Origin of the sequence: Gordonia lacunae (assembly GCF_002149015.1) — a bacterium.
GTDB classification, from domain to species: domain Bacteria; phylum Actinomycetota; class Actinomycetes; order Mycobacteriales; family Mycobacteriaceae; genus Gordonia; species Gordonia lacunae.
Map to the genome: position 1 here is coordinate 1 of NZ_NGFO01000011.1, position 162,431 is coordinate 162,431.

Below are 162,431 nucleotides of genomic sequence, written 5' to 3' on the forward strand. Positions count from 1 at the left end.
GAGCAGGCACGTCCGGTGCCCGGCACGCCGCGGCCGCGCGCGACGCCGGTCCGCATCCCGCCGGGACAGACGCCGGCCCCGCCGCCGGCCGCACCGCGCCCGGCGCCGCCGGACACCGACGTCACGATGGCTCGTCCGCCCGCCCCGGAGCCGCCGGTCCGCAGGTCCCGGGACGACGGATATCGAGACGACGGATATCGCGCGGCGCCGGTCAGGGACCGAATGCGTTCCACCCCCGCCGGTTACGATCCCGCGGGGTACGAGCGGGAGCACCACTCGGGTGAGTCGTACGACGACGCGCCATACGACCCACCCGCCGACACCGCACGTCCGGTCCGCGACCCCGCTCCGGCCGCCCCGGCACCCGGCCGGGGTGTCGAGGAGGCCGACGACGACTGGTGGGCCGGGGTCGACGACACCGAGTCCGATCAGCACACGCGTCGTGCCCCACGCCGGACGCGCAGCCGCGGCAAACGTCGCGCGGTACTGGCCCTCGCGATCGTCTTCATGCTCGCGCTCATCACCGGTGTCGGCTACTACGGGGTGCGCGCCACCGGCCTGCTCGAGTCGCGCAAGGACTACACCAACGCCGCCGGTGCCGGTGACGTGGTCGTCGACATCCCGGACAACTCCACACTCGCCGATTTCGGCCGCATCCTGGTCGACGCCGACGTGGTCGGCAGCGTGCGCGCCTTCGTCGATGCCGCTGGCGGACAGCCGATGTCGGGCGGACTGTACAAGATGCGCACCCAGATCCCGGCGACCACCGCCGTCGAGATGCTGACCGACGACGGAGCCGAGCACCGGGTCGGGCGGGTGGTCATCCCGCCGGGGCTGCAGCTCGACTCGAAGACCGGTATCGACGGCAAGGTCACCCCGGGCATCTTCCAGCTCATCGAGAACGCGACGTCGGTCTCGATCAACGGGCAGCAGGAGGGGGTGACCGTCGCCGACCTCGAGAAGGCCGCGGCCGACGCCACGCCGGAGGAGCTCGGCGTACCCGAGTGGGCCCGTCAGAACGTCGCCGCGATGACGGGCGACCACCGTCGGATCGAAGGACTGATCGCGCCCACCACCTGGGAGCGCGTGGAACCCGAACACACCGCCACGCAGATCCTGCGGGAGATGATCTCCAAGAGCGGGGCGATGTTCGAGCAGTGGGGACTGCTGGACCGCAACAACTCCGGGCTCCAGCCGTACGAGACCCTGATCGCGGCGTCGATCGTGGAGCGCGAGGTCCGTCACGTCGAGGATGCGCCGAAGGTGGCGCGGGTCATCCGCAACCGCCTCGACCGCGACCAGTTGCTGCAGATGGACTCGACGCAGAACTACACCGCCGACATCACGAACATCGACGTCCACGGCGAGGCCTACAAGAACGACAACGAGTGGAACACCTACCGCTACAAGGGGTTGCCGCCGACGCCGATCGCGGCGGTCGGCGTACCGGCCCTCGAGGCGATGCTCGACCCGGCCCCGGGCGGCTGGCTGTACTTCGTCACGGTCGACACCGCCGGGACGACGCTGTTCGCCAACACCTTCGAAGACCACAAGCGCAATCGCGAGGTCGCCTGCCGTAACAAGCTGGTGGCCACGGGATGTAGTCAGTGACCAGTGGGCCCGCTGTGAACACCGTGCCTGCCGACGTCCGCTCCCCGCACGGCGCTCACCGTCGGGCCGCGGTCCTGGGTTCGCCGATCACGCACTCGCGCTCGCCGCGCGTCCACCTGGCCGCGTACCGGGCGCTGGGCCTCACCGACTGGCGATACGACCGGATCGAGTGCACCGCCGATCGCCTGCCTCGGATCGTGGCCGGCGCCGATGCCGACTTCATCGGCTTCTCGGTCACCATGCCCAACAAGAGGGCGGCCCTCGATTTCGCGACCGAGCGCACCGAGCGCGCCGAGTTGGTCGGGTCGGCCAACACCCTCGTGCGGGTGCCGTCCGGATGGCGCGCCGACTGCACCGACATCGACGGCATGGCGGGTGCGCTCACCGATCTCGCGGTCGGCGCCGACATCGCGTCCGGGGCCACGCCCCTCGCCGTGGTCGTCGGGGCGGGCGGGACGGCGCTACCGACGATCATGGCGCTCGCCGGCGCGGGCGTCACCGACATCGTGGTCGTCGCCCGTGACGCCGGACGCGCCGCGCCCGTCCTCGAGCTCTGCGAACGGCTCGGGCTGAGCGGCGACATCCTGCCCTTCGAATCCGCCGAGGCCCTGGACCGCCGGTGCCGGGACTCCGCCGTGGTCGTGTCGACCGTGCCCGCCGAGGCGGCCGGGGGACTGGCATCGACACTGGCGCGAGCACGCAAGGTCGTGGATGTGATCTACGACCCCTGGCCGACGCCTCTCGCGACGGCGGTCGATGCGGCGGGCGGAACCGTCGTCGGTGGTCTCGTCATGCTGGTCAACCAGGCGTTCCGGCAGGTCGAACTCTTCACCGGGCTCCCCGCACCGCGCGAGGTGATGATCGAGGCCCTCACCGCCGGCTGACGGCCATGGCGTTCGGGGCCCGTCCACAGGACGCCCGTCTTGTGGAGAGCTGTGCGGTGACACGTCGATGCCGCGACATGCTCGGCGGATGGGCGAGTGCGCAATCCTGGTGTGGCTGTCGGTCGTCGCGGTGACCGACGCCGAGACCCGTCGGATCCCGAATGCGCTCGTCTGGCCGGGGGTCTGCGGTGCGATGGGCGCGTGCGTGGTCCACCCGGCGGCGGCGGTGGCCGTGCTGACGGCCGCGATCCCGTATGTGCTGGCGTTCGGGAAGCGGTGGTGCGGCGGCGGGGACGTCAAGCTCGCCGCGGCGTGCGGTGCGCTCGCCCTGCGCTGGGACGCCGCGCTTCTCGTCGTGGCGCTCGCCTCGCTCGTCGCGGTGGGAGTGGTGGTCGCCGACCGCGTGGCTCGCCGGGAGCAGCCCGGCGCCGCCTCGCATCCGCACGGGCCGGCGCTCGTCGGCGCGACGATCGTCGTCGCCGGTCTGCTGTGACGCGTGCTACCCGTGATTCGGCGGCGCCGCCGTCGGCCGGGGCACGGCCGCATGGAACAATCGACCACTGTGTTGCGCTGGATAACTGCCGGAGAATCCCACGGTCCCGCCCTGGTCGCCATCGTCGAGGGCATGGTGGCCGGTGTCGAGGTCACCTCGTCCGACATCGGAGAGCAACTGGCTCGCCGCCGGCTCGGCTACGGCCGCGGAGCGCGGATGAAGTTCGAGGCCGACAAGGTCACCGTGCTCGGCGGGGTCCGCCACGGCCAGACCATGGGCGGTCCGGTCGCCATCGAGATCGGCAACACCGAGTGGCCCAAATGGGAGACGGTGATGGCCGCCGACCCGGTGGACGAGGCCGAGCTCGAGGGCAGCGCCCGCAACGCACCGCTGACCCGTCCCCGGCCCGGCCACGCCGACTACTCCGGCATGCTCAAGTACGGCTTCGACGACGCCCGCCCGGTGCTCGAACGTGCCAGCGCGCGAGAGACCGCGGCCCGCGTCGCGGCGGGCACGGTGGCCCGCAACTTCCTCCGTCAGGTGCTCGGCATCGACGTGGTCTCCCACGTCATCTCGATCGGCGCGAGCGATCCCTATGTGGGCCCGCCGCCGCGCATCTCCGACCTCGAGGCCATCGACGCCAGCCCGGTCCGCGCCTTCGACGCCGACGCCGAGAAGTCGATGATCGCCGAGATCGAGGCGGCGAAGAAGGACGGCGACACCCTCGGCGGTGTCGTCGAGATCGTCGCGACCGGGGTGCCGGTCGGTCTCGGCTCGCACGTGAGCGGTGAGACCCGCCTGGATGCGAAGCTCGCGGCCGCGCTCATGGGCATCCAGGCCATCAAGGGCGTCGAGGTGGGGGACGGCTTCACCACCGCCCGCCGGCGCGGCAGCGAAGCCCACGACGAGATGGTGCCCGGTGCCGACGGCGTCCTGCGCTCGACCAACCGCGCGGGCGGGCTCGAGGGCGGCATGACCAACGGCGAGGACCTGCGCGTGCGCATCGCCATGAAGCCGATCTCGACCGTGCCTCGCGCACTGTCGACGATCGACATGTCGACGGGGGAGACGGCCAGCGCGATCCACCAGCGTTCCGACGTCTGCGCCGTGCCCGCGGCGGGAGTGGTCGCGGAGGCGATGGTCGCACTCGTCGTGGCCCAGGCCGCCCTCGAGAAGTTCGGCGGCGACTCGGTCGGCGAGACCGCCGCGAACCTCGCCGCCTACCAGGCCGCCGTCGACGCGCGTCCGCCTCGGGCATGACCCAGCCCCCGACGCCACCGACCCCGACGCGTGCGACGACGGGGCGGCGTCCGGCGGCCGTGCTGATCGGTTTCATGGGGGCGGGTAAGTCCACGGTCGGTCGCGTGCTCGCCGATCGGCTCGGCGTCGACTTCATCGACACCGATGTCGAGCTCGTCCGCCGCACCGGACGCAGCATCCCGGAGATCTTCGAATCCGATGGTGTCGAGGCGTTCCGGACGATCGAGGAGAACGTCGTCACCGACGTCCTGGACAACCACGGTGGGGTGGTGTCGCTCGGCGGCGGGGCGGTGACGACCCCCGGCGTCCGGGAAGCCCTGGCCGACCAGCGCGTCGTGTACCTCCGGGTCACGCCCGAGCGCGGATACGAGCGGGTGTCCGGAACCGACCGTCCGCTACTGGCGACCGCGGATCCCGCCGCCCGATATGCCGAACTGCTGGCCGGGCGGACGGCCGTCTACGAGGCGGTGTCCACCTTCGACGTCGATGCTGATGCCGATCCCGACACGGTTGCCGACGCCGTCGTCGTCCGACTCGCCCGCGAACTGATGTGAGGAAGCCGAGAATGTCTGAATCCGAACCCATCGCCATCCGGGTCAACGCCGGCGCGCCCTACGACGTGACCATCGGCCGGGGACTCCTCGGCGAGGTGGCCGCCGCGGCCCAGGGCGCCGACCGCATCGCGATCCTGTATCAACCGCCGCTGGCCAAGACTGCCGAGCAGGTGCGAGAGTATCTGGCGGGCAAGGGATTCGACGCCCATCGCGTGGAGATCCCGGACGCGGAGGCCGGTAAGGACCTGTCGGTCGCGTCCTTCTGCTGGGAGGTCTTCGGCCGGATCGGTCTCAAGCGCAACGACAAGGTCATCAGCCTCGGCGGTGGCGCCGCCACCGATCTCGCCGGCTTCGTCGCGGCCACCTGGATGCGCGGGATCGGGGTCATCCACATCCCGACGACGCTGCTGGCGATGGTCGACGCCGCCGTCGGGGGCAAGACCGGCATCAACACCGAGGCGGGGAAGAACCTCGTCGGGTCGTTCCACGAGCCCGACGCCGTGCTCATCGACACCGGCACCTTGGAGACCGTCCCGCGCAACGAGATCGTCGCCGGACTCGCCGAGGTCATCAAGACCGGGTTCATCGCCGATCCCACGATCCTCGACATCATCGAGGCCGATCCCGACGCCGCCCTCGATCCGACGTCGCCGGTGCTTCCCGATCTCATCCGGCGCTCGGTCCAGGTCAAGGCGGATGTGGTGTCGGCCGATCTGAAGGAGTCGTCGCTCCGCGAGATCCTCAACTACGGCCATACCCTGGGACATGCGATCGAGCGTCGGGAGCGCTACCGGTGGCGTCACGGCGCGGCCGTGTCGGTCGGGCTGGTGTTCGCCGCCGAGCTCTCGCGCCTGGCCGGGCGCCTCGACGACGCGACCGCGGATCGGCACAAGTCCATTTTGGATCTCGTGGGGCTCCCGACGACCTACGACCCCGACGCGTTCGCCGATCTCCTACAGGGCATGGCGGGGGACAAGAAGAACCGTTCCGGCGTCCTGCGTTTCGTCGTGCTCGACGGACTCGCCAAGCCCGGACGCCTCGAGGGGCCCGACCCCGGTCTCATCGCGGCGGCCTACTCGGCGGTGGCCGGTGGCCCGGCGGCGAAGAGCACGTCGGTGCTGCTCTGAGGCGAAGGCCTGTACCGAATCACTGCTCCCTGATCCGAAAGAGCCACACATCCATTGGTCCCTCAGGTGTGAGGAGCGATAGCGACGAGCCACGAAGGGCCTGTTGAGGCGCCTTGCGAGCCCCTTCGTGGCTCGCTTCGCTCGCACCTCAGGGAGCACAGATTCGGCCACTCGCACGCGCGGCTCTTTCCTGGGGCTCAGCGAATACGCTGGGTCGGCGCATCCGCGTCGGAGGGGGTGCCGTCCCCGTGGTGCGAACGGTCCTCGTGGACCGACCAGTCGTCGTCGGCAGCACCCTTGTTCTGGTCGCGCCGGACGAGGAAACGGCCGATCGCCGCACCGACGAAGGCCGGGACGAAGACGAGCAGCGCGGTGAACGACGCACCGGCGATGAGTTCGACGAACAGGCTGGCCTGGCCGATCCCGGCGAGGACGACGGTGCCGAGGATCCACGAGATCAGTCCGGCGAGGACACCGGCCAGGACGCCGGCCTGCAGCCAGCGCACGGTGAGGTCCTCGTAGTCGTCCGGGTCCGGGTTCGCGCGGGCGTCGCGGATACCGTCGTAGCCGCCCCACACCAGGGCGATGAGGACGACGACCGCGATCGCGATGGTGCGCCAGACGGTGGAGTTCAGCGGCGCCTGGACCACTGCGAATCCGAGCAGCACCCGGGCGAGGACGTGAACGGCGGTCATCGTCAGACCGCGCACCAACCACGAAGACATGCGCGTCATCTTACGCACGGCGGTGGTGACAGCGGACACACCTGGTCGAAGTGGTCGGGTTCGCACGGTTCGGGCGCCCGCCGTAGCGTGGCGGGGGTGCCGATCAACCACGACACGGCCGGCCGTCGCGCCCGGCTGCGTACCGAACTGCGAACCGCGGACGACCCGGTCTCGTTCCTCGTCGTCTCCGATCTCGTCAACGTCCGCTATCTGACCGGTTTCACCGGTTCCAACGCCGCGGTGCTGATCGATGTGGACGACCCGGCGGGTGACCGGATCGCCACCGACGGCCGGTATCTCACCCAGGTCGCCGAGCAGGTGCCCGACGTCGAGCCGATCATCGAACGCGCGGCGGCACGTGCCCTCGTCGACCACGCCCGGGCCACCGGGGCCGGTCGCGTCGGCTTCGAAGCCGACACCGAGACCGTGGCCGGACACCGAGCGCTGTCCGCTGCCCTGGGGGACTCCGGGATCGAACTCGTCAGCACGACCGGTCTCGTGCAGAACCTGCGCGCGGTCAAGGAACCGGGGGAGATCGAGCTGCTCCGGGCGGCGTGCGCGATCGGGGATGCGGCCCTGGCGCAGATCATCGCCGGCGGCGTCCTGCGGGCCGGGACGACCGAACGCGAGGTCGCGCGTGCCCTCGAGTGGGAGATGTATCGCCTCGGCGCCGACGGGATCGCGTTCGAGACCATCGTGGCGGCCGGCGCCCACTCGGCGATTCCTCATCACCGGCCGACGCACACCGCACTGGCCGACGGCGACCTCGTCAAGATCGACTTCGGCTCGGTCGTCGGCGGGTACCACTCGGACATGACGAGGACCTTCGTCCTGCGGCGTGCCGCGTCGTGGCAGCGTGACCTCTACGAGCTCGTCGCGACCGCGCAGGCCGCGGGCCGGGCGGCGCTGACACCCGGCGCCGACCTCCGGGCGGTCGACGCGGCGGCGCGGGACGTCATCGACCACGCCGGTCACGGGGAGCACTACGTGCACGGTCTCGGCCACGGGGTGGGGTTGCAGATCCACGAAGCGCCGGGAATCGGCAAACTGGCGGCGGGTACACTGCCATGCGGTGCTGCGGTCACCGTGGAGCCCGGTGTCTACCTGCCCGGATGGGGCGGGGTCCGGATCGAGGACACCCTGGTGGTCACCGACGGCGACCCCGACCTGCTGACCGCCACCGACAAGACATTCACCGTCATCTGACTGCAAGGGAACGAATACCACATGGCATCCACCGCCGATTTCAAGAACGGCCTCGTGCTGCGCATGGACGACCAGCTCTGGCAGATCCAGGAGTTCCAGCACGTCAAGCCGGGCAAGGGGCCCGCGTTCGTGCGCACCAAGATCAAGAACGTGCTGAGCGGCAAGACCGTCGACAAGACCTTCAACGCCGGTGTCAAGGTCGAGACCGCCACCGTCGACCGTCGCGACATGACCTTCCTCTACAACGACGGCACCGACTACGTGTTCATGGACGCGCAGGACTACGAGCAGTTCTCCCTGCCGCCGGCCACCGTCGGCGACGGCGCGCGTTTCCTGCTCGAGAACATGACCGTGCAGGTGTCGCTGAACGAGGGCAACCCGCTGTTCGTCGAGCTGCCGGTCACCGTCGAGCTGATCGTGGCCCAGACCGATCCCGGACTCCAGGGCGATCGTTCCACCGGCGGCACCAAGCCGGCCACGCTGGAGACCGGAGCCGAGATCCAGGTGCCGCTGTTCATCAACACCGGCGACAAGCTCAAGGTCGACTCGCGTGACGGCAGCTATCTCGGCCGCGTCAACTCCTGACCTGTGAAGCAACCCGGAACCCGACACAAGGCGCGGCGCCGCGCGGTGGACCTGCTCTTCGAGGCCGAGGCCAAGGGAGTGAGTCCCGCGCAGCTCGTCACCGAACGTCGTGAGTACGTCCGTTCGGACGAGAGCGTCGGCTCGATCCACGACTACACCGCGACCGTGATCCAGGGACTCGCCGAGGACCAGTCTCAGGTCGACGCGGTCATCTCGTCCTACCTGCGGGACTGGACCCTGGAACGACTCCCGGCGGTCGACCGCGCGATCATGCGGCTGGCGACCTGGGAGCTGTTCAACTCGCTCGACGTCGACACGATCGTGGTCGTCGACGAAGCGGTCGAACTCGCCAAGGAACTCTCCACCGACGACTCGCCGGCCTTCGTCAACGGGGTGCTGGCCAAGATCGCCGAACTCGCTCCGCAGGTGAGAGCGGCCGCGGCCACCGAGCCCGCACCGGGACGGCCGGAGCAGAACTGATCCGCACCGGGTGTGGCGTACGTCGCGGGAATTCGTCCGCGTCGCCGCCCGGTGTAGAGTGTCGCGAGACAGACATCCTTTAACGATCCGTCCTGCGAGGCGGAGAAGGAGGTCGGCCTTGGCCAGCCCCGCTCCCAGGGTGCTGCTCGATGCCGCTGACGTGTCGCGCACGATTGCTCGTGTCGCACACCAGGTGATCGAGAAGACTGCTCTGGACTCGCCCGACGCACCCCGCGTCGTTCTTATCGGAATTCCCACTCGCGGAACATCTCTCGCCACCCGGCTGGGTGGCAAGATCGGTGAGTTCGCGGGCGTCGACGTACCGGTGGGTTACCTCGACATCACGCTGTACCGCGACGATCTGCGCGGTAAGCCGCATCGTCCGCTGGAGCGGACGATGGTCCCGGCCGGCGGCGTCGACAACGCCATCGTGATCCTCGTCGACGATGTCCTCTACTCCGGGCGGACGGTCCGCGCCGCGCTCGACGCCCTGCGTGATCTCGGCCGTCCCGCGGCCGTGCAGCTCGCGGTCCTCGTCGACCGCGGCCACCGCGAACTCCCGTTGCGCGCAGACTATGTCGGCAAGAACATCCCCACGGCCCGCGACGAGCAGGTCTCGGTTCATCTCGTCGAGCATGACGGCATCGACGAGGTCGTCCTCGCGTCGGCGTCGAGTTCGGCTGCGGCGGAGAGTGATTCGTGATGCGGCATCTGCTGTCGACGCAAGGCCTCAGCCGCGACGATGCCACCGCCCTCCTCGACGACGCCGAGCGTTTCGAACAGGCCCTCACCGGACGCGAGGTGCGCAAGCTGCCGACACTGCGCGGGCGCACGGTGATGACCGTGTTCTACGAGAACTCGACCCGCACCCGGGTCTCCTTCGAGGTCGCGGGGAAGTGGATGAGCGCCGACGTCATCAACGTCAGCGCCTCGAGTTCCTCTGCGGGCAAAGGGGAGTCGCTGCGCGACACCGCCAAGACCCTGCACGCGGCGGGCGCCGACGCGCTGATCGTCCGGCACCCTGCCTCGGGTGCGCCGGCCCAGATCGCCGACTGGACGACGACGCCCGACGGCGACGGCCCCGCGGTGATCAACGCCGGTGACGGGACCCACGAGCATCCCACGCAGGCACTCCTCGATGCGCTCACGCTGCGTCAGCGGCTCGGGTCGCTCGAGGGCAGGCGCATCGCGATCGTCGGCGACATCATCCATTCCCGCGTCGCGCGGTCGAACGCACATCTGTTGTCGACACTCGGTGCCGAGGTCGTGCTCGTCGCGCCCCCGACCCTGCTGCCGGTGGGCGTCGACCAGTGGCCGGTCAGCGTGTCCGGCAGTCTCGACGCCGAACTCCCCGCGGTCGACGCCGTGATGATGCTCCGCGTCCAGGCCGAGCGAATGAACGGTGGGTTCTTCCCGAGCGCCCGGGAATACTCGGTCCGGTTCGGGCTCAACGACCGGCGTCTGGGGTTGCTGCACGACGACGCGGTGGTCCTGCATCCCGGACCGATGCTGCGCGGCATGGAGATCGGCTACTCGGTGGCCGATTCGCCGAAGGCGACCGTGCTCGAACAGGTCCGCAACGGCGTGCACGTGCGGATGGCGGTCCTGTTCCGGCTGCTCGTCGGTTCCGATTCCGCGGGAGCCCACCTATGACCCACCACCACCGATGAACCCCCACCACACCGCCTCAGGAGTTCCGACAGTGAGCGCCACCACCGGATCCGTACCGCCGACCGGATCCGTTCTCATCAGAGCCGTCCGCCCATACGGCGAGGGAGACCCGATCGACGTTCTCGTCGTCGACGGCGTGATCACCGAGATCGGTTCCGCGGTCACCGCTTCCGAGGGCACCGAGGTCATCGACGGCAAGGGTGGCGTGCTGCTGCCCGGGTTCGTCGACCTCCACACCCACCTGCGGGAGCCCGGTCGCGAGGACACCGAGACGATCCGCTCGGGCTCGGCGGCCGCGGCGCTCGGCGGTTACACCGCCGTCTTCGCGATGGCCAACACCAGCCCGGTGGCCGACAACTCCACCGTCACCGACAACGTGTGGCGGTCCGGACGCGAGGTCGGGCTCGTCGACGTGTACCCCGTCGGCGCCGTGACCGTCGGTCTCGCGGGCAAGCAACTCGCCGAGATGGGCATGATGGCCGCCGGCGCCGCCGGAGTGCGGATGTTCAGCGACGACGGCAAGTGCGTCGACGATCCGCTCCTGATGCGCCGCGCGCTGGAGTATGCGACCGGGCTCGGCGTCCTGATCGCCCAACACGCGGAGGAGCCGCGGCTGACCATCGGTGCCGTGGCCAACGAGGGGCCGACGGCCTCGCGTCTCGGTCTGGCGGGCTGGCCGCGCGCCGCCGAGGAGTCCATCGTCATCCGCGACGCCCTGCTCGCGCGCGATGCCGGGGCGCGTATCCACATCTGCCACGCATCCACGGAGGGCACCGTCGAACTGCTGCGGTGGGCCAAGGACCAGGGCATCGCGATCACCGCCGAGGTGACGCCGCACCATCTGCTCCTCGACGACTCCCGGCTGGAGACGTACGACCCGGTGAACAAGGTGAATCCGCCCCTGCGCGAGGTCCGCGACAAGGAGGCGCTGCGGCAGGCGCTGGCCGAGGGGATCGTCGACTGTGTGGCCACCGACCACGCCCCGCACGCCGCCCAGGAAAAGTGCTGCGAGTTCGCCCAGGCCAAGCCGGGGATGCTCGGCTTGCAGACCGCGCTGCCGATCATCGTGGAGACCCTGGTGAAGCCCGGGCTGCTCGACTGGCGCGGCGTCGCGCGCGTCATGAGCGAGCGGCCCGCGCAGATCGTCGAACTCACCGATCAGGGCCGCCCGATCGAGGTGGGCGAGCCGGCCAACCTGGCCGTCGTCGATCCGGACACGTCGTGGGTGGTGCACGGTCCCGACCTGGCGAGCCTGTCGGCCAACACCCCGTTCGAGACGATGACCATGCCCGCCACCGTCACCGCAACCGTGCTGCGCGGCGTGGTCACCGCCCGCGATGGGCAGGTGACCCGATGACCACGAGGCCCAGGCGCGGACTGATCCCGGTGGTCCTCGCGGTGCTGGTGGTCGCCTCGGTGATCGCCTCGTTTCTCGGATACGGCAAAATCGTCTTCAACGCGTGGTTCATCGGCGTCGTCGCACTTCTGGCCATCGGGGTGATCTCGGTGTTCTACCTGCTGGCGACGGGGAACCGGAAGAAGACCGCGGCGCAGACGGACGTCATCGGTGACCTGCCGACGATCCCCGCCGACCCGGGTGCGGTGCTCAGAGGTCCAGATACCGGCCTCTACCTCGGCAGCACCATCGCGCCGAGCTGGCAGAACCGGGTGACCGTCGGGGACATCGGTGACCGCGCATCGTCGGTGCTGACCGAATTCGAGACGGGCATCCTCATCGCGCGCCAGGGCGCGAGTGACATCTGGATTCCGCGCGAGTCGGTCACCGTGGTCCGGACCGAGCGCGGTATCGCCGGCAAGGTGATGACCGCCGACGGCGTCCTCGCGATCCGCTGGGTCCTGCCCAGCGGCACCGAGATCGACTCCGGGCTGCGCGCCGACGACAAATCGATCTACCCCGGCTGGGTGAACGCCTTCGCCGGGCCGCATGACAGTGGACATGGGCCACAGGAACAAGGGGCACAGGAATGAACACAGCGGTCTTGGTGCTGGAGAACGGTCAGGTGTTCACCGGCCGGAGCTACGGCGCAGTCGGCGAGACCCTTGGCGAGGCGGTGTTCTGCACCGCGATGACCGGCTATCAAGAAACCCTGACCGACCCGAGTTACCACCGCCAGATCGTGGTGGCCACCGCGCCGCAGATCGGCAACACCGGCTGGAACACCGAGGACGGCGAGAGCACCGGTAGCGCCGGCAGCACCGGCGTCGACGGTGATTCGGGCAAGATCTGGGTGGCGGGCTACGCCGTGCGGAACCCCACCCGACGCGTCTCCAACTGGCGCGCGACGACCTCCCTCGAGGAGGAGCTGGACCGTCAGGGCATCGTCGGGATCGGTGGCATCGACACCCGCACCGTGGTCCGCATCCTGCGCGATCACGGGTCGATGAAGGCCGGTATCTTCTCCGGTCCGGCCCTGGCCGGCACCGACGAACTCGTCGCCCGCGTCCGCAACCAGCCGGACATGAAGGGCGCCCGGCTGGCCGACGAGGTCACCACCGACCGCGGCTACGTCGTCGAACCGCTCGACCAGCACCGCTTCACGGTGGCCGCGATCGATCTGGGAATCAAGACGAACACGCCGCGGATGTTCGCCGAACGGGGTGTCCGCACCCACGTCGTGCCGGCGACCGTCGCGCTCGACGCCATCGCCGACCTCAAGCCCGACGGGGTCTTCCTCTCGAACGGTCCCGGCGACCCGGCCACCGCCGACGACATCGTCGAACTGACCCGCGGGGTCCTCGGCCGGGACATCCCGTTGTTCGGCATCTGCTTCGGCAACCAGATCCTCGGCCGCGCGCTGGGCCGCTCGACCTACAAGATGAAGTTCGGGCACCGGGGCATCAACATCCCGGTCGTCGACCACGCCACCGGCAAGGTCTCGATCACCTCGCAGAACCATGGCTTCGCGCTCGAAGGCGAGGCGGGGGAGGAGTTCGACTCCGACTTCGGCCGCGCGCGGGTCAGCCACGTGTGCGCCAACGACGGCACGGTCGAGGGCGTCGAGCTGCTCTCCGGCCGCGCCTACTCCGTGCAGTACCACCCGGAGGCGGCCGCCGGCCCGCACGATGCCGCGTATCTGTTCGACAAGTTCGTCACCCTGCTCGAGGGCGACCGTGAGCAAGGAGCGAGTGCCTGATGCCGCGCCGCGAAGACATCAACCACGTCCTGGTCATCGGGTCCGGGCCGATCGTCATCGGTCAGGCCTGTGAGTTCGACTACTCCGGCACCCAGGCGTGCCGAGTGCTCAAGGCCGAGGGCCTGCGGGTCAGCCTGGTGAACTCCAACCCGGCCACGATCATGACCGACCCGGAGTTCGCCGACGCCACCTACATCGAGCCGATCACGGCCGAGTACGTGGAGAAGGTCATCGAGGCCGAGCGCGACGCCGGACACCCGATCGACGCCGTCCTCGCGACCCTCGGCGGTCAGACGGCCCTGAACACCGCCGTCGCCCTGCATGACCGCGGCTCGCTGGAGAAGTACGGCATCGAGCTGATCGGCGCCGACTTCGACGCCATCCAGCGCGGCGAGGACCGGCAGATGTTCAAGGACATCGTCGAGAAGGTCGGCGGGGAGAGCGCGCGGTCGCGCGTCTGTCACACGATGGACGAGGTCCGCGACACCGTCGCCGAACTCGGGTTCCCGGTCGTCGTGCGCCCGTCGTTCACCATGGGCGGCCTGGGCTCGGGGATGGCCTACGACGACGAGGATCTCGACCGGATCGCCGGCGGCGGTCTCGCCGCCTCGCCGACGGCGAACGTCCTCATCGAGCAGTCGATCCTCGGGTGGAAGGAATACGAGCTCGAGCTCATGCGCGACAACCGCGACAACGTGGTGGTCGTCTGCTCGATCGAGAACCTCGACCCGGTCGGCGTCCACACCGGCGATTCGGTGACCGTCGCCCCGGCGATGACGTTGACCGACCGCGAGTACCAGATCATGCGCGATCTCTCGATCGACATCCTGCGCGAGGTCGGTGTGGACACCGGTGGCTGCAACATCCAGTTCGCCCAGGACCCGCGCGACGGCCGCCTCGTCGTCATCGAGATGAACCCGCGGGTGTCGCGGTCGTCGGCGCTGGCGTCGAAGGCCACCGGTTTCCCGATCGCCAAGATCGCCGCGAAGCTCGCCATCGGGTACAGCCTCGACGAGATCGTCAACGACATCACCAAGGAGACCCCGGCCTGCTTCGAGCCGACGCTCGACTACGTCGTGGTCAAGGCCCCGCGGTTCGCGTTCGAGAAGTTCCCCGGTGCCGACGACACCCTCACCACCACGATGAAGTCGGTCGGCGAGGCCATGAGCCTCGGTCGCAGCTTCGCCGAGGCCCTCGGCAAGGTCATGCGGTCGCTGGAGACGAAGGCCGGCGGTTTCTGGGCCGAGCCTAACCGGCCCGATCCGTCCACCGTCGACCTCGCCGCGCTGCTCGAGGACGTCAAGACACCGCGGGACGGCCGGCTGTACAAGCTGATGCTCGCCTTCGAGGCCGGCGCGACGATCGAGGACCTCTACGAGGCCACCGCCATCGATCCGTGGTTCCTCGCCGAGATCGGCGGGATCGCCGCGCTCGGCGCGGAGATCCGCGATGCCGACACCCTGGACGAGACGCTGCTGCGCGAAGCCAAGTCCACCGGCTTCTCCGACCGTCAGATCGCCGCTCTGCGTTCGGACTTCGCCGACGAAGCGGCTGTCCGCGCCCACCGGATCGGGCTCGGTGTGCGGCCGGTCTACAAGACCGTGGACACCTGCGCGGCCGAGTTCGAGGCGAAGACGCCGTACCACTACTCGAGCTACGAACTCGACCCCGGCGCGACCAGCGAGATCGCCCCGCAGCCCGACCGGCCCAAGGTGCTGATCCTCGGCTCGGGTCCCAACCGCATCGGGCAGGGCATCGAGTTCGACTACTCGTGTGTGCACGCAGCGCTCACGCTGTCCGACGCCGGATACGAGACCGTCATGGTCAACTGCAATCCGGAGACGGTGTCCACCGACTACGACACCGCCGACCGTCTCTACTTCGAGCCGCTGACCTTCGAGGACGTGCTCGAGGTCTACCACGCCGAATCGCAGTCGGGCACCGTCGAAGGTGTCATCGTGCAGCTCGGCGGCCAGACGCCACTCGGTCTCGCACATCGTCTGGAGGAGGCGGGCGTGCCGATCGTCGGCACCAGCCCGGCCGCCATCGACCTCGCCGAGGATCGTGGCGAGTTCGGGAAGGTGCTGACCGAGGCAGGGCTCCCGGCCCCGGCGTTCGGTACCGCGACGAGCTTCGACGAGGCAAGGGAGACCGCGGGGCGGATCGGCTACCCGGTGCTCGTCCGGCCGTCGTATGTCCTCGGCGGCCGCGGCATGGAGATCGTCTACGACGAGAAGTCCCTGGAGGACTACATCTCTCGCGCGACCGAGCTGACCCCGGATCACCCGGTGCTGGTCGACCGGTTCCTCGAGGACGCGGTGGAGATCGACGTCGACGCCCTGTGCGACGGTGACGAGGTCTACATCGGCGGCGTGATGGAGCACATCGAGGAGGCCGGTATCCACTCCGGCGACTCGGCGTGTGCGCTGCCGCCGGTGACCCTCGGGCGCGCCGACCTCGAGATGGTGCGGACCTCGACCGAGGCGCTGGCCAAGGGCATCGGCGTGAAGGGGTTGCTGAACGTCCAGTACGCGCTGAAGGACGACATCCTCTACGTGCTCGAGGCCAACCCGCGTGCGAGCCGGACGGTCCCGTTCGTCTCGAAGGCGACCGCGGTGCCCCTGGCGAAGGCGTGCGCGCGGGTCATGCTCGGCGCGTCGATCGCCGACCTGCGGGAGCAGGGCATCCTGCCCGCCACCGGCGACGGCGGAGAGGCGCCCGCGACGGCTCCGGTCTCGGTGAAAGAAGCGGTCCTGCCGTTCAACCGCTTCCGGCGTCACGACGGCAGCGGGGTCGACAACCTGCTGAGCCCCGAGATGAAGTCGACCGGTGAGGTGATGGGGATCGACGCGGACTTCGGCCGCGCGTTCGCCAAGTCGCAGACCGCCGCCTACGGCTCCCTGCCGACCGGCGGCGCGATCTTCGTGTCGGTGGCGAACAAGGACAAGCGCGCGCTGATCTTCCCGGTCAAGCACCTCGCCGACCTCGGATTCGACATCCTGGCGACCGAGGGGACCGCGGACGTGTTGCGCCGCAACGGGATCAAGTGCGAGACGGTGCGCAAGCACTTCGAGGCGGCCGAGGGGCAGCGCACGATCGTCGACATCATCCGCGCCGGCGAGGTGACGATGGTCATCAACACCCCGTACGGCAATTCGGGTCCGCGCGTCGACGGCTACGAGATCCGCAGCGCCGCGGTGTCGGTGAACATCCCGTGCATCACCACGGTGCAGGGGGCCTCAGCCGCCGTGCAGGGCATCGAAGCCGCGATGACCGGCGACATCGGGGTGCGGTCACTGCAGAACCGCCACGCCGACCTGGCCGGCCGGTCGTGACCGACGCGTCCGGGTTCGGTGGCCGCTACACACGGGCGGTCGCCGAGCGCGGGCGTCTGTGCGCGGGGATCGATCCACACGCGGCGCTGCTCGAGGAGTGGGGCCTGTCGGTGGACATCGACGGACTGTCGGTGTTCGCCGACGCCTGCGTCGAGGCGCTGGGTCCGGTGGCGGCCGTCATCAAGCCCCAGATCGCGTTCTTCGAGCCGTTCGGGGCCGCGGGTTTCGCCGTCCTCGAACGCGTCGTCGCCGGCTGCCGTGACGCCGGGGCACTCGTCATCGCCGACGCCAAACGCGGGGACATCGGATCGACGATGGCCGCCTACGCGCAGGCCTGGCTGTCCGAGTCCTCGCCGCTGTGCGCCGACTCGGTGACCGCATCGCCCTACCTGGGATACGAATCCCTGCGCCCGGCACTCGATCTCGCGCGTCACGGCGAGCGGGGGGTCTTCGTGCTGGCGCGGACGTCGAATCCGGAGGGCGGCGACATCCAGCGGGCGCGGGCGGGGGAGCGGACGGTCGCACAGTCGATCGTCGACGCCGCTGCGGCCGAGAACGCCGACGGTACGGCGACGGTCGGTCTGGTCGTCGGGGCCACGCGCGAGCACGGCCTGGATCTGGCCGATCTGCGCGGCCCGATCCTGGCGCCCGGCCTGGGCGCCCAGGGCGCCACTCCCGCGGACCTGCCGATCGTGTTCGACGGGGCCGATCCAGCCTGGGTGCTGCCCGCCAGTTCCCGCGGCGTGCTCCGCGCGGGGCCGGACCCGGCCGCTCTGCGAGACGCATTCGTGCGTACCCGCGACGAGGTCGAGGCCGCGCTGGGCTGAGCCGCCGGTGGCGACTCCGCGCGCGTCACCCCACATGCCGACGACCGGGGTCTGCGCGACACGCGCGACGCCCCACCTCAATCGCAGAAATTCAGGTCACACCACTCGTGTCACACGCGTATCACCGCGTCCGGGGTCCGGACGCGGGTATTTCGCGTTGCTATCGAACCGCTGGTCGCGCGATGCTTCGCTGACCTGCGGAGATGGCGTAAAACACGTAGTCAGGGCGGTGGCGCGAACAGTGAATCGGTGCTGCGCCCGTGTGAACGCGCCGAGGGCCCTACAACATGAGAAAACACCGCGAAAACGGGGGGTCGCACTCGCAAATGCCTGCTCACGTCGGTACGGTCGCATTCGCCGCCAACATTTGATGGCGTCGGCCGGGTGCAGACCCGGCCGGCAGGCCGGCGATGGCGATCCAGCCGCGGTCGCACGGCAACAGCGCCTCGGACGCCCTCTGGGCGACCGATGCAGTCCCACTCGAGAACGAAAGACGGAGGAACCCCGTGGCCCTTCCCCAGTTGACCGATGAGCAGCGCGCCGCTGCGTTGGAGAAGGCAGCTGCCGCTCGTCGTGTCCGCGCGGAGCTCAAGGAGCGCCTCAAGCGCGGTGGCACCGATCTCCAGCAGGTGCTCAAGGATGCCGAGAACGACGAGATCCTGGGCAAGATGAAGGTCTCGGCCCTGCTCGAGGCCCTGCCCAAGGTCGGCAAGGTCAAGGCGCAGGAGATCATGACCGAGCTCGAGATCGCCCCGACCCGCCGCCTGCGCGGTCTCGGCGACCGTCAGCGCAAGGCTCTGCTCGAGAAGTTCAGCTCCTGAGCGTGAGCAACCGAACCGAATACGGCAGCGAGACGAACCCGTGGACCGGACGGTGAACAACCGCCCGGACCACGAGGGAACCGGACGCACGAGGGGTCGACTGATCGTTTTGGTCGGCCCCTCGGCCGTCGGCAAGTCCACCGTGGTCGCGAAGGTCTGCGCCGCGGTACCCGACGTCTACTTCAGCGTGTCGGCGACGACGCGCGACCCGCGGCCCGGCGAAGTCGACGGCCGCGACTACCACTTCGTCTCCGCCGGCGACTTCGACAAGATGATCGCCGCCGACGAGCTCCTGGAGTGGGCCGAGATCCACGGCGGCCTGCAGCGCTCGGGCACACCGATCGCACCGGTCCTGGCCGCACTGGAAGCCGGTAAGCCGGTTCTGGTCGAGGTCGACCTGGTCGGCGCACGCAATGTGGTCGCCCGGCTCCCCGAGGCGGTCACCGTCTTCCTCGCACCGCCCAGCTGGGACGAACTCGTCTCCCGACTGACCGGCCGGGCCACCGAGACCCCCGAGGCCATCGAGCGCCGGCTGGCCACCGCGCGCACCGAGATGGCCGCTCAGGACGAGTTCGACCACGTCATCGTGAACAGCGAAGTCGACCGCGCAGCCGATCAGTTGGTATCCTTGCTGGTCGGACCTGAACAGCCGGCCGCATCCGCGACCTGACCGGCCCTTTCCGACACCCAGACCTCGACGCAGGAGTTCGTGTGAGCACCCCGACCAATTTCGACATCACCGACATCGCCGACGCACCGGCCTACGACACGCCGTTGGGCATCACGAATCCGCCGATCGACGATCTGCTCGACCGCGCGTCGTCGAAGTACGCGCTCGTGATCTACGCGGCCAAGCGCGCTCGCCAGATCAACGACTACTACAACCAGCTCGGCGACGGCATCCTCGAGTACGTCGGCCCGCTGGTCGAGCCCGGCCTCCAGGAGAAGCCGCTCTCGATCGCCATGCGCGAGATCCACTCCGACCTGCTCGAGCACACCGAGGGCGAATAGCCCCGGCCCCCTGATGACGACAGCGACCGGAACCCGGCGGCGCGTCCTGATCGGCGTCGGCGGCGGGATCGCGGCCTACAAGGTCTGCTCGGTGATCCGGCACTTCACCGAGGCCGGCCACGACGTCCGTGTCGTGCCCACGCCGGCGGCGCTCGAGTTCGTCGGCAAGGCGACCTTCGAGGCGCTCAGCGGTAACCCGGTCTCCACGACCGTGTTCGACGACGTGGACGAGGTCGCCCACGTCCGTCTCGGACAGGGCGCCGATCTGGTGGTCATCGCCCCGGCCACCGCCGACCTCATGGCCCGCGCCGCCCAGGGACGCGCCGACGACCTGCTGACCGCCTCGCTGCTGACCGTCCGCTGTCCGGTGTTGTTCGTCCCGGCCATGCACACCGAGATGTGGGAGCACCCCGCGACCCAGGCCAACGTGGCGACGCTCCGGTCGCACGGCTCGATCGTGATGACCCCGGCGTCGGGGCGCCTCACGGGTACCGACTCCGGTCGCGGCCGGCTCCCGGATCCCCAAGAGATCGCACTGGTCGGCGAGCTGCTCCTCGACCGGTCCGATGCGCTGCCGTACGACCTCGCCGGCGTCCGCGTGCTGATCAGTGCCGGCGGCACCCGGGAGCCGCTCGACCCGGTCCGCTACCTCGGCAATCACAGCTCGGGCAAGCAGGGTTTCGCGCTGGCCCGCGCCGCGGCCCAGCGCGGCGCGAGCGTCACCGTCGTCGCCGGGTCCACCGCCGACCCGGGTGACCCGGCCGGTGTCTCGATCGTGCGGATCTCGACCGCCGAGCAACTCGCCGACGAGATGACCAAGCGCGCCGCCGACGCCGATGTCGTCATCATGGCCGCCGCGGTCGCCGACTTCCGCCCGGTCGCCGTCGCCGAGTCCAAGATCAAGAAGGGCGAGGAGGGGCCGGCGCCGATCCGGCTGACCACCAACCCCGACATCCTGCGCGGTCTCGTCACCGCCCGTGACGAGGGCCGGATCCCGCACGAGACCGTGATCGTCGGCTTCGCCGCCGAGACCGGCGACGAGACCGGCGGCGTCCTCGACCACGGTCGCGCGAAACTGGCCCGCAAGGGCTGTGACCTGCTCGTCGTCAACGCGGTCGGCGACGGCAAGGCCTTCGGGACCGAGGACAACACCGGCTGGTTGCTCGCCGCCAACGGCGATGAGACCGCATTGCCCTTCGGGTCGAAAACACTCATGTCGAGCCGGATACTTGACGAAGTGCGCCAACTGGTGCCTGATGGTCGGGGAGCTCGACCGACCGATTAGGTTGGATGTATTCACCCGGCCAGTCGGACCTGGCCGACACTGCCAGCGGCGCGTCGACCATCGACGCGCGTAGATCTCGAGAGGATCTGATGACCACCTCGTCACGCCTGTTCACGAGCGAATCCGTCACCGAGGGACACCCCGACAAGATCTGTGACGCGATCAGCGACTCGATTCTCGACGCCATCCTCACCGACGATCCGAAGGCGCGCGTCGCGGTCGAGACCCTCGTGACCACCGGACAGGTGCACGTCGCCGGCGAGGTCACCACGACCGCCTACGCCGACATCCCCAAGATCGTGCGCGACAAGGTCCTGGAGATCGGCTACGACTCCTCGACCAAGGGCTTCGACGGCGCATCGTGCGGCGTGAACGTCGCCATCGGTGCGCAGTCCCCGGACATCGCCGGTGGCGTCTTCAACTCGCACGAGAGCCGCAGCGGCATCTCGGAGGACGAGATCGACAGCCAGGGCGCCGGAGACCAGGGCCTGATGTTCGGCTACGCCACCAACGAGACCCCCGAACTCATGCCGGTTCCGATCGCGCTGGCCCATCGCCTGTCTCGCCGCCTCACCGAGGTGCGCAAGAACGGCACACTGCCGTACCTGCGCCCCGACGGCAAGACGCAGGTCACCATCGAATACGACGGCGACGCGCCGGTCCGTCTGGACACCGTGGTCCTGTCGACGCAGCACGCGGCCGACATCGACCTCGACAACCTCCTCGCCCCGGACATCAAGAAGCAGGTCGTCGACGCGGTGCTCGCCGAGATCGACCTGCCGACCCTCGACACCACCGACTACCGCCTCCTGGTCAACCCGACGGGCAAGTTCGTCCTGGGCGGCCCGATGGGTGACGCCGGCCTGACCGGTCGCAAGATCATCGTCGACACCTACGGCGGCATGGCCCGCCACGGTGGTGGCGCATTCTCCGGCAAGGACCCGTCGAAGGTCGACCGCAGCGCGGCCTATGCGATGCGCTGGGTCGCCAAGAACGCGGTGGCCGCGGGACTGGCCAACCGCATCGAGGTCCAGGTCGCCTATGCGATCGGCAAGGCCGCCCCGGTCGGTCTGTTCGTCGAGACCTTCGGCACCGAGAAGGTCGATCCGGCCGTCATCGAGCGCGTCATCAAGGAGAACTTCGACCTGCGTCCCCTCGCGATCATCCGCGACCTGGACCTGTTGCGCCCGATCTACGCGCCGACCGCCGCCTACGGCCACTTCGGCCGCACCGACGTCGACCTGCCGTGGGAGCGGACCGACCGCGCGGAGAAGCTGCGGGCCGCCGCGGGTCTGTAGACCCTCTGCGGAAGTACTCTCGCTGACACCCAAAGGAGCACGGGTCCCGGCCGCTGAGCTGCCGGTGGCCCGTGTTCTGCCTGTTCTGGGACTCGCGCACCTCGACCGGCCCTTCGACTACCTGATCGACGTCGACCAGGACGAGGCCGCGCAGCCCGGTGTGCGCGTCCGCGTGCGATTCTCCGGCCGGCTCGTCGACGGCTACCTTCTCGACCGCATCGAGAAGAGCGATCACCCCGGCAAGCTGGGCTGGCTCGACCGGGTCGTGTCCGCGGAACCGGTCCTGACCCCGCAGCTGGCAGCGCTGTGTCGCGCGGTGGCCGACCGGTACGCGGGCACCATGGGTGACGTCGTGCGTCTGGCGATCCCGCCGCGGCACGCGCGCACGGAGAAGGAGACGACACCGGAGCCGGCTGCCGTCGTCGAGACCCCCGAGCTCACCGACTGGCACCGGTATCCGCTCGCCGACTCCTACATCGAGAATCTCGTCGACGGTCATCCGCGCGCTGTCTGGCAGGCCCTGCCGGGGGAGGAGTGGCCGCGTCGTCTCGCCGAACTCGCCGCGGCAACGCTCGCGGCCGGGCGCGGGTGCATCCTCATCGTCCCCGATCAGCGGGATCTCGACCGCGTGTGGGCCGAGTGTGAGCCGCTGATCGGCGATCGTGGTGTCGCGCTCTCGGCCGGCCTCGGGCCCACCGCGCGCTACCGCCGATGGCTGGCCGTGCGGCGCGGCGCCGCGCAACTGGTGATCGGGACCCGCAGTGCGGTGTTCGCACCGGTCGCCGATCTCGGCCTCGTCGTCGTGTGGGATGACGGCGACGACAGCATGTCGGACCCGCGGGCCCCGTATCCGCACCCCCGCGAGGTGGCGGTGCTGCGCTCGCACCACGAGCGATGCGGACTACTGCTCAGTGGTTTCGCCCGCACCGCCGAGGCACAGGCGCTGGTCGCGTCGGGCTGGGCACACGATCTCGTCGCCGATCGCTCGACCGTCCGTGCCCGGAGCCCGCGCGTCCAGGCGATCTCCGACGACGACCGCCAGATCGCACGCGACCCCATGGCGAGGTCGGCGCGCATCCCCGAAGTCGCCTTCGACGCGGCACGCTCGGCGTTCGCCGCCGATCGTCCGGTCGTGTTCAGCGTCCCGCGCCGGGGATATGTGCCATCGCTGGCGTGCACGCGCTGCCGGGAACACGCCCGCTGTCGCGCCTGTCACGGCCCTCTCCAGCTCGACGCCGACCAACGGCTGAGCTGTCGATGGTGTGGGCGTCCCGAACGGTCCTTCCGCTGCGCGGAGTGCGGCAACACCTCGGTACGTGCGACGGTCACCGGTGCGCGCCGGACCGCCGAAGAACTGGGACGCGCGTTCGCCGGTGTGCCGGTGCTGACCAGCGGGGGCGACACGATCCTCGACGAGATCGAACCCGGCGCGCGGCTCGTGGTCGCGACACCGGGCGCCGAGCCGGTCGCGCCGGGCGGGTACGGCGCGGCGATCGTCGTCGACACCTGGGCACAGCTGGACCGTGCGGACCTGCGTGCCGAGGAGCATGCGGTCCGGCGCTGGATGGGACTGGCCGCGATGGTCACGCCGCACGGTGAGGGCGGTCGCGTGGTGATCGTCGCCGACTCCTCGCTGGCACCCGTGCAAGCGCTGATTCGGTGGGACCCGGTGGGATTCGCAACGATCCAGCTGCGGCAGCGGGTGGAACTCGGCTTTCCGCCTGCGGTCACGATGGCCTCGGTCGACGGGCCGACCGGGGTGATCACGGACTTCGTCGAGCATCTCGACCTGCCGACCGACGCCGACGTTCTCGGGCCGGTGCCGCTCCCCCCGGGGGTGCGCCCGCCCGCGGGGAGCGCCGAGTGGGAGGCCGCCACCCCCGAGGACATGGACCGGGACGAGATGGATCGCATCCTGGTGCGGTTGCCGCGCAAGCACGGACGGCTCCTCGCCGAAGCGCTCGTCGCGGGTCAGGTGCGCCGCAACACGCATCGACAGACCGGGCCGATCCGGGTGCAGATCGACCCGCCTACGATCGGATGAATGCGCATCGTTTTCGCCGGGACCCCCGAGGTCGCCGTGCCGTCGTTGCAGGCCCTCATCGACTCGCCGTCGCATGAGGTGGTCGGGGTCATCACCCGCCCCGACGCGGTGTCCGGTCGCGGCCGCAAGGTGATGCGGTCTCCCGTCGGTCTGCTCGCCGACGAGCACTCGCTCGAGGTGATCACCCCGCGTCGGTTGTCCGAGCCGGAGGTCGACGACGTGCTCCGGCGCTGGGCTCCCGACTGCGGTGCCGTCGTGGCCTACGGCGGCCTCGTGCCTCCCGGACTACTGGACCTCCCGCAGCACGGGTGGATCAATCTGCACTTCTCGGTCCTGCCCGCCTGGCGGGGTGCGGCTCCGGTCCAGGCCGCCATCGCGGCCGGCGACGAGGTGACGGGCGCCAGCACGTTCCGGCTCGAGAAGGGCCTCGACACCGGCCCGGTCTTCGGTGTGCTGACCGAGACCATCCGGCCCACCGACACCAGCGGCGACATCCTGGCACGGCTGGCCGACGCCGGCTCGGGGTTGTTGCTGTCCACCCTCGACGGCCTCGCGGCGGGCGAGCTCGCCCCCGAACCACAGCCGACGACGGGTGTGAGCCACGCACCCAAGATCGACGTCGACGACGCGAAGGTCCGCTGGGACCTGCCGGCGCACATCATCGATCGCCTGATCCGCGCATACACCCCCGCGCCCGGACCGTGGACGAGTCTCGACGAGGCGCGGATCAAGGTCGGGCCGGTGTCGGTCGTCGCGTCGACCGACGATCCCGGCCTGCCCGAGGCGGTCGCCGGTGGTGCCCTCGCGCCCGGTGTGCTCGCGGTCACCAAGAAGGCGGTGTTCGTCGGAACAGGTTCGCAGCCGGTCACACTCGGCACCGTGCAGCCACCGGGGAAGAAGCCCATGCCCGCGGCCGACTGGGCGCGCGGTGCGCGTCTGACCGACGGGACGGTCCTGGGATGAGCGGCAAACTCCGGCAGAAGGATCTGGATCCCGCGCGCGTTGCTGCCCGCGACACCCTTCGCGCGGTACGTGAACGCGACGCCTACGCCAACCTGGTTCTGCCGAAGATGCTGCGGGACAGGAAGATCGACGGACGCGACGCCGCCTTCGCCACCGAACTGGCCTACGGTGCCGCGCGGGCGCAGGGTCTGCTGGACGCCGTGATCTCCTCCGCCGCGAAACGGCCCGTCGCCGACATCGACGGCACGGTTCTCGACGTCCTGCGTCTGGGCACCTATCAGCTGCTGCGGACGAGGGTCGGCGCCCACGCGGCGGTGTCCACGTCGGTCGATCTGGTCCGATCCGAGAACGGGATGGGGCCCGCCGGTTTCGTGAACGCGGTGCTGCGCAAGGTGTCGCAGAAGGACGAGGACATGTGGGTGGAAGAGCTCGCCCCGTCGCCCGCGGACGATCTCGTCGGCTACCTCGCCTTCCAGTACGCGCATCCGCGATGGATCGCGGAGGTGTTCCGCGATGCGCTCGGCGGCTCGGCGGGACAACTGCAGGCGGCGCTGGCCGCCGATGACGAGCGACCACCGGTGCATCTCGTGGCGCGTCCGGGGCTCATCACCGCCGAGGAACTCGCTCTCACCAGCGAGGGCGAGGTCGGCGACTACTCGCCGTACTGCGTGTACCTGCCGGGTGGCGATCCCGGCGACGTCGCCGCGATCCGCGAGGGATACGCGGGTGTCCAGGACGAGGGCAGCCAGCTGATCGCCCGTGCGGTGACCGTGGCGGAGGTCGCCGACGACGCCGGGCGGTGGCTCGACATGTGCGCCGGTCCTGGCGGGAAGGCCGCACTCATCGGTTCGCTCGCCGAGATCGACGGTGCCCGACTCGATGCGGTCGAGGTGTCCGAGCATCGTGCCGGCCTGATCCGCAAGGTCGTGGCCGACCTGCCGGTGACCATCCATGTCGCCGACGCCCGGTCCAGTGGACTCGACGCCGGTTACGACCGGATCCTGCTCGACGCCCCGTGCTCGGGCCTGGGCTCGCTGCGCCGGCGACCCGAATCCCGGTGGCGCCGGACCACTGCCGACGTCGACGAACTCGTCGTCCTCCAGAAGCAGTTGCTCACCGAGGCGCTGCGCCTGGTGAAACCCGGTGGTGTCGTGGTCTATTCGACGTGTTCGCCGCACCCGGCCGAGACGACTGCGGTGGTGGCCGATGTGGTGGCGTCGATCGACGGTGTGCGTCAGCTCGATGCGCGCCCGCTCGTGACGGTGGGCAAGCTCGGCCCGGATCTGTTGGGCGACGGCCCTCACGTACAGCTCTGGCCACACGTCCACGGCACTGACGCCATGTTCCTGGCGGCGTTGACGCGGGACTGACGACCACGACCGAGCCCGGTCCGGTCGGTCAACGTGTGCACAAGGCAGAGACTTCGGAGTCGTCCTGGGGTAGTCTGCGATCGCGTTTTCGCAACTGGCAGAGAGCCTGCGTGCGCTCGGACGGGGGAAATGGTGGGCGAACGGTTTGCTGTGGACGAGGTCGGCACGATCTACGAGGTCGGAGCCACGCTCGCGCAATGTGGTTCCGAGATCGGAAGTCTCTGGGCGACTGAAAGGCCCTGGTTTCTGCAGTGCGCGGCCCAGTCGTAAAAGCCATTCTCGACGTGTCCGCGCCAGAAACCAAGCTTGAGATGTGGGGCTCCCTCCTGGGCAGGCAGCGCCAATGCGGAGCTGTCAGCTCTCGACAACCAAGTCTTCAAGACCATGTCGACGGAGGCCCAATACGTCCAGATGTCGGAGGGCCATCTTCGTGCACATCCCGATCTCGTTGACGACCCGAATTTTCGACGTATGTTTCCCGGCCGAGGGGAGGCGTTCTTTGAAGCGCTACGCGCCGGCGATACGTTGCCGCCGAACTCGGTGGACATCGGCAAGGTCCCAGAATTCATGTTGAATCTCCCGGGCGTCGAGATCGATAACTACAGCACCCTGTACGACCCGCAATTCGACCGAGCCAGGACCGCGACCGAGCATCGGGAGGGCTGGTGACTGTGGTCGTTTCGCCACGCGCAGCCAGAACCGGCGTCGGGTTGTTCCTGGTCCTGGCAGTCCTTGCCACGTCAACCGGGTGTGGCGAGAACGATCCGCCTCTCTCGGAGTCGTCGTCGGTGGCACCGTCGGCGGATCATCTGCCGCCGCGGTACGACGTCGCCTTCCGTTGGGCGCCGACCGATGTCGTCGACCTGCATGATCCGACGGGCACCTTCGTGCGGGCCTTCGTCGAATCGTTTGAGTTGGCGTTCGCCGGTCGATCTCCGGAGTGGGGCTATCCGGGGTTCAGGGAGGCTGCACCAGGGGACATCGACTCCCTCGTTGCTGGTCGGCTCGTGTCCCCGAGCTACTCGACAGACCTGGCCGGCACCTATTTTTTCCGTCCTCTCAGGCGCGAGGACGACGGGTTGTTCACGACCATGGTGCTGTGCCGAAGCGATGTTCAATCCGTGCGTAAGAATCCCGAGGACCCTTCTCGCGAATGGCTGAACACGAGTTACCCGGAGTGGACCTTCCCCGCTGTCATCCGGTTCGAACGCACGCCTGGCGCACTTCCGGCGGTCGACCGGGGTGGGACAGCCAGAGGTGCCAACCGAGACGTGTTCGGCGCGTGGCGCGTTGTCGATTACATTCGCCAATCCGTCGGCGGCAGGCGCTACATCAACGATGAGGCGGAGTGCGACCGAATCGGGAGGAACGCTGAAATTCCGCGACAGCCGAACGATTTCGCGCCGCGACCATGGCCGGCTATGGAGCCGTCACCCGGTTGGCAGATATTTCCATCGGCCTAGGGCTGACCATCGTGGCGTCGTCAAACAAGACGAAGTCCGCGACGGCAATTGTCATTGTGGGGCTTTGTGTTCCACCAGGTCGGCGAGTGCGGCGGTGACCGACCCCCAGCCGTCGTAGAAGCCGAGCTCGTCGTGGTGGTTCCGGTCGGCCGGGCTCCCATGGCGTACCACGACGCTGTACTCGGTTCCGTCCGCGTGCTCGGCGAGGGTGATCTCGGCCGTCATCGGGACCGGCGCGGGGTCGGCGGGCCGCCACGAACTGTCGACGGCATTGGTGAACACCAAGCGCTCGTAGGCTTCCGCAACCAGGAAGACGGCGTCCATGTGCGGGACGAAAGTGGTTCCGTCCTCGCTCATCCGGGTCACGAGCGCGCCACCCGGTGTGGCTTCGAGGCGGTCGACGCGGGTGACCGTCGGAGCCGGCGTCCACCATTGTGCGAATTGCTCCGGCCGGGTCCACGCATCCCAGATACGTTCTCGCGGAGCGCGGATCACCCGGCGCAGGATCAGGTCGAGTTCGGGGTCGATCATGGTGTCTCCTCGGTGTCGGTGTCGGTGACGAAGTGTTCAAGACGGTCGGTGCGCTCGGTCCAGGCAGTGCGCTGATGGTCCAGCCAGGTGGACAATCGACGCAGCCGCCGTCGGTCGAGCGTGCACATCCGCGTCCGGCCGACTTTCCTTGTCAGAACCAAACCGCTGTCTTCCAAGACGCGTAGGTGCTTCATGAACGACGGCAGGGTGATGGGGAAGGGGTCGGCGAGTTCGCCGACACTGGCCGGGCCACGCCCCAGGCGTTCGACGACGGCGCGACGCGTCGGGTCGGACAGGGCGCCGAAGATCTCGTCCAAAGGAGTAGAACTATGTGCCATGTGGCTAAGTGTTACAGACTCCATCACTGAACTCAATGGCTAAGTGAAAAGTTGGTGCTGAGGTTGTGGAAAGTAGCGTCGCATGTGCGGTTTTCCGCGTATGATCGAATGCATGTACGAGACGGTGCCGGATACAACAGAACGCTTGGCTACCGATCACCTCCGGTCGATCGTGAGTGGTCTGTCGGCCATGCCCGCAGGTGTCGACGAGTCGGAGTCGGTGGATCGGCTCACTCTTCTCGAGGAGATCAAGTCGGCGTGCACGGCGGCCCAGGTGCGTGAGACCGCCAATCTCGATGACCTGCGCGCGGCGCACGAGGCCGCGCAGAACGTCCCTCACCAGCGACGCGGGCGTGGCCTGGCTGCCGAAGTGGGTCTGGCGCGTAAGGTGTCGCCTCGCAAGGGAAGTCAGTGCCTCGGGTTCGCCCGCGCCCTGGCGTACGAGATGCCGCACACTCTGGCGGCACTCACCGCGGGAGTCCTCACCGAGTGGCGGGCAACGATCCTGGTGCGCGAGACCGCCTATCTGATACGTGAATCGCGCGAAGAGATCGACCGCCGCATCTGTGGTGATCCCGCGGTGCTGGTGGGTATGTCCGATCGCGAGATCGAGGCGCTCGCCAAACGACACGCTTACGAGTTGGAACCAGAAGCGGTGGTGGCTCGGAAGGCGAAGGCCGAGAAGGATCGTCGCGTCACCGTTCGGCCCGCGCCGGATCTGATGACGCAACTGTCGGCGCTGCTGCCGATGGCGGAAGGGATCGCGGTGTACGCCGCGCTCAAGAAGCACGCCGACTCGGTGTCCGCGTCCGATGGCCGCTCTCATGAGCAAGTCATGGCCGACACCCTCGTCGAGCGTGTCACCGGCCGCTCGGTTGCGGAGCCGACGCCGATCGCGGTGAATGTCGTTCTGTCCGAACAGAGCTTGTTGGGCCTGGCGGATACGGCCGCGGACGTGTCGGGGTACGGTCCGGTCCCGGCGACCGTCGCGAGACTCCTGATAGCCGATTCGGTAGACCCCGAGGGTGAGACCGCGTCGACACTGCGCCGCCTGTACGCCCGACCATCCGACGGGGCCCTGGTCGCGATGGAATCTCGATCGCGGGCTTTCCCGCCCGCACTTGCCCGTTACATACGTCTACGAGACCAGCGGTGCCGGACCCCCTATTGCGGTGCGCCGGTCGCGGAGATCGACCACGCGGCACCGCACCGACGCAGGGGGCCGACCAGCGCGGTCAACGCAGACGGGACCTGCGTGCTCCACAACCGCGCCAAGGAAGCGCCCGGCTGGTTCTACAACGTGAAGATGGTGGGCGGGGTACGCGTGATCGACGTGATCACCCCGACCAAGGCCCGACATCGGAGCGTTGCCCCGCCCGCGATCGGGCATCAGCCGGCAACATGGAGCGGCGTCGAAACGCGCCTGATCCAGATACTCGCTGCCTCCTGATTGTGGATGGCGGACGGACGGCAGCGTGATGTCGTACTAGGTTGTTCGTGGTGGCGGTGTGCCACGTCGTGGACTGATGCAGACTCGGGGGGTTTGTATGGCTGAACGGTTTGGTGTCGAGGAACTGGGTGTCATCACCGGCGTCGGCGATGCGCTGGCTCGATGCTCGTCGGAGACGCGAGCCCTGTGGACCGGGAAGTCCGCCTTCGGCGACGCTTCGGGTGCGATGCCGGCCTCGGCGATCGGTGCGGCGTGCTCAGGTAAGGACGACACTGTTCGCACGTTGTTGGGCCGGGCGGCAGCGAGGATGGACCAGGTGTCGCAGACCTGCTATCAAGCGGCGGGCGACGTCGCCGACACCGAAGAGTCACTGGCCAGTGGCTTCCGTGCGATCAGCGAGTTCTGATGTCGCGTCCGTCGCGTTCCGTCGTCAACGGGTGGGACCTGATGTCCCTGGACGCTGCGGCGAACGCACTCGACGCCGGGGTGGATGGTCTTCGGAAACAAACGCAGGCGATGGCGGATGCGCCGATGAGGGCCGGCGACTCGAAGGGGTGGGTCGGCGCATCGCAACTCGGATGTGAAGCCCGCGCCGGCTCAGATCGAGTCGAGATCAACAAACTGGGCGCCGATCTCACCCACGCTGCCAACGTCCTGCGAAACACTTCGTCAGCGATCAGCCCGAATCGCACCACGGCGCTGCTTCGCGCGCTCGGCCTCGAACGCGACAGGTTCAGCGTTGCCGACGACTGGACGGTGCGCGACACCCGCGACTATGCGGCCGAACTGGCGGACGTGGAGGTCGGAAGCGCAACGGAGCGTTCGATTCTCGACGCTCGGGCCGCGCGCGCCGAGGAGGCGAGGACGGCGACACTCTCGCTCCAATCCCTGGCCGATCAGATGGGCGAGGACGACCGTAACGGGGCGCGAGTTCTCTCGGCGGCCTTCGGCGATGCCGAAGGAAACGCGCCCCTGGCGTCGAGCTACTCACCGGGCCAGGCGAGTATCGACGTCCAGGCCATCATGAGTGGAACCGCCACGAAAGAGCAGAAAGACCGGTTCTTCCGCGCCACCGGCCTCACCCCGGAACAATCCGCGGCGTTGGCGCGCGGCGACCACGCCGTCATTCCCAAGGAGCAGTTCGACTATTTGAAGGCGATCTACACGCCGAGTTGGGGTGGCGGTCCCGACGGGCAGCCGTTGTCCCTCGGCGCCTTGGAGTCGTTCGGCGACAAGTACACCGGCGCCGAGCGAGAAAGTCTGAAACAGAGTCTCGCCGACGGTGTGTACATGCTCGGCAACCGCCACCTGCGGACCGAGCAGACCGACTCGAACGTGTTCGCCGAGATCTGGGGGACGAATGCTCCGTTCGTCACCGGCGGATTGAACCAACTCCCGGCGCCCCTACGTGACGTGTTGAGCAGTCCCGCCGCAAGCAAAGGGCACGTGACAGTTCCGGATTCGGGCCCACACTCCGGTGGCCACAGGTCGGTTACCGATCTGAAGACCTTCGATGACCTCAAGACAGTGATGGACATCCTCGAGCACCGTTCCGTCGACTCCCCGGGTGGAATGTACGGCTCGGAGTCCGTTCAGCTGGGAAGCGACGTCGACCGAGCGTTGATGGTTCGAGCCGGTGAGCTGGCAGCGTTCTCTGGCGGTGAGCTCGTGTCGAATCCGGGATTCTTCGACCACAACGACGTGTCCAAGAACGAACTCGAAGGTCTCATGATCCGGATGCTCGACGTTGCAGGCAGTGATCACATCGCGGTACACGATGCGGTGATGTCTGCGACCGGTGGCCAGGTGAGCAATTCGATGCCCTCATCGTTCGACCTCACAGGCACCGAACGGTCCTTCAAGGACGCTGAAGTCCTCAAACACCTGTTGACGTTCGACTGGACCGACAAGGCGGGGCACGAGAACGACGGCATCAACAGACTCTTCAACTGGATGCCCGGTGCGGCCTACGCACCCGACGGCAGTCTTCCTGAAGCTGTGCTCGAAAGCCAGCGTGCGGGCAGTATCTCGACCGCGCTGGCGCAGTACTTCGGCGACAACAAAGATGCGCTCATCGACATCGGAGAGAGGAAGCCGGCGCTGGGCGAACTCAATCCCGAGCTGACGCGCACGTTGGCCTCCGCGATCGGCTCGCACACCGCTGTTCTGGCGGGCGCCGATCCCGAACTCTTTCACACGCATGGTGTGTCGAAAGTTGACGTGAACGACCTGAAAGCAACCTTCGAGATCCTCAATTCTGATGCGACCGCGGGAAGAACAGTCAACTCCCTGACCGCCCTGCAGATCGACGTCATGCAGCAGGAGTTCGGCAAGAACCCGCACGACTACGGGCTCGGCGAAGTCACCGGACGGTTGGAAGGAGCCATGATCGGCGGATTGGACGCGCACATCGAGGAAACGAAGATCGACGGCAGGCACCTGGCAGCCCACGACGCGGCGGTCGCGGGCGCCATGTTCGACAGTGCGAAGACGCTTCTCACCGCCGTTCCGGGCCTCGATCCCGCTGTCAAGCTGCTCATCGACACCGCGGCGCCACAGGTGAAGCTGGATCTGTCCGGGCTACCGACCGACCCGGACACGATCAAGGCCGACCCGGAAATTCAGCAGCTGCGCAAAGACATGTTCGACGACGATGTCAATCCCAACGCAAAATACGTGCAGATTCTCGCAGGATACTTCGAGGCCCACCCGGAACTGGCGGATGATCCCGGCTTTCGGGATCTGTTCTCGGGTGACAGCAACGCAGATTTCGACGAAATGAAGCGGACCGGTGTAATGGCTAGCGTCACTAGCGAGAGCCGGGCCGGAACGTTCATTCAGCAGAAACTCGCTTCGGATATCAACTCTTTCGCACTACGGCACAACGAGAACCTAGAAGATGTGTACAAAAGGTAGGCGCATCGCAGGAATTGCTGCCAAAAAAGTCCGTGGCCTGCACTTGACGGTGCTGCTTCTCATGGTCCTTTCAGTAGCTGGTTGTTCCAGCACTTCGTCACACAATGAGCAGCCGACGAACAGTTCTGCCGTCGCTCCGGCAGGAAAGCGCTTGCCGCCTGATCTGGACATGTCCTTCCGCTGGATTCCTACGAACGTTCTCGGCCTCGAGACCCCGGAAGGGTCGTTTGTCCGGGCGTACACGGAGTCATTCGAACTTGCCTTTGAGGGGCAGTCGATGGAATGGGGATATCCCGGCTTCGCGGCGGCATCGCCCCCAGGCACCGACGAGCGAATCCGCTTGGTGGCGAGCGACAGTCAAACAAGCAGGGTGGTAAACACGCTGTTTCTGCGGCCTCTGCGTCGCGAAGACTCCGATGACCGGAGTCGGTTGATTGTGTGCCGCAGCGAGCTATTGTCCATTGAGCAACGGTCCGATGGCGGGGGCGTCACGTGGCGCAATATCGGGAATCGCTGGGCTTATCCAATCACGATCGAGTTCGTCCGCACGGGCGAGAGGTTGCCGCCTGCTGATCAGCACGGCCCTCAGACCACACCCTTCACGTCGATGTTCGGCAGCTGGCAGGTCTCGTTCTTCGATCGCTTGGGAATGGGTCCAGAGAATCGAGCCGACCATATCGCGTGCAACGCCTTGCCGCCGAACCCCGACCTTCCGAGAGTCGGGGTCGAGACGGGACCGGAGCCGTGGCCGGTACTACCGCCGTCTCCCGGCTGGCCGGCGAACGGTCTCTGAGACTGCCGAGGGCTTTCGTCCGTGGACAGGGCCGCGCCCTACACTTGTCGACCATGTGCACCGCCGGTACCGCGCCCATGATCGCTCCCTCCATCCTCTCCGCGGACTTCGCGAACCTCGCGGCCGAGGCTGCTGCCGTGGCGCGGCCGGGCGAGACCCGCGCCGACTGGCTGCACGTCGATGTCATGGACGCACACTTCGTGCCGAACCTGACCCTGGGACTCCCGATCGTCGAGAGCCTGCTGAAAGCCACCGACATCCCGCTCGACTGCCACCTGATGATCGAGAACCCCGAGCGCTGGGCGCCGCCGTATGCCGAGGCCGGTGCACACAACGTCACCTTCCACGCCGAGGCCACGGAGAATCCGATCGGCGTCGCCCGTGACATCCGCACCGCGGGGGCGAAGGCGGGACTCTCGATCAAACCGGGGACCGCGCTGGAGCCGTACCTGGAGATCCTGCGTGACTTCGACACCCTGTTGATCATGAGCGTGGAGCCGGGCTTCGGGGGGCAGAAGTTCATCCCGGAGGTCCTCGAGAAGGCCCGCGCCATCCGGAAATTCATCGACTCCGAGGATCTGCGGCTCCTCGTCGAGATCGACGGCGGCATCAACGCCGACACCATCGAAGAGGCCGCCGAAGCCGGGATCGACTGCTTCGTCGCCGGTTCGGCCGTGTACGGTGCGGACGACCCCGGACAGGCCGTCGCCGCGCTCCGCGAGTCGGCCGCCACCGCCCGGGCTCAGAACCAGGGCTGACCGATGGACATCGCCGCCGCCATGGATCGCGCGATCAGCGCATCCCGGGAGGCGATGGGGATCAGCTCACCCAACCCGCCCGTCGGCGCGGTCATCCTCGCCGCCGACGGCACCGTCGCCGGCATCGGCGCGACCCGGCCACCCGGCGGGCCGCACGCCGAGGTGATGGCCCTGCGAGCCGCGGGCGAGGCCGCGCGCGGCGGCACCGCGATCGTCACCCTCGAACCCTGCAACCACACCGGCCGCACCGGCCCGTGCGCACAGGCCCTCGTCGAGGCGGGCGTCGCCGAGGTCCACTACGCGGTGAGCGATCCCAACCCGGTCGCCGCCGGCGGAGCCGACACGCTCCGGGCCGCCGGGGTGCGCGTCACCGGGGGAGTCGCGGCCCACGACGCCGAGAACGGCCCGCTCCGCCCGTGGCTCACCCGGCAGCGTCTCGGCCGACCCCACGTCACCGCGAAGATCGCATCGGGGATCGACGGCCGGATCGCCGCGCCCGACGGCACCAGCCAGTGGATCACCGGCCCGCGAGCCCGCGACCACGCGCACTCACAGCGCGCCCGGATCGACGCCATCGTCATCGGCACCGGTACCGCGCTGGCCGACAACCCGACCCTCACCGCGCGCACGGCCGACGGCACATTGTACCCGCATCAACCGGCCCGCGTCGTTCTCGGCCATCGCGATCTCCCCGCCGACGCCCGCCTCCGGGAGCCCGTTGGTGGCCCGCTGATCCAGGTCGACTCCCACGACCCCGCCGACGTCCTCGCGGCACTGCCCGACGCGCTGTGGGTGCTGGTCGAAGGCGGACCGTCCATCCTGGGGGCGTTCTTCGCGGCCGGACTCGTCGACGAGGTGGACGCCTACGTCGCCCCGCTGGTGCTGGGCGCCGGTCGCAGTTCGGTCGAGATCCCCGGGGTGACCACCCTCGACGGCGGCCTGCGGTTCAGCACGAGATCGGTGACCCGGCTCGGCGAGGACATCCTCGTCACGCTGGCACGACCGTCGACCACCTCGCGCGACAACTGAGGGCACGACATGTCGGCGACGCTTTTCACTCACCGGAATCGCAATGCGACTGACTTCCCGGACCGTGCTAGCGTCGATGTCACCAGTTCTCGGGGCGGGGTGAAATTCCCCACCGGCGGTGATGAGGGTGCGGTGGATCCGCATCGTCCAGCCCGCGAGCGCCTGCCACCAGGCAGGGACAGCAGATTCGGTGCGAATCCGAAGCCGACGGTCACAGTCCGGATGCGAGAGAACAGGCGACACAAGGCCGCCCTGTCTGCTCCGAGCGAGCAGGAGGAGTGCGTGTTCACCGGAATCGTGGAAGAACTCGGCGTCATCGCCGACCGCGAGGATCTCTCCGACGCCGCCCGATTCACCGTGCGCGGCCCAGTGGTCACCGCCGACGCCGGCCACGGCGACTCGATCGCCGTCAACGGCGTGTGTCTGACCGTCGTCGACCTCCGTCCCGGTGAGTTCACCGTCGACGTGATGGGCGAGACGCTGCGCCGCAGTTCGCTGTCCGACCTCGCCGCCGGGAGCACCGTCAACCTCGAGCGCGCCATGCCCGCGAACGGTCGATTCGGCGGCCACATCGTCCAGGGACATGTCGACGGCACCGGCACGATCGCCGCGGTCAGCCCGTCGGAGAACTGGACGGTCGTACGGATCGCCGTACCCGCCACGCTCACGCGCTACCTCGTCGAGAAGGGATCGATCACCGTCGACGGTGTGTCACTCACCGTGTCGGCGGTCGGCGGATCGGGCGACGACTCCTGGTTCGAGATCTCCCTGATCCCGACGACCCTCAACGAGACCAACCTCGGCGCCGCCCGACCCGGCACCGTGGTGAACCTCGAGGTCGACGTCATCGCCAAATACGTCGAGCGCCTTCATCTGGGTTCGGACACGACTGGTACTCCTGATGTTGCGGGGGCGAAATGAGCACAACGAGTGAGGTTCTGATGAGCGAGTCGCCACAAGACGGTGAAGACGTGACCGCAGCCGAGGGGACCGGCGTCGCGTTCGACACGATCGAACGCGCCATCGCCGACATCGCGGCGGGCAAGGCCGTCGTCGTGGTCGACGACGAGGATCGCGAGAACGAGGGCGACCTGATCTTCGCGGCGGAGAAGGCGACCCCCGAACTGGTGGCCTTCATGGTGCGCTACACCTCCGGCTACCTGTGTGTCCCGCTCGACGGCGACGCGTGCGACCGACTCGGTCTGCCGCCGATGTACTCGATGAACCAGGACAAGCACGGCACGGCCTACACCGTGACCGTCGACGCCCGCGAGGGCATCGGTACCGGCATCAGTGCCGCCGACCGCGCCACGACGATGCGCCTGCTGGCCGATCCCGACGCCGCCGCGGCCGATTTCACCCGCCCCGGCCACGTGGTCCCGCTGCGGGCGAAGGAGGGCGGCGTGCTGCGCCGCCCGGGACACACCGAGGCAGCGGTCGACCTCGCCCGCCTCGCCGATCTGGCGCCGGCCGGGGTGATCTGCGAGATCGTCAGCCAGAAGGATGTCGGTTCGATGGCGCAGACCGACGAGCTGCGCGTGTTCGCCGACGAACACGACCTCGCGCTGATCTCGATCGCCGACCTCATCGCCTGGCGGCGTCGCCACGAAAAGCATGTGGTGCGCGTCGCCGACGCCCGAATCCCCACCCGCCACGGTGATTTCCGCGCGGTCGGGTACTCCAGCGTCTACGACGACGTCGAACATGTCGCGCTCGTGAAGGGCGACATCACCGGCGGCGACGCCGACGGACACGACGTTCTGGTGCGCGTGCACTCGGAGTGCCTGACAGGCGACGTCTTCGGTTCGCTGCGCTGCGACTGCGGGCCGCAACTCGATGCGGCGATGGAGATGGTGGCCGACGAGGGCCGGGGCATCATCCTGTACATGCGGGGCCACGAGGGCCGCGGGATCGGGCTGCTGCACAAGCTGCAGGCCTACCAGCTGCAGGACGCCGGGTCCGACACCGTCGACGCCAACCTCGAGCTCGGCCTGCCCGCCGATTCACGCGACTACGGGCTCGGCGCTCAGATCCTCGTCGACCTCGGCGTGCGGTCCATGCGGCTGCTGACCAACAACCCGGCGAAGCGCGTCGGACTCGACGGATACGGCCTGCACATCGTCGACCGCGTCCCGATGCCGGTGCGCGCGAACGCCGAGAACCTGCGCTACCTGCGAACCAAGCGGGATCGGATGGGCCATGACCTGGTCGGCCTCGACGATCACGCACAGCCCACCGACGGCGCATCCGAAGGAGCACCTGCATGAGCGGACACGGAGAGCCGACCCTCGAACTCGCCGATGCCGGGACCCTGCGTCTCGCCATCGTCTCGTCGCAGTGGCACGAGACCGTCTGTGGCGCACTGCTCGACGGAGCCATCCGGGCTGCACGGGACAACGGCGTGACCGAGCCGACGATCGTGCAGGTCGCGGGCGCCATCGAACTGCCCGTCATCGTGCAGGCGCTGGCCCGCACCCATGACGCGGTGGTCGCCCTCGGCGTCGTGATCAAGGGCGAGACACCGCATTTCGAGTACGTGTGTGACGCGGTCACCGCGGGCCTCACGCGGGTGTCGCTGGACGAGTCGACGCCGGTCGGCAACGGTGTGCTCACCGTGCTCACCGAGGACCAGGCGATCGCGCGTGCCGGTCTGCCGGGTTCGACGGAGGACAAGGGCGCGCAGGCAACCGTCGCCGCGCTCGCGTCGGCGCTGACCCTGCGCGCGCTGCAACGCGGCGAGACCCTCCCGGTGGCCGTCGGAGGAGCATCGGCGTGACTTCTGCGGACACCCCGCCGGCCGTGACCGACGCGGCCGGATGGGATCTGGTCTACCGGCCCCGCAACCTGCCCCGCTGGGCGATCGCGGCGGCCGTGGTGGTGCTCGCGATCCACATCACGTTCGGTCTGCTGCTGACGATCGACGACGTCGGTGTCCGCAACCTCGGCGGCTCCGACCAGGTCGCGATCATCCTCATCGGCGTGCTGATCTCGGCGGCCATCCTGCTGTTCACCCGGCCGCGGCTGCGCGTCGGCGCCGCCGGTGTCGAGGTCCGCAACCTGGTGACGGTGCGACTCTTCGAGTGGGATCGTGTTCTCGGTCTCACGTACCCGGAGAAGGGCTTCGGGGCGTGGCTGCTGTTCCCCGCGGACGAACACATCACCGTCCTGGCTGTTCAGGCCGGTGACGGTCAGCGCGCCATCGACGCGATGGGCCGGTTCCGCGAGCTGGAGGAGCGCTACCGCGGGACTGTCCGGCCCGGCCACTAGCCTGGAACACGTGGCCGACCCGACTACCTACCGTCCCGCGCCGGGGTCCATCCCGACCGATCCCGGGGTGTACAAATTCCGCGACGAGCATCGTCGTGTCATCTACGTGGGCAAGGCCAAGAACCTCCGGTCGAGGCTGACGTCGTACTTCGCCGACATCACCTCGCTGCACCCGCGCACCCGCCAGATGGTGACGACGGCCGCGTCGGTCGAATGGACCGTCGTCGGCACCGAGGTGGAGGCGCTCCAGCTCGAATACAACTGGATCAAGGAGTTCGACCCGCGCTTCAACGTCCGCTACCGGGACGACAAGAGCTACCCGATGCTCGCGGTCACGCTGAACGAGGAGTACCCGCGCTTGTTCGTGTACCGGGGCCCGCGCCGGCGCGGCGTGCGGTACTTCGGCCCGTACGCCCATGCCTGGGCGATCCGCGAGACGGTCGACCTGCTCACCCGGGTCTTCCCGGCCCGGACCTGCTCGGCGGGTGTGTTCAAACGGCACCGGCAGATCGACCGGCCGTGCCTGCTCGGTTACATCGACAAGTGCTCGGCACCGTGTGTGGGGCGGGTGGATGCCGAGGAGCACCGCGAGATCGTCGAGGACTTCTGCGACTTCCTCGCCGGCCGCACGGACCTGATGATCCGCAAGATGGAGCGGGACATGACCGTCGCCGCCGAGGACCTCGACTTCGAGCGCGCCGCACGGTTGCGCGACGACATCGGTGCGATGCGCCGCGCGATGGAGAAGCAGGCCGTCGTGCTCGGCGACGGCACCACCGCCGACGTCATCGCGCTCGCCGGTGACCAGCTCGAGGTGTCGGTGCAGGTCTTCCACGTCCGCGACGGGCGGGTACGCGGTCAGCGCGGATGGGTCGTCGAGCGCAGCGACAACGGCACCGACGGCGACGTCGTGGGGGAGTTCGTCACCCAGTTCTACGGCGCCCAGGTCGATTTCGACGCCACGGTCGACGTCGGTACCGACCGCGCACACGGGGAGTCCATCCCGCGCGAGGTGCTCGTCCCGGAGTTGCCGTCCGACGCCGAGGAACTCGAGGAATGGCTGTCCGGACTCCGGGGCAGCCGCGTCCGGCTGCGGGTGCCGCAGCGCGGCGACAAGAAAGCGCTGTTCGAGACCGTCGCCCGGAACGCGGGCGAAGCCCTTGCGCAGCACAAGCTCCGGCGCGCGGGCGACCTCACGACCCGGTCGGCGGCGCTCACCGAGCTGCAGGAGTCGCTGCTGCTCGACCAGGCACCGCTGCGCATCGAGTGTGTCGACATCTCGCATGTCCAGGGCACCGACGTGGTCGCTTCGCTCGTCGTCTTCGAAGACGGTCTGCCGCGCAAGTCCGACTATCGGCACTACTCGATCCGGCACGCCGCCGGCGAGGGGCACTCCGATGATGTCGCATCCATCGCTGAGGTCACGCGCCGCCGGTTCCTCCGGCACCGCACCGACTCCGACGCGCCGCCGCCGGTGTCCGGCGAGATCAGCGCCGCCGCCGACACGCCGGCACAGCCCCGGAAATTCGCCTACCCGCCGAACCTCTACGTCGTCGACGGTGGTGCGCCGCAGGTGCACGCCGCGGCCGCGGTGCTCGACGAACTCGGCATCACCGACGTCTCGGTGATCGGACTCGCCAAACGCCTCGAGGAGGTGTGGGTGCCCGGCGACGACGACCCGATGATCCTGCCGCGCAACAGCCAGGCCCTGTTCCTGCTGCAGCGCGTCCGTGACGAGGCGCATCGCTTCGCCATCACGTTCCACCGCAGCAAGCGCAGCAAGCGCATGACCGAGTCGGTGCTCGACGGCGTCCCCGGTCTGGGCCGGACGCGCCGGACCGCGCTGGTGACCCACTTCGGATCGGTCGCGCGGCTGCGTGAGGCATCCTTGGACGAGATATCCCAGGTGCCCGGAATCGGTCTCACCACGGCGCGCGCGGTCAAGTCCGCGCTCTCCGACGAGGCCCCGGTGCCCGAACAGACCCCGACCCCGGCCCCGGCGGGAGCCGAGAAGGAGATGACGGTGGCGACCGGTGACGCGGGACGAGGTGGCGATGAGTGACCACACCGACGTGGAGGGCACGGTGACCGCGGCGCAGATCGGGACCGATTTCACCGTGCTGTTCGTGACGGGGATGTCCGGTGCGGGACGATCCACCGCGGCGAACGTGCTGGAGGACGACGGCTGGTACGTCGCCGACAACGTGCCCCCGTCCCTTATCTCGACGATGGTCGGGATGGTCCGGGCGGACGATCCCTCGATCACCCGGCTCGCGATGGTGCTGCGCGCCTCCGACGACAACCTCGCCCACCAGCTCGAGCAACTGCGGGACAGCCTGGAACAGTCCGGGATCCGCACCCGGCTGCTGTACCTCGACGCCAGCGACCAGGTGCTGGTCCGCCGCTTCGAACAGGTACGCCGGCGGCACCCGTTGCAGGGCAAGGAGACCCTCGTCGAGGGCATTGCCCGCGAGCGCGCGATCCTGGCCCCGATCAAGAACGTCGCCGACCTGGTGGTGGAGACCTCCGCGCTGACCGCGGCCAAACTCCGCGCGATCGTCGAGGGCGTCGCGCCCGGCGACACCGAACCCCGGCTGTCGATCGTGGTGCAGTCGTTCGGGTTCAAGTACGGGCTGCCCATCGACTCCGATCTCGTCGCCGACGTCCGGTTCCTGCCCAACCCGCACTGGATCGACGAGTTGCGCGATCACAACGGCCGGGAGGCGCCGGTCCGCGACTACGTCCTCGGCCAGCCGGACGCGGACGGATTTCTCGACCTCTACACTGGCCTGGTCTCGATCGTCGGCCGCGGTTACCTGCGAGAAGGCAAGCGCTACATGACGATCAGCGTCGGCTGCACCGGCGGCAAGCACCGCAGTGTGGCCATCGCCGAGGAACTGTCGGCTCGTCTGCGCCGCGCCGTCGACGACGCCGGGACCGCGTCCTACGACGTCCGGGTCATGCACCGCGACCTGGGGCGCGAATGAGTGCCCGGGAGCCGCGGATCGTCGCCCTCGGCGGCGGCCACGGCCTCTACGCGACACTGACCGCGATGCGCTACCTCAGCGCCGACATCACCGCGGTGGTCACCGTCGCCGACGACGGGGGTTCGTCCGGGCGCCTGCGCGCCGAACTCGGACTCATCCCGCCCGGCGACCTGCGAATGGCGCTCGCCGCATTGATGAGTACGCCGCCGGGACTGGAGGACTCCTCGGCCGCCGACCCGGCCGCTCGTCGCCGCCACGAACTGTGGGCCGAGGTCCTCCAGCACCGATTCGGTGGCCGTGGGGCCCTGGCCGGGCATCCCATCGGCAATCTGCTCCTCGCCGGACTCACCGAGGTGCTCGGCGACACCGTCGGAGCACTCGCCGAGTTGCGGACCATCTTCGGCATCGAGGGTCACGTGCTTCCGATGTCGACCGTGCCGCTCGACATCGAGGCCGACGTCTCGGGACTCGAGGCCGACCCACGGATCAGTCGCGAGATCCGCGGGCAGGTGGCGGTGGCCACCACCCCCGGCAAGGTGCGTCGCGTCCGCCTGCTGCCCGACGACCCGCCGGCCTGCGAATCGGCGCTCGCGGCAATCGAATCGGCCGACCTCGTGATGCTGGGGCCGGGCTCGTGGTTCTCCAGCGTGATTCCGCACGTGCTGGTGCCCGAGCAGCTGAAGGCCTTGCAGCGCAGTCCCGCCCGCAAGGTGCTCGTGGTCAATCTGGCACCCGAGCCGGGGGAGACCCCGGGGTTCTCCGTCGAGCGTCACCTGCACGTGCTGCACGCGCATGCGAACACCCTCCGGGTCGATCATGTCCTCGTCGACGCGTCCTCGGTTCCGGCCGGACGAGAACGCGATCACCTCGAACGCGCGGCCGGATTGTTCGGTGCGGAACTGAATGTCGGGGACGTCGCGGTGCCCGGCCGACAGGTCCATGACCCGGCGAAAGTCGCCGCCGTGGTGAACGAACTGTGCGAAGGTGAACTGACCCGTTACTCTGGCCGAGCGGACGCCTGACCCAGGCGAAGTCTCCGCGATTCTTCGAGGGACGTGTGGTCTGTTGACAGGAGGACAGGTACCGGTGGCGATGACGGCGGCGGTGAAGGACGAACTCAGTCGCCTGTCGGTGACTCAGGTGAGTTGCCGGAGAGCCGAGGTGTCGGCGCTGCTGCGTTTCGCCGGCGGCCTGCACATCGTCGCGGGCCGCGTGGTGGTCGAGGCCGAGGTCGACATGGGCAACGTGGCGCGCCGGCTGCGGCGCGAGATCCACGACCTGTACGGCTATGCCTCCGACGTCCACGTCCTGCGTGGCGGCGGACTACGCAAGTCGGCGCGCTACATCGTGCGGATCACCAAGGACGGCGAGGGCCTGGCGCGGCAGACCGGACTCCTCGACCTGCGCGGCCGGCCCGTGCGCGGCCTGCCCGCACAGGTCGTCGGCGGCAGTGTGGCCGACGCCGAGGCCGCCTGGCGCGGAGCATTTCTCGCACACGGATCGCTCACCGAACCCGGCCGGTCGTCGGCCCTGGAGGTCAGTTGCCCCGGACCGGAGGCGGCACTCGCCCTGGTCGGTGCGGCGCGGCGGCTCGGTGTCACGGCCAAGGCGCGTGAGGTCCGCGGCGCCGACCGGGTCGTCATCCGCGACGGCGAGGCCATCGGGGCGCTCCTCACCCGCATGGGTGCCCACGACACGCGGCTCGTCTGGGAGGAACGCCGGATGCGACGGGAGGTCCGTGCGACCGCCAACCGCCTGGCCAACTTCGACGACGCCAACCTGCGTCGCTCGGCGCGTGCGGCAGTCGCGGCCGCGGCCCGCGTGGAACGCGCCCTCGACATCCTCGGCGACGAGGTGCCCGACCATCTCATCGCCGCCGGGCAGCTCCGCATCACGCACCGGCAGGCGTCGCTGGAGGAGCTCGGCCAGCTCGCCGACCCGCCGATGACCAAGGACGCCGTCGCCGGTCGAATCCGGCGGCTGCTGTCGATGGCCGACAAGAAGGCGCGCCAGGACGGCATCCCCGACACGGAGTCCGCGGTCACCTCCGAGCTGCTCGACGAGGCCTGAGACACGCGCCGGCGGTCCACCGGCGCGCGTGACCCGGACCTGCGGTGTGCCGAGCACAGGGTCGCCTACTAGGCTGGTGTCGACGTGCGCGGAGGCGTGACCACTCAGGTGTGCTTTCGCTGACCGCTCACGCGCGGCCAGACAGGGCTTGACCACCAGGCCCGACCATGAATACCGCTAAGGAGCACAACTGTGACTGTTCGGGTAGGCGTCAACGGATTCGGCCGGATCGGCCGCAACTTCTTCCGTGCCGTCGAAGCGCAAAAAGCTTTGGGCACCACCGACATCGAGATCGTCGCGGTCAACGACCTGACCGACAACGCGACCCTCGCGCACCTGCTGAAGTTCGACTCCATCCTCGGTCGCCTCTCCGACGACGTCACCCTCGAGGGCGACGACACCATCGTCGTCGGTGAGCAGAAGATCAAGGCCCTGGAGGTCAAGGAGGGCCCGGCCGCGATCCCGTGGGGCGATCTGGGCGTCGACGTGGTCGTCGAATCGACCGGCATCTTCACCGCTCGCGCCAAGGCTCAGGGACACCTCGACGCCGGCGCCAAGAAGGTCATCATCTCCGCCCCGGCGTCGGATGAGGACATCACCATCGTGATGGGCGTCAACGACGACAAGTACGACGGCAGCCAGAACATCATCTCCAACGCCTCGTGCACCACCAACTGCCTCGGCCCGCTGGCGAAGGTCCTCAACGACGAGTTCGGCATCGTCAAGGGCCTGATGACCACCATCCACGCCTACACCCAGGACCAGAACCTCCAGGACGGCCCGCACAAGGACCTGCGTCGCGCACGCGCCGCGGCCATCAACATCGTGCCGACCTCGACCGGCGCCGCCAAGGCCATCGGCCTGGTGCTCCCGGAGCTGAAGGGCAAGCTCGACGGTTACGCGCTGCGCGTCCCGATCCCCACCGGTTCGGTCACCGACCTCACCGCGCAGCTGTCGAAGACCGCCACGGCCGACGAGATCAACGCGGCGCTCAAGGCGGCGGCCGACGGTCCGCTCAAGGGCATCCTCAAGTACTACGATGCGCCGATCGTCTCGTCCGACATCGTCACCGACCCGCACAGCTCGCTGTTCGACGCCGGCCTGACCAAGGTGATCGACGACCAGGCCAAGGTCGTGTCCTGGTACGACAACGAGTGGGGCTACTCCAACCGCCTCGTCGACCTCATCGGTCTCGTCGGCAAGTCGCTCTGACCCGCCCCCCAACGACTTTAGGAGTCAACGCCTCATGGGTGTTCCCACTCTGAAAGACCTTCTGGAGGAAGGTGTTTCGGGCAGGGGTGTGCTGGTCCGGTCGGATTTCAACGTCCCGCTCGACGGGTCGACGATCACCGATCCGGGTCGCATCCTCGCGTCCCTGCCGACGCTCAACGCACTCATCGACGCCGGTGCCAAGGTGATCATCACCGCGCACCTGGGTCGTCCGAAGGGTGAGCCGGATCCGGCGTTCTCGCTGGCGCCGGTCGCCGCCCGTCTCGGCGAGGAACTCGGCCGCAACGTGCAGCTGGCCGGTGACGTCGTCGGAACCGACGCGCTCGCCCGTGCGGAGGGTCTCACCGACGGCGACGTCCTGCTCCTGGAGAACATCCGCTTCGATCCGCGGGAGACCTCCAAGGACGACGCCGACCGCGAGAAGCTCGCCAAGGCGCTCGTCGAGCTCGTCGGCGACGACGGCGCGTTCGTCTCCGACGGTTTCGGGGTGGTGCACCGCAAGCAGGCCTCGGTCTACGACGTCGCCAAGCTGCTCCCGCACTACGCGGGGGAGCTGGTGGCCGCGGAGGTCGACGTCCTGTCGAAGCTCACCGACGAGGTGACCCGTCCCTACGCGGTCGTCCTCGGCGGGTCGAAGGTCTCGGACAAGCTGGGCGTGATCGAGGCATTGGCACCCAAGGTCGACACGCTGGTCATCGGCGGCGGGATGGCATTCACCTTCCTTGCTGCACAGGGACATTCGGTCGGAACGTCGCTCCTGCAGGAAGATCAGATCGATGTCTGCAAGAGCCTGCTGGAGCGGTTCGGCGACGTGATCCACCTACCCGTCGACGTCGTGGTGGCCGACAAGTTCGCCGCCGACGCCGAGTCGGACACGGTGGCCTCCGACGCCATTCCCGACGGCTGGATGGGCCTGGACATCGGACCGGAGTCGGTGAAGCGATTCGCCGCGGTCCTCTCGGGTGCCAAGACGATCTTCTGGAACGGCCCGTCGGGGGTGTTCGAGTTCGAGAAGTTCTCGGCGGGCACCCGCGGTGTCGCCGAGGCCATCGCGGGCGCGACCGGCAACGGCGCGTTCACCGTGGTCGGCGGCGGCGACTCGGCGGCCGCGGTGCGCACCCTGGGTCTGCCCGACTCCGATTTCTCGCACATCTCCACCGGAGGTGGCGCATCGCTGGAGTACCTCGAGGGCAAGGAACTCCCCGGACTGAAGGTTCTGGAGAGCTGATCCATGGCAACTCGTAAACCGCTCATCGCGGGCAACTGGAAGATGAACCTCAACCACCTCGAGGCCATCGCGCTGGTTCAGAAGATCGCGTTCGCCCTCCCGGCGAAGTACTTCGAGAAGGTCGACGTGACGGTGATCCCACCGTTCACCGACATCCGCAGCGTGCAGACCGTCGTCGACGGGGACAAGCTCCTGCTCACCTACGGTGCGCAGGACCTGTCGCAGCACGACTCGGGTGCCTACACCGGCGAGATCAGCGGAGCGTTCCTCGCGAAGCTGGGCTGCACGTTCGTCGTCGTCGGACACTCGGAGCGTCGCACGCTGCACGGTGAGACCGACGAGATCGTGCTCGCCAAGACCAAGGCCGCCCTCAAGCACGAGCTCACCCCGATCGTGTGCATCGGCGAGGGGCTCGAGGTCCGCGAGGCAGGCGAGCACGTGGCCTACAACGTCGCGCAGCTCAAGGGTTCGCTCGCCGGTCTGTCCGCGGCGGAGATCGCCAAGACCGTCATCGCCTACGAGCCGGTCTGGGCGATCGGCACCGGCCGCGTGGCCGGCGCGGACGACGCGCAGGAGGTCTGCAAGGCCATTCGCGAGGCGTTGGTGGAGATCGCCGACGCCGAGACCGCGGCGTCGGTGCGCATCCTCTACGGCGGATCGGTCAACGCCAAGAACGTCGGCGACCTCGTCGGACGTCCGGACGTCGACGGCGCGCTGGTCGGCGGCGCATCATTGAAGTCCGACGAGTTCGCGACGCTGTCGGCGATCGCCGCGGGTGGCCCCTTGCCCTGACGGGTCATACCCACGCGTACACTGTGGCAGGTTGGCCTCGAGTCGATTCACTTCGTCGATCGGGCCGGCCTGCCACAGCTGTATGTAGGGGCTTTACGGAAGGGCGTTGCGACTCGTGACTGTGCAAGGTGCACTCGACATCGGATTGATCGTGACCAGCGTGTTGCTGATCGTGCTCATCCTGCTGCACCGCGGCAAGGGTGGCGGTCTGTCGTCGCTGTTCGGCGGCGGTGTCCAGTCCAGCCTGTCGGGCTCGAGCGTCGTCGAACGCAACCTCGACCGGTTGACCATCTTCGTCGGACTCATCTGGGTGATCTTCATCGTCGGCGTGGGCGTCGACATCAAACTGTCCGGATAGCATCTCGGGATGCCGCGCCCGGGCGATGCCGGGATACTTGACGGCATGAGTGAAACCGTCCCCGCACGGGGAGTCCCGGACTGGCGCCCATCCATCTCCATCGTCGACCACATCGTCGTCGACGACGAGGGCCGGGCACTCACCGAACCGCTGCGCGAGGACATCCGCCTCCTCGGCGGAATCCTCGGCGACGTCGTCCGCGAACATTCCGGAAGCGACGTCTTCGATCTCGTCGAAGCCGCCCGTGTGGCCGCGTTCCGCGTGCGTCGCAACGAGATCGACCGGACCGAACTCGCCGACATGTTCGTCGACCTGGACATCTCCACCGCGGTCCCGGTCATCCGCGCGTTCAGTCACTTCGCGCTGTTGGCCAATCTGGCCGAGGACATCCACCGCGAGCGGCGTCGAGCCATTCACGTCCGGGCCGGTGACCCGCCCCAGGACAGCAGTCTCGCCGCCACCTACCGCAAGCTCGCCGAGGCGGGTCTCGGCGACGACGAGGTCGGCCGGACCCTGTCCGACGCCGCGGTGATCCCGGTCATCACCGCACACCCCACCGAGACCCGGCGCCGCACCGTCTTCGAGGCCCAGAACCGCATCACCGAGCTGATGCGGTTCCGCGGCCGGACCGAGCTGACGCCCGACGAGGACGCGGCGGTCACCGAGTCCATCCGGCGTCAGATCCTGACGCTGTGGCAGACCGCCCTCATCCGCCTCGAACGTCTCACCATCCAGGACGAGATCCGTTCGGGTCTGCGGTATTACGACGCGTCGTTCTTCGAGGTCGTGCCGGCCATCAACACCGCGGTGCGGGCCGCTCTGCGCTCGACATACCCCGATGCCGGGCTGGCCGACGATCCGATGATCCGGATGGGGTCGTGGATCGGCGGCGACCGCGACGGCAATCCGTTCGTGAACTCCGAGGTGGTGACCCTGGCCACCACCCTCGCGGCGCAGGCCGCCGTCGGACACCACCTGACCGAACTCGAGAGTCTCGCACAGGAACTCAGCATGTCAGCGCGGCTGATCGACGCCAGTGCAACGCTGTTCGACCTCGCCGGCGCCGGCGCCGACGATCCGGGCGCCGACGAACCCTTCCGACTCGCCCTGCGCGTCATCCGATCCCGTTTGCTGGCGACCGCGCGGGACATGTTCGACGGCGACTTCCTCACCTCGAGCGAGGAGAATCTGATCGACGGACGACAACCGTACGGCGACGCGGCCGAACTCCTCGCCGACCTCGATGTGATCGACGGCGCGCTCCGCGCCAACAACGACGACCCGATCGCCGACGATCGGCTGCTCGCACTGCGGGAAGCGGTGCGCACGTTCGGCTTCCACCTGTCCGGACTGGACATGCGGCAGAACTCCGACACACACGAGGAAGTGGTCGCCGAACTGCTCGCGTGGGCGGGGGTGCATCCGGACTATGCCTCCCTCGAGGAATCCGCGCGGATCGAGATCCTGTCGGCCGAGCTCAGCGCGCGTCGTCCCTTGACCAGCCCCGACGCCGAACTCAGCGAGCTCGCGACCAAGGAGCTCGGAATCGTCCGGGCAGCCGCGAGAGCGGTCGCGACCTTCGGGCCGGCGGCCGTGCCCAACTACATCATCAGCATGTGCACCTCGGTGAGTGACATGCTCGAGGCGCTGATCCTCCTCAAGGAGGCCGGCCTCTACGATCCGAACGGCGGATCGCCGCGCTGTACGGTCCGCGTGGTCCCGCTGTTCGAGACCATCGAGGATCTCCAGCAGGGCGCGCAGACACTGCTGGCGATCCTGGATGTCCCGTTCTACCGGGCAATGGTCGAGTCCCAGAACGGGATCCAGGAGATCATGCTCGGCTACTCCGACTCCAACAAGGACGGCGGCTACATGGCCGCCAACTGGGCGCTCTACCGCGCCGAACTCGATCTCGTCGACGCGGCGTCGGAGTCGGGGATCCGGTTGCGGCTGTTCCACGGGCGCGGAGGCACCGTCGGACGCGGCGGCGGACCCAGCTACGACGCCATCCTGGCGCAACCGCCCGGCGCGGTCCAGGGCTCGCTGCGTATCACTGAGCAGGGCGAGATCATCGCCGCGAAGTACGCCGAGCCGGTGGCGGCGCGACGCAACCTCGAGACCTTGCTCGCCGCGACCATCGAGTCCTCGCTCCTGGACACCGAGGGCCTCGGCGACGAATCCGACTCGGCCTACGAGATCATGGACGACATCGCGGCAAAGGCCCGCGCCGCGTACAGCCGCCTGGTGCACGAGACCCCGGGGTTCGTCGAGTACTTCACGACGTCGACGCCGCTGTCGGAGATCGGGGCGCTGAACATCGGCAGTCGTCCGGCGTCGCGCAAGCAGACCGAGAAGATCTCCGATCTGCGTGCGATCCCGTGGGTCCTCTCGTGGACGCAGTCGCGCGTGATGCTGCCCGGCTGGTACGGCACGGGGTCGGCGTTCGAGGAGTGGGTCGCCGACGACCCGGACCGTCTGGAGACCCTGCGCCGCTACTACGCGAAGTGGCCGTTCTTCCGGACCGTCATGTCGAACATGGCCCAGGTGCTGGCGAAGTCGGACATGGGTCTCGCGCACCGGTATGCGCAGCTCGTTCCCGACGAGGAGTTGCGCGACAAGGTGTTCGGCATGATCGTCGACGAACACGAACGCACGATCGCGATGTGCGCGAAGATCACCGGCACCGACGACCTGCTCCACGACAACGCCGCGCTGAAGCGGTCGGTCTACAACCGGTTCCCGTACCTCGAACCGCTGAACCTGCTGCAGGTCGAGTTGCTCCGCCGTTTCCGGGCAGGGGAGGACACCCCGATCGTGCGCCGCGGGATCCAGCTCACGATGAACGGCCTCGCGACCGCGCTGCGCAATTCGGGTTAGCCGAGATCAGGTCAGGCCGGCGGCGGCCGCATCATCGAGGAACCAGATCGTCTCCTCGGTGCCGCGGGCGCCGGCGGCGGGCCAGTCGGCCGGATCCGCACCCCGGTGGGCCGCGCTGACGGCCTCGGCCTTGTCGGCCCCGGCGACCAGGAACCACACCTGCCGCGAGCGGTTCACCACGGCCAGGGTCAGCGTGATCCGACGCGCCGGCGGCTTCGGCGAATCCTCGACGGCCACCACCGACTTCGTGGTCTCGGCGGTGGCCGCGGTGTGCGGGAACAGCGAATTGACGTGCCCCTCACCGCCCATGCCGAGGAGGTGGAGGTCGAACTCCGGAGCCACACCGTCGCTCGACCGGCCGGCGAGGATCGCGGCGTAGTCGGCGGCGGCCGCCTCGATGTCGTCACCGAGCGGGCCGTCCGACGGGGCCATCGGGAACACCCGCGACGGGTCGACGGGCACCTTGTCGAGCAGCGCCTCGCGCGCCTGACCGGAGTTGCGTTCCGGATCGTCGGCGGGGACGAAGCGGTCGTCGCCCCAGTAGATGTCGACCCTGGACCAGTCGATGGTGCCGCTGTCGGCGGCGAGTGCCGTGAGAATCCCGATTCCGTTGCTGCCGCCGGTCAGCACGACGCTGGCGACGCCACGTTCGGCCTGCGCACGGGTGACGAGATCCACGAAACGGGTGGCGGCGGTCTCGATCAGTTCGTGCTTGGAATCGAAGACGAGGGTCTCGGTGGTCATCGGGCGGCAACTCCTTCGGCGTCGTCTGCGAACTCGACCTCGGGCACTCCCTTGAGCGCTTCGACATACACCTCGTCGGTGTCGAGTCGTCGTAATTCCTCGGCGATACACGCGGGCAGTTCGCGTCTGCCCATCGCCACCCGTCCGTCGGGTTTGCCCGGCATCGAGAGCACCGCGTTGTTCTCCTCGTCCACCGCGAGGATGGTCGGGCCGTCGTCACGGAGGAGCCGGATCTCGAAACTGCCGCGGCGTCGTCGTGTCGGAACCTGCAGGGTCGACCGCAGCCAGCCGGCGAGCAGATCCACCGACGGCGAGTTCTGCGCACCCGTCACCTGGACCTCGGTGACCGGGGTGTGGGGCGGGCGGTCGAACGCGGAGGCCAAGATCGCGCGCCAGTGCGTGACGTGGGTCCAGGCGAGGTCGGTGTCGCCGGGGGAGTAGGTCTCGAGCCGCTGCGCGAGAACCGCGACCGAGTCGTCGGCCTTGCCGGCATCGACGATGCGCCGGTGACCGAGCTTGCCGAGCGGATCGGCGGCCGGACGCTCCGGCCCTTTACCCGGCCACCAGGTGACGACCGGGGTGTCGGGGAGGAGGAAAGGGGTCACGACACTGTCCGGGTGGTCGGCGAGTTCGCCCTGCAGCGACAGCACCACCACCTCGGAGGCGCCGGCATCACCACCCACGCGGATCTGCGCGTCGAGTCGCGAGTCGCCCTCGCGCACACCGCGATACACGACGATCACGCGGCTGGGGTGTTCGCGGCTGGCGCCGACCGCCGCCTCGATCGCACCCTCCATCGGCTCACCGAGCTCGACGCACACGACCAGCGTGAGGACGCGCCCCAGGCTCAGCGCACCTCCGGCCGCGCGCACCTCGATGATCTTCTTCGCGACCTTGCCGGTCGACGTGTTCGGCAGTTCGACGATCATCGGGTGGCCTCCTGAACGGACCGGTCGGTGAGGGCGTGCGGACTTCTCGTCACGGCCGGCGCCACGCGCGACCGGTGCGGGCCATCATCTCCTCGGCCGAACGCGGACCCCACGTCCCGGACTCGTAGGTGTCGGGCGACCCCGACGCGGCCCAGTGCTCGAGTACCGGATCGAGGATGCGCCATGACAACTCGACCTCCTCGTTGACGGGGAACAGCGACGGTTCACCCAGCAGGACATCGAGGATGAGCCGCTCGTAGGCCTCCGGCGACGCCTCGGTGAAAGCGGTGCCGTAGCTGAAGTCCATGTTGACGTCCCGGACCTCCATACTCGACCCGGGGACCTTCGAACCGAAGCGCAGGGTGATGCCCTCGTCCGGCTGGACCCGGATGACCAGCGCGTTCTGGCTGAGCTCCTCGGTCATGGTCTGATCGAACGGCAGGTGCGGAGCGCGTTTGAAGACGAGCGCGATCTCGGTGACCCGGCGCCCCAGCCGCTTGCCGGTGCGGAGATAGAACGGCACGCCCGCCCAGCGGCGGGAGTCGACCTCGAGGGCGATGGCGGCGAAGGTCTCGGTCGTCGAGTCCTTCGCGAAGCCCTCTTCCTCCTTGAGGCCGGGAACCTTCTCGCTGCCCTGCCAACCGGGTCCGTACTGGCCGCGCGCGGTGTTCTCGTCGACCGGCAGGACGTTGCGCGTCGCGGCGAGGACCTTGATCTTCTCGGCCTGTAACTGCTTGGGCTCGAAGGAGATCGGCTCTTCCATCGCGACCAGGGCCATGAGCTGCAGCAGATGGTTCTGGATGACGTCGCGGGCCGCGCCGATGCCGTCGTAGTAACCCGCCCGGCCGCCGAGACCGATGTCCTCGGCCATGGTGATCTGGACGTGGTCGACGTAATGCGAACTCCACAGCGGGTCGAACAGCTGGTTGGCGAACCGCAGGGCCAGGATGTTCTGGACCGTCTCCTTGCCCAGATAGTGATCGATGCGGAACACCGATGACTCCGGGAAGACGTTGTTGACGATCGAATTGAGCTCGCGCGCGGACTCGAGGTCGTGACCGAACGGCTTCTCGATCACCACCCGCCGCCAGCTGTCCCCGGTCGGGGCGGCGAGCCCGCTGCGTTCGAGCTGCTCGCAGACCTCGGGGAACGCCTTGGGCGGGATCGACAGGTAGAACGCATGATTGCCGTCGGTACCGCGTTCGACGTCGAGCGACTTGAGCGTGTCCCGCAACGTGTCGAAGGCGGCGTCGTCGTCGAAGGCGCCCTGTACGAACCGGAATCCCTCGGCCAGGCGTTCCCACACCTCTTCGCGGAATCCGGTTCGTGCGTGTTCCCGGACGGCGTCGTGGACGACGGCGCTGAAGTCCTCGTCGGTCCACTCGCGCCGGGCGAACCCGACGAGGGCGAACGACGGCGGCAGGAGGCCGCGGTTGGCGAGGTCGTAGACCGCCGGCATCAACTTCTTGCGTGCCAGGTCACCGGTGACCCCGAAGATGACCAGGCTGCACGGTCCCGCGATGCGCGGCAGCCGCTTGTCCTGTGGGTCCCGGAGCGGATTGGTCCACGTACCAGGGTCGGTCCGAGTACCGGATCCGCCTGAACCCTCGCCTCCGGCCACCTGCGCGTCAGCCCTTGTTCGCCGCGGACAGTTGTTCGGCGGTCGCGCTCAGCAGATCGTTCCACGCGTCCTCGAACTTGCTGACACCCTCGTTCTCGAGGACCAGGAAGACGTCGGTCAGATCGACGCCCACCGCGGCGATCTTGTCGAAGATCTCCTGCGACTCCGCGGCGCGACCGATGATGGACTCGGTGTTCACCCAGCCGTGGTCGGCGAAGGCGTCCATCGTCTTGCCGGGCATCGTGTTGACCGTGTTCGGTGCGATGAGTTCGCTCACGTACAGGGTGTCCGGGTAGTCCGGGTTCTTCACACCGGTCGACGCCCACAGGGCGCGCTGTGGCCGGGCGCCCTTGGCGAGCAGGTCGGGGAAGCGGGATTCGACCTCGAAGACCTGCTGGTACGCCGAGTACGCGAGGCGCGCGTTGGCCAGTGCCGCCTTGCCCTTCAGGTCGACGGCTTCCGGGGTTCCGATGGCGTCGAGTCGCTTGTCGATCTCGGTGTCCACCCGCGACACGAAGAACGACGCGACCGAGTGGATGCGCGAGAGGTCGTGCCCGGCCTGTGCCGCGGCGTCGAGGCCGTCGAGATAGGCCTCGATGACTTTCTCGTAGCGCTCGACCGAGAAGATCAGCGTGACGTTCACGCTGATGCCCTCGGCGATGACCTTGCTGATCGCGGGGAGCCCGGCCTCGGTGGCGGGGATCTTGATCAGCAGGTTCGGCCGGTCGACGATCTTCCACAGCTCGACGGCCTGCGCGACCGTCGCATCGGTGTCGTGGGCCAGGCGCGGGTCGACCTCGATCGACACGCGTCCGTCGACGCCGTCGGTCGACTCGAAGGTCGGGGCGAGGACGTCACAGGCGTTGCGCACGTCGTCGGTGGTGACCGTCCGGATGGTGGCGTCGACATCGGCGCCTCGTGCGGCCAACTCGTTGACCTGGTCGTCGTAGGCGTTGCCCGTCGACAGCGCGGCCTGGAAGATCGACGGGTTGGTGGTCACCCCGACGACCGACTTGGTTGCGATGAGATCCGCGAGATCGCCTGAGCTGATCAGGTCCCGGGACAGGTCGTCCAGCCACACCGACACTCCGGCGGCGGACAGTTCGGCGAGCTTCTCGTTCTGGGTCACGATTCTCTCCTCTGGGTTGTGGGCGCTCAGCCGGCGACGGCGCGCTCGGCGGCCGCGGTCACGGCCTCGGCGGTGATGCCGAACTTGGTGAACAGCACCTTGTAGTCGGCGGAGGCCCCGAAGTGCTCGATCGAGACGATCTCGCCACCGGCACCGACGATGCGGTACCACGGCATGGCGATGCCGGCTTCGACGGCGACGCGCGGAACCGACGGCGGCAGCACGTGGTCGCGGTACCCCTGCGGTTGCTCGTCGAACCACTCGACACAGGGCATCGAGACGACGCGCGCCTTGATTCCCTTCTCCGCCAGCGCCTTCTGTGCGTCGACGGCGAGGTACACCTCGGAGCCGGTGCCGATGAGCACGACGTGGGGGTCACCCTCGGAGTCGCTCAGGACGTATCCGCCGTTCGCGACGCCCTGCGCCGAGGTGCCCTCGAGGATCGGGATGTTCTGACGGGTGAGCGCCAGGCCGACCGGGTGATTGCGACGGGTGAGCAGGTGCTGCCACGCGTAGGCGGTCTCGTTGGCGTCGGCCGGACGCACGACGTCGAGGTTCGGGATCGCGCGCAGCGCGGCCAGGTGCTCGATCGGCTGATGGGTCGGGCCGTCCTCGCCCAGACCGATCGAGTCGTGGGTCCAGACGTAGATCGGGTCGATCTCCATCAGTGCCGCGAGGCGAACCGCGGGACGCATGTAGTCGGCGAACTGGAGGAAGGTGCCGCCGTAGGCGCGGGTCGGGCCGTGCAGGGCGATGCCCGACAGGATCGATCCCATCGCGTGCTCACGCACGCCGAAGTGCAGGGTGCGGCCGTACGGATTCGCCGACCACTTCTTGGTGCTGATCGACGTCGGTCCGAACGACGGCTCACCGTCCATCGTGGTGTTGTTCGAGCCGGCCAGGTCGGCCGAACCGCCCCACAGCTCGGGCAGCACGGGCGCGAGTGCGCCGAGGACCTTGCCCGACGCGCTGCGGGTCGCGACGTCCTTGTCGCCCACGTTCCAGCTGGGCAGCACGTCGGTCCAGCCCTCGGGAAGTTCGTGGGCGGTCAGCCGGTCGAACAGCTTCTTCGCGTCGGGGTTCTTCTCCGCCCAGGCGTCGAACGACGACGTCCACGCGGTGCGCTCCTCGGCTCCGCGGTCGACGAGCTTGCGGGTGTGGCCGATCACCTCATCGGTGACCTCGAAGTTCTTGTCCGGGTCGAACCCGAGGACCTTCTTCGTCGCCGCGACCTCGTCTTCGCCGAGAGCCGCGCCGTGGGCCATGCCGGTGTTCATCATGTTCGGCGCGGGGTAGCCGATGATCGTGCGCAGGCAGATGATCGACGGCCGGTCGATGACCTGCTGGGCCGCCTTGATCGCCGCCTCGATCGCGACGATGTCCTCGCCGCCCGCCACGGTCTGCACGTGCCACCCGTAGGCCTCGTAGCGCTTGGCGACATCCTCCGACAGCGCGATGTCGGTGTCGTCCTCGATCGAGATCTGGTTCTGGTCGTAGAAGACGATCAGGTTGCCGAGCTGCTGGGTGCCGGCCAGCGAGCTGGCCTCCGACGTCACGCCCTCTTCGATGTCACCGTCCGAGGCGACGACGTAGATGTAGTGGTCGAACGGGCTCTGTCCGGGCGCCGCGTCGGGGTCGAACAGGCCACGTTCGCGACGGGCGGCCATCGCCATACCGACCGACGAGGCCAGACCCTGACCCAGCGGTCCGGTGGTGATCTCGACGCCGCGCGTGTGGCGGAACTCGGGGTGGCCGGGCGTGAGGGAGTCCCAGGTCCGCAGTGCCTCGAGATCGGAGAGCTCGAGTCCGAAGCCACCGAGATAGAGCTGGATGTAGAGCGTGAGGCTCGAATGCCCGCAGGAGAGCACGAAGCGATCGCGGCCGGCCCAGTCGGTATCGGTCGGGTCGTGGCGCATCACGCGCTGGAACAGGGTGTAGGCGAGCGGCGCGAGGCTCATCGCGGTGCCGGGATGACCGCTTCCGCACTTCTGCACTGCGTCGGCCGCCAGGATCCGGGCCGTGTCGACGGCCCGGGTGTCGAGGTCGGTCCAGTCGTCCGGGTGACGGGGGGTGGTCAATGCGCGGATCTCGTCTGTGTCGGCCACGATGCTGATTGTCTCCTGTGCCTGCTCGGTGCGATTCGTACTCGGTCCGTCTTGTACAAGTGGCGATCGGTACTGGGGGCTATCCGTATTCGGGCAACCGACGATCGTCGGCGCGTACGAGTCCAGAGTAATCGGCGCCGGGCGCGCGCTGCGCGGCGACCGATGGTTACCGGCGAGTTCGGGTGTCGTCGCCGGTCGTGGGCCCGCCCGCATCGTCGCCCCGCCTCGATTCACGGTTCGCAAAGGCAAACGTCTACCATGCTCTGTAGTAGCCCGCGGGCGTCTGTGCGGGCGGACGAGGAGTGTTCGTGAGGATAGGGGAGCGTGTGAGCGGGGACAGTTCCGCCGCATCTCACTCGACCGACACCGCATCGAATCCGCAGGTATCGACCGATCCGGTCGCGCCGGCCGATCAGTCGTGGGCCGGGCGCGTGCGTGCGACGGTTCTCGCCTACATCGCACTGACCAAGCCGCGTGTCATCGAGTTGCTTCTCGTCGCGACGATTCCGGTCATGCTGCAAGCCGACCGCGGCCACGTCGACATCGCGGTCATCGCATTCACCCTGATCGGCGGCTGGCTCGGAGCCGGGAGCGCCAACACGCTCAACATGGTGGCCGACGCCGACATCGACAAGAAGATGAAGCGCACCGCCCGGCGTCCGCTGGCGCGCCGTGCCGTCGCGACCCGCAGCGCCCTCATCTTCGGTCTCCTGCTGTGGGCGGCGTCGTTCGCAGTGCTGTACTTCGCCGCCAATCTGCTCTCGGCGCTGCTCGTCTCGGCGACGATCCTCTTCTACGTCGGCGTCTACACGCTCATCCTCAAGCGACGTACCTGGCAGAACGTGGTCTGGGGCGGTGCTGCCGGTTGTATGCCGACCCTCGTCGGCTGGGCCGCGGTCACCGGCTCGTTGAGCTGGCAGCCGATCGTGCTCTTCGCCGTCATCTTCTTCTGGACGCCACCGCACACCTGGGCGCTCGCGATGCGCTACAAGGAGGACTACAAGGCGGCCGGCGTGCCGATGCTCCCGGTCATCGCGACCGAGGAACGCGTCACCCGGCAGATGCTGATCTACACGTGGCTCACCGTGGTCAGCTCGCTCCTGCTCATCCCGGCGACCAGCTGGATCTACACCGTGATCGCGCTGGCTGCCGGTGGCTGGTTCCTCGAGCGCGTGCACAAGCTCTACCGCGACACCAAGCGTGGTGCCGAAGTCGCCCCGCTGAAGGTGTTCCTGCAGTCCAACGAGTATCTCGCCATCGTGTTCTGCGGACTCGCGATCGACGCGGTCGTCGGACTGCAGACCATCTCGTCGTACTTCTGAGACCGGCTCACACCCCGGCCGGCAGCAGCACCGTGGTGCCAGTCGTCACCCGAGCCTCCAGGTCGGCGTGCGCGGCTGCCGCATCCGCCAGTCGGTAACGCTGACCGACGCGCACCTCCACGTCGCCGTCGACGATCGCCTCGAAGTACTCCCCGGCTCGCCAGTCGAGTTCCTCGGCGGTGTCGGTGAAGTGGGCCAGCGTCGGCCGGGTGACCGACAGTGATCCCGCCGGGTTGAGCCGCTGGAGATCGAACGGCGGCACCGGACCGCTCGCTGCCCCGAAGAGCACGACCATCCCGCGGATGGCCGTCGACGCCAGGGACTGCTCGAAGGTGTCGGCGCCGACACCGTCGTAGACCACCGGCACGCCGCGCCCGTCGGTCAGGTCACGGACCCGGGAGCTGAGGTCCTCGCCGTAGCGCAGGACATGGTCGGCGCCCGCCGACCGGGAGAGCTCCTCCTTCTCGTCGGACGACACCGTCGTGATGACCGTCAGTCCGCGACGCTTGGCGAGCTGGGTGAGGATCAGTCCGACACCGCCGCCACCGGCGTGGACGAGGATCGGATCGCCGGCCTGTGGATGGGCACTCCCGTCGAGGAGGTAGTGCGCGGTGAGTCCGCGCAACAACGACGAGCCGGCGACCGCGTCGTCGATCGCGTCGGGTACCCGAACGGCCTTCGACGCCGGGACCGCGACGAGTTCGGCGTACGAACCGGGCGCCGCACACCACGCCACGCGCTGCCCCTCCTGCAGCGAGGTCACCTCCGAGCCGGTCGCGACGATGACGCCGGCGCCCTCGGTGCCGGGAACGTAGGGCGGCGTCGAGGGATACAGGCCGCGGCGCAGATACGTGTCGATGAAGTTCACGCCCACCGCGGAGGTCCGGACGATCACCTCGTCCGGAGCGGGAATCGGATCGTCGACGCTGCCGAAGGTCAGGACGTCGGGGCCGCCGTGGCGGGTCACCTGGATAGCTCGCACGACACCGTTCTACACGCCGACATCGCCCCGGTATGCTGACCCCCATGACGAACACCACCGCCGACGAGAACTCGAGCACGCAGCAGAAGGTCGAGGCACCCACCGAGGTCGTCGCCTCGGTACGCAAGTTCGTCGCACGCGAAGGTGGCAGCGCGAAGGTCGTCCTCCAGGCGATCGGCGACGCCGGTGTGCGGATCACGCTGGTCGGCGATGCGAACGGCATCCTCGGTGACCGGGTCGTACCCGATCTGGTGACCGCGCAGGCCGTGGTCGATGCAGTCGACGGTCTCGAGATCGCCGAGTGGGATCGCGACCTCACCTCGGAGACGACGGTGTCGACCTCGCACTACCGCAAGATGGCGGGGTGGGTCGCGCGACAGAAGCGTTTCCCGCGGGCGCGCAACCGCGCCATCCTCTGAGGCCTCGGCCGGATCAGGCAGACTCGCGCAGCGGGTCTGCCTTTTTCGTGGCCGTCTCCGCCGGGTCCGGGTTCTTCGCGACTGAGTTCTGGGCGACCAGGAGCTGCCAGGTGGCCCCGATCAGCAGGACCGCGCTGCCGAACATGTGCGCGATGACGAGCGCGATGGGCAGGTCGGTGGCGAACTGGACGAACCCGATCAGCCCCTGCAGCAGCAACAGCAGCATGAACACCACTGCCGACCGCTGCTGCGGCCGCGCGAAGACGCGGGCGTAGACGAGCGCCGCGATCGAGAGACCGACCAGGGCGAAGACCGCGTCGGCATGCAGCTGCGTCGCGTTGTCGGGGTCCAGACCGTTGCGCGGGGCGTCGGCATCACCGGCATGCGGCCCGGAACCGGTCACCACCGTGCCGAGGTAGATCGCCATCCAGGTGACCAGGTAGACGAGCCAGGCAAGGTAGATGCCCAGCCGGCGGGTCGCGGTCGGCGGGGCATCCGAGTCGGCCGCCTCGGGCGCGTTTGGCGCCGGATAGGGACGCATCCGGAAGACGAGCACCGCGGCCGCGGACACCAGGGCCATGGACAGCAGGAAGTGCAGCGCGACGACCCACGGGTTGAGCTGCGTGAGCACGGTGATACCGCCGATGACCCCCTGGAACGGGATGCCGAGCGCGATCAGGGTGACCAGCCACTTGTCGCGACGGGCGGATCCGGCGAAGCGGAGGACCGCGATCCAGGTCGCGATGGCGATGACGATCAGCACCCAGGTGAGCATGCGGTTGCCGAATTCGATGGCACCGTGCACGCCCAGTTCGCCATGCGGCACAAAGGATTCGTCGGTGCACCGCGGCCAGGTCGGGCATCCGAGTCCCGACCCGGTGACGCGGACGGCACCGCCGGTGGCGACGATGCCCACGTTCGAGATGAGCAGGGCGATCGCCCAGCGGTGCACGAATCGTGCCGTCGGCCGGCCGAAGCCGGGGACGAATCGCCACGGACCGGTCAGCGGGCGCGGGGCGTCGTCGGTGGACGAGGGTCGCGCACCGGACCGGGACCCGGCCGGTGCGTTCGAAGTATCGGATGTCATCGGAATCGGAACCACCTCACCGCCAAGGTGCCGGCCACCGCGGCCCACACCAGCAAGACACCCACCCCGAAGGCGTCGAACGAACCCTTGGAGGCCATCTCGAGAGCCTCACTCAGGGCCCCCGACGGGATGCACCGCGCGATCCAGTGCACGGCGTCGGGGACGTTGGAATCGACGACGACCAGACTGCCGAGGCCGATGAACGCGAACCACAGCAGATTCGCCAGCGCGAGGACGACTTCCGCCTTGAGCGTGCCGCCGAGCAGCAGGCCGAGCGCCGCGAAGCACGCGGTCCCGACCACCAGGACCACCGCGCCGATGAGCAGGCCGACGGGACTCGGGCGCCAGCCGAACGCGGCACCGATCGCGCCGAGGATCACCGACTGCAACGCGACCACCACGAGCACGGCGATCGATTTGCCGACGATGATCCCCCAGCGCGGGATCGGGGTGGCGCCGAGCCGTTTGAGTGCCCCGTAGCGACGGTCGAAGCCCACGGCGATCGCCTGTCCGGTGAACGCCGTCGACATCACCGCGACGGTCAGGATCGCCGGGACGAACAGCGCCGCCCGCTCTGCCGGGCCGGCGCCGAAGCCGGTGTCGATCGGCAGCAGGCACAAGCCGACGAGCAGCGTGATCGGGATGAACATCGTGAGGAGCAGTTGCTCGCCGTTGCGGAGCAGGAGCTTCAGTTCGAGCGTCGACTGGGCCGCGATCATCGCCGGCAGGGACGCCGGGCGCGGTGCTGGGCGGAACAGGCCGTCGGGGAACGTGCCGGAACGCTGCGCGTCGGTGGGAACGGAGGAGGTCACGGTCGTAGGGCCCGTCCGGTCAGGTCGAGGAAGACGTCTTCGAGGCTGCGGGTCTCGACCCGGAGATCGGTGGCGAGGACGTTGATCTTCGCGCACCACGCGGTCACGGTGGCCAGCACCTGCGGCGTCATCGGGCCGATCACCAGGTACGAACCCGGGGTGGCCTCGGTGCAGTGGTAATCCTCCGGCAGCGCCAGGACCAGCATCGACAGGTCGAGACCGCGCGGTGCGGTGAAACGCAGTTCGTTCTCCGCGCCCGTGCTGGTCAGGTCGGCGGGTGTGCCGTCGGCGACGACCCGCCCGTGGTCGATGATCGCGACGTGGTCGGCGAGTTCCTCGGCCTCGTCCATCAGGTGCGTGGTCAGCAGCACCGATGCGCCGTCGGCCCGCAGACGGTCGATGAGCTCCCAGACGACGAGCCGGGCGTGGGCGTCGAGCCCCGCGGTCGGTTCGTCGAGGAAGACCAGCTCGGGCCGGTTGACGACCGCACAGGCCAGCGCGAGCCGCTGCTGCTGGCCGCCGGACAGACGGCGGTAGGACGTCCGGCGCACCTCGGTCAGGCCGAGTGCCTCCAGGAGGAAGTCGGGATCGATGGGGTCGGCCGCGTACGCCGCGACCAGGCGCAGCATCTCCTCGGCGCGTGCGCCCGGGTAGGCGCCGCCGCCCTGCAGCATGACGCCGATGCGGCGCCGGAGCGCGTCGTTGTCGGCGACGGGGTCGAGGCCCAGGACGCGGACGGTGCCGGCGTCGGGCGTGGTGAATCCTTCGCAGATCTCGACGGTGGTCGTCTTGCCCGCTCCGTTGGGCCCGAGCAGGGCCAGGATCTCGCCGCGCCGCAGTGTGAGGTCGAGCCGGTCAACGGCGGTGCGGTCGCCGAAGCGCTTGACCAGACCGCTGATCTCGACCGCGGGACCGGTGGAACCGGGCCGATCCGCGGCGGCCTCGCCGGGGGCGGACCCGGGATCGCGGAGCCGACGATCGTTCACTCGATCGTCGTCGCTGATCTGCCGAGAGGTCGTGCTTCGCACACAGGTCAGACTAGGCGCTCGGAGCCCAGGGACGAAAAGCGGTGACCCGGCCCACCGCGCATGCGCTCATCGTCGTGCCGACGCCGGGTCGGCCGGGGTCTCGTGGTCGTCCGGAGCGGGTCCACGACGACGCCGGCGGCCGGGCGCGCGGTCCTCGAAGAACAGCGCGGTGAGAACCGCGACCATGATCACGCCGGCCAGAAGTCCTTGTGCCAGTACCACTCCGCTGGTGTTGGAACTGGTGGGCATCACCACGATGGCGATGATCGCCGACGCGGCGATGGTGGAGATCCGGAACCAGGCGCCGGTCGCCCACGCTGCCAGGGGGATCACAGCCCACAGGAGGTACCAGGCCTGGACGAACGGGAAGAACAGCACGACTGTGGCCATCGACACACCGAGGGCGCCGAGGGGATGGAGCCGGCCGCCGAGGGTGGCCAGCATCCACCGGACGATGAACAGTGCGGCGACGAGTTGTCCGATGGGGCGGGCCACCTCGAGGATCGCCTGGGTGTGCTCACCGAGCCCCAGGGTCACGCCGATCCGTCCGGTGGTCACCGACAGGAGGGTCGGCATCGACATCCAGGAGCGGACGATCTCACCCGTCGACAACGTGCCGGTCCAGCCGAAACCGAGCCCGGTGCCGAGCGAGATGCCCATCATCACGACGCCGAGGACCACCACGTAGAAGGCCGCGGACGCGCTCAGCATGTAGACCGACGAGCGCGACCGGTCCCACCACTCGCGGATGGGCGCGTGCCGGAGGGCGGGCAGGGTGGCACCCCAGCGCATCGCCAGGGCGATGCCGACGAAGCCCAGCGCGAGCATCGACGTGACCTTGATCATGGCCGACGCCGCGAGAACCGCGCCCCCGGCGATGAGGAGCCAGCCCGCCCGGGTGGGGACGAGGGTGCCGGGTCTGCGGAGGCGGTCGGCGCCGTAGATCGCGCGGAAACTCAGCTCGAGGCCGACGAGCATCAGCCCGAGCATCAGGGCCTCGTTGTGGATGCCGCCGACCAGATGCAGGATGACCAGCGGATTCATCGCGCCGAGCCATAGCGCGGCCACCGATGACACCCCGCAGCGTCGGGCGAGTCGGGGCAGTGCCCAGACGATGAGCGCCACACCGATCAACGCGACGATGCGGTGCAGGAAGATCGCGGCGGTGATGTTGTCGCCGGTGATCTTGGTGATGCCCTCGCCGATCCAGAGGAAGAACGGGCCGTAGGGCGCCGGGGTGTCCCGCCACAGGTTGGGGACCGAGCGGGTCAGGATGTGGTCGACGCCGAGTCCGCGGACCGGACTCACCGAGTACGGGTCCATCCCGCGGAACGCGATCGCACTCTGGGCCAGGTAGGAGTAGATGTCCTTGCTGAGCAGCGGGGGAGCCACGACGATCGGTGCGATCCACAGCATGAGGGTCCGGTCGGCCTGGCGGCGGCTCATCCGGCGCTCGGGGCTCCGGCCGTGCCGCACCTCGACGCTGAACCGGCCGACCGCGAACCGGCCGAGCAGCAGCCACGCGACGACGAGGGTGATCGCACCGCCGATCGACAGTGCGAGCGCGGTACCGAACATGCGCGACGGCAGCGACAGGACCCGCATCCCGGCGACCGGGTTCTGCAGCACCGGCACCGCCCCGGTGCCGAGGGCACCGATGAGGATCAGGACCGAACCGGTGGCGCCGAACAGCTTGATGCGGCGCAGCCTGCGGGTCTCCTCGGCGTTGAGCGGTCCGACCTCGCGCTCGTCGTCGTGCAGGCGGGCGACGGTCTTGCCGTAGTCGCCGCGATCGGTGTCCGCGGGAGCGGTGTCGGCGGGGCGCTGTTTGCGCAGCCCGAGATAGGTCAGCACGGCGAGCAGCCGGGTCCACACGAGTCCGAAGTAGTCCGGCACGCGGCGCGGAGCTGTGGTTTCGGGCACACGACGACTGTAATCGCCGGACGTGGTGGCCTCACGACCCCCTGCGATAAGGGCACCCTTGCTGGCAGCTGGGAAGCAATTACGTCACACTCGTGTTGTGAAAACCATGCGGAACGATGTTGTGCTGTCTTCGGACAGCGTCGGCGCCGTGCCCTCCGCTGGTACGGGAGCCGCGGGGACCGGTGCGGGGACGGCCGGTGGTGCCGACGCGCACCACGACGGTCAGACACGCGAGGCCGTGGTCACCCTGCTCGTCGAGGACGGCCCGCTCACCGCGGGCGACATCGGCGAGCGTCTCGGGATCTCGGCGGCCGGTGTCCGCCGCCATCTGGACGCCCTCGAGGGCGCGGGGGACATCGAGGTCGCCTCACCCGGTTTCGGCCAGCGCGGTCGCGGCCGCCCGGCCAAATACTTCCAGCTGACCGCCTCCGGGCGGGGCAAGATGCGGCACGCGTACGACGACCTGGCCGGCGCTGCGATGCGCAAGCTCCGCGATCTCGGCGGGTCCGACGCGGTCGCCGAATTCGCCCGCGAACGCGTCGAACGCATCGTGGCCGACGTCCGCCCCAGCACCGATCCGGTGACGGTCGCCGACACCGTCGAGGAGATCGCCGACGCGCTGACCAGCGCCGGGTACTCGACCAACACCCGTCAGGTCGGGACCGGCCTGCAGATCTGCCAGCACCACTGCCCGGTGGCACATGTCGCCACCGAGTTCCCGGAGCTGTGTGAGGCGGAGACCGCGGTCTTCACCGAACTCCTCGGCACGCACGTGCAGCGTCTGGCGACCATCGCCAACGGTGACTGCGCCTGCACCACCCACGTGCCGATCCACCCGCCGCCGGGCGGGACGCACGAGGACAGACCCGACCCGCCCGGGGCCGGCGCGGATCCCGATACCCAGCCCGTATCGCGCCGCGCGACCCCGATCCCGACACCGACCGCCACGACAACCCGAAAGGCCACGCGATGACTGTCACCGATCCGGCCACCCCGACCCCAGCGGCGCCCCTCACCCAAGAGGAGACGATCGCCGCCCTCGGCAAGTACGGCTACGGCTGGGCCGACTCCGACGTCGCGGGCGCGAGCGCCAAGCGCGGGCTGTCCCCGGCGGTCGTCGCCGACATCTCGGCGAAGAAGAGCGAGCCCGAGTGGATGCTCGAGCAGCGCCTCAAGGCACTCAAGATCTTCGACAAGAAGCCGATGCCGGGCTGGGGCGCGGGGCTCGAGGGCATCGACTTCGACAACATCAAGTACTTCGTGCGCTCCAGCGAGAAGCAGGCCGCCACGTGGGACGATCTGCCCGAGGACATCAAGAACACCTACGACAAGCTCGGCATCCCCGAGGCGGAGAAGCAGCGCCTGGTCTCCGGCGTCGCAGCGCAGTACGAGTCCGAGGTCGTCTACCACTCGATCCGTGAGGACCTCGAGAAGCAGGGCGTGATCTTCCTCGACACCGACACCGCGCTCAAGGAGCACCCGGAGATCTTCCAGCAGTACTTCGGGACCGTCATCCCCGCCGGTGACAACAAGTTCTCCGCGCTCAACACCGCGGTGTGGTCGGGCGGTTCGTTCATCTACGTGCCGCCGGGCGTCCACGTCGACATCCCGCTGCAGGCCTACTTCCGGATCAACACCGAGAACATGGGCCAGTTCGAGCGCACTCTGATCATCGTCGACGAGGGTGCCTACGTGCATTACGTCGAGGGCTGTACCGCGCCGATCTACAAGACGGACTCGCTGCACTCCGCCGTCGTCGAGATCATCGTCAAGAAGGGCGGCCGCTGCCGCTACACGACCATCCAGAACTGGTCGAACAACGTCTACAACCTGGTGACCAAGCGCGCGAAGGCCGAAGCCGGCGCGACCATGGAGTGGATCGACGGCAACATCGGTTCCAAGGTCACGATGAAGTACCCGGCCGTCTGGCTGACCGGCGAGCACGCCAAGGGTGAGGTCCTCTCGGTCGCGTTCGCGGGCGAGGGCCAGCATCAGGACACCGGCTCGAAGATGGTCCACCTGGCGCCGAACACCTCGAGCAACATCGTCTCCAAGTCGGTGGCGCGGGGCGGTGGACGCGCGTCCTACCGCGGTCTGATCAAGATCAACAACGGCGCACACGGCAGCCGGTCGACGGTCAAATGTGATGCGCTGCTGGTGGACACCATCTCCCGCAGTGACACCTACCCCTACGTCGACATCCGCGAGGACGACGTGACGATGGGCCACGAGGCGACCGTCTCGAAGGTCAGCGACGATCAGCTCTTCTACCTGATGAGCCGTGGTCTGACCGAGGACGAGGCGATGGCCATGGTGGTCCGCGGCTTCGTCGAGCCGATCGCCAAGGAACTCCCGATGGAATACGCGCTCGAGCTCAACCGCCTGATCGAGCTCCAGATGGAAGGAGCTGTCGGCTGATGGCCGATCCCACACTGCCCGTGTCCACGCCTGGTTCCCAGGCGCCTGTCGTCAACAAGGGTGAGCTGTTCACCTCGTTCGACGTCAACGCCTTCGAGGTGCCGAGTCCTCGTGAAGAGGCGTGGCGGTTCACCCCGTTCCGTCGTCTCCGCGGATTGCACGACGGAACCGCGCAGCGGACCGGCGAGTCGTCGACGATTGTCACCGGGGCGGCCGACGGTGTGACCGTCGAGACCGTCGGGCGTGACGACAAGCGCCTCGGTGAGGGCGGCGTGCCATTCGACCGTGTTGCCGCTCAGGCATATTCGTCGTTCACGCAGGCGACCGTGGTGACCGTGGGCCGCGAGGTCGAACTCGCCGACCCGGTCACCGTCACGGTCACCGGCCCCGGCGAGGGCGAGACCGCGTTCGGCCACACCCAGATCCGGCTGGAGGCGTTCGCCCGTGCGGTCGTCGTGCTCGACCAGAAGGGCAGCGGAACGTTCGCGGAGAACGTCGAGTTCGTCGTCGGCGACAGCGCGGCCCTGACCGTCGTGAACATCCACGACTGGGAGGACGACGCGGTCCATGTCGCGACGCACCATGTGCGCGCGGGCCGCGACTCGGTGGTCCGGCACTTCGCGATCAGCTTCGGCGGCAACCTGGTTCGCCTGTCGCCGATCGTCCACTACGACGCACCCGGCGGTGACGTCGAGCTGTGGGGTCTGTACTTCGCCGACGCCGGCCAGCACCTCGAGCAGCGCCTCCTCGTCGATCACAGCCAGCCGCACTGCCGTTCGAACGTCGTCTACAAGGGTGCGCTGCAGGGCGACGTCTCGGGTGATCGGACCCGAGAGGCCCACACCGTGTGGATCGGTGACGTGCTGATCCGCGCCGAGGCCGAGGGCACCGACACCTTCGAACTGAACCGCAACCTGGTGCTCACCGACAACGCGCGCGCCGACTCGGTGCCCAACCTCGAGATCGAGACCGGCGAGATCGTCGGCGCCGGGCACGCCAGTGCCACCGGACGTTTCGACGACGAGCAGCTGTTCTACCTGCAGGCCCGCGGTATCCCGGAGGATCAGGCCCGCCGTCTGGTCATCCGCGGCTTCTTCGGCGAGGTGATCGCCAAGATCGGTGTGCCCGAGCTGCGCGAGCGGCTCTCGGCCGCGGTCGAGCAAGAACTCGAACTGGCCGGCGCCTGACCGCCGTTCGCCCGCCGAACACCAGCCACACGAACGTCCCCAGCCCGGAGAAAGAATCCTGAGACTATGACCACACTGGAAATCCGCGATCTGCACGTCGACGTCGCGCAGACCGACACCGACGCCGAGCCCATCCACATCCTCAAGGGTGTCAACCTGACCGTGAAGTCGGGGGAGACCCACGCGATCATGGGCCCCAACGGTTCCGGCAAGTCGACGCTGTCCTATGCCATCGCCGGCCACCCCAAGTACGAGGTGACCTCCGGCTCCATCACCCTCGACGGTGAGGACGTGCTGGAGATGAGCGTCGACGAGCGTGCCCGCGCCGGACTGTTCCTGGCCATGCAGTACCCCGTCGAGGTGCCCGGCGTCTCGATGTCGAACTTCCTGCGGACCGCCGCCACCGCCGTGCGCGGTGAGGCGCCGAAGCTGCGCCACTGGGTCAAGGAGACCAAGGAGGCGATGACCTCGCTCGACATCGATCCGTCGTTCTCGGAGCGCAGCGTCAACGAGGGCTTCTCCGGCGGCGAGAAGAAGCGTCACGAGATCCTGCAGCTCGACCTGCTCAAGCCGCGCATCGCGATCCTCGACGAGACCGACTCCGGGCTGGACGTCGACGCCCTGCGCGTGGTCAGCGAGGGCGTGAACCGCTACAAGGACCGCGACAACGGCGGAATCCTGCTGATCACGCACTACACGCGCATCCTCCGCTACATCAAGCCGGACTTCGTGCACGTCTTCGTCAACGGACGGGTCGTCGAATCCGCCGGTCCCGAGCTCGCCGACGAGCTCGAGGAGAAGGGCTACGAGCGCTTCACCACGGCGGCCAAGGCCGGCTGAGCCACCCGACCGGTCCGAGTCCCTCAGTACAGGAGGTGTACCAGGTGACACTCTCGACAGAGGCAACGTCCGAGGCTCCCGCGGCACTGGACGTCGCCGCGTTGCGGGCCGACTTCCCGATCCTGTCGCGGACGGTGCGCGACGGGAAACCGTTGGTGTACCTGGATTCCGGCGCGACATCACAGCGTCCGGTCCAGGTGCTCGACGCCGAGCGGTATTTCCTCACGCATCACAACGCCGCGGTGCACCGCGGTGCGCATCAGCTCGCCGAGGAGGCGACCGACGCCTATGAGGACGCGCGCGAGGTCATCGCGGCGTTCGTGGGCGCCTCCGCCGACGAACTGGTGTTCACCAAGAACGCGACCGAGGCGCTCAACCTCGTGACCTACACCCTCGGCGACCCGCGGTCGGCAGATGTCCTCGGCGGGTCGGCGCTCGGCCCCGACGACACCGTCGTGATCACCGAGCTGGAGCACCACGCGAACCTCGTGCCGTGGCAGGAGCTGTGCCGCCGCACGGGCGCGACCCTGCGCTGGTACGGCGTGACCGACGACGGGCGGATCGACCTGGACTCGCTGACCCTCGACGAGTCGGTCAAGGTCGTCGCCTTCACGCACCAGTCGAATGTGACCGGCGCGGTCGCCGATGTGCCCGAACTCGTCGCGCGCGCCCGCGCGGTGGGGGCGCTCGTCGTGCTCGATGCGTGCCAGTCGGTTCCCCACATGGCCGTCGACTTCGGTGCTCTCGGCGTCGATTTCGCGGCCTTCTCAGGCCACAAGATGTTCGGGCCCAGCGGCGTCGGCGCCCTCTACGGCCGGTCGGATCTGCTGAATGCGTTGCCGCCGTTCATCACCGGCGGATCCATGATCGAGACCGTGACGATGGAGGCGTCGACCTACGCCCCGCCGCCCCAGCGATTCGAAGCCGGCGTCCCGATGACCTCGCAGGTGGTCGGGCTCGGTGCCGCGGTGCGGTATCTCACCGATCTCGGCATGGATGCCGTTGCGGCGCACGAGCACGCGCTCACCGTGCGGGCGCTGGACCAGCTGAGTGGCATCGACGGCGTGCGCATCATCGGCCCGTCGACCGCGGAGGATCGCGGTGGGGCCGTCGCGTTCCTCGTCGACGGCATCCACGCGCACGATCTCGGTCAGATCCTCGACGACGAGGGCGTCGCCATCCGGGTGGGTCACCACTGCACATGGCCGCTGCATCGCCGCTTCGGTGTCGCGGCGACCGCACGCGCATCGTTCGCCGCGTACAACACGTTCGCGGAGGTCGACGCGCTCGCCGCCGCCATCGTGAAGGCGCAGAAGTTCTTCGGGACGGTCTGAGCCATGCGGATGGAACAGATGTATCAGGAAGTGATCCTCGATCACTACAAACACCCGCATGGCCGCGGACTCCGTGAGCCGTTCGGCGCCGAAGTCCATCACGTCAATCCGACCTGTGGCGACGAAGTGACGCTGCGCGTGGCGGTGTCCGACGACGGCTCCAGCATCGACGACGTGTCCTACGACGGGCAGGGATGCTCGATCTCGCAGGCCTCGACATCGGTGCTGCACGATCTGATCGTCGGCCTGTCGGTCGGGGAAGCGCTGGCCACGGTCGAGTCGTTCAACTCGATGATGACCTCGCGCGGCAAGGACGCCGGGGACGAGGACGTCATCGGCGACGGGATCGCGTTCGCCGGGGTGAGTAAGTACCCGGCGCGCGTCAAATGCGCACTTCTGGGCTGGATGGCGTTCAAGGACGCACTCGCGCAGACGATGGACAGTCACGAGACACGAGCGGAGACAGCATGAGTGACGACACAGTGACCACCACCCCGACCGACACCGGCGTGACGGGGACACCTCCGGCACCCGCGACCTCGCTGCCTGCCATCGAGGATGTCGAAGAGGCCATGCGCGACGTCGTGGATCCCGAACTGGGCATCAACGTCGTCGATCTCGGCCTGGTCTACGGCATCGAGGTGACCGATGACGCGGTCGCCAAGATCGACATGACCCTCACTTCGGCGGCCTGTCCGCTGACCGACGTGATCGAGGACCAGTCCCGTGGGGCACTGGTCAGCAGCGGACTGTGCACCGAACTGGAGATCAACTGGGTCTGGCTGCCGCCGTGGGGCCCCGACAAGATCACCGACGACGGTCGCGAGCAGTTGCGCGCCCTCGGCTTCACCGTCTAGTAGACGCCTCTGGCATCCCGAGCGCCGGCTCCGGTCACGATCGATGACCGGGTCGGCGCTCGTCGGTTCCACGACACCTTCCGTGCGAGGAGTTGATCGCATGAGACGCTTCGAATCACGAGTCGAGCGGATGATCCGTGAGGCGACCGAACGCGGTGAGTTCGACGATCTGCCAGGTGCGGGCAAGCCGCTCGATCTCACCGACAGCGACGATCCCGACTGGTGGGTGAAACGCAAGATCCGCGACGAGAACCTGGATTCGTCCGCGTTGCTCCCCGCGCCGCTGCAGCTGCGTCGAGAGGCGCAGGACTTCCCGGGGTCGCTGGTCGACATCGCCGACGAGAACGCGGTCCGCGACATCCTCGTCGACTTCAATCGCCGTGTGCGCGAAGCCCATCTGGCGTCACGCCAGATCGCGCTGCCGCACAGTGTCGTCGCGCACACCGTCGACGTCGACGACATGATCCGGCGGTGGCGGGTGCTGCGGCGCTGATCAGTCGGCGTCGCCGGCCCACGCCGGCGTCGACATGGCGCCACGCGCCACGACGGCTCGGGTGCGCATGTCCACTGCCTTGATGACCCGCGTCATCGCGCCCATCGTGCCGGCGAGGTCGTCGCGCCCACTGAGGTAACTGCGTTGAGCGGCGATGGGCATCGCGAAGAACGCCTCGAAGAAGGCAATGGTCTGGGCCGGACCGAGTCGCAGCAGTGCGCTGAGCCCGCGTAGACGCAGATTGTGCACCGCTCGGGTGGACGACGGCCACAGATCGACGGCGGGGTCGCGACCCGCGGCCAGAGCGCCGACCACCGCGTCGGTGCACATGAGCGACGTCGCGACGCTGTAACCGGTCGTCGGGTTCTTGAAGCCGCCCGCGGCGCCGAATCGGAAGGTGGCATCGCGCCACGGTTGTGGCGACGAACCGGTCAGCGGGAAGTCCACGTGCTCGACCCGCCGGACGTCGGCGGGCATGCCGCCCAGGCGTGCGGCGAGTCGACGTTCGAGTTCGTCGAGGCCCAGCGCGGGATACCCGGCCAGGCAGGTCTCCTCGAGCAGGTACTCGCCGCCGCCGAGGGGAACGACGTACAGGAACGACGGCAGCGACCGGGGGTCGTCGGCGCCACCCCGCCAATCCATCAGCAGCGCTTCGTGGCCGGCCAGGATCGGTTCGGCGGTACGCGCATCGACGACGATCCCGAACGCGGTCTGCCGGGGCGCGTCATGGGGGAGCGCGCCCCGAGCGTCGACGACCGCGTCGCCGGTCAGGACCGTGCCGTCGTCGAGATGTACACGCGCGCCGTCGATCTCGATGACACGCGCGGCAACGGTCGCAACCCCGTCGAGTGACAGTGACCGTTGGAGGCCTGGAGTGTCGAAGACGGTGTAACCGCGGGCGACCTCCGCCAGATCCCGGCCCGCCACGCCGACCCCCTCGGTGCGGGCGGCGATCGCGGACGGTTCGATCCAGTGGGGCAGCTCGTCGGACCAGCAGGCGAACGTGGACCGCCAGACCCGATCGGGCGACGGGTCGACCAGCGTGACGGACACGCCGGCACGCACCAGTCGGTGCACGAGGGCGCGGCCGGCCGGTCCGGCCCCCGCGACGATGACTCCGGAACTCACACCCCGTCCTTCGTCGCGGGCGGCGATCCGGACGGGGGCGCGTCGTCGGGCAGGCGGATCACGAACCGCCCGTGGCCAGCATGCCACCGTCGACGGCGAGGGTCTCGCCGGTGATCCACGCCGACTCGTCGCTGGCCAGGAAGGCGACCGCACGGGCCACGTCTTCGGGTTCGCCGATCCGTTTCATCGGATACGAGGCCGCCGCGCGAGCCTCGTTGTTGCCCTCGGTGAACACCGATGCGAACTTGGTGCGGACGATCGAGGGGGCGATCGCATTGACCCGGATGTTCGGTCCGAGTTCCCAGGCGAGTTCGGCGGTGAGACGGATCAGCGCCGCCTTGGACGTGCCGTAGGCCGCGATGACGCCGGTCGACCGCAGGCCCGCGACGGACGAGATGTTGACGACCGACCCGCCGGTGTCCTTCATGCCCGCCCGATACGCCTCCTGGACGAATCCCAGCGCGGCGACCACGTTGGTGTCGAACGTCTTGCGGTAGGCGGACAGATCGGCATCCATCAGCGGGCCGGCCAGCGGTGCGATGCCGGTGTTGTTGACGAGGATGTGGATGCCGCCGCCCTGGGCGACGGCCGCGGCCACCGCGGCTGCCCGGTCGTCGGCGTCACCGGTGTTGCCCGCGCACGCCGAGACCGTCGCGCCGGGCACCGACTCCCGAATGCGGCCGGCGGCCTCCTCGAGCGGCTCGGCTTTGCGGCTCGTGATGACGACCGACGCACCACGTCGGGCGAGCTCGGTCGCGATCGCCTCACCGATGCCGCGACTGGCACCGGTGACGAGTGCGGAGCGGCCGGTCAGGTCGGAGGTCTGCGGGAAGTTCTGCGAAATCGTTGTGGAGTGCGTCACGTCCCACACCGTATCGGGCCACCATGTCACCGCGGGCGGACTCGCGCACGCGGTGCGCCGGCCTGTGGGTGGACAAACCAGTGGCGCGGCACCGGTAGAATCGATCGTCGTGATCACCGCGACCGACCTCGAGGTACGAGCGGGTGCTCGGACCCTGTTGTCGGCGCCCGGCGACGCCCTCCGCATCCAGCCCGGCGACCGGATCGGCCTCGTCGGCCGCAACGGTGCCGGCAAGACCACCACGCTGCGCATCCTGGCCGGCGAGACCGAACCGTATGCGGGGTCCATCCGCCGGTCCGGCGAGCTCGGCTACCTCCCGCAGGACCCCAAAGAGGGCGACCTGGACGTCCTGGCCAAGGATCGGGTGCTCTCCGCCCGCGGTCTCGACCAGATCCTGCGCGACATGGAGAAGCAGCAGGCGCAGATGGCCGAGGCCGCCGACGACAAGCTCCGGGACAAGGCGGTGGCGCGCTACGGCCGCCTCGAAGAGCGATTCGCCTCGCTCGGCGGTTACGTCGCGGAGTCCGAGGCGGCGCGGATCTGCAACAGCCTGGGGCTGCCGGATCGAGTGCTGGAGCAGCCGCTGCGGACACTCTCCGGCGGTCAGCGACGCCGCATCGAACTCGCGCGGATCCTGTTCGCGGCCTCCGACGGCTCGGGGAAGTCCGACACGACCCTGCTGCTCGACGAGCCGACCAACCACCTCGACGCCGATTCGATCGCCTGGCTCCGCAGCTTCCTGCAGAACCACGACGGCGGTCTCGTCGTGATCAGTCACGACGTGGATCTGCTGGCCGACGTGGTGAACCGGGTGTGGTTCCTCGACGCGGTGCGCGGTGAGGCGGACATCTACAACATGAGCTGGAAGCGGTACCTGGATGCCCGGGCGACCGACGAGCAGCGTCGTCGTCGGGAACGTGCCAATGCCGAGAAGAAGGCCTCCGCACTGCGCGCGCAGGCCGCGAAGCTGGGCGCCAAGGCCACCAAGGCGACGGCCGCGCAGAACATGCTCAAGCGCGCCGAGCGGATGATCGACGCCCTCGACGACGAGCGGGTGGCCGACCGTACCGCGCGGATTCGGTTCCCCGAACCCGCCACCTGCGGCAAGACCCCGCTCATGACCTCTGGTCTCTCGAAGAGCTATGGCTCGCTGGAGATCTTCACCGGCGTCGACCTGGCGATCGACAAGGGCAGCCGGGTCGTCGTCTTGGGTCTCAACGGCGCGGGCAAGACGACGCTGCTGAGAATGCTTGCCGGAGTGGAGAAGCCGGACACCGGGCAGATAGAGCCCGGCTTCGGTCTGAAGATCGGTTACTTCGCGCAGGAACACGACACCCTGGACGATCAGGCCTCGGTGTGGGAGAACATCCGGCACGCCGCGCCCGACGCCGGAGAACAGGACCTCCGGGGTCTGTTGGGCGCGTTCATGTTCAGCGGTGCACAGCTCGATCAGCCGGCCGGCACGCTGTCCGGTGGTGAGAAGACCCGTCTCACGCTGGCGGGGCTGGTGTCGTCGGCCGCGAACGTGCTGCTCCTCGACGAGCCGACCAACAACCTCGACCCGATCTCGCGCGAGCAGGTCCTCGACGCGCTGCGCAGCTACACCGGCGCCGTCGTCCTGGTGACCCACGATCCGGGCGCCGCGGCCGCGCTCGACCCGCAGCGCGTGATCCTGCTGCCCGACGGCACCGAGGACCACTGGAGCGAGGAGTATCAGGAGCTCATCGAGCTCGCCTGACCGCCTCGACGACCCGGTCGGTACCGGCCCGGTCGGGCACCGTCAACCGGTGGCCGTGTCCGTCGAACTCCCGGCCGACGACCCCGGCGGCACGCAACCGCCGACCGAACTCGATGCCGTCGGCGCCCGGTAGGTACAGGAAGTTCGCCTCGCTCGGCAGTGCCGGATGCCCGGCCCGTCGGAGGGCGTCGGCCAGTCGCGCGCGTTCGCGGCGCATCGCCGTCACCCGTCCGGCCAGTTCGTCGGCGGCGCAGAGTGCGAGTGCGGCAGCGTGTTCGGCAGCCGTGGTGATCGAGAAGGGAATCTCGAGGCGCCGGGCGCCGCGGATCGAGGTCGCCGACCCGAACGCGTACCCGACGCGCAGCCCAGCGAGGCCGTGGGCCTTGGAGAAGGTCCGGACGACGACGAGATTCGGGTGCTCGTCGAGCAGCACACGGACGTCGGGCGCGTCCCGGCAGTATTCGACGTACGCCTGGTCGAGGACGACCGGAGTGGACGGGTCGACGGTCGCCAGCAACCCCCGGATCTCGTCGTCGGTGACGACCGATCCGGTCGGGTTGTGGGGACTGCAGATGATGACCGCCGCGGTGTCCGGGCCGGCGGCTGCGACGAGCGCGGCCAGGTCGGGCCGGCCGTCGTCGAGCAGCGGCGTCGTGTCGAGCACCAGGCCGATCATGTCGGCGAGCAGTGCGAAACCCTCGAAAGTCGGCGCCGGGGTGACGATCCGAGGGGCGAAGTGGCCCGTGGTCCGGGATCGCGTCGCCGAGTCGTGCAGGATCGCCGCGAGAACGGCGGTCGCACCGGCACCGATGGTGATGTGGTCGGCCTCGGACCCGGTGTGCGCGGCGATCGTCGTGCGCAGATGGTCGGGGCGAAACGACGGGTAGTGGTGCGCAGCGCCCGCATGACGGCGCAGCGTGGACACCACCGCGGGCAGGGGTGGGTACGCCGACTCGTTCCGATCGCACCGCACGGTGTCCGTCGAGCGCGAGGTCGAGTACTCGGCGCGTGCACTCGCCGGACCCGGCAGGAGGACGGTCACGAACGGCCGTTCCACCGGATCGCCCCGGCGGCCGCGAAGTCGCCGGCATGGGCGAACGCCGACATCATCACGACGTCCCCGGGACCGACGCGTCCGTCGTCGATGGCCGCGTCCAGTGTCATCGGGATCCCGACCGCGAACAGGTTCCCGCACTCGTCGAAGGTGTCGGGATGCCGCGACTCGGGCAACTCCATGGCCTCCCGCCAGTTGCGCAGGAAGATGCGGTTGGGCTGATTGGTGACGAGGAGGTCCAGGTCCGCCGGTCGGATGCCGATCCGATGGGCCAGCGCCGCGGCCACCTCGGGAACCATCCGGTTCCCCCGCGCCAGGACCTTCGCGATCTTCGCCTCGGTGAAGCCGACGTGGATCTGGCCCGGACCCGCCTCCCAGTACTTGCGCTCCGGTCGTGCGACGGCGGTCATGTCCGCCGAGAACTCGCCGAAGGACCGGGTCTCGGTGCCCAGCACCGGGTTACCCGCATCGCCGAGCGTCAGGGTCGCGACCGCCGCCCCGTCGCCGGGGATCGCGGCCTGGGCCTTCACCCGAACCTGCTCCTGGGTGAAGATCTGTCCGGCGCTGTTCTGCGCCAGGCCGATCAGGGCCTTGCGACCGCCGCCGGCGCGCAGGAGTGCGCCGGCGATCTCGATCAGATGGACGAACGCGGCGCATCCGCCGTTGTGCACGTCGAGCACCGTCCGCGGCGCGAGTCCGAGGCGATGGGCGACCTCGCCCACGCACCCGCGAACCGGGACCTCCGGTAGTTGGCTGTGCGTGAGGACGACGTCCACGTCGTCGAGATAGGTGTCGCCGTGCCGATCGAGCAGACGGCGCGCGGCGGCGACGATCATGTCCGCGGAGGTCTCGCCGTCCGCCGCATGGTGCCGAAAGGCGGGTGCCCGGAACATGACGTTGTCGGCGAGTTCGTCGTCCTCGGCGTACTGCGCGAAGAACTCCGCAGGGACCCGCGCGGCCGGCCGGTAGGTGGCGAGATCGGCGAGGGAGATGGACGGGGCGGGGACGGCGGTCATGAGCGCATCCATTCGGGGGTCAGCGGAAGGCCGGCGCGGTGGCGGTGTTCGGCGATGGCCGTGAGGTTGTCGAGTTCGATCTGATGTCCGGCGCCGAACATGTCCCACAGGTCACCCACCCACTCCTCCCGTCCGGCCGGCGCGGTGTCGGGGTACGGGTTCTCGTCGTAGAACGGGTGATGGCAGTTGTTCCACAGCACGACCGAACCGGGGCGGTCGAGCACGAGCCGCGCGTCGACGACGCGCATCAGGTAGATCATCCAGAGGTGCTTGCCCTGATCCCATGCGCAGTGGTAGTCGACGGTCATCGCGTCGGGATTGGCCACGGTCCGGACATAGATCTTGGTGTCCTCGTTCAGGCGATCGTGTCCGACCCACAGGCCCGGTTCGTCGGTCGCCGTGAAATCCCTTGTGCTGTAGGTCCATTCCTCGAGCGAACGCGTGTCGGCAAGCCACTCGAACAGCTCGCGCGGCGGTGCGTCGACGTAACCCTGGACCGGGCAGAAGTCGCCGAACACCTGATGATGGGGATACACCGAGCGAACCTTGTCGACGACGAGCGCGGTGTTGGCGGAACGGGGGTGGGTCTCCACCCGGACCACGCCGTCGAGCGTGGCCGCGGCGTCCCCGAGGTCGGACAGGGCCGGGGAGTGCGTGGTCATGGGGTACCTCTCGCGATCAGTGGGGCGAACGGGGGTGTTTCGTCGGGATCGACATCCACGACGATGCAATTCGGTCCGGGACGTGACAACAGCTCGACGCACGCCGAACGCAGGGTCGGAAGGTCGGGGGCGGAACGTACCGCCAGACCGGCGAACATCGCGTCGAGCCCGCCTGCGATGTCGGTGTGTCGGAACCGGTTGACGCTCGGTGCGTCGGGGAAGAAACGCGCTTCCCGTGTCACGCACATGCCGTGCGCGTCGTTGTTCACGACGATCAGGGTGATCGGTGCGTCGTGTTCGATCGCGGTGTGGATCTCCATGCCGTGCATGAGAAACGAGCCGTCGCCGGCGATGACGACGACCCGGTCGTCCCCCGCGATCGCGGACCCGATCCCCGCCGCGATGGCCCATCCCATCCCGCCCATGCCCAAAGCGACGACGAACCGGCCGTCGCCGAACGGCAGGTGGTGGATCGCGGCCGCACCCGTGTTCCCCGCATCGGCGAACACGGCGCAGCGCTCGGGGAGGGCGTCGCCGATGGTGACCATGACGTCGGGCATCCCGACGGCCGTGGTCGACGGGACGACGGGCAGATGGTCGATCGGATGGACCCGCGGAACACGGCGGCGGGGGACCCGGTCGGCGAGCGAGGAGCGGAGCGCATCGATCGTGTCGGCCAGGTGCGGGGCTCGGATGTGCTCGGCGGCAGCGGGTGTGCGCGGCGGCGCGCTGCCGAGATGGATGATCGGGATCGTCGCGAGCGCGTCGTCGAGGCCCGCGCGGTCCGTCATCGACATCCGGCAGCCGATCACCAGGAGCACCTGTGCATCCCGCACGGCGCGGTGCGCCGACGGATGCCCCATCACCCCGGTGACCCCGGAACACCAGGAGCGACCGATGTCGCGCCCACCCGGGGAGACCACGACGGCGGCGCCGAGAAGGTGCGCGAGATCGTCCACCGCATCCGACATCTCGAGACGGGACGCCTCGTCGCCCGCCCAGATGCACACGGTCCCGCCGTCGCGCGTGACCTTTGCGAGCCGGTCGGCGAGTCCGTCGACCACGGTCGCGGGTACCGTGTCGACGTCTGCCGGGCGGTCTGCGATCGCATCCGCGCCCGGGCCGGGCGAGCACTGGACGTCCTTCGGCAGGATCACCGCGGCCGGCAGACCGCGCGCCGTGGTGGCGAACGCGACGTCGAGAACCCGATCGAGACCAGACGGCTCGTCGACGAGCCCGCAGAAGCCGGTCACACCGGACAACACCGCGCGCAGATCCACGGTGTCGGGCGGGTCGAGCATGTCCTGGAAACCGCCGCGTCCCACCGTGGGTGACGGCGCCGAGCCGATCAGGGCGATCACCGGCACGCGGCTGTCGTAGGCCTCGCCCAGCGCCGGTACGACGTTGAGTGCCCCGCCGCCCGACGTCGTCAGGACCGCGGTCGGTTCACCGGTGAGCCGCAGGTGTCCGTCGGCCATCGCGCCGGCGCCGAACTCGTGCTTGGCCACGACCGGGCGCAGCCGCGGATGCCTCCGGGCCGCGTCGAAGATGTCCTCGATGTTGGCGCCGTGGACGCCGAAGGCGGTGCGGACACCGGCGTCGACGAGTCGTGCGACGACCCGGTCGGCCACCATCCGGTGGCCGACCGGCGAGGATACGTTCCCCACGCGTGTGTTCAAAACCTGTACTCCCAGCCCCGAACATCATGCGGCACCGGTCGATTCGCGGTGCCCGAACACCGGACAAACTCAGCAAGAGTTAGCTTAGCGTAAGCTAAGGTTCGGCGGCAGGGGGTGTGAGTGTGACGTCAGGTCGCCGGCCAATACCTCTTGCGCAGGTCGCCTTTCACGAGCTTTCCGGTGGGGGTGCGCGGTAGGTCGTCGACGAAGTCGATCGATCGGGGCACCTTGTACGCCGCGATGTTGTCGGTGGTGAACGCGATCAACTCCTCGGCGAGCTGATCGGTGGGCTCGTAGCCGTCCGCGAGCTGGACACACGCCTTCGCCACCTCGCCGAGATCGGCGTCGGGGACGCCGATCACCGCGACATCGAACACCGCGGGGTGGTTGATGAGGACGTTCTCGGCTTCCTGTGGATAGATGTTGACGCCGCCGGAGATGATCATGAACGCCTTGCGGTCGGTCAGGTACAGATATCCCTCGTCGTCGACGTACCCGACATCACCTGTGGTGGACCAGTTCTCGTGCTCGGGATGCTGGGCCTTGCGGGTTTTGTCGGGGTCGTTGTGATACTGGAAGGCCACGTCCTCGCGTTCGAAGAACACCTGCCCGACCTCGCCGGTCGGGAGTTCCTTGCCGTCCTCGTCGCAGATGTGGACGACGCCGAGCAACGGCTTGCCCACCGATCCGGGATGATCCAGCGCCTCCTGGGGGCCGATGAAGGTCGCACCGGCGGCCTCGGTCGACGCGTAGTACTCGTGGATGACGGGGCCCCACCATTCGATCATCGCGCGCTTGACCTCGATCGGGCACGGTGCGGCCGCGTGCACGGCGACCTTCAGGCTGCTGACGTCGTACTTCGTCCGGATCTCCGCGGGGAGCTTGAGCATCCGGATGAACATGGTGGGGACCCACTGACTGTGGGTCACGTGGTACTTCTCGATGGCGGCGAGAGCCGCTTCGGGATCGAATCGGTCCATCATCACGACGGTCCCGCCGACCGAATTGGTCATCCCGCAATAGCGCAGTGGCGCTGCGTGATACAGCGGTGCGGGGGAGAGGTAGATCGAGGTGTCGTCGTAGCCGTACATCGGTGCGAAGATCGCCGTGTAGGCGTCGGGGACCTCGTCGACCTGTCCCTCCGGTATCGGTGTCTTGATGCCCTTCGGGCGTCCGGTGGTCCCGGACGAGTAGAGCATGTCCGTGCCGCGCGGCTGGTCGGTGCGGGGTTCGGCCGAGGCATTGGCCAGAACCTTGTCGTAGCTCTCGAAGCCGTCGAGGTCGCCACCCCAGACGATGCGTCGTCCCGGGCCCACCAGTGCCTCGATCTCGTCGGACGCGGCCACCGCATCGACGACCGATGCGCCGGCGAACAGGACCTGGGCGTTGCAGTCGGCGAGGATGTAGTTGGTCTCCGCCGCGGTGAGGTGGTGGTTGACGGCGGTCACGTACAGACCGCTGCGCAGGGCCGCCCAGTACACCTCGAAGACTCCGAAGTCGTTGGCCGAGACCACCGCGATGTTGTCGCCGCGCCGGAGGCCGAGGGACTCGAGATAGTTGGCGATCCGGGTCGAGTTCTCGTCCAGCTGACGGTAGGTCAGTTCCGCACCGGTCGCGGCACGGATCACGGCCGGCTTGTCGGGAGTGGATTTCGCGAAGACTCCAGGGAACAAGGGTGGCGCTCCTCGTGACGAAGGGATGGTCACCCTGAACGAACATTATCTAACGCTCGTTCAGGGTGGTGCGAGTCACATTACCCTAGCGCCGTGTCCGATTCCGCAGTCCCTCAGTGCGTGGCGAGAAACCTGTCCATGGTTCGCTCCGCGAGGGCGGTGATCGTCAGCGCGGGATTCACCAGACCCACGGCGCCCGGGACGAAGGAGCCGTCGACGACCCACAGGTTGTCGTAGCCACGCACGCCGCCGTCCATGTCGGCCGCCGCGCCCATCACCACGCCGCCGAGCCCGTGATAGGTGCTCGCGGAACCGAAGCCGAGCGCCCGTGACGAGACGTGGGTGCCGTTCGCGCCGAACCCGAATCGACCCTCGGTGCGTTCGTGGAACCGCCTGATGAATGCGTTGCTGCGACGGTCGAGATCGTTGCGGTCGGCCGGGTGGGGGTAGTTCAACTGCGCCCGACGGGTGCGGTGGTCGTAGTCGATCGTGCCGCGCTCGTCGGTGTGGGCCTGCACGAGGTGGGTGGTCGCAGCCTTGCCGAGCGGCGCGGGCAGCGGGGTGGCCTGGTAGACCATCGAGACCGGACCGCCGGGCAGGTTGTCCTCGTAGATCCGGGCATAACCCGGGCCGCCCTGGACGGCGCCGAAGTCCTCGCGCGGGTTGGCCCGGATGGTGAGGAAGTCGCCGTTCACGCCGAAGCCGTCACCGATGCGCGGCGACAGTCGCGGGAGGCGGCCCTGTGCCCGCGCCTCGACGAGCAATCGGGTGGTGTGGAAGGAGCCCGCGGCCAAGAAGAGGTGATCGGCCTCGGCGGTCACGGTGCGCACCGAGCGTCCCTGTTGGTCGAGAACCCGTGCGGTGACGACGAATCCGGCGCGCCGAGACCGCGGCCGGATGTCGAAGACCTCGTGCATCGGCTTGACGGAGACGTTGCCGGTCCGTTCGGCGGCGAGGAGGTAGCTGCGGTCGAGTGACTTCTTGGCGCCGCTGTTGACGCCGTAGCTGAGTTCGCCCGCGGTGACCGACGGGGTCGCCCGGCCGGCCAGTTCGTCGCGCACGATGTCCCAGTCGATGGCGAAGTCGAAGAAGTGCGGCGCGGCGTCGTAGCGCTCGATGACCTTCAGCCACGACCGGGCGCCGATGTACTTGGGGTGCGCGAGGATGTCCGCGGGCAGCGGCGAGACACCGAGGCCGGCTTTGGCGCGTGGGAAGTAGGTCTGGGCGAGCTGGGCGTAGTCGGCGGCCGCGGGAAAGATGTGGTCGAAATCCTGGCGGCGGGGGACGGGGGTGAAGGACCCGAACACGAGCGACCCGCCGCCGACGCCCGCGCCGTACACGGCCTCGACGCCGTTGCCCATCACGTGGTCGAGGACGCCGGGGTACGGCTCGACCGGGAGTCCACTCGCCGCACTCGCGCCGGCCGGGCTGCCGAACCACGCCGCGCGCTTGTCCGGGTTGGTGGTCGTGGCGAAGGTGTTGCCGTCCGGCCGGATCGGCCATCGGCGGCCACGCTCGAACACCGTCGTCCGGTAGCCGGCCCCGCCGAGCCGGCGGGCGGCCACCGCGCCGCCGAAGCCGGTACCGATGACGATCGCGGTCCGCCCCGGCGCCGCCTGTGCCGGGGTGACGGTGGCGCCGAGCGCGGCGAGGGCTCCGGCGCCGGCCGCGGAGCGCATGAGGGTCCGGCGAGAGACGGCAGGACCGGAAATGTCGTAGTTCACCTGGGCACCTTAGCGTGCGCTAAGTAAGGTTAGGAACTCCTTAACATCGGTAGCGATGTGGGATGGATCACCGCTCGACGCGCTGTTCTCGCCGGCTGGGCTGCGTCGTGGACCGCTCGGCGGGCGCGACCGGACGATAGGCTCCGGGCGTGACGGCTTCGCTGGTGATCGAGGTGGATCGCGACAGTGTGGCGATGGGCGATGACGTCTCTTCCCACGCGCATTCGCTCGCGGTGGAGCCGGGTACGGCGCTGAGTGTCGTCCTCGCGTCGGCGGCGCCGGAGATCCGTGCTCGGGGGTGGTCCTGGGTGGCCGACGTCGACGGACGGGTCGCCGCGGTCTGGTCGGTCGACCAGGGCGTACGGCTGCTCGTCGAGGACTCGCCGGTGTCGGCTGCCGACGGGCCGCGCCGGATTCACTTCCGGTACTTCCTGCAGATCGATCCCGCCTGGCTGTACCAGCGTCTGGCCGAGGGAGCCGTGGCGGACCGGCAGGCGCTCGAACGCGACTACCGCCCGATCGGTGACCGGCGACGCGACGAGGAGGAGCGTCGCCGGGAGCGGGACTCGCCGGCGCGGTATCTGTCCGCCGAGTGCACCGAGGCGTTGCGCGGGTTCGGCGCGGAGTTCGATCTCCACAACGATCGGATGGCACGTTTCGCGCTGCTCGGATCGTCGATGCGGGTGCAGCGCGCCGACACCATGACGATGACCTTCGACGTCACGAACCGGGTGGTGTCGTCGATACGGCCCGTCGCGGTCGCCGAGTGCTGGCTGGTCGCTGTCACGGGCCGCCGGATGCGGCAGGCACGTGGATGGGCCCCGGTCCCGGACAACCCACGGATACCGGTGCCGGAGCTGCGGCCGATGGGCTCGGGGGTGGCCGGGACCGCCCGCTGGACGACGCGAGGCATGAGAGGCGATCCCGTCGTCCAGCTGACGGGCGATGAGGCGGTCCTGGCCTACCGGTTGTCGGCGAACCGCTCGATCGGTGAGATCGTCACCATCCTGAGCGCGCGGTGAGCATCACTCGTGAGCGCGCACCGACTCCTCGACGAGGTCGAGCACCGCGTGCAGGTCGTCGGTGGGCTGGCCGGTGGCCAATCGGGTGATCAGGCCGTCGAGGACGAGGTCGAGATAGTTCAGCAGCACGTCCGTCGGCACGTCGTCGCGCAGGCGTCCCGCCTGGCGGCCACGTTCCAGCCGACTCAGGGTCGCCTGCTCGACCTCGGCCGAGTATGACACCCACTCCGCCCGGAAGCTGTTGTCCGTCCGCAACTTTCGGGCGATCTCCAGCCGTGTGCCGAGCCAGTCGAAGTCCTGCGGCCGGGTGAGCATGTCACGCATGACCTGCACCAGGCCCTGCTCGGCCGCCACATCGGCCATGCGTTCGGCGTCCTCGCGTGCGAGCGCGAGGAACAGTGCTTCCTTGTCCCGGTAGTGGTGGAAGATCGCGCCCCGGGACAAGCCGGTGGACTCTTCGATCCGTTTGACGGTCGCGCCGTCGTATCCGTACTCCGCGAAGCAATGCCGCGCGCCGTCGAGAATCTCCCGACGACGCGCGGCAAGCCGGTCATCACTGACCTTGGGCACGTCGAGTGCCTCCTGTCAGCTCTTGATCATGTTGCGCAGCACGTACTGCAGGATGCCTCCGTTGCGGTAGTAGTCGGCCTCACCCGGGGTGTCGATGCGCACCTTCGCGTCGAACTCGACCGTCGAGCCGTCCTCCTTGGTGGCGGTGACGTGCACCGTCGACGGCGTGGTGCCGTTGTTCAGCTCCTCGATACCGGTGATGTCGAAGGTCTCCGTGCCGTCGAGGCCCAGCGACTTGTGCGACTCGCCCTCGGGGAACTGCAGCGGGATGACGCCCATGCCGATCAGGTTCGAGCGGTGGATGCGCTCGAAGCTCTCGGTGATGACGGCCTTCACGCCGAGCAGGCTGGTGCCCTTGGCCGCCCAGTCGCGCGACGAGCCGGTGCCGTACTCCTTGCCGCCCAGCACGACGAGCGGCGTGTTCTGCGCAGCGTAGTTCTGCGCGGCGTCGTAGATGAACGACTGCGGCGCACCCTCCTGGGTGAAGTCGCGGGTGTAACCGCCGGTCACGCCGTCGAGCAGCTGGTTCTGCAGACGGATGTTGCCGAAGGTCGACCGGATCATCACCTCGTGGTTGCCGCGGCGGGCGCCCAGTGAGTTGTAGTCCTTACGGGCCACACCGTTCGCATCGAGGTACTGCGCGGCGGGGGTGCCGGGCTTGATCGTCGACGCGGGGGAGATGTGGTCGGTGGTCACCGAGTCGCCGAGCTTCGCGAGCACGCGTGCGCCCTTGATGTCGGAGACCGGCGACGGCTCACGCTGCATGCCCTCGAAGTACGGAGGCTTGCGCACGTAGGTGGACTCGTCGTCCCACTCGAAGGTCTTGCCCGACGGGGTCGGCAGGTTCTGCCAGCGCTCGTCGCCCTTGAACACGTCGGCGTAGTCCGAGGCGTACTGCTCCGGCGAGATCGACGAGGCGATGGTCGCCTCGATCTCCTCGTTGGTCGGCCAGATGTCCTTGAGGAACACGTCGTTGCCGTCGGTGTCCTGGCCCAGCGGGTCGGTCTCGAAGTCGAAGTCCATGGTGCCGGCCAGCGCGTAGGCGATGACCAGCGGCGGCGACGCGAGGTAGTTCATCTTCACGTCGGGGTTGATGCGGCCTTCGAAGTTGCGGTTGCCCGACAGCACCGCGGTGGCGGTGAGGTCGTTGTCGTTGATCGCCTTCGAGATCTCCTCCGGCAGCGGGCCGGAGTTGCCGATGCACGTGGTGCAACCGTAGCCGACGAGGTAGAAGCCGAGCTTCTCCAGGTACGGCCAGAGACCGGACTTGTCGTAGTAGCCGGTGACGACCTGCGACCCCGGTGCCATCGAGGTCTTGACCCACGGCTTGGAGGTCAGACCCTTCTCGACGGCCTTCTTGGCGAGCAGGGCCGCACCGAGCATGACCGACGGGTTGGAGGTGTTGGTGCAGCTGGTGATCGAGGCGATGGTGACGATGCCGTGGTCGAGGATCATCGATCCCCGCTCCTCGGAATCGACCCGAACCGGCTTGGTCGGCCGGCCCTCGGCACCGTTGGCGGCCGAGTGCAGCGGCTCGGCGTCGTCGTCGGCGAAGGACAGCGTCGCGGGATCGGACGCCGGGAAGGTCTCCTCGACCGCCTCGTCCAGCTTGGTCTGCGGCGCGGAGTTGCCGTTCTCGACGTAGTTGTGGATGTCCTTGCGGAACGCGTTCTTGGCGTCCCAGAGCTCGATGCGGTCCTGCGGGCGCTTCGGGCCGGCGATCGACGGGACGACGTCGGCCAGGTCGAGCTCGAGGTACTCCGAGTACACGGCCTCTTCGGCGTCCTTCTCCAGCCACATGCCCTGTTCCTTGGCATAGGCCTCGACCAGCGCGAGGGTCTCTTCGCTGCGGCCGGTGAGCCGGAGGTAGTTGACCGTCTCGCCGTCGATCGGGAACATCGCGCAGGTCGAGCCGAACTCGGGACTCATGTTGCCGATGGTGGCGCGGTTGGCCAGCGGGACCTCGGCCACGCCGTTGCCGTAGAACTCGACGAACTTGCCGACCACACCGTGCTTGCGCAGCATCTCGGTGATCGTGAGGACCACGTCGGTGGCGGTCACGCCGGGCTTGGCCGAGCCGGTGAGTTTGAAGCCGACGACGCGGGGGATGAGCATCGAGACGGGCTGGCCGAGCATCGCGGCCTCGGCCTCGATGCCGCCGACGCCCCAGCCCAGGACGCCGAGGCCGTTCTCCATCGTGGTGTGCGAGTCGGTGCCGATGCAGGTGTCGGGGTAGGCGACGCCGTCACGGACCATCACCGAGCGGGCGAGGTGCTCGATGTTGACCTGGTGGACGATGCCGGTGCCCGGCGGCACGACGCGGAAGTCGTCGAAGGCGCCCTGGCCCCAGCGGAGGAACTTGTAGCGCTCCTCGTTGCGCTGGTACTCGATCTCGACGTTGCGCTCGAACGCCTGGGCGTTGCCGAAGGCCTCGATGATCACGGAGTGGTCGATGACCATCTCGGCGGGTGCGAGGGGATTGACCTTGTCCGGATCGCCGCCGAGTTCCTTGACGGCGTCACGCATGGTCGTGAGGTCGACGATGCAGGGCACGCCGGTGAAGTCCTGCATGATCACGCGGGCGGGCGTGAACTGGATCTCGACGCTCGGCTCGGCGTTCGGGTCCCAGTTGGCGAGGGCCTCGATGTGCTCCTTGGTGATGTTCGCGCCGTCCTCGGTGCGGAGGAGGTTCTCGGCCAGGACCTTCAGAGCGTAGGGGAGCTTGCCGGTGCCCTCGACGGCGTTCAGACGGTAGATCTCGTAGCTGTTGTCACCGACGTCCAGCGTTCCGCGGGCGCCGAAGGAATTGATACTCACGTCTAAATCCACTCTCCTCGTGTGCCGGCGGGCTGCGCCGGCGATTACTCGATGATCCACTTGCGGTCGGGCGGGGCCGGTCGGACGGGCGTCGCTCCCCGTTCCGACGGTCGTGCGCCGTCTGACGTTCTGCACCGACGGGCTGCGCCGGCGCCATCGGATGTCCGTGAGGGTCACCCGCGACAACATCGTCCAGTCTAACAGTACGAGCGTACTGTTACCAAGCTCGTGCCCGGGACGCGCCGGGCGGACGTGCCGACACCGGAATACCCAGACGACTCCATTGTGTCGTACGGTGCAGGGCGGGGTTCGGCGAGTGGACACTCGACGCCGACGCGATACCGGCCGTCCACGTCGGCGCCACCCCGGTGATCTCGAGAGGCAGGGGTGGCGGATGGGTCCGCAGGCGACGACGTTGGTGCTGGCAGCTCCTGCGGAGAACAACGAACTCACCGGACTCGTCGGGGTCGACATGGGTGAGCTGTCCCGCGACATCGCCGACGACGCCGTCGCCGGCGCGACGCCCGAGCAGCTGCCCCGCATGCTCGAAGTCGTCGAGTACGCCAAGGCCAAGGGCCACGACGTGAGCTTCGTGGTCATCGATCAGGTACAGCCGCGCTTCACGCTCTATCGCGACATCGCCAACCAGTTGCAGGATCAGGTCGGCGGCACCGTCATCGTGCTGGGCCCGAACTCGGTCGGCAGCTCGTCTCCGGATTTCAGCCGCGTGGTGCAGGAGCAGGCCACCGACGGCCTCACACTCACCGACCCGGCGGGTGCGGCGCGGCAGATGATCGACACGATGACCGGTCCCAACGTGGACTGGACGATCGTCGGTGTCCTGCTGGTCCTCGTCGTCGCGATCGGAGCCGTGCTCGCCAGACTGCGTCAGATCCGTTCCCGGAGGAACCTGGCCGCCGGGCCGCTGGGCCCCGTGCAGGCCGTCGACACGACGTCGGATGAACCGTCGTCGCGACACCGCGAGCCGTCCGCGTCCGGTCGGTAGTCCGGACGCTCGGGCACCGCTCGACCCGGCAGCGGGGCCGCCCGACTCCGGGGCCCTGACACCCTTTCCGTTCACGCACGCGGACCACCGTCGGCGTGTCGTACGGTCTGTTGCCAATTCGAGACCTTGACGACTGTTCGATCTTTCGCCAGTTCACGGCATTTTCCCAGGTAATCACGCGTTTGTAATTCACGATCGCGGTTTTCTCGTGTGGTTGATGTGACGTACGGTTCTGATGTCACGTGTGATGCCTGTGTCCTCTGCAGGGTCCGAAGTGACGCAAGTGCAGTGCGTGATCGCCGCGGTTCTCGACGACCCGGACGATCGCCGGCCGGGGATCGCCAGATCCCCGCACGAATCGCGAGGAGTTCCAGGTGAGGCGAGGAAGAACTGGTGCGTCGTGGCCGGCGCGCGTCTCGGCAGCCCTGGCTGTCGTACTCATCTGTGCGCTCGGCGCGGGTCACGCCGATGCGGCACCCAAGAAGACGCCCGAGTCGCCCATCTCCGGGTTGATCAATCGCATCGCGACGGTCAATCAGGACATCGCCGACCTGGACCAGGCGCTCGCGGCCCGCCAGGAGAACGTGAACCGGTCGATCGCCGACTTCCAGAACTCGCTCGCGCAGCGGCGCCTCGCCACGGTGGCCGCGCGCGGAGCCCGGACCGAACTCGATCGCTCCAGCAAGGCCGTCGTCGACGCGCAGAAGGAGTTCGACCGGTTCGCGCGCCTGGCCTATCAGCAGGGTCCCGAGCAGGGCTCGATGTCGAACTACGTGTCGTCGGAGGACCCGCAGGCCGTGCTCGACCGCATGAAGCTGATCGACCAGGTCGGCAAGAAGCAGCAGGAGATGATCCGGCGGCTGCAGGTCGCACGTAACCAGAAGGCCAACCGTCTCGCCGCGGTGGAGGCCACCCGCCGGCAGGCGTCGTTCGCGGCCAAGAGTGCCGAGCAGCGCAAGATCGATGCGATGGCCGCGGTCACCGAGGCGAAGACCGCCATCGCGACCCAGCAGAAGCGCAAGGCCACCCTGATCGGTGAGCGCGACCGGGTACAGAAGCGTCTCAACACGATTCGCGGCTACGTCCCGAAGAAGACGGTCGAGGGGCCGTCGGCGAGCGATCTGCTGTCCAACCTGTTCCCGACCGCCCCGTCGGCCGAGGGTGCCCTGAAGGCGCTGCCCGCCACACCGGTCACCGACAACCAGGCGCTCGCAGTCGCGGCCGAGGCCGCCGCACGCCTCGCGGTCGATGTCGGCCAGTCGATCCTCGCGGGTCTCGTCGGTCAGCAGCAACTGCCGCAGTCGGAGTTGCTCAACGAGCTCGGCATCGGGGGTGCGGATCTCACCGGCAGCAGCGGTGGCGACACCCTCAGCGCGCGGCTCGGTTCCGGGAGCCTCGGGACCCTGTTCGGGAGTTCCTCCGGCGGTGGCGGCGGAGGCGGCATGGTCCGTCCCGGTCTGCGCGGCCCGCAGGCCGTGGAGATCGCGGTCAACCGCGCCCTCTCCCAGCTCAACGTGCCCTACGCCTGGGGCGGCGGTGACGCGAACGGCCCCACGCAGGGCATCCGCGACGGCGGCGTCGCCGACAGCTATGGCGACTACAACAAGATCGGCTTCGACTGCTCGGGTCTGATGATCTACGCGTTCGCCGGCGTGGGTATCGAGTTGCCGCACTACACCGGCTACCAATACACCTCGGGACCGCAGTTCCCGCTGTCGCAGATGCGCCGCGGCGACATGATCTTCTACGGCCCCAACGCGAGCGCGCACGTCGCGCTCTACCTCGGGGACAACAAGATGGTCGAGGCGCCGCAGTCGGGAGACGTCGTCAAGGTGTCGCCCCTGCGCACCGACGGCGCGATGCCGAACGTGGTGCGTCTGCTCTGACGGCCGGCGGTCGGGCGGCGGTCGTGAACGACCGACACCCGCCGAGTCTTCTTGGCACCTTTTCAGTTCGCACGGCTAGGCTGGCACAGACACGCGGGGTCGACGCCTGCGCGGTGCGGGATCGTGGCCGCGCCCAGGGCTGACGCATCGCCGCTCGACCGGACAGCAGTTCAGAGGAACAGGAGCACGGGTTGACCGAATCGCACTCCCTCGGCAAGGCGGCCACGGGGGATCCCGCGGCGGCAGGAGCGGACTCCTCGGTGCTGAGCGACGCCGACGTCGCGCTGCTCGAGCGGGCCATCTACGAGGTCAAGCGCGTCATCGTCGGCCAGGATCAGCTCGTCGAGCGCATTCTCGTCGGTCTTCTCGCTCGCGGCCACATCCTGCTCGAGGGTGTGCCCGGTGTCGCGAAGACACTCGCGGTCGAGACGTTCGCCCGCGTCGTCGGCGGATCCTTCTCCCGCGTGCAGTTCACCCCCGACCTGGTGCCCACCGACCTGATCGGTACTCGTATCTACCGCCAGGGCCGCGAGGAGTTCGACACCGAACTCGGCCCGGTCGTCGCGAACTTCCTGCTGGCCGACGAGATCAACCGCGCACCCGCGAAAGTGCAGTCCGCCCTGCTCGAGGTGATGGCCGAGCGTCACGTCTCGATCGGCGGCAAGACCTACTCGATGCCGGACCCGTTCCTGGTGATGGCGACACAGAACCCCATCGAGAACGAGGGCGTCTACCCGCTGCCCGAGGCGCAGCGGGACCGCTTCCTGTTCAAGGTCCTCGTCGACTACCCGTCGGTGGAGGAGGAGCGCGAGATCGTCTACCGGATGGGCAACGTCCCGCCGACCGCGTCTCAGGTCCTCGACCCGGCCGCGATGCTGCGCCTACAGCGGACCGCGGCGAACGTCTTCGTCCACCACGCCCTCGTCGACTACGTCGTCCGCGTCATCAACGCCACCCGCCGCCCGGCCGAGCTCGGCCTCACCGACGTCGCCTCCTGGCTGTCCTACGGTGCCTCCCCACGCGCGACACTGGGCATCGTGGCCGCCGCCCGGGCGCTGGCGCTGGTCCGCGGTCGCGACTACGTGATCCCGCAGGACGTCGTCGAGATCATGCCCGACGTGCTCCGGCACCGTCTGGTGCTGTCGTACGACGCACTGGCCGACGAGATCGACGCCGACCAGGTCATCGCCCGGGTCCTGCAGACCGTCGGACTACCGCAGGTCGGCGCGCAGCCGATACCGCAGGGGCAGTACCCGACCGGGCAGCCGCAGGCGCCCAATGGCGGCCACGGACCGAATGGCTATGCGGGACAACAGGTCTCACAGTCTGCCGGCCCGGGCGACCCGAATTCGGCACCGGCGAACCGGAATTCACCTCAGTATGGCGGCTAATCGGGACCTTCCGCGCCTGGGCGCCGGTCTGCTCGACGAGCCGCAACTGACCGCGGCCCTGAAGATGCTCGAGCTCACCGTGCGGCGCAAGCTCGACGGCGTGCTGCAGGGTGAGCACCTGGGGCTGATCCCCGGACCGGGTTCGGAACCGGGCGAGGCGCGGGCCTACCAGCCGGGCGATGACGTCCGGCGGATGGAATGGTCGGTCACCGCCCGCACCACCCAGCCGCACGTCCGGCAGATGATCGCCGACCGTGAACTCGAGACCTGGCTCGTGGTCGACGCCTCGGCCAGTCTCGACTTCGGCACCGTCGACTGCACCAAACGGGACCTGGCGGTTGCTGCGGCCGCGGCTCTGGTCCACCTCACTTCCGGCGGCGGCAACCGGCACGGTGCCCTGGTGGTGACCGGCGACGACCTGGTGCGGGTGCCGGCTCGGGCCGGACGCGCGCACGCCCAGAACCTGCTGAAGGCCATCGCCACCACCCGGCGCAGTTCCCCCGGGGTGCGCGGTGATCTGAAGGCGGGTATCGAGGCACTCCGCCGGCCCCAGCGCCGGCGCGGGCTCGCTGTGGTCATCAGCGACTTCCTCGGGCCCATCGACTGGGAACGCTCGCTGCGCGCGATCGGCGCCCATCACGAACTGCTCGCGGTCGAGGTTCTCGACCCCCGCGACCTCGACCTGCCGGCGATCGGCGAGGTCACCCTGGCTGATGCGGAATCCGGCGAGATCCACGACGTGACGATCACCGACGAACTGCGACGCGACTTCGCGTCCGCGGCCGCGGCGCACCAGCAGCGGGTCCACCGCACTCTGCGGAGCTGTGGTGGGGCCGTCCTGACCCTGCGCACCGACCGGGAGTGGATCACCGACACCGTCAAGTTCGTCGCACAACGCCGCCGCGGCCTCGCGGCGGGGGTGGGGTAGATCGATGCTGTCCAGTCCCTGGTGGTTGCTGCTGCTCCTGGTCGTGGTGCTGCTCGGCGTCGCCTACGTGTACATGTTGCGGCGCCGCCGGCAACGCGCGCTGACCTTCGCCAACCTCGACCTGCTGAAGTCGGTCGCCCCGGCCGACCGCGGCCGCTTGCGTCACCTGCCGATCGCGCTCCTGATCATCTCGCTGATCCTCCTGACGGTCGCACTCTCCGGTCCGCAGGCGGATCGGAAGGTGCCGCGCAACAAGGCGACGGTGGTTCTGGTGATGGACGTGTCGCGGTCGATGAACGCCACCGACGTGTCGCCCTCCCGGATCCGCGCGGCCCAGGAGGCGGCCAAGAAGTTCGCCGACGAGCTGACCGAGGGGATCAACCTCGGTCTGATCTCCTTCGCCGGGACTGCGGCGAGCCTGGTGTCACCGACACCCGACCACAACGCGACGAAGGTCGCCGTGGACAAACTGCGGCTCGACGACAAGACGGCGACCGGCGAGGGCATCTTCGCCGCGCTCCAACAGATCAGCACACTGAACGCGGTCCTCGGCGGCACCGAAGGCGCGCCGCCCGCGCGCATCGTCTTGCTCTCCGACGGCAAGGAGACCGTGCCGGACGATCCCGACGACCCGCGCGGTGCGTTCACCGCTGCTCGCAAGGCCAAGGAGGAGAAGATCCCGGTCTCCACCATCTCCTTCGGCACCCGGACGGGCACCGTCGAACTCGAGGGCGACCGCGTGCCGGTCCCGGTCGACGACGACTCGCTGCGCAAGATCGCCAACCTGTCGGGTGGCGACTTCTTCACCGCGGCCAGCCTCGACGAACTGAACAAGGTCTACGAGCAGCTCCAGGACGAGATCGGTTACGAGACCCGCCGCGGGGACAATTCGAAGCCGTGGCTGATCGCGGGTACGTTGTTTGCGCTGGTGTCGGCGTTCGCCGCCCTGGCCATCAATCGTCGGCTGCCCTGACGCGGACGTGTCCGGGGTGTGCCGCCGGCCGACCGCGTGTCACCCCCGCAACGAGAACGGATAGGTTGAACACCCATGACGGCAGCTAGCAACGAAGCGCAGAATCCCTCCCGCTCGGTCCTGGTCACCGGCGGCAACCGCGGAATCGGTCTGGCCGTGGCACAGCGCCTCGCGGCCGACGGCCACCGGGTGGCGGTGACCCACCGTGGTTCCGGTGCCCCGGACGGACTGTTCGGCGTCAAGTGCGATGTCACCGACTCGGAGTCGGTCGACCGCGCGTTCGCCGAGGTCGAGGAGCACCAGGGTCCCGTCGAGATCCTCGTCGCCAACGCGGGTATCACCGACAACATGCTCCTCATGCGACTGTCCGAGGAATCCTTCGAGAAGGTCGTCGACGCGAACCTCACCGGCGCGTTCCGGTGCGCCAAGCGCGCGACCAAGGGGATGCAGCGCGCCAAGTGGGGCCGCATGATCTTCCTCGGTTCGGTGGTCGCGATGTCCGGTATCCCCGGGCAGGTGAACTACGCGGCCTCGAAGGCCGGCCTCATCGGAATGGCGCGCTCGATCGCGCGTGAGATCGGCTCCCGGAACATCACCGCCAACGTCGTGGCGCCCGGATTCATCGAGACGGACATGACCGCGTCGATGGAGGACCGCTACATCGAGATGGCCAAGCAGGCGATCCCGCTCGGCCGTACCGGGAAGCCCGAGGACGTCGCCGCGGCCATCAGTTTCCTCGCCTCCGACGAGGGCGGATACATCTCCGGTGCGGTCCTGCCCGTCGACGGCGGCATGGGCATGGGTCACTGACCCTCATCCGATCAGCGGGCCAGCACCCGCGGTCACACGGCACGTCAATCAACGTCGATCCCAGGAGCACATCTACGTGAGCGGAATCCTGGACGGGAAGACCGTCCTCATCACGGGCATCATCACCGATGCGTCGATCGCCTTCCACGCCGCCGCCATGGCGCAGGAGCAGGGCGCGACCGTCATCATCACCGGCATCCCCGAGCGGCTTCGGCTGATCGACCGGATCGCCAGGCGGTTGCCGAAGGAGGTGCCGCCGGCCATCGGTCTCGACGTCACCAACGAGGACGACCTCGACGCACTGGCCGGGAAGATCACCGAGCTGGCGCCGCAGGGCATCGACGGCGTCATGCATTCGATCGCCTTCGCACCCCGGACCCTGATGGGCCCGGAGGCCAAGCCGTTCCTGGAGGGACCGGGTCCCGATGCCGCGAAGGCCTTCGAGATCTCGGCGTGGAGCTATGCCTCGCTCGCTCGCGCTGTGCTCCCCGCCATGAACGAGGGCGGCTCGATCGTCGGCATGGACTTCGATCCCCGCACCGCGATGCCGTATTACAACTGGATGGGTGTGGCGAAGGCCGCCCTGGAGTCGGTGAACCGGTACGTGGCGCGCGAGGTGGGCAACGCCAAGAACGTGCGGTCGAACCTCGTGGCCGCCGGTCCCATCAAGACCCTGGCCGCCAAGGCCATCGCCGGGACCGCGACCGACGACGCCAAGCAGCTCACCATGCTCAACGAGTACTGGGACGGCGCGTCGCCGATCGGCTGGGACGTCGACGACCCCACCGTCGTCGCCAAGTCGGTCTGCGCGTTGCTCAGCGACTGGCTGCCGGCCACCACCGGTTCCATCGTCTATGTCGACGGCGGCGCCAGCCACAACACCTGGTTCCCGGAGGGCATGACCACCGGCTCATGAGCTCGCCAGCACCGGGGGACACCACCACACCCGTCGACCCCGCGCCCCTCGTCTCCGCTCCCTTCGATGCCGTCCTGTTCCTGTCGTTCGGCGGGCCGGACGGACCCGACGACGTGATGCCGTTCCTGGAGAACGTCACCCGTGGACGCGGGATCCCACGCGAGCGGCTCGAGTCGGTGGCCGAGCACTACCTCCACTTCGGTGGCGTCTCGCCGATCAACCGGCTCAACCTGGAGATGATCGACGCGCTCCGCGACGAGCTCGGGCGGCGCGGGATGGACCTCCCGGTCTACTTCGGGAACCGCAACTGGCACCCGATGGTCGAGGACACGCTGGCCGAGATGTACACGGCGGGACACCGGCGGATCCTCGTGTTCCCGACGTCGGCGTGGGGTGGCTACTCGGGCTGCCGGCAGTACCACGAGGACATCGACCGGGCACTGACAGCGCTGGCCGGACGCGAGCCGGGCAGCGGCCGGTCCGACGGTGCCGTGGTGCTGCGCAAGCTGCCGCAGTACTGGTCGCATCCGGCGTTCGTCGCGGCCGGAGCCGACGCGGTGCGCCGCGCGATGGACACGCTCGGGCCGGGTGACGAGACCCCGCGGCTGGTGTTCACCGCCCACTCGGTACCGAGCTCGGCCGACGCCGCGTCGGGGCCGGCGACCGACGGCGGGGGGTTGTACTCGCGCCAGGTGATGGCCGCGTCCCGCGCGGTCGCCGACGAGCTCGGCGTCACCGACTTCGATCAGGTCTGGCAGTCGCGGTCGGGTCCGCCGCAGATCCCATGGCTGGAGCCGGACATCTGTGATCATCTGGAAAGCCTTGCTGCCGAGGGGGTCCGGCGCGTGGTGGTGTACCCCGTGGGGTTCATCTCCGATCATCTGGAGGTGATCTGGGATCTCGACAACGAGGCCGCCGAGGTCGCCGAACGGCTCGGCATGGACTACGCGCGCGCCGACACCGTGGGTCCCGACCCGCGCTTCATCTCGATGATCGGCGACTTCGTGGAGGCCTACGCGGGGGGCAACGGCGACCTTGCCGCCATGGGGTGCGGCGACAACGGCCGCACGTGTCGGGACCGGTGCTGCGTGCCCGCGGCACGGCCCAGGAAATAGATCGCCGAATCGTTCCCGCGGCCCACGTCGGCCGATCGGTAAAGTGTTTTGCGAACATAACGATTCGGTATAGGAATGCATCAAAATGTGATCTGGACCTCAACCGAAATGCAACTCTCTTGGTACGCGTACCTGAATCAGGGTGCGAATGTGAGAGAGGAATCCCCATGGCAGAAGGACCTATCAGACTCGAAATCGACGTCCTCGGACCGATTCTCGAAACACTTGCCACCGGCTCCGCTGACGGCAGCAGCGAGTCCGGCACCTAGAACCGTTCACCTGTGGTGGGCGGCGTCGTCGACGCCGCCCACCACGGTGTGACCAGCCCTTTTGGACGTGTGACCAAGTGCTCACCGCAGAGCGGACCCTCACCAGAGCCGACCTCCGGCCCGCCACCGCACTCCTGGCCCGGGCGCTCGAGGAAATCCCGCTGTACCGGTGGGTATTGGGTGAGCACATCACCGACCCGACGCTGTGTGAATGGCTGGCCGAGATATTGGTGCGGCCCTACCTCGACTCCGGATATGTGATCGGATCCCACCAGAACGAACATCTCGCGGGAATTCTGATCTGGCATCCGCACGATGTCGACCTGTCGCCCGAGGGTGAGCCGCCGCTCGTTCCGGCCGATTTCGTCCGGGCCGCGACCATTCCCGGACTCCGTGAGCGACTGATCAGATTCCTCACCAGCCCGCAGCTGCCGTCCCCGGCACCAGACGCCGTCGACGTCCGCATCGCCGCGGTGCTCCCCGAAGCGCGCGGTGCCGATGCACTCACCGGCATGATGCGCGAAGTGGAACGGTTCTGTGTCTCCGCCGTCCGCCCGTACTACGCCTGGACCGGTTCCGAACGGCTGCGGGACTGGTTCGTCCACGAATGGGGGGCAGCCCCGTTCGCGACGGAGCGGCGGGACGGTCTCGATCTGTACGGCGTCGTGTCCGAACGTCCACCACGGCTTCGGGTCTGACGTCCCGGGGCGTGGCGGTGTGGACTCAGCGGCGCAGGAGTTCGACGATCGTCTGGTTGACCGCGGCGGCGCGGGCCGTCCGGGTCAGCACCTGCAGTCCCCGGAGGGTCGCGTCGCCGGAATCCCACTGCCCGGCACTGTCGCCGATCTCGACACCGCGCGCGCCCGCGAGGTCGACGATGGCCTCCACTTGCGCCGCGGTGTCGATGAGGCGGGTCGACCGGGCGTCCAGGATGTGCGGCGGCAGGGCGACCCGATGCCGTGAGGTGAGCGCGACAAGTTGCGTGCGGAGATCGGTCGGGTCCGCCGACCGTCGTCCGCCGAGCCCGCCGATGATCGTCGTCGCGTCCCGGACTGCTTGGCGCAGATCATATTCCAGGTCACCCGCGCTGGGTCCCGCGGACACGAGGTGCCCGAGGTCGAGCGCGGTGTCGTAGCGGTACGCCGACCACGTGCACGTGATGAAGGGTGGCTCGCCGCCGTCCGCGGCGGATGCCGAGACGGTGAAGGCCGGCACGAGCGCGAGGGTGCCCGTATCGGTCGCATCGTCGACGAGCAGGACCTCGCCCGCGCCGAGAGCGGCCGATGTCGCCGCGTGGGGCGGGAGTCCCTGCGGGTCGCCGGTCGAGGGCAGCCGGACCACGAGCCGCCGCGCGGGTCGCAGGAGCGCCAGGAGGTCGAGTACCCCGCTCATCGAACCTGTTGCGGACGAGACCCGTTCGGTCGCGGGACCGGGGGCCGCCGGCCACTGCACGACGTGGCGATCGGCCGATTCCGCGAGTGCCTCGATCACGTCGTCGGGCGAGCAACGGCCGGTCAGCCAGGCGGCCGACCACGCGCCCAGTGCACACGTCGGCCACGCGACGGTCGAGGAGAGGAGGCGGCTGCGATTCATCAAGATGCCAGGGTACCGCCGCGGCCGACGGCCGGGTCGGGCGTGGCAACCGGGTGCGCGGAGCCGCGGGGCATACGGTGTGTGCGCCGCCCCGACCTGTCCATCGCGGCGGCGAGATGACCGACGAGAAGGTGGTGTGCGATGGATGACCGCTACGGGCGCGACGTGCTCTCTCAGCCCCGCCGGGCGAAGCCGCGTCCCGCGGAGGTCGCGGCGGAGCGGGATCTGGTCGTCGAGGACGCCGCGACCGGATTCTGCGGCGCCGTCGTCGGACTCGAGAAGAGCTACTCCGGTGACCTCGTGCGTCTCGAGGATCGCCGGGGCCAGACCCGGGTGTTCCTGATGCACCCCGGCGCGTTCCTGATCGACGGCCGCCCGGTGACGCTGGTGCGGCCGCGCACCAGGGGCCCGCAGAAGCCGGCCATGACCGCGTCGGGTTCGCGAGCCGCGCCCCGCGCCCGCGCGCGCACTGCCCGCGCGAGCCGGATCTTCGTCGAGGGTGTGCACGACGCAACGCTTCTCGAACGTGTGTGGGGTGACGACCTCCGTGCAGAGGGCGTCGTCGTGGTCAGCCTCGACGGTCTCGACAACCTCGACGCGGCGCTCGACGAATTCGAGCCCGCGCCTCACCGGCGAGCCGGTGTCCTGGTCGACCATCTGGTCGCCGGGTCCAAAGAGGCACATCTGACCGCCGAGGTCGGGGAGCACGTCCTCGTGTGCGGGCACCCCTACATCGACGTCTGGGAGGCCGTGAAGCCCGCGTCGGTGAACATCCCTGCGTGGCCGCGGATTCCGCGGGGCACCGATTGGAAGACGGGGGTGTGCGCCGAACTCGGCTGGGGGGAGCCGCGCGACGGTTGGCGCCGGGTGCTGAGCGGCGTGAGCAGTTTCCGCGACCTCGAGGTCGATCTCCTGCGTTCGGTGGAAGAACTCATCGACTTCGTGACCGCGGCCGAAGAGGCCCGGTGACCCGTCCGGCCGGACACCGTCAGGGGCCCCTCCGCGTCGCGAGCGCCGAAGGCGGGTCGGACATCTCTGGCAGACTGGACGCATGAGCGCCCTGCTGTGGTTGGCGGCCGCGATCGTCCTGACGGTCGCGGAGATGTTCGGGGGCGAACTGGTCTTGCTCATGCTGGCCGGCGGTGCGCTCGCCGCGGCGGGCGTCGACTTCGTCTTCGAGCCACCGCTGTGGGTGGACGGCGTCGTCTTCGCACTCGTCTCGGTGCTGCTCCTCGTCGCGGTGCGTCCGATCGCCCGCCGGCACATGCTCAACCGCCCCGCGGTGCTGATGAACACCGAGGCCCTCGAGGGCCGGCCCGCGGTGGTGACCGAGCAGGTCGACGCCACCGACGGACGGGTCAAGATCGACGGCGACGTGTGGTCGGCCCGCGCGATGGACCCGTCTCAGGTGCTCGAACCGGGAACCCACGTGACCGTCGTCGAGATCGACGGCGCGACCGCGGTGGTGTGGCGCGCCTGATCCGCAGCGGCAGTGCGGACACGTAGGAACGACAACGCAGGAAGGTGACCATGGAGTACGAGATCTTCGGCCTGACCGTCCTCGTCTTGCTCGTGTTGCTCGTGGTGGTGATGCTGGTCAAGTCGGTGGCACTCATCCCGCAGGCGGAGGCGGCGGTGATCGAACGACTGGGCCGCTACACGCGAACCGTGTCCGGGCAACTCACGCTGCTGTTGCCGTTCATCGACCGTATCCGCGCTCGCGTCGATGTCCGTGAGCGGGTGGTCTCGTTCCCGCCGCAGCCGGTCATCACCGAGGACAATCTGACCCTGTCCATCGACACCGTCGTCTACTTCCAGGTCACCAACCCCCGGGCCGCCGTGTACGAGATCGACGACTACATCGCCGGTGTCGAACAGCTGACCATCACGACACTGCGCAACGTGGTCGGCGGGATGACGCTCGAGGAGACCCTGACTTCTCGCGATTCCATCAACGGTCAGCTGCGCGGCGTGCTCGACGAGGCGACCGGCCGCTGGGGACTCCGTGTCGCCCGCGTCGAGCTGAAATCGATCATGCCGCCGCCGTCGATCCAGGAGTCGATGGAGAAGCAGATGAAGGCCGACCGCGAGAAGCGGGCGACGATCCTCTCCGCCGAAGGCCAGCGCGAGTCGGCGATCAAGACCGCCGAGGGCAACAAACAGTCGCAGATCCTCGCCGCCGAGGGCGCCAAGCAGGCCGCGATCCTCGCGGCCGAGGCCGACCGGCAGTCACGCATCCTGCGGGCGCAGGGCGAGCGCGCCGCGTCGTACCTCAACGCACAGGGTGAGGCGAAGGCGATCGAGAAGACCTTCGCCGCGATCAAGGCGGCCAAACCGACCCCGGAGCTCCTGGCCTACCAGTATCTGCAGCAGCTGCCCGAGATGGCGAAGGGCGAGGGCAGCAAGGTGTGGGTCGTGCCCTCCGACTTCGGTTCGGCCCTCCAGGGATTCGCGAAGTCCTTCGGTGTCCAGGGGGACGACGGCGTGTTCCGGTACGAGCCCAGCGACTCGCCGCCCTCACCGATCGACGACTCGGAGACCGAGGACTGGTTCTCGATGGCCTCGGATCCGAAGGTCGCCCAGGCGGTCGCCGAGGCCGAGGCGGTCGCCCGTACCCCGGTCGCCCCCGAGATCACCGCGCGCGCGGGACGGGCCTCGCGGCATGTACCGCCGGTCGGGACCGAGCCGGCCGAACTCGCCGATGGCGGTTGGTCCGAACCCGCGGATCCGGGCACGGCCGAGCCCACGACCTAGAGGCTCGGTTCAATTGGGCGCCGAAGACGTCGAGCTAGTTCTTGTGTATACGCTGTGTCTGCCTACCGTCTCCGCGGCGAATACAGCGACCGGCAGATTTTGTAGACTCTGTTCGGCATTTCAACACGTGGTGTTTATCGGCGATTGCGGCCTGCAGAGGCGGAAAGGCAATCGCCAACTAAATCTAGCGTGTCGGATTCTAGGTCCCAGCCTGCGGCTCGGAGCCGCTGGCTCATAGCTTGGGGCGTGATGCCGAGGCTCCCCGCCGCTTCGACCTGAGAGAATCCTTGGCGGATTAGGGTTACGGCCTCTACTCCGGCTGCACTCCGAGTGGCGATAATGTTCGTAATCAAGCGGGCCGCCGTCTGCGCGTGGTGACACCAACGGATGTCAGGTCCGTGGACGCAGAGCGGAATTCTTTGACGCTTCGCGGCCTCGACTGCAGTTCGTGCCGATGCAAAAGCTGGCCCACGGCATGCTCTGGTGGAAGAAGGGAGGGGCAATTCTACCGGTCCGACACCAATTCCCACGCTCCAGTGGCCATCGGAACAGATTTCGACCGCCAAACTTGCGAGCGCCATCGGATCATCGAGAACCGCTTGAAATTCGTCTCCTGCAGTGCGTTCGAATGGCCTAACCGTCGGTACGCTGCTATCTAGGGTGCTAATGAGTTCGTCCACCCGGTCAGGGGCGGATCGGCTGTTTTTTTGATCGGCGGTAATTACGAAATATTGTTCTTTGGAATTAGTGCTGCTCATTATGGTTTTTTGGCGTCCGTAAAGTGGTCGGCGAGCATGAATATCAAGCATGGGATGCCAATCAAAACTAATCCGACCACGAATAGGTTAATTGACCATTGTACCCGCTTGTGCTTTCTCCAGCAGATGTCACTCATTTCTTTCAGTTGATTAACAAGAGGTATTAGTATATCGGAACTAAGTAAATGGCCCCGGATTTCAGCACGGGTTTGGGCGGTGAGATGGCCAAAAAAGATGAAATGTCCCTCTATCTGCGAAGACGTTCGGTGCGACTTCAAGCGTGGCCGTATTGCAAGAACACACAAATACATCGCGCAAGCGATCGATGCAATACCCAGCGTGAAAAGAGCGAACTGAGAATGGTTGAGTGAGTTTCTGAAAGTCGTCTGTGCAAGAATGGCGACCACTGCGGTGAGCGCTGCAGTTTCGAGAGTTAGTACGAAAGAAGCCTTCTGGTCGACCTTCCCGGTCCAATCCAATAGCGCTGCGTGGATGCGCCACGCTCTCTGCTCGGCCTCGTCTGCGTTGGACAATATTCACCTCGGTGCTCTGAAGGCGGTCGACTATCGGTTGATTATGCGCGACACGGGTAGGCGTGAGTCCAGGACCAGGCCCGCGATACCGATCGCGAACAAGCCGCCGGTGACCGCCAATTGAAGCGGATGTGTGTCGCCGGTCAGCGAATCGCCCAGCATCACCACGGCCGCCGTGCCCGGGGCCATGCCGAGGATGCTGGCCACCGCGTACGGCACCAGACGCACCGACGACAGGGCAGAGCAGTAGTTCGCCACCGAGAACGGGCAGGCCGCGATGAAGCGGAGCGACCCGACCGCCAGCCAGCCGCGGCGCTCGAGCCGGTAGTCGACGGCCCGGACCACCGGCGTCTTCAGATACGGCTGCACGCGATCCCGTCCGACTCGGCGGACCAGGGCGAAGGCGGCCACCGCCGCGATCGAGGAGGCGATCATCGCCCCCGCGAAGCCGACGAGCGGCCCGAAGAAGATGCCAGACATGACGGTGAACGTCGAACGCGGGATGGGGGCGATGGTGACGACGGCATAGGCGAGGAAGAACAACCACACGAAGGCCGGTCCCAGATCGGCGCCCCAGTCGCGCACGCTCGCGATCGAGGGCAGCGGCACGAAGTAGGAGCCGGCCAGCACGGCGGCGAGAAGCGCGACGGCGACCAGTGCCCGGCGCAGGACCCGGCGATCGAATCCCCGGCGAGCGGACGTCGAGGTCCGGCCGTCCCCGGCCGCTCCCGCGTCCGCGGTATCGGCGGCGTCGGTCCCGATCGAGTCGGCGACGTCCTCGCTGACAGTGGAAGGATCGGGCACTCGGACACTCTACTCTGGACCGCGCGGCGGTCAGCCTGCTCGAGTGGGCCACGTCACGCCCACCTCGACGCCGGGCCGAGCGAGCGATCGGCTAGTGTCGTCTACGCGCTCATCACAGTGCATTCACGGAGGTGTGCTTCCCCACATGCCACAGCAAACTGACCAGCCCAAACCCGACCCAGAACTCGATCAGGCCTACCAGGCGTGGTCCACGGCCGCCGCGGCCGTTCTGGCGAAGTCGCGACGTGTCGACGTCGACGAGCTGCCCGACACACCCGAGGCGCTGCTCTCGACCGACACCGCCGACGGGCTGACCATCCGGCCGCTCTACACGCGACGCGACGAGCTCGCGGAACCCGGTGTTCCCGGTCGCTTCCCGTTCGTCCGCGGCGCCGACCCCGCTCGTGACGTCACCACCGGGTGGCGCGTCACGGAACGGTTCGGCGACGACGCGACTGCGGCGGAGGACCTCAACGAGCTCATCCTCGAGGCGATGGCCAACGGGACGAGCGGACTCTGGCTCTCGGTGAGCAGGCCCGGTGACGGGCTCGGGGTCGCCGACCTCGCGACCGCGTTGCGCGGCGTCTACCTCGATCTGGTGCCGGTGACCCTCGACGCGGGCACCGAGGGGATCGCGGCGGCCCGCGAACTGCTCGCCCTCAAGGAACAGGCCCAGGCCGCTCCGGTCGCCGCCGCCCCGACGGCGGCCACCGTCCACTCCTTCGGTCTGTCGCCGTTGACGGCCACCTTCTCCGGCCGCCCGACCGTCGATCCGGACGAGGCGACCGCGCTCGCCGCCTCCGGGCTGCCCGTCGGCGTGCGTACGTTCCGCGTCGACGGAAGCGACTTCGCCACCGCGGGTGCCGACAACGGCCTCGAACTGGCCCTCACGGTGGCCGCCGCGGTCGCCCACCTCCGGGACCTCACCGCTGCCGGCCTCTCGGCCGAGGCGGCGCTCGGTCAGATCACCTTCGGCGTCTCGGCCGACGACGACCAGTTCGCCACGATCGCGAAGTTCCGTGCGCTGCGCAAGATCTGGGCCCGGGTGGCCGAGGTGGTCGGCGCACCCGAGGCCGGCGGCGCGCTCACCCACGGAGTGACCGACCTCTCGATGTACTCCCAACGCGACCCGTGGGTGAACATGCTCCGCAGCACCATCGCGGCGTTCGGAGCCGGTGTCGGCGGGGCCGATCAGCTCACCGTCCTGGGCTACGACGCGACCATCCCGGCGGACAAGCGCACCTCGAGCGCCGCCTTCTCCCGTCGTATCGCCCGCAACACCCAGCTGCTGCTGCTCGAGGAGTCCAACATCGGACGCGTCCTCGATCCGGCCGGCGGCTCGTGGTTCGTGGAGTCCCTCACCGACGACCTCGCGACCAACGCCTGGGCGGCGTTCACCGAGGTCGAGGCCGCCGGCGGGTACCGTGTCGCGCTCGACACCGGATGGATCGCCGAGAAGGTCGACGCCTCGCTCGCACGCCGCGACACCGAGGTCGCACACCGTCGCATCTCGGTCACCGGCGTCAACGAGTTCCCCAACATCGACGAGCGTGCGCTGTCGGAGACGACGGGGGCACCGGCCTCGGCGGTCACCGATGTCGTCACCGGAACGCCGCGCCTCGCGCGGATCGGGCGCGCCTTCGAGGAGCTGCGGGATCGGTCCGACGTCGTGCTCGCCGAGCACGGGGCCAGGCCCTCGATCCTGCTGATCCCGCTGGGCAGCGTCGCCGAACACAACGGCCGCACCACCTTTGTCGCGAACTTCCTGGGAGCCGGCGGCATCACCGTCGTCAACCCGGGCCCGCTGACCGCCGACAAGATCGGCGACGCGGTGGTCGGCGCGGGCACCCCGATCGCGGTCCTCTGCGGCACCAAGGCCCGGTACGCCGAGGAGGGGCCCGCCGCACTCGCGGCCGCACGCGCGGCCGGGCTGTCGAAGGTCCTGCTCGCCGGACCGGACAAGGAATGGCCTGCGGGAGACGATCGTCCCGACGGTTCACTGCGGGTCGGCATCGATGCGGTGAGCACCCTCGGCGACCTTCTCGACCAGCTGGCCTCGACATCCCCGAAGACGGCGGGAGCAACGGCATGACCCAGACCGAACCCGATGTGACACAGTCGATCCCGAGCTTCGCCGGAATCGGTCTGGCATCGGACGACACCGGCACGTCGACCGCAGGCGGGGGACCGTCCGGTACCGCGGCCGCGGTCACCGACGAACTGGCCTCGGCGCACGGCTACTCGGTGGACCAGGTCACCTGGAACACCCCGGAGCAGATCGACGTCACGCCGGTCTACACCCGCGCCGAGCGCGACGCCGTCCTCGCCGACGCCGAGCATCCGTACCCGCTCGACTCGGTTCCCGGTGCCGCGCCGTTCATCCGGGGCCCGTACCCGACGATGTACGTCAACCAGCCGTGGACCATCCGCCAGTACGCCGGTTTCTCGACCGCCGCCGAGTCCAACGCCTTCTACCGCCGTAATCTCGCGGCCGGCCAGAAGGGACTGTCGGTCGCGTTCGACCTCGCGACCCACCGTGGCTACGACTCCGACCACCCGCGCGTCGCCGGCGACGTCGGCATGGCCGGTGTGGCGATCGACTCGATCCTCGACATGCGTCAGCTCTTCGACGGCATCGATCTCGGCAGCGTGTCGGTGTCGATGACGATGAACGGCGCCGTGCTGCCGATCCTCGCGCTGTACGTCGTGGCCGCCGAGGAGCAGGGCGTGCCGCCGGAGAAGCTGGCCGGGACCATCCAGAACGACATCCTCAAAGAGTTCATGGTCCGCAACACCTACATCTATCCGCCGAAGCCGTCGATGCGGATCATCTCGAACATCTTCGAGTACACCAGCCAGAAGATGCCGAAGTTCAACTCGATCTCGATCTCGGGCTACCACATCCAGGAGGCCGGTGCGACGGCCGATCTGGAACTGGCCTACACCCTCGCCGACGGCGTCGAATACATCCGCGCGGGGCTCGAGGCCGGCCTGGACATCGACAAGTTCGCCCCGCGACTGTCGTTCTTCTGGGGCATCGGCATGAACTTCTTCATGGAGGTCGCCAAGCTGCGCGCGGCGCGTCTCCTGTGGAGTGAACTGGTCGCCGACTTCGCGCCGAAGAACGCGAAATCGCTGTCGCTGCGGACACATTCGCAGACCTCGGGCTGGTCGCTGACCGCCCAGGACGTGTTCAACAACGTGGCCCGCACCTGCGTCGAGGCGATGGCCGCGACCCAGGGGCATACCCAGTCGCTGCACACCAACGCCCTGGACGAGGCGATCGCGCTGCCGACGGACTTCTCCGCGCGGATCGCGCGCAACACCCAGCTGCTCCTGCAGCAGGAGTCGGGCACCACGCGGCCGATCGACCCGTGGGCCGGTTCGAACTACGTCGAGTGGCTGACGCATCAGCTGGCGCAGAAGGCGCGCAAGCACATCCGCGAGGTCGAAGAGGCCGGCGGCATGACGCAGGCGATCAACGAGGGTCTGCCGAAGCTGCGGATCGAGGAGGCCGCGGCCCGCACCCAGGCGCGCATCGACTCGGGCCAGCAGCCGCTGGTCGGTGTGAACAAGTACCAGGTCGCCGACGACGAGGAGATCGAGGTCCTCAAGGTCGAGAACTCCAAGGTGCGCGCCGAGCAGCTGGAGAAGCTGGACCGGCTTCGCGCGGAGCGCGACTCGGCGGCGGTCGAGGCGGCTCTCGCCGATCTCACCCGCGCCGCCGCGTCGTCGGAAGGCGGCCTGGAGAACAACCTGATGGCGTTGGCCATCGAGGCCGCGCGTCATCAGGCGACGGTCGGCGAGATCTCCGAGGCGCTCGAGAAGGTCTACGGTCGGCATCAGGCGGAGATCAAGACGATCAGCGGGGTGTATCGACATGAGGCGGGCGAGGTGAGCAACATCGACGCGGCGATCGAGGCCGTGCGCCAGTTCGCCGAGGCGGAAGGTCGACAGCCGCGTGTACTGGTCGCGAAGATGGGCCAGGACGGTCACGACCGCGGCCAGAAGGTGATCGCGACCGCCTTCGCCGACCTCGGCTTCGACGTCGACGTGGGCCCGCTGTTCGCCACGCCGGAGGAGGTGGCCGCCCAGGCCGCCGACAACGACGTGCACGTGGTGGGTGTGTCGTCGCTGGCCGCCGGGCATCTGACGCTGGTCCCCGCCCTGCGGGAGGCGCTGAAGGAGGTCGGCCGCGAGGACATCATGGTGGTCGTCGGCGGTGTGATCCCGCCCGGTGACTTCGCCGAGCTGTACGAGGCCGGTGCCGCCGCGATCTTCCCGCCGGGATCGGTCATCGCCGACTCGGCCGTGGAGCTGATCGGCAAGCTCGCCGACACCCTCGGCCTGGAGCTGCCCGGGGCGACCGCGAACTGATGGCGGTCCAACCTCGACGTCCCGTCGACGTCGACGCGCTGGCCGAGGCCGTGCTGGCCGATCGCCGCGCCGACCTGGCGCGCGCGATCACCCTCGTCGAGTCCAGGCGCGCCGACCATCGGGCGGCCGCCCAGGAGTTGCTGTTGAAGCTGACGCCGCACGCGGGCAACTCGTTCCGCGTCGGCATCACCGGCGTCCCAGGGGTCGGCAAGTCGACGACCATCGAGGCACTCGGCATGCATCTGCTGGAGCTCGGTCACAAGGTTGCGGTGCTCGCCGTCGACCCCAGTTCGACGCGCACGCGGGGTTCGATCCTCGGCGACAAGACCCGGATGGGCCGGTTGTCGACGGCGGCGAACGCCTACATCCGGCCGTCGCCGACGTCGGGCACGCTCGGTGGCGTGGCCAAGGCCACCCGCGAGAGCATCGTGCTGGTCGAGGCCGCGGGCTTCGACGTCGTGCTGGTGGAGACCGTGGGCGTCGGCCAGTCCGAGGTGACGGTCGCCAACATGGTCGACACGTTCACGTTCCTCACCCTGGCCCGCACCGGGGATTCGTTGCAGGGCATAAAGAAGGGTGTGCTCGAGCTCGCCGATGTGGTCGTGGTGAACAAGGCCGACGGCAAGCATCTCAACGAGGCGAAGGGCGCGGCGCGCGAACTCACCAACGCTCTGAAACTCCTCTACCCGCACGACGCGCTGTGGATGCCACCGGTGCTCACCATGAGCGCGATCGAGAACACCGGGGTGGACGAGTTCTGGAAGACCGTCGTGCGACACAACGAGACCCTCACCGAGGCAGGCGAGTTCACGGCCCGACGCAATCAGCAGCAGATCGACTGGACCTGGGCGATGGTGAACGACATCGTGCTGTCCCGGCTCGGTGATTCGCCCGCGGTCCGCGGTGTCCGCGGCGAGGTCGAGCAACAGTTGCGCGACGGGTCTTTGACCCCCGCACTCGCGGCGCAACGGATCGTGGACGCGTTCGACGAGCGCTGAGTGACCCACCTCTGCTCCCGTGAGGTGCAGGAGCGGCACCTCAGGGAGCGGGGGCTCGCTTCGCTCGCGCCTCAGGGAGCAGAGGTGGCCGCGGTCAGGCCAGCAGCGGTGCCAGCGTCTCGCCGAGCAGCGAGACCCGGCCCGGTACATGGCCGTTGGCGGGTGCGTTCACCGTGACACCATCGATGCCGGCCGCGAGCAGTTCGGCGTACCGGGCGGCCACCTCGTCGGGGTCGCCGACGATCGTCGAACCGCGACGCGCTTCGGCCGCCGGCGTGCGCTCCAGATACGCCTCCAGTTCGGCAGTCGCCTCGGCGGAGGTGGGAGCCACGCACGCCGATGTCTGCACGGTCACGGTGATCTCCGAACGGTCCCGGCCGAGTCGCTCGCAGTGTTCGGCGAGGGCGTCGAGTTTGCGGGGGATGTCGGCCGGCGTGCACAGCAGGTTCGATTCGTCGGCGTACTGCGCGACCATCCGCAACGTCTTGCGTTCGCCGCCCCCGCCGATCATCACCGGGATCTTCGACAGCGGCGCAGGCACGTTGAGGGCGTCGACGACCCGATAGCGCTTGCCGTCGAGGCTCGGTGCCTCACCGGCCAGCATGCCGAGGATGATCTGCAGCGCCTCCTCGAGGCGCTCGAACCGGTCGGTGAACGTCCCGAACTCGTAGCCGAGTGAATCATGTTCCAGCTCATACCATCCCGCGCCGATGCCGAGCTGGGCGCGACCGCCGGACACCACGTCGAGGGCCGTGACCGTCTTCGCGAGCAGGGTCGGATTGCGATAGGTGTTGCCGGTGACCAGCGACGACAGGCGGACCTTCGAGGTGTGCTGCGCGAGTGCCGCGAGCAGGGTGTAGCACTCGATCATCGGATCGTCGGGCTCACCGAGCATGGGCAGCTGATAGAAGTGGTCCATCACGAAGACGGTGTCGAAACCGGAGTTCTCGGCTTCTTGCGCCTGCGCGACCACGGTGGGGAACAATTTGTCGGCGGCGACGCCGGGGTAGGTGAAGTTCGGGATCTGGTAACCGAGTCGAGTCACCCGTTCAGAGTAGTCCCGCGGACTCCTCCGGCGCGGTGCCGACGACGTCGGGTGTGCGGGTGCGGGCGAACGTGCCGATCGTCTCGATGAGTTCGTCGAAGACGGCCTCGACGTCGACGGCGGTCGCGATGCGGGCGTTCGGCCCGGGAGAGGTCATCCAGCGTTCGTCGGCCACGGTCATGCCCCGGGTCAGGGTCCCGGCGAGCTCGACGTCGACATGCGCCGCGCGCGTCTGCACCGTGTCGGGGGCCAGCGCGACCAGCGCGGCGAACGGATCGTGGAGGTGGGCGATGTAGCCCTCGTCGTGGTCGTCGTGGAACTCGAAATAGAACCGCAGCGCGTCGACGAGATGCCGGATGATCTCGTTGTCGGCGACGGAGCGGAGTCCGCGGTCGTCGGTCGGGTCCGGGCACTCGACGGGTGCGCTGCCGGCCGCGGCGGCGAGCCGGACCACGTGGTCGGGGGTGAGGACGACCGATTCGGTGAGGTCGAGTGCGCAGACGATGGGTTCGGGTGCGCCCGCGGTGCCGAAGGCGGCGAACACCTCGGCGGCGGCCTCCGGATCGACGGCGACGTTCCACTCGGAGGTGGGTGTCGTGTTTCCGTGCGTGTGGAAGGCACCGCCCATGATGACGAGTCGGCGCAGGCGCGGCGGCAGGCCCGGGTCACGGCGGATCGCGGTCGCCAGGGACGTGAGCGGGCCGGTCACCAGGCCGACGAGTTCACCGTCGTGTGCCTGCGACGCCTCGATCCAGGCGTCGGCGGCATCGAGATGGCTCGGCGTCGTGGTCGGGGCAGGCAGCTCGGCGTGTCCGACCCCCAGCGGTCCGTGTGTGTCCTCGGTGGTCATCAGTGCGGCGACGAGGGGAGTGGCCGAGCCGGTGTGGACCGGAACCTCGGGGCGTCCGCACAGCTCCAGCCACGACAGATTGTTGGACGTGACGACGTCGACGGGCACATTCCCGGCGGTCGAGGCGACGCCGACGAGGTCGACGTCGGCGCGTGCGAGCAGGTAGATCAACGCGAGCGAGTCGTCGATGCCGGTGTCGCAGTCGAAGAACAGGCGTTGGGTCACCACACAATTGTGCCGGGTCCGGCGCGAACGCCGCCGCGCCACCCCGCTGGACCCCTACGCTCGCCGCAGCCGGGACGAACCGACGTCGGCCCGATGAGCCCCGGAGGAACCGATGGCCTCGACACGACTCATGTTGGCCGCACTCGGCGCCGGTGCCGTACTCCTGGTGAGCGCGTGCGGCACGAACTCGTCGGATCCGGATGGCGCCGCGAGCAGCGACATGGCCGTGTCGAGTGGTGCCCCACCGGAACCCGTCGTCACCCCGGTGGTCGGTTCGGTGATGTTCGCCCCGACGCCGTTCGCCGGTTCCGACAGGAACGATCACCTGGTCTATGAGATCTCACTGACCAATTTCATGCGGGTGCCGGTGACGATCACCGGCGTGGAGGTTCTCGACGCCACCCCGAACGGCGGACCGCTCCTCTCGCTCGACGAGAACGCGGTCCGTGGCCGGCTCAAACCCACCGGCGCCCCGTCGGTGCCGTCGGCCCCGGGCGCACCTGAGGGGTACTCGGCTGTGCTGGCGGCGGGCCAGAACGGCGTCTTGTTCCTCCACGTGGTCGTCCCGGGTAACCCACCCGAGCAGCTGATCCATGAGATCTCGGTGCGCGCCGATCAGGCGCCGCCCGGCATGCGGGAGGTCGACGAACGCATCGCGCCCGTGACGGTGAGCGATTCGACCGTCCCGGTTCTGGGACCGCCGCTCGCCGGCGAGTACTACATCGCCGCGGACGCGTGCTGCGACGCTGTCCGGCACACCCGCGCGGTCCTCCCGCTGAACGGATCGCCGGTCCTCGCCCAGCGGTACGCGGTGGACTGGGAGCAGGCGGCCGCGGACGGACGGATCTTCGTCGGCGACGAGAAGAACCCGGCGAGCTACCGGATCTTCGGCGACGACGTCCTCGCCGTCGCTGACGGCACGGTCGTCGTCAGCCGCAACGACCTGCCCGAGCAGACCCCGGGCGAGTATCCGGACGGACTGCCGATCGACGACGCCGACGGCAACAACCTCGTGCTCGACATCGGCAACGGTTTCTACGTGAACTACGCGCACATGCAGCCTGGTTCGGTGCGCTTCGGAGCGGGCGACCGCGTGCGGCGCGGTGACGTCCTCGGGAAGGTCGGCAACAGCGGGAACTCGGTGGCGCCGCACCTGCACGTTCATGTCATGAACGGCCCGGAGTTCCTCGGTTCCGAGGGGGTCCCGAGTGTGACCGACAGATTCGCGATCACCGGGCGCGTGGCCGACACCGCGGCCTTCGACGCCTCCGAGGGAACCGGGGTGCCCCTCCGACTCACCCCCGGCGTGACCGAGAGCACACACGAGGATCAGATGATCCTCGATCAGAACATCGTCACGTTCACCGCAGGCTGACAACGGTTTTCGACCGCCGCACATCCGGTCGCCCATGACGACCGGACCCCTCGGCGGCTGGACATCGAGGTCATGATCCGTACGGTCGGACCCATGTCGATTCAGGACTCTGCCTTCGAATGGACGGAAACGAATCGCGAATGGCTGATCGAGAATCCAGCTCGCATCGTCGCTTATGTGGTCGTCGCGTTGATCGTCCGTTTCGTGATCCACCGCTCCATCGACCGCGCCACCCGGCCACGACCCGCGGGCGGGGAGCCGGGCCGGGGTACGGCCCTCATGCGCGGGTTGCGGTCGAAATCGCCCTCGCCCGAGCGCAGCGCGCAGATCGCCGCCCGGCGCGCCCAGCGTGCCGCGACGATCGGTTCGGTCCTCAAGTCCACGGTGTCGATCGTCCTGCTCGTCTGGGTGGTCCTGAGCGTGTTGAGCGTGCTCGGCGTCAACATCGCGCCGTTCATCGCCTCGGCCGGGATCGTCGGCCTCGCCATCGGTTTCGGAGCGCAGAATCTGGTGCGGGACTTCGTGACCGGCGTGTTCATGCTGCTCGAGGACCAGTACGGCGTGGGTGACATCGTCGACCTCGGCGAGGCGGTCGGCGAGGTCGAGTCGGTGGGACTCCGGGTGACGACGCTGCGCGACATCGACGGCACCCTCTGGTATGTCCGCAACGGTGAGATCGCCCGTGTGGGCAACATGAGCCAGGAGTTCGCGGTCGCGCGCGTCGACGTCCCGGTGGCTCCCGGTGCCGACATCGACAAGGCGCAGCAGGTGGCCGACGAGGCGGCGCGCACCGCGATCGAGGAGGACTCGACCGACATCCTCGGCCAGATCGAGATGCTCGGTGTGCAGGAGGTGTCGTCGGATCAGGTCGTCCTGCGACTGACCGTGAAGACCAAGCCCAACGGCCAGTGGGCGGTGCAGCGACGCCTGCGCCGCGCCATCCTGCGGGCCTTCGTGGAGAACTCGATCGACCTGCCGTACTCGCGGGCCTGGGCGGCGCTGGCGGATTCCGTCGCGCCCTGACAGGCGACCGCTACGACAGCAGGCCCAACGAGAAGAACCCCGGCGCGAAGCCGGGGTTCTTCTCGATGTTCTGGTGGTGTCCGAGGGGGGACTTGAACCCCCACGTCCGTTAATAGGACACTAGCACCTCAAGCTAGCGCGTCTGCCATTCCGCCACTCGGACATGCATGCCGCGGTGAGTGTTTCCGGCGATCTCTCGCCGTCGTCTCGCTGCAGCGGGATAACCCTAACCGAGGTTGCCCGTGTATCCCAAATCCCGTAGGAGTGAGGGGTGTCTTCACAGTCTGCGACCGACGAAGTGGTCGATCTGGTCAGCCAATTGATCCGTTTCGACACCTCCAACACGGGCGAGCCCGAGACCACCAAGGGTGAGGAGGAGTGCGCCCGCTGGGTGGCCCAGCAGCTCGAGGAGGTGGGCTACACGACGCAGTACGTCGAGTCCGGGCGACCCGGGCGCGGCAACGTGTTCGCCCGCCTCGCCGGGCCGCCCGACTCCGATCGCGGCGCACTGCTCATCCACGCCCACCTCGACGTCGTGCCCGCCGAGCCGGCCGACTGGAGCGTGCATCCGTTCTCCGGGGCGATCAAGGACGGTTACATCTGGGGCCGCGGCGCGGTCGACATGAAGGACATGGCCGGGATGGCCCTGGCACTCGCGCGTCAGTTCAAACGGGACGGCACCGTCCCGCCCCGCGAGTTGGTCTTCGCCTTCCTCGCCGACGAGGAGGCCGGCGGGTCGTGGGGTTCCCACTGGCTCGTCGAGAACCGGCCCGAGCTGTTCGAGGGCATCACCGAGGCGGTCGGCGAGGTCGGCGGCTTCTCGCTCACCGTCGACCGGCCCGATGGCACGCAGAAGCGGCTCTATCTGGTCGAGACGGCCGAGAAGGGCCTCGCGTGGATGCGGCTGACCGCCGAGGCCCGGGCCGGACATGGCTCGTTCCTGCACGACGAGAACGCCGTCACCGAGGTCGCCGAAGCGGTCGCCCGGATCGGGCGACACACATTCCCCCTGGTGATGACGGAATCGGTGAGCCAGTTCCTGGCCGAGGTCAGCGCGGAGACGGGTCTCGACCTGAGCCCCGACGCCCCCGATCTGGAGACGTCGCTGTTCAAACTGGGCAATCTCGCGCGGATCATCGGCGCGACACTGCGCGACACCGCCAACCCCACGATGCTCAAGGCGGGGTACAAGGCCAATGTCATCCCGCAGAAGGCCGAGGCGGTCGTCGACTGCCGCGTCCTGCCCGGGCGCCAGGCCGCCTTCGAGAAGGAGATCGACGAACTCATCGGGCCCAACGTGCGGCGCGAGTGGATCACCCATCTCGACTCCTACGAGACCACCTTCGACGGCGACCTGGTCGAGGCGATGAACGCGGCCATCCTCGAACACGATCCGCAGGGAAAGACGGTGCCGTACATGCTCTCCGGCGGCACCGACGCCAAGGCATTCGCGAAACTCGGGATCCGGTGCTTCGGGTTCGCGCCGCTGCAGCTGCCACCCGAACTCGACTTCGCGGCACTGTTCCACGGCGTCGACGAGCGGGTCCCCGTCGACTCGGTTCTGTTCGGCACCAAGGTCTTCGAACACTTCCTGCGACACAGCTGAACCCTCACCTACAGTGGGCGGCACGGCCTTCCTGCCGACCGGGACCACCCGGTCGGGGCATGCCCGGCCCTTGTGCGACACGCGAAACATGAGAAAGGTGAACACATGTCGTCATTCGACCCGTACTCCCCGCTACCGAGCCTGCCCGGGTTCACCCTGACCTCGGAGAGTCTCGCCGACGGGGCCGCGCTGGCCAACGGGCAGGTGAGCGGGATCATGGGCGCGGGTGGCGAAGACCTCTCACCGCAGCTGAGCTGGTCCGGATTCCCCGCCGAGACCAAGAGTTTCGCCGTCACCGTCTACGATCCCGACGCTCCCACCGCCGCCGGGTTCTGGCACTGGGCGGTCGCCGACATCCCCGTCTCGGTCACGAGCCTGCCCGAAGGCGCAGGTGACGAGGAGGGCTCCGGCCTGCCCGAGGGGGCGGTCACGCTCACCAACGACGCCTCGCTGCGCCGCTACATCGGTGCGGCGCCGCCGCCCGGACACGGCCCGCACCGGTACTTCGTCGTCGTGCACGCCGTCGACACCGAGTCCCTGGGACTGCCGGAGAACGCGACGCCCGCGTACCTGGGCTTCAACCTGTTCTCTCACGCGATCGCGCGCGCGACCCTCATCGGCACCTACGAACAGCCCGGCGAGAACATCTGAGTTCGTCCACCCGATCGGTGTCGGGCGATCGGTGACGGTCAGGGCTGGTTGCGAGCCGCGCACGCCACCGCGTCGGAGATCGAGGCGAAGCCTCCGGCGCGCACCCGTTGCGCGAGGCCGGCGTGGAGCTCATCGAGCCACACCGGTCCGCCGTAGATGAAGCCGGTGTAGACCTGCAGCAGGTCGGCGCCGGCACAGATGCGTTCCCAGGCCTGGTCGACGGTCTCGATGCCACCGACGCTGACGAGCGCGATCCGTCCGCCGACCCGGTTGTAGAGGCGACGAAGCACGGTCAGCGACCGGGCGGCGACCGGTGGCCCGGAGAGGCCACCCGCACCGATCTCCCGGACCTCGTCGGCCGAGGTGTGCAGACCGTCGCGGCCGATCGTGGTGTTGGTGGCGACGATCCCGGCCAGGCCGAGTTCGACGGCCAGGTCCGCGACGGCGTCGATGTCGTCGTCGACGAGATCGGGCGCGATCTTGACCAGCACCGGCACATGCACCGCCTCGAGCACCGCGGCCAAGATGGGTCGGAGCGAATCCACCGCCTGCAGGTCGCGCAGCCCCGGGGTGTTGGGCGAGCTCACGTTGACGACGACGAAATCCGACAGCGGTCCCAGCAATTCCGCCGAGCGCCGGTAGTCGTCGATCGCGTCATCGACCGGAACGACCTTGGTCTTGCCGATGTTGGCGCCGATGGGCACCGACACCGGGCCCCGTCGGACGCCGGTCAGGTGCTGTGCGGCAACCTCCGCGCCCGGGTTGTTGAAGCCCATCCGATTGATGAGCGCGCGGTCGGCGGGAAGCCGGAACAGACGCGGCGTCGGATTGCCGGGTTGCCCCTGACCGGTGATCGTCCCGATCTCGGCGAAACCGAAACCGATCTGACCCCAGGTGTTCACCGCACCCGCCGTCTTGTCGAACCCGGCCGCCAGACCGATCGGGGCGGGGAAGTCGACACCGAAGACCCGCGTGCGCAGGACGGGATCGTGCCGCCCGAGCAGCTTGGCGGTCAGGAACGCCAGCGGCGGAAACCGCCCGACGACACGCAGGACCGAGAAGACGATGTGGTGGATTCGCTCGGGATCCACGCGGAACATGATCGACCGCAGCAGGGGATAGCACCACCGGTTGAGTACGGGGAGTACTCGGGTGGCACCGCGGGACATCAGCATGCGCGTGCGCTCCGGGGGTCGTGGCCGTTGTGGTCAGGGGACTGCTCGTCGGCCGGGTCGCGGCCGTGGGGTCCGCGGGACCCTCGCGGCGGCCGGCGCCGCTTCAGCAGTACCTTTCGGGTGCCGTCGGAGTACAGCCGCACCCGCGACAGTTCCCATCCGCCGAACTCGGCTTCGAGAGCCAGCCGCATCGACGCGGTCACACGGGTCACGTCGGGTGGCAGACGGAGCAGCACGCACTCGACATCCTCCGTGGTGACCTCCCACCCGTCCGGATAGCGGGAACCGAGCCGTGCCGAGGTACGCGCGGATCGCGCGTTCGAACGGTCAGCAGTCATTCGGCCCGCCCAGCCGGGACGACCTGGAGTCCGCCGTCACGCGCGGACAGCACGTAGACGGTGCCCGACGAGTCGACGGCGATCCGGTCGGGCTGCATGACCGACGCGAACCGCTGGACCTCGGTGGGTTCACCGTCTGCCAGGTCATATGCCACCACCTCGTTGTTGCCGGTCGTCGACACCCAGAGCCGGTCCCGGGTGTCGTCGTAGTCTACGGCGTACGGTCCGTCCGCCACCGGATAGCGAAAGCGCATCACCAGCGGCGATCCGAAGAACCCGAGGATCTCGCCGTCGCGGGTGTTGGCGACGAGGACCCGTCCGAACTCGTCGACGGTGGAGTTGGTGGCCCCGTTGCCGGCACGCAGCGCCGGCCCCAGGTCGCCGGACTCCGGGTCGACCGGGGTCACCGACGACTGTGCGCGGTCCAGGACGACGACCTGGCCGGCGAGCCCCTCCGCGGATTCCGGTGCCGCGGTCAGCGAGTCCACCCGCACGAAGCGATCGAGATCGTGCTTCTTCGCGAAGTCCTTGTCGTACACGAGAACTCGTCCGTCCGCCGTACCGGCGACGAGAAAGCCTGACGCGGTCCGCGTCACCGCGGTCGGCTGGTCGGATTCGAGATCGCCGGTCTGGACCCGACCGTCGGCGTCGACGACGACGAGAACACCGGGGCCCGCACCGACGTATCCGCCGTCGTCACCCGCCGCGAGAGCGGTGAGACCCGGGACGGCGATGGTCCGGGGCGGCGCGGTCACCGCCCGGGTGTCGTATCGGAGGATCTGGTTGCCGTCGGCCGCGAGGACGGCAACGCTCTCGCCCGACGCCGCCAGCGCCCGCGCCCCGGCCGGAGCGGGGACGACGGTCCCGGCCGGGGCAGCCGCCGAACTCGCCGGCGCCTCCGGCGCGGTCGCCGGCGTCACGGTCGGTACGTCGGGCGTGCCGTCGTCGGAGCCGCACGCGGTGATCATGCCCACACCGATCACCAGAGCCGCGGCTGCGGCGACCGGGCCCCGCACCCGCGACATGCCCGTGCGGGACTGGTGAGGGGTGCGGGATGGTCGCGGCGAGGACATGTCCCCATCTTGCGTGACCGTGTCCGCGCGTCACTCAGGCGGGTCGACGGCGAGTGCCGTGTCGGGTCGGGCGCCGCGGGCCCAAGTAGCATCGGGCGCCGTGACCGACACCATGACGTGGACCCAGTCGATCGTCCTCGGGGCGTTACAGGGCCTCACCGAGTTCCTGCCGATCTCGTCCTCGGGGCATCTCCGCATCGCCTCCGAGCTGATGTTCGGGGAGGACGCCGGCGCCTCCTTCACCGCGGTCACCCAGCTCGGTACCGAGGCTGCCGTCCTGGTCTTCTTCGCCCGGGACATCGTGCGCATCATCACCGCCTGGTTCCGCGGGCTGCGGCATGCCGACGAGCGAAACGTCGACTACCGGATCGGGTGGTATGTGATCTTCGCGACGATCCCGATCGGTCTGATCGGATACCTCTTCAAGGACGAGATCCGCACCACCGGGCGCAATCTGTGGCTCGTCGCGATCATGCTCATCGTGTTCGCCGGGGTGTTCTGGCTCGCCGAGCGGTACGGGCAGAAACAGCGGAACCTCGAGCAACTCACCCTGCGCGACGGCCTCGTGATGGGTGGCGCCCAGTGCCTCGCCCTGATCCCGGGGGTCTCGCGCTCCGGGGCCACGGCGAGCGCGGGCCTGTTCCTGGGGCTCGAACGTGAAGCCGCCTTCCGCTTCTCGTTCCTGCTGGCCATCCCCGCGGTCACCGCTTCCGGTCTGTTCAGCCTCCCGGACGCGTTCAACCCGAGCGGTGAGGGCATGGAGGCGTCCGGGTCGCAGCTGCTCGTCGCGACGCTGATCGCGTTCGTCGTCGGTTATGCCGCGATCGCCTGGCTGCTGAGATTCGTCAGCGCGCACTCGATGAACTGGTTCGGCGCCTACCGGGTCGTGCTCGGCGTGACCCTGATCGTGTTGCTGTCGACGGGCGCGATCTCGGCGACCTGACGTCACGTCCGCCGCGCCGGACTCCGCGCGCCGTGCGGCCCCGCAGGGCCGGTGCCTATGGTTGTGGGATGACCGTGATCCTTCTCCGGCACGGCCGTTCGACGGCGAACACCTCGGGGGTGCTCGCCGGTCGCAGCGCCGGCGTCCATCTCGACGACCGCGGGCGCGCCCAGGCCGATGATCTCGTTCGACGCCTCGGCGACCACCTCGGCTCCATCCGGGCGGTGGCACGTTCGCCGCTCGACCGCTGCGCCGAGACGGTCGCGCCGCTGCTGGCCGCGCTGGACGCCGACGGGCAGGCCCCGCCCGAGATCGTCGTCGACGACCTCGCAGAGGTCGACTACGGCGGCTGGACCGGGCGGTCGATCTCCGAACTGCTCAAGGAACCGCTGTGGAAGGTCGTGCAGCAACAGCCCTCGGCCGCGGTGTTCCCCGACGGCGAGGGGCTGGCCGACGTGCAGGCGCGCGCGGTGCGCGCGATCCGGGAACTGGACCGGATCCACGGCGGGCCCGACGGTTCCGGGGTGTGGATCGCCTGCTCGCACGGCGACGTCATCAAGGCGGTCATCGCCGACGCCATGGGCACCCACCTCGACGCCTTCCAGCGCATCGTCGTCGAACCGGCGTCGATCAGCGTGATCCGGTACGCCTCGTCGCGGCCGTACGTGCACACCGTGAACGCCACCGCGACGCTGTCCATCCCGAAGCCCCCGCCGCCGGCGCCGGACGGGCAGCGCCCGGCCGACGATGCGGTCGTGGGCGGCGACACCGGGGCGGATGTCACGCCGTCGGCGAACGGTGCCGCGACGATCCCCGCGACATCGGGATAATGAACCAGACGACGAAGGAGGTGTGATGTCTCGAGCCATCCACGTGTTCCGGAGCCCGGACCGCTTCGTGGCGGGCACGATCGGGCAGCCCGGCGACCGTACGTTCTACCTCCAGGCGGTCCACGAGGCCCGCATCATCAGCGTGATGCTGGAAAAGCAGCAGGTCCAGATCCTGGCGGATCGGATCGGTGCGCTGCTGGACGAGATCCACCGCCGCTTCGGAACCCCGATCCCGCCGGAGACCGACCGGGTCGGCGATCTGAGCCCGCTGGTGATGCCGGTCGACGCCGAGTTCCGGGTCGGGACGATGGGCCTGGGCTGGGACGCGGAGTCCGAGGCCGTGGTGGTCGAGTTGCTCGCCATCACCGAGGGGGAGTTCGACGAGAGCGTCGTCCTCGACGACACCGACGAGGGCCCGGATGCGGTGCGTGTCTTCCTGACCACCGCGGCCGCCCGCGAGTTCGCCGCCCGGTCGTCGAAGGTGATCTCGGCGGGACGGCAGCCGTGCCCGCTGTGCAGCGAACCGCTCGATCCCGAGGGTCACCTGTGTATCCGGACCAACGGCTACAAGCGGGACGCGGAGTTGAGCAAGTCCCTCGACTTCATCGATCCCGACGTCTTCAACAGCCTTGCCGCACAGAATGACCCGGGTCTGGTGGCCGACGAGGACCCGTTCGGCCAGGCCGGGGACGCACCGCAGCCCGGTGACCCGGACGACCCCGACGAGCCCGGTGACACCGGCCCCTCCGCGCGTGACTGACGAGCCCGCGGTCGACCACGTCCTCCGCGCAGGCGAACTCACGATCCTCGGCCGGATCCCGTCGGCCAGCAACGCGACCCTCGTGTGCGACGCGGTGCTCGACGACCAGGCATCGGTGCGCTGTGTCTACAAGCCGGTCCGCGGCGAGGTCCCGCTGTGGGACTTTCCCGACGGCACCCTCGCCGGACGGGAGGTGGCGTCGTATCTGATCTCCGAGGCGCTGGGCTGGGACACGATCCCGACGACGGTGCACCGCGACGGGCCACTCGGGCCGGGGATGGTGCAGCGCTGGGTCGAGACACCCGACAACACCGACCATCCGATCCCGGAGACCGAGCCGCGGATCGACCTCGTCGACCTCTGCCCGGTCGGAGCCGTGCCCGCCGGGTACCTCGCGGTGCTCCAGGCCTACGACCCGTACGGCGACCCGGTCGTCCTGGTGCACGCCGACGACCCGCGGCTGCAGCGGATGTCGGTGCTCGACGTGATCCTCAACAACGCCGACCGCAAGGGCGGACACGTGCTCGAGGGCCTGGACGGTGTCGTCTACGGGATCGACCACGGCATCTGTCTGCACGGCGAGGACAAACTGCGGACCGTGCTGTGGGGCTGGGCCGGGGAGCCGGTGCCCGGGCACCTCGTCGCCGACGTCGCCGAGCTCGCCGAGCGGCTCGAGACCGACGGGTCGGCGCTGCGTACGCAGCTCGCCGAGCACATCACCGCCGACGAGATCGAGTCGCTGGCGATCCGGGCGATCGTGGTCGCCGAGAGCGCGACCATGCCGCACCCGCCGGGTCATCGCCCGATACCGTGGCCGCCGTTCTGAGCGAGCGCGGCGCACTCGGCACGAGGGGAGCGGGCAGCTCGCCCCCGAACGCGATACACCCCCAGCGGGCAATACAGTGGACGCATGCAGTCGTGGCCCGATCTCGAACTCCCCGCCGTTCCGGGTAGTGGACCCGCCCTCCGTCTCTACGACACCGCCGATCGCGCGGTCCGTCCCGTCGCACCCGGCGCCACCGCGACCATGTACGTCTGCGGCATCACCCCGTACGACGCCACCCACCTGGGGCACGCGGCCACCTATGTGACCTTCGATCAGGTCAATCGGGTGCTGCGCGACCAGGGCCACGAGGTCCACTACGTGCAGAACGTGACCGACGTCGACGACCCGCTGTTCGAGCGGGCGGATCGCGACGGCGTCGACTGGCGCGACCTCGGGGCCCGGGAGACGCAGCTGTTCCGCGATGACATGACCGCCCTGCGGGTCCTGCCGCCGCGCGACTACATCGGCGCGGTCGAATCGGTCAACGAGGTCGTCGAGGTCGTCGACAAGCTGCTGGCCTCCGGTGCCGCCTACACCGTCGACGACGCCGAGTTCCCGGATGTGTACTTCCGCACCGACGCCACCGACCAGTTCGGGTATGAGTCGGGGTACGACCGCGAGACCATGTCGCGGTTCTTCGCCGAACGCGGCGGCGACCCCGACCGTCCCGGCAAGCGCGATCCGCTCGACGCGCTGCTCTGGCGTGCCGAGCGGCCCGGCGAGCCGTCGTGGGAGTCACCGTTCGGTCCGGGCCGGCCGGGCTGGCACATCGAGTGTTCGGCGATCGCGCTGAACCGCCTCGGGATCGAGTTCGACATCCAGGGCGGCGGCAACGATCTCATCTACCCGCACCACGAATATTCGGCCGCGCACGGCGAGGCCCTCACCGGTTCGCGACGGTTCGCCCGGCACTACGTGCACACCGGGATGGTCGGCCTCGACGGCGAGAAGATGTCCAAGAGCCGCGGCAACCTGGTGTTCGTCTCGGTGCTGCGTCGAGACGGCGTGGACCCGGCGGCGATCCGCCTCGCCCTGCTCGCCGACCACTATCGCGGTGACCGGATGTGGACCGCGGAGGTCCTCGACACCGCCGTCGAACGCCTCGCCCGGTGGCGTGCGGCGCTCGGCGCAAGTATCGGTCCCGACGCCGAGCCGGTCATCGCCCGCATCCGCCAGCACCTGGCCGACGATCTCGACACCCCCAAAGCGCTTGCCGCAGTCGATGGTTGGTGCGCAGACGTGCGCAACGGCATCGGTTCGTCGACGACGGCGCCGGCCGAGCTCGCGGCCGCGGTCGACGCCCTGCTGGGCATTCCGCTCGTTCCCGGCGCCTGAGTGGTGTCGTCCCGACACCGAGATGTCGGCTCGCCGGCGTCTGGGTAGAGTGCTGACGTGGCGCGCGTGCAAGAGATCCGACCCAAGACCGACGCCGGGGTGTACACCGTCGTCACCCGGACGTCGACCTACCTGCTGGATTTCACCGAGATGACGCTTCTCCGGGCCCCCGGGGTCGGTGGCACCGACGACGAGGACTGGACGGTCAGCCGGCTCCGGCGTGACTCCGAGGACATCCCGCTGCTCGGCGTGAAGTCGTGTCGCCTGGGTGAATCCGCGCAGTTCTGGGTGCGGGCAGCCGACGACCCGGAGGTCCGCACGTGGCGGATCACCACCCCCGTGGTGTCGATCGAGAAGATCGGCTGACGTCCGACCGTTCGGGTCAGGACCCGAACGGCCCTTGACCGCGGCGCTTGAGGTAGCGCTCGAACTCGGCGGCGAGGGCGTCGCCGTCGATCTTCGCCATCACCTCGTCCGGATCGACCTCGGCGTCGCCGCGCTCCTCGAGCCCGCGCACGTAATCGGCGATCTCCTCGTCGTCCTCGGTCATCTCGGTGACCGCGCGTTCCCATTCCTCGGCCTGCTCGGGGAGCGTGCCGAGCGGCACCTCGATGTCGAGGACCTCTTCGACCCGGGTCAGCAGCGCCACCGTCGCCTTGGGGTTCGGCGGCGTCGACACATAGTGGGGGACCGCCGCCCAGAACGACACGGCCGGCAGGCCCGCCTGGACGAAGAGGTCCTGGAGGACGCCGGTGATGCCGGTCGGGCCCTCGTAGCGGCTCTCGGCGAGGTTGTACCGGGCCGCGGACTCGCTGCTGTAGGCCGCGCCGGTCACCGGCACCGGGCGGGTGTGCGGGGTGTCGGCGAGCAACGCCCCCAGCATCACCGTGGTCTCGACCCCGAGCTCCTGCGCGAGGTCGACGATCTCGGCGCAGAACGCGCGCCACCGCATGTTGGGTTCGATGCCGCGGACCAGCACGATGTCGCGGTCGGCGCCGCGCGGACTGCAGTACGAGATGGACGTCGTCGGCCAGTCGATCCGGCGCGTGACGCCGTCGATCTGATTCACGGTGGGGCGATTGACCTGGAAGTCGTAGTATTCATCGGAGTCGATGTCGGCGAGGGGTCGGGCGTCCCATTCGAGTGCCAGGTGCTCGACAGCGCTGCTGGCGGCGTCCCCGGCGTCGTTCCACCCCTCGAAGGCCGCGAGCAGAATGGGTCTGCGCAGCTGGGGAAGGTTCGACGTCTGCTCAGCGTTCACCGATCCAGCCTACGACCGAACACGCAGAGAGGGCGAACTACGCTGTCAACCATGTCCCCTGACTTCTCCGGAACCGATCCTCGCGATTTCGACACGACATTCCTGTCGTCGATGTCGCGCCGGGTGCTGATCGGCGACGGGGCGATGGGCACCATGCTGCAGGCCGCGGATCTGACGCTCGACGACTTCCGTGGTCTCGAGGGTTGCAACGAGATCCTCAACGACACCCGGCCCGACGTCCTCGAGAGCATCCACCGTGCCTACTTCGAGGCCGGCGCCGATGCCGTCGAGACCAACACCTTCGGGTGCAACCTCTCGAATCTCGGCGACTACGACATCGCCGACCGCATCCGGGAGCTGTCGTACAAGGGCACGGCCATCGCGCGCGGCGTCGCCGACGAGATGGGTCCCTCGGCCGACGGCACCGCCCGGTTCGTACTCGGATCGATCGGGCCGGGCACCAAGCTGCCCAGCCTCGGCCACACCACGTATGCGGCCATTCGCGACGCGTACCTCGAGTGCGTGATCGGCATGCTCGAGGGCGGCGCCGACGCGGTCCTGATCGAGACCTCCCAGGACCTCCTGCAGGTCAAATCGGCAGTGGTCGCCGCGCACCGGGCGATGGAGCGGGTGGGTCGCAAGATCCCGATCATCTCGCACGTCACGGTCGAGACGACCGGCACGATGCTCCTCGGGTCGGAGATCGGCGCCGCGCTGACGGCACTGGAACCCCTCGGGATCGACCTCATCGGCCTCAACTGCGCCACCGGTCCGGCGGAGATGAGCGAACATCTGCGGTACCTGTCCAAGCACGCCCGTATCCCGGTGTCGGTGATGCCGAACGCCGGTCTGCCGGTCCTGGGCGCCAACGGCGCCGAGTACCCGCTGACGCCCGAGGAACTGGCGCAGGCGATGGCGCAGTTCGTCGGCGAGTTCGGACTGGAGTTCGTCGGCGGCTGCTGCGGGACGACCCCCGAGCACATCCGGCAGGTCGCGGCGGCGGTCGCCGAGGTGACCCCGGCGACCCGTACCCCGGAGCACGAGTCGGAGACGTCGTCGCTCTACTCCGCGGTGCCCTTCGACCAGGACGCCAGCTTCCTGGTCATCGGTGAACGCACGAACACCAACGGCTCCAAGGCCTTCCGCGAGGCGATGATCGCCGAGGACTACCAGAAGTGCCTCGACATCGCGAAGGACCAGACCCGCGACGGCGCCCACATGCTCGACCTCAACGTCGACTACGTCGGGCGCGACGGTGCCGCCGACATGACCGCTCTCGCCAGTCGTTTCGCGACCTCGTCGACGCTGCCGATCATGCTCGACTCCACCGAGCCGGAGGTCATCCGCGCCGGTCTGGAATCGCTGGGCGGGCGCTGCGCGGTCAACTCGGTGAACTACGAGGACGGCGACGGACCGGACTCCCGGTTCACCAAGATCATGCAGCTCGTCGTCGAACACGGCGCGGCGGTCGTCGCGCTCACCATCGACGAAGAGGGGCAGGCGCGGACCGCCGACTGGAAGGTCCGGGTGGCCGAGCGGCTGATCGCCGACATCACCGGCAACTGGGGTCTCGCCGAAGAGGACATCATCCTCGACACGCTGACCTTCCCGATCTCGACGGGACAGGAGGAGGTCCGGCGCGACGGCATCGAGACCATCGAGGCGATCCGCCGGCTGCACGAGGCTCACCCCGACGTGCATTTCACGCTGGGCATCTCGAACATCTCGTTCGGGCTCAATCCCGCTGCGCGACAGGTGCTGAACTCGGTCTTCCTGCACGAGTGCGTGCAGGCCGGCCTCGACACGGCCATCGTGCACGCGTCGAAGATCCTGCCGATGGCCCGGATCCCGGAGGAGCACCGCGAGGTCGCCCTCGATCTCGTCTACGACCGGCGACGCGAGGGTTACGACCCGCTGCAGAAGCTGATGGAGCTATTCGAGGGTGTCTCCGCCGCCTCGGCGCGCGAGTCGCGGGCCCAGGAACTGGCGAAGCTGCCGCTGTTCGAGCGGCTGGAGCGCCGGATCGTCGACGGCGAGCGCAACGGGCTCACCGACGATCTCGACGAGGCGATGACCCAGGTGCCACCGCTGTCGATCATCAACGACACACTGCTGTCGGGGATGAAGACCGTCGGCGAGCTCTTCGGTTCGGGTCAGATGCAGCTGCCGTTCGTGCTGCAGTCCGCCGAGGTGATGAAAACCGCGGTGGCGCATCTCGAGCCGCACATGGAGGCCACCGGCGAGGACGGCAAGGGCCGCATCGTGCTCGCCACCGTCAAGGGCGACGTGCACGACATCGGCAAGAACCTGGTCGACATCATCCTGTCCAACAACGGTTACGAGGTCGTCAACATCGGCATCAAACAGCCGATCGCGACCATCCTCGACGTCGCCGCGGACAAGCGGGCCGACGTCATCGGCATGTCCGGACTGCTGGTGAAGTCGACCGTGGTGATGAAGGAGAACCTCGAGGAGATCAACTCCCGCGGTCTCGCCGACGAGTACCCGGTGCTGCTGGGCGGCGCCGCGCTCACCCGCTCCTACGTCGAGAACGATCTCTCCGAGACCTACGAGGGCGACGTGCACTATGCGCGTGACGCTTTCGAGGGTCTGCGCCTGATGGACGACATCATGGCGACGAAGCGCGGCGGGGGACCCGATCCGGACAGCGCCGAGGCGAAGGCGGCGGCGGAGAAGGCCGCCGAACGCAAGGCCCGGCACGACCGATCGAAGCGCATCGCTGCCAAACGCAAGGCCGCCGAGGAGCCCGTGGCGGTGCCGGCCCGCTCGGATGTGGCCGCCGACAACGAGATCCCGACGCCGCCGTTCTGGGGGTCGCGGATCGTCAAGGGCGTCCCGATCGCGGACTACATGCAACTCCTCGACGAGCGCGCGCTGTTCCTGGGCCAGTGGGGTCTTCGCGGCGCCCGCGGTGGTGACGGGCCGTCGTACGAGGAGCTCGTCGAGACCGAGGGCCGGCCGCGCCTGCGCTACTGGATCGATCGCCTGTCGACCGAGAACATCCTGCAGCACGCGGCCGTCGTCTACGGGTACTACCCGGCGGTCAGCGACGGCGACACCGTCCACGTGCTCACCGAGCCGGAACCGGATGCGCCGGTGCGGTTCAGCTTCACGTTCCCGCGTCAGCAGCGGTCGCGGTTCCTGTGCATCGCGGACTTCATCCGGTCGCGCGACGACGCGAAGGCCGCGGGCAAGGTCGACGTGCTGCCGTTCCAACTCGTCACCATGGGTCAGCCGATCGCCGACTTCGCCAACAAGCTGTTCGCCGAGGACGCCTACCGCGACTATCTCGAGGTGCACGGCATCGGGGTCCAGCTGACCGAGGCGCTCGCCGAATACTGGCACCAGCGCGTGCGCAGCGAGCTGACGTTCGGCGACCGCACGATGGACAGCGAGGACCCGGCGAACGCGCAGGGCTTCTTCGACCTCGAATACCGCGGCGCCCGTTTCTCGTTCGGCTACGGAGCCTGCCCCGACCTCGAGGACCGGGCCAAGATGATCGAGCTGCTCGAGCCCGGTCGGATCGGCGTCGAACTGTCCGAGGAGTTGCAGCTGCATCCCGAGCAGTCGACCGATGCGTTCGTGCTGCACCATCCGGAGGCGAAGTACTTCAACACCTGAGGTACGTCCGCAGCCGATCGAGGGACGGGGGACAGGCGATGACGGTTCTGGAGCGGACCGAGGGGCCGGTGCGGATCATCGGGATCGACCGGCCGGATCGGCGCAATGCCGTCGACCGGGCGACGGCCGACGCGCTGGCGGATGCCTTCCGCCGGTTCGACGCCGACGACTCGGTGTCCGTCGCGGTTCTCTACGGCGAGGGCGGGACGTTCTGTGCCGGGGCCGATCTCAAGGCGATCTCGGACGGTGTGCCGAACCGGGTGGCGCCCGACGGCGACGGGCCGATGGGCCCGACGCGGATGACGTTATCGAAACCGGTGATCGCGGCGATCTCCGGGCACGCCGTGGCCGGCGGACTGGAGCTGGCGCTGTGGGCGGACCTCCGTGTCGCCGACGACGATGCCGTCTTCGGGGTGTTCTGTCGCCGGTGGGGCGTCCCGCTGATCGACGGCGGTACCGTCCGTCTGCCGCGCTTGATCGGTGAGAGCCGGGCCATGGATCTCGTGCTGACCGGCCGGGCGGTGCCGGCCGCGGAGGCGCTGTCGATCGGGCTCGCCAACCGCGTCGTACCGTCGGGGACGTCACTGCCGGCCGCGATCACGCTGGCCACCGAGATCGCCGGGTTCCCGCAGACCTGCATGCGTGAGGACCGGCTGTCGGTCCTCGAACAGGACGGCCTGGACACCGATGCGGCGATCGGCAACGAGTTGCGGCACGGCATGGTCTCCCTGGCGACCGACACACTCGCCGGCGCAACCCGATTCGCCGGGGGAGCGGGCCGGCACGGTGAGGGCGTCGGCAGCTAGACGTCCAGCACCTCGGTCAGCTGCGGCACGATCTGCTTCTTGCGTGACACGATCCCCTTGCCGAAGGTGTGACCGTCGGCGACGGTGACCCCCAGTGCCCGCTCGACGGCCGCCACGGGTTCGCCGACCACCAGAAGGTCCGAGTCGCAGGCGATCACGTCGGTGATCAGCAGCAGGTAGAGGTCGTAGCCTGCGGCATCCTTCTCGGCGGTCATCGCGGCGAGGAATTCGTCGCGGCGGTCGAGAACCTCGGCGGAGTCGACCGTGGTGAGCTGCGAGACCCGCACCGTCTTCGGTCCCATCGCGAAGCTCTTGGAGTCCCGGCCGATGATCGCCGACGCCGGTTCGTCACCGAGGGCGGTGCCCGCGCGGAGCAGTGCGTCGCCGTACTCGTCGACGTCGACGCCGGCGATGGCGGCGAGTTCCGCGGCGGCCGCGCGGTCGGCGTCGGTGCAGGTGGGCGAGTTGAACAGCAGGGTGTCGGAGATGATCGCCGAGAGCATGATGCCCGCCTCGGGACGCGGGATGTCGACCCCGTTCTCCGCGTACATCCGGGTGAGGATCGTGCACGTGCACCCGACGGGCTCGATGCGGACGTAGAGGGGCGCCGCCGTCTCGAAGTTGGCGATCCGATGGTGGTCGATGACCTTCAGCACGGTGACGTCGGTGATGTCGGCGGCGCTCTGCTGCCGTTCGTTGTGGTCGACGAGCATCACGTCCGACGGCGCGGCGGTCTCGATCACGCGGGGCGCGTCGAGGCCGAAATGCTCGAGCGCGAAAGCGGTTTCGAGACTCGGCCGGCCCAGGGCGACGGCCTCGACATCACTGCCCAGCGCGGCTTCGAGGGAGGCGAGACCGATCGCGGCCCCGATGGCATCGGTGTCGGGGTTGCGGTGTCCGAACACCAGGATCTTCGACATGGCGACTCCGCTTTCGCTCGACGTTGCTGAATCCCAGCCTACGGTGACCGTGCGTCGTGAACCCCCGGAACCCGGCTCCATCCCCAGGAGATTGCCGAGGGATAGTTGTAGTTATACAATTGTTGTATGTCTACAACTGACGGTGGGATCGGCGCCCACTCGCAGACCGCGACCGAAGTGTGGTTCACGATGAACAGTCTCGTTCGCGACCAGGCCAAACAATCGCGCGACCGCATCAGCGAGGTCATCGACATCCCCTTCAGCCGGTTCCGGGCACTCCGCCGCGTCGCGGTACGGCCGATGACCCAGCGGGACCTCGCGGAACGGATGGGCGTGGACGCGTCGGCGATGAGCGGCATTGTCAACGATCTCGTCGCCCGCGGGCTCGTGACCAGGGAGGCCGACGCCGACGACGGCCGAGTCAAACGCGTCACCATCACCGACGTCGGACGTCGTGTGGTGGACGAGGTGACCGCGGACCCGGCCACGGCGCCCGGCATGTTCGCCGCGCTCGACGAGGAGCAGCTCCGGCAGCTCGCGGGCCTGCTCGGCCTCCTCCGTGAGGCGGCCGAGTCGTGAAGGCTGCACGCGCAGCATTGCGCGCTCGCTCGGCCGACGGCGTCCTCACGCGTAGGGATCGGCTCGTCATCCTCGCCACCTGCTGTCTGAGTCTCTTCATCGTCGGTCTCGACGTCTCGGCGGTGAATGTCGCACTGCCGTCGATCAGCTCGGACCTGGGTGCCTCGCCCGCGCAGCTGCAATGGGTCCTCGACTCGTACGCGCTCGTGATCGCCAGCCTCCTGATCTTCGGTGGATCACTCGGAGACCGTCTGGGTCGCAAGAGGGTCTTCCAGGTGGGTCTGGTGACCTTCGGTGTCGCCTCCGTGCTGTGTTCGCTGGCACCCACACCCGAGGCGCTCATCGGGGCGCGCATGCTGCAAGCCGTCGGCGGGGCGATGCTCAACCCGGTCGCATTGTCGATCGTCACCAACGTCTTCGTCGATCCACGAGAACGCGCCCAGGCAATCGGATTGTGGGGCACCGCATTCGGCATGAGCCTGGCATTCGGGCCGGTTGTCGGTGGCGCTCTCGTGTCCGGAATCGGATGGGAGGCGATCTTCTGGCTCAATGTCCCGGTCTGCGTGCTCGCGGTGGCCCTGACGAGGCGTTTCGTCCCCGAGTCCAAGGCCGACCGAGCCCGTCGGGCGGACCCGGTCGGACAGGTCCTGATCCTGACCTTCCTCGCCACCCTCACCTTCGCCATCATCGAGGGGCGTCCCCTGGGCTGGACGTCCCCGGTCGTGGTCGGGTGTTTCGTCGTCGCCGTCAGTGCGCTCGTCGCGCTGATCGCCTACGAGAGTCGCCGCACGGAACCACTTCTCGACCCGCGGTTCTTCCGGAGTGCGCCGTTCTCGAGCTCGGTGGCGTGTGCGGTCATCGCTTTCGCCGCCACCGGTGGCTTCCTGTTCCTCAACACGTTGTACCTGCAGGAGGTTCGCGGTATGTCGCCGCTGAGCGCAGGACTCATGATGTTGCCGATGGCGGCGGCGTCGGTGGTCTGCGCACCGATCGCCGGTCGGCTCGTCGGCGGCCGGGGAGCCCGGACGCCGATGGTGATCGGGGGAGTGGCGATGGTGGCGGGCGCACTGATGCTCACCGGCCTGGGGAACGACACCGCTCTCGTCTACGTCGGTGCGTCGTACCTGGTCTTCGGTCTGGGTTTCGGGTTCCTCAACGCACCGATCACCAACGGTGCGGTGTCGGGGATGCCGCGCACACAGGCGGGGCTGGCGTCGGCGATGGCCTCGACCGGTCGTCAGGTCGGCACTGCCCTCGGGGTCGCGGTGTTCGGCGCGGTGGCGTTCGCCGGGATCGACGGGTCGGTTGCCGATGGCCTCGCCGCAGCCGCCCGCCCGGTGTGGCTGATCATGGCTCTGTGCGGTGTCGCAGTCCTCGTTCTCGCCGTCGTCTCGACCGGTGCGTGGGCTCGTGGCACCGCAGCCCGCACCCGGGAACGGATCGAGTCCACGTCGGGGGTCTGGGCGCCCTGATCATCACCGTCGGACGGCATCGGACCCGATGGGCGCCGGCGTGATGGTCGTGTGCGAGTCCCACCAGTCCGCGATTCGGTGCGCGACGGTGTCGGGCGTGCGGACCCAACCGATGTGGGTGGTGCTCCCGCCCGGCGGACAGTGCGCGTCGTCGTAGCGCCAGTGAGTGATCGCCTCCGGTGCGAACGCGGCGTCGAACGCCGAGGCCGCACGGTCGGTGACGAGCTCGTCGTCGTGCAGCCGGATCGACAACGCCGGCACCACGATTCGGGAGTCGAGCGCGAACGGCGCCCGCCCGGTCAGCACCATGCGTGCCCACTCCCGCATCAGCGTGCGCGGCGTGGGGCCGCCGAAGCCGCCTCGTGGCCACCGGCCGGCGATCCCCGCGACCGGGGCGACCGACGCGGCCAGTGCGGCGAGCGGGACGCCGCGCAGGCCGTAGTGGCGGAAGTGGGGGACCGACGCGCCGATCGCCACGATTCCGTCGGGGGCGTGCTCCGCCGGCACGGCCACCATCGCGGCCAACTGCGCACCCAGGCTGTGACCGACCACGAGGACCCTGGTCTCGGTGTCGTCCGCCCGGGCCGCGGCCACGGCGTCGGCCAGGTCGGCCGCCTCGTCGGCGTAGGACCAGTCGGAACGTCGAGACGGTGGCTCACTGCCCTCCTCGATCCCGCGGCGCGGGACGATCTCGACGTCGAATCCGCTTGTCGTCAGCGCCTCGGTCAGGCGACGGTACACACGCGCCGGCACCCCCATCGCCGGCGCGACGAGCACGGTCGTGTGCGGCGCGGACACGGGGTCGCTCTCGATACGGGTCATGTCCCCAACCTCGCGCACCCGGTGCCGCCGGCACCACTACCTACCAGGTAGTCGTTTCAGGATGCGGTCGAATGGATACGAACCAGCGATGATCGACGCCGACGCGAAGGGAGCGACACATGTCGGACGTGAGTGATTTCTCGGAGACCTGCCGACGCGTGGCCGACGCCGCGATGGAGGCCGGTGTACGGATTGCGGTCGCGGAGTCGCTGACCGGAGGGAATCTGGCGACGGAGCTGAGCAAGGCGCCGAATGCGGGCACATGGTTCCGGGGTGGCGTCGTCGCGTACCACAAGGACGTGAAGTACAGCCTGCTCGAGGTTCCCGAGGGACCGGTGGTGAGTGAGACGGCGGCGCGCGCGATGGTGGCGACGACCGCGCGCCTCTTCGACGCCGATCTGGTCGTCGCGGTGACCGGCGAAGCCGGGCCCGAACCGGATGAGGCGGCGCCGGGCACGGTGTGGTTCGGACTGGATCACCGAGGACGGGTCAGCGCGTCCCGGGAGGTGTTCGACGGCGAACCCGAGGAAGTCCTCGCCCAGACCATCGGACACTCGCTGGAGCTGATCGAGTCCTGTCTGAAGGCCTGATGTCCCGGACTTCCGGCAACCGTTACCCGTGAGGTAGTCGTGGCGGCCCCCATCCGGGACCTAGCATGGCCCTCATGACGGTCGAGGTGGGAAGCATGCTGCGGCAGTGGCGCTCTCGTCGCTCGCTGAGTCAGCTGGACCTCGCCTACGAGGTCGGTGTCTCACCACGCCACCTCAGCTTCGTCGAGACCGGCCGGTCCCGGCCGAGTCCGGCACTCCTCGAGGCCCTGTCCGAGCGCCTGGATGTGCCACTGCGCGAACGCAACTCACTTCTCCTCGCGGCAGGGCACGCGCCTCGATACAGCGAGGAACCGCTCGACGCGGAGACCATGTCGCGCGTGCGGTCGTCCGTGCAGCGGTTGCTCGACGCCCACAACCCGAACATGGGCGTGGCGCTCGACCGGACCTGGAACGTCGTCCTGGCCAACGACACCGCGCTCACGCTGCTGGAGATGCTGCCCCGCGAACTGCAATCGGTCCCGGTCAACCTGTTCCGGGTCTCGCTGCATCCGGACGGCTTCGCACAACGGACGCACAACTTCGACGACTGGGCGACCTACCTCCTCGACCTGCTCCGGCGGATGGCGCGGATCACCGGCGACCCGCGCCTCGCCGATCTCGAACGGGAGGTGTCGGCGTATCCGTCCGTCGCCGCCCTCGACGGTCGCCTCGCGCGTGACCGGGTCGGGCCACCGGATCCGGCGGCGTTGCTGGTGCCGTTCCAGCTCGAACTCGGCGAGCAGGTGCTGTCCTTCTTCAGCACACTCACCACGTTCGGTTCGCCGCGCGACGTCACTCTCGACGAACTGACCATCGAGCTGTTCTACCCCGCCGACGAGCCCACCGAGCAGTGGGTTGCGATGATGCAGGGGTGACCGACACCGCCCGTCCGAGCCGTCCGGCCCCCGCCGCCACCTCCTTCACCACGACCGCGCCCTCGGGTGTGCGCCTGCCCGCAGCGGTGCTGTGGGACATGGACGGCACGCTGCTCGACTCCGAACCGATCTGGGACGTCGCGATGGCCGAGCTGGCCGTGCGGCACGGCATCGTGATGTCACCGGAACTCCGCGAATCCACCCTCGGGAACTCGCTGCCCGACGCGCTGGCGAAGGTCCACGACGCGGCCGGTCTGTCCGCCGCGGATCGCGATCCCGAGGCCGACGGACGCTGGACCCTCGACCGGGTCGCCGAACTGTTCGCCGACGACCTGCCGTGGCGTCCCGGAGCGTCCGCAGCGCTGGACCTGGTGGCCGCGGCCGGGATCCCGATGGTGCTGGTGACGAACACGGTGCGGGAGCTCACCGAGGTGGCCCTGGAGACCATCGGGCGGGAACGCTTCACCACGACGGTCTGCGGCGACGAGGTCGCGGTGGGCAAACCCGCGCCCGACCCCTACCTACGAGCCGCGGAGCTCCTCGGTGTCCCGACCGCGGAGTGCCTGGCGGTCGAGGACTCGCCGACCGGTGCCCAGGCGGCGTCGGCGGCCGGATGTCCGACGCTCGTCGTCGAGTCCGCGGCGCCGGTCGAACCGGGTCGGTTGCGCGTCTTCCGGACCTCTCTCGTCGGGCTGGACCTCGATTGTGTCGCCGACGCGTGGACCGGCGGTCTCGCGCGCATCACGACATGCAAAAATGAGGAATCGTGAAGACTTTCGAGGATCTGTTCGCCGAACTCAGCGACAAGGCGCAGAGCCGTCCCGAGGGTTCGGGTACCGTCGCCGCCCTCGACTCGGGTGTACACACCCTGGGCAAGAAGATCATCGAAGAGGCCGGTGAGGTCTGGCTCGCCGCCGAACACGAATCCGACGAGTCGCTCGGCGAGGAGATCTCGCAGCTCGTCTACTGGCTGCAGGTGATGATGATCAAGCGCGGACTGACGCTGCAGGACGTGTACCGACATCTGTGACCGGCTGACCCGGTCCGGACACACCTTCCGCACGACACACCGTTCAGCTCCATCACCGCGCCCGCGGGCGCAACCCCACGAAAAGGACATCGAGATGCTGCGAGTGGCCGTACCCAACAAGGGTGCGCTCTCCGAATCCGCGTCGGCCATCCTCTCCGAGGCCGGCTACCGTCGCCGGACCGACGCCAAGGACCTCACGGTCCTGGACAACAACAACGACGTCGAGTTCTTCTTTCTCCGCCCCAAGGACATCGCGATCTACGTCGCGTCCGGCCGCCTGGACCTGGGCATCACCGGGCGCGACCTCGCCCGGGACTCCGGGGCCGAGGTCTCCGAGCAGCTGGCGATGGGCTTCGGCTCGTCGACCTTCCGCTATGCGGCGCCCGCCGACCAGCAGTGGAGCGTGGCCGATCTCGCGGGCAAGCGCATCGCCACGTCCTACCCGAACCTCGTGCGTGAGGACCTGGCCGGGCACGGCATCACCGCCGACATCATCCGCCTCGACGGTGCGGTCGAGATCTCGATCCAGCTCGGTGTCGCCGACGCGATCGCCGACGTGGTCGGCTCCGGCCGCACGCTGCGTCAGCACGACCTGGTGGCCTTCGGAGAGTCGTTGTGTGATTCCGAGGCCGTCCTGATCTCCCGCCGCGACGCCGATCTCACCAAGGCCGAACGGCAGTTCATCGCCCGTGTTCAGGGCGTGGTGTTCGGACAGCAGTACGTGATGATCGACTACGACTGCCCCCGTTCCCTTCTCGATCGAGCATCGCTGCTCACCCCGGGTCTCGAGTCGCCGACCGTGGCACCCATGGCCGACCCGGACTGGGTCGCCGTCCGCGCGATGGTTCCCCGCAAGGACCACCAGAACCTCATGGACGAGTTGTCCGAGCTGGGCGCGAAGGCGATCCTGGCGACCGACATCCGCTCCTGCCGGTTCTAGCCGCTTTGCGGACCCGCGGGCGACGAGCCTTCCCGCTCCCTGAGGTGCGAGGAGCGCAAGCGACGAATCTTCCCGCTCCCTGAGGTGCGAGGAGCGCAAGCGACAGCCTTCCCGCTCCCTGAGGTGCGAGGAGCGCAAGCGACGAGCCTCGAAGGGTTCCCGACGCCTCTCACGAGGACCCTTCGTGACGGCCTCCGCAAGCTCCGGCCTCCTCAGGGAGCGGGGGCTCGGACCGGCCTCCGCAAGCTCCGGCCTCCTCAGGGAGCGGGGGCTCGGACCGGCCTCCGCAAGCTCCGGCCTCCTCAGGGAGCGGGGGCTCGGACCGGCTTCCGCAAGCTCCGGCCTGGGGTAGCGTGCGACGCTCGCGCCACACGAAGCAGACGGCGTGGCCTATCGCACCGCGCTGAGCATCACCGTCTGGGCCGACCGGCCGATGTGCCCGGACGCGTCGTAGAGGTCGGCGAAGGTGCTGCCGAATCCGTCCGGGCCGGTGATCATGTGGGCGTCGATGCCGACCCACGGTCCGCTCGGGACGCGCGTCAGGTGCACGGTGGTGTCGGTGTTCATCCAGGTCCACCGATTCGGCCGAAGCCGGGTTCCCAGCCCGTTGGCGACGTCGATGACGGTGAACATCGACTCGAGGTCCGCGATCTTCTCGTCGGCGACGAGCGGGATCGCCGGCCGTAGCCACACCGCGGGAGTCGTCCCGTTGCGTCCCTCGACCCGGATCGACTCGACGGTCCCGATGAACCCCAGCGTGCCCCAGTCGACCGCCTCGCCGCTGTCGTCGGAGAAACCGATCAACGCCTTCGACTCGTCCGGTTCGGGGGTCAGGGGAGCGGGACCGTCGGCGATCTCGGCGGTGTCGGCGACGCGCAGACGCCAACCCACCGATCGTGCGGCGGCGCGGAACGTCCCGTCGGCCTGCTGAACCTGCAGTTCGGTCTCCACGAGGCTGATCTGGCGGCCGGGTCGTACGACCCGGGCGGACACCCGGTTGACGCCCAACCCGACCGGGCCGAGGATCTCGGTGGTCACCCTCGTGAAGTGCTGGGCCGGGTCGGGCTCGCACCGCAGCAGCGACCGCATCAGGAGGGCCGACGGGGGACCGCCGTGCTGCATGGTCGGCGACCACACGCTCAGCGTGGCGTCGGTCGGGCGGAAGTACTCGAAGTCGTGCTCGGAGTCAGACCTCGCAGCATCCGACGGGGCGTCGATGGGATCGTAGTACGAGTTCTCCACCCGGCCACTCTATGACCATCGACATAGTCGTCCGGTGCGGGGGCACGCCGACGGGCTGCCGGCGTGGGATCAGGCCGCGAATCCCGGCGGCGGGCCCGGGTACGGCGGGACCTCACCGCCGAACTCGGGACAGCGGGCGTGGTGCTCGCAGAACTTGCACAGCCAGGACTTCTTCGGTCGGAAATCGCCGGACGTCACGGCCGCGCGGATCGCCTGCCAGATCGCGCGCAGGGTGCGCTCGAAGCGGAGCAGTTCGTCGTGGTCCGGGCGATAGATCAGCTGCTGCCCGTCGGAGAGGTACATCAGTTGCAGGCGGGCCGGCACCACCCCGCGGGTGCGCAGGATCGCGAGCGCATAGAACTTCATCTGGAACAGCGCCTTGGCCTCGTAGGCCTCGCCCGGGGATCGTCCGGTCTTGTAGTCGACGACCCGGATCTCGCCGGTCGGCGCGACGTCGATGCGATCGATGAAGCCGCGCATCAGCATGTCGTCGGCGTCGATCTCGACGTGTTCCTCCACCGCGTCGGCGTCGAACGCGGTGGGGTTCTCCATCGTGTAGTAGGTGGCGATCAGCTTGTACGCGTCGGCGAGGAAGGCCTCCTGCCCGCCCTCGCCGATCACCTTCGCCAGGTCCGGGTCGCCCTCGCACAGTGCGGCCCAGGCTCCCTCGACCAGGAGCTCGGCGGAGTCCTGGGTGCGGAGTTCGGCCGGGAGGTCGAACAGGTTCTCCAGCGCCGCGTGCACCACGGTGCCCCGGGTCTGCGCGGCCGTGGGTGTCTCCGGGAACCGGTCGATCGCGCGGTACCGATAGAGCAGGGGGCACTGCTTGAAGTCCGCGGCGCGGGACGGGGACAGCGCCAGCGGCCGTCCGACGATGCCGCGCCCGCCGGTGCCCTGGGAATCCGGGCCGGGCACCCCGGCTGGGGTCGTGCTGGTCGAGGTGTCCCCGACACCGGTCATCGTGCTCACCCTTCGCAGGGTAGGCGCCGGCCCCGACAGGCCGGCGCCCCGACACTCGGGTCGCACGGGACCGCGTCTCCGACCGCGCGACGGGTGACACGAGGCGGGTCGGACCCACCTGGTCGGGTAACGTCCACACGGCCCACGAACCGCTGCGCGCAGGCGCGCGGGTTCGGATCGTTCACGAGAGGAAGCACCAGTGCCCACCACCGGACCGTTCGCCATCGGCGACCGGGTTCAGCTGACCGATGCCAAGGGGCGCAAGTTCACGGTGCTGCTCGACGAGGGAAAGCAGTTCCACACCCACCGCGGGGCGATCTCCCACGACGATCTGATCGGCTCGCCCGAAGGCAGCATCGTCTCCGCGACCAGCGGGACCCAGTATCTCGCGTTGCGGCCGCTGCTGGTCGACTACGTGCTGTCGATGCCGCGCGGAGCCCAGGTCATCTACCCCAAGGACGCGGCGCAGATCGTGCTCGAGGGCGACATCTTCCCGGGTGCGCGGGTGCTCGAGGCCGGTGCCGGGTCGGGTGCGCTGACGTGTTCGCTGCTGCGGGCGGTCGGTGCCGACGGCGAGGTCGTCTCCTACGAGATCCGGGATGACCACGCCGAGTACGCGACCCGCAACGTCGAGACCTTTTTCGGCGGACGCCCGGACAACTGGCACCTGACGGTCGACGACCTGGCCAACGTGGATCCCGACGAACGGTTCGACCGGGTCATCCTGGACATGCTCGCGCCGTGGGAACCCCTCGACGTGGTCCGCACGGTGTTGAAACCAGGCGGGGTCTTGACGGTGTACGTGGCAACCGTCACCCAGCTGTCCCGGGTGATGGAGGCCCTGCGCGAACAGGAGTGCTGGACCGAGCCCCGGGCCTGGGAGACCCTGCTGCGCGAGTGGAGTGCGGTGGGCCTCGCGGTGCGGCCCGAACACAAAATGCAAGGCCACACCGCCTTTCTGATCACCGCCCGGCGGCTCGCCGACGGGACCACCACATTGCGCCCGCAGCGTCGACCCAGCAAGGGCTGACCCCGTCCGAGGTCGCGGTGAAACATCGCGAATACGTTGCGAAGACGCACATTTAACACACCGTCAACACCGGCGATTGCGCGGCAGACGGCGATTCCGCGTCGCGGCCGGTAGCGTAGGGATACGGCGCGAGCATTCCGATCGAGGGATCGGGTGATTGCCGGCGAGAGGAGTCAGCAATGACCGGATCTGACCGCCACGACGCACTGGGGGACCGCGGGGTTCCCGAGAGCGCCAGTGCATCCGACGAGGGCTTCGTACCCGCCTACACTCCGCCCCCGCCGCGGAGCGGCTCCGAGTCGCCGCTGTCGCGGAGCGGCTCGGACTCGTCTGCGCGCGGCGCGGCCGGCCGGCCGGCCGGGGACCTCCAGGAGCGAGTGGACAGTCTCACCGCACGCAACGCGAAGCTGCTCGACACTCTCAAGGAAGCCCGACAGCAACTCATCGCCCTGCGCGAAGAGGTCGACCGGCTCGGTCAGCCGCCGAGCGGCTACGGCGTACTGCTGGACGTGCATCCAGACGCCACCGTCGACGTGTTCACCTCCGGCCGCAAGATGCGGCTCACCTGTTCGCCGAACATCGACACCGAGACGCTGACCAAGGGCCAGACCCTGCGCCTGAACGAGGCGCTGACCATCGTCGAGGCCTGCGAGTTCGACACCGTCGGCGAGATCAGCACGCTGCGCGAGGTGCTCGGCGACGGCAAGCGCGCCCTGGTCGTCGGTCACGCCGACGAGGAGCGGGTGGTCTGGCTGGCCGAGCCGCTGCTGGGCGAGGTCGACGGAGAGGACGGCCTGCGCCGCAAGCTGCGTCCCGGTGACTCGCTGCTCATCGACACCAAGGCCGGTTTCGCCTTCGAGCGCGTGCCCAAGGCCGAGGTCGAGGATCTCGTCCTCGAAGAGGTCCCCGACGTCGGATACGAGGACATCGGTGGTCTGGGTCGCCAGATCGAGCAGATCCGCGACGCCGTCGAACTGCCGTTCCTGCACAAGGACCTGTTCCGCGACTACCAGCTGCGTCCGCCGAAGGGTGTGCTGCTCTACGGTCCGCCCGGATGTGGCAAGACGCTCATCGCCAAGGCCGTGGCCAACTCCCTGGCGAAGAAGATCGCGCAGGTGCGCGGCGACGACGCCAAGGAGGCGAAGTCGTACTTCCTCAACATCAAGGGCCCCGAACTGCTCAACAAGTTCGTCGGTGAGACCGAACGCCACATCCGGCTGATCTTCCAGCGGGCGCGTGAGAAGGCCTCGGAGGGCACTCCGGTCATCGTCTTCTTCGACGAGATGGACTCGATCTTCCGCACGCGCGGGTCGGGTGTCTCCTCCGATGTGGAGACGACCGTCGTCCCGCAGCTGCTCAGCGAGATCGACGGCGTCGAGGGTCTCGAGAACGTCATCGTGATCGGTGCGTCGAACCGCGAAGACATGATCGACCCTGCCATTCTGCGTCCGGGCCGTCTCGACGTGAAGATCAAGATCGAGCGTCCCGACGCCGAGTCGGCGATCGACATCTTCTCCAAGTACCTCACCGAGGAGCTGCCCATCCACGCCGACGACATCGGCGAGTTCGGCGGTGATCGCACGGCCTGCGTCAACGCGATGATCGAGAAGGTCGTCGAACGGATGTACGCCGAGAGCGAGGACAACCGGTTCCTCGAGGTGACGTACGCCAACGGCGACAAAGAGATCATGTACTTCAAGGACTTCAACTCCGGCGCGATGATCCAGAACGTCGTCGACCGGGCCAAGAAGTACGCGATCAAGTCGCAACTCGACACGGGTGCCCCGGGTCTGCGCGTCCAGCATCTCTTCGACTCCATCCTCGACGAGTTCGCGGAGAACGAGGACCTGCCCAACACGACCAACCCCGACGACTGGGCCCGGATCTCGGGCAAGAAGGGCGAGCGGATCGTCTACATCCGCACGCTGGTCACCGGCAAGAGTGCGGGCGCGAGCCGGGCCATCGACACCGAGACGAACACGGGTCAGTACCTGTAGCGACAGTCGACTCCACCGAGCAGACAGCCGACTCCCACGGGGTCGGCTGTCTGCTCGACAGAACGGCGTGAACAGCGTCTTCAGGCACTAGAGTTGTCGGCGATGAACAGCACATCGATGGCGCGTGGACGGGTGATCGTCGACGGTGGGGCACCGCACCCACTGGGCGGGTCCCGCCGTGTCACCCTGGGCCGTGAACCCGACAACGACATCGTGATCAACCACCCGATGGTGTCTCGTCGGCATCTCGCTATCGAGTGGCGTGGGGTGGCCTGGTGCCTGGTCGACATCGGCAGCACGAACGGCTTCTTCGTCAACGGTCAGCGGATGGCCGAGTTCATGGTGCCGGGCTCGATGCAGGTGCGCCTCGGTGACCTGAACACCGGCCCGGTCGTCGATCTCGTGGTCGACTCGCCCGTGCCCGGGGGCCGGGCACCGTCGAGCGGACCCGGTCGCGGCATGCCGTCCCGGCCGGTCCCGCCGGTCTCGCGCCCGATGCAGTCGGGTCACCCGTCGTCGGGTCCGCGGTCGGCCGGCTTCCCGGGCCAGGGAGCCCCGGTCTCCGGCCGGATGCCCGCCCGCCCCGCCGGCGGRGCGATCGGCCGCCAGTTCGGCGGTGTGGATCCGATGCCGCCGGATGTGCTCAACGCGCCGCATCTGCAGGCGTTGCAGCAGAATGTGTCCGCGGTCTACCGCTTGCCCGGCGCGCCGACTCCGCCCGAGCGCGAATCGATCTCGCTGCGCGGGGTCCAGCGCATCGGACGCACTCCCGACAACGACATCGTCGTCAGCGACGTGCTGGCGTCTCGGCATCACGCACAGGTGTCGAGCCGCGGGCCCGCCCTCGTGATCGAGGATCTCGGCAGCGTCAACGGAACCTTCGTCAACGGCCGGCGGGTCTCCAGTGCGCCCCTGACCGACGGTGACGTCGTCACGATCGGCAACAGCGACTTCGTGGTGTCCGGCGGCACCCTGATGCGCGGCCAGGAGAGCGCCGCGGTCGCCGACGGCCTCCACGTCCACGGGGTGAGCCTCGTCGTCGACGGCGGGAAGCGGCTGCTGGCCGATGTCGATTTCAGTGCCAGCCCCGGCACGTTGACCGCGGTGATCGGGCCTTCGGGCGCGGGTAAGTCGACGGTGTCGAAGATCGCGGCCGGACTCAATTCGCCGACGAGCGGTCTGGTCACCTTCGAGAGCCGCAACGTGCACGCCGAGTATGACGCGTTGCGCACCCGTATCGGCATGGTGCCGCAGAAAGACGTACTCCACCACAAGCTCACGCTGCGGCAGGCGCTGCGCTATGCCGCGGAACTACGCCTGCCGCCCGATCTCTCGAAGGCCGACCGGGACCGGGTCATCGACGGGGTGCTCAGCGAACTCCAGCTGACCGAGCACGTCGACACCCGGGTGGAGAAGCTGTCCGGCGGCCAGCAGAAGCGTGCGTCGGTGGCGATGGAGTTGCTGACGGGCCCGTCGCTGCTGATCCTCGACGAGCCGACGTCCGGTCTCGATCCGGCGCTCGACCGCCAGGTGATGGCCACCCTCCGCCGGCTCGCCGACGCCGGACGTGTGGTGCTCGTTGTCACGCACTCGCTGACCTATCTGTCCATGTGCGACCAGGTGCTCCTGCTGGCGCCCGGCGGCAAGACATCCTTCTGCGGCCCGCCCGGACAGGTCGAGGGCGAGATGGGCACGTCCGACTGGGCCGAGATCTTCGCCTACGTCGCCGATCAGCCGGACACGGCGCACATGCGGTATCTGGACCGGCACCGCCGTGCGCCGAACCCACCACCGCCGCAGCGTCCGCCTGGTCCGCCGATCCCGGTGCCGCACACGAGTTTCCCCCGACAGTCGTCGACCATCGCCCGGCGGCAGGTACGGCTGATCTTCGCCGACGTCGGCTACCTCGTCTTCCTGGTGCTGCTGCCCGTCGTGCTGGGGTTGCTCACCCTGGTGATCCCGGGTTCGAGTGGATTCGCGCGCCTCGAGGTGATCCCGAATGCCCCGCCACCGAAGGACGGCGCCGAGGCGATCCAGATCCTGGTCGTGCTGGTCGTCGGCGCCGCGTTCATGGGTGCGGCGCTGACCGTGCGCGATCTCGTCGGGGAGCGCGACATCTTCGAACGCGAGCGCGCCGTCGGGTTACGCCCCGGCGCATATCTTTTCGCGAAGATCGTGGTGTTCTTCATCGCCGCGGTACTGCAGACGATCATCATGGTCGGCATCACCTTCGCCGGCCGCGGACTGCCCGATTTCGGCGGACCGGTCCTGCCGCCGCCGCTCGCGTTGCTGGTCGCGGTGGCCGTCCTCGCCTGTGTGAGCACGCTGGTCGGACTCGCCATCTCGTCGGCCGTCAAGTCCAACGAGCAGGTGATGCCGCCGCTGGTCATCGTCGTGATGGTCCAGTTGGTGTTCTGCGGCGGCCTGTTCAAGCTCGACGGCATCGGACTGGAACAGCTGTCGTGGGTCTTCCCGTCCTTCTGGGGATACGTGGCCGCGGCCGGCAGCGTGGACCTGTACAGCATCAATGTCGCCGCCCCGCAGCGGATCACCTTGTGGGAGACGTCGATCGCGCACACCGCGCTGGCCTACGGAGTGCTCGCGGTGATCAGCGCGCTGCTGCTCGCCTTCACCTATTCGCGGCTGCGGCTCAAGAAGCGCTGACGAGGCCCATCGCCGGGCCGACCAGCTGGGGGCCGCCGCCTCACGCGTCTCGCAGGATCGCGCTGAGCACTTCTCGCTCGTCGTCGAAACGATCGGGGAGCGGGACACTGCTGCGGGATGCCGGTTCCACCCGGACGTCCTCGAGTCGACGCTGCCGACCGCGGTGCCGGATCGAGGCACCCTGCGCGGCGAGCACATTCGTCACCCAGTCCGACCCCGCGCCGTAGTTGAGGACAACCCAGAACCGCTGACCCGACACGATGGCCATGACCGGCGTGCGGTAGCGGCGTCCGCTGCGGCGGCCCACGTGCTCGACGACCGCCATCCCCGCCACGCGCCCGGCCCAGAGCAGCACGATCGGGTTGGTCACGTGCTTGTTGAGCGTCGCGACCAGCCGCATGCGTCGCTCACCCAGCATCGAGGCGATCTGCGACGCCGCCCTCGCGACCGTCGGCGACACGGCCATCCGGTCCTCCCATCACTGGCACTGTCCGGCCAGTGTGGCGTGGCGAGGGCGGTGACGGTATCCGGGAACACCCTGAATTCGTCAGCTCACCCGGTCGTCGTCGGGAAGCGCACGAAGCCGAGTTCGGACTCGGATGACAGCTGCGGATGACGCGGGAGTACGCGGACGGTGTAGCCGAGGTGGCCGGAGGCCGACGGCGGCAGGAGGGAGGTGAACACCACCCGGTCCGACGCGTCGCGGTCGGGTTCGGGCGCCATGGCGGTGAACGTCGGATCGAGGATGTCGCCGTCGTCGCCGACCCGGCCCAGCACGACCTGCACCGTCACCGCCTCCGGCGCCAGGTCGCCGAGCGCGACATGGGCGGTGACGTGCAGACCGTCCGCGCGCCTGACGTCCTCGACCCCGGCGACGAGCACCGAGGACCATCCGGTCTCCAGTGTCCGACGGTAGGCCGCGAGGTCGCGTGCCCCCGCGTACCCGTCGGCGCATGCGGCTTCGTAGGACCGTGCGGCGGGGCAGTAGAGCTCGGTGGTGTAGTCGCGGACCATGCGTGACGCCAGCACCCGAGGTCCGAGCCGGGTGAGTGTGTGGCGCATCATCTCCACCCACCGGCGGGGCACGCCGTCGTCGTCGCGACGGTAGAACAGTGGGATCACCGTCTCCTCGAGGAGCGTGTAGAGGGCCTGCGCCTCGAGATCGTCGCGGCGGTGCTCGTCGGCGATCCCCTCAGCCGACGGGATCGCCCAGCCGTTCTCGCCGTCGGCCATCTCGTCCCACCAGCCGTCGAGGATCGACAGGTTGAGTCCGCCGTTGAGCGCCGATTTCATCCCCGATGTCCCGCAGGCTTCCATCGGCCGCACCGGATTGTTCAGCCACACATCGCAACCCGCGTAGATGGCGCGTGCCATCGAGATGTCGTAGTCGGGGAGGAACACGATCCGGCCGCGCAGTTCCGGGTCCTCGGTGAACCGCACGACCTGCTGGATCAGCGATTTTCCGCCGTCGTCGGCGGGATGCGCCTTGCCCGCGATGACCAGCTGTACCGGACGTTCGGGGTCGGTGAGGATGGCGCGCATGCGCTCGGGATCGCGCAGCATCAGGGTGAGGCGCTTGTACGTCGCCGCCCGCCGCGCGAATCCGATCGTCAGCACATGCGGGTCGAACAGGTCGGCGGTCCAGCTCAGTTCGGCGTGCGTGAAGCCACGTTCGAGGCCGCTCGCGAGGGCTCGGCGGCGCACTTCCCCGACGAGTCTCGAACGGAGCTCCTCGTGCGTGCGCCAGATGGTCTCGTCGGACAGGCCGGCGTACACCTCGGGCGCGGAATCCTCGTCTCCGCCGGCGAAGTCGCGCCACTCGGGGGCCACCCAGGTCGGTCCGTGCACACCGTTGGTGACCGCGCCGATGGGTACGTCTGCGGAGTCGAAACCGGGCCACAGGTCGGCGAACATCTCGCGACTCACGGCGCCGTGCAGCTGCGAGACACCGTTGCTGCGTTGTCCGAGCCGAAAGCCCATGTGCGCCATGTTGAACACACCCGGGTCCGCCTCGTCGCCCAGTTCGATGACCGTCGCCGCAGCCAGTCCCGGGAGCAGGCGTGAGACGCCGTCGTCGTCGGCGTCGAGGTACCGGGCGACGAGGTCGGCTGGGAACCGGTCGATCCCGGCCGGGACCGGGGTGTGGGTGGTGAAGACGTTCGACGCGCGGACCACTGCCTCCGCGGTGTCGAAGTCGAGCCCGCCTGCCACCAGTTCGCGGACCCGCTCCACGCCGAGGAATCCCGCATGTCCCTCGTTCATGTGGAACACCGTCGGCTCGGGTCGGCCGGAGATGCGCACGTACTCGCGCAGCGCTCGGACGCCGCCGATGCCCAGCAGGATCTCCTGCGCGATGCGGTGTTCCTGGTCGCCGCCGTAGAGCCGGTCGGTCACCGCGCGCAGGACGGCGCCGTCGGGCTGGCCGTCGTTGCGGTCGATGTCGGAGTCGAGGAGCAGCAACGGGATTCGTCCGACGGTCGCGATCCACACCTGCGCCGACAGGGTCGCGCCCCCGGGCATCGCGACTTCGACGATCACCGGGTCCGCGCCGTCGGCCGGGGTGTCGTCGTCGCTGTCGCCGACTCGCTTCCCTCGGTCGAGAAGCGTGAGCGGGAGTTCGGCGGGATCGTTCACCGGGTACCGCTCGATCTGCCAACCGTCGTGATCGAGGCCCTGCCGGAAGTACCCGGAGCGGTACAGCAATCCGACGCCGATCAGCGGCAGCCCGAGGTCCGAGGCCGCTTTCAGATGGTCACCGGCGAGGATGCCCAGGCCGCCGGAGTAGATGGGCAGCACTTCCGAGACACCGAACTCCATGGAGAAGTACGCGATTCCCGGCGGCACCACCCGGTCCTGCGGCGAACCGTCCTGTCCCGATGCCTCGGCCGCGTACCTCTGGAACCACTGCGGGGCGTCGAGATACTGCCGGAGGTCGGCGTAGGCGTCGGCCACCCGCGCGACGAAGTCCTCGTCGGAAGCCAGTTCGGTCAGACGCGCCGGGTCGGCGTCGGCGAGGACCCGCAGCGGATCGCCGGTCGAGGACCACAGCGCCGGATCGATCGTGGCGAACAGTTCCTGGGTCGGGAGGTGCCACGCCCAGCGCAGGTTGTGCGACAACGGCGCGAGGTCGGCGATCCGGTCGGGCAGCGGGACTCGAACGGTGAACCGGCGGAATGCTTTCACGGCGTCGACCGTACTCAGCGCGTGCGGTGGTTGCGACCGGTGGCGAGTGAACATCTACCCTCGAAGGATGCAGCGAATCATCGGGACCGAGGTCGAGTACGGAATCTCCGCGCCCGGCGACCCGACCGCGAACCCGATCATGACGTCCACCCAGGCCGTTCTGGCCTACGCGGCGGCGGCCGGTGTGCCGCGCGCGAAGCGCACACGCTGGGACTACGAGGTGGAGTCGCCGCTCCGCGACGCCCGCGGCTTCGACCTCGGACGCGGGTCCGGCCCGGCCCCGATCATCGACGCCGACGAGATCGGTGCGGCCAACATGATCCTCACCAACGGCGCCCGGCTCTACGTCGACCACGCCCATCCCGAGTACTCGGCGCCCGAGGTCACCGACCCGATGGACGCGGTCATCTGGGACAAGGCGGGTGAGCGCGTGATGGAGGCCGCGGCCCGGCACGTGGCGAGCGTCCCCGGCGCCCCCAAGCTGCAGCTGTACAAGAACAACATCGACGGCAAGGGCGCCTCCTACGGCACCCACGAGAACTACCTCATGGCGCGCGAGACGCCGTTCACCGCGGTCATCGCGGGGCTCACCACCTTCTTCGCCTCACGACAGGTGATCACCGGTTCCGGACGCGTGGGCATCGGCCAGTCCGGCGACGAGGCGGGCTACCAGTTGTCGCAGCGGTCGGACTACATCGAGGTCGAGGTCGGACTCGAGACCACCCTCAAGCGCGGCATCATCAACACCCGCGACGAACCGCACGCCGATCCCGAGCGCTACCGCAGGCTGCACGTCATCATCGGCGACGCCAACCTGGCCGAGACCTCGACGTACCTCAAGGTCGGGACCACTGCGCTCGTCCTCGACCTCATCGAGGCCGGCGTCGACTTCTCCGACATCGAGCTCGCGCGGCCGGTGCAGGCCGTGCACACCATCAGTCACGACCCGTCGCTCACGGCCACGGTCGCCCTGACCAACGGCCGCGAACTGACCGGGCTTGCCCTGCAGCGCGAATACCTGGATCGCTGCCAGAAGTTCCACGAACAGGAACACTCCGACGACGAGCGTGCCGCGCACGTCCTGCAGACCTGGGCCGACGTCCTCGACCGTCTCGAGCGCGATCCGATGGAGTGCGCCGACATCCTCGACTGGCCGGCGAAGCTGCGCATCCTCGAAGGCTTCCGCCAGCGCGAGAACCTCTCGTGGTCGGCACCCCGACTGCAGCTCATCGACCTGCAGTACTCCGACGTCCGGCTCGACAAGGGCCTGTACAACCGGCTCGTCGCGCGCGGGTCGATGAAGCGACTGGTCGACGAGAACGACGTACTCGCCGCGATCAGCGAGCCGCCGCGCGACACGCGTGCCTATTTCCGCGGCGAGTGCCTGCGCCGGTTCGGGGCCGACGTCGCCGCCGCGAGCTGGGATTCGGTCATCTTCGACCTCGGTGGGGACTCGCTGGTCCGCATCCCCACCCTCGAACCGCTGCGTGGCACCGCGGCGCACGTCGGCAAGCTCCTCGACTCGGTGGACTCGGCCGCCGAACTGGTGGATCAGCTCACCACCTGACATGTCGCGGCACCCCGCGCCCATCTCCGATGTGCATGTGCTTCGTTCCGCCACAGTTGTCGTCCCCACAGGTAGTGTGGGAGCACACGATTCCGCAGGGTCGAGACACCAGGGATCACCGTTGCGACAGCGACACCGGATCGCCGTTGCGACAGCGACACCGGATCACCGCCGCGACAGCGACAACCGATCCCGACTCCCTCGACCGCGGTAGCCCGCCAAGGGGCGATCGGTTTCAAGGAGGCAGCAGATGGCGCAGGAACAGACCAAGCGTGGTGGCGGCGGCGACGACGAGGGCGTGGGCCCCGATTCCGGCGCCGGACAAGAACGTCGCGAGAAGCTGGCCGAGGACACCGACGATCTGCTCGACGAGATCGACGACGTGCTGGAGGAGAACGCCGAGGACTTCGTGCGCGCCTACGTCCAGAAGGGCGGCCAGTGAGCGACAGGTTCGGTTCACTGCCCCCGCTGTCCCCAGCCCGTTCCGGTTCGTCGTTCGGCGCCGACATCTCGTCGTTCACCGATTTTCTCCGGACGCATGCACCCGACCAGCTCCCGCAGGCCCAGGTCGACCGCGTGGGGTCGTTCGCCGGCGGCACCGACGGAGCCGGTGACATCCCGCACGGCACCACGATCGTGGCGGTGTCGTACCCGGGTGGAGTCGTCCTCGCCGGCGACCGCCGCGCGACGATGGGCAACCTCATCGCCACGCGCGACGTCAAGAAGGTCTACATCACCGACGAGTACTCGGCGGCCGGTATCGCCGGGACCGCCGGGATCGCGATCGAGATGGTGCGCCTGTTCACCGTCGAGCTCGAGCACTACGAGAAGATCGAGGGTGTCCCGCTGACCCTCGACGGCAAGGTCAGTCGCCTCGCGTCGATGGTGCGGGGCAATCTCGGTGCCGCTCTGCAGGGCCTGGCGGCCATCCCGCTGCTCGTCGGCTACGACATCGATCACGACGATCCGTCCGAGCGCGGACGCATCTTCAGCTTCGACGTCGCGGGTGACCGGCACGAGGAGTTCGGTGGCTACACGGCCATCGGCTCGGGGTCGGTGTTCGCCAAGTCATCGCTCAAGAAGCTGTACCGGTCCGACCTCACCGCCGACGACGCACTCGCGATCGCCGTCGAATCGCTCTACGACGCCGCCGACGACGACTCGGCCACCGGCGGGCCGGACCTGGTCCGCAAGATCTTCCCGATGGCCGCGATCGTCGGCGCCGACGGAGCCCGGGAGGTGGACGCGACCGACATCGAGGCGGCGGCGCGCGCCGTCATCGAACGCCGCAGCGCCGAGCACGACGGGGGTGCCCGATGACCTTCCCGTATTACGCCAGCGCCGAGCAGATCATGCGCGATCGCTCCGAGCTCGCCCGCAAGGGCATCGCCCGGGGTCGCAGCGTCGTGATCCTCACCTTCGCCGACGGCGTCCTGTTCGTCGCCGAGAATCCGTCGAACACCCTTCGCAAGACCAGCGAGATCTACGACCGGATCGGCTTCGCGGCGGTGGGCAAGTACAACGAGTTCGAGAGCCTGCGCAAGGCCGGCATCCAGATCGCGGACATGCGCGGCTACAGCTACGACCGTGCCGACGTGTCCGGGCTGTCGCTGGCCAACACCTACGCCAACGCACTCGGCAGCGTCTTCACCGAGCAGGCGAAGCCGTTCGAGGTGGAACTCTGTGTCGCCGAGGTCGCCCGGCCGGGTAAGCCGAAGCGTTCGCAGCTGTACCGGATCTCCTACGACGGGTCGATCACCGACGAGACCCGGTTCCTCGTGATGGGCGGCGCGACCGAACCGATCGCGGCGGCGCTGAAGGAGATCTACGAGCCGGACATGGAACTCGGCCGGGCCATCGGCGTGGCGGTGACCGCGTTGACGGCCCCGGCCGACAACGGTGGCGGTACCCCGACCGAACGGCGGGTGCTGGCCGCGGGCGACCTCGAGGTCGCCGTCCTCGACCACAACCGTCCACGGCGCGCGTTCCGGCGCCTGACGACGTCCGCGGTCGAGGGTCTGCTCCCGGCGGCCGCGGAGGCCCAGGCCTCGGATGCGCAGGCCTCGGACATACCGGCCGGTGCCGACGAAGCACCTGGTGAGACACCGTCCACTGAACAGTGACGAGAACGCCGCGGGTCGCGGCGGCCGGTGCGTGTCGACCGGTCCGCCGCGGTCCGCGCGAGTAGGGTTGGTCAAGTGCAGCGACGAATCATGGGCATCGAGACCGAGTTCGGTGTCACGTGCACCTTCCACGGCCACCGCCGCCTGAGTCCCGACGAGGTCGCGCGCTACCTCTTCCGCCGGGTCGTGTCGTGGGGGCGGTCGTCGAACGTCTTCCTGCAGAACGGCGCCCGCCTCTATCTCGACGTGGGTTCCCACCCCGAGTACGCGACGGCGGAATGCGACAGCCTCATCCAGCTGATCAACCACGACCGGGCGGGCGAGCTGGTTCTCGAAGACCTGCTCGTCGATGCCGAACAGCGCCTCGCCGACGAGGGCATCGGCGGCGACATCTACCTGTTCAAGAACAACACCGACTCGGCCGGCAACTCCTACGGATGTCACGAGAACTATCTCGTCGTGCGGGCGGGGGAGTTCTCCCGGATCTCCGACGTCCTGCTGCCGTTCCTCGTGACGCGCCAGCTGATCTGTGGCGCAGGCAAGGTGCTGCAGACCCCCAAGGCGGCAACCTTCTGCCTGTCCCAGCGCGCCGAGCACATCTGGGAGGGCGTCTCGTCGGCGACCACCCGTTCGCGCCCGATCATCAACACCCGCGACGAGCCGCACGCCGACGCCGAGAAGTACCGCAGGCTGCACGTCATCGTCGGTGACTCGAACATGTCCGAGATGACGACCCTCCTCAAGGTCGGCTCCGCGGCCCTCGTGCTGGAGATGATCGAGGCCGGCGTCGCATTCCGGGACTTCGCGCTCGACAACCCGATCCGTGCGATCCGGGAGGTGAGCCACGACCCGACCGGGCGCCGCCCGGTCCGTCTGGCCGGCGGCCGGCAGGCCAGCGCTCTCGACATCCAGCGCGAGTACCACGCCCGCGCCGTCGAGCACCTCACCAACCGACGGCCCGATCCGGAGATGGACATGGTCGTGGACCTGTGGGGACGCATGCTCGACGCCGTGGAGAGCGATGACTTCGCCAAGGTCGACACCGAGGTCGACTGGGTCATCAAGCGCAAGCTATTCCAGCGCTACCAGGACCGGTACTCGATGGAACTGTCGGATCCGAAGATCGCGCAACTCGACCTCGCCTTCCACGACATCAAACGCGGACGCGGCGTCTTCGATGTCCTGATGCGCAAGGGTCTGGTCGCCCGGGCGACCACCGACGAGGCCATCAAGACCGCGGTCAACGAGCCGCCACAGACCACCCGCGCGAAGCTCCGCGGCGACTTCATCTCGGCCGCCCAGAAGGCCGGCCGCGACTTCACCGTCGACTGGGTGCACCTCAAGCTCAACGACCAGGCTCAGCGGACGGTGCTGTGCAAAGACCCGTTCCGCAGTGTCGACGAGCGTGTCGATCGCCTCATCGCCTCGATGTGAGCGCCGGGTTCTCGGCCGACGCAGCGTGCCTCCGCACGCGGTGAACGGCCACGTTCTAACCTGACTCGGTGGCAACCCCCAAAGTCGAGCGTCTGCTGAACCTCGTGATCTGCCTGCTGTGGACGCGGCAGTACGTCACCGCCGACTACATCCGTCGCAATGTGGCGGGGTACTCGGACGACGGGCAGTCCGACGAGGCTTTCAACCGGATGTTCGAGCGGGACAAGAACGAACTGCGCGATCTCGGGATCCCGCTCGTCACCGGCCGGTCGCCGATGGCCGCCGGCGGCGAGGGGTACCGCATCGACCGCGATTCCTATGAGCTGCCGGAGATCTCCCTGGAGTCCGACGAGGCGGCGGCCATCGCCATGGCCGCCGCGCTGTGGGACACCCCGGAGGTCTCGACGCTGTCGCAGACGGCGATCCTCAAGCTGCGGGCCGCAGGGCTCGACGTCCGTTCCGAGGACGACCTGGGGATCACCACGGGCGGGTCGTCGCGGTCGCTCGGGTCCGAGGAGGTCATCGCGGGCCTGCTCGCGGCGGTTCAGGACGGGCGGGCGGTCGAGTTCCGACATCGGTCGTCCGCAGCCGCGGCGCCGACCACGCGGCGCGTCGAACCGTGGGGAGTGGTGTCGCATCGGGGTCGCTGGTATGTCGTCGGTCACGACCGGGATCGCGATGCCACCCGGACATTCCGACTGTCGCGGATCACGGCTGTCTCGGCGGTCGGTGCCGCCGCGGCCGTGGTGGTCCCGGCCGGCACCGATCTCCAGCAGATCGTCTCCGCCGCGGTCGATTCCGCGTCCGGGTCCGACGGTCGGACCGCTCGGATCTGGGTGGCGGCCGACCGGGCGTTCGGCCTGCGTCGCGCTGCGACGGCGACCGAACCCGCCGACCTCGACGGCGACCCCGGCGACATCGTGACCCTGGAGATCCACTCGCTGACCACGGTGGCCCGCATGGTCCTGGGCGTGGGCCGCGACGCGGTCGTCCTCGATCCGCCGGAGCTGCGCGAACTCGTCATCGCGAGCCTCGACCGCCTGAGCGGGGTGAATGTCTGATGGCCGCCGCAGCACCATCGCGCCTCAACCGGCTGCTGGCGATGGTTCCGTACTTCCAGGCCCGCCGCGGGATCTCGATCGTCCAGGCCGCCGCCGAACTCGGGGTCACCCAGGCGCAGCTCACGAAGGATCTCGAACTGCTCTTCGTCTGCGGACTGCCGGGGTACTACCCCGATGACCTGATCGAACTCGAGTTCAGCGAGGGCTATGTGACGGTCGGCTTCACCGCCGGCATGGACCGGCCGCTACGTCTGACGACGGTCGAGGCCAGCACGCTCCTCGTCGCACTACGGGCGCTGGTCGAGACGCCGGGCGTCGTCGATGTGGTCGCAGCACGCCGGGCGATCGCCAAGATCGAGCAGGCGGTGGGTGCGACGGTGCCCGGGGTCGCGGGAGCTTCCGACACGGCTCCCGACCCGTCGGGGGAGAACCCCACGTACTCGACGATCCGCGAGGCCACCAAACAGGCGCGGGCACTGCGCCTGCGCTACTACTCGGCCGGACGCGACAGCATCACCGACCGGGTGGTCGACCCGATCCGGCTCCAGGTCATGGACCAGCACACCTACCTCGAGGCCTGGTGCCGGATGGCCGAGGGGGTGCGGCTGTTCCGGTTCGACCGCGTCGACACCGCGACGGCCCTGGACGAGCCGAGCCGCCCGCCGGCCGAGGCCGCGACCTCGAACCAGTCGGTCCTGGTGGCCGAGAACCCCGACCTCCCGGCCGTCGAGATCGAGATCGACGCCGACCATCTGTGGGTTCTCGACTACTACCCGCTCGAACCCGCCGAGAAGGTCGACGACCGACCCGACGCCGATCTGCCCGTCCGCGCGCGGCTGGTCTACGGGTCGCCGGAGTGGCTCACCCGCTTCCTGCTCGGATTCGGCGGGGCCGTCCGGGTCGTCGACGAGCCGGACGTCGCCGCGGCGGTCGCCGACTCCGCAGCCGCCGCACGCAGGCGCTATCGCTGAGCACGACCGCCGCCGCTGGGCTGGGAGGATCATCCGCCTCGCCCCCTCCCGGCCGGCCGCATGTCGGGTAGCATTGGGCACTGTCTGATCCGATCTGAAGGGTGATCTCATGGGCTTCACGTCATGGTGGCACTGGGCGATCGTCGCCATTGTGCTGCTGATCCTGTTCGGCTCGAAGAAGCTGCCGGACGCCGCCCGAGGTCTGGGACAGTCGCTGCGCATCTTCAAGAGCGAGGTCAAGGAGATGCAGAAGGACGACGACAAGGACTCGCAGGCCGCCGCCGACGCGACGCCGGTCGATCCGTCGCGGCGCGAGCTGCCGGCGGGTGATTCCACCCAGCCCGCCACGCAGCACGACGCCGACGTCAAGAAATCGGCATAGGGGCGCGTCGGAGCATCGCCAGTGCCCACTCTTCCGATTCCCCGACGACTCGACCCCCGGCAACGCAAGCGAAAGCTCAATCCCGACGGCACCATGTCGTTGGTCGAGCACCTGTACGAGTTGCGCGCCCGTATGGTCATCTCGCTGCTGGCCATCATCGTCACGACGATCTTCGGGTTCATCTGGTACAGCCACGGTTTCCTCGGCATCCCGTCGCTCGGCGACGTGCTGCGCGGACCGTACTGTGACCTGCCCGCCTCGTCACGCGCCACACTGACCCCCGACGATTCGTGTCGCCTTCTCGCGACCGGCCCGTTCGATCAGTTCATGCTTCGCCTGAAGGTCGCGCTGACCGCGGGTGTCGTGCTCGCCTGCCCGGTCTGGATCTACCAGATCTGGCAGTTCATCACCCCGGGTCTGCACGCCCACGAGCGCCGCTACGGCATCCTGTTCGTCGCGATGGCGACCACGCTGTTCGTGAGCGGTGCGGTGCTTGCCTACCTGGTCGTCGCGAAGGCCTTCGACTTCCTGTTGACCGTGGGCAACGAGGTCCAGGTCACGGCTCTGGCCGGTGACCAGTACTTCGGCTTCATGCTCAACGTGCTCGTGATCTTCGGCGTGAGTTTCGAACTGCCGCTGCTGATCATCGCCCTGAACGTCGTGGGCGTGCTGACCTACGCCCGGCTGAAGAGCTGGCGTCGCGGCCTCATCTTCACGGTCTTCGTCTTCGCGGCCATCGCCACACCGGGTCAGGATCCGTTCACCATGCTGGCCCTGGCGCTCGCGCTCACCGTGCTGCTTGAGTTCGCGATCCAGTTCGCGCGCATCGTCGACAAGCGCAAGGCGAAGAAGGCGTCCGCCTGGGCCGACCTCTCCGACGACGAGGCCAGCCCACTGCCGCCGACGAAGCCCATCGCACCGGCGTCGCCGATCCCGGCTCCCGCTAGCCGTGTGGGCGCAGGCACCACCCGCACTTCGGCCCGGGAACGCGCAACCTTCGACGACGTCCTGTGACGCAACTCGACTCGTTCACGTCGAGACTCGCCTTCCGACTCGACGACTTCCAGCTCCGCGCGTGCGAGGCACTCGAGGGCGGGCACGGCGTGCTCGTGTGCGCGCCGACCGGTGCGGGCAAGACCATCGTCGGCGAATTCGCCGTGCACCTCGCATTGGCCGGGGGCACGAAATGCTTCTACACCACACCGATCAAGGCCCTCAGCAACCAGAAGTACAACGACCTGGTGGCCGTCCACGGGCACGAGTCGGTCGGGCTGCTGACCGGGGACAGCTCCATCAACCCCGACGCGCCGGTCGTCGTGATGACGACCGAGGTCGTACGCAACATGATCTACGCCGAGTCACGGGCGCTGGACGGGCTGTCCCACGTCGTCATGGACGAGGTGCACTTCCTGGCCGATCGGTTCCGCGGGGCCGTGTGGGAAGAGGTGATCCTGCACCTCGAACCCTCGGTGCGGGTGGTGAGTCTGTCGGCGACGGTGAGCAACGCCGAGGAGTTCGGCGACTGGATCCAGACGGTCCGCGGGGACACCTCGGTCATCGTCGACGAGCACCGGCCGGTGCCGCTGTCGCAGCACATGCTCGTCGGCCAGCGGCTGTTCGACCTGTTCGACCCCGCCGACACCGGTCCGGCGCGCAAGGCCGGAACCCGTCCGCGGGTCAATCCCGAGCTGAAACGTCAGATCCGGCACCGGATCCTGATGGCCGACGACGAGCGGGAGTCAGCGCGCGGCCGTGGCCGGGGGCGCGGCAGCGGACCCCGCCGGCGCGACGGACGGGGACCGGCGTTGTCCCGCCCGAACCTCGTCACGCGACTCGACCGGGAGGCACTGCTCCCGGCCATCGGCTTCATCTTCTCGCGTGCCGGATGCGACGCCGCCCTCGCGCAGTGTCTGCGGTCGGGGATCTCGCTCCTCACACCCGCGGAGATCAACGAGGTCGACGCGATCGTCGACCGCCACCTCACCGAGTTGTCGCCGACCGACCTCGACGTGCTGGGGGTGCACGAATGGCGGGAGGGGCTGCGCCGCGGCCTCGCCTCTCATCACGCCGGCATGCTCCCGACCTTCCGGCACACCGTCGAAGAACTGTTCGTGCGCGGCCTGGTGCGCATGGTGTTCGCCACCGAGACCCTCGCGCTCGGGATCAACATGCCGGCCCGCTCGGTGGTTCTCGAGCGTCTCGTCAAATACAACGGCGAAGCCCATGTCGATCTGACGCCTGGCGAGTTCACGCAGCTGACCGGACGCGCCGGCCGCCGCGGGATCGACGTCGAGGGCCACGCGGTCGTCGTGTGGACACCCGAGGTGGTCCCGGAGGAGGTGGCGGGCCTCGCCGGTGCACGGACCTTTCCGTTGCGCAGCTCGTTCTCGCCGGAGTACAACATGGCGGTCAACCTGCTCGGGCGGTTGGGCCTCGACGGCGCCCGCGAGCTGCTGCATCGATCGTTCGCGCAGTTCCAGGCCGACCGGTCGGTCGTCGGGCAGGCCCGCAAACTCGACGAGGCGCAGCGCTCGCTCCGCAAACTCGACGGTGAGCTCGCCCGCGCGGCACAGGCACGCGGTCTCGAACCCGACGAGGCCGACACCGATTCGCATGACGAGCCCTACGCCGGGTTCCTCGGATACGTCACCCTGCGCGAAGACATCCGGCGTCGCGAACGAGACCTCAAGTACCGCAAGCGCGTCGACACACACGACGCCATCACCGCCGACCTGGCGGCGCTCAAGCGCGGACACGTCATCGGCGTGCCCGTCGGGCGGCACCGCGGCCTGGCGGTCATCATCGAACCGGCCACGCAGGCGCAGGATCCCAAGCCGCTCGTGCTGACCGAGGACGCCTGGTGCGGACGCGTCGGTACCCGCGACTTCGTCAATCCACCCGAGGTGCTGGGCAACATGCGCCTGCCGAAGAACGCCGATCGACGCACCGGCCGGGGCAGGCGCGACCTGGCGTCGGCGTTGCGCTCGACCGGCATCGAGATGCCCCGCGGACGCCAGAAGAAGCGCGCCGACGCGGCCGACGACGCCGAGCTCGCGCACCTTCGACGCACCTTGCGCGAACATCCGGCCCATCAGTTGCCGAACGGCGACGACCTGTTCCGCCTCGCCGAACGCCGCAATCGGCTGGTGCGCGACATCGTCAACGCCGAGCGCAGCATCGGGGAGCGGACGTCGACGCTCGGCGTCACCTTCGATCACATCGTGGGCGTCCTCAGTGAACTGGGATATCTCGAACGCGTCGCCGAATCGAGCGAGTCGACCGGACACACGATGTCGGTCACGGACTCCGGCAAGCTACTCGGCCGCATCTACAGCGAAAGCGACCTGGTGGTGACCGAGTGCATCCGGGCCGGCGTCTGGGACGATCTCTCGGCGTCCGATCTCGCCGCGGTGGTCGCTGCGCTCGTGTACGAGAGCCGGCGCGACAGTTACAGCGGAGTCGACGCGCTACCGGGCAGCAGCTCGATGCGAGCCGCGATGGCGGCCACGGTGGAGATCTGGTCGCGGGTCACCGCGATCGAGCAGCGTCATCGGGTGAGTCCGACACGCGAACCCGACACCGGATTCTCCGTCGCCGTGGCGACCTGGGCCTCGGGACGGTCGCTGGGGGAGGCCCTGCTCCTGGCGGGTGAACGCGGGCAATTGCTCTCGCCGGGCGACTTCGTGCGGTGGAACCGGCAGGTCGTGGATCTTCTCGAACAGATCCGGCTCGGGGTGGGATCGGACACCCGCCTCGGTGCGACGGCGCGGGCAGCGGTCAAGGCGATCCGCCGCGGCGTGGTCGCCGCCGAACTCGGCTGAGTCGATGCGGTTGGTTCGCGGGTGTCGGTTCACCGGACGACGCGTCCGCGGGGCACGTGCGATGTTGGCTGATAGTCCCAGGCAGCTGAGGTAACGTTCATCCCGCATTCGGTGTCGGCGGGCCCGCCCCGATACTGCCGCGACGTCACAGTTCGCCGGCACCCGGTCAGCGGGTGGACGGCCGAGTGGGAGGGATTCATGACCGACCCGTACAACCCCAACCCGTCCCCTCCGAATCCCGCCGGTTCGACTCCCTCTGGCGCCACTCCGCACGGCAATCCGGGACCGTCGAATGATCAGTCCGGTCCGGACGGCAAGACCGAGGTCGTGAATCGCCCCGGCGCCGGCCAGTCCGGTGCGCCCCAGGCCGACCCGACCACCATGGCCCCCAACCCGGCCGCACACAACCCGGGTTATGGTCAGCCGCAACCGGATCCCTACCAGCAGAACCCCTACCAGCAGCCGTTCGGAGCAGCGGGGCAGCCTCCCCATTCGGGTCCGGCTCAGTCTCAGCCGACGCAGGTGGGCAATCCCGGACAGTACGGTCAACCGGGCGCTCAGCAGTACGGGCAGCCGGGTTCGTACGGTGCCGACCAGTACGGCGCTCCGGGACAGTATGGGGCACCGGGACAGTACGGCGCGGGTGCCGGTCAGTACGGGGCGCCCGGGCAGGGCCAGTACGGCCAACAGCCGTACAGCCAGAACCCGCAGGCAGCCGGGGCGCCGAACGCCCAGAACCCCTACGGTCAGCAGCCCTACGGCCAGAACCAGTACGGCCAGAACCAGTACGGGGGCGGCGACCAGTTCAGCGGGATGGCCACCGGGAAATCGAACAAGACCGCCCGGACACTGATGTTCGTCGGCGGCGGTGCGTTGATCCTCATCGCCGCGATCGTGTTGCTCACGGCGTTCTGGAAACCCGGGTGGGCACCGAAGAACCTCGACCAGCAGGCCGCCCAAGACGGTGTGCAGAAGATCCTCACCGAGGACTACCAGGCCAGCGAGGTCTCCGACGTGCAGTGCCCGTCCGGCCAGCGGGTCGAGACCGGTGCCTCGTTCACCTGCTCGGTCACCGTGGGCGGACAGCAACAGCAGGTGACCCTCACGTTCCTCGACGACGACGGACGCTACGAGGTCTCGCGTCCCAGCTGACCGGGCCTCAGCCGGCTGTCACAGCAAGGCCTCAGTCGGCCTGTGACACCAAGGCCTCAGCCGGCCTGCGGCCAGCCGAGGGCCTTCGCCAACCGCCCGACCGACGCCCCGATGCCGAGTTCCTCGACGAGTTCGGCGAGGGCCGCGGGATCGGCAGGCTCGGCCGGCAGCACATCCGGGCCACTGTCGATCGTCTCGGCATCGGTGCGCACCGAGACGACGATGCGTGCCGCCTGCAGGTAGTCGACCGACGCGAGCAGTGACTTCCGGCTCCGGGTGGGCACCGACGACGACGGGTCGGCGGCAGCCGCCTCCAGGGCGTCGAGGCTCCCGTATTCGGTGATCAGTTTCGCCGCGGTCTTCTCACCGATACCGGCCACACCCGGCAGCCCGTCCGACGGGTCACCGCGCAGCATCGACATCTCCGCGTACCCGATTCCGGCGCGCTCGACCGGCACCCCGTACTTCTCGGCGACTTCCACCGGCCCCATCATCTCCGCCTTCGCCAGCCCGCGGCCGACGTAGAGGACGCGCACCGGGACCGGATCGTCGGCGACCACCTGCAGCAGGTCCCGATCGCCGCTGACCACGATCACCGGATCGTTCGCCTCGTCATACGCCAGGGTGCCGATCACGTCGTCGGCTTCGCACCCGATGGCGCCCGAGGTCGCGATGCCCGCCGCGGCGAGGACGGCCATGATCATGTCGACCTGCGGGGTGAGCGTGTCGGGCACCTCTTCGACGTCGACGTCCCTGCCCTCGATGTCGGTGCCACCGTCGGGGACCGCGACGCGATGGGCCTTGTACGTGGGGATCAGGTCGGTGCGGAATTCCGGGCGCCAGTCGAGGTCAAGGCACACCACCAGTCGCGACGGCCGTTCGCGCACCACGAGATTCGCGATCGTGTCGACGAATCCCCGGACCGCGTTGACCGGCCGGCCATCCGGGCTGGTCATCTTCTCCGGGAGGGCGAAGAACGATCGGAACCACAGGCTCGCGCCGTCGAGCAGCATCAACGAATCCGTCACCCCCACACTCTGTCATGAGTCGGCGGTAGTGTTCGTCGCATGGCATCTGGGAGCGGAGCAGCACGGGTCGCGACAACGGGAACGGGGGCCGCACCGCTCTTCGGCGCGGAGGTGTACCGGGACCGGCTCCGCCGTGCCGCCGACCTCACCCGCGCCGCGGATCTCGACGCGCTCGTCGTCGCTCCCGGACCGGACCTGCGCTATCTGGTGGGGTCGCGGGCGGAGACCTTTGAACGGCTCACGGCGCTCGTGATTTCCGCGAGCGGCGATGCGCGACTGGTGATCGCGCGGCTCGAGGTCCCGTCGCTGTCGGCCTCGGCGGTGGGCGATCTCGACATCGAGGTGGTCGACTGGGTCGACGGAGACGACGCCCACGCGCTGGCGCTGGCCGGATTGCCGGCGCAACCGCGCGTCGCCGTCTCCGACTCGATGCCCGCCCTGCATGTGATCCCGCTGGCCCGGCACACCGGCGCCACACCGCAATTGGCGACCGACGTCCTACGCGAACTCCGGATGATCAAGGATGCCGCGGAGATCGACGCACTCCGCCGGGCCGGCGCCGCGATCGACCGCGTGCACGCGCGCATGGCCGACTGGCTGGTCCCCGGACGCACCGAACGGGAGGTCGCCGCCGACATCGCCGCCGCGATCCTCGAGGAGGGGCACACCGAGGCGGCGTTCATCATCGTCGGGTCCGGCCCCAACGGCGCCGATCCCCACCACGAGTTCTCCGACCGGGTCATCGAGCGGTCGGACATCGTCGTGGTCGACATCGGCGGTCCGGTCGAGCCGGGCTACAACTCCGATTCCACGCGCACGTACTGCTTCGACGAGCCGCCCGCCGACATCGCCGATGCTTACGCCGCACTGTTCGAGGCGCAGCGCGCGGCCGTGGCCGCCGTCCGGCCCGGGGTGACTGCGTCCTCGATCGATGCCGCGGCGCGTGATCTCCTCGCCGAGCGCGGACTGGCCGAGCGGTTCATCCACCGCACCGGGCACGGAATCGGGCTGTCGGTGCACGAGGAGCCCTACATCGTCGGCGGTAACGACATCCCGCTGCGGGTCGGCATGGCGTTCAGCGTGGAGCCGGGTGTCTACTTCTCCGGCCGCTGGGGTGCCCGGATCGAGGACATCGTCGTCGTCACCGAGGACGGCTGCGAGCCGCTCAACAATCGCCCGCACGAACTCATCAGGCTGTAGGTGAAATCCGACCGGTGAACCACACGTCGACTGCTGGACTTCGATCGAGGTCCATCGGTTGAGGTGAGGTTCGCTGGTCGGCGGGTCTGAATTTCCCGGGGGGCTGTCACAGGGTGGCGAGGAGCGTCATCAGGTGTGCTTCGACGAGGGACGGGCGGGGTTCAGGCGCGCCGGGGTGTAGTGGTCGGACGTCGATGACGTGGCTGATTGTCAGCCATGAGCGGCGTGCTTGATCGCCGGGCCCCCTGCTCCCTGAGGAGCGCCCGGAGCTTGCGGAGGGCGCGTCACGAAGACATCCCAGGGGTGCAAGGTGTCAAGCGGCGAGGTTGGTGCGGTGGTGCCAGGCGGTGTGTTCGTTGTAGAGGGTTCGGTGGGTGAGGCAGCCGTGGAGGATGCCGACGAGCCGGTTGGCGACCGCGCGTAGTGCTTGGGTGTGGGACTTCTTCTGGTCGCGGAGATTGTCGTAGTAGGCGCGGGCGCCGGGGCTACCGGTCAGCGCGCCTTGGGCCATGCACGTGGCGGCGGCGTTGAGTCGGGTGTTGCGGA

General features: G+C 68.7%; 146 protein-coding genes, 1 tRNA gene, 1 pseudogene and 1 riboswitch. Of the genes and pseudogenes, 106 read left to right on the forward strand and 42 right to left on the reverse strand.

Going from position 1 to position 162,431, the window contains the following annotated elements; genetic code table 11:
- From mltG to aroB, 6 genes are all read left to right on the forward strand, one after another.
- Positions 1 to 1,611, forward strand: a 1,611-nt coding sequence (gene mltG / locus CA982_RS11130; protein ID WP_425269069.1) for an endolytic transglycosylase MltG, incomplete at its 5' end; no start/stop codon positions are given.
- Positions 1,608 to 2,495, forward strand: coding sequence for a shikimate dehydrogenase (locus CA982_RS11135; RefSeq protein WP_086535408.1), 888 nt, complete (start codon positions 1,608 to 1,610; stop codon positions 2,493 to 2,495). The genes mltG and CA982_RS11135, both read left to right, overlap by 4 nt.
- A gap of 88 nt (positions 2,496 to 2,583) precedes the next feature.
- Positions 2,584 to 2,988 (forward strand): prepilin peptidase, encoded by a 405-nt coding sequence (locus CA982_RS11140; protein WP_086535409.1) that lies wholly within the window; start codon positions 2,584 to 2,586, stop codon positions 2,986 to 2,988.
- A 51-nt stretch (positions 2,989 to 3,039) separates the two neighbouring features.
- Positions 3,040 to 4,248, forward strand: coding sequence for a chorismate synthase (aroC, locus tag CA982_RS11145; RefSeq protein WP_086535410.1), 1,209 nt, complete (start codon positions 3,040 to 3,042; stop codon positions 4,246 to 4,248).
- Complete coding sequence (locus CA982_RS11150; RefSeq protein WP_086535411.1) at positions 4,245 to 4,802, forward strand: shikimate kinase; 558 nt, start codon at positions 4,245 to 4,247, stop codon at positions 4,800 to 4,802. Before aroC ends, CA982_RS11150 begins: the two co-directional genes overlap by 4 nt.
- A gap of 11 nt (positions 4,803 to 4,813) precedes the next feature.
- Entirely contained in the window at positions 4,814 to 5,929 is a 1,116-nt protein-coding gene (gene aroB, locus CA982_RS11155; RefSeq protein WP_086535412.1) for a 3-dehydroquinate synthase, read from the forward strand.
- A gap of 197 nt (positions 5,930 to 6,126) precedes the next feature.
- Here aroB and CA982_RS11160 read toward each other — a convergent pair whose 3' ends face one another.
- Positions 6,127 to 6,654, reverse strand: a complete 528-nt coding sequence (locus tag CA982_RS11160) for a B-4DMT family transporter (protein WP_086535517.1) — start codon at positions 6,652 to 6,654, stop codon at positions 6,127 to 6,129.
- 96 nt (positions 6,655 to 6,750) lie between these two features.
- Between CA982_RS11160 and CA982_RS11165 the strand changes: the two genes are divergently transcribed.
- The 20 genes from CA982_RS11165 to CA982_RS11260 all read left to right on the forward strand — a co-directional run bounded on the left by CA982_RS11165 (position 6,751) and on the right by CA982_RS11260 (position 28,168).
- The gene (locus CA982_RS11165; protein WP_086535413.1) at positions 6,751 to 7,860 is read left to right on the forward strand and encodes a M24 family metallopeptidase; all 1,110 of its coding nucleotides are present in this window, start codon (positions 6,751 to 6,753) and stop codon (positions 7,858 to 7,860) included.
- 21 nt (positions 7,861 to 7,881) lie between these two features.
- A complete protein-coding gene (gene efp, locus CA982_RS11170; RefSeq protein WP_004020880.1) occupies positions 7,882 to 8,445 on the forward strand; it encodes an elongation factor P in 564 nt (187 codons plus the stop codon).
- Positions 8,446 to 8,448: 3 nt separating this feature from the next.
- On the forward strand, positions 8,449 to 8,925 hold the full coding sequence (gene nusB, locus CA982_RS11175) for a transcription antitermination factor NusB (protein WP_086535414.1): 477 nt from the start codon (positions 8,449 to 8,451) through the stop codon (positions 8,923 to 8,925).
- Between the two features lie 118 nt (positions 8,926 to 9,043).
- The gene (pyrR, locus tag CA982_RS11180; protein WP_086535415.1) at positions 9,044 to 9,628 is read left to right on the forward strand and encodes a bifunctional pyr operon transcriptional regulator/uracil phosphoribosyltransferase PyrR; all 585 of its coding nucleotides are present in this window, start codon (positions 9,044 to 9,046) and stop codon (positions 9,626 to 9,628) included.
- On the forward strand, positions 9,628 to 10,578 hold the full coding sequence (locus CA982_RS11185; protein ID WP_086535416.1) for an aspartate carbamoyltransferase catalytic subunit: 951 nt from the start codon (positions 9,628 to 9,630) through the stop codon (positions 10,576 to 10,578). The genes pyrR and CA982_RS11185 overlap by 1 nt, the downstream gene beginning before the upstream one ends.
- Before the next feature lie 13 nt (positions 10,579 to 10,591).
- The gene (locus CA982_RS11190) at positions 10,592 to 11,953 is read left to right on the forward strand and encodes a dihydroorotase (RefSeq protein ID WP_425269070.1); all 1,362 of its coding nucleotides are present in this window, start codon (positions 10,592 to 10,594) and stop codon (positions 11,951 to 11,953) included.
- Complete coding sequence (locus CA982_RS11195; protein ID WP_086535418.1) at positions 11,950 to 12,585, forward strand: PH-like domain-containing protein; 636 nt, start codon at positions 11,950 to 11,952, stop codon at positions 12,583 to 12,585. Before CA982_RS11190 ends, CA982_RS11195 begins: the two co-directional genes overlap by 4 nt.
- Positions 12,582 to 13,751, forward strand: coding sequence for a glutamine-hydrolyzing carbamoyl-phosphate synthase small subunit (carA, locus tag CA982_RS11200; protein WP_086535419.1), 1,170 nt, complete (start codon positions 12,582 to 12,584; stop codon positions 13,749 to 13,751). Before CA982_RS11195 ends, carA begins: the two co-directional genes overlap by 4 nt.
- Positions 13,751 to 17,086 (forward strand): carbamoyl-phosphate synthase large subunit, encoded by a 3,336-nt coding sequence (gene carB, locus CA982_RS11205; RefSeq protein ID WP_086535420.1) that lies wholly within the window; start codon positions 13,751 to 13,753, stop codon positions 17,084 to 17,086. The genes carA and carB overlap by 1 nt, the downstream gene beginning before the upstream one ends.
- Positions 17,083 to 17,913: an orotidine-5'-phosphate decarboxylase gene (gene pyrF, locus CA982_RS11210; RefSeq protein ID WP_086535421.1), complete on the forward strand. Its 831-nt coding sequence runs from the start codon at positions 17,083 to 17,085 to the stop codon at positions 17,911 to 17,913. The genes carB and pyrF overlap by 4 nt, the downstream gene beginning before the upstream one ends.
- Before the next feature lie 506 nt (positions 17,914 to 18,419).
- Entirely contained in the window at positions 18,420 to 18,734 is a 315-nt protein-coding gene (gene mihF, locus CA982_RS11215) for an integration host factor, actinobacterial type (RefSeq protein ID WP_004021989.1), read from the forward strand.
- A gap of 40 nt (positions 18,735 to 18,774) precedes the next feature.
- Positions 18,775 to 19,404 carry a guanylate kinase gene (gene gmk / locus CA982_RS11220; protein ID WP_208617929.1) on the forward strand — a complete coding sequence of 210 codons (630 nt, stop codon included), beginning with the start codon at positions 18,775 to 18,777 and terminating at the stop codon, positions 19,402 to 19,404.
- A gap of 41 nt (positions 19,405 to 19,445) precedes the next feature.
- Positions 19,446 to 19,745: a DNA-directed RNA polymerase subunit omega gene (gene rpoZ, locus CA982_RS11225; RefSeq protein ID WP_086535422.1), complete on the forward strand. Its 300-nt coding sequence runs from the start codon at positions 19,446 to 19,448 to the stop codon at positions 19,743 to 19,745.
- 13 nt (positions 19,746 to 19,758) lie between these two features.
- The gene (gene coaBC / locus CA982_RS11230; RefSeq protein WP_086535423.1) at positions 19,759 to 21,030 is read left to right on the forward strand and encodes a bifunctional phosphopantothenoylcysteine decarboxylase/phosphopantothenate--cysteine ligase CoaBC; all 1,272 of its coding nucleotides are present in this window, start codon (positions 19,759 to 19,761) and stop codon (positions 21,028 to 21,030) included.
- Between the two features lie 89 nt (positions 21,031 to 21,119).
- Positions 21,120 to 22,328, forward strand: coding sequence for a methionine adenosyltransferase (gene metK, locus CA982_RS11235; protein WP_086535519.1), 1,209 nt, complete (start codon positions 21,120 to 21,122; stop codon positions 22,326 to 22,328).
- Between the two features lie 64 nt (positions 22,329 to 22,392).
- Positions 22,393 to 24,372, forward strand: coding sequence for a primosomal protein N' (locus CA982_RS11240; RefSeq protein ID WP_086535424.1), 1,980 nt, complete (start codon positions 22,393 to 22,395; stop codon positions 24,370 to 24,372).
- Positions 24,373 to 25,335, forward strand: coding sequence for a methionyl-tRNA formyltransferase (fmt, locus tag CA982_RS11245; RefSeq protein ID WP_086535425.1), 963 nt, complete (start codon positions 24,373 to 24,375; stop codon positions 25,333 to 25,335). It begins immediately after the preceding gene.
- A complete protein-coding gene (locus tag CA982_RS11250; protein WP_086535426.1) occupies positions 25,332 to 26,705 on the forward strand; it encodes an RsmB/NOP family class I SAM-dependent RNA methyltransferase in 1,374 nt (457 codons plus the stop codon). Before fmt ends, CA982_RS11250 begins: the two co-directional genes overlap by 4 nt.
- Before the next feature lie 384 nt (positions 26,706 to 27,089).
- A complete protein-coding gene (locus CA982_RS11255; RefSeq protein ID WP_086535427.1) occupies positions 27,090 to 27,374 on the forward strand; it encodes a hypothetical protein in 285 nt (94 codons plus the stop codon).
- The gene (locus tag CA982_RS11260; RefSeq protein WP_144066020.1) at positions 27,371 to 28,168 is read left to right on the forward strand and encodes a hypothetical protein; all 798 of its coding nucleotides are present in this window, start codon (positions 27,371 to 27,373) and stop codon (positions 28,166 to 28,168) included. Before CA982_RS11255 ends, CA982_RS11260 begins: the two co-directional genes overlap by 4 nt.
- A 51-nt stretch (positions 28,169 to 28,219) precedes the next feature.
- Here the strand turns inward: CA982_RS11260 and CA982_RS11265 are convergent, their stop codons facing one another.
- Together CA982_RS11265 and CA982_RS11270 are read right to left on the reverse strand one after the other, a co-directional pair.
- Positions 28,220 to 28,699 (reverse strand): SRPBCC domain-containing protein, encoded by a 480-nt coding sequence (locus CA982_RS11265; protein ID WP_086535429.1) that lies wholly within the window; start codon positions 28,697 to 28,699, stop codon positions 28,220 to 28,222.
- Positions 28,696 to 29,037, reverse strand: coding sequence for an ArsR/SmtB family transcription factor (locus CA982_RS11270; protein WP_086535430.1), 342 nt, complete (start codon positions 29,035 to 29,037; stop codon positions 28,696 to 28,698). Before CA982_RS11270 ends, CA982_RS11265 begins: the two co-directional genes overlap by 4 nt.
- Before the next feature lie 190 nt (positions 29,038 to 29,227).
- Between CA982_RS11270 and CA982_RS11275 the strand changes: the two genes are divergently transcribed.
- The 19 genes from CA982_RS11275 (at position 29,228) to ppc (ending at position 50,792) form a co-directional block, all read left to right on the forward strand.
- Entirely contained in the window at positions 29,228 to 30,487 is a 1,260-nt protein-coding gene (locus tag CA982_RS11275) for a DUF222 domain-containing protein (protein ID WP_208617932.1), read from the forward strand.
- 97 nt (positions 30,488 to 30,584) lie between these two features.
- On the forward strand, positions 30,585 to 30,893 hold the full coding sequence (locus CA982_RS11280) for a hypothetical protein (protein ID WP_086535431.1): 309 nt from the start codon (positions 30,585 to 30,587) through the stop codon (positions 30,891 to 30,893).
- Positions 30,893 to 33,403: a TPR repeat domain-containing protein gene (locus tag CA982_RS11285; protein ID WP_086535432.1), complete on the forward strand. Its 2,511-nt coding sequence runs from the start codon at positions 30,893 to 30,895 to the stop codon at positions 33,401 to 33,403. The genes CA982_RS11280 and CA982_RS11285 overlap by 1 nt, the downstream gene beginning before the upstream one ends.
- Positions 33,404 to 33,554: 151 nt before the next feature.
- Entirely contained in the window at positions 33,555 to 34,196 is a 642-nt protein-coding gene (locus CA982_RS11290; protein WP_244176227.1) for a hypothetical protein, read from the forward strand.
- A 53-nt stretch (positions 34,197 to 34,249) separates the two neighbouring features.
- On the forward strand, positions 34,250 to 34,954 hold the full coding sequence (gene rpe, locus CA982_RS11295; RefSeq protein WP_086535434.1) for a ribulose-phosphate 3-epimerase: 705 nt from the start codon (positions 34,250 to 34,252) through the stop codon (positions 34,952 to 34,954).
- 3 nt (positions 34,955 to 34,957) lie between these two features.
- Positions 34,958 to 35,983 carry a bifunctional diaminohydroxyphosphoribosylaminopyrimidine deaminase/5-amino-6-(5-phosphoribosylamino)uracil reductase RibD gene (gene ribD, locus CA982_RS11300; protein ID WP_086535435.1) on the forward strand — a complete coding sequence of 342 codons (1,026 nt, stop codon included), beginning with the start codon at positions 34,958 to 34,960 and terminating at the stop codon, positions 35,981 to 35,983.
- Positions 35,984 to 36,064: 81 nt separating this feature from the next.
- Positions 36,065 to 36,221: riboswitch (FMN riboswitch) on the forward strand.
- Positions 36,222 to 36,265: 44 nt separating this feature from the next.
- Positions 36,266 to 36,904, forward strand: coding sequence for a riboflavin synthase (locus tag CA982_RS11305; RefSeq protein ID WP_086535521.1), 639 nt, complete (start codon positions 36,266 to 36,268; stop codon positions 36,902 to 36,904).
- Between the two features lie 20 nt (positions 36,905 to 36,924).
- Positions 36,925 to 38,250, forward strand: a complete 1,326-nt coding sequence (locus tag CA982_RS11310) for a bifunctional 3,4-dihydroxy-2-butanone-4-phosphate synthase/GTP cyclohydrolase II (RefSeq protein ID WP_086535522.1) — start codon at positions 36,925 to 36,927, stop codon at positions 38,248 to 38,250.
- A complete protein-coding gene (ribH, locus tag CA982_RS11315) occupies positions 38,247 to 38,759 on the forward strand; it encodes a 6,7-dimethyl-8-ribityllumazine synthase (protein WP_010840994.1) in 513 nt (170 codons plus the stop codon). Before CA982_RS11310 ends, ribH begins: the two co-directional genes overlap by 4 nt.
- Positions 38,756 to 39,250, forward strand: a complete 495-nt coding sequence (locus CA982_RS11320) for a PH domain-containing protein (protein ID WP_208617930.1) — start codon at positions 38,756 to 38,758, stop codon at positions 39,248 to 39,250. Before ribH ends, CA982_RS11320 begins: the two co-directional genes overlap by 4 nt.
- Positions 39,251 to 39,260: 10 nt before the next feature.
- Positions 39,261 to 41,312, forward strand: coding sequence for an excinuclease ABC subunit UvrC (gene uvrC, locus CA982_RS11325; protein ID WP_086535436.1), 2,052 nt, complete (start codon positions 39,261 to 39,263; stop codon positions 41,310 to 41,312).
- Positions 41,305 to 42,237 carry an RNase adapter RapZ gene (gene rapZ, locus CA982_RS11330; RefSeq protein WP_086535524.1) on the forward strand — a complete coding sequence of 311 codons (933 nt, stop codon included), beginning with the start codon at positions 41,305 to 41,307 and terminating at the stop codon, positions 42,235 to 42,237. Before uvrC ends, rapZ begins: the two co-directional genes overlap by 8 nt.
- On the forward strand, positions 42,234 to 43,259 hold the full coding sequence (locus CA982_RS11335; RefSeq protein WP_086535437.1) for a gluconeogenesis factor YvcK family protein: 1,026 nt from the start codon (positions 42,234 to 42,236) through the stop codon (positions 43,257 to 43,259). Before rapZ ends, CA982_RS11335 begins: the two co-directional genes overlap by 4 nt.
- Before the next feature lie 70 nt (positions 43,260 to 43,329).
- On the forward strand, positions 43,330 to 44,307 hold the full coding sequence (whiA, locus tag CA982_RS11340) for a DNA-binding protein WhiA (protein ID WP_174316851.1): 978 nt from the start codon (positions 43,330 to 43,332) through the stop codon (positions 44,305 to 44,307).
- 192 nt (positions 44,308 to 44,499) lie between these two features.
- Positions 44,500 to 45,519, forward strand: coding sequence for a type I glyceraldehyde-3-phosphate dehydrogenase (gene gap / locus CA982_RS11345; RefSeq protein ID WP_068971581.1), 1,020 nt, complete (start codon positions 44,500 to 44,502; stop codon positions 45,517 to 45,519).
- A gap of 34 nt (positions 45,520 to 45,553) precedes the next feature.
- Positions 45,554 to 46,765: a phosphoglycerate kinase gene (locus tag CA982_RS11350; RefSeq protein ID WP_086535438.1), complete on the forward strand. Its 1,212-nt coding sequence runs from the start codon at positions 45,554 to 45,556 to the stop codon at positions 46,763 to 46,765.
- Between the two features lie 3 nt (positions 46,766 to 46,768).
- Positions 46,769 to 47,557 carry a triose-phosphate isomerase gene (gene tpiA, locus CA982_RS11355; protein ID WP_086535439.1) on the forward strand — a complete coding sequence of 263 codons (789 nt, stop codon included), beginning with the start codon at positions 46,769 to 46,771 and terminating at the stop codon, positions 47,555 to 47,557.
- A gap of 121 nt (positions 47,558 to 47,678) precedes the next feature.
- Positions 47,679 to 47,915 carry a preprotein translocase subunit SecG gene (secG, locus tag CA982_RS11360; protein ID WP_010841002.1) on the forward strand — a complete coding sequence of 79 codons (237 nt, stop codon included), beginning with the start codon at positions 47,679 to 47,681 and terminating at the stop codon, positions 47,913 to 47,915.
- 45 nt (positions 47,916 to 47,960) lie between these two features.
- Entirely contained in the window at positions 47,961 to 50,792 is a 2,832-nt protein-coding gene (ppc, locus tag CA982_RS11365) for a phosphoenolpyruvate carboxylase (RefSeq protein WP_086535525.1), read from the forward strand.
- Between the two features lie 6 nt (positions 50,793 to 50,798).
- Here ppc and pgl read toward each other — a convergent pair whose 3' ends face one another.
- The 5 genes from pgl to tkt are packed head-to-tail and all read right to left on the reverse strand — an operon-like array spanning position 50,799 to position 57,320.
- Entirely contained in the window at positions 50,799 to 51,536 is a 738-nt protein-coding gene (gene pgl, locus CA982_RS11370) for a 6-phosphogluconolactonase (RefSeq protein ID WP_086535440.1), read from the reverse strand.
- Positions 51,533 to 52,465 carry a glucose-6-phosphate dehydrogenase assembly protein OpcA gene (locus CA982_RS11375; RefSeq protein WP_086535441.1) on the reverse strand — a complete coding sequence of 311 codons (933 nt, stop codon included), beginning with the start codon at positions 52,463 to 52,465 and terminating at the stop codon, positions 51,533 to 51,535. Before CA982_RS11375 ends, pgl begins: the two co-directional genes overlap by 4 nt.
- A gap of 49 nt (positions 52,466 to 52,514) precedes the next feature.
- Positions 52,515 to 54,086, reverse strand: coding sequence for a glucose-6-phosphate dehydrogenase (zwf, locus tag CA982_RS11380; protein ID WP_086535442.1), 1,572 nt, complete (start codon positions 54,084 to 54,086; stop codon positions 52,515 to 52,517).
- A 7-nt stretch (positions 54,087 to 54,093) separates the two neighbouring features.
- On the reverse strand, positions 54,094 to 55,215 hold the full coding sequence (gene tal / locus CA982_RS11385) for a transaldolase (RefSeq protein ID WP_086535443.1): 1,122 nt from the start codon (positions 55,213 to 55,215) through the stop codon (positions 54,094 to 54,096).
- A gap of 26 nt (positions 55,216 to 55,241) precedes the next feature.
- Positions 55,242 to 57,320: a transketolase gene (gene tkt, locus CA982_RS11390; RefSeq protein ID WP_086535444.1), complete on the reverse strand. Its 2,079-nt coding sequence runs from the start codon at positions 57,318 to 57,320 to the stop codon at positions 55,242 to 55,244.
- A 326-nt stretch (positions 57,321 to 57,646) separates the two neighbouring features.
- On the opposite strand from tkt, the gene CA982_RS11395 reads away from it, so the two are divergent.
- The gene (locus CA982_RS11395; RefSeq protein ID WP_086535445.1) at positions 57,647 to 58,642 is read left to right on the forward strand and encodes a heme o synthase; all 996 of its coding nucleotides are present in this window, start codon (positions 57,647 to 57,649) and stop codon (positions 58,640 to 58,642) included.
- A gap of 7 nt (positions 58,643 to 58,649) precedes the next feature.
- Here CA982_RS11395 and CA982_RS11400 read toward each other — a convergent pair whose 3' ends face one another.
- Positions 58,650 to 59,624, reverse strand: coding sequence for a quinone oxidoreductase family protein (locus CA982_RS11400; RefSeq protein ID WP_086535446.1), 975 nt, complete (start codon positions 59,622 to 59,624; stop codon positions 58,650 to 58,652).
- 32 nt (positions 59,625 to 59,656) lie between these two features.
- On the opposite strand from CA982_RS11400, the gene CA982_RS11405 reads away from it, so the two are divergent.
- Entirely contained in the window at positions 59,657 to 60,043 is a 387-nt protein-coding gene (locus CA982_RS11405) for a hypothetical protein (protein WP_086535447.1), read from the forward strand.
- A gap of 13 nt (positions 60,044 to 60,056) precedes the next feature.
- Here the strand turns inward: CA982_RS11405 and CA982_RS11410 are convergent, their stop codons facing one another.
- The 4 genes from CA982_RS11410 to mptB form a co-directional block, all read right to left on the reverse strand.
- Positions 60,057 to 61,130, reverse strand: a complete 1,074-nt coding sequence (locus tag CA982_RS11410) for a COX15/CtaA family protein (protein ID WP_086535526.1) — start codon at positions 61,128 to 61,130, stop codon at positions 60,057 to 60,059.
- Entirely contained in the window at positions 61,127 to 61,942 is an 816-nt protein-coding gene (locus CA982_RS11415) for an ABC transporter permease (protein WP_086535448.1), read from the reverse strand. The genes CA982_RS11410 and CA982_RS11415 overlap by 4 nt, the downstream gene beginning before the upstream one ends.
- Positions 61,939 to 62,928, reverse strand: a complete 990-nt coding sequence (locus CA982_RS11420) for an ABC transporter ATP-binding protein (protein ID WP_425269072.1) — start codon at positions 62,926 to 62,928, stop codon at positions 61,939 to 61,941. The genes CA982_RS11415 and CA982_RS11420 overlap by 4 nt, the downstream gene beginning before the upstream one ends.
- A gap of 108 nt (positions 62,929 to 63,036) precedes the next feature.
- On the reverse strand, positions 63,037 to 64,866 hold the full coding sequence (gene mptB, locus CA982_RS11425) for a polyprenol phosphomannose-dependent alpha 1,6 mannosyltransferase MptB (protein ID WP_086535450.1): 1,830 nt from the start codon (positions 64,864 to 64,866) through the stop codon (positions 63,037 to 63,039).
- Positions 64,867 to 64,999: 133 nt separating this feature from the next.
- Here mptB and CA982_RS11430 point away from each other — a divergent pair, with 133 nt between their 5' ends.
- From CA982_RS11430 to CA982_RS11465, 8 genes are all read left to right on the forward strand, one after another.
- Positions 65,000 to 65,866 carry a helix-turn-helix transcriptional regulator gene (locus tag CA982_RS11430; protein ID WP_086535451.1) on the forward strand — a complete coding sequence of 289 codons (867 nt, stop codon included), beginning with the start codon at positions 65,000 to 65,002 and terminating at the stop codon, positions 65,864 to 65,866.
- The gene (sufB, locus tag CA982_RS11435) at positions 65,863 to 67,311 is read left to right on the forward strand and encodes a Fe-S cluster assembly protein SufB (RefSeq protein ID WP_058250379.1); all 1,449 of its coding nucleotides are present in this window, start codon (positions 65,863 to 65,865) and stop codon (positions 67,309 to 67,311) included. Before CA982_RS11430 ends, sufB begins: the two co-directional genes overlap by 4 nt.
- Complete coding sequence (gene sufD / locus CA982_RS11440; RefSeq protein ID WP_086535452.1) at positions 67,311 to 68,498, forward strand: Fe-S cluster assembly protein SufD; 1,188 nt, start codon at positions 67,311 to 67,313, stop codon at positions 68,496 to 68,498. The genes sufB and sufD overlap by 1 nt, the downstream gene beginning before the upstream one ends.
- Before the next feature lie 66 nt (positions 68,499 to 68,564).
- Positions 68,565 to 69,338: a Fe-S cluster assembly ATPase SufC gene (gene sufC / locus CA982_RS11445; protein ID WP_086535453.1), complete on the forward strand. Its 774-nt coding sequence runs from the start codon at positions 68,565 to 68,567 to the stop codon at positions 69,336 to 69,338.
- A gap of 44 nt (positions 69,339 to 69,382) precedes the next feature.
- A complete protein-coding gene (locus CA982_RS11450; protein WP_086535527.1) occupies positions 69,383 to 70,672 on the forward strand; it encodes a cysteine desulfurase in 1,290 nt (429 codons plus the stop codon).
- Between the two features lie 3 nt (positions 70,673 to 70,675).
- A complete protein-coding gene (sufU, locus tag CA982_RS11455) occupies positions 70,676 to 71,143 on the forward strand; it encodes a Fe-S cluster assembly sulfur transfer protein SufU (RefSeq protein ID WP_086535454.1) in 468 nt (155 codons plus the stop codon).
- Entirely contained in the window at positions 71,140 to 71,529 is a 390-nt protein-coding gene (locus tag CA982_RS11460) for a metal-sulfur cluster assembly factor (protein ID WP_086535455.1), read from the forward strand. The genes sufU and CA982_RS11460 overlap by 4 nt, the downstream gene beginning before the upstream one ends.
- Before the next feature lie 100 nt (positions 71,530 to 71,629).
- Positions 71,630 to 72,022, forward strand: coding sequence for a DnaJ family domain-containing protein (locus tag CA982_RS11465; protein ID WP_086535456.1), 393 nt, complete (start codon positions 71,630 to 71,632; stop codon positions 72,020 to 72,022).
- Here CA982_RS11465 and CA982_RS11470 read toward each other — a convergent pair whose 3' ends face one another.
- Both CA982_RS11470 and CA982_RS11475 read right to left on the reverse strand, forming a co-directional pair.
- Entirely contained in the window at positions 72,023 to 73,150 is a 1,128-nt protein-coding gene (locus CA982_RS11470; protein ID WP_086535457.1) for a lycopene cyclase family protein, read from the reverse strand.
- A gap of 58 nt (positions 73,151 to 73,208) precedes the next feature.
- A complete protein-coding gene (locus tag CA982_RS11475) occupies positions 73,209 to 74,021 on the reverse strand; it encodes an SDR family oxidoreductase (RefSeq protein WP_086535458.1) in 813 nt (270 codons plus the stop codon).
- Between the two features lie 100 nt (positions 74,022 to 74,121).
- On the opposite strand from CA982_RS11475, the gene CA982_RS11480 reads away from it, so the two are divergent.
- Positions 74,122 to 75,750 (forward strand): ABC-F family ATP-binding cassette domain-containing protein, encoded by a 1,629-nt coding sequence (locus CA982_RS11480; protein WP_086535459.1) that lies wholly within the window; start codon positions 74,122 to 74,124, stop codon positions 75,748 to 75,750.
- Here the strand turns inward: CA982_RS11480 and CA982_RS11485 are convergent.
- The 6 genes from CA982_RS11485 to CA982_RS11510 form a co-directional block, all read right to left on the reverse strand.
- Positions 75,734 to 76,807, reverse strand: a complete 1,074-nt coding sequence (locus tag CA982_RS11485) for a pyridoxal phosphate-dependent aminotransferase (protein ID WP_244176228.1) — start codon at positions 76,805 to 76,807, stop codon at positions 75,734 to 75,736. The two genes, CA982_RS11480 and CA982_RS11485, sit on opposite strands and share 17 nt — an antisense overlap.
- Positions 76,789 to 77,820 carry a 3-oxoacyl-ACP synthase III family protein gene (locus CA982_RS11490; RefSeq protein ID WP_086535528.1) on the reverse strand — a complete coding sequence of 344 codons (1,032 nt, stop codon included), beginning with the start codon at positions 77,818 to 77,820 and terminating at the stop codon, positions 76,789 to 76,791. The genes CA982_RS11485 and CA982_RS11490 overlap by 19 nt, the downstream gene beginning before the upstream one ends.
- Entirely contained in the window at positions 77,817 to 78,482 is a 666-nt protein-coding gene (locus CA982_RS11495; RefSeq protein ID WP_086535460.1) for an SRPBCC family protein, read from the reverse strand. Before CA982_RS11495 ends, CA982_RS11490 begins: the two co-directional genes overlap by 4 nt.
- The gene (locus tag CA982_RS11500) at positions 78,479 to 80,116 is read right to left on the reverse strand and encodes a thiamine pyrophosphate-binding protein (RefSeq protein ID WP_086535461.1); all 1,638 of its coding nucleotides are present in this window, start codon (positions 80,114 to 80,116) and stop codon (positions 78,479 to 78,481) included. The genes CA982_RS11495 and CA982_RS11500 overlap by 4 nt, the downstream gene beginning before the upstream one ends.
- A 173-nt stretch (positions 80,117 to 80,289) precedes the next feature.
- Complete coding sequence (locus CA982_RS11505) at positions 80,290 to 81,834, reverse strand: acyl-CoA synthetase (protein ID WP_086535462.1); 1,545 nt, start codon at positions 81,832 to 81,834, stop codon at positions 80,290 to 80,292.
- Between the two features lie 113 nt (positions 81,835 to 81,947).
- Positions 81,948 to 83,558 (reverse strand): GMC oxidoreductase, encoded by a 1,611-nt coding sequence (locus CA982_RS11510; protein WP_482793320.1) that lies wholly within the window; start codon positions 83,556 to 83,558, stop codon positions 81,948 to 81,950.
- Between the two features lie 149 nt (positions 83,559 to 83,707).
- Here CA982_RS11510 and CA982_RS11515 point away from each other — a divergent pair, with 149 nt between their 5' ends.
- Positions 83,708 to 84,580 carry a hypothetical protein gene (locus CA982_RS11515; RefSeq protein WP_086535464.1) on the forward strand — a complete coding sequence of 291 codons (873 nt, stop codon included), beginning with the start codon at positions 83,708 to 83,710 and terminating at the stop codon, positions 84,578 to 84,580.
- A 3-nt stretch (positions 84,581 to 84,583) separates the two neighbouring features.
- Here the strand turns inward: CA982_RS11515 and CA982_RS11520 are convergent, their stop codons facing one another.
- Together CA982_RS11520 and CA982_RS11525 are read right to left on the reverse strand one after the other, a co-directional pair.
- Positions 84,584 to 85,150: a TetR/AcrR family transcriptional regulator gene (locus CA982_RS11520; protein WP_086535465.1), complete on the reverse strand. Its 567-nt coding sequence runs from the start codon at positions 85,148 to 85,150 to the stop codon at positions 84,584 to 84,586.
- A 15-nt stretch (positions 85,151 to 85,165) separates the two neighbouring features.
- A complete protein-coding gene (locus CA982_RS11525; protein ID WP_086535466.1) occupies positions 85,166 to 87,967 on the reverse strand; it encodes an aconitate hydratase in 2,802 nt (933 codons plus the stop codon).
- Positions 87,968 to 88,361: 394 nt separating this feature from the next.
- Here CA982_RS11525 and CA982_RS11530 point away from each other — a divergent pair, with 394 nt between their 5' ends.
- The 9 genes from CA982_RS11530 to CA982_RS11570 all read left to right on the forward strand — a co-directional run bounded on the left by CA982_RS11530 (position 88,362) and on the right by CA982_RS11570 (position 97,959).
- Positions 88,362 to 88,973, forward strand: coding sequence for an Rv1476 family membrane protein (locus tag CA982_RS11530; protein ID WP_086535467.1), 612 nt, complete (start codon positions 88,362 to 88,364; stop codon positions 88,971 to 88,973).
- A gap of 374 nt (positions 88,974 to 89,347) precedes the next feature.
- Positions 89,348 to 90,859 carry an NlpC/P60 family protein gene (locus CA982_RS11535; protein ID WP_086535468.1) on the forward strand — a complete coding sequence of 504 codons (1,512 nt, stop codon included), beginning with the start codon at positions 89,348 to 89,350 and terminating at the stop codon, positions 90,857 to 90,859.
- 191 nt (positions 90,860 to 91,050) lie between these two features.
- Positions 91,051 to 92,250, forward strand: a complete 1,200-nt coding sequence (locus CA982_RS11540) for an AAA family ATPase (protein WP_086535469.1) — start codon at positions 91,051 to 91,053, stop codon at positions 92,248 to 92,250.
- Positions 92,240 to 93,178 carry a DUF58 domain-containing protein gene (locus CA982_RS11545; protein WP_086535470.1) on the forward strand — a complete coding sequence of 313 codons (939 nt, stop codon included), beginning with the start codon at positions 92,240 to 92,242 and terminating at the stop codon, positions 93,176 to 93,178. The genes CA982_RS11540 and CA982_RS11545 overlap by 11 nt, the downstream gene beginning before the upstream one ends.
- Positions 93,179 to 93,182: 4 nt before the next feature.
- A complete protein-coding gene (locus CA982_RS11550) occupies positions 93,183 to 94,151 on the forward strand; it encodes a VWA domain-containing protein (protein ID WP_004019123.1) in 969 nt (322 codons plus the stop codon).
- Positions 94,152 to 94,226: 75 nt separating this feature from the next.
- Positions 94,227 to 94,961: a 3-oxoacyl-ACP reductase FabG1 gene (fabG1, locus tag CA982_RS11555; protein WP_086535471.1), complete on the forward strand. Its 735-nt coding sequence runs from the start codon at positions 94,227 to 94,229 to the stop codon at positions 94,959 to 94,961.
- A gap of 76 nt (positions 94,962 to 95,037) precedes the next feature.
- The gene (gene inhA, locus CA982_RS11560; protein WP_086535472.1) at positions 95,038 to 95,877 is read left to right on the forward strand and encodes an NADH-dependent enoyl-ACP reductase InhA; all 840 of its coding nucleotides are present in this window, start codon (positions 95,038 to 95,040) and stop codon (positions 95,875 to 95,877) included.
- Positions 95,874 to 96,992, forward strand: coding sequence for a ferrochelatase (locus CA982_RS11565; RefSeq protein WP_086535473.1), 1,119 nt, complete (start codon positions 95,874 to 95,876; stop codon positions 96,990 to 96,992). The genes inhA and CA982_RS11565 overlap by 4 nt, the downstream gene beginning before the upstream one ends.
- A 346-nt stretch (positions 96,993 to 97,338) precedes the next feature.
- Positions 97,339 to 97,959, forward strand: a complete 621-nt coding sequence (locus tag CA982_RS11570; RefSeq protein ID WP_086535474.1) for a hypothetical protein — start codon at positions 97,339 to 97,341, stop codon at positions 97,957 to 97,959.
- 25 nt (positions 97,960 to 97,984) lie between these two features.
- Here CA982_RS11570 and CA982_RS11575 read toward each other — a convergent pair whose 3' ends face one another.
- A complete protein-coding gene (locus CA982_RS11575; RefSeq protein WP_086535475.1) occupies positions 97,985 to 98,854 on the reverse strand; it encodes a serine/threonine protein kinase in 870 nt (289 codons plus the stop codon).
- A 141-nt stretch (positions 98,855 to 98,995) separates the two neighbouring features.
- Here CA982_RS11575 and CA982_RS11580 point away from each other — a divergent pair, with 141 nt between their 5' ends.
- The 3 genes from CA982_RS11580 to CA982_RS11590 all read left to right on the forward strand — a co-directional run bounded on the left by CA982_RS11580 (position 98,996) and on the right by CA982_RS11590 (position 101,608).
- Positions 98,996 to 99,823 (forward strand): DUF3097 domain-containing protein, encoded by an 828-nt coding sequence (locus CA982_RS11580; RefSeq protein ID WP_086535476.1) that lies wholly within the window; start codon positions 98,996 to 98,998, stop codon positions 99,821 to 99,823.
- Between the two features lie 82 nt (positions 99,824 to 99,905).
- A complete protein-coding gene (locus tag CA982_RS11585) occupies positions 99,906 to 100,334 on the forward strand; it encodes an NfeD family protein (RefSeq protein ID WP_086535477.1) in 429 nt (142 codons plus the stop codon).
- 50 nt (positions 100,335 to 100,384) lie between these two features.
- Positions 100,385 to 101,608, forward strand: a complete 1,224-nt coding sequence (locus CA982_RS11590) for an SPFH domain-containing protein (protein ID WP_086535478.1) — start codon at positions 100,385 to 100,387, stop codon at positions 101,606 to 101,608.
- A gap of 134 nt (positions 101,609 to 101,742) precedes the next feature.
- Here CA982_RS11590 and CA982_RS26890 read toward each other — a convergent pair whose 3' ends face one another.
- Genes CA982_RS26890 through CA982_RS11600 form a run of 3 tightly spaced genes read right to left on the reverse strand, consistent with a single transcriptional unit; the run spans position 101,743 to position 103,703 of the window.
- Positions 101,743 to 102,366 carry a hypothetical protein gene (locus CA982_RS26890; RefSeq protein WP_086535479.1) on the reverse strand — a complete coding sequence of 208 codons (624 nt, stop codon included), beginning with the start codon at positions 102,364 to 102,366 and terminating at the stop codon, positions 101,743 to 101,745.
- Entirely contained in the window at positions 102,366 to 102,899 is a 534-nt protein-coding gene (locus CA982_RS27185; RefSeq protein WP_482793321.1) for a Pycsar system effector family protein, read from the reverse strand. The genes CA982_RS26890 and CA982_RS27185 overlap by 1 nt, the downstream gene beginning before the upstream one ends.
- Positions 102,900 to 102,929: 30 nt before the next feature.
- Complete coding sequence (locus tag CA982_RS11600; RefSeq protein WP_086535480.1) at positions 102,930 to 103,703, reverse strand: TVP38/TMEM64 family protein; 774 nt, start codon at positions 103,701 to 103,703, stop codon at positions 102,930 to 102,932.
- A 145-nt stretch (positions 103,704 to 103,848) separates the two neighbouring features.
- Between CA982_RS11600 and CA982_RS11605 the strand changes: the two genes are divergently transcribed.
- Genes CA982_RS11605 through meaB form a run of 3 tightly spaced genes read left to right on the forward strand, consistent with a single transcriptional unit; the run spans position 103,849 to position 109,078 of the window.
- Positions 103,849 to 105,795, forward strand: a complete 1,947-nt coding sequence (locus CA982_RS11605; RefSeq protein ID WP_086535530.1) for a methylmalonyl-CoA mutase family protein — start codon at positions 103,849 to 103,851, stop codon at positions 105,793 to 105,795.
- Entirely contained in the window at positions 105,792 to 108,080 is a 2,289-nt protein-coding gene (gene scpA, locus CA982_RS11610) for a methylmalonyl-CoA mutase (protein ID WP_086535481.1), read from the forward strand. Before CA982_RS11605 ends, scpA begins: the two co-directional genes overlap by 4 nt.
- Positions 108,080 to 109,078, forward strand: coding sequence for a methylmalonyl Co-A mutase-associated GTPase MeaB (gene meaB / locus CA982_RS11615; protein ID WP_086535482.1), 999 nt, complete (start codon positions 108,080 to 108,082; stop codon positions 109,076 to 109,078). The genes scpA and meaB overlap by 1 nt, the downstream gene beginning before the upstream one ends.
- A 94-nt stretch (positions 109,079 to 109,172) precedes the next feature.
- Here meaB and CA982_RS11620 read toward each other — a convergent pair whose 3' ends face one another.
- Entirely contained in the window at positions 109,173 to 110,123 is a 951-nt protein-coding gene (locus tag CA982_RS11620; RefSeq protein ID WP_086535483.1) for an LLM class F420-dependent oxidoreductase, read from the reverse strand.
- A 4-nt stretch (positions 110,124 to 110,127) separates the two neighbouring features.
- Positions 110,128 to 111,198, reverse strand: a complete 1,071-nt coding sequence (locus tag CA982_RS11625; protein WP_086535484.1) for a nucleoside hydrolase — start codon at positions 111,196 to 111,198, stop codon at positions 110,128 to 110,130.
- 112 nt (positions 111,199 to 111,310) lie between these two features.
- Between CA982_RS11625 and CA982_RS11630 the strand changes: the two genes are divergently transcribed.
- Entirely contained in the window at positions 111,311 to 112,573 is a 1,263-nt protein-coding gene (locus CA982_RS11630) for a M23 family metallopeptidase (RefSeq protein ID WP_086535485.1), read from the forward strand.
- Positions 112,574 to 112,666: 93 nt separating this feature from the next.
- Positions 112,667 to 113,596, forward strand: coding sequence for a mechanosensitive ion channel family protein (locus tag CA982_RS11635; protein ID WP_086535531.1), 930 nt, complete (start codon positions 112,667 to 112,669; stop codon positions 113,594 to 113,596).
- A gap of 74 nt (positions 113,597 to 113,670) precedes the next feature.
- On the opposite strand, the gene CA982_RS11640 is transcribed toward CA982_RS11635, so the two are convergent.
- Positions 113,671 to 113,759: transfer RNA gene (locus tag CA982_RS11640), tRNA-Leu, on the reverse strand.
- Between the two features lie 108 nt (positions 113,760 to 113,867).
- Here CA982_RS11640 and CA982_RS11645 point away from each other — a divergent pair.
- Together CA982_RS11645 and CA982_RS11650 are read left to right on the forward strand one after the other, a co-directional pair.
- On the forward strand, positions 113,868 to 115,202 hold the full coding sequence (locus CA982_RS11645; RefSeq protein WP_086535486.1) for a M20/M25/M40 family metallo-hydrolase: 1,335 nt from the start codon (positions 113,868 to 113,870) through the stop codon (positions 115,200 to 115,202).
- A 105-nt stretch (positions 115,203 to 115,307) separates the two neighbouring features.
- A complete protein-coding gene (locus tag CA982_RS11650; RefSeq protein WP_086535532.1) occupies positions 115,308 to 115,853 on the forward strand; it encodes a YbhB/YbcL family Raf kinase inhibitor-like protein in 546 nt (181 codons plus the stop codon).
- Between the two features lie 38 nt (positions 115,854 to 115,891).
- Here the strand turns inward: CA982_RS11650 and CA982_RS11655 are convergent, their stop codons facing one another.
- Genes CA982_RS11655 through CA982_RS11665 form a run of 3 tightly spaced genes read right to left on the reverse strand, consistent with a single transcriptional unit; the run spans position 115,892 to position 118,439 of the window.
- Positions 115,892 to 117,028: a quinone-dependent dihydroorotate dehydrogenase gene (locus tag CA982_RS11655; protein WP_086535487.1), complete on the reverse strand. Its 1,137-nt coding sequence runs from the start codon at positions 117,026 to 117,028 to the stop codon at positions 115,892 to 115,894.
- Positions 117,022 to 117,366 (reverse strand): DUF5703 family protein, encoded by a 345-nt coding sequence (locus CA982_RS11660; RefSeq protein ID WP_086535488.1) that lies wholly within the window; start codon positions 117,364 to 117,366, stop codon positions 117,022 to 117,024. Before CA982_RS11660 ends, CA982_RS11655 begins: the two co-directional genes overlap by 7 nt.
- Positions 117,363 to 118,439: an NHL repeat-containing protein gene (locus CA982_RS11665; RefSeq protein ID WP_244176230.1), complete on the reverse strand. Its 1,077-nt coding sequence runs from the start codon at positions 118,437 to 118,439 to the stop codon at positions 117,363 to 117,365. Before CA982_RS11665 ends, CA982_RS11660 begins: the two co-directional genes overlap by 4 nt.
- A 100-nt stretch (positions 118,440 to 118,539) precedes the next feature.
- Between CA982_RS11665 and CA982_RS11670 the strand changes: the two genes are divergently transcribed.
- The 6 genes from CA982_RS11670 to CA982_RS11695 all read left to right on the forward strand — a co-directional run bounded on the left by CA982_RS11670 (position 118,540) and on the right by CA982_RS11695 (position 123,499).
- Positions 118,540 to 119,382, forward strand: coding sequence for an undecaprenyl-diphosphate phosphatase (locus CA982_RS11670; protein ID WP_086535533.1), 843 nt, complete (start codon positions 118,540 to 118,542; stop codon positions 119,380 to 119,382).
- 68 nt (positions 119,383 to 119,450) lie between these two features.
- Entirely contained in the window at positions 119,451 to 120,212 is a 762-nt protein-coding gene (locus CA982_RS11675) for an MSMEG_4193 family putative phosphomutase (RefSeq protein WP_086535489.1), read from the forward strand.
- A 25-nt stretch (positions 120,213 to 120,237) separates the two neighbouring features.
- Positions 120,238 to 120,972 carry a DUF3090 domain-containing protein gene (locus CA982_RS11680; protein WP_086535490.1) on the forward strand — a complete coding sequence of 245 codons (735 nt, stop codon included), beginning with the start codon at positions 120,238 to 120,240 and terminating at the stop codon, positions 120,970 to 120,972.
- Positions 120,944 to 121,798, forward strand: coding sequence for an SCO1664 family protein (locus CA982_RS11685; RefSeq protein WP_086535491.1), 855 nt, complete (start codon positions 120,944 to 120,946; stop codon positions 121,796 to 121,798). Before CA982_RS11680 ends, CA982_RS11685 begins: the two co-directional genes overlap by 29 nt.
- A gap of 84 nt (positions 121,799 to 121,882) precedes the next feature.
- Positions 121,883 to 123,133: a cysteine--1-D-myo-inosityl 2-amino-2-deoxy-alpha-D-glucopyranoside ligase gene (mshC, locus tag CA982_RS11690; protein WP_086535492.1), complete on the forward strand. Its 1,251-nt coding sequence runs from the start codon at positions 121,883 to 121,885 to the stop codon at positions 123,131 to 123,133.
- A 57-nt stretch (positions 123,134 to 123,190) separates the two neighbouring features.
- Positions 123,191 to 123,499, forward strand: a complete 309-nt coding sequence (locus CA982_RS11695) for a hypothetical protein (RefSeq protein ID WP_086535493.1) — start codon at positions 123,191 to 123,193, stop codon at positions 123,497 to 123,499.
- Positions 123,500 to 123,515: 16 nt separating this feature from the next.
- On the opposite strand, the gene CA982_RS11700 is transcribed toward CA982_RS11695, so the two are convergent.
- Entirely contained in the window at positions 123,516 to 124,394 is an 879-nt protein-coding gene (locus tag CA982_RS11700; protein WP_004019089.1) for a PAC2 family protein, read from the reverse strand.
- 51 nt (positions 124,395 to 124,445) lie between these two features.
- Here CA982_RS11700 and metH point away from each other — a divergent pair, with 51 nt between their 5' ends.
- Together metH and CA982_RS11710 are read left to right on the forward strand one after the other, a co-directional pair.
- On the forward strand, positions 124,446 to 128,036 hold the full coding sequence (gene metH / locus CA982_RS11705; protein ID WP_086535494.1) for a methionine synthase: 3,591 nt from the start codon (positions 124,446 to 124,448) through the stop codon (positions 128,034 to 128,036).
- 38 nt (positions 128,037 to 128,074) lie between these two features.
- On the forward strand, positions 128,075 to 128,842 hold the full coding sequence (locus CA982_RS11710) for a crotonase/enoyl-CoA hydratase family protein (RefSeq protein ID WP_086535495.1): 768 nt from the start codon (positions 128,075 to 128,077) through the stop codon (positions 128,840 to 128,842).
- On the opposite strand, the gene CA982_RS11715 is transcribed toward CA982_RS11710, so the two are convergent.
- On the reverse strand, positions 128,839 to 129,762 hold the full coding sequence (locus tag CA982_RS11715; RefSeq protein WP_086535496.1) for a manganese-dependent inorganic pyrophosphatase: 924 nt from the start codon (positions 129,760 to 129,762) through the stop codon (positions 128,839 to 128,841). The genes CA982_RS11710 and CA982_RS11715 overlap by 4 nt on opposite strands.
- 126 nt (positions 129,763 to 129,888) lie before the next feature.
- Here CA982_RS11715 and CA982_RS11720 point away from each other — a divergent pair, with 126 nt between their 5' ends.
- Positions 129,889 to 130,341: a MarR family winged helix-turn-helix transcriptional regulator gene (locus CA982_RS11720; RefSeq protein ID WP_086535497.1), complete on the forward strand. Its 453-nt coding sequence runs from the start codon at positions 129,889 to 129,891 to the stop codon at positions 130,339 to 130,341.
- Positions 130,338 to 131,813 carry an MFS transporter gene (locus tag CA982_RS11725; RefSeq protein WP_086535498.1) on the forward strand — a complete coding sequence of 492 codons (1,476 nt, stop codon included), beginning with the start codon at positions 130,338 to 130,340 and terminating at the stop codon, positions 131,811 to 131,813. The genes CA982_RS11720 and CA982_RS11725 overlap by 4 nt, the downstream gene beginning before the upstream one ends.
- A gap of 3 nt (positions 131,814 to 131,816) precedes the next feature.
- On the opposite strand, the gene CA982_RS11730 is transcribed toward CA982_RS11725, so the two are convergent.
- Positions 131,817 to 132,635 (reverse strand): alpha/beta fold hydrolase, encoded by an 819-nt coding sequence (locus tag CA982_RS11730; RefSeq protein ID WP_086535535.1) that lies wholly within the window; start codon positions 132,633 to 132,635, stop codon positions 131,817 to 131,819.
- A 119-nt stretch (positions 132,636 to 132,754) separates the two neighbouring features.
- Here CA982_RS11730 and CA982_RS11735 point away from each other — a divergent pair, with 119 nt between their 5' ends.
- The 5 genes from CA982_RS11735 (at position 132,755) to hisG (ending at position 136,070) form a co-directional block, all read left to right on the forward strand.
- Positions 132,755 to 133,225 carry a CinA family protein gene (locus CA982_RS11735; RefSeq protein ID WP_086535499.1) on the forward strand — a complete coding sequence of 157 codons (471 nt, stop codon included), beginning with the start codon at positions 132,755 to 132,757 and terminating at the stop codon, positions 133,223 to 133,225.
- A 74-nt stretch (positions 133,226 to 133,299) separates the two neighbouring features.
- Complete coding sequence (locus CA982_RS11740) at positions 133,300 to 134,100, forward strand: helix-turn-helix transcriptional regulator (RefSeq protein WP_086535537.1); 801 nt, start codon at positions 133,300 to 133,302, stop codon at positions 134,098 to 134,100.
- A 98-nt stretch (positions 134,101 to 134,198) separates the two neighbouring features.
- Entirely contained in the window at positions 134,199 to 134,870 is a 672-nt protein-coding gene (locus CA982_RS11745) for an HAD family hydrolase (RefSeq protein ID WP_086535536.1), read from the forward strand.
- Positions 134,867 to 135,130: a phosphoribosyl-ATP diphosphatase gene (locus CA982_RS11750; RefSeq protein ID WP_086535500.1), complete on the forward strand. Its 264-nt coding sequence runs from the start codon at positions 134,867 to 134,869 to the stop codon at positions 135,128 to 135,130. Before CA982_RS11745 ends, CA982_RS11750 begins: the two co-directional genes overlap by 4 nt.
- A gap of 94 nt (positions 135,131 to 135,224) precedes the next feature.
- Positions 135,225 to 136,070: an ATP phosphoribosyltransferase gene (gene hisG, locus CA982_RS11755; protein WP_086535501.1), complete on the forward strand. Its 846-nt coding sequence runs from the start codon at positions 135,225 to 135,227 to the stop codon at positions 136,068 to 136,070.
- Between the two features lie 390 nt (positions 136,071 to 136,460).
- Here the strand turns inward: hisG and CA982_RS11760 are convergent, their stop codons facing one another.
- Together CA982_RS11760 and CA982_RS11765 are read right to left on the reverse strand one after the other, a co-directional pair.
- On the reverse strand, positions 136,461 to 137,312 hold the full coding sequence (locus tag CA982_RS11760) for a thioesterase family protein (RefSeq protein ID WP_086535502.1): 852 nt from the start codon (positions 137,310 to 137,312) through the stop codon (positions 136,461 to 136,463).
- A 69-nt stretch (positions 137,313 to 137,381) separates the two neighbouring features.
- On the reverse strand, positions 137,382 to 138,272 hold the full coding sequence (locus tag CA982_RS11765) for a RecB family exonuclease (protein ID WP_004019072.1): 891 nt from the start codon (positions 138,270 to 138,272) through the stop codon (positions 137,382 to 137,384).
- A 199-nt stretch (positions 138,273 to 138,471) separates the two neighbouring features.
- On the opposite strand from CA982_RS11765, the gene CA982_RS11770 reads away from it, so the two are divergent.
- The 3 genes from CA982_RS11770 to CA982_RS11780 all read left to right on the forward strand — a co-directional run bounded on the left by CA982_RS11770 (position 138,472) and on the right by CA982_RS11780 (position 143,963).
- Positions 138,472 to 139,302, forward strand: coding sequence for a tRNA (adenine-N1)-methyltransferase (locus CA982_RS11770; protein WP_004019071.1), 831 nt, complete (start codon positions 138,472 to 138,474; stop codon positions 139,300 to 139,302).
- Between the two features lie 179 nt (positions 139,303 to 139,481).
- Complete coding sequence (arc, locus tag CA982_RS11775; RefSeq protein ID WP_086535503.1) at positions 139,482 to 141,299, forward strand: proteasome ATPase; 1,818 nt, start codon at positions 139,482 to 139,484, stop codon at positions 141,297 to 141,299.
- Between the two features lie 117 nt (positions 141,300 to 141,416).
- Positions 141,417 to 143,963 (forward strand): FHA domain-containing protein, encoded by a 2,547-nt coding sequence (locus CA982_RS11780; RefSeq protein WP_086535538.1) that lies wholly within the window; start codon positions 141,417 to 141,419, stop codon positions 143,961 to 143,963.
- A gap of 40 nt (positions 143,964 to 144,003) precedes the next feature.
- Here CA982_RS11780 and CA982_RS11785 read toward each other — a convergent pair whose 3' ends face one another.
- Both CA982_RS11785 and glgP read right to left on the reverse strand, forming a co-directional pair.
- Positions 144,004 to 144,429, reverse strand: a complete 426-nt coding sequence (locus CA982_RS11785; protein ID WP_086535504.1) for a nitroreductase family deazaflavin-dependent oxidoreductase — start codon at positions 144,427 to 144,429, stop codon at positions 144,004 to 144,006.
- An 86-nt stretch (positions 144,430 to 144,515) separates the two neighbouring features.
- Positions 144,516 to 147,146: an alpha-glucan family phosphorylase gene (gene glgP / locus CA982_RS11790; protein ID WP_086535539.1), complete on the reverse strand. Its 2,631-nt coding sequence runs from the start codon at positions 147,144 to 147,146 to the stop codon at positions 144,516 to 144,518.
- 67 nt (positions 147,147 to 147,213) lie between these two features.
- On the opposite strand from glgP, the gene dop reads away from it, so the two are divergent.
- The 11 genes from dop (at position 147,214) to CA982_RS11845 (ending at position 159,657) form a co-directional block, all read left to right on the forward strand.
- The gene (gene dop / locus CA982_RS11795) at positions 147,214 to 148,713 is read left to right on the forward strand and encodes a depupylase/deamidase Dop (protein ID WP_086535505.1); all 1,500 of its coding nucleotides are present in this window, start codon (positions 147,214 to 147,216) and stop codon (positions 148,711 to 148,713) included.
- A gap of 250 nt (positions 148,714 to 148,963) precedes the next feature.
- Positions 148,964 to 149,155, forward strand: coding sequence for a ubiquitin-like protein Pup (locus CA982_RS11800; protein ID WP_004019064.1), 192 nt, complete (start codon positions 148,964 to 148,966; stop codon positions 149,153 to 149,155).
- On the forward strand, positions 149,152 to 150,033 hold the full coding sequence (gene prcB / locus CA982_RS11805; RefSeq protein ID WP_086535506.1) for a proteasome subunit beta: 882 nt from the start codon (positions 149,152 to 149,154) through the stop codon (positions 150,031 to 150,033). Before CA982_RS11800 ends, prcB begins: the two co-directional genes overlap by 4 nt.
- Complete coding sequence (gene prcA, locus CA982_RS11810; protein WP_086535507.1) at positions 150,030 to 150,836, forward strand: proteasome subunit alpha; 807 nt, start codon at positions 150,030 to 150,032, stop codon at positions 150,834 to 150,836. Before prcB ends, prcA begins: the two co-directional genes overlap by 4 nt.
- A gap of 75 nt (positions 150,837 to 150,911) precedes the next feature.
- Positions 150,912 to 152,270 (forward strand): Pup--protein ligase, encoded by a 1,359-nt coding sequence (gene pafA, locus CA982_RS11815; RefSeq protein ID WP_004019052.1) that lies wholly within the window; start codon positions 150,912 to 150,914, stop codon positions 152,268 to 152,270.
- Positions 152,271 to 152,338: 68 nt separating this feature from the next.
- A complete protein-coding gene (locus CA982_RS11820) occupies positions 152,339 to 153,331 on the forward strand; it encodes a helix-turn-helix transcriptional regulator (protein WP_086535508.1) in 993 nt (330 codons plus the stop codon).
- Positions 153,331 to 154,302, forward strand: coding sequence for a helix-turn-helix transcriptional regulator (locus CA982_RS11825; RefSeq protein WP_086535509.1), 972 nt, complete (start codon positions 153,331 to 153,333; stop codon positions 154,300 to 154,302). Before CA982_RS11820 ends, CA982_RS11825 begins: the two co-directional genes overlap by 1 nt.
- Before the next feature lie 109 nt (positions 154,303 to 154,411).
- Positions 154,412 to 154,684: a Sec-independent protein translocase subunit TatA gene (gene tatA / locus CA982_RS11830; protein WP_086535510.1), complete on the forward strand. Its 273-nt coding sequence runs from the start codon at positions 154,412 to 154,414 to the stop codon at positions 154,682 to 154,684.
- A gap of 93 nt (positions 154,685 to 154,777) precedes the next feature.
- A complete protein-coding gene (gene tatC, locus CA982_RS11835) occupies positions 154,778 to 155,698 on the forward strand; it encodes a twin-arginine translocase subunit TatC (RefSeq protein ID WP_086535511.1) in 921 nt (306 codons plus the stop codon).
- Positions 155,695 to 158,505, forward strand: a complete 2,811-nt coding sequence (locus CA982_RS11840) for a DEAD/DEAH box helicase (protein WP_086535512.1) — start codon at positions 155,695 to 155,697, stop codon at positions 158,503 to 158,505. Before tatC ends, CA982_RS11840 begins: the two co-directional genes overlap by 4 nt.
- A gap of 198 nt (positions 158,506 to 158,703) precedes the next feature.
- Positions 158,704 to 159,657 carry a DUF4333 domain-containing protein gene (locus CA982_RS11845; RefSeq protein WP_086535513.1) on the forward strand — a complete coding sequence of 318 codons (954 nt, stop codon included), beginning with the start codon at positions 158,704 to 158,706 and terminating at the stop codon, positions 159,655 to 159,657.
- Between the two features lie 56 nt (positions 159,658 to 159,713).
- Here the strand turns inward: CA982_RS11845 and CA982_RS11850 are convergent, their stop codons facing one another.
- Entirely contained in the window at positions 159,714 to 160,670 is a 957-nt protein-coding gene (locus tag CA982_RS11850; RefSeq protein WP_086535514.1) for a 5'-3' exonuclease, read from the reverse strand.
- A 54-nt stretch (positions 160,671 to 160,724) separates the two neighbouring features.
- Between CA982_RS11850 and CA982_RS11855 the strand changes: the two genes are divergently transcribed.
- Positions 160,725 to 161,885, forward strand: a complete 1,161-nt coding sequence (locus CA982_RS11855; RefSeq protein ID WP_086535515.1) for a M24 family metallopeptidase — start codon at positions 160,725 to 160,727, stop codon at positions 161,883 to 161,885.
- A 313-nt stretch (positions 161,886 to 162,198) separates the two neighbouring features.
- On the opposite strand, the pseudogene CA982_RS11860 reads toward CA982_RS11855, so the two are convergent.
- Positions 162,199 to 162,431, reverse strand: a pseudogene (locus CA982_RS11860) (IS110 family transposase); the annotation flags it as partial.

Bases quoted from the DNA above. Each gene is read 5' to 3' on its own strand.
- CA982_RS11635 (WP_086535531.1), top strand. From the start codon at position 112,667: ATGTCGATTCAGGACTCTGCCTTCGAATGGACGGAAACGAATCGCGAA.
- CA982_RS11825 (WP_086535509.1), top strand. From the start codon at position 153,331: ATGGCCGCCGCAGCACCATCGCGCCTCAACCGGCTGCTGGCGATGGTT.
- metK (WP_086535519.1), top strand. From the start codon at position 21,120: ATGACCACCTCGTCACGCCTGTTCACGAGCGAATCCGTCACCGAGGGA.
- CA982_RS11410 (WP_086535526.1), bottom strand. From the start codon at position 61,130: ATGACATCCGATACTTCGAACGCACCGGCCGGGTCCCGGTCCGGTGCG.
- CA982_RS11650 (WP_086535532.1), top strand. From the start codon at position 115,308: ATGTCGTCATTCGACCCGTACTCCCCGCTACCGAGCCTGCCCGGGTTC.
- hisG (WP_086535501.1), top strand. From the start codon at position 135,225: ATGCTGCGAGTGGCCGTACCCAACAAGGGTGCGCTCTCCGAATCCGCG.
- CA982_RS11575 (WP_086535475.1), bottom strand. From the start codon at position 98,854: ATGAATCGCAGCCGCCTCCTCTCCTCGACCGTCGCGTGGCCGACGTGT.
- CA982_RS11465 (WP_086535456.1), top strand. From the start codon at position 71,630: ATGAGACGCTTCGAATCACGAGTCGAGCGGATGATCCGTGAGGCGACC.
- CA982_RS11350 (WP_086535438.1), top strand. From the start codon at position 45,554: ATGGGTGTTCCCACTCTGAAAGACCTTCTGGAGGAAGGTGTTTCGGGC.
- ppc (WP_086535525.1), top strand. From the start codon at position 47,961: ATGAGTGAAACCGTCCCCGCACGGGGAGTCCCGGACTGGCGCCCATCC.
- CA982_RS11490 (WP_086535528.1), bottom strand. From the start codon at position 77,820: ATGACCGCCGTCCCCGCCCCGTCCATCTCCCTCGCCGATCTCGCCACC.
- rapZ (WP_086535524.1), top strand. From the start codon at position 41,305: ATGAGTGACCACACCGACGTGGAGGGCACGGTGACCGCGGCGCAGATC.
- CA982_RS11580 (WP_086535476.1), top strand. From the start codon at position 98,996: ATGGATGACCGCTACGGGCGCGACGTGCTCTCTCAGCCCCGCCGGGCG.
- CA982_RS11460 (WP_086535455.1), top strand. From the start codon at position 71,140: ATGAGTGACGACACAGTGACCACCACCCCGACCGACACCGGCGTGACG.
- pgl (WP_086535440.1), bottom strand. From the start codon at position 51,536: ATGACCACCGAGACCCTCGTCTTCGATTCCAAGCACGAACTGATCGAG.
- CA982_RS11275 (WP_208617932.1), top strand. From the start codon at position 29,228: ATGCCCGCAGGTGTCGACGAGTCGGAGTCGGTGGATCGGCTCACTCTT.
- scpA (WP_086535481.1), top strand. From the start codon at position 105,792: ATGACCCAGACCGAACCCGATGTGACACAGTCGATCCCGAGCTTCGCC.
- CA982_RS11585 (WP_086535477.1), top strand. From the start codon at position 99,906: ATGAGCGCCCTGCTGTGGTTGGCGGCCGCGATCGTCCTGACGGTCGCG.
- CA982_RS11255 (WP_086535427.1), top strand. From the start codon at position 27,090: ATGTCGACGGAGGCCCAATACGTCCAGATGTCGGAGGGCCATCTTCGT.
- sufU (WP_086535454.1), top strand. From the start codon at position 70,676: ATGCGGATGGAACAGATGTATCAGGAAGTGATCCTCGATCACTACAAA.
- CA982_RS11185 (WP_086535416.1), top strand. From the start codon at position 9,628: ATGCGGCATCTGCTGTCGACGCAAGGCCTCAGCCGCGACGATGCCACC.
- metH (WP_086535494.1), top strand. From the start codon at position 124,446: ATGTCCCCTGACTTCTCCGGAACCGATCCTCGCGATTTCGACACGACA.
- sufD (WP_086535452.1), top strand. From the start codon at position 67,311: ATGGCCGATCCCACACTGCCCGTGTCCACGCCTGGTTCCCAGGCGCCT.
- CA982_RS11630 (WP_086535485.1), top strand. From the start codon at position 111,311: ATGGCCTCGACACGACTCATGTTGGCCGCACTCGGCGCCGGTGCCGTA.
- CA982_RS11715 (WP_086535496.1), bottom strand. From the start codon at position 129,762: ATGTCGAAGATCCTGGTGTTCGGACACCGCAACCCCGACACCGATGCC.
- dop (WP_086535505.1), top strand. From the start codon at position 147,214: ATGCAGCGAATCATCGGGACCGAGGTCGAGTACGGAATCTCCGCGCCC.
- prcA (WP_086535507.1), top strand. From the start codon at position 150,030: ATGACCTTCCCGTATTACGCCAGCGCCGAGCAGATCATGCGCGATCGC.
- rpe (WP_086535434.1), top strand. From the start codon at position 34,250: ATGTGCACCGCCGGTACCGCGCCCATGATCGCTCCCTCCATCCTCTCC.
- CA982_RS11740 (WP_086535537.1), top strand. From the start codon at position 133,300: ATGACGGTCGAGGTGGGAAGCATGCTGCGGCAGTGGCGCTCTCGTCGC.
- CA982_RS11310 (WP_086535522.1), top strand. From the start codon at position 36,925: ATGAGCGAGTCGCCACAAGACGGTGAAGACGTGACCGCAGCCGAGGGG.
- CA982_RS11285 (WP_086535432.1), top strand. From the start codon at position 30,893: ATGTCGCGTCCGTCGCGTTCCGTCGTCAACGGGTGGGACCTGATGTCC.
- CA982_RS11140 (WP_086535409.1), top strand. From the start codon at position 2,584: ATGGGCGAGTGCGCAATCCTGGTGTGGCTGTCGGTCGTCGCGGTGACC.
- CA982_RS11845 (WP_086535513.1), top strand. From the start codon at position 158,704: ATGACCGACCCGTACAACCCCAACCCGTCCCCTCCGAATCCCGCCGGT.
- CA982_RS11160 (WP_086535517.1), bottom strand. From the start codon at position 6,654: ATGTCTTCGTGGTTGGTGCGCGGTCTGACGATGACCGCCGTTCACGTC.
- CA982_RS11735 (WP_086535499.1), top strand. From the start codon at position 132,755: ATGTCGGACGTGAGTGATTTCTCGGAGACCTGCCGACGCGTGGCCGAC.
- mshC (WP_086535492.1), top strand. From the start codon at position 121,883: ATGCAGTCGTGGCCCGATCTCGAACTCCCCGCCGTTCCGGGTAGTGGA.
- CA982_RS11665 (WP_244176230.1), bottom strand. From the start codon at position 118,439: ATGTCCTCGCCGCGACCATCCCGCACCCCTCACCAGTCCCGCACGGGC.
- CA982_RS11765 (WP_004019072.1), bottom strand. From the start codon at position 138,272: ATGACCGGTGTCGGGGACACCTCGACCAGCACGACCCCAGCCGGGGTG.
- CA982_RS11655 (WP_086535487.1), bottom strand. From the start codon at position 117,028: ATGCTGATGTCCCGCGGTGCCACCCGAGTACTCCCCGTACTCAACCGG.
- tpiA (WP_086535439.1), top strand. From the start codon at position 46,769: ATGGCAACTCGTAAACCGCTCATCGCGGGCAACTGGAAGATGAACCTC.
- fmt (WP_086535425.1), top strand. From the start codon at position 24,373: ATGCGCATCGTTTTCGCCGGGACCCCCGAGGTCGCCGTGCCGTCGTTG.
- CA982_RS11660 (WP_086535488.1), bottom strand. From the start codon at position 117,366: ATGACTGCTGACCGTTCGAACGCGCGATCCGCGCGTACCTCGGCACGG.
- meaB (WP_086535482.1), top strand. From the start codon at position 108,080: ATGGCGGTCCAACCTCGACGTCCCGTCGACGTCGACGCGCTGGCCGAG.
- CA982_RS11565 (WP_086535473.1), top strand. From the start codon at position 95,874: ATGAGCTCGCCAGCACCGGGGGACACCACCACACCCGTCGACCCCGCG.
- CA982_RS11785 (WP_086535504.1), bottom strand. From the start codon at position 144,429: ATGGCCGTGTCGCCGACGGTCGCGAGGGCGGCGTCGCAGATCGCCTCG.
- CA982_RS11710 (WP_086535495.1), top strand. From the start codon at position 128,075: ATGACGGTTCTGGAGCGGACCGAGGGGCCGGTGCGGATCATCGGGATC.
- CA982_RS11150 (WP_086535411.1), top strand. From the start codon at position 4,245: ATGACCCAGCCCCCGACGCCACCGACCCCGACGCGTGCGACGACGGGG.
- CA982_RS11195 (WP_086535418.1), top strand. From the start codon at position 11,950: ATGACCACGAGGCCCAGGCGCGGACTGATCCCGGTGGTCCTCGCGGTG.
- sufB (WP_058250379.1), top strand. From the start codon at position 65,863: ATGACTGTCACCGATCCGGCCACCCCGACCCCAGCGGCGCCCCTCACC.
- CA982_RS11335 (WP_086535437.1), top strand. From the start codon at position 42,234: ATGAGTGCCCGGGAGCCGCGGATCGTCGCCCTCGGCGGCGGCCACGGC.
- CA982_RS11745 (WP_086535536.1), top strand. From the start codon at position 134,199: ATGGACGGCACGCTGCTCGACTCCGAACCGATCTGGGACGTCGCGATG.
- CA982_RS11850 (WP_086535514.1), bottom strand. From the start codon at position 160,670: ATGCTGCTCGACGGCGCGAGCCTGTGGTTCCGATCGTTCTTCGCCCTC.
- whiA (WP_174316851.1), top strand. From the start codon at position 43,330: ATGACGGCGGCGGTGAAGGACGAACTCAGTCGCCTGTCGGTGACTCAG.
- arc (WP_086535503.1), top strand. From the start codon at position 139,482: ATGACCGGATCTGACCGCCACGACGCACTGGGGGACCGCGGGGTTCCC.
- tatC (WP_086535511.1), top strand. From the start codon at position 154,778: ATGTCGTTGGTCGAGCACCTGTACGAGTTGCGCGCCCGTATGGTCATC.
- CA982_RS11500 (WP_086535461.1), bottom strand. From the start codon at position 80,116: ATGGTGGCCGACCGGGTCGTCGCACGACTCGTCGACGCCGGTGTCCGC.
- aroC (WP_086535410.1), top strand. From the start codon at position 3,040: ATGGAACAATCGACCACTGTGTTGCGCTGGATAACTGCCGGAGAATCC.
- CA982_RS11250 (WP_086535426.1), top strand. From the start codon at position 25,332: ATGAGCGGCAAACTCCGGCAGAAGGATCTGGATCCCGCGCGCGTTGCT.
- CA982_RS11720 (WP_086535497.1), top strand. From the start codon at position 129,889: ATGTCTACAACTGACGGTGGGATCGGCGCCCACTCGCAGACCGCGACC.
- CA982_RS11545 (WP_086535470.1), top strand. From the start codon at position 92,240: ATGGCGGCTAATCGGGACCTTCCGCGCCTGGGCGCCGGTCTGCTCGAC.
- CA982_RS11730 (WP_086535535.1), bottom strand. From the start codon at position 132,635: ATGACCCGTATCGAGAGCGACCCCGTGTCCGCGCCGCACACGACCGTG.
- CA982_RS11590 (WP_086535478.1), top strand. From the start codon at position 100,385: ATGGAGTACGAGATCTTCGGCCTGACCGTCCTCGTCTTGCTCGTGTTG.
- fabG1 (WP_086535471.1), top strand. From the start codon at position 94,227: ATGACGGCAGCTAGCAACGAAGCGCAGAATCCCTCCCGCTCGGTCCTG.
- CA982_RS11430 (WP_086535451.1), top strand. From the start codon at position 65,000: ATGCGGAACGATGTTGTGCTGTCTTCGGACAGCGTCGGCGCCGTGCCC.
- ribD (WP_086535435.1), top strand. From the start codon at position 34,958: ATGGACATCGCCGCCGCCATGGATCGCGCGATCAGCGCATCCCGGGAG.
- CA982_RS26890 (WP_086535479.1), bottom strand. From the start codon at position 102,366: ATGAGCAGCACTAATTCCAAAGAACAATATTTCGTAATTACCGCCGAT.
- CA982_RS11680 (WP_086535490.1), top strand. From the start codon at position 120,238: ATGTCTCGAGCCATCCACGTGTTCCGGAGCCCGGACCGCTTCGTGGCG.
- CA982_RS11265 (WP_086535429.1), bottom strand. From the start codon at position 28,699: ATGATCGACCCCGAACTCGACCTGATCCTGCGCCGGGTGATCCGCGCT.
- carA (WP_086535419.1), top strand. From the start codon at position 12,582: ATGAACACAGCGGTCTTGGTGCTGGAGAACGGTCAGGTGTTCACCGGC.
- ribH (WP_010840994.1), top strand. From the start codon at position 38,247: ATGAGCGGACACGGAGAGCCGACCCTCGAACTCGCCGATGCCGGGACC.
- CA982_RS11375 (WP_086535441.1), bottom strand. From the start codon at position 52,465: ATGATCGTCGAACTGCCGAACACGTCGACCGGCAAGGTCGCGAAGAAG.
- CA982_RS11190 (WP_425269070.1), top strand. From the start codon at position 10,592: ATGAACCCCCACCACACCGCCTCAGGAGTTCCGACAGTGAGCGCCACC.
- sufC (WP_086535453.1), top strand. From the start codon at position 68,565: ATGACCACACTGGAAATCCGCGATCTGCACGTCGACGTCGCGCAGACC.
- CA982_RS11855 (WP_086535515.1), top strand. From the start codon at position 160,725: ATGGCATCTGGGAGCGGAGCAGCACGGGTCGCGACAACGGGAACGGGG.
- CA982_RS11530 (WP_086535467.1), top strand. From the start codon at position 88,362: ATGGGTCCGCAGGCGACGACGTTGGTGCTGGCAGCTCCTGCGGAGAAC.
- CA982_RS11550 (WP_004019123.1), top strand. From the start codon at position 93,183: ATGCTGTCCAGTCCCTGGTGGTTGCTGCTGCTCCTGGTCGTGGTGCTG.
- aroB (WP_086535412.1), top strand. From the start codon at position 4,814: ATGTCTGAATCCGAACCCATCGCCATCCGGGTCAACGCCGGCGCGCCC.
- efp (WP_004020880.1), top strand. From the start codon at position 7,882: ATGGCATCCACCGCCGATTTCAAGAACGGCCTCGTGCTGCGCATGGAC.
- CA982_RS11495 (WP_086535460.1), bottom strand. From the start codon at position 78,482: ATGACCACGCACTCCCCGGCCCTGTCCGACCTCGGGGACGCCGCGGCC.
- CA982_RS11270 (WP_086535430.1), bottom strand. From the start codon at position 29,037: ATGGCACATAGTTCTACTCCTTTGGACGAGATCTTCGGCGCCCTGTCC.
- CA982_RS11405 (WP_086535447.1), top strand. From the start codon at position 59,657: ATGCTGACCCCCATGACGAACACCACCGCCGACGAGAACTCGAGCACG.
- CA982_RS11800 (WP_004019064.1), top strand. From the start codon at position 148,964: ATGGCGCAGGAACAGACCAAGCGTGGTGGCGGCGGCGACGACGAGGGC.
- CA982_RS11280 (WP_086535431.1), top strand. From the start codon at position 30,585: ATGGCTGAACGGTTTGGTGTCGAGGAACTGGGTGTCATCACCGGCGTC.
- tatA (WP_086535510.1), top strand. From the start codon at position 154,412: ATGGGCTTCACGTCATGGTGGCACTGGGCGATCGTCGCCATTGTGCTG.
- CA982_RS11675 (WP_086535489.1), top strand. From the start codon at position 119,451: ATGACCGTGATCCTTCTCCGGCACGGCCGTTCGACGGCGAACACCTCG.
- CA982_RS11605 (WP_086535530.1), top strand. From the start codon at position 103,849: ATGCCACAGCAAACTGACCAGCCCAAACCCGACCCAGAACTCGATCAG.
- carB (WP_086535420.1), top strand. From the start codon at position 13,751: ATGCCGCGCCGCGAAGACATCAACCACGTCCTGGTCATCGGGTCCGGG.
- coaBC (WP_086535423.1), top strand. From the start codon at position 19,759: ATGACGACAGCGACCGGAACCCGGCGGCGCGTCCTGATCGGCGTCGGC.